Genomic DNA, 230,686 nt, shown 5'->3' on the forward strand with positions numbered 1-230,686 from the left:
AGGATGCCCTTGGCCTGTTCGATGACCACGCGGCTGTTGAGGGCGTTCTGCAGCTGTTCGGTGACCATCTCGCTGTGCCGGAGCGCACGGACCTGGAGAATGCTGATCGTCGCGACGTTGGCGAAGGACTGAGCCAGCTCGACCGCCTCCTCCGGGATGACCCCGGGGGAGGTCCGGAACAGGTTCAGCGCGCCGACGATCTGATCACGCAGTCGCATCGGCACCGCGTGGACGGCGGAGAATCCCTGTTCGCGCGCCGCGAGCGTGAACCGGGGCCAGCGTTGCGGCTCCTGGGCCAGGTCGTCGCACGCCACCGGCTGCCCGGTGCGGAAGCAGTCCAGGCAGGGGCCCTCCTCGTCCTGCAGCTGGAACAGCTCCAGCATCCTGGCCTGCTCGGTGGACGCGGCCACCAGGTTCAGCGCACCCCGCTGATCCGCCAGCAGGATCCCGACCGCGTCGACCTCCAGCAGCTCGGCACAGCGTTCGGTCAGGGTGTGCAGGAAGTCGATGGCGTCGAACCTCAGCACGAGCGTGTCCGCCAGTTCGACGAAGGTCTGAGCGATCCGCCGGTCCAACACGTGACTCACCTCTTTTTCTCATGGTTGGTATCCGGGGTGAACCTCAGTTTGCGCGCGACCACGTCGGCCGCGACCTCAGACAGGCGGCGGCCGGTGAGGAACGCATGGGCCCGCAACCGCAGGAACGCCTCGCCGAGATCGGTGTCCAGCTGCACCGACACCATCCCGGTGGCCTGGTGCACCACTCCCCACCGGCGCTCCGGCTCCGTGCCCCACAGGTCGGCGCCGTCCTGCGACGCCGGTGTCGCGGGCCGCCCGAGCAGCAGCGTTGTCGCGGTGTCGGCGAACAGCAGCGCGTCCGCGAGCTCGTCCTGCGACAACGGGCCGCCGACGTGCCGGCAGATCTCCAGCGCGCCCAGCGCGATCGCCCCGAGCGTCAGGGGGATCACGAAGACCGCCGCCACCCCCGCCGCGACCGCGGCCGGAGCGAACACGGGCCAGCGACTCGCACTCCACCCGTCCGCCAGATCGGACACGAACACCGGGTGGTTCTGCCGCAGAGCCTCCGACACCGGCCCCTCACCCACCGTCGCCTGCAACTCGGCCATCTCGTCGCCGGTGACTCCGGCGACTTCCAGTGGTTGCGCGCTACCGACCAGATAGACCGCGACGCCGGCCGCGTTCAGGCCGACCTTGCAGGCAAGACAGACATGGCGGACGTCGACGGGCACCTGGTCGGCCCTGGCGATCTCATTGATCACGACGAGCAGGTCGAGATGCCGATTCGTGCCCACTCCGGTCACTCCTCGCCATTGTGATCTCGTACGTACGGACTCTAGTCCTTCACGCGCCCGCTGCCAGACTCCGGTTACGGGAGCGATCGGGACCAGTGCGGGGGTGGCGCTCGTCGAACACAGCAGCTCCAACCGCGGAACGTGTCAGCGCGGCCCCGCCGGTGTACCGACATGAGCGGCGACACACGTGGCGAGTTCGCGTGCGCCGGCGTGCGAGCGGTGCTGCTCCGCGTGCTCGCCGAGCGGGCGGATGCGGTCACGGACGCGTGCTGAGGCCAGCTGTTCGGCGGATGCCAGCGCTCGGAATCCGACGGCAACGCCTTGGTCGAGGTCCCGGTCGAGCAGATGGTTGATGGACAGCAGGATGAGGCTGAACGCGCGGCTGCGGGCCATGTCGTCGCCGTAGTCGCCGACTGCTTCAGTGAGCAGCGGAATCGCGTTCCGGGTGTGGTGAGGGTTCACGGTGAGGGCAAGATCGGTGTGGACGGCACCGGTCACGGCGGAAAGATCGGTCTCGGTGAAGAACCTGGCCCAGGAGGGCACAGCGGTGTGGTCGGCGGCCGCGAAGTGACTCCGGCCGCGGTCGAGGTCGGCGAGCGTCTGAGCACCGTCTCCCTTCCTCGCGTGGGTCCACGCCGCGTTCACCGACAGGATGCTGGCCGCGATCTCGTCACCCGGCCCGGCTGCCGCGAGCCGGCCCAGCTCGAAGTGGTCCAAAGCCTCGTCGAGGCTCCCGTGGTGCAAACACACGCGTCCGAGCCGATAACAGATGTTGGCGACCAGGCTGTTGCTCCGGCCCCACCCCGCGTGTATCAGCGCTTCGGCGAAGTGCACGTGGGCGCTGCCGACCAGGCCGACGTCGAAGGACACCCAGCCGGCGAGGTTGTACAGATCGCCCAGCGCCACGTGCAGCCGCCGTTGCACGTACTCGGCGGCTGACGCCTCGAGCATCAGCCGCCCGTCCCCCATCCGCGTGCGGACCGCGGCGAGACTGGCACCCCCGCCGAGGCGGTAGTCCATCAGGCGCAAGGCGTCTGTCTCCGCCTCCAACCGCTCCACATCGGACAGACTGATCCTGCGCGGTGCACGTTCCGCGCCAGGAAGGAAATCCGGGGTCGCCATGGCGGCACTCCTGTCAGCCGGTACTGAAGGAAGTGGGCGCCGCCGGGGTCCAGGGCGGTTACCCGCCCCCGGCCAGCGGCTGGTCAGCCGCAGAACTGGGAGCGGAACGAACATTCGTCGACATGACTCGACCGGTGTCAACCTAGCTGAGCTCACGGGCGACCGCTGCCACCGAACGGGGCGGCAGCAGACGGGTGAACGGACGTGGGCGTGGTCGCCGGGAATCAGTCGCCACTGCGGGGTGCACAACGCATTGGCGGAAACTCGGTCACGCTCAAGATGCGGTGCAGCCTGCAGTGCTTTGTTGTTGCTCGACAAGAGCGGACACCGCCGTTGCCGGCCGCGGGCTTCGGTCCGTCGAACGGCGGCACACCCGGCCGAGGAGCCGGCCTGTCCTCTGTGGTGATCAGGGTTTCCTGGCCTGGCGGCTCGCCGAGTCGTCAGCCGGATGGTCGCTCGACCGCTCCGGACCTCGGCGGTGCCCACTTCTCCGTCCGCACGCCAGGAGAGTCGCCGTGGCCGCTCCGCACCTTCTTCCTGCCCCTCTGTCGATCGGTGCCTCCGACGTCGCACGGATGGAGTCGGACACGCACGCTCTGCGCGCGCTGGACTACCGGCACGGCGGCGAGGCCTGCCTCGATGCCGTCCGGCTCCGAGTGCGCGAGTGCGAGGAGACGGCCGAAGCCTCCGCGACGCCGGTGGTGCGCCAGCGGCTGCACGTCGCCTTGGCCGATCTGCACAACCTCGCCGGCTGGGTGTGCTTCGACGCGGGCCTGGCCGGCAGTGCCCGCGGACACTTCCGCCACGCCCTGGTGCTGGCCGGCCGCGGCCGCCACAGCGGGCTGATCGCCAACATCTGCTACCGGCTCGGACGCGTGTGCCTGCATCAGGGAAACCTCGACGACGCGCTCGGGTACTTCGAACTCGGGCAACGTGACGTGACCCGGCCTGGCGACGAGATCGGGGCCAGCATCCTGTCCATGAACGCCGCGTGGGCACACGCCAAACAGGGTGACGAGGACATGGCGTGCGTTCTGCTCAACCGCGGCAAGGAGCACTTCGCCGCCGCCGGCGACACCCCTGTGCCCGAGTGGGCGAAGTTCTTCACCGAGAACGACCTGTCTGCCCTGGCCGGTGCCGTCCACACCGATCTGGCCCGCACCGCGAACCCGCGCCACACCCGCATCGCCATTCCACTGCTGACCAGAGCGATCGGCGGTTACGGCGACGCGATGGCCCGCAGCCGCGCCTTCAGCCACATCCTCCTGGCGATCAACCACCTCGTCGAAGGGAACATCGACGGTGCGGTGGACATCGGATTCCGGGCGATGGTGTCCACTGAGGACATCGGCTCGGCCCGCGTCCGTGATCGTCTCCGCCCGCTCGGCCTGCTCGCGCGGCGACACGGCTCCCACGCGGGCGCACGGGAACTGTCCGCGCGCATCGCCGGTATCGCGGCCCCGGTCAAGCAGTTCTCGCGAACAGCCCGCTCGCTCCCGCCGGGGTCTTGATTCTGCAATCCGCGGAATTTGTGCGATTCGCCACCATGTTACACGCGAATGAAACTCAAATCAGTTCCAAAAGATCACCAAGAGTGCCTCTCACCTGCGAAGACCGGCAACCAAAAATCATGCTTCACATTCAGCCGAGCACAGCCTGAATGGTGTAGAGTTGATTTTGCCGAGGAACACCTCGTACGTGAGCGGTCAAGCCCACGTCGTACTCGGCGAAAAAACTGAACCGGCCGTTTCTCCGGCCGGAGACGGGAGCCCGGCATGATGTCGGCATCCCACCTTCCCACCGCACCACCGGCCGTCCCGTCCTCCGAGCGGCCTCGACGTTCGCCGCGCACACTGCTCGCCGAACTGGGCGATGTGCTCTGGCTGAGCTACTACCACCTCGCCGCCGGCTGGCGCCGGACTCGGCTCGAGGGGTTCGTCGCACGCCCCGTGCACACCATCGATCTCGCCACGCTGGACGGACACCGCCTCACAGTGCCCGCGCGCCAGGGCCGGGTCGCGGTGCACGTGCTGCACCTGGACGGTCACCCCCCGCACCGGGTGCGTTGACCACTCGTCAGCGCAGTCCACAGTGGAGCTTCTGCTTCCATCAATCCGAAAGGCCCGCTTCGTGGTCCGCACTTACGGTTTTCTGAGCACGTATCCGCCGACGCAATGTGGCCTCGCCACGTTCACCGCGTCACTCCTGCACCATCTGACCGCGGTGACCCCGGGGAGCACGGGGAGGGTGGTCCGCGTTCTCACGGAGCCGGTCGCCGCCACGGGAACCTCGATGGTGCACCAGATGACTCCCGGCGCGGTCGAGGAGGCTGCCGAGGTGCTCAACCGCTGCGACCTGGTGGTGGTGCAACACGAGTACGGCATCTACGCCGGCCGCGACGGCGCGGACGTGCTGGGCGTGCTCGCCCGCCTGCGGGTGCCGGTGATCATCGTGCTGCACACGGTGCTCACCACGCCCACTCCTGGCCAGCGGCAGGTGCTCGAGGAGGCCGTCGGCTTCGCCGACGCTGTGGTGACCATGTCCGAGGCCGCGCGGCAGCGGCTCGTGGACGGCTACGCCGTCGAACGGCCAGACGAGGTCGTCGTGATCCCGCACGGCGCACTTCCCGTCGAGCCACCCGCCCGCGGTCCGTCCACCGACCGGCCGATGATCCTCACCTGGGGTCTGCTGGGACACGGCAAGGGCATCGAATGGGGGATCTCCGCACTGCCTGCGCTGCGCGACCTGCGGCCCCGTTACCTGGTGGCCGGCCAGACCCATCCCAAGGTGCTGGCGCACGAGGGCGAGCTCTACCGCAGCAACCTGCGCGACCGCGCGATCGCGTTCGGCGTCGCGGACCTGGTCGAGTTCGACCCGGCCTACCGCGAGGTCAACGCGCTGGCGGAGCTGGTCGGCCAAGCCGATGTCGTCCTGCTGCCCTACGACTCCTCCGAACAGGTCACGTCCGGCGTGCTGATCGAAGCCCTGGCCGCGGGCAAACCGGTGGTGGCGACCGAGTTCCCGCACGCCGTCGAACTGCTGGCGGACGGGGCCGGGCTGCTGGTTCCCCACCGCGACTCGGCCGCCATCAGTGCGGCGCTGCGGCGGGTGCTGACCGAACCGGGACTCGCGGCCGCGATGAGCGACCGTTCGACCAGTCTCGCCCCGGCGCTGAGCTGGTCAGCCGTCGCGAACCGGTATCACCGCCTGGCAGAGCGCCTTCTCACCGCCCGAGTCGTCGTGACCACGTGACCGGCCCGAGCTTCACTCACCTGATCCGGCTCAGCGACGACACGGGTCTGCACGAGCACGCCGACGGTCCACTGCCCCGCCGGGAACACGGCTACTGCCTGGACGACGTCGCCCGCGGTCTGGTCGTGCTGTGCCGCGAGCCGGAGCTGTCCGCCGATCTGGTCGTCCTGCTGGAGCGCTATCTCGCCTTCACCGCTCACGCGCAGGCCGATGACGGGCGCTTCCACAACCGGCTCGGTCCCGACCGCGGCTGGCTGGACGAGCCAGGCCTCGGCGACTGGTGGGGACGCGCGCTGTGGGGGCTGGGCACCGCAGCGGCCCGCTGCCCGGTGCCCTGGATCCGGCAGTCCGCACTGGCCCGCTTCGAGAGGAGCGCCCACCACCGGCCACCATCGGTGCGCTCGATGGCCTTCGCCGCCCTCGGCGCCGCTGAGGTGCTGAGCGTCGACCCCGATCACGCGCTCGCGGCCAAGCTGCTCGGTGACATCGCCTCGTACGTCGGCGAACCCGGTGACACACCGGACTGGCCGTGGCCCGAACAACGACTCTTCTACGCCAACGCCGTACTGCCCGAGGCGCTCATCGCCGCGGGCGACCTCCTCGACGATCCCCAGATCCGCGATGACGGCCTGCAACTGTTGGACTGGTTGCTCGCCGTCGAGTCGGACGAGGTCCACCTGTCGCCGACCCCGGCAGGCGGTTGGCGCGTCGGCGAACCTCGCCCGGCGTTCGACCAGCAACCCATCGAGGTCGCCGCGCTCGCCGACGCCTGTGCTCGCGCCAACCAGGTCACAGGCGACCTTCGGTGGCTCATCGGTGTCGGCCGCGCCGTCGCGTGGTTCGACGGCGACAACGATCTCGGCCTGCCCATGCTCGACGAGGAGACCGGCGGCGGCTACGACGGACTCACCCACGACGGCCCCAACCGCAACCAGGGCGCGGAGTCGACCCTGGCGCTGATCTCCACTCTGCAACACGGCCGCACCTTGCTGGGGAGCACCGGATGAACGCCGAAATCACGCGAACGTCACTGCGGCTGCGGCCGAACCCGCGCCGCGTCATCGCCAAGCTGTTCGTGCCGGGAGAGGAGCGGCCAGAGCACGAGTCGCGGTCCGCGGCCGTGATCCGGCGGGTGATGGCACTGGACGAGGCGACGGTGTGCACCGCGCTGGATCGCACGGTCCGCATGTTCGCGGGCAGGCACCGGGACGTCCGGGCGATCTTCACCGATCACTTCGCGAGCGTCAGTCACCGCCTCGCCGCGGGTGTCGAGCTGTCCGAGTCCCGCCGGCTGCTCATCGGCGCGTACTTCACGCACGAGTACGCCATCGAAGGCGCCGCGCTGTGCAACCCGTCCATGGTCGCGCATCCCGACCAGAGCGGAATGGCACAGGGGCAGCTGAGATATGTGCTCAGTGTGCGTGGCATCGGTGAGGGCCATCTGTCCTCGATCGGCTTCCGCACCGGGGTGATCGGTCCCGGCGGCGCGCTCACCGTCGACACGCCACCGAACGTCGTCACCACCGGTGCGCACCAGCAGGCGGTGTACGAGAAGCGCCTCTTCCAGGGCAAGCTCGCCGAGTTCGGCCACGACGACGAGGTCTCCGCCGTCCTGAACCGGTGGCTGCCCGCACGGTTCACCGGCACCGACCTGGACCTGGTGCTGGCCGGCCTGCACCCGAGCCTGGTCGCCCGCCAGGAGGCGCACCGGACCGTCGAACTGATCCGGTGGATCGCCGCGTGCAACTACACCTCGGAGTTCCCCGGCGACACCGTCGTCAGCGGGCGGGTGCTCTGGCCGACCGGCCCCTCCGAACGCCAGGGCATGGAGGACGCCAGGTTCGTGCGCTTCACCGACGATGACGGCGAACAGACCTACTACGCCACCTACACCGCCTTCGACGGTGTCGATGTCGCACCACAGTTGCTGCAGACCAAGGACTTCCGCACGTTCCACATCACGCAGACGACTGGTTCGGCCGCACGCAACAAGGGCATGGCCCTGTTCCCCCGGAAGATCGGAGGCCGGTACGCGGCGTTGACGCGCGGGGACGGCGAGAGCTCGGCCGTGGTGACCTCCGACGACATCAGGACCTGGAACGGGACCCAGCCCGTGCAGGTGCCCGGCCGGGACTGGGACCTCGTCCAGGTCGGCAACTGCGGTTCGCCCATCGAGACTCCTGAGGGCTGGCTCGTGCTGACCCACGGCGTCGGCCCCATGCGGGTCTACACGATGGGCGCGATGCTGCTCGACCTCGACCACCCCGAGCGGGTGCTGGCGACGCTGCCCGAACCGCTGCTGCTGCCCACCGCCGCCGAACGCGACGGTTACGTGCCCAACGTCGTCTACTCCTGCGGCGCCCTGCTGCACGACGACACGCTGGTGATCCCCTACGGCGCGAGCGACGCGACCATCGGGCTGGCGACCACGTCACTGCGCGGTCTGCTGGCCGCCCTGACCGGGGAAAGCGAGCCTCAGCACGCGCTTCCACACGCTGGTGGTCTGCTGTAGCAACGGCCCGGTGGTGTACGGCAGGCCGAAGCGTTCGCAGAGCGCGCGGACCTTCGGCGCGATCTCGGCGTACCGGTTGCTGGGCAGGTCCGGGAACAGGTGGTGCTCGATCTGGTGGCTGAGGTTGCCGGTCATGAGGTGGAACAGCGCGCCGCCGTCGATGTTCGCCGATCCGGCCAACTGGCGCAGGTACCACTCGCCGCGGCTCTCGCCGTCGAGCTGCTCCTCGGTGAAAACCACTGTGCCGTCAGGGAAGTGGCCGCAGAAGATGATCGTGTGCGTCCACACGTTGCGGATCGTGTTCGCCGTCAGGTTCGCGAGCAACGTCGGCAGGAACGACGGGCCTGACAGCAGCGGGTACGCGACGTAGTCCTTGAGCACCTGGCGGCTGGCCTTGCCGAGGACACCGCGCAACTGGGTCAGCGCCTCGCGCCAGCTCTTCTCGCCACGCCAGGCCCGTTCGAGCTCGACGTCGTAGATCGTGATGCCCCACTCGAAGAACATCGCGAGCGCCACGTTGTAGAACGGCTGCGCCAGGTAGACCGGATGCCACGGCTGTTCCGGGTGGATGCGCAGCGCGCTGTAGCCGATGTCGCGATCCTTGCCGAGCACGTTGGTGTAGGTGTGGTGCACGAAGTTGTGCGAGTGCTGCCACGCCTTGGCCGGCGTGGCGAAATCCCATTCCCAGGTGGTGGAGTGGATCTTCGGATCGCACATCCAGTCCCACTGGCCGTGCAACACGTTGTGGCCGATCTCCATGTTCTCGAGGATCTTCGCGGTGGCGAGCGCCGCGGTGCCCGCGAGCCAGGCCGGCGGCAGGATCGAGACGAACAGCAGTGCCCGGCCGCCGGCTTCCAAGCCCCTCTGCACCGCGATCACCTGCCGGATGTACCGCGCGTCGTTCTCGCCGCGGGTGGCCAGCACCTCGTCGCGGATCTGGTCCAGTTCACGGCCGAACTCGTCGATGTCGCACACGGTCAGCTGTTCGGTGGTCGTCATGCGCTGCTCCCACAGGTCGATCTCGACCGTGCCGGCCACTACCGGCACGCAGGCAGTCCGTTCCGCACCAACCTACGCCTACGTAACCGTAGGTACCGATTGCGCAGGTGTCATGGAGGTGAACTGTTCCTTGTGCCGCAAGGTTTATCGAGAGATGGGAGATTCCGCACTGACTGGCGTCACCAGGGTCGCCTGGCAGGAGTGACGAGCGCAGGCACGTCGATGGCCGGGTCGGTCGACAACGGATGCCAGCTCCCGTGGAAGTACTCATGGGACACCGCATCCGGTTTCAGCGGCAACCTCAGACCGCGTTGCACGACCGGCACTTTGTTGTTGCAGAGCAGATCCGAGATCATCTCGGCGCTCCCGCCTCCAGCCGAACCGGCCGGACTTCCTGACACGCCCAAGGCGGCACCAGCTTGACCGCCAGTGCAACGACATGCCCTCGGTAACTCCATGCTACGCCGCTGCGGTTACGACAGCGCCCGTTCTGGCGCACTCAACGCAGGTCGGCAGCTGCCAATCCGGCGACCAGCAAGGCCGCACTCACCACCGCGCTGAAGACTTCGACCGATACCAGTCGCCGACGAGCCCATCGGACGAACACCAGGTTCACCGCGACGTGCGCGGGGGCGGTGACCAACACCCACCACGGTCCCGTGGCCAGCAGCAGCGTGGCACCGAGGTGGAACGAGGTTGCCGTGATGCCACGGACACCGCTGTGTGCGGGATGAGTGCTGAGGAATCCACCCTGGGACCGCAGTTGCTCCGCCGCTTGGCGTCCGATGGGCCAGCTGAACCGCGAGAGGTACGTCGCGACGACGAAAACGAGTTCTGCCAACGCCCAGCCGAAGCCCGCCCAGAGCGCGGCAGCGTGTCCGCTGACGACGACCAGTACGAGCGCGAGCCGGACGACTTCGTCAGTGATCGCGGAGGCAGACTCGAGGATGGTGCGGCTGCGTTCGGGATCTCGGAGCCTGCCCGCGGAGGCCAGCGCCGGCAGCCGCGCCGCCAGTGCGACGAGCCACCCGAGAACGCCCAGCAGCACCGCGCCTGCTTCGGAAACCCCGAGCAGGATCACCAGTGTTGCCGCGAGCACAACCAGAACGGCCGACATCACGACCGCACCCGCTCGGATCCTCCCGTTGACCGGACCCGAGATCGTCACAGGTTGTTCTTCGCCTGCTGATCGATTGATCATCCGACGCTACTCCTCAGCCGATGGTGGTGCACCACCCCCGACATCGGCGCGTGATGAACGGCGCTTTGTACGCCTCAGGTGCACAAAAGCGCCGTTCGTCAGGAGCGTTGCGGACAGGACTCCTTGCCAGGTGCTCAGCCGAGTTCGGGCGGTGCGGGGACAGATCGCAACGCGCGGTTGTGGCGCGGTTCGGAGCGGGTTTTGGCCTCGTCGACCTGACGGGTCAGTTCGTCGCGGACCTCGTTGAGCGCAGCGGACAGGCCTCGCTGCGACGAGGTGGCCACGAGGTGCAGGCGATGACTGTGGCTGATCCAGCACTGCAGGACGACTCGTTGCTCGGCACCTTCGCGGTCCTGCAGGCTGATCTCCAGGTCGATCTGGTCGTCGCGGTACGACCGCAGGCGAGAGCCGAGCGCGGCCAGGCGGTTCACGATCCAGTCGCGTTCGTTCGCGTGGAAGCCGGTGGCGAGGTGCAGCCGCTGCGCAATCACGGAGGCGTCTGCGGGAAATGTGCTCATGCGTTTTCACTGATGGTGCTCACTTGCATCTCTCCTCACGAGCCGAGGGCGAGCCGTGACAGGGGAACCGATCTCGGCGTAGGTGGATGTTTGCGAGTACCCGACTACAGCAGTAAATAACCCGGAGATTCCGTCCGATCACGCACAGAACGGTGTGGTGTCGATTTTGCCGAGAAAATCTCGCACGTGAGCGGTCAAGCCCACGTCGTCCTCGACGAAACCTGAACCGGCCGTTTCTCCGGCCGGAGACGGGAATCTTGCACGACGTCGGCCTCACACGTCTCCATCGCCCCCACCGGCCTTGACGGCCAGCGGGCAGCCTCGGTGTCCGCTGCGATTGCGGCTGCGGCCGACGGCGCCCACCACGGGGCATGTCGACGGTGCCTGGTGGCCGCGTTCCCAGGACCTCGCCGCCGAACTGCCCGCGCTGCTCGCGGTGCCGGCGGTTCGGCCGGGTGAGATCCAGCAGAGGAAGTGTGAAGAGATGACAACACCGACCTACGTGTCCCTGTACGAGCGCAGGCTCAAGCTGGTTCAGGACACTCTGACCGAGCATTCCGAGCTCAGCGCCAAATCCGCGCGGGCTGCCGCCGTGCGCGTGCTGGGCGCGCTGGACCACATCCCGGAGCGGGTGCGTTGATCCCGCGACCGGTGGGTCGCGGGAGAGGCGGTGGGCCTATTCGTCGTCGGGCAGTTTGGGCACCAACCGCAGTGCGCGGTTGCGGCGTGGACCGGTGCGCGTCTCAACCTCGTCGACCTGCCTGATCAGCTCGTTGCGGACCTCGCCCAGTGCTGCGGGCAGGTCGCGCGCCGAAGACGTGGCGACGAGGTGCAGGCGAATGCGGCGGTTGATCCAGCATTCCAGGGTGACTCGCTGCTCGGCGCCCTGACGGTCCTTCAGGCTGATTTCCAGGTCGATCTCGTCGTTGCGGAACGAGCGCAACCGCGGACCGAGCGCGGCCAGACGTTCCGAGACCCAGCCGCGTTCGGATGCGAGGAATCCGGTGGCGAGGTGCAGGCGTTGGGCGATGACTGCTGCGTCTTCCGAAGTGTCGGGCATGCGCCTGCCAGTCCTTTGTGGAGTGTTGCACTGTTCTTGCCGGGCAATGGCTTTCCGGAGTTCAGATTGTCCTTCGCGGTACCCGCAGTGCAACGCTACACCTCATCTGGTCGAACAAGTGCTTTGGTGCATTTCTTCTTGCGGGAAAGCGAAGTCGTTCACCGATTGCGCCTTCAGGTTGCGCGCCAGCCGTTCCGGCCTCGGCCAGCGCACGTTGGTGGCCCAGCCGAGTTTCTCGAAGACCCAGATCAGCCGTGCGGAGATGTCGATCTGACCGCGGCGGACGCCGTGGCGGGCGCAGGTCGGGTCGGCGTGGTGGGAGTTGTGCCAGGACTCACCCATCGACAGGATCGCCAGCGGCCAGAAGTTGGCGGACTTGTCGCGCGCGGTGAAGGGCCGATCGCCGATCATGTGGCAGATCGAGTTGACCGACCAGGTCACGTGGTGCAGCAGGGCGACGCGGACGAGCCCGGCCCAGAAGAAGGCGGTGAGTGCGCCCCACCAGCTCCAGGTGATCAGGCCTCCGGCGAGTGCCGGGGCGAGCAGTGTTGCGGCGGTCAGTGCGGGGAACCAACGATTGACGCGCTGGATGTCCGGGTCGGAGAGCAGGTCGGGGGCGAAGCGGGCGGCATTGGTCAGTTCCCGTCTGAACATCCAGCCCATGTGGGCGTGCCAGAAGCCTTTGGCCAGTGCGCGGGCCGAGGTGCCGAAGAGCCACGGGGAGTGCGGGTCGCCTTCGCGGTCGGCGTAGGCGTGGTGACGGCGGTGATCGGCGACCCAGCCGATGATCGGGCCCTGCATGGCAGTGCTGCCGGCGACCGCGAGGGCGATCCGCAGCGCGCGGGTGGCTTTGAAAGCGCCGTGGGTGAAGTAGCGGTGGAACCCGATCGTCACCCCGAGACAGGTGAAGGTGTAGAAGAAGACGGCGAGGCCGACGTCGACCCAGCCGAGGCCCCAGCCCCATGCCAGCGGCACCGCTGCGACGAGTGCCAGCGCCGGTATCACGGCGAACAGTTTGACCAGGAACATCTCGGCCGGGGACTTCTCTCCGGCCAGCATCGGCTGCGGCGCGGCATCGACACGGGATGTGCCTGATTGGACTTTCGCATTCATCTTTCTACCTCCGGAAAGCGGCACGTTCTCCATCGCCGGGGTCCGGGGCGATCGATGTGGAATTTTGGCGGGCACCAAGTGCCGGGCGACCCGCGTGAGGTCGTCACACCGGTCGGATACCCGTGGTGTGACAGCGGCAAAACCGGTGTGATGTGAAGCCAGGTGCTGCACGTCACCGGCAGATGCAGCCTCGGAACAGCACGGCAGCCGTGGTCGCGGCGCAGTAGCGAACACTGAGCGGGTCGTGCTCGTGCCACGGGTGCGGGCACACCGCACAGATGTCGGCAGCGTCAGCGTGCTCGACCATTGCGACGGTTTGCAGTTCAGACGCGGGCATGCGGGTACTCCGATGATCGATGCCGGAAGGAGAGGATGCGGGGTTCAGGATGGTTCCTTCGCGGATCTCGATGGCACGCCGGATGATCTCGTTGGTGTCCCGGGCGCCGGTGAGGGCGGAGCGCAGGTGCGGGAGCAGCGCTGCGAGTTGCCCGTGGAAGACTCCGAAGCGTTCTGTGACGACCGCGCGCTCAATCGCCGCCGGGTGGCCGAAGTGCCGTGGGCGCCGCCGGATCCAGGTCGGCCGTGCGGAGGCGGAACACCTGCAGCTCGACCCCGAAGTACTTGGTGGTCTCGCCGACCCAGTGCATGCCGTTCTTCCGGACGGTGGCTGCGGCGCGGACGTTGCCGGGGCGGACGACGGCGAAGATCTCGTGGACGTTCTGACTGAACGCCCAGCGAGCGAGCGCGTAGGTGGTCTCGGTGGCGTAGCCGTTGCCCCAGGCGTCGGGACGCAGTTGCCAGCCGATCTCCAGATCCTCGTTGCCCGGCGGCAGCGGGAGTAGAACGGCGCCACCGACAACACGATCGTCGGAGTTGCGTTGGACTGCCCATCGGCCGGCCGGAGCAGGGAACCGGGCGCCCTCGGCGCTCCACTGCTGCAACAGCAGCCTCATGGCCGCGAGGTCAGGCACCCTGTCCATGTCGGGGCTGAGCCAGCGAGTCACCTCGGCGTGGCCGTAAACATCCAGCGCGGCCTGCGCGTCGTCGACCTGCCAGGGCCGCAAGGTCAATCGCTCCGTGGTCAACGCGTCGGTCGTCCAGGTCGACGTGCTCATGTCGGCACCCCGTCCCCCGGTCACACGATCTGGCCGGGCAATTTTTGAGAAAATGGTCCGTCATGGGACTCAAGGCCATTCCGGAAGGATCGAGAACCCTCTTCGAAGAGGAGCCTCTGATCGCCAGACTACACGCATCACTTGCACGCACGAGCAAATTGTTTCCCGGCCAGAAAAATCTTACGGGCACTTCCTGATAATCAGCTGTGAGTATCTGGAGCTGCGAAGATCGGCTTGCTGACGATTTTCCAGCTCCAGTCGACCGCGAACGGTATCCCGTCGAGAGTCGGGAACATTTCGATCGATCACAACCGAACCGGCGCGGAGTCCAGACGTCGGAAACTGGTCTGCTCATCGAATTCAGCGCGGATGATCTTGCCGAGGCTGCTCCGGCACGACAGCCATGTGAGCCCGCTCGGCCGCTCGCTGAAGGACCGGGATCGCGTCAGCCGGATGCGTCACGGCGCGAAGGCGAGCAAGGCGCGGTCAGGCCTGGTCCGGGCACCCGCCCTCGACGGCGGCCTGCCAGGCGGTGTCGAGCGGCCTTCGGACAGCACGACCTCGATCAGTGCGGAACGACCCTCTGACCAAGGCAGCGGCGTCACGCTCATCGGGAGCCCACGGGGGCGCGACGACCGCCCATCGTCGGCTCACCACTCCGATCGAGTGACGCTCGGTGCTCGACGACCAGATGCCCGGCCGAGAATCCACTGGTCGGAACCGTTCCCATCTGCTGTGTGCCCTGCCGGGGGCACCACGCAGACCTGCTCACTGTGAGCAGAGCGTTGCTTCGGAAGGGCCGCGACCGCCTCGGTCGCGGCCCTTTCTGCTGCTCCGACCGTGTCTCCGGCCAGCGTGATGCCGACCATGGCGCTCCTCGTCTCGTAGTCGCAGTGGACCTCCAGGCGAAGTGCCTCGAACAACGGTCGTGACACCTCATCGGGCAGCTCGTCGAGGTCGATCGCGGTGACGGGAAGACAATCGAGCAGGTCTGGGTTCACAGCCTCACGAACCTCGCCCTCTATGGCCTTCAGCTGGTCTTCCAGACGAACCTGGTCGGCCTGAAGTTCAATGCGACGGTTGTTCACGTCCCTGACGAACTCGTCGATCAGCTCGGCGGCGATCTCCAGGCTGCGGAGCAGGTTGGTCGACTTCGATCGGTTGTCGCTCAGCGCACGCCGATTCGCCGCGACCTTGTCATCGCGTTCCTTCTGCGCACCCTTGTCCTGGTCCGCCTTCCCCGCGGCGAACAGGCTGCGACGGTAGGCGCCGAAGACCTCGTGAGTCAGGTAGCTGTTGACGCCATTCAGCAGCTCGTCCTCACGCACACGGAACATCGGCGGATGACCGTCAGGGCAGTACGCGTTCTTGGGCTGGCAGCCGTAGTAGACAGTTCCGACACGGTTTGCCGTGCCGAACATTCACGGATGTCAGTGGACGCACGACAGGTAGCTCCGAAGCCGGTAGAACCGCCGTGACTTCAGGCCTGTGTTCAACCCAGGACTCGTCCGCGACCGCTCACGGCGAGCGGAAACCTGCTGTGCTTGAACGAAGGTCTCCAGGCTGATGAGGGCCTCGTGAGTCGAGGAGCTATGCCGGGATGGCCGTCGAGTTAACGGCGTGGATGGTGTGGATCATGGCTTCGATGTCGACTTCGACGAAGATGTCTTCCGGCCCGCCGGGAGCGATGGAGTTAAAGGGAGACCGATAGAAGACGTCGACGGTGATGCTGCCGTTGTGAGCGAGGTAGTCGATCAACTGGTTGACGAAGCGGAGCTGCGCCGACGTGAAGGTCTTCCCCTCCTGGAACTTGCTGAACGCCGCAGCTGCGGCCTCACGGTCGAGGCCGGTGATCGATCGAAGGAACACGCCGAGGCCTCCGGAGTTGGCCTTGACCTGGTCGATCTCGGCCTCGGTGCCGATCCCGGACTCGATGAAGATCCGCTCAAGTTCGTCGAGGTCGGTAGCGGTGATTTGCCGGTTGCGGCGGATCTTCTGAACAGCGAGCTGGTTCTCATGAGTGCGCAGGTAGATCCGCAGCTTCTGCTCGAACCGGGTGAGATCGGCGCCGATCTCCATACCGCGCAGGGACGCAGCCGACAGGTCGCCGAGTTCGTCCTCGAAGTCGGTGTAGACGGGGTTGCGCTTGTTCTTCTCGATCAGCTTGACGAGGCTGCGGATGCGGCGACGCATGGTCTCCAGCATTGGCAGGGTGACGTCCTGCCACCAGTGGTCGCCGGCGAGCTCGTCAAGGAGTTCCTGCTGGGCCCGGACGGCCGGAATGGTGAGCTGGTCGAGCAGAGCAGAAGCGATCTCCCGAACCCTGGCCTGCAGTCGGGCATATCCGGGTTCAGCGTTGATCAGAGCGAGCTGCAGGCGCAATGCGAGCAGGTCGAAACGCTTCGCCTCTTCGCTGGTGTCGTCTTCGCGGAAGGTGGTCGGAAGCCCTGCGAGATGGTCGACGACCTCCGCGTGAGCCTCGGGCGTAAGTCTGAGCCAGCTGTCGAAGTCGGTGAAGGTGTCGACTTGTTCGAGATGCGGACGGACCAGAAAGTTGTCCGGGTTCATACCGGTGACCTCCTGGTGCAGGCGGTGGGCCAGGTCCCGGCGCAGGCCAGCTTCGCTCGTCGTGCCATCCAGACCGTTGTCGTCAACGGAAGGCTGGGCCGGGTAGTGGCGATCGAGCGCAAGCAGCAGGTCAGCTCGGTGCTCGAACAGCCGCTGTCCCAAGGATGGTGCGAGGCGTCCCTCGGCGGGCATGAGGTTCTGGTTGAAGAACTCGATGTTCTGGCAAAGGTCGAAGACGAGGAAACCGGTCTTGTCGCGATTCGGACCGAACAGGTCGGGGGCGAGCCGGGTCCCACGGCCGATCATCTGCCAGAACTTGGTCTTCGAACGAACCGGCTTGTAGAAGACCAGGTTGACGACCTCGGGCACGTCGATGCCGGTGTCGAGCATGTCGACGGAGATGGCGATGTGCGGTGACCTGGTCGGGTCTGAGAACTGATCGATCAGGCTCTGCGCATGGTCCTTGCGGTAGGTGATGACCTGTGCGAACGCGCCCTTGTACTCGGGATAGTTGATGTCGAAGCGCTCGGCGATGAATTCAGCGTGCTTGTTGTTCGCCGCGAAGATGATGGTCTTGCCGAGCCGGTCGCCGCCCGCGACTTTGAGGCCGTTCGTCATTAGCGTCTTCAGCGCCTTATCGACGGTGTCGGCATTGAAGAGGTACTTGTTCAACTCTTCCGAGGTGATCTCGGCAGGGACGTTGCCGTCTTCGTCCCACTCCAACTCGTCCCAGCGTTCTTTTTCCTCGTCCGACAGGTCGGCATACCTGATGCCGCCACGTTGGAACTTGAGCGGGACGTCTACAGCGCGAGGAGCGACGAGGTAACCCTGGGCAACGGCCTCGTCCAGGCTGTAGACGTCAGTGGGGACGCCGTCCTCTACTTGGAAACGGCGGTAGGTGTTGCGGTCGATCTCATCCTTGGGTGTCGCCGTCAGCCCGACGAGCAGGGCATCGAAGTAGTCGAAGATCGCACCATACTTCTGGTAGATGGAGCGGTGGGCTTCATCGATGACGATCATGTCGAAGTAGCCTGGACCGAAGCGCCGGAGTCCACTGCTGTCCATCTCGTTGATCATGTTCATCAACGTTGGATAGGTGGAGACGAACACGCGAGCGTTGGGATCCTTCTCGTTGAGCAGGTTGACGATCGGCACGCTCGGCAGATGCTGCTTGAAGGCGTTCGCGGCCTGGATGACCAGTGCCTTGCGATCAGCGAGGAAAAGGACGCGCTTGACCCAGTTCGCCCGCATCATCAGGTCGGTCAAGGCGATCACGGTCCGGGTCTTGCCGGAGCCTGTTGCCATGACGAGCAGAGCGTGACGCTGGGCGTCGTTTTCGAATGCTTCGGCGATGCGGCGGATGGCGTGGGACTGGTAGTCACGTCCAGCGATCTGCTCGTTGATCGGGAGTTTGGCGATGGTGAGACGGCTCGCCCGGCGCTGGATCAGCAGCCGCAACTCGTCCTTGGTGTAAAAGCCCTGTACTTCACGTGGCGGATAGTTGAGGTCGTCCCAAATGTATGTCTGGTAGCCGTTGGTGTAGAAGATGATCGGGCGCTGCTTGAATTGCTTGTCCAAGCATTCAGCATAGAGTTGGGCCTGGTGCTGGCCTTGCTTGGCGTCCCGAGTCGTCCGCTTCGCCTCGACGACGGCGAGTGGCTTGCCATCGTCGTCCCACAGGACATAGTCGACCTTGCCTTTACCGGACGGCGAGACAGAGACAGGCATACCGGTGACCGGATATTCACGGTCTTGTGGCTGGTCCAGCGTCCAGCCTGCCTCTTTGAGTAGGAGGTCGATGATCAGACTGCGGGTCTCCGCCTCGTTGTAGTCATGGTCATCGGGGCGGGCCTTGTTCGCTTCCTTGGCCGCCTTGATTTCAGCGCGCAGTGCGGCAAGTTCGGCATCGAGGTCGCTGTTCTTCTTGCGCTCTTCGGCCAAGGCAGCGTCCTGTGCCGCGTACTTCTCGGCTTGCGCCTGGAGCTCAGCCTGCTTCGATAGACGCATTTGCATCGAAGGTGGGCGCGGGATTACGGCCAGGTTGAAGGCGATCCCCGGCTGGGGCAAGCTTTTCGGCGTGCGCGAGTAAGTGCGGGCGATCCAGTACATGACGTGGAACAGTTCGGCGACGACACGAACCGCGTCATTAGGTGCAATCTGGCCGTTCCGGTGCACAGCGGCGTTGCCCTGCCGGCGGATGACGTCCATCTTCGTCCGAAGTCCTGGACCGGCCACCCTGACCAGGGTCGGCTCCGCGATCATCGCTGCCAGATCGTCACGGTAGGGGCGCTGTAGTGAACTGTCCGCCTGATAGAGCCAGTTGAGGGCAAGCTCCAAGACTCGGCGCGCGTAGAAGCAAGACGCCCGCGGGTCCGCAACGGCGAGCCCTTCGGCGCGCAGCGCCTCGCCGTGCAGGTCAGGCCACTCGGCCTCGAGGAAGTCGAAGTTGCTCACCGTGGTGCTCCCCCCATGCGGACGGTGTAGGCAGTGCGGATTCTTATGCGGCGGGGGCGCCCCACAGCTCCCCTCGGAACGCCCGATCCTGAAGCGACGCAAACAACGAGTCAAGCTCAGCCAGGTGGGCGAGATTTCTGAGCTTTGCACCCTCTAGTGCATTCATCCGTGCAGCAAATTTCTCCTGCAGTTCCAAAGATGGAAGTTCAATCTTGAATTCGAGCAATCTCGACTTCGAGATGTTGGGCATGGATGCGGCGCTACCGGAAGCGAGCTCCTGAACCTTCCGACGTTTGGGGGGATACGTCAACAAACTATGAAGGTAGATCTTGTTGACCGGAGCCGTCTCGACAGGTACGAGCCGGAAGACAAGATCGGGCAGGAGAAGCCTCTCCCTGGTCTCGCGCACGTATGCTGAGGCAGCTACCAGCTCTGGCGTGTTCTTTCGAGTAAAGAGTAGATCTCCGGCCTGCACCTCATGCCTGGGATCAGCTTCGATACTCGCTGGTAGGGCTTTGTTCTCTTCCGGGCGATACACGCACTGTGTTACTGCGCCCAGCTTCAGGACGCCCCATTCGTCGTGTTCCGCCGGACGATCCAGGCATTGCGGGCTCTTACCACTGTCGATCCGTAGTAGAAGATCTCCCAGCTGGACGCGATCCCAGCCCATGGGGTTGCTCAGCGGATCGCCGAACATGTCGAGGAAGATGGACTGGGCGAGATCTTTGAGCAACGCAATGGCCTTGCGACGCTTGGTGCGCAACGCATCGACGTTGTCCAGAATTTGGGCAATCTGACGCTGTTCACTTATGGGGATGAGCGGGATTTGCAAGTCGGCCAGGTATGCTTCAGGGACTCGGCGCTGGCCTGCACTGCCGGTCATGCGCCTCTCGCCGGCGATACGCACGTATGGCTGGCGCAAGAATCTCAACAAGAATCGGTCGTCGAGCACAGCTCGATCTGGGCGAATGACGTGGAACTCGGTAGATCCAGTTCCATGAGGGTGGTCGAGTTCGGCTTGCGCGATCTTGCCATTCTCGAAGCATGGGGTGATCTTTGCTACGAGTAGATCTCTATTGGCAAATTGGGTATAGCCCTTCGCGACTTCGGCGTATCGACGTTCCTTTCCTCGAGTGGTCGTGCCACTCTCTGCGTCCACGTCTGCCATCCCGAGGAACGAGACGAGGGTGTCAAGTGTGGGACGAGCCTCCACTCGCGGATTGATCTCCGCTACCTCGCTCAGCTTGACTGTGGCAGTACTCATCCCAGCAGTCCCTTCAGCTCGGACATGCCCTGCTGGATCTCGGCCTCGATACGCGCAAGCTCGTCCAGGATGTCGCCAGGGGCTCGGTGCTCAACTTCCTCGTGGACGATCTCCTTGTAGCGGTTGAGGCTGAGGTCGTAGCTCTGGGCTGCGATGTCCGCCTTCGGCACGCAGAAGCTCTGCTCGGTTCGGCTTCGCTTCTGTTCGGTGCCGTTCCGTCGCTGCCAGCGGGCCAGCACGTCAGGCAAGTTGTTCTTGGCGTGATCAGTCTCGTTCAGAATTTCGCCGGGAATTGGGCCGAGCTTGTCTTCGGGCAGTAGAGGGGTGCGCTTGTCGTCCAGGCTCCAACCGTCCGACGTGACCTCGTAGAACCAGACGTTGTCCGTGCCGCCGCTGTTGGTCTTGGTGAAGAACAGGATGGCGGTTGACACCCCGGCATACGGCTTGAAGACCCCGCCCGGCAACTTCACCACCGCGTCGAGCTTGTGGTCTTCGACCAGGATGCGACGCAGGTCCTTGTGCGCCTTGCTGGATCCGAACAGCACGCCGTCCGGGACGATGACAGCAGCTCGCCCGCCGGGCTTGAGCAGCCGCAAGAACAGCGCCAGGAAGAGCAACTCGGTCTTCTTGGTCTTGACGACCGCCTGGAGGTCCTTCGCGGTGACCTCGTAGTCCAGGCTGCCGGCAAAGGGTGGGTTGGCGAGGATCAACGAGTACCGCTCCGCCTCGCCCGCCGCGCTTTCTGCGAGCGAGTCGCGGTAGCGGATGTCGGGGTTCTCGACCTCGTGTAGCAGCATGTTCATGCTGCCGATGCGCAGCATGGTGCTGTCGAAGTCAAACCCGTGGAACATGCTCTCGTTGAAGTGCCTGCGCTGTGCGGGCTCCAGCAAGGCCTCGCGGTGCGTCCGGTTCACGTACTCGGCGGAGGCGACGAGGAAGCCCGCAGTGCCGCACGCCGGGTCGCAGATCTCGTCCTTGGGGCCAGGAGCCATCATCTCGACGATCAGTTGGATGATGTGGCGCGGAGTGCGGAACTGCCCGTTCTGCCCTGCTGTGGCGATTTTGCTGAGCATGTACTCATACAGGTCGCCCTTGGTGTCGCGCTCGCCAAGCGGGACGTCGTCGAGCATGTCGACGACCTTGGCGAGCAGATTGGGCGTGGTGATGGTGAAGCGAGCGTCCTTCATGTGGTCCGAGTACGTGGAGTCATCGCCTCGGAGCGTGCGTAGCCAGGGGAACACACCGTCACGCACACGGCTGAGCATGTTCTCAGGCGCCTCGTTGACGAACCGAGACCATCGAAGCACCTGAGTGTCGTCGGCGTAGATCGGGTTCTCGATTGGCGTGCCCGTGCGGGCCGCTCGGCGTTCCTTGGCCAGCTGGATGTCCTCCAGCCGGCGGATGAACATCAGGTAGGTGATCTGCTCGATGACCTCCAGTGGGTTGGAGATGCCCCCCGACCAGAAGGCGTCCCACACGCGGTCGATCTTGCTCTTCAGCTCACCCGTGATCACGCCGTGAGGCTATCGGATCGTACGTTCGTCTCAGCAGGCTAACGGCAGCACGACGCCCGTGTTGAGCTACGGGAGCGCGAAGGCGTTGGTGAAGCAACCAGACCAACTGTCTGCGATTCCGCGAGGTGGCACATGGTCAGCACGGCGAAGACCAGCAGGGCCCCCGACCCGGCCGCACGTAGGCGGGGATGCACCGAGCGTTGACCTCGGTAGATCGCCTCGACCTGGCACCGCCTGCGCTGTCAGTCGGTCGGGGTGTTGAGCCAACTCCTGCCCGCGAGCAGTAGCACCTGGGGCCGTCGACGTGCTCCGGGATCAGCACGTCGTCGCCCGCCCGTGTCGATCTCGGCCCGGCCCGCCAGCACGATGAACTGAGATGGCGCTGAACACACCGGTGAGATCGGAGAACCATCGGCGTCCGAACCGTCGAGTTCGAGGTAGCCCTCGGTGGTCAGGTTCCGCGCGATCTCCGGGCCGGTGTCGTCGAACACCGACATGTCGCCCCACACAGCCCCGCTACGTGCGGGTGCCGACCACACCTCCCTGCAGGGCCCAGCGCGAGGATCTGCTGCGCGATGATGTGCCGGGGACGGGCGGTGGCTCGACCGGTTCAACCCAGTCCTGGGACCAGCGCAACAGAAGACCGCACATATGTGCCACCGCATCGGTTTCCGAGCACAGGAACCAGGCAGTTCCGCCGCTCGTCCGACTCAACCTGCCGACACCGCAACGCGCGACTTCCGCGCAGTGGTGCACCATGCCGAATCACGACAGCGACACGCCACCCATATCGGTGAATCCTTCCCACCAAGTGCCGTAGGGAGCGGGTTAAGCGGTGAGATGGTCCCCCGCCCCGAAAGGCACTTCCCGATGACCTCGTTCTCCCCCTCGCACCTGGACGTGATCGAACGGCGATTCCTCGCGATGACCGCTGGCCGGCAGCCGCTGACCCATCGGTGACCAGGACCCGTTCCTCACGCTGTGGCGTGGCCTGCTGGTGCTTTGGACCGCGCGGCGACGAGACCCACCCCCACCGCGACGAACTGCAGGAGAGCGATCACCAGCAAGGCCGTGGTGGGCGTGCTCGACGACAGCAGGACACCGGCCAGCAGGGAGCCGAGCGAGAACGCGCCGATCTTCAGGCTCGCACCGGTCGTCGACACCTGGCCCAGCAGTTCGGGTGGGCTGTAGCGCTGCCGGGCGGTGATCAGTGCTACCAGGGTCGGGCCTGAGGCGAGGCCTGCCACGAAGGCCATGGCCAGCAGCACGGGGAGGTTGCCGGCGAGGGTCCACAGCGCGAACGACACGCCGTAGAGGGCCACCGTCACGAACAGGACCCGCTCGGGCCGCCAGCGGGAAAGATGTGGGCGCACGGCCATCACCGCCAGCACGGCGCCCACGTCGAACGCCGCCAAGACCAGGCCGCTCAGGTCGCTGTCCGCGTGCAGTGAAGGGAGCAGGACCTGGAGTGTCACCACCAGCATGCCGAAGCCGGTGAAGCTGATCACCGACGTCAGGGTTGCGGCGCGCAGGGGTGGGGTGCGCATGAGTGTTCTGGCTCCTGCGCGGAGGGCTGGGAGCAGGGACGAGTGTGGTGAGGGTGGTGCGGGGGCCAGGACCAGCCTCAGCGTGACCAGGCCGCCTGCCGCCGCCAGCAACGCCACTACGGTCATCGCGCCTGCTGGTGACCAGGCGACGGCGACGATGCTCGCCAAGGCCAGGCCTGCGATGGCCGTGCCGCTGTAGAGCATCGAGTCGTACGCCGTCATGCGCGGCAGGTCCACGTTCAGGCGGGGCAGCATGCTGGTGAAGCCGCCGCTCGTCATGGGCAGCGTCAGGCCCGCCAGGAACGCGAGGAACGGCATCAGCGGTGCTGGCACGAAGATCAGGCCGATCGCCATCGCGGCCAGCAGGAACTGGTTGCCCGCCAGCGCGACCAACGGGTGCCGGGTGCGGTCCAGCCACGCGCCCAGCAGCGGGCCGGTCACCACCGCGGGCAGTGCGTAGGCGGCGGTGGTCACGCCGGTCAGCAGTTCGTCGCCCGTTCTGCTCCAGGCGAGCAGAGCCAGCGTGACCACGACCATCTCGTCGGCCAGCCGAGCCAGTCCGGCCGAGGTCAAGTAGCGCCACATGCGGACGTGCCTAACAGTTGCCGATCCGCGCAGTCGAACGAATTTGCTGTCACCCAGTGGTCTGAACCTGCGTGGAACCTCCCTCAGTACCAGGCGTCCTGTGATAGGCACGTCAAGACAGAATCTGGGGGATTCTCGATGACCAACATCAGCCGTAGAACAGTGCTGGCCGCAGGTGTCACCGCTGCCGCCGCCACCGCGCTCACCAACACCGGCATCGCCTCCGCCGCAGGAGCCCGTGCCCTGCCCGCCGGGGGAAGCTTCGTCAACATCGTCGCGCACACCGACGACGACCTGTTGTTCCTCAACCCGGACATCCAGCCGTCCGTCCTTTCCGGACTGCCGGTGCGGACGATCGTCATGACCGCCGACCAGTTCAACGGGTGGCCGCCGTACAACTGGACCCCTGAAGACCTGGCCGCGAGCGTGCGCGAGGGTCAGCGCTCCGCGTACGCGAAGCTCGCCGGTCAGCCGAACAACTGGACCCGCGACACCAAGGAAGTCGCGACCATGATCCTCGAGGTCGACACGCTCGTGGGTGCGCCGAACGTGCAGCTGATCTACCTGAGCCTGCCGGACGGCGGCGGCTCGGACCCGAATCACACCAAGGCGCTCGAGAAGCTGTGGAACGACCCGAACCACGCCGCTCCGATGATCCTTCCGACGGACGGACCGGTCCAGGTCGCCCAGTGGTACAACCAGGCGGACGTCAACAACGTGCTGCTCGCGTTGCTCGACGAGTACCAGCCGACGGTGATCCGCATCCAGGATCCCGAGCCGTCGTTCGACTTCCCGAACGAGCCCACCGAGCACATCGACCACATCCACACGGCCAAGTTCGCGACCAAGGCCGTCCGTGCCTACGAGGGTCCGAACGGGCGCGGGTTCGTGCTGTTCACGCGGTACCGCTGCTACAACATCGCCGCGTCACCCCGCAACGTGCCGGACGCGTTGCTCGGGCCGAAGAGCGACGCGTACCAGGCCTACGCCGAGCACGACCCGGTCACGGGGAACGCCTTCGACGAGCAGGTGTTCCGCAACTACCACCGCTGGCCGGTCGTCGCGCCGTGGGCGATCGTCGACGGCACGGGCACGTTGCACGCGTTCATCGCGGCCGGTGACTCGATCATGTGGTGGCACCAGCCCGTCAACGGCGCCTGGACCGGTCCCGCGAACCTGCGGTCCGGCACGTTCGCGCCGGGTGTCGCCGTGGCGCTCAACGACTCCGGGCGCGTGCACATCGCCGTGCTGGACCTGAACAGCGGCTCTATCCTCGTTGCAGGTCAAGCCGCCAACGGCTCGTTCACCTGGGTCGACGTCGGCAACCCGAACGGCGCGACGCCCGCTTACGGCACGCCGGCGCTGGTGCTCAACGGCGACCGTGCGCTCGAACTGTTCGCGATCAACAAGACCAACGGCGTGAGCAACGCCTGGCAGAACCCCGACGGGTCGTTCAGCGCCTGGGACGCCTTGACCGGCAACACGAGCGTGATCGTGTCGCCGCCTGTCGGGTTCACCTCGACGACGGGCCGGATGCACCTGTTCGCCGACGCCAACGGTCATGTCGACCACTGGCAGCAGAACCTCCAAGGCGCGACCACGTTCAAGTCGATCGGGTCCGTGGAGTGCACGCACGCTCCCGGTGTCGCGATGGACGGCGACAAGGTGCGCGCGCTCGTCCGTGAGCACACCGACGGCGCCGTTGGCACGGTCGCGGAACTCACGAGCAACGGAACGTGGGGTGCACTCGCACACATCGGAGGCCAGGGCGGTGTCGGGCCTGTCGCGGCGGTGACGTCCGGCGGAGCGTCACCACGCGTGTTGGCGTTCGCGCGCAACGACAACTACGGCATCAGCGTGGCGCGGCAGACCAGTGGCAACTCGTTCGCGCCGTGGGAGGACCTCGGCGGGTACGCGGAGGTCGGGCCTGCGGCCGTGCGTGACGCGGCGGGCAACGTCCGGGTGCTCGTGGTCGGCGGAGACGCGAAGCTCTACGAGCGCAAGCAGAGCACGCCCGGTCCGACGAGCGCATTCGGTGGCTGGCAGGTCGCAGGGAACTGACGGACGAGGGCCCGTGACCACCGGTCACGGGCCCTCTCGTCACGCCGGGACGGGCTCACGCCGAGTCGTGCGCACCAGAGCGAGCGCGACGACCGGCGTCACAGCGGACAGCAGAACCAGTGCCTGCAGGCCGATCCCGCCCTCCACGGTGACGCGCGCGACACCGCTCGCCACCATGATGCTGAGGTTGTAGGCAGCGACGTTGACGCTCGTCGCCAACGTCGGCGCCAGGTCGGCGGTACCGACCATGATGCGGGCGTTGAGGGCCGGCACGATCAGGAAGAACGCGGCACCGAGCACCAGCAGCAAGATCGCCGTGAACACCTTGCTGTGCACCAGAACGCCGAACAGCAGGGTGGTCAGCGCCAGCACCACCAGACCGATCCGCAGCCCCCGGTCCAGGTGGTAGTCGGCGAGCCGGCCGCCCAGCACGCTGCCCACCAGGCTGCCGAGGCCGAAGAGCAGCAACAGCAACCACAGGTGATCCTGGGCGAAGCCCGTCTCGTCGGTGAGGATCGGCGCGATGAACGTGTAGGTGGCGTACCCGCCGAGGGTCGCGAGGAACGTCGTCGCGATCGCGGCGAGCACCTGGGGCCGCAGCAACGCCTTGACCTCCGCACGGGCGGTGGTCGTCGGCCAGTCGACCGGGCAGCGCGCGACGTGGGCCACCGCGACGCCCGCGGCCAGGGCGAGCAGGACGAACGCCACCCGCCACGATGTGAGCGTGTTGATCGCGAGCGCCAGCGGCACGCCGACCGCGGTGGCCAGGTTCAGCGCCACCGAGATCCTGGCCATCGCCCTGCCCTGCCGTGCGGCGTCATCCTGACGTGAAGCGATCACCAGTGCCATCGCGACGATCGGGCAGTGCGTCGCGGCGGCGACGATCCGGCCGATCATCATCTCGGTCATGCCCGTCGACGCGGCCGCGAGCAGGTTCGCCGCGCCGAACGCCGCGAGCAGCCCGATGAGCAGCGCGCGGCGTTCGACCCTGCTGACCGCGAGGGTCAGCAGGGGCCCTGCGACGGCGACGACCGCCGCGTACACCGTGATCAGGCCACTGGCCTGCGCAACGGTGGTGCGCAGGCCGGTGGCGATGCTGGGCGCCAGCCCGGCGATGAGGTACTCCGACGCTCCCACGCAGAAGACCCCGATGGCGGCGCCCGACAACGGCGACCTGGTCACGGCGACACCAGTTCGGGGATCCGTGGCGGCAGCACGGACGACACGGCCGACGGCATCACGCGCACCGTCAGCACGGTCGCCTCACCCGACAGCACGGCGTCCGTGCGGTGCGGCACCAGCAGAACCTGGCCCGAGCGCAACGAAAGCGTCTCGTCGCCGACCCGAGCCGTCACGGTGCCGTCCAGCACGATCACGGCCTCCTCGACGGCGTGCGCCGCACTGACCCGCAGAACGTCCTTTTCGGACAGCTGCCACCAGTCGACGCTCTCGCACTCGGCGAAGAGCATTCCCCTGCGGGCGAGGCAGGTCCAGTCGCCGGAGTTGACGGTCGTGACGATCACGCGTCACCACCCGGCACCGCGAGGTCCACGGCGTAGGCCACGACCGGCGAAGACGCGGTGAGCACGACCGACGAACCGGCGGGCAGCGTCACGCACGTGTTGGCGGACAACGACTTCAAACCGGTCAACGACGCCTCGCCCTGCTGCACGAACACCGCGACCTCGGCAGACGCCCGCCCCAGGGAACGGCTCTCCCCCGGTTCGAGCGAGATCCGTTCGACGCGGCGCAGCGGACCGGTGAAGGTGCCGGTCGTGTCGACGACAGGTGTGGTGGTGAGGTCGAAGATCTGCGCGGCTGCCACGGGACGTTCCTCCATCGGTTCGGTGGTGGCGATGGCTTTCTGGGTCACGGCGGCGAGCGTCTCGATGACCCACCAGTCGAGGTCGGTCGCGCCGGTGTTGAGCAGGCCGTGGGTGTGCCCGACGGGCGTCAGGGCGAGCGTTCCCGGACGCGCGGGGATCTTCTCGCCGTCGAGGATGAACTCCCCTTCCCCGTTGAGGATCAGGTAGATCTCCTCGGTGCGGCTGTGCAGGTGCTCCCCGCTCAGCCCTCCCGGCGGGATGCTCGCCCACTCGACGGCCTCTGTCGGCGACGCGAGGTGCTGCCTGCTCGCGAGGCACGTCCAGTGCGTCAGGCCGGCGGCGCCGTGCACGCCGTAGACCGACGCCGGTGCGTCCGTCGTGCGGACCAGGGGCAGGCTCATGCGCGCACCGCCGATTCCTGGGCGAGCTCGAAGGCCTCCAGCGCGGCAGCGGCGTCGGCGAGCTCCTGCGGGCTGACGTCGTTCACGAAGCACGCGGAACCGATGCCCACCGGCAGCGGCAGACGCTGCTGGCCGTCGCGGTGGCGCACGGTGTCGGCCAACGCGCGCTGCAACAGGTCGGCGGTGAGCAGCGGGTGCCACGTCGGCAGTTCCAGGCGCGTCATGAGATCGAGCACGCGCCGGCGTTCCTCTTCGGTGACCAGGCCGCGCTGCTCGCCGAGGCACGTGGTGAGCGCCATGTCGATGCAGACCGCCTCGCCGTGCAGCAACGCGGGCAGTGCGACCATCTCGAGGGACGGGCTGAACGTGTGGCCGTAGTCGACCACCCGTTCCAGCGTCTTCTCCCACAGGTTCGGCTGCAGTTCGGTGAGCATGCCGTGGATCGCGCGGTCGATGATCTCCAGCGCGGGGTCCACCGAACCGGGACCGCGCTGCATCTTCGCCTCGAGCACGTGCTCGCCCGTGGCCTCCATCAGGTCGAACAGCTCGCGGTCCTTGATCAGTGCGATCTTGAGGATCTCCGCGAGACCGTTGCTGACGTGCCTGCGCGGCAACGTTGTCAGGAACTTGCGGTCGAGCAGCGTGCGTTCGGCCGCGAAGTAGGTGCCGAGGCGGTTCTTGTGCCCGTTGGCGTTCACACCGGTCTTCACGCCGACACCCGCGTCCACGAGTCCGATCAGCGTGGTGGGCACGCGGACGAACGGCGTGGCGCGCCGGTAGATGCTGCACGCGTACCCGACGACGTCGAGCAGCACACCGCCACCGATCGCGATCACCGGCTCCCGGCGGCGGTCGACACCGAAGTCGTCCATGGCTGTTGTGACCCGCATGCTGGCCTCGACCGTCTTGTTGATCTCGCCCGGCTCCAGCACCAGGACGCGGTGCTCGACGTCGTTGCCGTCGAAGTAGGCACGGATCGCCTGGCCGAACAGGGCGTCGACGTTGGCGTCGACGACGACCAGCCTGCGGGCACGGCCCTGGGCGGGCACGGGGCCGAGGATCGCCTGGTTGGCGGGATCGAGGACTTCGTCGCAGAGCACCACGTCGTACTCGACCGGCTGGACGTTGCGGACGGTCCAGGACTTGTTGGCGCTGTTGGTGACGTGCAGACCGATTTCAGGCATGGCTGGGCTCCGTGATCTTGGCAGGGTCGGTGGTCTCTGCGGGTACCGCGGCGGGCCGGTTGCGGCGGCTCCACCAGCGGGTGAGCGGGCGTTCGACGACGGCGTAGAGCGCCCAGGCGGCGGCACAGCTCGCGAGCAGCACGCCGAGGCCGAGCGCGATTCCGGCGCCGACGGGCAGCGTGCGACCGGCGAGCACGGTGCCCACTCCGGTCAGGAAGATGTCGTGCACCATGTAGAACGCGAAGGAGATCTCCCCGAGGAAGACGACCTTGGGGTGGCTGAGCCACCCGCTGCGGCCGCGCGACTCGTGCGCCGCGATCGCCGGGATCACCAGCGCGATCGGGATGATGAACGCCGCGTTCATCTGGTACGGCAGGGGCAGTGCGAGGCTCACGGCGTAGGAAGCGACGACCAGGGCCAGCGCAGCTCCGGGGTGCAGTCGAGGCCACCGGCCGTTGCGCACGATCGTCGCCATCAGCATGCCCAGCAGGAAGTCCAGGAGCCTCGTCAACGGGAACGCGTAGACGAACCACACCTGGGTCATCGAGTGCTGGTACAGCGGCGAGTTCCTGTGGTTGGGGCCGAACACCTCGCCGGCGGGCAGCAGCGCGGCGACCGTCGGCAACGCCAGGATCGCGAGCATCACCAGGATCGCCACCGGCCACAGCACACGCGCTGGAATTCGCCGAACCCCCATCCACAGCAACGGGAACGCCGCGTAGAAGAAGAGCTCGGCCGACAGCGACCAGCTCGGGTGGTTGATGCTGAAGAAGCTGGTGTCACGCGGAATCCAGGCGTGCAGCAACGTCAGGTTGCCCAGCGCTTCCGCCGCGGTGGCACCGGCGAGCCCGAACAGCGCGAACGAGATCACGAAGGTGACGAGGTGGTTCGGGTAGATCTTGACGAACCGGCGGGCGATGAAGTCCTTCGCACGGTCCTTCGGACGCACCGACCACGTCAGCACGAAACCGCTGAGCACGAAGAAGAACGAGACACCGAACCAGCCGCCGTTGCGCATCAGCGCGGCGAACGGCGACGACACGTCGGTGTCGTCGGTGAAGAGCTTGTTCAGCGACAGGTGGAACCCGAACACGATGAGCGCGGCGAAGAAGCGCATCCCGGTCAGGCTCGGCAGCCGCTGACTGTCACGTGTGGACGCAACAGCCGTCATGGCAGGGCTCCGATCAGGAAAGAGGAATGGACTGCGAGTGACGGAACACGTTCAGCGGGTCCCAGCGGCGCTTCGTTGCGCGGAGAGCGGTGAACGCGTCCTTGTAGTACAGGCGGCCCCAGTGCACGCCCGAGGAGTTCCACGCCGGATCGGACAGGTCGGTGTCCGCGTAGTTCACGAAGCAGCCGTCCGTGATCTCGTCGGAGACCGGAACGCCACCCGTACCGGCGTAGAGGTCGCGATAGAACTCCCGCACCCACGCCATGTTCGCGGCGTCGTCGGCGGCGTCGTTCCACAGCGACACGACCTGGTGCTTGATGATCGAGTCGCGCTGCTGGGAGGCGGTCGCGGTGGAGGACACCGCGTTCACCTGCCCGCCGTACGAGGCGATCATCATCAGTGCGCCGGCGTTGGCGAAGTCCGTGCGGGTCAGGTGCCGGTGCATCACCTTGATCTGCGCCTCCGGGTAGGAGCGGCGCAGGTAGGTCGACTTGCCCTTGAACCTGGTCGTGGAGTCGGGGCCGGTGAACCCGCCCCAGGTGGTGGACTGCAGCCACGGAACGGTCCTGTGCTGCACCACCTTCGGCGAAGGCAGTCCGGCACCGACGGCCTGGACGTAGGCGGTCAGCATGCCCTCGGCGTTCGGTGCGCCCGCGTCGACCGAGGTGTCGAGCACGATGGCGCCGTTGCTGCGGTGGAACGGCTTGAGCTGGCTGAAGAGGTTGCGCTGCGGGGAGTTCGGCGCGCTGTTGCGCTCGTGCCAGGTGCCGTGGTTGCGCATCAGCGTGGCGAACGCGGCCTCGTCGATCTTCTCCCACGGCCACACGACCTCGCTGATGATCAACGAGCTCGGAGGTGCGGGCAGCGCCTTGCTCGGGTCGCGGCCGTCCGATCCCGGTGAGCGGAACCAGTAGCGCGTGACGACACCGAAGTTCCCGCCACCGCCGCCGGTGTGCGCGAACCACAGGTCGCGGTTCGGGTCGTTCGCCTCGCGGGTCGCGACGACGACGCGCACCTCAGCCGACGCCGTCACGTGCACGACCTCGACCGCGTACAGGTGGTCGATGCTCAGCCCGTTGCGACGGGACAGGCTGCCGTAGCCACCGCCCGCGAAGTGACCGCCTGCGGCGACGGTGGGGCAGTTGCCGGCGGGAACGACCACGCCCCACCGCTTGAAGAGCTGGCGGTAGACGTGCCCGAGCTGTGCGCCGGGCCCGATCGCGAACGCCCCTCGCTGCGAGTCGAACTCGACTTCGTCCATTGCGGACAGGTCGATGACCGTGCGCACGGCGGGGTTCGTGACGAAGTCCTCGTAGCAGTGCCCTCCACTGCGGACGGCGATCTGCTGGCCGTTGCGCAGTGCGTGTGCGACGGCGGCGACGACCTGCTGGGTCGACGTCGCGATCACCACGCGGTCGGGCCTGCCGTCCAGCCGCTGGTTGGTGCCCTTCGCGAGGCTCGCGAACTGCGGGTCGACGGGAGTGATGACAGCGGCCGCGGTGTCCGGCCGGGAAACGGGATCCGCCAGTGCCGAGGTCGCGGGTGTCAGTGCGAGAGCGGGCACAGTCGCCAGCCCCGCACCGAGCAGGCTGCGACGGGACAGCGTTGCGCGGGCGTGCTTGTATGCCATTTGTGTTGTGGCTCCAGGAAAAGGGCGCGTTTCAGCGCCATCTCAGGAAGTGTGTGTGATCTGGCGACAGGGCTGGAGAAGCTCTCAGCTCAGCTCGGCTGCCACCGGCGCGCGGACGTTGCGCGCTCGTAAGGGAGGTTCCCGTCGGGCATGCAGATGAGCTCCATCTGCATCCCGAACGGACTCGCGAAGTAGACCCAGCGGTCACCGGCGATCGGGCCGGCGGTCACCGTCTCCGGCGTACCCATGACGTGCACGCCTTCGTGCTGCGACAGGAACTCCGCGGCGCGGTCCACATCGGTGACCGCGAACGCGAGGTGGTGCCCGCCGACGTCGTGGTTGCCAGGCAGAGGTCCCGGCAGCGTTGCGGGAACGAGCTCGACGAGCGGCCCGTTGCCGAGGCCGAGGACGGTGTCGTGAACGGCCCCCATGCCGATCACGGACGTCAAGAAGCTCTGTGCCGCAGGAAGGTCTGCGACGGTGTACCTGATGCCGATCACGTCGGCCGACAGCTCCGGATCGACTGACGGGTCCTCGACGACCTCGAACGTCAGCCCGAACTCGGTGCTGCAGCGCAGGATTCCCTGCTGGTCGTGCTCGACGACCACTGCGGCCAGGCGCATCCGCGCTGCGAAGGCCTGCAGATCCGCGACCGCGAGCAACAGGCACGACGCCCCTGGCGCGCCTGGTCGTGGAGCGACGCGGCTCGCACCGGGACAGCTGTACTCGAACACCTCGAAGTTGAGGCGTTCCCCCAGGCGGATCATGACGATCCGCGCGCTCGCCTCGGCCGGAACGCCGAGCTTGCGAGCCATCCAATCGCCTGTGCTGTCGGCGATCGGGCCCTCGCGGTAGCACTCCTGACCGCCGAGCTCTGCGGTCAGGAATGCGACGGCGGCGTCCAGATCGGACACCGTGCTCGCGAGGTGATCAACGGCGACCGCGCCAGGCAGGGCCGCCTTCGGTAAAGCGCTCTCCGCGGTTCCCACACCACGCACAGCAAATCCCCCCGGATGAGTTGAACTTGTTACAGCGCACTGCCGCCGGTGGCGTCGATGATCTGGCCCGTCACCCAGCCGGACGCATCGCTCGCCAGGAAGCCGACCACTTCGGCGACGTCCGACGGCTGTCCGACCCTGCCCAGCGCCGACAACTCGGCCGCGGACTGTTGTGCGGCGTCGTTGCCCCTCAGCCACGCCGCGTTCAGGTCGGTGTCGATGATACCCGGCGCCACCGCGTTGACGGTGATTTTCCGAGTACCGAGATGTTTCGCCAACGTGAACGTGAACGCGTCGATCGCACCCTTGGTGGCGCTGTAGCCGATGATGTCGGTCAACGCGATCCGCGTGGCACCGGACGAGATGTTGATGATGCGGCCACCGTCGTTCTGCCGCGCGAGCCCCAGCTGCGTCACGAAGAACGGCGAGCGCACGTTGAGGACGAGCTGACGGTCGAACTCGGCGGGGTCGGTGTCCTCGATCACGCCGCGCACGGTGGTGCCCGCGTTGTTCACCAGGACGTCGAACTTGCCGTCCAGCCCGCGTTCGCGCGCCTTCTCGTCGAACTCCGCCCACAGCACGGCAGGTCCGTCCTCAGTGGCCAGGTCGGCCTGGATCGCGAACGCGTTGCCCCCGGCGTGCTCGATCTTCTTGACGATCTCCTCCGCAGCCGCACCGTCGCGCCCGTAGTGCACGGCGACGGTCGCACCGTCAGCAGCGAGCTTCAGCGCGATGGCCGCGCCGATCCCCCTGCTGCCCCCGGTGACGACAGCGACTTTCCCCTCAGACACGGTGTATTCTCCAATCTGTAGCGATCGCTACAGATTCTTTGTCGGGTGGGCGCTCGTGTCAAGCTGGTCCAGCGAGATCGGGCTCACACAACGGAGGTGTTCAAGTCATGGCCAGGTCAGGCCCGAGGACGTTCGACCGCGACGCCGCACTGGAGGCGGCCACGCTCGTCTTCTGGGAACACGGCTACGCGGGCACGTCGATCTCCCAGCTGACGACCGCGATGAACATCAACCCGCCGAGCCTGTACGCGGCGTTCGGCGACAAGCGAGCCCTGTTCACCGAGGTCGTCGACCGCTACAACGCGACACACGGCCGGTTCATGGCGGACGCGTTCGCCGAGGAGACCACCGCGACGGGCCTGGTGGCCCGGCTGATCATGGGCGCCGCCGAGCACTACGCCGAGGGCAACCACCCGCCGGGCTGCCTGGTGATCGCCGCGGCCGCCAACAACTCGCCGAGCAACGCCGAGGTGAGCATCGAACTGGCCGACCGCCGCAACGCGAACCGCGACCTGTTGCAGGCGCGCATCGCCGACGCGATCAAGGCCGGTGAGCTGCCGGCGGACGCGGACGCGCGGGGGCTCGCGACGTACGTGGTCGCGGTGATCCAGGGGATGTCGCAGCAGGCTCGGGACGGGGTGAACACCGAGACGCTGACGATGGTCGGGGAGATGGCGTTGCGGATGTGGCCGGTACAGCCGGTTTCGGCCTGATCACCTCGACGGTTGCAGGTAGCCCGTGTCGCCGAAGTCCTCGTCGTCGTCCGGTGACACGGGTTTGCTCAGCTCGTCGCGCAGACGGTTCAGCCGGTCCTCGCCGTCGGCGGCGAGGCGTTCGCGTTCCTCCTCCGACATGCCCTTGTAGCGCTGGGCGGCTTCCTGCACACCTGGAGTGAGAGCCTGGTTGAACAGCGGGCTCGCCACCGCCTCGCGCAGGCCGCGTCGCCCGGTCAGGACGTCGTCCACGAGCTTGCCGAACGCCGGGTCGCCCGAGCGGTCGCGGAGGATCTTCAACGACTCGCGCAGCACGTGGGAGCGGGCCGCGTCGCCGCGGGCCACGTCGAGAAGAGGTTCCGGCCGAGACTTGGTCACGTCAGGCTCCGGGGTGGTCGTAGGCGCCCTTGGGAAGGGGGTGGTCCTTCATGTCGTGCAACAGGCTCAGGTAGCCGGCGATCGTGCCCGTGACGCCGGTGCAGATCGTCCACGCCATGCCGTGGGCCTTGCAGATGTCGCCCCACACCGAGATCGCCTTCGCCGCGGTGGCGACCATGGCGGCCCCACCCGCGATCGCACCGACCACGGTCCACGACGCGGCGGCGGTGGCGGCGGCCTCGATCGCCCAGGCGATCACCAGGTCCAGCAGCAGTTCCAGGAGGCTGACGATCGTCTTCGCCACGCCCCACACCCCGAACGCGGCCTGCTCGAACTGGTGGCCGGTGTTGTTGAGCGCGCTGATCTGCGCTCGCAGTGCGGTGGGCAGCTGGTCGAAGTACGCACGGGCCGCGGTGGCCGCGTTGCCCTCCCAGCCCCGGAACATCGCGTCGGCTCCACCGGCCACGGCGCCCGCGAAGGACTCGTTGAACCTGCCGAGGTTCTTCAGGGCGCTGCCCGCCCGCGCCACAGCCTCCCAGTCGCCCGCGATCTCCTTGGCCACCCACTCGGCCGGATTGACACCGAACAACGTCTCACAGCCGACGTAGACCCAGTGCCCGAGGCTGAAGTAGTCGGGGAACGACAGGATCTTGTCGAACGTCTCCGGAATCATCTGTTCGCTCGTGGGCGCCACCAGGGCCGCCGACGGGGAGGTCACGTTGGCGCTCCGATCACTTGGTGGAGTACGTGGCGTCGAGCCGTCGCTCTTCGTTGTCGTCGGTCCCGCGGTACATCTGGGCGGACTTGCGCAGTTCCTGGGAGGACTTCGCGACGACGTCGGCGAGCCGGTCGAGGGAACCGGACACCGCTGACTTCGTGTCGTTGTTGGCGTTCGCGATGTTGGCGAACATGCGCGCATCGCCGTAGTCGTACGACAGGTGCTTGTGGAGGTAGTCCTTGGCCGAGGCCACGTCGTCCGAGAGTCCTTCGAGGACAGTCGCGAACGTGTCCAAACTCGACGGATCCGCTTTGAACGACATCGTGCCACCTCCCGAGGACCTGACAGTGTCCGACTGGTCACGTAAGGTAGCCGACCTGGAGAAGGCGCGCGCGGCGAGCGGAGGCGAACGTGGTCACCGGCACCTACCGATGGGGCCTGCTGTTCCGCACCCTGTGGATCGCGGTCTTCACACCGATCCTCATCGGACTCCTGGCCGCCGGCGTCTTCGGTCACCCCGTGTTCCTGGGGGTGTTCGCGATCTGGCTCGCCGCACTCGCCTGCGTGCTGCGAGCCGAAGCCCTCAACGCACGGGCACGGAGCCAGGACGCACCCAGTCCCGGGCTGCTCGGCGCACGGGCGGGCTGGCTCCTGCTCGCGCTCGTACTGATCTTCGGCAGTGCCGGGCTGATCCGCGCCGCGCTCGGCTAGGACGTGCTCGCCGCGATGTCCTGCACGGCCTGACACGCGCTCGGCACCGGGTCCAGCTCGTTCACGTGCCCCGCCAGCCTGCACAGCAACGCCTTGAACGTCTCCCTGTCGTCCTTCGGCAGGCCCGAGAGCACGTGCGCTTCGGCGAGCGCGAGCCGCCGGTCGAGCTCCACCAGGCGTGCGCGTCCCACAGCGGTCGCCACGACCAGGCGGGTGCGGCGGTCGGTTGGCGCTGGCCGGCGCTCTACGAGGGAGGCGCGTTCCAGGTCGTCGAGCAGGTAGGTCATGACCGTGCGGTCGATGCCCAGTTGCTGGCAGAGCGCGGACTGGCTTTCCGGCTGGTCACGGGTGGCGGCGGTGAGGATCTGGTAGCCGCGGTGGCCGCCCGGCAGGTCGCCGACCGCCGCGTTCGTCGCCTTGACGAAGGCGCGGAAGACCACGCCGAGGGTCCAGCCGAAGTCTTCGTCCAAGGTCACTCACCGATGATAGCCCCGACAGAACGTCTGTCGAACAGAACATCTGCGTGGCATACTTTCGGCATGGCAGATTATGGTCACTCGCTCGAGTTCGGTGTGTTCCTGCCGCCGGCCGCCGAGCGGTTCGGTGACGCGCTGCGGCTCGCGCAGGTCTCCGATGCTCGAGGGCTGGAGCTCGTCAGCGTTCAGGACCACCCGTACAACGCGACGCACATGGACGCCTGGACGTCGTTGTCGGTCATCGCCGCGTCGACGACCAACGTGCGGGTGTTCCCCAACGTCGCGAACTTGCCCCTCAGGCCGCCCGCCGTTCTTGCGCGCGCGGTCGCCAGTCTTGACGTCATCACCGGTGGGCGCGTTGAGCTGGGGCTCGGCGCCGGCGCGTTCTGGGACGCCATCGCCGCCATGGACGGGCCTCGCCGCACGCCCGCCGAGTCGGTGGAGGCGCTGGAAGAGGCGATCGACGTCATCCGCGCGCTGTGGACGCCCGGACGTGGGATTCGCCTGCAGGGCAAGCACTACTCGCTCAACGGCGCGAAGCCCGGCCCGTTCCCGGCGCATCCCGTCGGGATCTGGCTCGGCGCGTACAAGCCGCGGATGCTCCGGCTGATCGGGCGCAAGGCCGACGGGTGGCTGCCGTCGAGCCCTTACGCGCCGCCGGACCAGCTCGGGAACATGAACGCGATCATCGACGAGGCCGCCCACGAGGCCGGACGGTCACCGAAGGACGTCCGCAGGCTCTACAACATCACGAGCGACTTCACCGCCGAGCAGATCGCGGAACTGGCTCTGCTGCACGGAATGAGCGGCTTCATCCTCATGGTCGAGACCGACGACGATGTACGCACGTTCGCAGAAGAAGTCGCACCAGCCGTGCGTGAGATCGTCGCAAGAGAACGCACTCGACCGGACCGGCTCGGCATCGCACCGACGCCCGACGACGGCGTGCGGCTGTCGGACGAACGGCTCTGGGACGAGGCGAACCGCCCAAAAGGCCCGGCGCCTGAGGCGGACGCCGTCTACACCGCCTCGGGCAAAGCGCTCAGCAGGCAGTTGATCGGCGTGCACAACCACCTGCGCGACGAGCTGACGAAGATCCGCTCGGTCGTGCGGCAGGTCGCAGAAGGCGTGATCGACGTGGGCGCGGCACGGTCTGAGATCAACACGATGACCATGCGCCAGAACAACTGGACGATGGGCGCCTACTGCGAGAGCTACTGTCGGCTCGTCACCATCCACCACACACACGAGGACAGAAGTCTCTATCCGCAGCTACGCGCTGGAGACGCACGCCTCGGGCCAGTGCTGGACCGGTTGACCGAGGAGCACCAGATCATCCACGAGGTCCTCGAACGCCTGGACGAGGCGCTGGTGGCGACGGTCGCGGAGCCGAAGCGGGTCGGCGAGGTACAGGAGGCGGTCGACCTGCTCACGGACACGTTGCTCTCGCATCTGTCCTATGAGGAGCGTGAGCTGGTGGAACCGATGGCGCGCATTCCGTACCACTACTGAGTGCACCTCGGCGTGTGCAACGCGACCCTGCACCACCTTGCCAACAAACTGGGGTGCGTGGACACCAGGAAGCGAGTCGATCCAGTACGGCGCGGTCGCACGATCCTGGGTGCGTCGGCGCTGCTCACAGCTGCTGTCGCGGGCACACGAGCCGCGGTGGGGCTGAACCACGCGGCGGAGTCGGAGGCCGCGATCCGCGCGAAGGACGGGCTGGACGTCACGGTCGCGCTGCACGCCGGGCTGACCTGGACGTGGCTCGCGTTCGCGGTGCTGATCGGCATCGCCGCGGTCCCGCTGCTCGTCAACGGCTCGGGCCGGACGTTCGCGGCAGGCGTCTGCTACGCGCTCGGCATGCCGTTGCTGCTGCTCGGCATCGGTGTGCCCGCACCGGTTTCCGCGGTCAGGACGCTGACATGGGTGGCGTGCGGCGCGATCCTGGTGCTGGCCTGCTTCACGATGCTGACGTCAGGACCCGTTCCGCAGCAACAACAGCAACGACAGCAACAGCGGCAGCGACGACCGCGCCGGTCCGCCCGTTCCCGCTGATTGCTCCATTCCGGACACTTGCACCGCACCGAGCTGGCATGGTGTCCGCCATGATCGAGACAGCCCGCCTGGCCGGGTTCTTCGCCGCCCACGGAGTCTGGTGCGTGTCGGAGGGAGAGACGCTCATCCCGCTGCTCGGGTACCTGCACACCGACGGCGAGTTCGGCATGGACCGGTTGATGTTCGACGACCTGGCGGAAGGTGCCCGCGCCGGCCAGGACGCGCTGGCGGACGGCGACCCGAGCTGGCTGGGTGCGGTGCTCGTGGCCGACGGCTACGTCGACCTGGACCACGGCAAGACCGACGCGTTGCTCGTCGAAGCCGTCGAGTACGGCCCCTACCGGCAGACGCTGCGGCTCGCCGTGCCCTACCGCGTGGCCGACGACCCGCGCGGGTTCGCGGTGCACCGGCCCAAGTTCATGAACGTGGAGTCGGACCTGGACGTGCTGGCCGAGGCGTTCTTCGCCGGCGGCGCGTCCCACACCGAGGCCTGGGCGGTGTGGGACGCGCACCTGGACGAGTCCGTCTAGCGGCCGGTCACCGAAAGTCCTGTCTGTTCCTGTTCCTGATTGGCGCGAAAAGCACGTTCGGGCGATCTATCGGCCCCAATGTCACGTTCGCGCCAAACGGGCCTGGGGAGCGAACGTGACGTTCGGGCGATCTAGCGGCCCGAACGTGCTTTTCGCGCCAAAACCGGGCAGCGAGGTTACGGACAAGGCTTCTGACCAGGTGCCTAGCGGCCGGTCACCGTGCAGGTGGCGGTCGCGGTCTTGGCCGGGTTGCTCTCGGAGGTGGCCGTGAGGGTCACCTTCGACGTAATCGGCCCACCGGTGCGCTGAGCGTGCACCGGAACGTCGACCCGGCCACCGAACTCGGCCGTGGCCAACGCGTTCGGCACCGAGACGGACCACCCGTTCTCGGCCTTCGCCGTCACCCGGTACACGTCACCGTCGACGTACTGGTCGACCGGTTCCGGGTGCTGTCCTCCGGGAGGCGCCGCACGGCCGGTGTTGGTCAACGGGAAGCTGCACGTCGCGATGCCGTCGTCCCCGGCACGAGCGGCGGTCGGGGTGACCCGCACGCCGCGCTGCTGCGGCCCCGCGCCGTCCAGCGACCGGATCGCCACCGTGTAGGACAGGACGCCACGCGAGTCGCGTTGCAGGTCCAGCACGTAGAAGTGCAGCCGGTTGGCCTGGTCGACGTACTCGAACTCGCTGCCGGAGTTGGTCCCCGCGTGGAACAGCGCGTCGGCCAGCTGGCGGTAGTCGCCGATCGTGATCGGGACCTTGGTGCCGTCGGGCAGCACGTAGTCGGTCATGCCGATGTCCTGCGGGTTGGCGTCGACGACCCACGTGAACGGTGCCGCGTCCTGGTTCTTCGTCTTGGCCAGCAACACACCCGCGTCCGGGGTGAACGAGTCGGCGCCCATCCGGTCGACGACTTCGAGCGTGTAGTTGTTGTAGCCGCCGCCGTCGCAGAACGGGTTGGTGGAGACGTTGCAGGACGGGGACTTGTCGCCGGTGCCCAGCGCGAGGTTGATGCCGGTCAGGCCGTTCAGCCCCGGATCGACCTCGCGGGCGGTGATCTTCGCGATGACCGTGCCGGAACTGGCCAACGCCTCGCGCGACAGCCTCAACACGTTCTTCTCGTCGATGATCCCGAGCTTGATCTTGTTGCGCAGCGTCTGCTGGGCGCCGAGCGACGCGCCACCGGTGGCCGGAATGGTCCAGCGGGAGTGCGGACCGCCGGGACCGTTGAACGAGCCGCGCGACAGCATGTCCCACGGGCCGCTGTAGTCACGGCGCGGCGGGCTGCCGTACGGGTTGTTGTAGTTGTCGCCGATGCCGAGGATGTGGCTCAGCTCGTGCGCGTACACGCCCTGGCCGGAACTCTCGGCCTGGGTGGACGAACCTCCGCCCGCGTTGGGCCAGATCGACGAGCCCGCGGCCCACGAGGTCCAGTCGACGTACCGGGTCTTCGACCAGTTCGGCAGCGCCGGGTCCGGCGGGCCGAAGTCGTCGGTCACGTCCTCCTTCGTCCGGAACTTCATCATCCCGAACTCCTGCCACGTGCCGGACTCGTCCTGGCCCGCCGACAGGTAGTAGACGAAGTCGTAGCCCGCGGGCACTTCCGAGCCGACGTCGGCCACCCACGCGGCACGGCCGTCGGTGCGGATGTTGCGGTTGCACGAGTCGCCGGCCGGACAGCCGGTGCCGCCCTGGAACTCCATCGCGTACTCGTGGTCCTTGCCCGGCATCAGGTACGGGCCGAACGCCTTCAGCTCCACGCCGTAGCGCCCGCCGGAGGTCTCCATCCAGTACTCGTGCACGGTGTGGCCGCGGTTGAGACCGTTCGGCTTGTTGAGGAAGTCCTGGTAGAACTGCCCGACCTGGGCACGCGGGACGTTGCTCGCCTCCGCGCTCGGGTTGCCGAACACCGTGGAGTTCTTCGGCTGCGTCACGACGAACGGCTGGTTCGGGTAGTCCAGCAGGACGAGCGCGCCCTTGAAGTTGCGCACCGATCCCTTGGCCGACGGGTCGGCCCAGTTGGTACCGGGGATCTTCTTGTAGTCCCGTTCCCACGTCATGTGGTCGGGGTTGACCCAGTTCTGCGGGTCGACCGGGCCGGGGAACCCCGCCTGCGCCAACACGCGCGCGGAGTCCCTGGACTGTTGCCACGGCTGCTGCTGCGGCCAGTGGTCGTACTGCCAGTGGTGCAACGGTTCGTCAGGTGTCGGAGCTGCGGCTGAGTTGCCGGCGGTGACCATCGCGACCGAGAGGAACGCGGTGATCAGCAGGGCAGGGCGCCGGTGTCTGCGGTCCATGCCACCACCGTGGTCCAGACCCACCCGCGCGAACCACCGCCGATCGTCTGCTGGTCAACGGTATTCCGGCAGATCCACGCGAACGGACGCACCGCGGGGTCTTGGCACGAACTGCACGCTCCCACCGTGCACGGCCACGATGTCCGCGACGATCGCGAGGCCCAGACCGGATCCGGGCAGGCCGCGGGCGTCCGGCGCGCGCCAGAACCGTTCGAACGCCGATTGCCTGTGCTCGAACGGAAGTCCCGGCCCCTCGTCGCTGACGGTGAGCCAGCCTGGCCGCGAGCGGACGGTGATCGTGGAGCTCGCCGGGGAGAACTTCACGGCGTTGTCCAGCAGGTTGAGCACGCTGCGTTCCAGCGCGCCCGCATCACCCATCACCGACCACTTGGAGCGGTCGACGTCGAAAACGTGCTCGTGGGCGCGGCTGCGGGCTCGTTTCACGGCGCGGTCGACCACCCCTGCCACGTCGACGGGAACGCTGGCGAGCTCGCGGTCGTCGCGGGCCAGCACGACGAGCTCGGTGACGAGGTCGCTGAACTCCTGGCTCTGCGCCTGCAGGCGGTCGAGGACCTCGCCGCGCCCCGGCAGCTCGCGTCCGGTGCGTTCACTGCGGACCAACAGGTCGATGTTGGTGCGCAGGCTGGTCAGCGGGGTCCGGAGCTCGTGCGCGGCGTCGTTGACGAGATCACGTTGGCGGCGCCGGGATTCGGCGAGCGCGGCCGTCATCGAGGTGAAGGCGCGGCCGAGCCTGCCCACCTCGTCCTGGCCGGACACGGTGATCGGTGTGGTGAGGTCCTCGGTGCGGGCGATGTGTTCCGCGGTCTGGGCGAGGCGTTCCATGGGAGCGAGGGCGCGGCGGGTCAGCCACAGGCCGAGCCCGGCCACCAGCAGGGCGCCGAGGACGGCCACGGCCGCGAGCACGCCGGCGAGCGTGGTCAGGGTGCCGTTGATCTCCGCGACGCTGCGGCTGAGGATCAGGACGTCGCCGTTGTCGAGCGGTTGCAGCAGAACGCGTGCCTCCGCGCCGGACCTCGTCACGCCGTCGCGGTACGTCGTGGTGGCCACGAAGTCGGTGTCGCTCGTCACGACGGGGTCGACGCCGGGAGGCGCGCAGGTGCGGCCGCCGGGACTCAGGGTCTGGATGCCCTGCAGCACCTGTTGCAGGCCCTCGTTGGGCACGCCTTCGTCGCAGCGGAGCCGGAAACCGCGCATCTCCCCCGGCAGCGGCGGCTGGCTGATCCGCGGCGGCAGGCTCGCCAGCAACGACTTGTCGAGCTGCGAGCGCAGGTTGTGGTCGGTGACGATCCACGTGATGACGCTGATTCCGCCGATCGCGACGGCCACCACGCACGCGGTGATCAACGCGAGCTTGCCGCGCAGCAACACCGGGCCCTTCACGGCGACGTCTCGCGCAGGATGAAACCCATGCCGCGCACGGTGTGCAGCAACCGGGGCCGTCCGCCTGCCTCGGTCTTGCGGCGCAGGTAGCCGATGTACACGTCGAGGTTGTTGGTGCCGTTGTCGTGGCCCCACACGGCGTGTTTGAGGTGCTGCTTGGTCAGCAACCGTTCGGGATCGCCCAGGAACACCGCCAGCAGATCGAACTCGGTCGGGGTCAGGTCGAGGCGGACGCCGCCACGCACGACCTCGCGGGCCTCGGGATCCATCCGCAGATCGGCGAACTGCAACGACCGCGGTGCCGCGCGGCGCCGGTTCTGCTTGAGCAACGCGCGGACGCGGGCCAGGAGTTCTTCCAGCGCGAAGGGTTTGACCAGGTAGTCGTCGGCGCCGGCGTCCAGACCGGTGACGCGGTCGCCCAGCGCGTCGCGGGCGGTGAGCATCAGCACGGGCAGCCGCTCCCCCGCCGCACGCAGCCGGCGACAGGCCTCCGAACCGTCCAGGACCGGCATCATCAGGTCGAGAATGGCCAGGTCGGCGTGGTGCACCAGCCGCAGCGCCTCGGCGCCGTCCGCGGCGGTGGTGACTTCGTACCCCTCGAACTCCAGGCTGCGCCGCAGACTGTCCCGGACGTCCGGGTCGTCGTCCACCACGAGCAGTCGCATGCGGGCGACGGTAGAGGGCGAACCTGTGAGGCACCTGTGTGAATCCGCTCTAACGATTCTCTCAGCAGAAGCCAAGGACGTTCTCACGACAGCGTCAGCAAGCTCGGTCCCACAACGGTCACAGCTGTGTCCACAGTGGAACGGAGAAGACATGGCGGTGAGCACCGCACAGGCGACGGGGACGGTGGACATCATGATCCCCGTCTACAACGAGGAACGCGCACTGCCCGGCTGCGTCGAGGTGTTGCACGGGTTCCTGAGCGAGCAGTTCCCGTTCGACTGGTCGATCGTGGTAGTCGACAACGCCAGCACCGACCGGACGCTGGAGGTCGCGCACGCCCTCGCGAAGCGGTACGAACGGGTGCGCGTGCACCACCTGGACCGCAAAGGCCGCGGGCTGGCGTTGAGGGAGTCGTGGGGCGCCAGCGAGGCGGCCGTCGTCGTGTACATGGACGTCGACCTCTCCACCGGGCTCGACGGGCTGCTGCCGCTGGTCGCGCCGCTGCTCAACGGGCACTCGGACCTGGCGATCGGCTCGCGGCTCGCACCGGGTTCGCGAACGGTGCGCGGGCCGCGGCGCGAACTGGTCTCGCGCGGCTACAACGCTTTGATCAGACTCACGCACGGCGCGCGCTTCAGCGACGCCCAGTGCGGGTTCAAGGCGGCTCGCACCGAGGTCGTCCGGCCGTTGCTCGGCCAGGCCCGCGACGAGGCGTGGTTCTTCGACACCGAGCTGCTGCTCCTGGCGGAGCACAACGGTTTGCGTGTTCACGAGGTCCCGGTCGACTGGGTCGAGGACGTGGACAGCAGGGTCGACGTGATCGGTACGGCGATCGACGACGTCAAGGGGTTGATCCGCGTGGCGCGAGCGAAGGCCAACGGCACCGCACTCGTGACCGGGCTGCCGCGGCGGCCCCAGCCCAGGGCGATCCACCCCGACGCGGTGCTGAGCCGCAGCGAGGGCGGACTGTCCTGGCAGGTGCTGTCGTTCGCGGTGATCGGCATGATCTCCACGCTCGCGAACCTGGCCCTGTACGGCGTTTTCCGGCTGTGGTGGCCGGTGCTGGTGGCCAACCTGGCCGCGCTGGTGATCACCACGCTCTTCAACACGGAGGCCAACCGCCGCTTCACCTTCACGGCCCGCAACACCGCCCGCGGCAGAACGCATCTGCAGGGGTTCGTGGTGTTCGGGCTCTACTACGCGTTCACGTCGGCCGCGCTGCTCGTGCTGCACGCGGCCGCACCCGACCCGTCCCGCGCCCTCGAACTGGCCGTGCTGCTCGGCTCGTCCGCCCTGGGCACGGCGGGGCGCTTCTTCCTGCTGCGGAGCTGGGTGTTCCGCAGGGACGACCGAAAGGAACAGGCATGACCGCCACTGCCGAGGTGGCCGCTCCGGTCAGCGACACGGCCGAAGCACAGCAACCTGCACGTTGGCCTGCTTGGACTCTCGTCGCGATCTGCGTGCTGGCCGGCGCGCTGTACGTGTGGGCGATCGGCGCGGGACAGGTCGGCAACGCGTACTACGCGGCCGCCGCGAAGTCCATGTCGACGAGCTTCACCAACTTCCTGTTCGGCTCGTTCGACCCGGCCGGCGTGGTGACCGTCGACAAGCCGCCGATGTCGCTGTGGCCGCAGGCGATCTCCGTCTGGATCTTCGGTTTCCACGGCTGGGCGGTGTTGCTGCCGCAGGTGGTCGAGGGCGTCGCGGCGGTCTTCCTGCTGCACCGCACCGTCCGGCTGTGGGCGGACGAGAAGGTCGCGCTGCTCGCCGCGTTGATCTTCGCGCTGACGCCGATCACGGTGGCGATCAACCGCGACAACAACCCGGACACGTTGCTGGTGCTGCTGCTCGTCGCGGCCGCGTACGCCTTCACGCGGTCCGTGCAGTCGACGGAGAGCCGTCCGCGGACGAAATGGTTGCTGTGGTGCGCTTTCTTCATCGGTTGCGGGTTCCTCACCAAGATGCTCCAGGCGTGGATCGTGGTGCCGGGCTTCGCGCTGGCCTACCTGGTGGGATCGAGTGCGCCGGTGAAGCGGCGGGTGCTCGACGTGCTGGCGGCCGGTGCGGTGCTGATCGCGTCGTCGTTCTGGTGGGTGGCGCTGCACGCGTGGTGGCCCGGTGCCAAGCCGTACATCGGTGGCAGCACGGACGGCAGCGCGTGGGACCTGATCATCGGTTACAACGGGCTCGGCCGGGTGTTCGGCGGCAGCGGCAACCGGGGTGGAGGGTCTTTCACCGAGCTGCCCTCCGGTCAGGTGCCGACCGGTCAGGGTCCGATGGAGTTCGGCGGGCCCGGCGGTGCGATGTTCGGCGGACAGCCCGGCATCACGCGCATGTTCGACGCCTCGGTCGGCGGACAGATCTCGTGGCTGCTGCCGTTGTGCCTGCTGGTGCTGGTCGCCGTCGCGGTGGCGGGGGTGCTGCGGTGGCGCGCCAAGGTTCCCGGTGACGCGGCCGAGCGTGCGGGCTGGTTCATGTGGGGAAGCTGGCTGCTGGTCACCGCACTGGTGTTCAGCTTCGCGCAGGGCATCTGGCACCCGTACTACACGACGATGCTCGCTCCGGCGATCGCCGCGATCAGCGCCGCCGGTCTGATGATGTTCTGGCGCGCCAGGAGCTTCGTCCGGTTCCTGCTGCCGCTGGGGATCGCGATCACCGCCGGGTGGGCGTTCGTCGTCGTCTCGCGCGACACGTCCTGGCACGGCTGGGCGCGGTGGGCGACGGCCGGTGTCGCCGTGGTGGCGATCGTCGTGCTCCTGGCGGGCCTGCGCAGGGCGGGACTCGTGGCCGCGCTCGTCGCGGTGCTGCTGACGCCGGCCGTGTGGTCCACCGCGACCGCGGCAACCGCCACCGGCAACGGAGTGATGCCCGCCGCCGGGCCGATGGAGCGCGGTGGTGGTGGCTTCGAGGTGTTCATGAACGGGCAGCAGCCTCCCGGCGGGAACCAGCAGCCTCCCGGCGGCAACCAGCAGCAGCGCGGGAACCGTCCGCAGATCGGGATGATGCCGGGGCTGGGAGGGAACCGGGGTGAGCTCACCGACGAGCAGAAGCGCATCCTCGCCTACGCCGAGGAACACGGCGGTGGTGCCGAGATCACCCTGGCGATCGCGGGTTCGGCGCAGGCGGCCTCGCCGTACATCATGGGCTCCGACGCGGTGGTGATCGGCATGGGCGGGTTCTCCGGCTCGGACAACGCGCCGTCGGTCGACCAACTCCAGACGTGGGTGAGCGAGGGCAAGCTGAAGTTCGTGCTCAGCGGCGGCGACCGCATGGGTGGCCGTGGTGGTCCTGGCGGCCGCGACGACCACGGCCGCCAGGAGTGGATCACCCAGCACTGCTCCACTGTGGACCCGAGCGCCTACGGCGGTTCGGCGGAGCAGACGCTGATGGAGTGCCACGCGTGACGGTTGGCCGGAGTTCTCGAGAACTCCGGCCAACCGCAAGGAATTTCCACCGGTCGTGCAACCCGCAGGCGAACTGGCTGTGTCATCACCCCGTAACGACTGACCGAAGCACGAGTCGACTGGGGAGATGTTGATGCGTTCGAGAACAGCCCTGCCCGGGCTGATGGCCGTTCTCCTGGTGACGTCCGCGACCGCCGTGCCGATCGCGACAGCGGGTCCGCCCGTGACCCCGAAGCTCGCACCGGGGAGCGCGACGGTGACGCTGCTGACGGGGGACGTCGTCACCGTCAGCGGAAAGCAGGTGCAGGTGCGACCGGCGAAAGGCCGGGAGAAGATCGTGTTCCGCTCCTTCACCGACGAACGAGGTGACACGAACGTCGTACCGCAGGACGCACAGGCGTTGCTGCAGAAGGGAACGCTCGACCCGAAGCTGTTCAACGTCACCGAACTGGCCGAGTCCGGACTCGACGACACCTCGGCCACCCGCCTGCCGCTGATCGTGGAGAACTCCGGGCCGGCACTGAGCAGCGCTGCCGTGCGGATCGACCGGGAACTTCCCGGCATGGGTGCCACGGCCGTGTCCGTGGAGCGTTCCGGCGCGTACTGGCCGACGGCGCTGGCGTCCGGGCGCGTGTGGCTCGACGAGCGGGTCCGGGTGTCCCTGGAACATTCGGTTCCGCAGATCGGCGCGCCGGCGGCGTGGGCCGCCGGACAGACCGGGGCGGGCACCAAGGTCGCGGTGCTGGACACCGGAGTCGACGCCACGCACCCGGATCTCGCCGGCGCGGTGGTGGATGCGCGTGACTTCACCGGCGGCGACAACGCCGACGACCGGAACGGACACGGCACGCACGTCGCGTCCATCATCACGGGCGACCACGCCCGCTACCGAGGGGTCGCGCCGGACACCCGGATCATCAACGCGAAGGTGATGGGCGACGACGGCTCCGGTCGGGTGTCCCAGATCATCGCGGGCATGGAGTGGGCCGCGGAGCAGGGTGCCGACGTGGTCAACATGAGCATCAGCGGCGACCCCAGTGACGGCACGGACCCGTTGTCGCAGGCGGTGAACAGGCTCACCGCCAAGACGGGCACGCTGTTCGTGGTCACCTCGGGGAACCAGACGGGCTACGTCGGACTGCCGGGAACGGCCGACGCCGCCCTCACCGTGGGAGCGGTCACCCGCGACAACGCACTGGCGGACTTCTCCGGCCGCGGACCGCGAGCGGGCGACGAAGCGATCAAGCCGGACATCACCGCGCCGGGCGTGGACATCGTCGCGGCACGGGCGCGCAACGCCACCGTCGGTGAGCCGGGACAGAGCCACCTGCCGCTGTCCGGTACGTCCATGGCCACCCCGCACGTCGCCGGAGCGGCGGCGATCCTCGCCGGGGCACATCCGGACTGGAGCGCGGACCAGCTCAAGGCCGCGCTGATGAGCAGTGCCGTGCCGAAGGACCGGCTGACGGTCTTCGAGCAGGGCGCGGGCCGCGTGGACGTCGCCGCGGCCGTCAAGGCCACGGTGACCGCCTCGCCGCCGAGCCTGAGCCTGGGCGTGGTGCGCTGGCCGCACAACGACAACGAACCGATCACCAGAACCCTCGACTACACCAACCACGGCACCAGCCCGGTCACGCTCACCCTCAGGGCCGACGTCGTCGATCCGGGCAAGTCCCCCGCGCCCGCCGGGATGTTCACCTTCACCCCGGCGACGCTCACCGTGCCGGCCGGAGGTCAGGCGTCCACCACTGTCACGGCCAACACCGCTTTCGACGGACCCGTCGGCGCCTTCGAAGGCGTGGTCACGGCGACGCCGGACGCGGGCGCTCCGGTCCGCACGCCGATCGCGGTGACGCGAGAGACCGAAAGCTACGACGTCACGGTTCGCGGGATCGACTACGACGGCTCGCCGAGCACCAACTTCTACTACCGGTTCATCGGGATCGAAAGACACGTCATCGACAAGAAGAACGCGACGAGCCCGACCACGGTCCGGCTGCGTGCGGGGAAGTACACCTACACCGGGTACGTCCAGGAGGCGAAGGGCGAGCGGCTGGCGGACTTCGCCGAGCCGACGTTCACGGTCAGCCGGGACACCGAGCTCGTCTTCGACGCCCGTGAGACGGTGCCGGTGGCTGTCACGGTGGACGACCCGGATGCCCGGCACGCTCGCAGCGAGCTCTTCTACGGAAGAACGACCGACTGGGGTGAGATCAAGATGTCGACGGTCGTGCCCGGCGGTGACTTCACGAAGGTGACCGTGAAACCGTCCACCACCCGCGACGACGGCTTCACGTTCAGCGCGGAGACGCTCATGGCCAAGTGGAACGGTCAGTCGTTCGACAACAGCCCGTTCCTGTACCACCTGAGGCACAGCGACCACAGCGTCCCCGCGACGCTGAAGTGGCACAACCGGCAGCGAGAACTCGCCCCCGTCCGATCCGAGCACGCGACGAGCAGCCCCGGCTCGACCGGGGTGCGCGAGGGCCTCGTCGCCATCCCGCTGCCCAGCACCCTGACCGAGTACTTCACCCCGGACGTGCCGTGGAACCTCTTCAACTTCGGCGAGGCTTTCAACGGCACACAGGAAACCCAGTTCCTCCAGCTCGCGCCGATGACGTTCCCCCGCGGCAAGACGACGCCTCTGCGCTGGAACACCGGCGTGTTCGGGCCCTCCATGAGCAACGGACGGACCGGGAGCACCTCGGCATTCCGAGGTGACAACCTGCTGTACATCTTCGTGTCGCCGCTGTCGGATCAGGGAACCGGCCGCTGGGGCGGCTTCCGCTACCCCGGGAAGACGCAACTGCTGCGGGACGGTCAGGTGATCAGCGAGTTCGAGCTCGCGACTTACGTGACGGCCCAGGTCAAACCGGAGCGTGCGGTGTACACGTTGCGCAGCAGCTTCGACCGGTCGGCGTACGCCGCGCTGTCCACTCGGATCGATGCGGAATGGACGTTCGCCTCACAGCGTTCCCAGCGGCCCTTCGAACAGACCAGCCTGCCGCTGCTGGGGATGACGTTCGCGCCCAAGCTCGACGACCACAACGCGGCGCCCGCCGGCAAGCGGTTCACGATCCCGGTCACGGTGCAGCGCAACGAGAGCGACAGCCCCGGCTCCGTCAACACCCCGGCCGTCGAGGTCTCCTACGACGACGGCAAGACCTGGAAGCCGACGAAGATCAGGCGTGCCGGCAGCCAGTGGGCGGTCACCGTCGATCATCCCCGTGACGCCCAGTTCGTCTCACTGCGTTCATCGGTCAGCGACGCGGACGGCAACGCACTGCGCCAGACCCTGATCCGGGCCTACGCCCTGAAGTGACCCCGCGGTCGCCGGTGTCCTGCGCCTCACGCGTTACTCGTGGCGGAGGACACCGGCGGACGTGACCGGCTCGACCGTCTCCTCGATCATCCCTTCCTCGTGCTCCTCCTTCTCGATCAGCCCGAGCACGCGCCGCACCTGTTCCTTGCTGGCCCCGAACATGAAGCACATGCCTTCGACGTTAGGCGCGGGCCTGCCCCGCGGGCTTCTCGATTCCTGCGCACTGTGAAATTTGCAGACGCACGGCGACTCACACGCATCCTCGTGCTGGGATTTGCGTCCTCAAGAGGGAGAGGGAGGGGCACCGATGACCGATCGCGGCGACCGCATTGTGAGCGTGCTCGAGGACGCCTTCGCCGGGCTGATGGCGGCTGATCCCGCCGCGTTCCGGCACAAGTTCCGCAAAATGGCGGCCGAACCGTTCGCGTTCTACAGAGGCAGCGCATGCCTGTTCTACGCCGACATGGCCGAATTGCCCGATGAGTGGGCCGACGAGCGCACCGGTCGCATCTGGATCCAGGGCGACCTGCACGCGCAGAACTTCGGCACCTACATGGACTCCGCGGGCACGCTGGTCTTCGACGTCAACGACTTCGACGAGGCCTACCTCGGCTCGTTCACGTGGGACGTCCGCCGCTTCGCCGCGTCGATGGCCCTGCTCGGGTGGCGCAAGGCCCTGCCGGACAACGTCATCGCCGACCTCATCCGCACCTACGTCTCGGCCTACGTTGGCCAGGTCCGCACGTTCGCCGAACGCCCCGGCGACGAGCTCTTCAGCCTGGGCCTCGACAACACGGAGGGCGCCCTGCACCGCGTCCTGCAACGAGCCCGCCTGGCCACCAGGATCGGCCTGCTCGACGAGAAGACCGTGATCGTCGACTACGAACGCGCCTTCCGCCGCGACCGTGAGGGCACCCACGATCTGACGCCGGAGGTCCGCGCCGCCGTCGAGCAGGCGTTCGAGTCCTATCTGGACACCATCCCGACCGGCAAGCGCGCGTCGAGCCGCACCTACACCGTCAAGGACGTGGTGGGCCGCAGCGGCTTCGGCATCGGCTCGGCCGGCCTGCACGCCTACAACATCCTCGTGGAGGGCCGCACCCAGGCGTTGGAGAACGACGTCGTCCTGTCGATGAAGCAGGCCAACATCGCCGCCCCCAGCCGCATCGTGCCGGACGAGCGCATCCGCGAGTACTTCACCGACCACGGCCACCGCACCGCAGTCTCGCAACGAGCCCTGCAAGCCCACGCCGACCCGTGGCTCGGCCACACCCGGATCGACGGCGTCGGCTACGTCGTCTCGGAGCTCAGCCCGTACGAGGCCGACCTCGACTGGTCCGACCTCACCGAGCCCGCCGACATGCTCCCGGTCCTCGACTACCTGGGCAGGGCCACCGCGAAGATGCACTGCGTGGCCGACGAGGACTCGGCCCAGACCCTCGTCGCTTTCCAGTGCGAGGAAGCGATCGCCGCGGCCATCGGCGACCGCGAGGAGGCCTTCACCGACTCGATCGTCGCCTTCGCGCTGGACTACGCCCGCCAGACCCGCGAGGACCACCGGCTGTTCGTGGACGCGTTCCGGGACGGCCGGATCAAGGGTGTTGGCTCGACGGCGTGAGCTTTCTGGCGGTACGTTTGCGGCCAATCGAACGACAGGAACCGCGATGGCCCGCTCCGACGACGCCCAGCACGACCTCGACGACCTGGGTGCGCTCATCCGCGCGCACAGGAAGAGGGCTGGGCTGACCGGGGCGGAGGCAGCGCGGAGGGCCGGGTTCACGCAGTCGAAGATGTCGAAGATCGAGAACGGCATCCTGCTGCCGGGCGCGGACGACGTGCGCCGCCTCGCCGCCGGTCTGGGCATGGACTCGGACGCAACGGCGCACGCGCTCGACCTGATCGACCGGCTGCAGGACGACCACGCCGCGCGCCGGATCGTGCTCCGGCGCGGAGGGTTCACCGAGCACGCGGCACTGTTGTCCAGGTTCGGGGACAGTGGACACGTCGTGGCCGCCGACCCTGCTGTCGTACCGGACTGGCTGCGGACCAGCGACTACCTGCTCACCGCGGCCGGTCGGCTGTCCGAGCGCAACACCAGGGCCGCCACGGCGTTGGTGCGCAAGCGGCAGCGTCTGATGGCAACGCCGGGCCTGCGGTTCGAGTTCTTCCTGCTCGAATCAGCCCTGTGGAACCAGGTCGGCTCAGCACGGCTCATGTGCGAGCAGATGCTGGACCTCGCCACGGCGAGCGCGCGCCACCCGAACGTCGTCGTGCGCCTGATCCTGCGCGGTGCCGCGATCACGCCTGCGCTCCTGCACGGCTTCGAGGTGCACGACGACAACCAGGTGGTGCTCACCCTGATGCCGGGCGTCGTGGTGATCACGTCCGAGGACGACGTCGAACCGTTTCGCCGCTTGGCCGTTTCGTTGCGTGCTCACTCGTTGAGCGAAGACGCTTCGCGCCGGAGCCTGCAGCGGATCGCCTTGGCCTACCGGTCGAACGCGCTGACGGAAAAGTTCGCTTCTTGAGCCTGGCGGACGCGGCCGCCCGCCAGGCAACACAAGAAGGTGAACAGCTTTCAAAAATACGAGGTCCGGCCAGGTCGGCCTAAACGGCGTGGACGCCCCCGTTGACCACGTCGCACCAATGCTTCGAGGCGTCGTTCGAAGACGCATCGGTCTGGACCATTACAACAACCATCGCTGCAACCACCACCGCAGCGACCACGCCAAGGACGGCGGCAACACGCCGACATAGCGCCTTGCTCAAGGTTGTTCTCCTGGTTCTTCATCGCTGGCGATTCCAGCCGAGGCAGGAATCCTACCGATACGCACAGCGGTGTCAACCAGTCACGCCAGAGGGGGACACACGAACAGGTTCAGATCTTTCGACAAGATACCTGTCAGTAATGAAAGTTCAGTGAGCTTCAGGGTCCCAGTCGATCGCCGGCGAACCCGCGCGAGCTGCGGGCAGATCGATTTCCAGCTTGAGTTCACGCAGCTCAGCGGCGATTCGCTCACCACGCTCGGGCTGCAGGTCTGCCAGCAGCGCCACGGCGAGCGACAGCGCCTCGATCGCACCGTCCCGCAAGCCTTCTCGCGCGTGAATGCGCCCAAGAACGTGCAACGCGGTCGCCTCGCTCAGTGGCGCACCCGCGCGCCCGCAGAACTGGATCGCTTTGCGCGCATACTGTTTAGCTTCAAACAGATTTCCGTCTTCGAGTTCGATTTCGCTCAGCAGCGCGCAAACCTCACCCACTCGCCCCACGGCGAGCAATCCCGCGTGCTTCCACAGAGCGGCCTCGGCGAACCCACGAGCCTCCGCAATTCGTTCTCTCGCGAAGCTCAGCGATCCGAGCAGCTGGAGAACGGTGGCCTCAGAGGCTTCGTCTTCCTGCTCACGCGCCAGCACCAATGATTTGTGGTAGTAGGAAGCAGCGCGCTGGTAGTCAAACGCTTCCTGGTAGGCCTCTCCCGCGCGATAAAGAAAGACCTTCTCCATTCCTGGGCCGCGTTCACCGATCATCCGCACCATCGTGAGAGCGCGCTCATGGCTGTCGATCCCCATGGTGACGTTGCCGGTCGCGACCAGGATCCGCGCACCGGTGTGCAGACAGGTCGCCACTCCCGGCGTCTGGTCGCCCGGCGCGCGCAGATAGGCCAGGTGCGCTGAGTGCACGTAGTGCTCCGCGCGCCCGAACTCCTGACGCGCGAGATAGGTGTGGCCGATCTGCTGGAGCAGGTCGGCGAGGTCTTCCGCAGCCGACTCGCCGAGCGCTTTGGCGCCGGCGAGCCCGGCGTGCAGCACGTTCAGGACTTCGGCGGTCAGTCCCTGCCTCAGCCAGATCTGCCCGACCATCTGCGGGATCTGCATGGCGTACTCGAAGTAGCCCGCGCTGACCGCGAACCGCACCAGGGCGACGATGTTCTGCGCTTCGGCGGTGCACCACCGGTGTGCGGTCGCCCTGTCGCGGAACTCGAGCGCCCCGACGTTCTCGTCGACGTCCGACGTCGGCACCCGGATCATGGTCGGCAGCACGCGCACGTCCGCGTTTTCGGCCGTCCTGAAGTAGAAGTCGAGCATGCGGCGCTCGATGGCAACACGTTCGGCCGCGTCCTCGAGCAGCCCAGCGGCAAATTCGCGCAGCAGGTCGTGCAACTTGTACCTGTCCAGCTCACCCGCCTGCTCCAGCAGGTGTGCCTCCGCCAAGGCGTCCAGGGCCTCGTGGACACGGCGGGCGGGCAACCCCGCCATCGCCGCCGCCGCGCTCACGCTGATGCCCGGCCCTGGATGCGCGCCGATCGTCCTGAACAGCAGGCGCGCGTCAGGATCCAAGGCACGCAACGACTGCATGAAGACCGCACGAGGCCCGTGCATGGTGCCGATGCCGAGCACACCCCGCTCGCGGAAGTGCGTGACGAACGCACCCAACTGCACATCCGGCCTGGTCGCGATGTGGTTCGCGAGCACCTTCAACGCGATCGGGAGCCCGCCGCAGACCCTGGACAGCTCGATGAGCTCCTCGCAGCCTCCGCGGTGTTCACCGATGCGGTCGACGAGGAGCCTGCACGCCTCGTCGTCGCTCAACGGGTCGATGGAGATCCGTTGCGGCGCAAGGCGAGCCGCCAGATCGGACAGCCGGGACCTGCTCGTCACCACGACCACGCCGGATGCGAACAACGGCAGCAGGGGGTGGATCTGGCTCGTGTCACGAACGTTGTCCAGAACCGCCAGCAGCCGACGACCGGACAGCACCGACTGGAGCTTCGCGAGGCGGTGGTCGGGATTGACGATCCGGTCAGGAGACACACCGAGACCCTGCAGGAAGCGGTCGACGACAGAGGAGGTGTCAACACTGACACCGTCGGAAAAGCCTTGCATGTCGACGAAGAGAACACCGTCCGGGAAACGCGGGCGGCGAAGGTGTCCCCAGTGGACGACGAACGCCGTCTTGCCCGCACCGCCCACTCCGTCGACGACCACCACGCCGGGTCGCGAGGCCATGGCGTCCAACGCCGCGAGTTTGTCCTCGTGGCCCACGAACATCGGCACGTCGAGCGGGAGCTGCTCCGGGACCAGGATGCCCGCGGCACCGGTCGTCGGCTCCGTCCGGGCGACGCCGTGCGCCCTGAGGCGGTCGTGGAACTCGCGCAGGTCCTGCGCCGCGGCGTCGTTGAGCGCGGCCTTGAACGCCTGGTACGTGCTCAGGTAGAGCTGTGTCGCCTCATCGGTGCGCGACAACAGGTACAGCGCTTCGAGCCGCCGCTTGAGCAGGCTCGGGTGCGTGAGGTGGTCGGGAGCCAGGTCGTCGAGCACTTCGAGAACAGAGCTGTAGTCGCCCAGCACGAGGTACTCGCTGCACAGCAGTTCGTAGGCGGGCACCTGCGCGGTTCGACGGGCCTGGTTGCGCCACGCCTCGGCGCGGTCGGATTTGAGGTCCTCGAGCGGGAGCTGATCACCCCAGACGTGGAATGCCGTGCGAATCGCGTCCAGAGCCTGCTGATGGTCTCCGCGGCGAGCCAGATCGCGGGCCCGATCGACGAGATCCCGGTACTGGAAGTAGTCGATGGATTCACGCCGGGCCGTCAACCGAAATGAACCGTTCGCGACGACCAATTCCACCCGGTCTTGCATCGAATCGAGTGCTCTGCGGATCCGCCATGAATACGAGTAGAGCGTTTGGGAGGGGTTCTTGGGCGGCACGTCGTCGTCCGACCAGATCCAGTCCACCAGCTCCGCCGCAGGTACAGGGGCACCTGGCCGGGTCAGGAGGGCGGCGAGCATCGCGCGCAGCTTGAGCGGGCCCCATTGCGTGTCGACCGTCTCGCCGACACGTATCCCCGTTTGCCCCAGAATCGTGAATCGCGCATCCACCAGCGCCACCCCTCGCGTCCCCGCCGAAGAGTGTCCTCCCTGTTCAACGGCAATGCAATGCACTCGTTCAGCCCAAGATGACAGTTCAGTGACAGTCCATTGACATATGGACGTGAATAGCGCGCGGAACAGGACAGGCGGCTTGTCCGCCGAGTGCTCTGAAGTGCGGAGAAAGTTCGTGACAGCCCGATGAACACTCCGGCCGGGACGGTCTTGGCATCGACTTCGACCGATGGAGGCCGGGATGAACTGGTTCACCACCCCGCTCGGTGCGGGAGGTGCGCACCGGGTGACGGTGCCGGGGTGCCGCAAGGTGCTCGTGATCGTGCCCACCGTGGTGGCGGGCACGCGGTTGCTCGATCTGCTGCCGTTGCTGGACTCCGACTTCCGGGTCCAGACGTACTTCACGCAGCCCGAGCCGGACGTGGGGACCGCGCAGTTCCTCAGCGCGGTGGGAGGGCTGGTGATTCCTTGGGAGATGGCGGTGCAGCACGAGTTCGACCTCGTGCTCGCGGCCAGCTACCGGTTCGTCGACCGGGCGCCGGGGCATGTGCTCGTGTTGCCGCACGGGGCGAGTGCTCTGAAGTCACGTCAACGGGTTCGGTCTGCTGGGCGCGGCGCTCAGCCCACGCACGGGCTCGATCGGCAGCTGCTCATGCGGGGTGGGAAGGTGCCGGCTTCCGTGATCGCCCTGTCGCACGACCACGAGCTCGAGGTGCTCGCCGAGTCGTGTCCCGAGGCCTTGCCCGCGGCGGTCGTGGCCGGTGACATCTGCCTCGACCGGATGCGGGCCAGCCTGCCGTTCCGCGAGCACTACCGGCGGGCGTTGGGCGTGGGGCCGGAGGAGACGCTCGTGACGATCAGTTCGACGTGGACGGCCGACTCCACGTTCTGCCAGCGGCCTGAGCTGTATCGGGAGCTGCCGCGGTCGGTCCGGACCGCGGCTGTGCTGCACCCGAACATCTGGGCCGCGCACGGCGCCTGGCAGGTGCGGTCGTGGCTCGCCGACTGCGACGTGATCGTCATTCCACCCGAAGAAGGTTGGCGTGCAACGATGATCGCGAGCGATGTCGTCATCGGCGACCACGGTTCGACGACGCAGTACGCCGCCGGCGTCGGTGCCCGCATGCTGCTCGCCACGTGTCCGGAGGTGCGTCACGGGAGCCTTGCGCACGTATTGCGCGAGGCGGTTCCCATGTATACCAACGACATCGCTGAAGCCGTGGTCGTCGAGAACTTCGCCGAGCTGATCAGTTCACGGCTCGACCGGTCCGGTGCGATCCTGCGCGCGGCCATGTACCGGCTGCTCGGCCTCCCGGAGCCCGCCCACGCCGTGCCGATCTCGCCGGTGCGTCGTGTCCGTTGACGCGGGTGTGGTGAGAAGCGACGGGGTGCTGCTCGTCCACGTCGGACGGGCGGCACCGAAGTGGTGGGCGCTGGCGGACGTGCTGGTGGCCGGACCCGCATCGTCACCCGAGGCCGCGCTCGCGGTCGCCGGGCTGTTGTTGCGGCGGTACGTCGGGTGTTCGCTCGTCGTCGTTCCGGTCGAGGTCCGCGAGCCTGGCCCGGACGTGCTCGGCGCTCGGGTCGAAGGACTCGCCGTAGCAGGCCAGCGCGGAGCGGTAGTGGTCGCGAGCCCGTGCGAGGTCGCTCTGCCGTTCGGCGATCTCGCCCAGCAGCTCGAACGCATCAGCGACGTGCAGTGGTGAGCCCGCGTCACGGACGTCGGCGAGCACGCTCTCGGCGAGCCGCAAGGCCTCGTCGAAGCGGGATGCTCGGAGCACGGCGCGGGACCGGAACATTCGTGCGCGCGCCTTGTCCACGTCGTTGTCGAGCAGGGCCTCGGACTCCTCGAGCTCCGTGATCGCCTCGTCGATGCGGCCGAGGTTGATGAGCACCTCACCGATGCGGCGCCGGGCCAGTGCGATGCCGCGGGTGCGCCCGTGGCGGGTCTCCACGTCGAGGCCCTCGCGGAAGTACCGCAGGGCCACGTCGAACTCGCCCCTCAACCGGTAGATGTGGCCCAGGCGCATCAAGGCGGTCGCGCGGCTGCCGAGATCGTGATCGCCCGCGAGCTCGAGCACGGTGCGGACCTGGGCGGTCGCCTCGTCGAGGCGGCCGAGGTTGCGCAGCGCGACGGCGAGTTGGTTGCGCAGCCTGGCTTCCGCGGTCCGTTCACCGCACATCTGCGCAGCCCGCACCCCGCGTTCGTGGGTGAACAGCCAGTCCGAGTAGTGGTGACGTCGCTGGAACAGCGCGTACATCGCCTCGGCGAGCTGCCAGACCAGGTCCGGCCAGCCGTGGACGTCGGCCGCACGCAACGCCTGCACGAGGTTGTCGCGTTCGTGGTCGAGCCAGTCGAGCGCCTCGGCCCGCGAGCCGAACGCGTCCGGGTCGGCCGACTTGAATCGCAGGCCAACGCGCGGTCTACCGGGAATCGCCGCCGCGTCGGCGACGACCGCCTTGTCGAGGTAGAACTCCACGGCGCGTTGGATCGCGTCTTCGCGTTCGGCGTCGTTCTGCGCACGCGCGTGCAGCCGCAGCAGGTCGTGGAACCGGAACCGGTCGTCGCCGACCTCGATGAGGAGATTCTTCTCCACCAGGTCGTCGAGGTCGTCCTCGACCTCACCGACGTCGTCGGCCAGCATCGCCGCCGCGGCCTCGACACCGAAACTGGGGCCGGGATGCCACGAACTCAGGCGGTAGAGCCGAGCCTGACGCGGCGGGAGGTCCACATAGGACAGATCCAGCACCGCGCTCACCGAGGACGTCCCGCCGAGGTCCAGGCCCGCCAGCCTCCGGTTCTCGGTCCTGAGCTCGTCGACCTCCCTGGCCAGCGTGCGCCGCGGCCGCCGGGACAGCCGCGCGCCGATCACCCCGAGCGCGATCGGCATCCCGCCGCACAACCGCGCGAGCTCCCGTGCGGCGTCGGCCTCCTCCGCGAGCCTGGGTTCACCCACCACGCGTTCCAGCAGCTCGACCGAGTCCCGCAGGTCCATCGGGTCGACCTCGATGAACCGGGCGCCGTCCATGCCGAGCGGGCTGAGCCGCCACCGGCTCGTCACCACCACGACGCAGCGCGGTGAGGCGGGCAGCAGCGGCCTGACCTGGGCGGCGCTGGCGGCGTTGTCGAGCAGGATCGCGAACGAGCGGTTGGCGGTCAGCGAGCGGAACAACGCCTGGCGCTGCGGCAGACCCGGCGGCACGACCTCGACGCCGAGCGCGCCCAGGAACCACTCGAGCACCTCGTCGGGCTGCGCGGCCTCCGCGTGGGCACCGAGATCCACGTAGAGCTGGCCGTCGGGGAACCGGTCGCGCGTGTCGTGCAGCCACCTCAACGCGAGCGAGGTCTTGCCCACCCCGCCGGGCCCGCTGACCACGACGAGCAGCTGGCGCTCTTCGCGCTCGTGCCACCTGTCGAGCTCGGTCAGCTCGTCGACCCTGCTGACGAACACGCTCGGCGCGGGCGGCAGCTGTTGAGGCACAAGGTTTCCAGGTGGTCCGGAATGGATGTTCAGCGTTCCGATCGACCCTGCCTGCACCACGTTCCCGCAAGCCGTCCCGGACACCGTGTTCTCGACTCTGCCCACCCGACATCACCCCACGACTCACGCTACGACTTGGAAGTCCGCAAAGGCAGGCCTCGTTCGGTGCTCTACGCTGCGCCGTGGACATCAAGACCCCGCACGACGCGGCGACCAACGCGACGATGCTGGCGTTCGGGCGGCTGCAGGGCGCGGCCAACCGGCTGGGGTACCTGCTCGGCCGCGCGCTCGAGGAGGAGTGCGGGCTCACGCACCTGGAGTTCGAGGTCCTGCTGATCCTCGGCAGAGCCGGCGAGCCCGGACTGTCGATGCGGGCGATCAGCCAGGAGCAGGTGCTCACCACGGGTGGGGCGACGCGGGTGATCGACCGGCTGGAACGCGCGGGGCTGGTGACCCGCACCGCACACCCCACGGACAAGCGGGGCCGGCTCGTGACGCTGACCGCAGAAGGCTCGGAGACCCTGGTCCGGGCGGCGAACCTGCACCTCGAGAACATCAGGACGCACTTCCTGGCGCCGTTGCCGGAGGAGCACCGCGAGCAGTTCGCGCAGGACCTCAAGGTCCTCAGCCACGCCGCGAGGGACGCACTGCCGCGCCTGAAGTGAACCGAGTCACACCACGAAATATCTGACGAGTCAGATACTTTGTACTGCTCGTGAAGCTCCTCTACGTCTTCGACGCCTACTGCGGCTGGTCGCACGCCTTCTCCGGCACCCTGGAGACGGTCATCGAGCGCAATCCCGACCTGCCCGTCGAGGTGATCTCCGGCGGTCTGTTCACCGGTGAGCGCCGCGTGCCGATCCGCGAGTTCGGCTTCATCAAGGGCGCCAACGTCCAGGTGACCGCGCGGACCGGTGCCACGTTCGGCGACGCTTTCAACGAGGTGCTCGACGAGGGTTCGTTCGTCATGGACTCCGAGGCCGCCGCACGAGGTCTGATCGCGCTGCGCCAGGCCGCGCCGGACCGAGCGGCCGAGCTGGCCGTGGCGATGCAGAAGGCGTTCTTCCACAACGGCGCGAGCCTGTCCGACCCGCAGACCTACCGGACGATCGCCGAGGACTTCGGTCTCGACGCCGACGCGGTGGTGGCCGCGTTCGAGACCGTGTCGCCCGAGGAGGACTTCGACTTCGCCGCACGCCTTGGCGTGAACGGGTATCCGACGCTGATCGCCGTCCGCGGGTCGGAGATGTACGCGCTCGCCCGCGGCCACGCCACCGCCGACGAGGTCGAGCAGCGGCTCGCAACCCTGCGCTGAGGTGACTAGCGGACGAGCCCGTGGTGGCGGTTGGTCCACGCGGCCACGGCCGGCAGCACGTCGGTGATCCACTCGCGAGCGGCGGCCGTGAGCTCGTAGCGCGACGCGCGGCGCAGCACGAAACCGTTGTCCTGCAAGCGCTCCAGCGTCCGGATCACCTTGGGGCCGAGGACGGAGACGAGCTCCTCCATCGCCTTGGCGCCGTCGGAGAGCGCGACCAGGACCTGCGGCAGCTGTTCGCTGCTCATCAGGTCCTGCAACGCGAGCAGGTGGTGCAGGGCCGAGGTGTCGGGCTTCCGCTCGGCCGCGAACGCGCCGGGGTCGTGCACCTGGACGCGGGCCCGGCCGTTGCGCTTGGCCCGTTGCAGGGCCGCGTCGGTGTCGCGGACCAGGTCGAGGAGCGTGTCCTCACTGCCCGGCACGTGGGAGGCGACACCGATGGACGCCGTCTGGCCGTGCAGCGTCAAGTGGTAGCCGTCGTTCGTGGTGATCTCGGTCTGCAACGCGCGGATGCCGCGCAACATCCGTTCGGCGACAACCGCAGCCTCAGCGCCCGTGGTGCGCGGCAGCAGCACGAGGAACTCATCGCCGCCGTACCGGCACACGAGATCTGACGAGCCTGTGTGCGCCTTCAGCACGTCGGCGACGGCAGTCAGCACGACATCGCCCGCGGGGTGGCCGTACTCGTCGTTGATCTTCTTGAAGCGGTCCAGGTCGATCATCAGCAACGCGACCTGTTCCCACCGGCGCTGGGCACGGCGGTAAACGGCGGGTGCCTGGTCGTCCCAGCCCCAGCGGCCCAGCAGGCCCGTCAGGCGGTCCGTGGCCCACGCACCAACCGGTTGCGCGCACGAACCGCAGCGCGAGGGAGCGCTCTCGTCGTGCAGCCGCAGAGAACCGTGATTCACCGGAAGTCCCATCCGCGCAGTCGCCATGAGTCCCCCCAGACATCAGCTCTGACCGGCCCGAACTGCCCCTTTCAACTGCGGTGACGTCGTTCGGATCAAACGCGACACACCAGTGCAAGCGGCGGAGTGTGATCATAGGACTACGGACTGGTGGATTCAACCCCTGTGATGCCATATGCTCTCTTGGTTCCACAACAGTGGAATGATCGCCGGCCAGGAGTCGCTCCAGCGGAGGTGTGGCGTGAGGCCGTTCGCCGAGGTCCTCAACGAGCTGTGCAACAACCCGCCCGACGGCCGAGGCAAGGTGACCAACGTAGCGCTTGCCGCCGCGGTCAAGGCACGGGGTGGGGACATCGGGCACGGCTACATCTCGCAGCTGCGGCTCGGGGTGAAGGACAACCCGACCTGCCAGGCCATCGTCGACCTCGCGGGCGCGCTCGGCGTGCACCCGGCGGTGTTCCTCGGCGGCCGCGGTGACCTGCACGCGGGAGAACAGCCCGGGTGGCGGGCGAACGCGCTGACGACGCTCTTCGAGGCCGTGCACCCGCCGGACCGCGGACCGTGGTCACCGGAGGAGGTCGCGGCGGCGATCAGCTCGTCCGGCCAGTTCGGCAGCATCTCCGCGAGCTACATCCGCGAGCTGCTCAGCTCGACGAGCGACAACCCGCGGCTCAAGCACATCCTCGGCCTGGCCGACCACTTCGGCGCCGACCCGGCGTACTTCTTCGACGACGACCTCGCGGCGCGGGTCGACTCGGAGCTCACGGATTTCCTGGCACTGCGGGAACTCGGCGTCGTCGAGTTCGTCACCCGGCTGGCCGAACGCACCGGCGAACTGTCGCCGCAGGCCAGAGCCGCTGCGGTAGAAGGATTCCGGCAGGCCCTGGAGGTCGGCGAGGGCTGGTCGTTCCCGCTGAACAGCCGGCGTCCGTCACCGGACCTCACTTGATGATGACGACAACGGCGTGAAGATCTCTGTCTGGACCGCTGCCGACGACATCGAGAGGAGGCGACGGGTGAACCGCAGGAAACTGCGCAGGCTGGTCGACGAGGTCGCCCGCGACCTCGACCTGCCACCCGACGCCACGCACCGCGACGCGAGCCGCCGGGTCTGCGAGCTGATGAGCGAACGCCTCGAGCGTCCCGTCGACGTCCGCTTCGCCGCCATCACGAACGCGGTGTGCCTCAGCGGTGCGACCGCGTTGCTCGAGAACGGCACGTACCTCGTGATCTGCGCGGACTCCCCGTCCTGGTACCACCGCCTGCACGTGCTGCTGCACGAGTTCGCGCACGTGCTGCTCCAGCACCAGCCCGTCGCGCTCGGCCGCAGCGAGGGCATGCGCAAGCTGGCGCCGCACCTGCTGCCGAGGATGGCGCAGATCATCGCGGGCAGGACGACGCTGACCGAGGACGAGGAACGCGAGGCCGAGAACCTCGCCGACCACCTGCTGGAGCGCCTGACGGAGCACCGGGTGTGGGCCGACACGGCCGCGACGGAGGAACCCGCGCACGTGCGCCGGGTGGCGGAATCTCTCGAAGGAAGATCTCGCTGGGTGCGTCGTGGCGATCTTTAACCTGATCTACCTCTCGTGCGGTGTCGTCGGTCTGCTGCTGCTCGCGTACAAGATCCGTGCGCTGCGGTCGAGCTGGGGCAGCCCGAGGGTCGTCGCGTTGATCGCCACGGTGTTCTTCGGATCGTTCGCCGTGCTCTTCGCCGCGCCCGCGAACGTCACCTGGATCAACTGGGTCAGCGGCGTGCCGAACTTCGCCGTGCTGATCGTCTACGGCCTCGTGATCTGCTTCGCCGGATCGGCCTACGCCCTGGTTCTGTACTGGCGGTACCCGGCGGCCGAGGCCTGGCACCGGGTACGGCTGATCATCGTCGGCTACGCGACGGTCGTCGCGGTGACGACAGTGCTGTTCTTCAAGTCCGAGATCGACGAAGAGCGCCAGACCGACTTCGACACGTTCTACGCCACGCAGCCGACGGTGGCGGTGTACCTGTTCATCTACCTCGTGGCCACCGGGATCGGCTGCGGCGGCCAGGCCTACCACTGCTGGCAGGGCGCGCGCGACGAGGCGATCTCAGCCCGGCCGTGGCTCGCGCGGGGCCTGCGCTGGTACTGCGTCGCCGCACTCTTTCCGGTGGCGTTCGCGGTCATCAAGCTGTTCGTGCTGATGATGGACTGGTTCGGTGAGCGCAGCTTCGACGTCCTGAGCCTGGCCGCGCCGCTGATGGCGTCGCTGAGCATGATCCCGCTCGTGATCGCGATGGCGCTGCCGGTGTTCGGGCCGCGGCGCCCGTCGCCGTCGCTGTGGGTCCGGCGCTGGCGGACGTACTTCGCCCTGCGGCCGTTGCACCGCGCGCTGGTGCACGTGAACCCCGGCATCGTGCTGGTGGCGCCCGGCAAGTTCCTGAACCCGCACCACCGCGTGCGGCGCCAGATCATCGAGCTCAACGACTGGCGCTGGGCGCTGACGCCGTACTTCGACCTCAGCGTCGGCGAGGCCGCGACGTCCCTGGCGCACCAGGCCTCGTTGCCCAAGGACGAGGTGGCCGCCGTCGTGGAGGCCGCGCAGCTGCGCGCCGCGGGGTCGTCCGGGCGTTCGAAGCCCGCGAAGCACCGTCCCGCCTCGGAGATCGTCGACGGCACCGACCTCGCCGCCGAGCACGACAGGTGGGTGCGGATCTCGCGCGCGTACCAGCACTCGCCGATCGTCGACGCCGCCGTGGCCGACGCCGCGCGCGTAGGGGGAATGGATTAGATGGCACCCACACACGCCGTTGTCCTCGGCGGCGGACTCGCGGGCATGCTCGCGGCGTCCGTCCTGGTCAAGCACTTCGACGAGGTCACCGTCGTCGAACGCGACAAGCTTCCGGACGGGCCGTCGCCGCGGTCCGGCGTGCCCCAGGCCCGGCACGCGCACCTGCTGATGGCCGGTGGTGCGCGGGCGATCGAGTCGTTGCTGCCCGGCACGTTGGACGCGTTGTTCTCCGCCGGCGCGCACCGGATCGGGGTGCCGAACGACCTCGTGTCGCTGAGCGCTCAGGGTTGGGTGCCGCGGTTCCCCGAGATGCAGTTCATCGTGTCGTGCAGTCGCGGGCTGCTCGACTGGGTCGTGCGCAGCCAGGCGTTGCGGGACAACAAGATCTCAGTGCTGACCGGCACCGAACCGGTGTCGCTGCTCGGCGACCGGCACGCGGTGACGGGAGTGCTGGTCGAGGACCGGATCTCGCGCGAGCAGATCTCGCTGGAGGCGAACCTGGTCGTCGACGCGACCGGGCGGGGTTCGCGGTTGCCCTCGTGGCTGGTCGACTTCGGGCTGCCTGAGGTGCACTCCGAGAGCGTCGACTCCGGACTTGCTTACGCCACAAGAATCTTCCGCGCTCCACCGTCTGCGACGTCCGGTTTTCCGATCGTCAACGTGCAGGCGAACCCGCGTGATCCGCATCCGGGCTGCACGGCGACGTTGCTGCCGATCGAGGACGGCCGGTGGCTGGTGACGCTGTCGGGCACGCGGGGCGGTGAGCCGTCGACCGAGGAGTCCGAGTTCGTCGACTTCGCCCGTTCGGTGCGCAACCCGGTCGTGGGCGACCTGATCGCCTCGGCGGAGCCGCTGTCGCCGGTGTACGGGTCGCACAGCACGGCGAACCGGCGGATGTTCTTCGAGCGCTTGAAGTCCTGGCCCGCCGGCCTGCTGGCGCTGGGCGACTCGGTGGCGACCTACAACCCCGTCTACGGGCACGGGATGTCGATCGCGGCGCAGAGCGCCCAGGCGTTGGACGCCGGGCTGCGGGCGGGGCACGGTGCGCACCAGATCCAGCGCGGCATCGGCAAGGTGGTCGACGGGGCGTGGGCGATGGCCACCAACCAGGACATCCTGTATCCGGGTGCGGTGGGCAAGCCGTTGCCGTTGGCTGGCAAGGTTTTGCAGCGTTACGTGGACCGTTTGGTGCGCACGGCCACAACGGAGGCGGCGGTGACTCGGGCGTTCATCGACGCGTTCACGTTGTCCGGGCCGATGGCGAAGCTGATGAGCCCCAAGGTCGTGTGGGCGACGATGCGTGGTCCTCGGAGCGAGGTGTCGCCCGAGCCGACGCTGACGGCGGACGAGCGCTCGCGGGTGACGGACTGACGTGTACACCGTTCAGGCCGTCATCGCGCGTTCCGGCGTTCTGGACGCCGATCGGGCGCAGGTCAGGGAGCAGGGCCGCAGCGTGCTCGGACCGCTGGTGCTGGAGGAGGACGACCCGGTGCCGGACGTCAGCCCGATCTCGCTCGCGCTGCGGCGGCTCGGTGTGGAGAAGGGCGAGCCCCACGACGAGTTCGACGCCGTGGGGCTCGGCCGGCACCGGAGCACCTCGGCCTGGCTCACCTCTGCGGAGTGAAGTCCGCGCTCTGCACGTAGTTCATGGCCTCCTTGAACTTCGGGTCCTGCATCCGGGCGGTCAGCTCCTCTGCTGACGGCTCGGCCACGCGCTGGTGCAGCCACCAGAGGTTGCCGAACGGGTCGGCGAACCGGCTGACCCGGTCGCCCCAGAACATCTCGGTCGGCTCGGTGACGACCCTGCTGCCGCGCTCGACCGCGCGCCCGAGTGTTCCGGCGTCGTCGGCGACGTAGAGGCGGAGGAACGCCGGGGTGCCCGGCCAGTCGGGGTGGTCGAACAGCATCACGACCGAGTCGCCGATGCGGACCTCGGCGTGCCCGATGTTCGGCGACTCGCCGACGCGGCCGAGTTCGGTCGCGTCGAACACCGCCGTGATGAAGTCGATCAGCTCTGCGGTCCGGCCTGCGGTGATCAGCCACGGCGTGACGGTGTGGTAGCCCTCGGGGACGACGTTCATCGGTCTTCTCCTCCTGGTCGTTGAGAAAGACCGTATGGCGCATGTAGGACTGCTTCGGTCCTAGTTCGCGGGTAGGTTTCTGGTGTGAGTGATGCCGCCCGGTTGTTGCGCCTGCTGTCGTTGCTGCAGACACCCCGCGAGTGGCCCGGCAGCGAACTGGCCTCCCGCCTCGACGTCACGACGCGAACGGTCCGGCGCGACATCGACCGGCTGCGCGACCTCGGCTATCCCGTCGAGTCCTCGATGGGCGTGCTCGGCGGGTACCGGCTGGTCGCGGGCAAGGCGATGCCACCACTCCTGCTCGACGACGAGGAGGCCGTCGCCATCGCCGTAGGCCTGCGCACCGCCGCGCGGCAACCGGTGGCGGGCATAGCCGAGGCTTCGCTGCGAGCCTTGGCGAAGCTGCAGCAGGTCCTGCCACCCCGGCTGGCCCGGCGCGTGTCGTCCCTGACGTCGGCCACCGCACCGTCCGCAGCGTCGTTCGGCGCACTGGTCGACCCCGTGCAGCTCACCGTGATCGCCGGCGCGGCCCATGGTGGTGAACGGGTGCGGTTCACGTACGTGGCGCACTCGAAGGTGACGTCTCAGCGGCACGTCGAGCCTGTTCAGTTGGTAGCGCTCGGGCGGCGCTGGTACCTCCTCGCTTTCGACCTGGATCGGGACGACTGGCGGATCTTCCGGCTGGACCGCGTCTCGTCTGCGGTGGCCACCGGGGGACGGTTCTCAGGCCGGACGCCGCCTGGTGGGGACGCGGCTTCGTACGTTGCGCAGAAGATGTACGAGACGGGGCCGACTTGTCGGGCTCACGTGACGTTGCGGCTGCCGGTGGAGGTGGCTCGGGTTCGGCTGGCTGACTTCGCGGGTGAGTTGGTGGCTGTTGATGGCGGATCGTGTGTGTGGCACAGCGTTGAGGACACGGTGGATTACCTCGCGTTTCGGCTGATGTTGGTGGGGTGTGAATTCACGGTGCATGGGCCTGTGGAGTTGGTGGAGCACCTCCGGCAGGTTGGGGAGCGGATCAGCCGGTCGGTGGGGTGAAGGGGCGAGCCGAGGTGGGGTGAGGAGTCTGGCCGCGGTCCGGCCGTGGGCGAGTGCCGCCTCGGCACCCGCAGGACCACGGCCGAGCCTGGCGAGGGCGATGGTTCGCACGAACCCCGTCCAACACCCGTGAGCCGCCGGACATCACCTCCCCTCTCACGCGCCCTGCCCTCACGGCGGCGCAGCCCTCACCCCCAACACCGGCTGCCCACCCAGCACCCCCACGTAGTCGCGCTCCCAAGGCCACCGCCCCGCCCCGTCCGCGTGCACCAGCTGCAACGCCTCGATCCCCTCCCCGAACAGCCGCGCGGACACCAGCAGGTGCGCCCACGGCCGCGCCACCTTCACCACCTCCAGCAGCGGGCCTCCCGGCAGACCGAACCGGCGGCCGGGCAGAGGGACGCAGCTGTGCACGAGGTGTTCGGCCGTGTCGTCCAGCAGGCGGCCCGCTTCCAGGACCGCCATGCCCGTCACGACGAGCTCCGGCAGGCCTCGGAGGGGCAGGCCCACCGTGTAGGCCCAGGGCGGGTGGGCTCGGTGTCGTTCCATCGCTTGCACTGCCCAGCCTCGCGCGTGGATGCAGCGGCGCAGGGTGGCCAGGTGTTCTTCCGCTCGGTCGGCGGGGTGGTCGCAGTCCCAGCACATGGTGGTCTCCTCGGATCGGTGGTGGATCCAGTGTGCCGAGGAGCACCGACAAGATCGTTTGGGGCAGTTCGTTGACAGAAAGTGGACAAACGATCTGTGGGCCGTCTGGATCGTTAATCTGCGACGCACGGAGGATCGTCCATGCGCCAACGCACGCTTCTCATCGCCTTGGCCGTGGCCGTGCTTGTTGCGGCTGCGGGCATCGTGGTCGTGCTTCGGCCTGATGAGGCCGGGGCACAACGGCAGCAGCAGGGTTTTGTCGTGTCCTTCGCGGCTGCGGAGAGCGCGCTCGGCGACGACGTGGCCGAACGCCGCGAGCAGATCAGGGACTGGGCACGCTTCGGGCTGGCCGCGCGGCTCGACGTGGACACCGGTGGGATGCGTGACGCGTTCTTCGACGCCTTTCCCATCAGGGACAACGGGTTCGGCGACCTCGCCAGGCAGCCGACCGGGCCGGGCAGGGCGCTCTACCACGGCGACACGTTGCACCTGCTCGTGCCGCGTGACGACGTCAACGACAAGCGCACCGCGGGCCTGTTGCTGGACCAGCACCGCACGGACACCGGCAACGACCCGAAGCAAGTGCAGGTCCACCGGTACGAGATCCGCGACCACACCGTCGTCATCACCGACGAGAACCCGCAGAGCGCCGACGACTTCCGCCAGCAGAACGGGTACGTCACCAGCAGAATCAACGGCGAACGCGAGCTGAACGAATTCCTCTCCACCGCGAAACACCTGTCCACGCTGGAGATTCGCGACGGCGAGGTGCACGCGGGCGGCTGGAACTGGCCGGGACCGGACGTCACCGCCCAGGACATCACCGTGCTGCAACGCGCCTACAGCAGGCACGAGCAGCCGGGGTTCTCCCTCGACCCGCCGAAGAAAACCCCTACCCGGGAAGACGTCCGGGCTGTGTTGAGGAACGTCCCCCAGCAGACCGTCGACCGGCTCCTCGACGGTCAGGCCGACGCCGCGCTCGTCGAAGCGGGCGTCTTCGGCGAGATCTCCGCACAAGAACTCGAGGCGGCCGGCCTGCCGGCGGATCGCACGGACCTGTGGACGATGCTCAACCACATCACGAACCGCCCGCTCTACAACGAGGCGCGCTACGACGGCGGCATTGCCGGCACCGAGGTCGGCATGACGTTGTTCTACACGGACCTCATCGCCAAGCAGTGGATCGACGGCGTCGGCGACGGCGTCCCGACGATCACCGGGTTCGTGCCCGACAGCAACGCCGCCACGCCTCCGAGCCACTGCGCGACCAGCGCGGGAGAGGAGTCCGGCAGGCTCTGGTTCGGCCAGAACGACAAGGCGTTCTCCTTCAACGGCGACAAGGCGTCCATCGGTGCCCAGTCCACCCGGTTGTTCTCCCGTTCGGACGGCGCGGAGGGCGAGGTCGAACCCTCCTACGCGTTCGGCAGAGGGCTGCGCTGGTGGGACGAGCACTACCAGGCCGTCGCCGACCACGAGGCCCAGTACGCGCGGCTCGACCAGATCATGCGCTGGAGCGGCGCGCTGGAGTGGCTGGCCAGCAAGGGGAAACGCCTCCCCGAGACCGAACCCGCCACCGGCCTCAGGTTCGCGGACTGGTACACCCGCCACCAAGACCTCGAGGAACGCGGCGACATCCGGCCCGTGCAGCCGCCGTCGGCCACGCAGGAGGCCGTGCTCACCAAGCCGTCCAAAGCGTTCAAGGACTGCGGGTTCTACCGCGTGCGGGGCGGTGTCTCGCTCGGCGACGGGATCGCGAGGACCGGTGACGGCTTCCGGGCCGACCTGCCGGAACCCGTCCGCCGCGCAGGCCCGAAGGACGAGACCTCGGCACTCGACAACGGCAACGGCAAGATCACCGAGGTCACCGTCGAGCAACGCAAGGTCGTCGACCGCGTCGAACGCACCATCAGCACCGCCGACGGAACCGCCACCGTCAAGACCACCGCCTCCGGCCGCCAGGTCGTCCCGCTGGGCGAGCTGAAGGTCGTGCAGACCAACGTCCGCCAGCTCGCCACCACCCTCAGGGCCGACCGGGCCAGGATCGACTACCGCGTCGACTACCAGGGCAAACACCTCGGCACGCTCGTCGCGGAGAAGACTCGGTCGTTCATCTCGCTCAGCTGGGCCAAGGGCGTGGTCAACCGGATGGTCCAGGCCCTGCAACCGTTGCAGCGCGGCAAGTCCCTCAACGACAACGTCTTCTACAGCCAGCGCGACGCGAACGGCCAGACGCAGCACCGCGTCGGCGGCAAGGACGACCCGTGGCTCACGATCGGCACGGACACCACGGCGGACTCCTTCACCGTCCGTGCTGGAGTGCCCGACGGGCAAGGGATCGTCAGCCACCTGCTGGCCGGGCTCAACCCGCGCGCGCCGCCCACCGGCGAGTTCATGACGCTGAAGCCCATCCGCGACGGCCCTCCGATCGCGGAGTTCGGCAACGCACCACCGACCGGCACCCCGATCCAGGTCCGCACGCCGGACGGCCGGAGCTCGCAGTTGCACGTCGACGGGAACCAGGTCACCGTCGCCACCTCCGATCCGCTGCTGGGCCACAACGGCGAGGTGGAGGGCGCGGCCATGCTCAGCGACATCGCGCACGTCCTGGCCACGCGGACCGAGACGAACGGGCTGCTGCAGGCCGTCCGGTTCGGCGACGTCGGCGCCGTGATCGGCCAGCACGAGATCTTCCTGAGCCCGCCGGGACACCAGTGGTCGACCAGGGTCCTCGAAGCGCTCGAAGGCAAGGCCTCCATGCGCATCACCGACGGCAAGGCGATCCACGTCGACCAGTCGTCGTTGCACCGCGTCAGCACCAGAAAACTCACGATGAGCGAAGTGCTCAACTCGCCCAGCACCACGGTCTACCTCAACGAGAGCTTCCGCGCCACGCTGTCCACAAAGGACGGACTGGTGGCCGCCGACGCGCTGAACCAGGACATGACAGTCACGGTTCGGGAGGTGACCGCGGACCAGCAGCAAGCGGTTCCGGCCGACGTGCGCGTGCACCGCGACGCCGAGTGGATCAGGGTCGACGCACCACCGCGAATCGGCCTGCCGACCAGCCTGAACATCGTCATCACCCTCAACTCCGCCGCCCCGTCGTCCAGCCCGGCGGCGCCGAACGGCCCGGCCGCCCGCATCCTGCTGATCTGCCCGGAGAACGACGACGTGCGGGGCTGCGGGGACTGATGGAGATCGAGCCCGGCACGCCCCTCGCGGAGGCGGTCAAGGCCGCCCGCTCCGCCGCACTGCGCGGCAACGTGCTCGGCGTCGACCTCGCCTACGAGAAGGCCGCGAAGATCAGCCCGATCGTCGCCCACGACCACTGCGCCACGCTGCTCAACCTCGGCGCCGTCGCGAAAGCCGCCCAGCGCTGCGACGAGTACCTGGCCGACAGCAACGACACCTCGCTGCGCGTGCTGAGGGCCCAGATCCGCAGTGCCGCAACGGACCACGCCCGCGCGGCGCAGGACGTGCGCGAGCTGCGGAAGCTGAAGCTCACCGAGCTGGAGCAGGCGTTGCTCGCCCGCGTCGCCGCGCTGGCCGCCGCCGACCGCTACGACTACCCCACCGCCGAAAGCGAACTGGACGCCGCCGAACGCCACTTCCGCCGTGCGGGACGCACCGAGCACCTCGAAACCGTTGGCAGGGACCGGCTTCTGCTGGACGTGCGCAGGGGCACGCACGTCCCGAAGATCGACGACAGGACCCCGCACACCCCCGCGGAGTTCCTGCAACGAGCCGCCGCGCTCAGGAGAGAGCTGCGGTACGAGGAAGCGCTGGTGCTGATGACGAGGTGCGTCACCAGCTTCCAGATCGAGTCCGCGCTGAGGTTCGCCGTCCTGTACGAGCTGACGGTCCTGCTCGTGCTGACCAGGCAGGCGGGCGCGGCGCGCAAGCTCTTCCCGCTGCTGGTCGCCGCGGCGGGCCCGGAGGTGATCTCGAAGCTCCCGGACGCCACGCGCACCCTCAGCGTGGAACGCCACCTGGACCACGTGCGCCGCCTGATCGCGGACGACGAGCTGATCGCGGCGGAAGGCGTGCTGGGGCAGGGGAACTCCGCGCTCTGGCACCTGACCTCGGCCGAGCTCGCCCACGCCAGGGGACGGTTGGACGACGCCCTCCACCACTTCCACGAGGCCGTGAACCGCAGTGCCCACGCCGAGCTGAAGGCGTTGGCACTGCGCAAACTCGGCGACGCGTGCGCCGACGCCGGCGACGAGGACGGTGCCGCCCGGTACTGGACGGAGTCCCACCACCTCGAAGAGGACGTCGCCGACCACCAGGAGAGCCCGAGCGTCAAGCTCCGAATGCTGCGCGCCGCCCCCGACGAACACGACGGCCGCGTGCTCGCCGCCGTCCGCCGCGTCCGGCGCAGCGGCGGGAAGGCGTTGGCAGGACTGGTGGTCGCCGTCGAGGCTGCCAGAGGCGCCACGATCCTCACCGAACCCCGCGCCCTGCCGAGGTTCACCGACCTCCGCGCGGCCAGGCGCTGGCTGCGCAGGACGACCAGGCACCTCCCCCGGGACCAGGTCGTGTGGATGATGCACGCGACGCCGGACCAGCTCCACCACGTGATCATCGGCCGCAGGACCGTCCACCTGACCACCGACGTGCACATCAGCGAGCTCACCGACACGATCCGCCGGCTCAAGGCGTGGAAACCCCACTACAACCCGGCGATCCTCGGCGCGCTGCTCACCGAGCTGGCCGGGTTGATCGCGCTGGAAGACGTCATCGGGGCACTGCCACCGAAGATCACCCGGATCGCCGTCGTGGCCGGTGACGTCCTCGCCGACGTCCCGCTCGCCGGACTCCCCGTCCCCGGCACCGCCCACCACCTGGGCCTCACCCACGCGTTGTCGAGCCTGCCGTGCCTGTCCGCCCTCACCCCGCTGCACCGGCGTTCCCGCGGGCAGCGGGGTGACCAGACGGCGATCTTCAGCCCGGACTCCCAGCTGCGCAGAGCCACGGCACCGGGCGAGAGGTTCACCTCAGCGGCAGAGCTGGAAAACGTCCTCGGGGAACATCGCTTCCAACGCATCCGCATCGACGCGCACGGCACGCACGACCGCATCGACCCCGACCAGTCGTGGCTGACCTTCGGCGACGAACGGGTGTCCGCGGAAGCGTTGGCAAAGCTGGACTTCAGCGCGTGCGGCACGGTCGTGCTGGGTGCCTGCGAGTCCGGCATGGCCCAGCAACGGGGCCGCGACGAGCAGGTCGGTTTCGTCCGCGCGGCCATCACCGCGGGCGCGGCGGCGGTCCTGGCGGCCAGGTGGAAGGCCGAGGACGGAGCCGCGCGGCAGGTGCTCGACGCGTTCGACCGCAACCTGGCCAGACTGCCGCGCGACCGCGCGTTGCAGCACGCGCTCAGAGAAGTCTCCGACCGGCACCCCGCCGACTGGGCGTGCTGGTCGTTGTACGGCGACGCAGGAATCCAGACCACCGCGGGCCCGCTCCGCAGAAGACTCAGGAAGGACGGAGACCCCGTGCCGCTCGAAACCCGACCCAAGGTGTTCCTGTCGTTCGCCGGCAAGGACCGCCCGCACGCCGAGCAGCTGCGCGCCGAGCTGGAGGCGCGCAACGTCAACGCGTACCTCGACGAGAGCGCGATCGCACCCGGCCGCAACGTGGTCGCCGCGATCGACGAGGCACTGGCCACCTCGGACTACTACGTGCTGCTGTGGTCGGCGAACACCCCGCAACGCGAGTGGGTCACCAACGAGTGGACGGCGGCGTTCAACCTGGAGATGACGCGACGACGCGCCTTCCTGTTCATCGTGCGGCTCGACGAGGAGCCTCTGCCACCGCTGCTCGCGCCGCGCAAGCACATCGACATGGTGGACGCGGCCGACCGCCTCGTCGCGACGTGGCGCGCGGACCGCAAGTCGGAGTTCCCCGTGTTCCCGCAACCCGTGCCGCCGACGCCGGACGGCCCGACCGCGGCGATCTCGGTGCGCAGCCACGACCTCGGCGTCACGCACGTCGTCATGACCCCGCTGCACCTGACCGGCGCCGCGCTCTACCGGGCGGTGTTAGAGGCGATGCAGCTGCCCACCGAGCAGGCCACGTTCGACGGCACGATCGGGATGCGGTTCTCGTACGAGCTCTATCAGCACAACGACCCGATCCCGGACGACCAGTCCGTCGTGGAGCTGACGTCTGACCTCGTCGACATCGCGGTCCGCGTCGAGTCGTTCGGCCCCCGCGGCCCCTTCAACACCAAGGAGTTCCGCGGGGACGACGAGCTCGACGAAGGCCTGGACGTCGACCAGCAGCGCATGCTGCTGGTCGACGCCTTCCGCCATCTGCTTCCCTGACGGATCAGGTCCTGCGCCGGCGCCTGCCCTGAAGCAGCAGGAACGCACCACCGGCGATCATCGTCAACGCCGCGAGGAGCAGGCCCCACACGGCCGCACCGGTGCTGGCCAGCGGCGGTGCCGGAGGCCTCGGCAGCAGACCCGCGTCGAGGGTGAGGTCGACGCGCTTGTCCTTGCCCAGCTTGACGACCGGGGTGCATCCGGTCGCCGGGTCGGCGTCGGAGTCCCTTCCGTCGTCACCGGCGTTCGCCTTGGTCAGCTCACGACCGGCCACCAGGCCCGTCTGCGGATCGGCGTTGAAGCAGACCTTGTACGCACCGTCCGGCAGGTCGGTGAACAGGTACCTGCCGTCCTTGTCGGTCTTGCTCTGGGCGACGGGCTTGCCGCTGCCGTCCTGCAGGAACACCGGGAGGTCCGGCACACCGGGTTCGCCGGCGTCCTGCACCCCGTTGGAGTTGTTGTCGTACCAGACGAAATCACCAACGCGGTTGGTCGGCGGCACCAGACCCAGGTCCTGGGTCTGGTCGACGCGCTTCCCGACACCGACCTTCACCGGCGGCGTGCAGCCGCCGGCCGGGTCGACGTCGGAATCCTTGGTGTCGTCGCCGACGTTCGGCTTCGTCGCCACGTAGCCGGCGTACTGACCGGGCAGAGCACCCATCTCGAAGCACACCTTGTAGGTGCCGTCCGGGACGTTCGGGAACTCGTACTTGCCGTCGGGACCGGTCTTCACCGGTTCGCCCACAGGCTTGCCCTTGTCGTCGACCAGCTTGACCGGCACGCCGGGAACGCCGGGCTCGCCCGGATCCTGCACGCCGTTGCGGTTGGTGTCGGACCACACGAAGTCACCGATCTTGTTCGGCGGTGCGACCAGACCCAGGTCGAGCGTCAGGTTCTTGCGCTTGTCGACCCCGAGCTGCACAGGCTGCGTGCAGCCCGTTGCCGGGTCGGCGTCGGAGTCCTTGGCTTCATCACCCGCGTCGGGCTTGGTGGCGGTGTAGTCCGCCACCGCCGCCGGCAGGTTCTTGAGGTCGAAGCACACCGTGTACTCGCCGTCCGGCAGGTCGCGGAACAGGTAGATGCCGTACTGGTCGGTCTTCGTGGTGGCACCGGTGTTCAGCTTCACGGTCACGTCGGCCACGGGCTTCTCGCCCTCGTCCTGCAGACCGTTCTTGTTCGCATCGATCCACACGAAGTCACCGAGCAGGTTGATCGGCGCGTGGATGCCGGCGTCGACCGTGAGGTTCTCCCGCTTGCCGAGTCCGAGCTCCACCTCGGGGGTGCAGCCGGTGTCGACGTTCGCGTCGGAGTCCTTGGTGTCGTCGGAACCCGCGTTCGGCTTGGTGAAGAAGTAGTCCTTCACCGCGTCCGGCATCGGGCCGAAGCACACCGTGTACTTGCCGTCGGGCAGGTCGTCGAACAGGTACTTGCCCTGCGCGTCCGTCGTGGTGCTCGCACCGTTGGACAGCTTGACCGGAACGTTCGGGACGCCGGGTTCACCGTCGTCCTGCACGCCGTTGGAGTTGCTGTCGAGCCACACCAGGTCACCGAGCTTGTTCGGCGGTGAGACCAGGCCCATGTCCAGGCTCAGGTCGACGCGGTTCCCGACGCCCAGCGTCGTCTCGGGCACGCACCCCGTCGCCGGGTCGGCGTCGGAGTCCTTGGCGTCGTCGCCACCAGCGTTCAGCTTGGTGACCTTGTAGTCCTTCACGGAGGCCGGCAGGTTCGCGATGTCGAAGCACACCGTGTACTTGCCGTCCGGCAGGTTGTCGAACAGGTACTTGCCCTGCGCGTCCGTCTTCGTGGTCGCGCCGGTGCTCAGCTTCACCGTCACGCCCTCGACCGGGACGTCGGTGGCGTCCTGCAGACCGTCGGAGTTGACGTCGATCCACACGTAGTCACCGAGGCGGTTGACCGGCGAGATCAGACCCAGGTCGAGCGTCGGGTCCTCCGGCTTGTCCACGTTCAGCGTGGTGGGCGGCGTGCACCCGGTCGAGACGTCCGCGTCGGAGTCCTTCACGTCGTCACTGCCGGCGTTCGGCGTCGTCGGCACGTAGTCCTTCACCGCGGCGGGCAGGTTCGCGATGTCGAAGCACACCGTGTACGTGCCGTCCGGCAGGTTCGGGAACTCGTACTTGCCGTTCTCGTCCGTCGTCGTGGTCTTGTCGCCGAGCTTGACGGTGACGCCGGGAACGCCGGGCTCACCCGGATCCTGGAGGCCGTTCTTGTTCTCGTCCTTCCAGACCGTGTCGCCCAGTTTGTCCGGCGGCCGGATGCCCAGGTCCAGCGTCAGGTCCTCGCGCTTGTTCGGACCCAGTGACGTCGGCGGCGCGCAGCCCTCGGCGTTCGCGTCCGAGTCCTTCCCGTCGTCCCCACCCGCGTCGGGACGGGTGACCAGGTAGGACTGGTACGGCGCCGGGAGGTTCTTGACGTCGAAGCACACCGTGAACGTGCCGTCGGGCAGCTGGTCGAAGACGTACTTGCCGTTCGCGTCCGTCGTGGTGGTCTTGCCCGTGTCGAGCTTGACCGTCACGTTCGGCACGCCCGGCTCGTCGCCGTCCTGCACGCCGTTGCGGTTGGTGTCGACCCAGACGTAGTCACCGAGCTTGTTGTTCGGCGGCACCAGGCCCGCGTCCAGCGTCAGGTCCTCGCGCTTGGCGGCACCCAGCGTCGTCGTCGGGGTGCAGCCGTCCGCCGGGTCGGCGTCCGAGTCCTTCGTGTCGTCACCCGCGTCCTTGCCGGTGAAGGTGTAGCCCGCGTACTGAGCGGGCAACTTGGACAGGTCGAAGCAGACCTCGTAGACACCGTCGGGCAGCTGGTCGAACAGGTACTTGCCCTGCGCGTCCGTCAGCTTCGGCGACCCGAGCTGCGTGCCGTCGCCCTTCTTCAGCACCACGGTCATGCCCTGCACGGCCGGTTCTCCGGTGTCCTGCAGGCCGTTGCGGTTGGTGTCGACCCAGACGAAGTCACCGAGGGAGTTGGTGACGACCTTGGCGTTGATGCCCGCGTCGATCGTGTGGTCCGCGGTACCGGCCTTGCCCGTGGTGACCTGGGTCTTGCCCTCGGCGTCCACGTTGGAGTCGATGACGCGGTCCGGTCCAGCTTCCTTGATCGTCCACTTGAGACTTGCCACGTCCGGTGCGTTCGGCAGCCCGCCCGCGTTCACCGCACTGCGGTCGAACGTGAGGTTGTAGCAGGTCTCGGGCTTCAAACCGTCCGCGACACCGAAGTAGTACTCACCCTTCGCGTTGGTGACCTTCGTGCCGAGCGACGCGCCACCGGCACACGGCGTCGCCGTCACCTTGACACCGGGAACCGGCGGCTCGTCACCGTCCTGGACTCCGTCGGCGTCGGTGTCGAACCAGACGCGGTTGCCGATCTGGACGGGCGCGAGGTCGCACAGCGCCTCGAGGTCGGCGAGGCCGTTCGCCTTGCCCCAGCCCTCGCTGTTCACGTCGCTGATCTGGTAGGCGTTCGGGAAACCGTTGGCGGCCATGGTGCCGTTGGTCCGGTCGAACCAGCCGGTGCCACCGGTGTTCAGCGCCGTGGGGTCCATTACCGTCGCGGGCATCCGGCTCTCGCCGTACGCGACGACGAGCGCGCCCTGCGCGGTCTCGTTGTGGGGAGCGCCGTTGGCGTCCTTGTAGTACTCACCGGGGTAGTACTCGACCACGTCGGCGGCTTCGCCGCCGCCGTTGTTGGCCGCGGTGTTGTTGTTCGGGCAGTTCGAGGTTCCTTCCCAGGCGAAACTGCCGTCCGCCTGGCGGCAGGCCCGGTTGAGGTCGCCACCGCTGACGGTGTCCCAGGTCCCCGCGGATCCGTCAGCCGGGGACAGGCTCTTGCCGCCCTGGTCACCGAAGCGGTCGCGGAACGCGAGGACGAGATCGCCCTTCGCCTCGACACCGATGTCGGTCAGCAACGGCTCCGGGTGCTCCACGAGACCGCCGGTCGGCGTCGGCTGCGTGTAGGTGGTCTTCCACGGCAGCCAGCGGTCGGTGTTCGTGCCCTGCCACAGGACGGTGCCGCGCTTGAAGTTCAGCGGCTGGTTCACCACCGGTGCGCTGAACGCGCCGCCGCTGAACGTCCGGACCACGGCCCGCATGTCGGCGGTGTTCTGGCTCGTCTCGCCCGAGCAGACACCACCCACGTAGACCACGCCGTCACGGACGCCGAGAGCGCCCGGCCGCCAGTCGTTCGCGTTGGCGCAGGGGGACGGGATCGCGTAGGAGCCCTTCGGCGCGCCAGCGGTCGCCACCGCGGCGTCGTAGACGTAGAGCTTCTTGTCGCCGAGGTTCACGACGTAGAGCTCGCTGCCGTCCTCGGAGATGTCGATGTCGCCCAGCGCTTCCTTGCCGACCACGTTGGCGAAACCGCCGTCGAAGTTGTTCGCGTGGTCGTGCTTGGTGGTGCCCGCGTTCGGCACGGTGGCGAACAACGTCGTCGCGCCGCCGCCGGCGGGCGTGACGTAGATGCCACCGGCGTTGCCGCTGCCGTAGTTGGTGAGCCGCTTCGCGAACGCGCCGGAGAAGATGCGCTTGTCCTGCTTGCGGTACGCGATGCCGTAGACCGAGCCCGTGACGCCCTGGGTCGCGATCTGCGCGGGCGCCGGACCGGTGCCGCGGTTCGTGAACGGGAAGGTCACCAGCGACCGCTCGGAGCCGGTGACGTTGCTGCTGCCGTCCTGCTTGCGCGTCGCCCGCTGACAGCCGGTGACGAGCGTCGGGTTGGCCTGGCAGTAGTCGGCCGGGTTCCACAACGCGGTCATGACGTTGACCGTCTTGCCGCCGGAGACGTCCACGAACATCGTGTTGCTCTCCAGGCCGGCTCCTGCCGGTGCGGGCTGCAGCACGCTGCCCGCGGGTGGGCTCACCTGCACGCGGTACTTGCCGCCGCTCACGGCGCCGAGTCCCACTGTCACCTTGCCCTGGGCGTCCGTCGTACCGGCCGCGGTCTTGCCCGCGGGATCGGTCACCAGGACGGCCGCGCCTTGGACGCCAACTTCCAGTGCGGCCTCATATGTGCCGTTGCCGTTGACATCACGCACGACAGTCACGTTCAGACTGCCGTCGCCGGGGCCGGCGTTCGCGGTCGGTGTGACGACCGCGAACGGGGCGGCCACCAGCACCGCCAGGGCGGCGGCAAGTGGTCGTTTCACGAAATCGCTCCTAGGCAGCAGGGTCGGGAACACACTGCGGGAATCTGGAAAATGCCACTGTTTCCGCAGGTCTGCCCGGCTACCGAGAGCCGCTTGTCGCACGTGCGGGTGAACTTGTCCCGCATGAATGGCGGCTTGATCAGCCGTGCGCGTCGCGTTCCGTAGAACACTGTTCCCTCGTCGGGTGAGACGTGTTCCTCGATCGTGGATACAGGTTTAGATCGCCAGTTCGTGGCGAGTAACCGTCCACAGAGGATCTTTCGCTCTTCCGGGTCGTTCGTGTGTGTGGATGTCACAGCTTGACCACACGGCACATGAGTCTGAACGGGTGAATACGCGTGTTGGGCTCAGCCTTTCCTGGCTTCGACGCCTGTAACCGGTGAAGGTCGCCTCAGGGTGGTGAACACCACGAGCGGACGTTGAAGGGGAAGGCCGTTGAACGCACCGGAGCCGGATCAGGGCTTCGCCGAGTTCTTCCGCACCTGCCTGCCCGTGGTGACCAGGACGCTGACCTCGCTCACCGGTGACACCCGCGTGGTCGAGGACGTGGCACAGGACGCGTTGCTGATCGCGCGGCACCGTTGGGACGACATCCACGCGTACGACAAGCCCGAGGCGTGGGTGCTGAAGGTCGCGATACGGCTGATGCGCCGGTCGCAGCAGCGGTACCAGCACGAAACACCGCTGGTCGAGGTGCCTGATGTCGCCGAGCAGGTGCACGAGGTGGAGGCGGTGCGGTCCGCGCTGCGCGAACTCTCCCCCAGGCACCGCGAGGTGGTGGCGCTGCACCACCTGCTCGGCTACTCGGTCAGCGAGATCGCCTCCGTGCTGGTCGTCGGCGAGTCGACCGTGCGGACGCACCTCACCCGCGGCCGGGCGGAGCTGCGGCGGATCCTCGGAGGCACCGATGAGTGAGCTGCTGGCCCAGTTCGAGTTCGACGAGGCCGTCGAACGGGTGTACCGCCTCGGTGAGGCCGCGGAACGCGCCGGGAACCCGCAGGAGGCCGCGGTGCACTTCCGGGTCGCCGCGGACCAGCACCTCGGTGACGCGGCGCTGCGGCTGGCGCAGGCGTTGTTCGCGCTCGGCCGGACCGAGGAGGCCACGCACTGGTGCGAGGCCGCCCTGGCCGACGGCTTCACCGAGGCTGCGGAGCTCATGCAGTCGGATGTCGCCGCACGGCAACGTTTCCTGGAGCACGCGGCCCGGATCATGGTCGGCGCGCCGATCGCCGACTCGATGCCTCCCGCTGCGCCGGTGAAGGTCATCGCGCCGTCGGAGGTTCAAGCGCGCACGGATGCCTTGCGCGCGTTGGACCGGCAATACGGCGGGATCGCGTGCCGGGCCGCGGTGCTCGAGCACCTCGCACTGGTCGAACCGATGATCCTCGCCGGTGACGAGGCGATGTGGACGGCCGTGGCGGAAGTGCAGGAACTGGCGGGCTGGACCACGTTCGACAGCGGCCTGCCCGGCCTGGCCCTGCCACACTTCGAACGCGCGCTCACGTTGGCGCGGCAGGCCGAGAACGAGGCGTTGATCGCCTCCGTCCTGACCAGGGCAGGCCGGATGTTCCTGCACCACAACGCACCTGACGACGCGCTGAGGGCGTTCCAGCTCGGGTCCGTGGCGGCGCACAACTCGTGGGCGGACCGCCGCGCGCTCGACGATCCACAACGGGCAATCGCCTCACTCACGACCAAAGTGGGCGCCTACTCCGAGGGGTTCGTCCGCGCGCGCACGATCGCGTTGACGGCGTTGGCCCGCAACCACCTGGCCGTCGGCGATGTCGCGAAGGCCGGCGGGTTCACCGAGAACGCCCTGGCAGAGGCGGCCACCCTGCGTTCCGCGCGCTTCGACGACCACCTCCGCTGGCTGGCCCAGGAAGCCCGGCGAGCGGGCGCATCCGAGCTGGTAGAGCAGATCTCGGCCCGTTTCGCCCGCTGTCGTTGACGTGTTCACCCGATCCGGGCCGATACACGCCTGCGCGCAGGCGGGTAGGTTCTGCGGCATGGCCGAGCCTTTCTCGTGGGTGCCCGCAGGAATCAACACGGACGTGCCCAGCGCGGCACGCGTCTACGACTTCCTGTTGGGAGGTGGCCACAACTTCGCGTCGGACCGCGTGGTCGGCGAGAAAGTCCTGCAGGTCCTGCGCGACGGCCGGGCGATCGCGTCGTCGAACCGCTCGTTCATGCGCCGCGCCGTCCTGCTGATGATGCAGCAGGGCATCGACCAGTTCCTCGACCTCGGCTCGGGCATCCCGACCGTCGGCAACGTCCACGAGATCGTGCAGCAGGAGAACCCGGACGCCCGCGTGGTCTACGTGGACTACGACGAGGTCGCGGTCTCACACAGCCAGCTCATCCTGGAGGGCAACGAGAACGCGGGCGTCGTCCAGGCGGACATGTGCCGCCCGCAGGACGTCCTGTCCGACCCGGTCGTGAAGGACCTGATCGACTTCTCGAAGCCCGTGGGCCTGCTCATGGTCGCAGTCCTGCACTTCGTCTCGGACGAGAAGGGCCCGGCCGAGGTCGTCGCCCGCTACCGCGACGCCGTGCCGCCCGGCAGCCTGATCGCGCTCTCGCACCTGACCGCGGACTTCAAGCCGCAGGAGATGGGCTCGGTCGTCGAGGCCATGAAGCACAGCCGCGACCCGATGTACTTCCGTTCGCTGGAGGAGTTCCAGCCCATGTTCGCGGGCATGGAGGTGCTGGAGCCGGGCGTCGTTCCGGCGCCGAAGTGGCACGCGGAACTCGGCCCGGCCGGCGAGGGTGGTCCTGAGGACGTCTACGTGGGAGTCGGCCGGAAGGTCTGAGCAGGTGGATGAACGGCGCTTTTGTCCACCTGAGGTGGACAAAAGCGCCGTTCATCCACGTCGGAACCTGGGCCGGCGAGCCCTTAGCGGAAGCGCCAGGCCTGGGCCGCCGAACCGTTGCACGTCCAGATGTTCAGGCGCGTGCCCGGAGTCGTCGACGCACCGGGGTTGTCCAGGCACAGCCCCGACTGCGGGTTCTGCACCGACCCGTCCGCCCGCACCCGCCACTGCTGCGCGCCCGTCCCGTTGCACTCCCACAGCTGCACGGTCGTGCCGTCGGTGGTGCCGCCGTTGGAGACGTCGAGACACCCGCCCGCGGTGGCGATGGTGCCGTCCGCGACGACGCGCCACTTCTGCGCGTAGGAGTTGTTGCACGTCCAGATCTGCACCGGGTTGCCGTTGGCGGTGCCGCCGGCGTTGTTGTCCAGGCAGTGCGTTGAGGCCGCCGACATCTCGACGGAGCCGGAGCCCGAGGGGTGCCGTTCAACCGGCAACGCGGGCGTGTTCAGCTGGTAGAAGTCGACGGCCAGGTAGTTCGCGGTCTTGCGGGCCGCGGGTTCGCAGAAGCGGCGGGCTCGGTCGGCGGCCTTCGAGTTGTCCGTCGAGACGGTGCTCTGGATCGGGACGTCGCGGAAGTGGTTCATCACGAACAACGGGCGGAAGTTCGCTTCGGTCGCGGTGAGCGGCTTCTCGCCCCAGCGGGAGTAGCAGGACCAGTCGGACGTGCCGGCGCCCGAGCCCATCGACCAGTAGTTCTCGACGGTCCAGTCGCGCTGGTAGAGGACGCCGGAGTTCTCGCGGCCGTCCTTGCCGTGGTCGGTGAAGATGAGCAGGCGCTTGCCGGTGGCCCTCATCTGCGACAGGCGCGGCCAGCCGTTCTCGCGGACGCCCTCGGCGCGGTACAGCACGTCGGCGAGGCCGTTGACGCGGGCCAGCTCGGCGCGCAGGACGTCGGCTGAGACGTAGTCCTCCAGGAACACCGTGACGATCTCGGTGGGGCGGGACTTCAGGAAGTCGACGATGCGCTGGATGTCGACGTTGAGCGCCACGGGCTTGCTGACGAGCGTGCAGCTGTTGTGGCAGAGGATCGCGCCGTCGGGCGTCTGGTGGATGTCGAGCATGAAGCCGCGGACGCCGTCGTTGAGCTGTTGCACGATGCCGCGGGACTGGTTCGGGGCGATGTTGGCGAACGTGAAGCCGCCGTCGACGCCGTTCGCGTAGGCGTTGTGGGCGGTCAGGAACGTCATCTCGTCCAGGCGCGGGTCGGCAGGGGGCTGGTACCGGACGGGGTTGACCGGGGTCAGGAACCACGTGTCGTTGCCGGTGCCGACGCGGACCTGGTCGGTGCCGGACGCGATCAGGTAGCGCGCCGAGCCGGGATCCTTGAAGCGGTAGCGGTCCTGGTCGTCGAGCACGGCGACCCACTGGGCGTCCGCGCTCGAACAGCTGACCATCTGGGCGGCGTCGCCGGAGCGGCCGAGGCACTGGCCGCCTTCGGAGAGCGTGCTGCCGTTCCAGGTGAACTGCTGGTGGTCCTCGTTGCCCTTGGGGCGGTGCTGGACGACGGAGGAGCCGGACACGGCGGCGTTCTGGCCGGTCACGGCGCTTTGCAGGTAGTAGTTGCCGTTGGGTGCCGCGGCAGCGTCCACGGGGACGAGCAGCAGCGACAACAGCGCGAGTGCAGGGATGATGCGCATGAGGTGAAGGGTCGTTCATCGGCACGAACGTGAAAAGACTTCACACCGAAATCCGCCCGAAACGAGACATCTGTGGTCCGGACCACAAAATCCGATGCAGCGCGCGACGGCCTCAGCGGGGTTTCCCGAGCCGCAAGCAACCACGAACTAGAAGGGGGCGGCGTGGGGTTCGACCAGTTCGTCGCTGACCGGCTCGACCGGCTGCTGAGGTACGCCACCGCGATCGCCTGCGACAAGCATCTGGCGCAGGACATCGTGCAGAACGTGCTCATGCGCGCGCAGAGCAAGTGGGATCGCATCGAGACGATGGATGCGCCCTACCTCTACGTGAAGCGCATGGTGACCAACGACTACCTGTCGTGGCGTCGTCGCAAGGCCGCGAGAGAGGTTGCTGTGGAACGCAGTGAGCTCGCCAAGCACGTGCCGTCGATGGCCGATCCGGCTGACGTGTACGCCGAACGCGAGGCCATGCGCGCGCGGATCGCTGTCCTGCCGCGTAAGCAACGTGCGGCGTTGGTGCTGCGGTTCTACGAGGAGTGCAGCGACGCAGAGATCGCACAAGTGCTCGGTTGCGCGGAATCCACCGTGCGCAGCCAACTCTCTCGCGCACTGCAGACGTTGCGCGCTCACGAAATCGCCCGGTCCGCCACCATGGGGGTGCACTCATGAACGACCTGATCCGCCAGGCCATCGCCGCCGAGGCCGACGAGCGCGTCGACCCTCGGACCGTGCTGGCCAACCTGCACAAGGCCAAGAAGCGCAAGCCGTTCGGGTTGATCGTCGGCGTCGCCACGCTGACCGTCGCCACCGCGGCGGCCGCCGTCATCGTCCCGACGACGATCAAGAAGACCGACGCCTCCCCCGCCGCGCAGCAGTCGGCGACGGCGCAGAACGTGCTGCTCATCGGGCTGGACGAGGTCGACCACACCGACGCGCTGATGCTCGCGCGGTTCCGGGCGGACGGCACGGGCGTCACGATCGTCTCGCTACCAAGGGACGTCTTCGTGGACGGCGAGAAGCTCAACGGCCTGTTCAGGAAGGACCCGAAGCAGCTGACCGCGGCCGTCGAGAAGACGACCGGCGCGAAGGTCGACCACTGGGCCGCCGTGAAGATGGCGGGCTTCACGCGGATCTCGCAGCTCATCGGCGGGGTCGAGGTGTGCCTGAAGGCAGCGGTGACCGACCCGATCACCAAGGCGGGCTTCCCCGCCGGCCGGCAGTCGCTCGTGGGCGACCACGCGCTCGCGTTCCTGCGCCAGCGCCACGGCCTCCCGAACGGCGACCTGGACCGGGTCAAGCGGCAGCAGGCGTTCCTCGTCGGGCTGGCCTCGCAGATCACCAAGGAGAACGCGCTCGAGCTCGCCCGCGGCGTCAACGGGATGATCGTCGTGGACGACGGCTGGGACGTGCTGGAGTTCGCGCAGCGGTTCACCGGGCCACTGGCGATCAGCATGTCCACGCTGCCGGTGGAGTCGGAGGTCCAGCGGGAGACGGGCTTCGGCTTCGAGATCGACCCGGCCAGGTCGAAGGAGTTCGTCGGCAAGGCGCTCGACGGCGGCGACACCTCCGGCGGCGACGGCTGCGTGAACTGACGATCACCCCAATGGAGCATCAAGTCGCCCGGATGCGGTGTCGATGACCAGCGTGTAGCCCGCCGAATGGCCGCTACGATCAATTCGTGCGCGAACCACTTGAACGAGACGACGAGATCGCGCACATTCGTGAAGCTCTCGACGCAGCCGCCCGTGGTGAGGGTCGCGTCGTCGTCATCGAGGGCCGCGCCGGCATCGGCAAGACCAGGCTCGTGCAGGAGTGCCGCGAGCTTGCCAAGCAACGCGGGTTCGGACGGCTGCAGGCCGTCGGCGACGCCCTGGAGAGCGCCATGGCGTGGGGCGTCGTCCGGCAGATGGTCGAGCGTTCGGTGTCGCGGTACTCCGGCGAGCTCCGCGAGAAGATCCTGGCCGGGCCGTCGGGTGCGGCGCTCAAGGCGCTGGACGACGCCGCGCTCGACCCGAGCGAGGCCGAGCTCGCCCGCACGCTGCACTCGCTGTGGTGGGTCGCGGTGGACCTCTCCTCCACCCGCCCGCTGCTGATCACGGTGGACGACGCGCACTGGGCCGACCTGTCGTCGTTGCAGTTCCTCGTCTACCTGTCGCGCCGCATCTCCGACCTGCCGATCGCGCTGGTCGTCGCGACCCGGCCGCCCGCGGACAACTTCGGGCCGCTCGCGGCGCTCAGCGTGGCCGCGGACCGGTTGCTCCCCCGCCCGCTCACCACGGACGCCCTCGGCGCACTGGTGGGCGGGCATCCCGAGGTGATCAAGGCACTGCACGCGGCCAGCGGCGGCAACCCGTTCCTGTCCGGCGTGCTGGTGGACGAGCTCGCGGCGCTCGGGCTGCCGCTCGACGACGCCTGCACGGCGGAGAAGGTCGGCACGCTCGGGCCGAGCACGGTCTTCCGCGCCACGCTCGGACGGTTGCCCGCCGAGGCCGTGGCACTCGCCGGCGCCGTCGCGGTGCTGGGCTCGCAGGCGGACCCGTGGCAGGCCGCGGAACTGGCCGAGGTCGGTGATCTCCCGGCCGCCGTGGAGGCGTTGACGACGGCGAACGTCCTGGTCACCGGTGAGCACTTGGGGTTCGTGCATCCCGTTGTGCGTGAAGCGGTGTTGACCGGTCTCGGACCGATCGCACGCGCCTCGCTGCACGCGCGCGCTGCGAAGGCGCTGTGGGATTCGCACGCACCGGCGGATCGGGTGGCAGCGCATCTCGTGCACGCACCGAGGGGCACGTTGCCCAACGCCGCCGACGTACTGAGGAAAGCCGCCGCGACGCTGCTCTCGGCCGGAGACGCACGCACGGCCGCGGCACATCTTGCACGCGCGGTGGACGAACGGCCCGATGACGCCGCATTGCGTGCCGAGCTGGGCCGGGCGTTGCTGCGGACCGGCGACGCGGTGAACGCGCACCGGCACCTGAAAGCGGCGGCGCAGGGCCTGCCGGACGCGGAACTGGTCGCGGCGGCCGCCTCCGCCACGGCCGCGATCGAGGGCCCCGCGGCGGCGATCGCCGAGCTGACCGAGGCCATCGCCGCCAGGCCGGACGGTGAGTCGCGGCTGCATCTGGAGGCACGGCTCGCGGTGTTCCGCTCGTTCCTGCCCGACCAGCGCCAGGTCGCGTCCGCGCACCTCAGCGGCTATGCGGGACTGGCGGGCGGCACTCCGGACGAACGCACGTTGCTCGGGCTCCTCGCGCAGATGGGCCGCTACGAGGTGTGGCCGCACGATGAGGTGGCCACGACCGCAACGCGCGCGCTCGCGAACGGCGCGTACCTCGACGACGCGACCGGCAGCACGGACGCGATGGTGGCGTGGCTCGTGGCGTTGCTGGCGCTGATGGCCGCGGACGGCGTCGACACCGCACGACACGAGATCGAGCGCGCCCGGCTGCGAGTCCGCCAGCACGGCTCGCCGATCGAGTTCGCGATGGTGGCGAACGCCTCGCTGTTCCTGAACTGGCGCATCGGCAACATGCCGGTGGTCGAGGCGGAGGCCGAGGGCGCCCTGGCCGCCGTCGCACACGAGGACCCGGTGTCCGAGGTGATCAGCCTGCGCGCGACCTCGACGCACTTCGCGGTCTACGCGGCGCTCGAACGGGGCGACGTCGCGGCGGCCACCGCGTTCATCACGGCGTTCGACTCGGCGCACGCGGACGCCCGGCTGACCATGCCGATGATCTGGCTGCACGAGGTGCGGGCGTTGATCGCGCTGGCCGAAGGCGACCCGCGGCGCGCGATGGCGCAGGCCTACCGCCAGCGGGACGCGATGCACCAGGTGCACGTGGATCCGCCGACCATCCCGTGGCGCGCACCGGCGGCGAGGGCGTCGTTGCAGCTCGGGGAGCACGAGCTCGCGCTGGAACTCGCGACCGAACAGCTCGACGTGGCACGCAGGTGGGGTGCGGCGACCGAGGTCGGAGCGGCGTTGCGGCTGCTCGCCCACGCCGACCCGAACGCACGGCTGGAGCTGCTCACCGAATCGGTGTCGGTGCTGGAGGCGTCACCGTCACGGCTGGAGCTCGCCCGGTCGCTCGTCGACCTCGGTGAGGCGCTGCGGGTCGCGCGCCGGCGGACCGACGCCAGGGAACCGCTGCACCGGGCCATCGACCTCGCCGGTGACTGCGGCTCCGCGACGCTGCGGACGCGCGCGGTCGAGGCGTTGGAGGCGCTCGGCGACCGGCCGCGCAGGCAGATCGTGGTGGGGGCGGAGGCGCTGACGGCGTCCGAGCGGAGGGTGGCCGACCTCGCGGCCGCCGGCCGGGCGAACAGGGAGATCGCGCAGGAGCTGTTCGTGACGCCGAAGACCGTCGAGAACCACCTCGGCCGGATCTACACGAAGCTCGGAATCGCAGGTCGCAGGGACCTCGCGGCAGTGCTCGCCTGATACGGAGCGGCGTGGGGGTGCCCCTGATACACCCAACTTTCCCGCAGGAGGGTTGAGGGATCTCCCCTCATGCCTTTGGGGGTCCGTCCCGGCGAATCTCGTATCACCACAGGGGAACACGAGATCCGAAGGGGACACCGAAATGATCCGCAACGCTCTGCTCGCCGCCGCCGCCACCGCCACCCTCGCCACCGCGTTCGCTCCGATGGCCTCGGCGGACGTCATCGGCACCCCACCGCCGTGCGTGAACGCCTCCGACCTGGCCGGCCCCGACTTCAACGTCCGCAAGTGCGGCGTGAGCGACGTGGACCAGTTCCGCACGAACCTGGAGAGCGACGGCAACGCGTACTGCGGACCGGCTTCGTTGTACAACGTCCTGCACTACTGGGCGCACGTGAAGGGCGCGCCGATCGGCTGGGGACCGGTGAAGGTCGGGTACCTCGACCCGATGAAGCAGGCCGACTACAGCACGGTCACCGGTTCGATCTCGAAGATCGGCACGGACGCCGGCTACGACGGCGGCACCAGCCTGACCGGCCTGCGCGCCGCGTGGGACAACGCCACCCTGCCTGCCCGCAACGCCGGTTGGCAGACCACCCGCGGCCGCGTGTCCACGCTCGACAACCCGGACTTCGCCGGTGACATCGCCCGCAAGCTGAACGAGGGGCCCATTCAGCTCGTGTACGGCCGCTACAAGAAGGGCCCGCTGAACGACACGTTGCAGCGCACGGGTGGTCACATCGTCACGGTCGTGTCCGCCACCGGTTCCTTCGGCGGCAACACCGTGAAGCTGAAGCTGGCCGACCCCGGCCGCGCGTGGGACCACGGTCAGGGCGACTACCTGAACACCCAGTCCGCCTACGAGGCGCTCGACGTCACCCTGACCAAGCGCCACTTCCTGCAGTACTCGCCGGCCGTGGACGACAAGAACACCGCCGAGGACGAGTCGCAGGAGCCGGGCACCTACACCTGGGTCGACCGCTGGGAGCTCACCGGCCCGCGGTACGTCAGCGACACCACCCGCCAGATGGTCGAGGGCTTCAACTGGTTCGACATGGCGAAGTAACCCGGTTCTCCGGAGGGGCCGCACTCATCAGGGTGCGGCCCCTAGCCTGTTGCCCATGGCCCGCCGCGATCGGGAACGGACCCGCCGCCGCTTGCTGAACGCCGCGTTCATCGAGTTCGCGGCCTACGGGTTCGCCGGCGCGCGCATGGAACGCATCGCGCGCATGGCGGGGTGTTCCGCCGGACTCACGTACACCTACTACGGCGGCAAGAACGAGCTGTTCGACGCCGTGCAGTCCGAGGTGGTGGACGCGGCCTTCGTGGAGTTCGACGCCCACGACCTGCCGGGTTACGCGGCCAGGCTCCACGACCGGCAGCACGAGCACCCCGAGTTCGCCCGGCTCGCCACGTGGCACCGGCTGGAGCGGCCGGGCCGGGTCAGCAGGCGTGCCGAGATCGAGGCGATCCGGGAGGCGCAGGCGCAGGGGGTGGTGTCCACGCGGTTCTCCGCGGAGCAGGTGCTCGTGCTGGTGCTCGCGATCGCGTCGATGTGGTCGAACGCCCCGGCCGACAGTTCGGACCACCTGGTGCGGCGGCAGACCGTCGAGGACGCGGTGCGCAGGCTGGTCGAGCCCGACGACCTGCGCTGATCGCGGCCGCACCCGCGCACCTGTGGTTAACCTGGCTGTATGCGTGTTCTCGTCGTCGCCGCGCCCCTGCTGGGTCACGTGTTTCCGTTGATGCCCCTGGCGCTGGCGTTGCGCGACGCGGGACACGACGTCGTGGTCGCCACCGGCGGCGAGGCGCTGCGGGTCCGCGAGTCGGGACTGCCCGTCGAGGACGTCGTTCCGCCGAGCGTCCGCTTCGGACCGATCGCGTTGCGGATCATGCTCGCGCACCCGATCGTGGCCAAGCGGGAGATGGAGGGCAGCGGCAGGCTCGACTTCGTGTCGCGGATGTTCGCCGCGGTCGGCAACGCCATGACGGAACCGTTGCAGGCGCTTGCCGCGAAGTGGCGGCCGGACGTCGTGGTGCACGAACCGCTCGCCGTCGCCGGTTCGGCGCTCGGGGTCCCCTCGATCGTCCACGACGTGTCGTTGTTCGACGGCCTGGAGCTCACGGCGGCGGTCGGCGCACGGATGAAGGCCGGGGTGCGTTCTCCCGCAACGGTTCTGCGCACCGCACCGCGGTCGATCCTGGAGTTCAAGGTCGGGCAGCCGATGCGGTTCGTCGCCCACAGCGGTGACGGCGAGGTGCCGCAGTGGCTCGCCGAGCCCGCGGGCAAACCGCGCATCCTGGTCAGCCGCAGCACCGCCCCCGGTCCCGGCGCGGGCAGGATGATGGCCGCCGTCACGAAGGCCGCGGAGCACGTGGACGTGGAGTTCGTGCTGGTGCGGCCCGAGAAGACCGAAGGCCTGCCGGACAACGTGAGGACGGTCGGGTGGGTGCCGATCCCCCACGTGCTGCCGTTCTGCGACGGGATCGTGCACCACGGCGGCGCGGGAACGTTGCTCGGCGCGCTGGCAGCGGGTGTGCCGCAGCTCGTCGAGCCGGGACCGGGCGACCGGACGACGCACGCGAACGCGATCACCAGGCGCGGGGCCGGGCTCAAGGCCGGTCCGAGGGACATCACGCCCGAGCTGCTCACCCGGTTGATCGAGGACTCGAAGCTGCAGAAGGCGGCGGGCGAGGTCCGCGACGAGATCGCCGCGATGCCGGCACCCGCGGAGGTCGCCGGCCGGTGGGAAAGCCTTCAGCGCTGGCGTTCGTGAATTCACGAGAGCGAAACCGGCGCACCGGGACCACAGCACCTAATGTGATCGTGTGCGCATTCTCTTCTCGAGCTTGGGCTCGCACGGACACGTTTATCCGTTGCTCCCGCTCGCGATCGCCGCCCGACGGCAGGGACACGACGTCCTCTACGCCGTCGACTCCGGTTTTCACCCGACCGCGGAAAAGCTGGGTTTCACGGTGGTCGACGCGGGCATCAGCATCGGAGACGCATTCCGTCAGGCCAACGAATTGCACGGCACGCCCGAGTTCCGGCGGGAGATGCTGCGGCAGACCGCCGTCCAGGCCTTCGGATCTGTACTGCCCAGGGCCTTCCTGACCAGCCTCGAACCGGTCCTGGAGCGGGACAAGCCGGACCTGGTCGTCTTCGAGATCGCCAACCCCGGCGCCGGTCTCGCAGCCATCCGGGCGGGAATTCCGGCAGTGGCCCACGGTTTCGGCAAGATGGACGCGGACACGTTCCCGGAGGCGATGCGCGATCTGTTGCTCGAGTACGTCGCAGAACTCGGCATCACCTTGCCGAATGGGCAGCATTACGGACTCGGATCACCCTGTGTCGACGTCTTCCCGCCGTCTTTGCAGGACCTGGCCCAACTATCCGATGTGGACCGAATTCCGCTGCGGCCGACCCCGTTCGCCGAGCCCGGCGAATTGCCCGGCTGGGTGATCGCGCACGAGAAGCCCCTGGTGTACCTGACCTTCGGCACCGCGTTCGCGAACCCGGACCTCCTGCGGACCGCGATCGCCGGACTGGCCGGGCTGGACGCCGAGGTGCTGGTCGCGAGCGGGCCGCTGGTTCAACCGTCCGCGCTGACCGACGTGCCGGGCAACGTGCACGTGCTCGGGTGGGTGCCCCAGGCGGATCTGCTCGCGCACGCGGATCTCGTCGCGCACCACGGCGGGTCCGGCACGACGGTGACCGCGATGACGCACGGCGTGCCGCAGCTGGCACTGCCCCAGGGCGCCGACCAGTTCCGCAACGCCGCCCTCGTCGCGGACGCGGGCCTCGGCGCACAGCTCGCCGGAGAGCAGTTCACGGCGGAGGCGGTGCACGAAACAGCCCAGAAGCTGTTGCGGGACAACGATGTTCGTGCCGCGAACGCCGCCATCGCGGCGGAGATCGCCGCGATGCCTCACCCCGACGAGGTCGTGCCGAAGCTGGTGGAACTGGCAGGCTGAAACCGTGCGGGCCGGTGCTTACTCGCTGAGCACCGGCTTCAGCGCTGACAACGCCTCGTCCACCGAGTCGTGCAGCACCAGCACGTCCGCCACTCCCGTGACCTGCAGCGGCCTCTTCACCGCGCGATGCGGTGCCACGACGTGGAAGTCCTTGCTGTGCGCGTCCGCGAGCTCGTGGGCCGTGATCAACGTGGAGATGCCGGTCGAGCCGAAGAAGCTGACGTGCGTGAGATCCGCCACGAGGGCGGGGCCTTCCGAAGAGAATCCGAGACGCAACGCGTCCAGCACGACATCCGCGGTGTCGACGTCGATCTCGCCTTCGATCTTGACGACCACCACTCCTGCGACGTCGGCGGCACGCACCGTCAGCAGCGGCGATTCCCTGAACAGATCTTCGTTCACCAGCACTCCCCGGTGGCCGAAGCACGTAGAAACCGGTCCGAGCACACTGCTGAACCCGGTTGAGCCTTCGACGTTACGGCTGTTGCTTCCACACCACAACCTGTCGTTCGCCCAACCGCCGGACGGCTGCGACCAGTTCGGTGTTGCGGACCCCCTTCGCGAGGTAGTCCGTGACGCCCGCGCGGCGCATCTCGTCGACAGCGCCGGGATCGGTGTAGGCGGAGAACGCCAGAATCCGCGTGCTGGGCGCGCGTTGCAGGATCTCGGTCGCCGCGTGCGAGCCACCGCCGTGCGGCATGCGGACGTCGAGCACGACCACTGTCGGCGCGTGCCGTTCAGCCAGCTCGACCGCCTCGCGGGCGTCCACGGCGACGGCCACGACCTCCAGGTCCGGCTCCTCGTCGAGCACGTCGCGCAGGACGTCCCTGATCAGGGGATCGTCGTCGGCGATCAGCACGCGGACGATCACGGCCGCACGTCCGGCAGCCAGAACTCGACGACGGTGCCCCCGCCCTCCTGCGCGGTCACGGTGCACCACCCTCCCGCGCCCTCCGCTCGTTCCCGCATCTCGATCAGGCCGAAGTGACCCGCGTTCGGGTCGAGGTCGGGCAGTCCGACACCGTCGTCGACCACCCGGACCAGGAACCCGCGATCCACAGTGGACAGTGTGATCGTGACGGACGAGGCGCGCGCGTGCTTGCGGACGTTGGTCAGCGCCTCCTGGCAGATGCGGAAGATCGTGATGGCCGCGTCGTCACCCGGATCGCGTTCGAGCTCGTTGCGGATCTCCCCGACCATCGAGGTGTCGGCGAGGTAGGTCGCCAGCGAGTCGCGCAGGCCCCGCCGTTCGATGCCGGGCGGGCGCACGCGGAACACGAGGTTGCGCAGCCTGCTGATCGCGGACCGCACCGCGCCGTCGAGCTGCTCGACCGTCTCGCGGTGCTCGGCGGGCAGCCTGCGGGCGAGCAGTTGCAGGCGCATGTCGACGGCGACCATGGCCTGGATCGTGTCGTCGTGCACGTCCCACGCGATGCGCTGCCGTTCCCGCTCCTGCGCTTCGACGAGGTGCGCGAGCAGCCGACGCCGGTCGGTGAGCTGTTGCTCAGCTCGCCGCCGCTCGGTCATGTCCCGCGTGACCTTGCCGAACCCTCGCAGCTCGCCGGTGTCGTCGTAGAGGGCGGTGATGATCACGTTCGCCCAGAACCGGGTGCCGTCCTTGCGCACCCGCCAGCCCTCGTCCTCGAGTGCACCCTCGGCCCTCGCGACCCGCAGCTCCCACTCGGGTTTGCCGGACCTGACGTCCTCCGGCGGGTAGAACGTCGAGAAGTGCCGTCCGATGATGTCCTCGGCCGTGTAGCCCTTGATGCGCTCGGCGCCCGCGTTCCAGCTCACGACGTGCCCGCCGGGGTCGAGCATGAAGATCCCGTAGTCGCGCACGCCCAGCACGAGCAACCGGAAGAGGTCGCTTTCCCGCCAGGCGTCCGGTTGCACGGCCACATCATGGTGTCTACGCCGTCAGCTCACACCAGACGACCTTCTGACCAGCGCTGACCGTGACGCCCCAGCTCTCACCCAGCCGGGCGACGAGCTGGAGTCCCCAGCCGTCGGCGCGCAGCTCGGGGTGGGAGGGCTCGGCGTCGGCGACCTCGACCACCACCTGGTCCTGGTCACCGGTGATGCGCACGACCGGGCGGCCGCCGCCGTGGCAGACGGCGTTGGTCGCGAGCTCGTTGACGACCAGCACGACGTCGTCGTGGCTGCCGAGGTAACCGCAGTTCACGGCGGCGCGGCGGGCGAAGTCCCTGGCGAGCGCCACGCCGCCACGCCGATCGTCCTCCGGCAGTGAGAACACGGCGTCCGTGAGCGAACTGGTGGCCACCGAAGCACGATCCACCACCGGCGTCCGTGCAGGCAGACGCAGCCGAACCAGATCAACTGGTGCAGCTGCATCAGTCGAGCAGGCCCTCGCGACGGGCGATCGACACGGCCTCCAGCTTCGAGCTGGCTCCGAGCTTGTCGAGGACGCGCTGCACGTGGTTGCGCGCGGTGTTGCGGGCGACGCCGAGCCTGCTGGAGATCTGGTCGGTACCCACACCCTCCGCGAGCAGCAACAACGTCTCCTGCTCCCGCGCGGTCAGGGTGGCTCCGGCGACCTTGACCCTGCCCGTGAGCCGGTCCAGCACACCCGCGAGGAGCTTCCGGTCGAACACCACCTCGCCGTCCGCCACCCTGCGGACCGCCTCGACGAGGTCGTCCAGCCGCGCCGACTTGAGCATGAGCCCCGCACCACCGGCTTCGGCGACGCGGGCGGCCACCGACGCGGTCGCCTCACCGGTCAGGACCAGCACCTTGGCGCCACCTCTGACGAACTCACGAATCAGCGCCGTGCCGTCGCCGTCGGGGAGCCTGCGGTCGAGGAGGATCACGTCGGGCTCGGCGCGGCGGGTCTCCGCGAGCGCGGCCGCGACGGTGGACGCGCGGGCGATCACCTCGATCCCGGCGCGTTCGAGCGCCAGACCGATCGCCTCCGCGACCATGTCGTGGTCCTCCACGAGAACCACTCTGGTCATGCACCTCAGCCTACGGCGTAACGAAAATTCCGCGACCGTCCGATCACGAACGGCCGCACCTCGTCGAACACCTCTTCAAGCTGTTCCTCCACCCCGAGCCGAGGCGCGAGCAGCTTGATCAGATGGGTGGCACCGGTGTCGAGTGCGCCGCCGAGCGGGAGCACGCCGAGGAACATCGAGGCGTCGGCAGCTTTCTCGCGCAGGCCGTGCAAGGCGTCCAGCGGCAGGTCGCCGAGCAGCACGTTGTCGCCCTGGTAGGTGTGCGGCGGCAGCGGTTTGCCCGCGGCCTGCGCGAACGGCCTGAGGCCGAACTCGTCGGTCAGCCTCGGTGCGACGCGCAGGTGCTCGACGTCGAACGGCCTCGTGCTCGCGAACGTCACCCGCACCACCTCGCCGAGGGTGGTGAGCGCCGGCGTGACGTGGTCCGGCAGGTGCCACGCGTGGAACGCGTCGAACACGGCTTCCGCGTGCTGAACGTCGAAGAACATCTCGCCCGCGTGGACGTCGCCCGCCTCGACGAGCTCGAACTCCAGCGCGGTGACGACCTCGCCGACCTTCTCCGTCGCGCGGACGCGGTCGCTCGCGAACCCGAACTCACGCGCCAGCACGCTGAACCCGCCGCCGAGCGTGTAGCCGACGACACCGACGTCGCTCGCGTCGCCGCTGAGCGGGACGAGCCCGTGCGGAGCGGCTTTCTCGATCACCTGCTGCCAGACCGCACCCGCTTCCGCCCGCGCGGTCCTCGTCACCGGGTCGACCTCGACGCCGTTCATGCGCCTGGTCGAGATGAGGACGCCGGTGGTCGGCACGGTCAGGCCGTGGCCGGTGGTTTGGATCGCGCACTCGAGGCCGTGGGTCTCGGCGTGGTCGACGGCTTTCCGCACGTCGTCGGCGTTCTCCACGGCGAAGACCACCTGCGGCTCGTGCCGGAGCCCGGTCTGGAAGCCGCTGCGTTCGTCGTCGTAACCGATGTCGCCGGGATGGAAGATCTGCATGTCTTCAGCGTTGTTGAGCTGCTGCTATATGTCCAAGATCTAGTCGTGCTCGCTCCTATAATCATCAGTTATGGAGCTTCGACAGCTGGAGTACTTCGTCGCGGTCGTCGAGGAAGCCTCGTTCACGCGCGCGGCGGAACGGGTGCACGTCGCGCAGCCCGGTGTCAGCGCGCAGATCCGGCGGCTGGAACGGGAGCTGGGGCACGACCTGCTCGACCGGTCGGGGCGCACCGTGACGGTCACGGACGTGGGCGCCGCGGTGCTGCCGCTCGCACGAGCCGCGTTGCGGTCGGTGGAGTCGGCGAAACGGACGGTCGAGGAAATGGCCGGGCTGGTGCGCGGTGTCGTGCGGGTCGGGATGGTCGTGTCGTGCGGGATCATGGACCTGCCGGAGCTGCTGTCGTCGTTCCACGCGCTGCACCCCGGCGTGGAGATCACGCTGGCGGAGGCCAACTCCGATGCGCTGATCTCGTCCCTTGTGGACGGTTCACTGGACTTCGCTCTGATCGGGTACGCCGGTGATGCGCCGGCGGGACTGTCGGTGCGGGTGCTGGCCGACGAACCGCTCGTGGCCGCGGTTGCCCCCGGTGATCCTTGGTACGGAAGGGAATCCGTTCCGCTGGACGAGTTGCTGGAGCGCAGGTTGATCTGCCTGCCGCCGGGCACCGGGTTGCGCGGCGCGTTGGACGAGGCCTGTGGTGCCCGCCGGCCGCGCATCGCGTTCGAGGCGTCCGCACCGCCGATGGTGATCACGCTGGCGCAACGCGGGCTCGGACCGGCGATCCTGGCGTTGTCGATGACCGAAGGCCTGCACGCCGTGCGGATCACCCACCCGTCACCGCGCGGCAGGCTCGCTTTCGCGTGGCGCACGGAAGGCCCGCACAGCCCCGCCGCACGGGCGCTGATCCGGCTGTGTTCGATGGCCGCTCCTTCGGAGACGGCGGCGAGTTCGCCTTGAAGTCGGTCATCCGGCCGAATCGCTCGCACCGAATTGGGCTTCGCCGAATTCGGTGCGAGCGGTTGACCGGATGACCGACGCGAACTCGCGGAAAACCAGGTGACAGCGGACTAGGCCCCTGTCACGATCATCGGCATGTTCCTGACGGCTGAGCACAACACGTTCGCAGGTGTTCCTGCGGGCGCGCTCGCCGTTGCCTCGGCACAGCTGGCCGGCGCCCGAGTCTGACCCTTCTCCAGTCCGCTCCTTCAGGACCACTGGAGGAGGGTTGTAGCGGTCCACCGGTTCTGAACTCTGCCAGCCACGAGGACGAAGGAAATGAAGCAGGAGTTCGTGCGCGCCAAGCCGCACCTCAACATCGGCACCATGGGCCACGTCGACCACGGGAAGACGACCCTCACCGCGGCCATCACCAAGGTTCTGTCCGAAATGGACCCTTCGGGCACGACCTTCACGGCGTTCGACCGCATCGACCGCGCGCCGGAGGAGCTGGCCCGCGGCATCACGATCAACATCGCGCACGTCGAGTACGAGACGCCGACGCGTCACTACGCGCACGTCGACATGCCCGGCCACGCCGACTACGTGAAGAACATGATCACGGGTGCGGCGCAGCTGGACGGCGCGATCCTCGTGGTGTCCGCGGAGGACGGCACGATGCCGCAAACGCGTGAGCACGTCGTGCTGGCGCACCGGGTCGGCGTGCCGCACGTGGTGGTGGCGCTGAACAAGGCCGACGCGGTGAGCGACCCGGAGCTGCTCGACCTGGTGGAGCTGGAGATCCGCGACCTGCTCTCCCAGTACGGCTTCGACGGCGACGCCACACCGGTCGTGCGGGTGTCCGGCCTGCGCGCGTTGCAGGGCGACCCGGTGTGGGTGAAGTCCGTGGTCTCGTTGCTGGAGGCCGTGGACGAGCACATCCCGGTGCCGGAGCGGGACGTCACCGGGCCGTTCCTGATGCCGATCGAGAACGTCCTGACCATCACCGGTCGCGGCACGGTCGTGACCGGCGCGGTGGAACGCGGCGTGCTCGGCGTCGGCGACGCGGTCGAGGTGCTCGGTCTCGGCGCCGCGGTGACCTCGGTCGCCACGGGCATCGAGACGTTCGGCAAGCCGATGCGGCAGGCCCAGGCGGGAGACAACGCCGCGGTGCTGCTGCGGGGTGTGAAGCGCGGCGAGGTCCGGCGCGGCCAGGTGCTGGCCCTGCCGGGCAGCGTGGCGCCGCACACCCGGTTCCGCGCGTCGGTGTACCTGCTGTCCCACGCGGAGGGCGGCCGGCACACCGGGATCGCGTCGAACTACCGCCCGCAGTTCCACTTCCGCACCGGCGACGTCGTCGGCGTGGTGGAGCTCGACAGGACGCTGGCCCTGCCAGGTGACACCGTCGAGGTCACGGTGGAGCTGGGCAAGGCGGTGGCGATGGACACCGGGCTGGGCTTCGCGATTCGCGAGGGCGGCAAGACCGTGGGTGCCGGCACGGTCGGCGAGATCCTCGCGTAGGGCGGGGGCGACGACCCGAGAAGGTGGTCGCGCTGCCTGAACGGCGTCTGCAAGTACCACCAACTGCGTGTTGGTGGTACTTGCAGACGCCCAAAACCTAGCCTGACTCGTCGCTCACCGAGTGCGCCGCGCCCACCGGCTTGGACTCGGGCGATCCGCGCTGACGCAGGTAGACGCTGAGGATCGCCATCGACGCGATAGCGAGGAACTCGGACTGCCAGTTCTGCAGCGACCGGTTCCAGAAGTCGGCGCTCAGGAAGTAGTCGAACAGGCCCATCTTCTCGGCCAACGGGTCCGAGTTGTTGGCGTACCAGCCCGCGACCCACTGCATCGACCACGAGAAGAGGAACAGGACCAGCATCGCGAGGCCGAGCGACTTCGAGAACACCGCGGTGCGCCAGCCACCGGCACGCACCCAACTCGGTGACGACTCACTCGCGTATCGGCCGACCTGCTGCTCCTTGTCGCTCTCGTGACCGGCCTTGCCCGCCGGCTTGGACTCCGGCGAGCCCTTCTGGATCAGCCAGACGGTGGCGGTGACGTACAGGAAGAACTGCAGGTACTCGGACTGCCAGTTCTCCGTCACGTCCACCAGGAAGTCGGCGGAGAACAGGTACGACCCCAGGGTCAGCAACGGCTGACCCAACGCGGCCTGACGCTCGTTGTAGTCGGCGTGCCCGGCGAACAGCTGGCCGACCAGCGCCGCGAGGAACAGACCGGCGAAAACGAGCGTCAGGCTGTGCTCGCGCAGGAATCTCCTCATAGGACCGGATGCCCTGCGCTTCTGCCGTCAAACATCGAGCAGCGGGGTGACCTCCTTGGCCCAGAACTCGAAGAACTCCTGCTGGTTCTTGCCGATCTGCTGCACGTAGACCTCGTCGAACCCGGCGTCGGCGAACTCCTTGATCTTCTCCGCGTACCGCTGCGGGTCCGGTCCGCACGGCATCGACGACGCGATCATCTCCGGCGTCACGAGCTCCGAGGCCTGCTCGAAGTGCTTCGGCGTCGGCAGCACCTGGGCCAGCTCGCCGGGCAGGCCGTCGTTGGGCCACAAGCGGTGTGCGATCTTCACGGCCTCGGACTCCGACTCGCCGTAGCAGACCTTGAGCCCGCTCTGCGCCGGGCCGCGACCGCCTTCGGCGCGGTACTTCTTCACCAGGTCGCCGGCCGGGCCCACGCAGACGTAGCCGTCACCGCAGCGGGCGGCGAGCTCGACCGCCTTCGGGCCGAACGCGGACACGTAGATCGGCACCGGGCGTTCGGGCACGGTGTAGATGCGCGCGTTCTCCACGGTGTAGTGCTTGCCGTGGTGGGTGACCTCGTCGCCCTGGTGCAGCGTGCGGATGAGGCCGATCGCCTCCTCCAGCATCTCCAGCCGCACGTCCGCGGACGGCCAGTGGTCGCCCAGCACGTGCTCGTTCAACGCCTCACCGCTGCCCACACCGAGCGTGAAACGGCCCTCGGTCTGGACCGCCGCGGTGGCCGCGGCCTGCGCGATGACCGCCGGGTGGATGCGGACGGTCGGGCACGTCACGGCCGTCGTGATGGGCAGTGACACCGCCTCGGACAACGCGCCGATCGTGCCCCACACGAACGGCGACTGGCCCTGCTCGTCGTTCCACGGGTGGTAGTGGTCGGAGATCCACAACGCCTCGAAGCCGTGCTCTTCGGCCATCTTCGCGTGCCGGACCAGCTCACGAGGTCCGTGTTCTTCCGAGGAAAGGAAATAGCCCAGCTTCACGGCAGGAACTCCTGAATCTTGGTCTGCAGGCCGCGGCGCAGCACCTCCCAGGCATCGGGATCGCCGCGCAGCACCGCCTCGGTCATGTCCTTGATCTGGTCGAACGTCGCGTGCGGCGGGATCGGCGGCACGTTCGGGTCGCAGCGCACGTCGAGCACGGTCGAGCCCTCGAACGCGAGCGCCGTCTCCCACGCCGTGCCGAGCTGGTTCGGGTCGTTGACCTCGATGCCCTGCAGGCCGATCGAACGCGCGTAGGCCGCGTACGAGACGTCCGGGAGCGACTGCGACTCCTCGAACTTCGGCGCGCCGCCCATCGCGCGCAGCTCCCACGTGACCTGGTTGAGGTCGTTGTTGTGGAACACGCACACGACGCACCGGATGCCGTAACGGCGCAGCGTCAACAACTCCGCCATGCCGTTCATCTGCAGCGCGCCGTCGCCGACCAACGCGATCAGCGGCCGATTCGGTTGGGCGAACGCAGCACCCAGCGCGTACGGGACAGCGCATCCCATCGTGGCGAGGGTGCCGGACAACGACGACCGCACGCCGTCCTTGATCCGCAACAGCCGTGCGTACCAGTTCGTCGCGGAACCGGAGTCGGCAGTGACGATCGCGTTGGCGGGCAGGCGTTTCGACAGCTCGGAGACGATCCGCATCGGGTTGACCGGATCGGCGGGCACCTGCGCCTGCCGTTCCACGACCTCCCACCAGCGCTCGACGTTCGACTCGATCGTGTTGCGCCACGAACGGTCGGTCTTGCGTTCCAGCAACGGGATCAGCGACCGCAGCGTCTCCCGTGCGTCACCGACGAGGTTGACCTCGGTCGGGTAACGCATGCCGATCGCCCGGCCGTCGACGTCGATCTGCACGCCGCGCGCCTTGCCGTACTGCGGCAGGAACTGCGAGTACGGGAAGTTCGAGCCGACGATCAGCAACCGGTCGCAGTCGCGCATCAGCTCGTACGACGGCCTGGTGCCGAGCAACCCGATCGAACCGGTCACGTACGGCAGGTCGTCGGGCAGCACGTCCTTGCCCAGCAACGCCTTCGCGACGCCGGCACCGAGCAGGTCCGCCACCTCGCGCACCTCGGCGGCTGCCCCGCGAGCGCCCTGGCCGATCAGGATCGCGACCTTCTCCCCGGTGTTCAGCACGTCGGCCGCGCGCCGCACCTCGTCGTTCGCCGGCACGACGCACGACGACGGCCGGGACGGCGGGCTCGACGGGATGTACTTGAACTCGTGCTTGGGCGGCTCGTACTCCTGCTCCTGCACGTCGTTCGGGATGATCACCACGGCCGGTGCGCGGTCGGCCTGGGCCGTGCGCATCGCCCGGTCCAGCGCGTTCGGCAGCTGCTCCGGCACCGTCACGTCGACGAGGTACGAGGCCACGTCGCGGAACAGCGAGTGCAGGTCGACCTCCTGCTGGTAGCTGCCGCCCTGCGCGGTGCGGGCGGTCTGGCCGACGATCGCGACGACCGGCACGTGATCGAGCTTCGCGTCGTACAGACCGTTGAGCAGGTGGATCGCGCCGGGTCCCGACGTCGCGAGGCACACGCCGACGTCGCCGCTGAACTTCGCGTAGCCGACAGCGGCGAACGCGGCCATCTCCTCGTGGCGGGTCTGGATGAACCGCGGATCGTTGTCCGCCTTGCCGAACGCCGCCACGATTCCGTTGATGCCGTCACCGGGATACGCGAACACCTGCTCGATTCCCCAGTCGCGCAGGCGTTGCACGATGAAGTCCCCGACCGTCATCAGTGGTTCCCTTCCAGCACGTAGACCGTGTAGGCGGTGCGGATGATGGGCTGGGCGACGTTGCGGACCCGGACCCCGCCGGGCGTCATGCCCTGCTCGGTGCCGAAGTGCGCGTGGCCGTGCACCGCGAGATGCGTGCCGGTGGCGTCGATCGCCTCGCCGAGCAGGTAGGAGCCGAGGAACGGGTAGATCTCCGGCGGCTCACCGCGCAGCGTGTCCGGCACCGGCGCGTAGTGGGTCAGTGCGACCTTGATGTCGGTGTCCAGTTCGGACAGTGCGCCTTCGAGGTTCTCCGCGATGTCGCAGGTGTGCTGGATGAACGCCTTCATCTCGCGCTCGCCGAACGCGCTCCCGCACTTGCCCGCGAACCCTCCGCCGAAGCCCTTCACGCCCGCGACCCCGATCGAGCAGCCGTTCACGCGGTGGGTGAACGTCGTGCCTTCCAGCACGTGGATGCCCTTGTCCTCCAAGGTCTTCGTGACCTCGAGCGGCTTGTCGTCGTGGTGGTCGTGGTTGCCGAGCACGGCGACGACCGGCACCGGCAGGTCCGCGAACTCGTCCGCGACCACCTGCGCCTCGCTCACCGTGCCGTGCCGGGTGAGATCACCGGCCAGCAACAGGATGTCGGCGTGCTCGCCGACCTTCTCCAGCGCGGGCCTGAGACGCCCTCGCATGTCCTCGCCGAGGTGCACGTCCCCGACAGCGGCGACCCGGATCATCGGAGGTCCTCCTCACCGTCCGGCTCACCGGCCGGGGTCACCCGGACGTCGTTGAAGATCGTGAGTTCAGGCGCGGCCTCGTGCAGGACCTCTTCCAGCGCGGTCCGGCGGTCGGCGCACGCCACGTCGCCGGACAGCATCACGTGATCACCCCGGACCGTGATCCGCACGCCGAGCTCGGCCGTTCTGGGATCCTCGGCCACCGCCCTACGCAGATTTGCCGCCAGGTACTGCTCGGAACTCATGGCCCCTCCCGATGACGTCCAGGCGTTCGATGAGCACCAGGAACGCTTCGGCGTACGGCGAGTGCTTGGTCTCCTCGCGCACCTGCTCCCAGTCGATCTGTTCTCTCAGCGCGCGGGCGAACGGCAGCAGCTCGCTGAAGTCGCAGCGGTGCCCGTCCAGCACGAGCAACTTGCTGCTCAGCACGAACGTCGCGGGCATCACCGGCAACATCACGGACCCGACCGGCATCTCCTCGGCCATCGCGAGGGTCTCGTCGGTGACGGGCCGCTCGTTGGGCCGGAACAGCAGGTCCACCAACGAATCGCCGTCGTAGACCTTGAGCAGCCAGTCCTCAGGAGGCTCCGCAGCACGCAACCCGCGCTGCACCAGCACCCGCACGGCCTCGGCGGCGTCCTGCTCGCGCACCAGGAGGTCGACGTCGTGCTCGCTCGCCGGACCACCACGCGCATAGCCGGCGCATCCGCCCGTGAGGGCGAACGGGATCTCCGCGCTGCGCAGGGCGTTGGCGACTTTGGTCAACGTCCGCAGCAGTTCGTCCTGCACGTCGCTCATGCAGTTCGGGTTACCCGGACGTTCCCGGCGTGAACCTCAGTCGGAGGCAGGCTGTCCACCTTCTGAAGGTGACGGATCCCTCGCAACGCAAATGGGACTTCACACGTCAAAGAGACAGCCGACCAAAGGAGCGCAGATGGTGATTTTCGGCTGGCGAACCACGATCGAGCAGCTGAGGATGCTGACGCTGGTGTGCGGGCACTGCCACCACCAGGCCGCGCACAACCTGTTCCGGCGCTACACGAAGCCGACGATCTTCTTCATCCCGCTGTTCACCATCAGCAGCAGGTACGGCCTGCAGTGCACGTTCTGCGGGGTCTCCTACGACATCAGCAAGATGCACGCGCATCAGCTCGTCGGCTGACGGCAGGCCTCACATCCGGGCGCGTCCTCGTCGGTGGTGACGCGCCCGCACTCCGGGCAGATCAGCTCGAGAAGGCAGGCCGGTTCAGCTTCAGGGACACGACTGAGGTCCACAGCCAGCCGATCGTCGCCACGACGTAGAGCAGCACCGTGCCGCCGGGGTTGCCCAGGAACGCCATCGGCACCATCAGGAGCACGCCCGTCAGGCCGCTCATCACCGCCAGCCATCCTCCGAGCCTACGCGCGAACACGAAACACGCGCCGATCCAGCCGATCATGGCCAGGCCGAACGCCACCGCGTGCAGCGCGCCGTGCCACGACATCGACGCCGGCGGGCCCTCCGGTGCTCCCGCGGGGAAGCCCAGGCCCGGATCGGCGACGAACACGCCGCCGAGGATCATTCCGACGCCCATCAGCCCGATCAGGCGCGCGCCCCACTTCGTGTGCTTCGCCATGCCCGTGGCGGCGATGACGAACAGGGCGCCGCTCACGATGAAGTTGGCGATCTGGATCCAGCCCAGCGAGCCGAGGCTGAGCATGCTGAACGGGTGCCGCGACGGGTCGAAGCCCTCGCGGGTGAAGGCCTGGGCGTAGCCGATGACGAGGTAGAGCGGGCCGGCGACGACGCCGCACGCGATGCGGGACATGGGTTCCTCCAAAGGTTGTGGCGAGAACGGAACCACCGACAAGTTTTTTTGTCAAGACTAGAGAGACTGTCTTGACGAATGGATTCGTCGGCGGCAGGATGGGACCATCCACGAACCAGACAGGAGCGAGCTGATGGGCCACGCGTTCGAGAGCACAGACGACATCGAGGTGCCGGCCTCGGTCGAGGACGTCTGGACGGCCATCGCGACGGGGCCGGGCATCGACTCGTGGTTCATGGGCCGCAACGAGGTCGCGAACGGCCAGGTCAAGATGGCGTTCGGCGGGTACCAGCCGACGAGCGAGATCACCGCGTCCGAACCGCTGCAGCGCTTCGCCTACAACAGCGGCGAGGCGCCCGACGGCCGGTTCATCGCCTACGAGTTCCTCGTCGAGGGCCGCGAGCACGGCAGCACCGTGCTGCGGATGGTCACGAGCGGTTTCCTGCCCGGCGACGACTGGGCCGACGAGTTCGAGGCCATGACGCTGGGCGGCGCGCTGTTCCGGAGCACGCTGAGCGAGTACCTGCACCACTTCGCCGGCCGCACGGCCCGTCCGCTGACGGTCTTCGGGCCGATGGTCAGCGACTGGGACGAGGCCTGGAAGAAGCTCGACGCGGCGCTGGCCGACAAGCTCCCGGACGCCGTCGAGTTCCACCGCAACGCCCACACGCTCGGTCTGCGCACCGAAAAGGGCATGTACCGCTTCATGCGCGGGTTCTTCGGCCCGTTCATCGCCGCGCACCACGTCTTCGAGGGCGACGAGTCCGAGCAGGACTGGCAGAGCTTCCTCGACACCACTCTGGGAGAGCAGAAATGACGCGCTTCACGACCTCGGCCGACGGCACCGACATCGCCTACTCGGTCACCGGTTCAGGACCGGCGCTGATCCTCGTGGACGGCGCGATGTGCCACCGGATGTTCGGCCCGTCGACCGAGCTGGCGTCCGTGCTGGACAAGAACTTCACCGTCTACACCTACGACCGGCGCGGCCGCGGCGAGACGGGCGACGGCGCCACGCCGTGGTCCTTGGAGCGCGAGATCGAGGACATCGACGCGCTCATCAAGGAAGCCGGCGGCAGTGCCTTCGCGTTCGGCGTGTCCTCGGGCGCGGTGCTGGCGATGGAAGCGGCCAGCAGGCTGCCGGGCATCTCACGGCTCGCGATCTACGAGGCGCCTTATGTCGTGGACGACACGTTCAAGCCACGCCCCGCCGACATCGTGCAGCAGATGAACGACCTGCTCGCGCGCGATGACCGCTCCGGCATGCTCTCGGCGTTCATGAAGATCGTCGGGGCACCCGCCATCGGCATCGCGATGATGAAGCTGATGCCGTGGTGGCGGAAGCTGAAGCCGGTCGCACACACGCTGCCGTGGGATCTGACCATCCTCGGCGAGGACGGCCGTGGCGAGAAGCTGCCGACCGACCGCTGGCACGTGAAGGTGCCGACACTCGCGATGGACGGCGGCAAGTCGCCGCAGTACCTCCGCAACGCCATGAGGAACGTCGCGGAGGTCGCTGGAAAGGACGTGGAGTACCGGACGCTTCCCGGTCAGACACACATGTACAAGTCGTCGGTCATGGCGCCGGCCCTCGTGGAGTTCTTCTCGCGGGCCCAGCGCACCGCGGGCCCCATCGCGTAACCGGCCACGACGAACAGCCCGCCGACCGCGAGCCACCCGAGCGAGCCCCAGTCGAGGACGACGGTGGTGAGCAGCGCGGGGCCGACCATGCGCGCGACTGCCGTTCCGGTCGCGAAGAAGCCCTGGTACTGGCCCTGCCGGTCGGCGGGCGCGAGGGAGAAGCTGATCTCCCACGCGCCGGAGGCGAGCATCATCTCGCCGAGCACCTGCAACGCGGCGGCGACGATCGGCAACGCCGCACCCTTCCACGCACCGAGGCTGAACGCCGTCACTGCGAAGACCGCGCAGGACGCGAACATGATCAGTCCGGCGTGCCGCACGAGCCTGGACGCCGCGCCGAGACCGTTGGCACGCCTGGCGATCCGGACCTGGAACAGCACGACGGCGGCGGTGTTGAGCACCAGCAGCGCGGCGGCGAGCCACGTCGGCGCCTCGGTGCGCTGCACGATCCACAGCGGGATGATCAGGCTCAGCAGCGGCATGTAGAGCAGCATCACGGCGTTGATCAACGTGATCAGGGCGTACGGGCGGTCCTTCAGCACGTCGAACTTGCCCTTGGCGCGGGTCATCACGGTCTCCGGCAGGGTGCTCAGGATCGCGGCCGCGGCGAGGAAGCTGAGGGCGTCGAGCACGAACACTGCCGTGTAGGCCGCCTCGGTGCCGAGGTGTAGCGCGAACCCGCCCGCCGCGGCGCCGATCGCGATGCCCGCGTTGGCCGTGGACTGGATGCGGGCACGGGCTCGGGTGCGTTCCTCTGGCGTCGTGAGGCCCGCGAGGAGAGCCTGCCTGGAGGCCTGCAGTCCGCTCTGGAAGCTCGCGTACAGGCACATGACCAGCGCAAATGCGGCGAAGTTCCGGGTGAAGAGCAGGATCCCGATGCTCAACGCCGTCGCCGCGGCCAGCACGACGGCGGTGGTGCGCGGGCCGAGCCGGTCGGCGACGTGGCCGAGAGCGACGCCCGCGACGGCACCCACGCCCCACGCGAGGGTCAGCGCGAGGCCGACCCGTGCCGCGCTCAGACCGACGACCTGGGTGAAGTACAACGCCGAAACGACGAGAAACCCGCCGTCACCGATGGAGTTCGTCAGCTGTGCGTACGCGAGTCGCCTGGTCATGACTATGACCGTAGGGCGGTTATTGGCCCTGATTGTGGGACAAGACTGCGCTGCTTCTTTGGGCCAATTTGGTGCCGATCCACGACACGGCGTACGCCAGCGCGGCGATGATCACCGCGACGAACACACAGCTCAGGAGGACCTCGCCGTACCCGTGCTGACGCGGGTCGAGGAACGGGTACGGGTACCAATCCACGATCGGGCCCCTCACCAACGTGTACGTCAGATAGGCCAGAGGGAAGGCCAACCAGATCCACGCCCGTGTGGTGCGTTCCGGCGCGAGGAGCCACTCCACCACCACGAGGATCGGAACGACGACGTGCAGCACCCAGTTCGCGTAAGCAGGTGTCTGCACGTCGACCCCACGCAGCAGCAGTGCGTAGACGATGCCCGTCGTGGTCATGTAGAGCACGGCCGCGCCCCTGATCTGCGCGGACACCGGGCTGAACACTCCCAGCAGGGCCACCACACCGACGAAGACGTTCGACAGCACGGTGAAGTAGCTGAAGTGGTTGGCCGGGTTGAACCGATCCCCCAGCGCCACGATCAGGTAGACCTCTGCCGAAAGAACCAGCAGGAACACGGCCATCCGCAGCAGCTTGATCACGCACGAATTAGAGCGCGGTTTCGAGCACCGCGCTGGCCGTGCTGATCCGCCGCCGACGCGACGGCATCATCACCGTCGGGTGCGAGATGCTCCAGGCCGCGCTCTTGCAGATGAGCTCCTTGACGCGCACGGCCACCTTGCCGGTGAGAGCGGATGGCTTGGGCTGGTCGTCAGGAGTAACCCACTGCACGAGGGCGTCACTGCGGCCGAGGCTGATGCACTGCCCGCTGTACCCGATCTTGTTCTGCGGGACCTCACGCCCGGTCAAGCGCGCGGCGATCGCATCGGCAGCCAGGTGGGCCGTCGGCACGCCCGAGGCGCACGACATCCGCAACGGTGAACCGCTCCCACCGGCGGCGAACGCTGCGTCGCCGACGGCGTACACGTCCGGGTGCGAGACGGACCGCATGGTCTCGTCCACGACGATCTGACCGGACGGCGAGACCTCCAGGGTCGTGGCGGCGGCGATCGGGTGGACCGCGAACCCCGCCGTCCACACCGTCACGTCGGCGTCGAGCGTGCCGCCGTCGGTGTGAACGTGCACGGTGATGCCGAGCCGGTCGAACGCCGCACGCAGGTGCTGACGGGCCTTCTCGCTCATCCAGTCACCGAGGGCACCGCGGGTGGCGAGCGAGACGTCGAGGTCCGGCCTGGCCTCTGCGATCTCGGTGGCCGCCTCGATGCCGGTGAGACCGCCACCGACGACGAGCACGGTCCCGCCGGCGCCGAGGTCCTCCAGCCGTGCGCGCAGTCGCAGTGCGGACTGCTTTCCGGCGATGTTGTGGGCGTGCTCGGGAACGTTCGCGGCGGTGCTGCCGAGGGCGTAGACGAGGGTGTCGTAGGCGATGTCGCCGTCGTCGGTGCTCACGATCTTGCGCTCGGCGTCGACCGCGGCGACCCGTGCGATGCGCACCTGCACACCGGTGCCGGCGAAGACGTCGGCCAGCTTCCGGACCTTCAGGTCCTGGCCGGTCGCGAGCTGGTGCATGCGCACGCGCTCGACGAACTCCGCGTCGGCGTTGACGAGGGTGATCTCGGTGTCAGCGGGGTGCAGTCGCTTGGCGAGGCGGCCTGCCGCGTTGGCTCCGGCGTATCCGGCCCCGAGAACGACGATGCGGTGCTTCATGGTTTCGCTCCTGTCTGGCTGGTGTCGAAACCTGAACCGGACAGCGGCGCGAAACCTGACAGGAGCTGACTGTGATCTGGGTCACCAGTTCTCGACGAGCGGTTCTCCCTGGTCGGAGGCGGCCCACTGCCGCGTGGCGCGGTCGAGCTTGGCGGGGTTGGCCTGCGTGTGGACGGCCGTGATGCCGTCGGTGGTGACCTCGAAGGAGACGACGATGACGACCCGGTCGCCGCTCGTCATCACCAGCGCGGGCACACCGTTGGTGACGGTGGCGAACAACGAGGGGTTGCCGCCGACCATCTCCCGCTTGGCGTCGTCGGGGGTGAACAGGGTGCGCAGGAACCTCGCGACCTTCAGTGCACCGGTGATCGGCTTCGGCACGCTGATGAACACGCCGCCCGCGTCGCCCGCGCTGATCGCGTCGTCGGCGAGCAGCTTCACGAGCGAGTCGGTGTTGCCGCTGAGCGCCGCGGCGAGGAACTCCTCGACGATCTTGCGCGCACCGGCCGCGTCCACCTCCACGCGCGTGCGGCCGGTGGCGAGGTGCTGCTTGGCGCGCCGGTAGATCTGCTGGCAGTTCGCCTCGCTGAGGTCGAGGATCTCGGCGATCTCTGCGTGCGCGTAGCCGAACGCCTCGCGCAACACGTACACGACCCGTTCGTTGGCCGAGAGCCGTTCCATCAGCGTGAGCATCGCGATCGAGACGGATTCGCGCTGCTCGACGGTCTCGGACGGCCCGAGCATGCGGTCACCGGCGAAGACCGGCTCCGGCAGCCACTGGCCCACGTAGGTCTCACGTCTGGCCCGCGCCGAGGTGAGGCGGTTGAGGCAGAGGTTGGTGAGCACCTTCGTGAGCCACGCCTCCGGTACTTCGACGAGCTCGTGGTCGGCGGCCTGCCAGCGCAGGTACGTGTCCTGCACGGCGTCTTCCGCGTCGGCCGCCGAACCCAGCAGCCGGTACGCGATCGCCTCCAGCCGCGGCCTGGACTCCTCGAACAGGGCGAGCATGATCAGAGTCAATCACGGATGCATGCGCGCGCCCTTGAAGATTTTGTCGACGGCGTTCTTCTGGCCGTGCACCGCGATGCCGACGAGGTCGAGGTCCTGCGTGTGCACCTTGCGGACAGCGGCGCGGTTGTCGTCGTCGTTGCCGGTCACGAACAGGTCGGCGGTGAAGATCGCCATCGGCTGGTTGCGGTTCAACGCGCGCTCGTGCGCCTTCTTGAGCAACGCCTGGTCACCCTGCAACACCACCACCGGCTGGCCGAACATCGGCAGGTAGTTCACGTCGTCGGCGTCGATGTACGGCTCGCCCCTTAGCTCGTCGGGCAGGCCGCTGACGAGGAAGGCGACGACGTTCAGCGCCTGCCAGCCGGCCAGGTCGTCCCGCAACAACACAGCGATCTTGGTGTCGAACATGAGGTCCACGATCGCGGGCACGCGGCTTTCAGGTCTTGTACGTTTTTGACATGACCGTCGAGGCTTGGAAGCTGTGTTTGGAACGAGTAACCAGTCGACATGGGTCTTGAGAAGAGCTCGGCCTGGCGGCCGGCGATAGCGGGTATCAGAGAGGTCTTCCACGCCTCCTTCACCACGCACGTCTACCCCGCGCACACGCACGACGCGTGGACGTTGATGCTGCTCGACACGGGTGCCGTGCGCTACGAACTGGACCGTCACGAGCACGGCGCTCTCGTGGACGGCGTCACGCTGTTGCCGCCGCACGTGCCGCACGACGGCCGGTCCGCGCACCCGACCGGCTTCCACAAGCGCGTGCTCTACCTCGACGACTCGGTGCTGCCGTCCGACCTGATCGGCAAGGCCGTCGACACCCCGATGCTCGTCGACCCGCTGCTGCGTCAGCGCGTGCACCAGCTGCACCTGGCGCTGGACGAGCCGTTCGAGGCGTCGAGCCGGCTGGCGTTGATCACCGAACGCCTCACGCACCACTTCGCGGGCACCGAACCGGCCGTGCACGCGGATCCGACGCTCGCCGACCGGCTGCGGCAGCTGCTGGACGCGTCGCTGCCGGGCGGGATCTCGCTGGCCGAGGCGTCTGCCCTGCTGCAGACCAGCCAGACGCACCTGGTGCGGGCGTTCACCAGGCGGTTCGGGCTGCCGCCGCACCGGTACCTGACCGGGCGCCGGGTGGATCTCGCGCGCGGATACCTCGTGGAGGGACGGCCGGCCGCGGAGGCGGCGGTGCTGGCCGGGTTCCACGACCAGTCGCACCTCACGCGCCATTTTCGCCGTGTCCTGGGTACGAGTCCCGGACGGTTCGTACGCTGACGTCGTGCACGTCGGCATTCTCGGGCCCGTTGAGGCGCATTCCCCGGACGGCAAGGTCGCGGTGGGTGGGCCACGTCCGCGCACCCTGCTGGCGATGCTGGCGCTGCGGGTGGGTGAGATCGTCCCGCTCGACCGGTTGATCGACGAGCTCTACGGCTCCCAGCCGCCGTCCGACGCCGCGAACGCCTTGCAGGGCCAGGTCTCGCGGCTGCGCAGGGCGCTCGGACGTGCCGAGCTGATCGAGTTCCACCCCGCCGGGTACCGCCTCGCACTCGAACCGGACCAGGTCGACGCCTGCCGGTTCGCCACGCTCGCCGCCGAAGGCAGGGAGGCCCTGGAGCAGGGTGACGCGCAGGCGGCGGAATCCCTTTTCTCCGAAGCACTTCAGCTCTGGCGAGGTCCGGCGCTCGCCGACGTCGACGCCGCGGACCACGCGACCCGGCTCGAACAGCAACGGTCCTCCGCGGTGAGCTCGCTGATCGCCGCGCGCCTGCGGCTCGGCAAAGCCGACGTCGGGGAGATCCAGGACCTGGTGCGGCAGAACCCCTTGGACGAACGCCTGCGCGGGTACCTGATGCAGGCGCTGAACCAGCAGGGCCGGCAAGCCGAGGCGCTCCAGGCGTTCGAGGACGCACGGGCGTTGCTGGCCGATGAGCTCGGCACCGACCCGTCCCCCGAGCTGCGTGCCATCCACCTCCAGGTCCTGCGCGGCCAGACCCAGAGGGAACTACCGGCGCAGCTCACCAGTTTCGTTGGCAGGCAAAAGGAACTGCGGCGGATCGCCTCGCTGACCGCAAGGCTGATCACGTTGACCGGTCCTGGCGGCGCGGGCAAGACCAGGCTGGCCCTGCAGAGCGCCGGTGCGGGCGCGATCTTCGTCGACCTGGCGCCCGCGAAGGACGTCGCGGCGGCCGCGTTGCAGGCGTTGGGACTCAAGGAAACCGTGCTGTCGCCGGAAGACCGGCTGACCCTGGCGTTGCGCGAGCGCGACACGGTGCTGATCCTGGACAACTGCGAGCACGTGATCGTGCAGGCGGCCCAGCTGGCACAGCACCTGCTCAGCACGTGTCCCTCGTTGCGCATTCTGGCCACGAGCCGCGAACCGCTGGGCATCACGGGCGAGACGCTGTGCCCGGTGCCGCCGCTCGATCCCGAGCAGAGCGTGGCGCTGTTCGTCGACCGCGCCCGGCTGGTGAACCCGGCGTTCGTGCGGGACCAGCACACCACCGACATCTGCCGGGAGCTGGACGGGCTTCCGCTCGCGATCGAACTCGCCGCCGCACGCACGCGAGCGTTGACGACCGAGGAGATCTCGGAACGGCTGAACGACCGCTTCCGCTTGCTCACCAAGGGAAACCGCGCCGCCGCACCACGCCATCAGACGCTGCGCGCGGTCGTGGAGTGGAGCTGGGACCTGCTGTCCGAGGACGAACGCGACCTGGCCGCGTCGCTCGCCACCTTCAGCGGTGGCGCGACGCTCGAGGCAGTGGAAGAGGTGGGCCGGCACGACATCGAGGTGCTGGACGCGTTGGTGGACAAGTCGTTGGTGGAGGCAGCGGACGGCCGCTACCGCATGCTGGAGACCATCCGCGAGTTCTGCTCGGAGCACAAACGAGTCGACGCGGAGCACGCTGCCTACTTCCTCGACCTCGCCAGCCGTGCGGATCCCGAGTTGCGCCAACGGAACCAGGTGCAGTGGTTCACCCGGCTGACCGCCGAGCACGCGAACTGCCTGCAAGCCGTCGAGTGGGCCACCGAGCACGACCCGGAGCTGGCGCTGCGGCTGGTCTCCGCAATGTCGTGGTACTGGTACCTGAAGGGCAGCCGCACGGAAGTTCGTGGCATGGCCGAGAAACTCCTCGCGCGGGTGCCGGAACAGTCCACGGAGGAGTACGCGATCCTGCTCGCCCTGGCCGCCCCGGAGCGCGTGCAGAGCAAGTTGGCCGAACTGCGCGGCCCCATCAAGCAACCGTTCGTGCTCATCGCGTGGGCCATGCTCGCCGGCCCTCCCGTGCCCGACGCACCGCGCACCGAGCTGCAGGACGAGGTGGAGCGCAGTGACGACCCGTGGATCAAGGGCCTGGTCGGTTTCAGCAACTCCTACCTCGGCTGGGCGGCGAACCGCGACCGGGCGGCGGCGATCCAGAACTGCCGCTCGGCGCTCCGGCACTTCCAGGACCTCGGCGAACGCTGGGGCGCGGCGCAGATCCTGGACCTGCTGGCCACCCTCACCGAGGACCCGCACGAGGCCCTGGCACTGACCGACGAGGCTCTGCTGGCCGTGGGTGAGCTGGGGGCCGCGGAGGAACTCGCCGAGCTGCGGGGCCGGCGCGCGGACCGGTTGCTCGACCTCGACCCCGACCAGGCCGAACGCGAGTACCTGCAGGCGTTGGAGCTCGCGACGCAGGCGGGGCTGTCCGCGACGCGGGCGCTCGCGAACGCGGGCCTGGCCAAGATCGCCCAGCGCAGGGGCGATCTCGCCAGGGCCGAACAGATGTTGCGGGAGGCGCAACGCGAACTCGGGTTCGGGTGGATGCACGAGGCCGCGAAGCAGCAGGTGGAAGAGGTGCTCAGCGAACTGGTGCGTAGTCGGGAAGTTTGATCGCGGTCGCCGCCCGCATGTCCATCCGGGCGACCATCGGCACCTTCGGCAGCAACCCGAACATCCTGTCGCGCGCCCACATCCCGAGCCGGGTCGCCGGTGCGAGGAACATCCCCGGATTGCCCTGGGATCCGCGTGCGTACGGCCCGATCAGTCCTTCGTACCGGGCGAAGGCGTCACCTCCCGCCGCCATCTCGCCCGCCAGCACGTAGGCCGAGACGACCGCGAGCCCGGTTCCCATGCCTCCCAGCGTGGAGCCGTAGCCGGCGTCCCCGATCAACGTCACGCGCCCGGAGCTGACCGTCGGCATCCGGACCTGGCTGATCGAGTCGAAGTAGACGCCCGGCGCGATGAGCTCGAACGGCATGAGCTCCGGCGGCACCGAGGACTTGTACATCAGCCACCCCGGCGCGCTCACCACGCCCGGCGAGCACGTCAGGTCCCTGTCGTCACCGTCGGCGTCCCAGATCGCGAAGTAGTAGCCCTGGAACTTCGGCCGGTACGAGGGGAACACCAGCCGCCGCACCCCCGACCGCATCCCGTCCGCACCGATCACGAAGTCGAACCGGCGGGACGGCCCGCGCGCGAACGTCACGTCCACGCCGCGGCCGTCGTCGTGCAGCGACGTGATCCAGTCGCCGAAAACGTACTCCGCGTCCGACGCACTGCGCTCGTGCAGCAGCCGTGACAGGTCGCCGCGGAGGATCTCGACCTCCCCGGCGGTGAACGACGCGGGCAGCCGCGACCGTTCACGTCCGTCGACACCGCGGAACACCATGTCCCGCGGTGCGGTCCGTGCGGCCAGCACCGCGTCGAGCACGCCCATCCGCCGCAGCACGGACAGGTGCGCCTCGCCGCGGAAGTCCACGGCCTGACCACCGCTGCGCAACGACGGCGCCCGTTCCACGACCGTTGGCGAGAAGCCGAAGCGCGACAACCAGAAGGCGAGCGCGGGCCCGGCGATGCCCGCTCCCGAGATCAAAACGTCCATGACCGGCAAGACAACGCCGGGCCGCTGACCGAACGCCTACGGTTCGCTGATGATCTTCAGGATCTGCGAGACCTGGCCCTGCCGGGTGCTGACGACCCGTTCCGCGTAAGCCGTGGCCTCCGGGTTCTGGCCGTCCTTCTTCTCCGCGAGGGCCATCTCCACCGCGGCACCCTGGTGCCCGGCCATCAGGTTGAGGAACGTCAGGTCGAACTCCGCTCCGCTCTTCTCCTTCGTACCGTCGATGACCTTGTCGTCGAGCAACGGCTGGCCGCCGTGCGCGGCGTGCAGGTCCGCACCGCCGCCCTCCGGCTTGCCCCACAGCTTCAACCAGGACTTCAGCGTCGAGAGCTCCTCGCGCTGGGTCGTGTTGATCGCACCCGCGAGGTCCTTCGCCTCCTGCCTGGTCGCCTTCGCCAGCGCCACCTGGGAGAGGCTGATGCCGAGCTGCAGGTGGTCCACCATCATCTGCACGAACGTCACGTCCGCGTCGTTGAACCTCGCGCTGGCGGCGGGAACGGGTGGTGCGGCGGTGGTGACGCCGTGCCCGTGGGCTCCCTGGCCCTCCGGCACGATCGCCTCCCCGCCGCACCCCGCCAGCGCCAGGACCGCGGCCGCAATCGCGATCACCAGGCGCCTCATGTGGTCAGATCCGCTCCCACAACGCGGCCACGTTCGGCGGCTCCCAGCCGACCAGTGACGTGTGCGCCTGACGGCAGCGGTAGGACGCACCGTCGTAGGTGACCGTCGCACCGGTGGCGTACGCAGTGTTCGGCGCCCACGTGCCACCGACGGGCGGTTGGTTCGTCGTGGTCGTCGGAGGAGGAGTCGTCGTCGTGGTGGGAGGGTTCGTCGAGCCGCCACCGATGTTGATGTCGATGCACGAGTAGAACGCGTTCACCGTGTCGCCGATGTTCCACACGGCGCGAAGCTTCTGGCGACCGGTGAACCCGCCCAGGTTGATCGAGTGGGAGGTCGGGTTGTTCGGCTGCTGGTTGTTGCCGGCGACGAAGCCGACGCGCGTGTTGCCGATGAAGTACTCGTAGTCGCGCGTGGCGTGCCGGGCGGTGAAGGTCCAGGTCACCGTCATGGTGCTGCCGACGTTGGTGACCTTCCAGCCCTTGTTGTCGTCGTTGAGCACCTCGAAGTCCTGGCGGGTACCACCACTGCAGGTCGTTTGGCCCTTGGGACCTTCCGCGCTCTGCGGTTCGTAACGGGGACCGGTGGGGCCGCAGTCGACGACGCCTGCCGCACACTGCGCGGCACGACTGGCCGGCGACGACACGTAGCCGTGCGCGCTGGCCGAACCAACAGGCGTGATGAACACGATTGCGGGGATCGCGGCCGTGACCAGCGCCGCTTTTCGGGTGAGTTTCATCGTCCGAACTCCTTGGATCGTTCCCAGGCGGGGTGAGCCCCGTGCAGGGGTGGGAACCGGGAGCGCCCTAGATCGCTCACCGATCCAGTTTCGGTGTGGTCTAGACCATAAACCTGCGCTCGGAAAGTGGTCAAGCAGTCACGGGCCGTGGACCGGAAATCGGTGTCTGTCAACAAGTCCACGCACACGGGGTGGTCCTGTCCGCACCGGACCACCGAGCCCGGTGGTACTGGGTGCAAACCACGACCAGGTCGGGTAACCCAGGCCATGCGTGATTTCGATGAGCCCGCCAGGGCGACCGGGCCCGGCGTCGTCGCCGACGGACCCGCCGGATCCCCCACGATCCTCGTGATCGATCCAGCGGGTGAGGCCGTGCACGACGAGATTCCGGCGACCTGGCGCGAGCTGACGGACCGGATGCGGATCGTGTGGCTGCGCGTGCCGGCCGCACCGGGCTGGCAGTCCACTGTGGACACGGTGCTGACCAGGCACCAGGACGAGACCCAGCCGGTGCTCGACGTCGTCTCGAGCGGCCCGATCGCGGCCGACGTGATCGACCTCGTGCGCCGCCACGAGGACCTGGTCCGCTCGGTCCTGCTGGTCGACCCGGAGGTCGACGTCGACGAGCCGTTCGCACGGGTCGTCGCCCGCAGCCACGCCACGCCGGACGACCGCGTCCCGGCGCCGCTCCCGCTCGGCCACCCCGACGTGGTGTTCAGCGTGGTGGAGGCGCTCAACGAACTGAGCTGAACCGGACACATCGGCCACCCGTATGCCTCGTCAGGGAACCGTGACGGGAGGCTTCATGCGTGCGCGTCTGCTCATCATCGTGCTGGGACTGCTGGCGCTGGCCGGCTGTTCGACAGTCGGCGGCAGCGGCGGCTCGAACGAGCCGGCCGCCAACGAGGCGGACGCGAAGTTCTCGTTGCAGATGATCCCTCACCACCGGCAGACGATCGACATCGCCAAGGTCGCGATGGAGAAGTCCAAGGACGAGTTCGTCATCGACATCGCCGACAAGATCGCCACCGCCGAGGCGGGCGAGATCGAGCAGATGGCCACCTACCTGCGCAGCTGGAACATCCAGGTGCCCGGCGAGGACGCGAACGCCACGCACAAGATGGCGGGCATGATGACCGCCAAGGACGTGGAGAGCATCAAGGCCGCCCAGGGCAAGCAGTTCGACGAACTGTTCCTCGCCGCGCTCTCGCGGCACCTGCGCAGCGGTGTCGACATGGCCAAGAAAGCCCAGGCAGAGGGCGTGCACGTGGGTTCCAAAGCCCTCGCCAGCAAGATCGTCGTGTCGCAGTCCGAGGTCATCGACCAGATCGCGGCCAAGAAGAAGCCCTGACGCCCCACCGACTTCGTGCCGGACACGCCCACGTGGCGCGTCCGGCACAAAACTGAGCGGCGCCGCTCACCCCGGCTGAATACGCTCGCCCGCATGTACCCACAGGTGGAGCCCTACGACCAGGGCATGCTCGGCGTAGGCGACGGTCAGCTCGTTCACTGGGAAGTCAGCGGCAACCCCGACGGCAAACCCGCCTGCGTCTTCCACGGCGGCCCCGGATCCGGCTCGAACCCGCGATGGCGCGAGGACTTCGACCCCGACCACTGGAAACTCGTGCTGTGGGACCAACGCGGGGTGGGCAGGAGCACCCCGCCCGTCAGCGACCCGGCCACGAGCATGGAGCACAACACCACCCAGCACCTCATCGACGACGCCGAGAAGCTCCGCGAACACCTCGGCATCGACAAGTGGCTGCTGATCGGCGGGTCCTGGGGCTCGACCCTGATCCTCGCCTACGCGATCCAGCACCCCGACCGGGTCAGCGAGATCATCATCCCCGCGGTCACCACCTCCCGCCCGGAAGAGCACGCGTGGATCACCCGCGGCCTGGGCCTGTTCTACCCGGACTACTTCGACGCGTTCCGCGACGGAGTCCCCGAAGAGGACCGCGACGGCAATCTCGCCCTGGCCTACAACAAACTTCTCAACTCACCGGACCCCGCCGTCCGCGAAAAAGCCGCGTGGGACTGGAGCAAGTGGGACCTGTCCACGATCACCGGTGGCGACAACAACTTCGAGGGCACCCGGTACGCGGATCCCGTCATGCGCTACCAGCTGGCACGGACCGTGAGCCACTACTGGGGCAACGAGGCGTTCCTCGAACCGAACTACATCTTCGACAACCTCGACAAGCTCAAGGGCATCCCCGGCGTGCTGATCCACGGCCGCAACGACTTCGGCGGACCGCTGTACACGGCGTGGGAGGTCGCGAAGAGGTGGCCGGACGCCGAGCTCGTCATCTTGAACGACGCCGGCCACGTCATCATGGAGGGCAACAGCATGGACAAGGCCATCGCTGCCGCCGTTGAGAAGTTCCGTTAGGGGGCAACGGGTCCGGGGCGGTAGTACAGGTCCTCACCGGCCCACCTGATCCGGTCGGAGAAGCCGAACCCGGGCGCCGCAACGAAGTTCGCGGCGTCGTCCACCGATCCCGAGCCGTCGTACTTGGCACGCAACGGATACGGGAACACCGGACGCGTGCGGACGACGTTGCCCGCCTGGTCCCGGCCGGACGCGATGACCCGGAACGGCGCCCTGCCGCCCTCGACCCACGACACGAGCTCGCGGAACGGGTCGAACTCCGTCAGGGTGTCGCCGCCGGCGCAGTGCCACATCGACGGCACGACGAAGAGCCTGGCCCAGTCCGGCGTTCTGCCGCCGGTGAGGCGCTGCCAGTAGTCGAGCGTGCCCTCGAACGGGATGCCCTGGTCGCCGGCGCCGTGCCAGATGACGAGCTTGCCGCCGGAACGCCGGAACTCGCGCAGGTCCAGCGACAACGCGTTCGCCTTCACGGTCTCCGACACCAGCCGCCGGAACTCGCGCACCGTGAACTCGAACGTCGCGAGCGACGAGTGCGGCTGCCCGATCGGGTAGACGAGGTGCTTCAACGCGTTGTCCGCGAGCCCGGCCGCGATCGCCTGGCCGAACTCCGGCGTCGGGTTGAGCCAGAACGTCCACGAGAGCTCGGAACCGTAGGCCTGGCCACCGGGGTACAGCCGCGTGCCCCGGTCGGACGGCCCGGCGTAGAGCCGCCGCACGCGGGCGATCTCGTCGTCGGTCAGCTGACCCGCGAGCGTTGCGGGATCGAACTCGCACAAGCGCGGGTCGTCGATCTGCCCGTCCACCAACCCGTCGAGCCCGTCGCAGGCCTTCATCACCGCGCCGTGCAACAGGAAGATCTTGTCGTTCGGGATGGTGTTGCGCGCGATCCACGCCTCGTAGCCGATCAGCGCGGTGTAGTAGGCCGCCGGCGCCGCCGCGATGATGCCGTCGAAGTCGTGCGGATACCGCTGGGCCAGCAGCAGTGCCTCGCGGCCGCCGTTGGAACAGCCGGTGAAGTACGACTTCTTCGGTGCCTTGCCGTAGAACTTGGCGATGATGTGCTTGGACACCTTCGACAACGCGTGTGGTGCGCGGAAGAAGAGGTCGTCGCGGGCCTTCTGGTTGTTCGCGGCCCAGGTCGTGTCGAACCCGTTCTCCAGCGAGACCTGGTGCCCGTCGTCGGTCGCCGCCACCGCGGCGTCACCGAAGGAGGGCCCGCAGCCCTGCGGAAAGGCCGGATCGCCGATGATCCCGCAGAATCCGCCACACCCGTACTGGAGGTAGCGGCCCTGGTACGTGCGGGTCGGCAGCTTCAGCTGGAAGCCGATGTTCGGCTCGATCGTGCCGCGCACGTCGCAGAACTCGGTGGCACCGGTGACGACCGTCGCCGACGCGACTCGGGTGCGCGCGTCCGGAACGTCGAACGTGCGCACCAGATCCGCGCACGAACGCACCGGTCTGGGCCTGGATTCGCCTGCGACGGCAGGAGCGATCCCCGCTCCGACCGTCGCAAGCACCACGCACGAAACCAGGAACTTGCGAAACATGTGGCGTCCTTCCCCCTGTACCGGACGTTCAGGGGGAGTCTTTCAGCTAACCGACGTGCACGCGTGGGCGTCGAGAAGGATTCTGCTCCGCCGAGCGGATGATCTCGCGTACGACCGGAGGAGTATCGCCGCGACCGAGGATCAGGTAACGGAAGAGGTGGCCCAGCGGGTTTCCTTCCGACCACTCGAAGTGCGCGTGCGGGATCACGCCGGTGGAGTCGCGCAACGCCAGCAGGATCGCCGCGATCGCGTTCGGCGCGGCCGGTGCGGAGGCGCGCAGGACGCGGTGCCCGTCGACCTCGACACCCCGCACGGACAGCACGTGGCTGAACGACGACGGGTCGACGATGTCGATCTCCAGGAAGAGCACGTCCGCGGTGCCGGGCACCGGGTTGATGCCGCGCTGCTCGAACTCCTTCTCGTCGTACTCGTCCTTGTCACCGGCCTGACGGCGGTTCGCGATCAGCGTGATCCGGTTGTCGTAGGAGATGGTGTCGGTGATGAACTTCTGCGCGTTCTCGTCGAACTTGATCTTGTCGACGCGCAGTTCGGTGGTGCGCGAGATGCGGGAGATCAACGAGATCACCACGATGCCGATGATGAAGCCGAAGGAGATCGTGATGCCGTCCGGCTTCTCGATCACGTTCTCCACCAGCGCGTACACCAGCACCAGCGTCAGCACGATGAAGCCGATCGTCGCGCCGCGCTGCTTCTTGCGCCACGCGGACACCGTCACCGCGAACGATCCGGAGACCATCATCGCGAGGATTCCGGTGGCGTAAGCGCCGGCCTGAGCGTTGACGTCGGCCTTGAAGATGATCGTGATGATGATGCAGATGACCGTGTAGACGATCACCACGGGACGGACCGCGCGGCCCCATTCCGGCGCCATGCCGTAGGAGGGCAGGTACCGCGGCACGATGTTGATCAGACCCGCCATCGCCGACGCGCCCGCGAACCACAGGATCAGGATGCTGCTGATGTCGTAGACCGTGCCGAACACCTCACCGAGCAGCTCGTGCGCGAGGTAGGCGAGCGCACGACCGTTCGCGGGGCCACCCGCCGCGAACTTGTCCTGCGGCACCAGCACGGTGGTGATGAACGACGTCGCGATCAGGTACACCGACATGATCAGCGCGGCGGTGGTGAGCAGCTTGCGGGTGTTGCGCACCCGGCTCTCCATCCGCTCCTGGGCCGTCTTCCCGTCCGCGGCGACCAGCGGCATCATGCTGACGCCGGTCTCGAAGCCGGACAAACCGAGCACCAGCAACGGAAACGCCAGAATCGCCGGGCCGATCACCCCGAAGACACCGTTGCCGTGCGCCCCCAGCGCGTCGATCCAGCGGTCGAGGGCGTCCGGCGTCGCGAAGACGTCCACCATGCCCACCACGGCCACGACGGCGTTCAGCGCGAGGAACACCGCGACCAGCGGGATCGCGACGCCCACGGCCTCGCTGAAGCCCATCAGGAACACACCGCCGAGGATCAGCAGCAGCACGATCGTCAACGCCATCTCGTACCCGTGCAGCGACTGGGGCACGTACGGGTTCTCCAGCGCGTGCACCGAGGCGTCGGCCGCGGACAGGGTGATCGTGATGATCCACGACGTCGCGACGAACCCGAGCAGCACCAGCACGAAGATCTTGCCGCGCCAGAACGGCAGCAGGTCCTCCAGCATCGCGACCGAGCCCTGGCCGTTCGGGCTCTCCTTCGCCACCCGCCGGTACATCGGCAGCATGCCGAGCAATGTCAGCGCGACGATGAGCAACGTCGCGAGCGGCGACAACGCGCCGGCCGCCAGAGCCGCGATGCCCGGCAGGTACGACAGCGTGGAGAAGTAGTCGACGCCGGTGAGCGTCATGACCTTCCACCACGCGTGCGGCTTCGCGTGGGAGTCGTGACTCTCCGGGCCCGAGGGCGCCACCCGGTCCGCGAGCAGCCACCTCCCCAGCGGCCCTCCCGGCGGTGCCGGACGTTCAGGACTCGGCACCTCGGCGGGAATGGCGTACTCCGTGCTCATGGCGCAGAGCATGCCATCACCCGGTGATCAAGGCCGGAAGTCCGCCGGGAAGCCGGCCTCCTGAACGGACAATCCGGACGGACGCAGCATTCCGATCGTGCCCTGGGTGTGGAGATCGAGGAACATGTCCACAACGTCCGGATCGAACTGTTCGCCCCGTCCCGCCCAGAGTTCGCGCCTGGCGCGGTTCTCGTCCAGTGCGGTCTGATGTGGACGATTCGACCGCATCGCGGCCCAAGCCACGCACACGGACAGAATCCTTGCTTCCGCACGGATGTCCGCGCCGCGCAGCCCGTCCGGGTACCCGGTGCCGTCGTAGCGCTCGTGCTGCTGCCTGATGACGTGCGCCACACCCGCGAACCCCGGCACCATCCTGGCGAGCCGGTAGCCGAAGTCCGGGTGCTGGCGCAGCAGCCGCCACTCCTCCTCGGTGAGCGCGCCGGGCTTGGTGAGCACCACCTCGGGAATGATGATCTTGCCGATGTCGTGCAGGCGCCCGGCGAGCTGCGCGACCCTGATCGTCGGGGCGTCGAGCCCGAACTCCCCCGCGGCCACGCCCGCCCAGCGCGACACCGAACGACTGTGGTCGTAGCGGTGCAGCCAGCCGTCCACCCGGTCGGCGACCTGGCAGAGGAACTCCGCCATCGCGCCGTCGGTGTCGGGGTCGACCGCGGGCAACGGCTCGGGGCCGACCGCGATCCTGTTGCGCCCGGCCGCCTTCGCCGCGTACAGCGCGCGGTCCGCGATCACCACGATGTCGTCGGGGCCGTCGCCGTGCGTCGGGAAGCTCGCCGACCCGACGGAGACCGTGACGGACAACGGGATGTCGTCGTTGCCCGCGTTGACGGGGATCGGCTTCTCCGCGACGCGTTCCCGCAGCCGGTTCGCGATCACGGACAGCCTGCCGGGGCCCGCGTCCGGGACGAGCAGTGCGAACTCCTCGCCGCCGTAGCGCGCGAGCACCTCACCGGACCTGGACGCCGCGCGCAGCCGTGCCGCGACCTCCATCAGCACGTCGTCGCCCGCCGGGTGGCCGTAGTTGTCGTTGATCGACTTGAAGCGGTCGACGTCGATGATGAACACCGCGACCGAGCCCTCGTTGCGGCGCGCGCGAGCGATCTCCAGCGGCAGTTGGGCTTCGAAGAACCTGCGGGTGTGCAACCCGGTGAGGCTGTCGGTGATCGCGAGCTTGCGCTGGTCCGCCACGAGCCCCGCGAGCCTCGCGATGATCAGCAACGACAGCAGCGCGCTGCCCGCCGCGAGCACCAGGACGTCCTGCGACGACTGGCCGACGTCGTGGACCAGCATCAGCACAGGCGCGGCGAGTGCGGCCGACGACAGCGCGATGATCCGGCCGCGGCTCAGGCCGACGTCCTTGACGTGCGCGCGGTCGACGAGCCGCGCCATCGTCGGGTGCAGCGCGGCGGCGCCCATGCACAGGTTGGCCGACAGCCAGATGGCGTCGAGGAAGTTGCCGGCGTGGTAGCTGCCGTCCAGCCGCTGCAGCACGTAGATGGTGTCGGCGGTGAGGATTCCCAGCAGGTTCGCCGTCAGCAGGACGAACGCGCGGGGCCGCGGCCCGGCGCCGAAGATCAGGCGCAACGCCACCACGAAGAGCGCGAGATCCATCATCGGATAGCCGAGCGAGGCGATCTTCACCAGGGCGGGCGACGTGAGCCGCGCCTGCGGGCCGATCACGTACAACCACGACGCCATGCCCGCCACCATCGCGAGCACCGCGGCGTCCAGCAGGCTCGGCAGGTCGAGTCCCGGTGTGCGGCGGCGGATCAGCAGGATCACGCCCGCCACCATCAACGGGTAATGCCCCAGGTAGAAGATGTCCGCGAACGACGGGTAAACCGTGTACTGGAAGACGTAGTGCGATGTGTAGAACGTGAGGTCCGCGATCGCGTAAACGACCTGGCTGAGCGCGAGGAACACCCACGGCCGCCTCCATTGGGGACGGTTGCGCTTGACACCTGTGAATGTCGCGATGGCAGCCGAGGCGCTGATCGTGCAGTAGAGCACCACCCGCACCGTTTGTCCCGTTGTCCCCGCAGGGCTGACCGGAATCAGGTAGTAGACACCCAGCAGCAGATGACCTGCCACCAGGTACATCCACCACGCTCCGGTACGGCCGGCACGGAAGATGGTCACACGAGACCCCTCGTTCTACGACTTGGTCGAGCCAGGTGATGATGCCCGACTTGCGATGATCGCGGCACCGTCGTTACTCCAATGAGGTGACCCACTAATACGGACGCTACCGCAAATCACTGTTCTGTTTTCGCTGTGTCGCCGTTCCTCCCCCGCGTGTTGCCCCCGAACGATTTTTGCACGACTTTTCGCTGCTCGAAGGCGATTCGCACACCTCGTGCCACCGGGAGCGCTTCCACGCTCGCGCCTTCGACCTGTTGGCGGACACCCGGGGGTGCATCCAGAACATTTCTGATCCGTTGGTCAGACGGTCCGAGTTCATGTCGCATGTCATCGCCGCGCTCTTTCCACCCGAAGTTTGCACACCCGGTCACGAGTCGCGGGACCGTCCACTGTGGATGCGGTGAGAGCAGGCGATCAACGGACTATCGTGAAGGCCGTGGACGGCGTTCGGTTCGGGGTGCTTGGGCCGCTGCTCGTCACGCACGAGCGGCGGGACGTGCGCATTCCCGCAGGCCAGCCGCGCCAGGTCCTCGTTCTGCTGCTCCTGCACGCCGGCCAGACAGTGAGCGTCGACCACCTGATGTCGGTCCTGTGGGACGGCGATCCGCCCGTCAGTGCGCGCAAGGCCGTCCAGGTGCACGTCTCGCAGCTCAGGAGGGCGTTGAGGGACCTTCCGGGGGTGTCGCTGGAGTGGTCGCACCAGGGGTACCGGCTCGACATCCCCGACCGGTCGCTCGACCTGCAGCTCTTCAGGGACGCGCAGGACCCCGACGAGGCGCTGAGCCACTGGCGCGGGCCGGCGCTGGCCGAGCTGACGACCAACACCCAGCTCGCGAACCAGCTGGAGGAGGAGCGGCTCGCAGCGATCGAGCGCCGCGTCGACAAGGCGATCAAGGACGGCCGTCACCACGAGGTGATCAGCGAGCTGACCGGGCACGTCACGCAGCACCCGATGCGCGAACGGTTGCGGGGCGCGCTCATGGTGGCGCTGCACCGCAGCGGACGGCAGGCGGACGCGCTCAGGACGTACGACGAGGGCAGGCGGCTGCTCGCCGACGAGCTCGGGCTCGATCCCGGCCAGGAGCTCAAGGACCTGCACGCGGCGATCCTGCAGGGCGACATCCCGGCCGTGCCGCGCGAGCTGCCGAAGGCGCCGGAACCGTTCGTCGGGCGCCGTGCGGAGATCGAGCTGATCACGGGCACGTCCGAGCACGTGATCGCCGTGCACGGGCCGGGCGGACAGGGCAAGAGCGCGCTGGCCACCGCGGCCGCGCACGCGATGGCCGCCCGTTTCCCCGACGGGCAGCTGTACGTGGACCTGCACGGTGCCACACCGGGCCGCGCGCCGCTCTCCCCCGCCGAGGTGATCAGGCGGTTCCTGCGCGCGCTCGGCACACCACCGCTCGCGGTGCCCACCGACACCTCCGAGGCCGCTGCGCTCTACCGGTCGACCCTCGCGAGGCGCAAGGTGCTGATCCTGCTGGACAACGCGGTGGACGCGGCGCAGGTCGGTCCGCTGCTGCCGGGGGACGCCGGTTCGACGGTGCTGATCACGAGCCGGCGCATGCTGGCCACGCTCAGCGCGCGGCACGTGCGGCTCGACCCGTTGCCGGAGGACGACGCGATCAAGCTCCTGGGTGACGACGGCGAGGCGGCCAGGCAGGTCGCGAGGGCGTGCGACCACCTGCCGCTGGCCCTGACGATCGCGGCCGCGCGGCTGCGATCGCGGCCGGACTGGACGACCGCGACGTTCGCGAGGAGGCTCGCGGACCAGCGGCACCGGCTGGACGAGCTGAACTTCGACGACCTCGGCGTGCGGTCGAGCTTCCAGATGGGCTTCGAGGGCCTGAACGCGGGCTCCACCAGGGCGTTCACGTTGTTGTGCTGCCTCAACGTGCCCACCGTGAGCGAGCAGACCGCGCGGGCGTTGCTCGGGCAGGAGGACGTGGACCGCGCGCTGGACCCGTTGGTGGACGCCAAGCTCGTGGAACCGTGCGGCCCCGAGCGGTACCGGGTGCACGACCTGCTCAGGCTGTTCGGCGCCGAGCACGTGAACGACGAGAAGCACGACGCCCTCACCCGCGCGCTCACGCAGTACCGCGAGACTTTGGCCGCGGCACTGCGAAAGCTGCGCCCGCACGCGTACGGCGCGCTCACGAACACCGATCCCCGGCAGGACATCGACGAGCCGTTGCAGTGGCTGACGGAGGAGGCCGAGAACCTCCTCGCGGCGGCGCGTTCGACCGTGGCGGAACCGGGACTCGCGGAGCACGCCCTGGCGATCGCGCACATGCTGTACCCGCACCTGTTCAAACAGGACAGAGTCGCCGACCTGATCGAACTGGGCCGCATCGCGCACCAGGCGGCGCAGACCATCGGCACCTCGCAGGCCGCGGAGACCGCGCTTCTGGTGCAGTCGGCCGCGAACCGCAGGATCGGCGAGTTCGCCACGGCACGCGCCCAGCTGGAAGAAGTCCTCGAAGCACGCGCCGACGACCCGTTCGGCCGAGGCCGTGCGCTCACCGGCATCGGCACGATCCAACGCGAGACGGGTGAGCTCGACGCGGCCGAGAAGACGCTGCGGCAAGCCATCGTGCTCACCGCTGACCACGGACCCGCTGGCGCACAACGGGTTCCGCTCTCGGCACTGGCCCAGGTCCACCAGGTGGCCGGCGCTCACGACGAAGCACTCCTGGCCGCGGTGGAGAGTTTGAAGCACGCCCGTGAACACCAGGACGCCGCGGGAACGGCGTATGCGCTGGCCTCACAGGGCCAGGCGCTGTTCAAGCTCGGCCGGTTGACCGAGGCCGAGGCGGCGCTGGGCGAGTGCATCGAGCTGTGCCGGGTGACCGGCGAGCACAACGACGAGTGGCAGGCGTTGCTGTGCCGCGCGAAAGTCCTTCTTGCTCAAGGGAAGCAGACTGAGGCGAGGAAGGACGCCGAGCGGTGCCTGGAGATCACCGGCGCCCGTGGCGACCGCTACGGCGAAGGTGTCGCGCACCTCGTGCTGGCCGAGGCAGGACTGGAGAAGCACGCGGACCGGGCGGCCGAACTGCTCGGCACACCCGGTCTGCGGAGGGACAACCTGCTGGACAGTCTGGTCAGCTGATCAGTCGCAGTGCTCGAAACCACTGGTGTAGCTGGAAGAACCGACCACACCGCCCCACTTCACGCACTTGCCGGCGGCCTTCTTCTTCACCGGACCGGCGTAGTAGCCGTACTCGTCACGGTCGGTCGTGCGGGCCGAACCCTGCACCTCGAGGAACGCGCCGACGTCGGACGCCGTGCCGATCTTCGTGGTCTTGATCGCCACCACGCAGTTGTACCCGTTGGAAGCGTTGTACAGCAGGGAAACGCGGGCACCCACGACGTTGGCGCCGTCGATCACCTTGTAGCCGTCGCCGCACGCCTCTTCCGGCGTGTACGGGTTGGTGGAGCCACCGCCGCCGCAGTTGTTGCTCTTGTAGCTCCGTGAGCCGTAGTAGTGCACCTGCGAACCGTTCAGGACGACGCGTTTGGGGTCACCGTCCTTGAGCTGTTCGAAGTGCAGGTGCGGGCCGCTCGAGTTGCCGGTGTTGCCGACGTTGCCGATCTTCTGGCCCTGCGAGACGCTCTGGCCGACCGAGACGCTCTGCACGGACAGGTGGGCGTAGCGGGTGGTCCAGCCGCTGCCGTGGTCGATCTCGATCCAGCGGCCGTAGCTCTCGTTGCCGCGGTTCTCGACGCGCTTGACCTTGCCCGCGGCGGACGCGACGACCACGTCGCCCTGGGCGTCGGCGCGGCTGAAGTCGATGGCCTCCAGCGGGTTGTGCGGGTGGGTGTCGTTCGGACCGCGGGTCTGGCCGGTCCACGTCTGTCCACACGGGAACGGCATCTGCCAGTTGGTCGCGGCGGAGGCCTGCGGGCCACCGACCACGAGCACGCCCAGGCCGATCGCCAGGCCCGCCACCGCGGACAGCACTCTCTTGACGTTCATGAACTTCCCCTCGTTCACCCGAAGATCCGGCGGACCTCGGAATACGGCGTTCCGTGGCTGTTCAGCTCGCTGATCCGGATGCTCCTGCCGTCACGCGGCGGCGCGGCCTCCAGGATCTTGTTGTCGCCCAGGTAGAGCGCGACGTGCGTGGTCGCGTCCTCGTCGTTGTCCGAACGTCCCCAGAACACGAGGTCGCCCGGCTTGCGGTCGGCCATCGCCACCGCGCGGCCCTTGACGTTCTGCGCGCCGGTCCAGGCACCGATGTCGACGCCGGCGCCCTTCCAGAACGCGTAGAGCGTCAGTCCGGAGCAGTCGAAGCCGCGGCGGTTGTAGTCATCGCCCTGCGACGGGTCGTTGTCCGGGTAGTGGTGGACGCCGTACGACGCCCCGCCCTTGCCACCCGCGCCCCAGGAGTAGAGATGTCCCTTGCCGATCTGGGACTTCGCGGTGTCGATCACCCGTTGGACCTTCTCCGCGTTGGTGCCGGTCGTCGGACCCGCCGGACCGTTGCTGCGGCCGTGGACCGCGTTGCCGGGCGGTGCCTGGCCGGGCTCGATGCCGTCGGTGTCGCAGCGCGGCAGGCCCTGCACGAACCCGTCGGTGCCGGTCTTGACGTAGTTGTCGGGCACCCACAGGTTGTCGGTGGTGAAGTTCCAGATCGTGCCGCTCTCGGCCTGCGCCTGGCACTTCACGGGAACCTGCCGGCCCGCCCCGTACCTGTCGACGACCGAACCGGGCGCGGTCGCGGCGTCGCCCTTCTTCTTGCGGCCGTTGAGATCGACCTTGGCGGGGAAGGACTTCGAGGTGGCGCACTTCGGCAGCACCATCGTGTCGGAGGTGTTGCTCGTGTAGCCGTCGGGGATCCACAGGCCCTCGGTGGTGAGGTCCCAGATCTTCTTGCCGCCGTACTCGGGACCGGTGTCCTGGCAGACGACGCCGACCTTCTCGCCCTCGAGGTACATGTCGGCCACGCGCTTCTGACCGACGGGCACGCCGGGGTCCTTGACGGTGCGGCCGTCGAGGGCGGTCGTGGCGGTGAACGTGCGGACCTCCGCCTGGGCCGTGCCGGTGTTCACCAGCGGCACGAGCACGGCCAGGGCGGCGACCGCGGTCAGCGCGGACTTGCGGAGGTTCAGCACCGCCGGTCCGTCGTTCTCGGGTGAGACATGCTTCTCCCTCTTCGAACTGCTTGTGCGGCAAGGAAAGTCAGTCGGTGATGTAGCCGGTCACGGCGCGCCCCCTCGGGTTGCCGGGCGGCCCCGGCTCCATGGCGCTGACACTGCTGATGCGCACTCACAGCGACCTGACAGCTGCTGTCAGCGAGGTGTCAGAAGGCCACGTCAGCGATCGGTGCGTGATCGGTGAGCGGTGCCGCGCAAGCTGCGCTCATGACGTGGTTGCGCAAGCCCTGGGTGGGCCCGTTGGCCTTTGTGGTGGTGGCGTTCGTTGCGTTCTCGCTGCCGCCGTATCTGACCGGTGACCGCGTGCAGGCACGGGTGCAGTCGGACTGGGGGCCGCACTACCCCCTGCTCGTGGTGCACGTCGTCTGCGCGTCGATCGCGATCCTCACCTGCGTGGTGCAGATCTGGCCGTGGTTCCGCGGCCGCTTCCCCGCGTGGCACCGCCGGATCGGCCGCGTGTACGTCCTCGCCGGCGTGCTCCCGGCCGGTGTCGCCGGCCTGGTCATCGGCTGGATGACGCCGTTCGGCGCGGTCGCTCGGGTGAGCAACGTGCTGCTGGCCGTGCTGTGGCTGACGTTCACGTGGCTGGCGTGGCGTGCGGCGAGGCAGCGCCAGTTCCGCGACCACCGCAAGTGGATGATCCGCAGCTTCGCGCTGACCGTCTCGATCATCACCAACCGGATCTGGGGCGTGATCGCGTTCCTGCTGCTGGCCGACAACGTGCCGGAGGCGGAGCTGCCGAACACGATCGCGGGGATCTCGACGTGGGCGGGCTGGACGATCCCGCTGCTGATCGCGCAGTGGTGGCTGGAACGCAAGCCGCAGCGCCGTGCCGTGCAGCGAGAAACCGTTCCCGCGTGAGGCCTGCGACGACTACGGTCAGTTCACATGAGGCTACTGCTCGCTGTCCTGATGATGGTCGTCCTCGCTCCGGTCGCTTCCGCGGAGCCGGCCGGCCCACCGACCGCGAAGTGCGAGTTCATCCCGACGCCCGAGAACCCTGCAGCCCGCCCGGTCCAGCCACCGCCCGCTGTGGTGCCCGCGCGCGGCACCGTGAAGGTCACCATCGTGACGAACTACGGCGTGGTCGCCGCCGACCTGGACCGCGCCAACGCCCCGTGCGGCGTGGAGAACTTCGCGCACCTGGCCCGGAACTGGTTCTACACGATGACGCAGTGCTGGCGCCTGACCGACACCACGCGCCTGGGCGTGCTGCAGTGCGGCGACATCTACCGGCCTGAGGAGGGCGGCCCCGGCTACCGGTTCGCCGACGAGGTCACCGGCAAGGAGACCTACCCGCGCGGCACGATCGCGTACGGCAACCAGGGACCGGGCACCAACGGCAGCGAGTTCTTCATCGTGCACTCGTTCGCCAACATCCGGCCCGTGTACACGGTGATGGGGCACGTCACGTTCGGCATGGACACCCTGGACCGGATCGTGAAGGCCGGGATCGTGCCGCAGCCGGACGGAACGCTGGACGGCGCACCGAAGAAGCCGGTCAGGATCCTGCACGTGCTGGCGCACTGATCGAACGGCCGCACCGATGGGCTGAGTTAGTGTGTCGCGGTGCGAAAGATCCTGGTCATCGGTATCGGCGCGGGCAACCCCGACCACCTGACGGTGCAGGCCGTCAAGGCGTTGCAGACGGTCGACGTGTTCTTCGTGCTGGACAAGGGTTCGGTGAAGCAGGAGCTCGTCGACCTGCGTTCGTCGATCCTGGCGGCGCACGTGACGCGGCCGTACCGGTGGGTCGAGGGCCGTGATCCCGAACGCGACCGCGGTGCGGCCGACTACGTGGCGGCGGTCGACGACTGGCGCAAGGCCAGGGCGGACGTGTGCCTGGAGCTGCTGTCGGAGCTGGGCGAGGACGAGGTCGGCGCGTTCCTGGTGTGGGGCGACCCGTCCCTGTACGACTCGACGCTCGCGATCCTCGACGACCTGCTCGGCCGTGGTTCGGAGTTCTCGGTGGACGTCATTCCTGGCGTGACGTCCGTCGCGGCACTGACTGCCGGCCACAGGGTGTCGCTCAACCAGGTCGGCAAGCCCGTGCAGATCACGACCGGCCGCAGGCTCGCCGCCGGGTGGCCGTCCGATGTGGACGACGTGGCCGTGATGCTGGACGCGAAGTACTCGTTCGAGGGCGTGGACCCGGACACGTGGATCTACTGGGGCGCATACCTCGGCATGCCGGACCAGATCCTGGTGTCCGGGCGGGTCGGGGACGTGGCCGCGAAGATCCGCGAGGTGCGCGAGGAAGCCCGTGCGCGCAAGGGTTGGATCATGGACACCTACCTGCTGCGACGGAGCTGACGCGTTTTTTGGGGCTACTCGGCGACCAGCCGCCTGACCGAGCGCTCGACGAGTTCACGGGTCGCGTTCGGGGTGGTGAACGCGAGAGTCGACATGTGCACGACGAGGTCGAGCAGATCCGAAGCGTTGAACGCGGCGGTGGCCTTGCCGTCGAGCTGTGCCTTCGCGATGGCCTCGACCTTGTGCCGGTAGGCCTCGGCTTCCGCCTTCGGAATGGCTTCGAAGCCGTTGTCGAGGCGGTGGTATGCGGCGAGCCTGAGCAGCTGCGGCTGGTCCAGGTACGAGTCGAAGAGCCGGCCCGCGTAGCCGGGCAGGTCCTCGGGTGTGATGGGGACGGCTTTGATCATGCGGTCGATCTGGATCTTCAGCAGCTCCTCGAACAGCCCTTCCTTGCTGCCGAAGTAGGCGTAGATCATCGCCTTGTTGCAGCCGGCCTTGGCCGCAATGCGGTCGACGCGCGCCCCGGCGATCCCGTACTGGGAAAACTCTTCGAGCGCCGCGTCCAGCAGCTTGGCCTTGGTCGCTTCTTTGTCCCTCACCACGCCACTAATCCTAACCAACCGGTTGGTAGAAGCAACTAACTAGTTGGTTGACAACTGGCCACCCGCGTGGTTGCCTGGTCTTAGCAACCAAACAGTTAGTTAGTCCAGCCAACTGGTTAGTTAGGAGCGGGTCATGAAGGTCGCACTGGTCACGGGCGCCTCGTCGGGCATCGGCGAGTCCACGGCGCTCGAGCTGCACAAAGCGGGCTACACCGTGTACGCGGCCGCCCGCCGGGTGCAGCGGATGGAAGGACTGGCCGCCCAGGGCATCCGGGTGCTCGAGATGGATGTCACCAGGGACGAGTCGATGGTCGAGGGCGTCAAGAAGATCATCGCTGAGACCGGCCGCATCGACGTGCTCGTCAACAACGCCGGGTACGGCTCGTACGGCGCGGTCGAGGACGTGCCGCTCGACGAGGCGAAGTACCAGTTCGAGGTCAACGTGTTCGGGCTCGCCCGGCTCGTGCAGCTCGTCGCGCCGAACATGAGGGAGCAGCGGAGCGGGCGGATCGTGAACGTGTCGTCGATCGGCGGACGCATCTACGAACCGCTGGGTGCCTGGTACCACTCCACGAAGTTCGCGGTCGAGGGTCTGAGCGACTCGCTGCGCCTGGAGCTGAAGCCGTTCGGGATCGACGTCGTGGTGATCCAGCCCGGCGGGATCAAGACCGAGTGGGGCGGGATCGCCGTCGAGAACATGCAGAAGACGTCCGGCGGGGGAGCCTACAAGGAGCAGGTCCGGCAGTTGTCCGGGCTCTTCTCCCAGGCCGACCGCGGCAGTGAGCCGAAGGTCATCGCGGACGTCATCGTGAAGGCGGCACAGGCCCGCCGGCCCCGCACGCGGTACGCGGCGGGCTTCGGGGCGCGGCCGATCCTGTTCGCTCGAAGGGTGTTGTCGGACAGGGCGTTCGACGCGATGTTCCTCGGGGCGCTGCGCCGGTTCGCCTAACCGCTGTTCCACCTGTTCGGGCAGGTACCTTCGGTTCAGAGCCACCGAGGGGAGTCGGGTGCACGAGGGGTTGTCGCCGGAAGCCGAGAAGCTGTACCTGGCGATGCTGCGCGGAGACCACGCGGAGCCCGGCGCGGCGCACGACGAGCTCGAACGTCTGGGACTGGCCAGGAACAACGACGTGCGCCCTCCGCGGTCGGCGCTGGCCGCGATCGCGTCGAGTCACGAGGCCGCGGCCGTCCGGGCCAGGGAGACTGCCGAGGTCCTGGCCGCCGCGTACGCCGAGCGCGGCGCGAAAGAGGTCGACTTCGTCGAGGTCCTCAAGGACGCCGACGAGGTGATCAGCGCGTTCGAGGAGATGCAGAGCCAGGCCAAGACGGAGGTCCGGGCGCTGGATCCCGGTTCCTACCTCAGCCCGCAGCCGGAGGCGAGTCCCGCACAACCTCCGGCGCTGGCCCGCGGTGTCTCGTACCGGGTCGTGTACGAGTCGGCGTTGTTGCAGACAGCCCAAGGGTTCGCGTCGGTGCAGGAGAGCATCGCGGCGGGCGAGCAGGCGCGGACGTTTCCCGGCGTGCCGCTCAAGCTCGTGATCGCCGACTCGGACCGGGCCCTGATCGCCGTGCCGACGGTGACCGGCGGGAACGTCGTGGCACTGCTCATTCACCCGTCCGTGCTGCTGAGCGCGCTCGTCGAGTTGTTCGAGGCGTTCTGGCGGATGGCGGTGTCGATCACGCCGGGCAGCCAGGAAGACACCCGTGAAGAGCCGACGACTGCGACGCGACGGCTGATGGCGCTGCTCAGCGCGGGTCTGACGGACGAGTCGATCGCCCGCGAGCTCGGCGTCAGCGAACGGACGGTGCACCGGAGGGTGAGTCGGCTTCAGCAGTTGCTGGGCGCCCAGACGCGATTCCAGCTCGGCGTGCAGGCGTCACGGCGAGGTTGGCTCTAGTCACGCAAGGTCACGAACGCTTGGGTGTTCATCACTCTGTGAACACCTTTGGTGACAGTTTCCAGACATGGCGACTTTCTGCCATCACCCGCGAGTGTCAAAAACGTTCTTGTCCCTTCCTCCCCTTCTGAAGGCACGGCTGAACCCAGCCGTGTCGGGGGCAGGAAGGGATCCACCGTGAGGCAGTACTTCAGAGGCGGCATCGCCGCGGTGACAGGGGTGTTGATCGCCACCAGCGTCGTGCTGACGCCGACGGCGAGCGCGGCGGCGAAGCAGGACCCGGACACGCAGGCGCTCGCGGGCGCGCTGGCCACCCAGACCGTCAAGTGGGAAGAGTGCACCTTCCCCGGCGTGGCCGAGGAGACCGTCAAGAAGTTCAAGACCGTCAAGGGCCTGGCCTGCGCCACCGTCCAGGTGCCGCGCGACTGGCACAACCCGGCTGACGGCAACACGATCGGCATCCGCGTCTCCAAGACCGAGACCGCCTACAAGGGCACCAGCCGCCAGGGCATCGCGCTGGTCAACCCCGGTGGCCCCGGCGGCTCCGGCCTGCCGTGGGGTGCGGCGATGGCCCTGCGCGCCCCGGTGCTCGCCGGCCAGTACGACTTCATCGGCTTCGACCCGCGCGGTGTCGGCCTCTCCACGCCGCTCACGTGCAGCTACACCGTCCCGAGCAGCACCGACGTCGACGTGCTGAACAGGGCGAAGGTCAAGGGCTGCCTCGAGAACCCGCTCACGCCGTTCATCACGACCGAGCAGACCACGTACGACATGGACTTCATCCGCGTCCTGCTCGGCGAGAAGAAGACCTCGTACATCGGCTATTCCTACGGCACGTGGCTCGGCACCTGGTACGCCGCCACGTTCCCCGGCAAGGTCCACCGGATGCTGCTCGACTCGGCGGTCGACGCCTCGCAGTCGACGCTGGAGAACACCTGGGACCTGCAGCCGCGCACCCGCGACCGCCAGTTCCAGGAGGCGCTGCTGCCGTACATGGCGCGCAACGACGCCAAGTACGCGCAGGGCACCGACCCGATGGAGATCCGCCGCAAGTGGGAGAAGGCCGGCGGCACCCGTGAGTTCCTCGGCCAGCTGTTCGTCGCGTGGTTCGTGATCCCGGCCATGTACGACACCACCCAGTACCCGACCGCCGCCTCCGCGGTGTCCGCGGTGATCGGTGACTCCGCCGCCGCCGGCACGGACTCGGAGAAGGTCGAGCTGCTCGTCTCGAAGATGCTCGCGACGCCGGGCCTGACGGACGAGAACAAGGCGTTCATCGCCAAGGGCAAGCAGAACGCGCTCGCCGCGATCGCCAAGAAGGAGCGCGTCGCGGTGAAGTCCACGACCGCCGCGGCCGAGGTCGAGACCTGGGACGCCACGTTCGAGGCCATCCGCTGCCAGGACGGTCAGTGGAACCAGAACCTGCACTACTGGAAGTACTGGCTGGCCGACCTGACCGTGAACGCGCCGTTCATCGCGCCGTTCATGGACACGCCGCTGTGCGCGTACTGGCCGACCAAGAACTCGATGCCGAAGCCGGACAAGAAGACGTTCCCGCGCCTGCTGGTCGCGCAGAGCGAGCTCGACGCCGCCACCGCGTACGAGGGTGGTCTCGCGACGGCCAAGGCCCTGCCGAACGCCAAGATGATCAGCGTCGACAACGAGGGCTCGCACGGCCTGTTCCCGTACAACACGGACTGCGTGGACGACCCGATCACGTTCTACTTCCAGACCGGTGCGACCCCGCGCAAGCAGTTCACCGGTTGCCAGGGGCTCCCGCTGCCCGGTGAGGACAAGACGTTCGACGTCGGCGGCAAGCTCACCAACGGCAAGATCAAGATCAAGATGATCACGCCGGCCGTCAAGGAGGCCAACAAGATCGTCAAGGACCTGCTCAGCGGTTCCTCGACGGCGGCTGCCGACGAGTCGGGCATGCCGGCCAACCTGTAACACCCTGTTGAGCTGCGGCCCTCGGCACGTCGTGCCGAGGGCCGCTCCCAATTCCTAGCGCTGCCACCACTTCTTCTTGACGACGTCGGTGATCACGCACGTGATGTTGTCGGGGCCGCCGTTGCCGTTGGCGAGCGCGATCAGCTGCCAGGCCGCCTCCGTGCCGTCCTGTGTGGACAGCAGGATCTCGTGGACGTCCTCGATGTCCGCGTAGTCGGTGAGGCCGTCGCTGCACAGCAGGTAGCGGTCCTCGATCTTGGCCTGGTGCCAAGACAGGTCCGGGTCGTGCGAGCTGCCGGACTGCAACGCCCTGAGCACGTAGGCGCGGCGGGGGTGGTTCGCTGCCTCCTCCGGCGTCATCCGGCCGGCGTCGACGAGGGCCTGCACCATGGTGTGATCGTGGGAGATCTGGCGGAGCTCGCCCTCCCTGAGCACGTACGCGCGGGAGTCGCCGATGTGAGCGAGCTGGAACGCGAGACCCTCCCAGCGCATCGCGGTGAGCGTGGTGCCGGTGCCCTGCGGGGTCTCGGCGTCGAGCCTGCGCGCGATCTCGGTCACCGCGGGCCCGAGATCGCCCTGCCACGCCGCCAGGACGTTCACCGCGATGGCACTGGCGAGCTCACCGTGCTCGTGGCCGCCCATGCCGTCGGCCACGGCCTGCAGGTCCGGCCGGACGTAGACCGAATCCTCGTTGTGCTCGCGGACGAGCCCCGGATCGGTCGCCACGGCGATGCGCAGCTCGTGTGTCATGCCTCCAGTACATCAGTTGTGAACTCACTTCACAAGCAATACGGTTGTGAACATGGATGAGACGGTCAATGCCGGTGACATAGCGCGCCTCGCAGACGTGGGGCGGGCAGCCGTGTCGAACTGGCGGCGGCGGTTCGAGGACTTCCCATCGCCGGTCGGCGGGACGGCCTCCAGTCCGTTGTACCTGCTGCGCGACGTGGAGGCATGGCTTCGGCGCAACGGCAAGCCGTTCCGCGTCTCCCCCGCCGAACGTCTCTGGACCCAGCTCCGGACCGTGGACGACCTGAAGCTCGGCGAGGCGCTGGCCGCGGTCGACGCCGATCCCGCGACCTTCGAGTTCCTGCACGAGCGCTACCTCGAAGCGCACTCGCGGCTGCTCAACCCCACTCCGCCCGAGGTCGTCGCCGTCGTCCTGGCCACGACCGACGGCGACACGGTGATCGACCCGGCGTGCGGCACGGGTTCGTTGCTGATGGCGTCCGCCGGCCGGCACAAGATCGGCCAGGAGCTGGATCCGGTGTCGGCGGTCATCGCCCGGCGCCGGATGCCCCGCGCACAGATCTTCACCGGCGACTCGTTGCGGCAAAACGGCATCACCCACCGCGCCGACGCGGTGCTCTGCGATCCGCCGTGGCACGACCGGACGTGGGGCCACGAGGAGCTCGTCGGCGACGCGCGGTGGACCTACGGCCTCCCCCCGCGCGGCGAGCCGGAGCTGGCCTGGGTGCAGCACTGCCTTTCGCTGGCCAAGCCCGGCGGCCTGGTCGCGGTCCTGCTGCCGTCGGCCGCCGCCTCCCGCCGTCCGGGCAAACGAATCCGCGGCAACCTGCTGCGCGCCGGCGCCCTGCGCGGCGTGATGACCGTGCAGCCGGGCCGCGACCTGTGGCTGCTGCGCAACCCGGTCGGCCGCGCGCCCGAGCACATCGCATTGCTGGAACGCCCGGGCCCGATCGAGCCGAACACGCGGGTCATCGACCTGCTCGACGACGACGTCGACCTCAGCCCGGCCCGGCACAGCGGCACCGACGTCTCGGCCTACCTCGCGGCACAACCGACGTTCGCGCTGCCTCCGTTGCCGCCGCTGCAAGAACAGAGCACCGTGCCGATGACGACGATCGGCGAACTGGTCCGCAGCGCCCCCGGCAAGCACGTCGTCACCTCTCCCACCGGCGCGACGTACGAGATCAATCCCTTGAAGGTCGACCCGGACTACCTGGAGGGCGTGCTGCGCGCGGCGTTCGCCCGCACCCCGACCGGCTCGACACGCCTCGACGTCCGGCGGACGCAGGTCCCGTCGCTGCCGATCGAGGAACAGCGCCGGTATGGCCAGACATTCGCCCAGCTCAAGGCGCTGGAGACGAGTCTGGAAGAAGCAGCCGCACTGGTTCGTTTGGGCTACAATGGGCTCCTGAGCGGACAGATCCGACCAGCGTGATCAGGGCAGATTCACCCGTTCGAGATGTCCTGAAACGCTGTTACGGCCGCCTCGCTATCGAGGAAGCGCGCGGGGGCAGCGGCCAGGGACCGGCGGTTAGGCTTCGCGGGTGCTGATCGCCGACCGCTACGAGATCGACGACCTGCCGCTGGGGCGGGGTGGCATGGGTTCCGTGCACAAGGGCCGGGACCTGCGCCTGGATCGACGGGTCGCGGTGAAGCTCCTGCGCCTCCCGGGCAGCGACGAGGAGGTGCAGCACCGCTTCGCGCGCGAGGCGAGGATCGTGGCCAAGCTGGAGCACCCCGGCGTCCCGGTCCTGTACGACTTCGGCACGTACGACCAGCGCCTGTTCCAGGTCATGCAGTTCGTGGACGGCGTGACGATCGCCGACCTGGTGGGCGAGTTCGGCCCGCTCCCCGAACCCCGTGCGGCGAACATCGCCGCCCAAACCGCCGCCGTCCTCGCCGAGGCCCACGAACACGGCATCTGCCACCGCGATCTGAAGCCCACCAACCTGATGCTGTGCCCCGACGGCGCCGTGAAGGTCCTGGACTTCGGCCTGGCGCTGCTCAAGGAGAGCGATGTGGCCCCCTTCAGCCGCGCGGGCCAGATCCTGGGCACGCCGTCCTACATGGCCCCCGAACAGATCCAGCGCGGCACCGCCGAACCGCGCAGCGACCTGTACGCCCTGGGCTGCGTGCTGCACGAAATGCTGACCGGCGAACAACTCTTCACCGGCCCAACGGCCTACGCGGTGTTCGACAAGCACGTCAAGGAACCTCCGCGCCCGGTGCCTGGCGCACTCGACCCGGTGGTGCAACGGTTGCTGGCCAAGGACCCCGACGATCGCCCCGCGTCGGCGCTCGACGTGTTCGCCGACCTGCAGAGGTTCGCGCAGGATCCGCCGCCGCTGCCGGGGTTCGTGCGGGACGGGTCGGCGGCGGCGATGTACGCGAGCATGCAGCGGACGCGGCGGATCGGGACCTTCTGAGGGTGGCCGGGCCAAAGGGGTAGAGCCGGGAGGGCAAGGTCGGAGCGGCCGGGCCTGAGGAGCAGCCGGACCTGCAGTGGTGACCAGGGCTGAAAGCGTGAGGTGACCGGCGCTGAGACGGCGGCTGACATTGAAGGGCTACCAGCGCTGAGGGGCGACCGGCGCTGAAGGGGTCGGTCAACGCTGATGCTGCGACCAACGCTGAGAGACGGGGCCGCCAGCCTCAGACGGCAGCCAGCGCCGAGAGCGCGAGGCACCTCCAGACAGCTGCGCAACTCCTCCCCAACGACGCAACGGCGCAACGGCGCAACCGCCCCTCCAGCTCAAGCCGGAATCCGATTCACCTCGTGATCACCAGTAGCCCACAGGTGCTGCACCGCATAAGCCCGCCAAGGCCGCCACGCCTCCGCACGCCTCACCAACGCCGCCGGCGTCGAAGGCAGCCCCAACGCCTTGGCCGCCAACCGGATTCCGAGATCGGTGGGCAGGAACGCGTCCGGGTCGCCCAGCGAACGCATCGCAATCGATTCGACAGTCCACGGCCCGAACCCCGGCAGCGATGCCAGCCACTCGCGCGCGACAGCTCGGTCGGCGTGAGGTGAGAGGTCCAAACCGGACCGAAGTGCCCCCAGCAACGCGGACATCGTGCGGCGGCGGGACTCGGGCATCGCCAGGTCGGCCGGGTCGAAGTCCAGCGGGAACAGGTGCAGGTCGCCCACCGGGGTGCCGTGGCGCGCCACCAGGCGGGCGGCGTGGGTTCGGGCGGCCTTCGTCGAGACCTGTTGGCCCAGCACGGCTCGGATTGCGAACTCCGCGCCGTCCACCGTGCGCGGGACTCGACGGCCCGGTGCTGTCGAAACCAGTGGTGCCAGAAGAGGATCGGCGGACAAAGCATCGTCCACCGAAGAAGGATCGGTGTCGAGGTCGAGCAGGAAGCGACAAAGGTCTAGAGCACTAGCCAGATCGCGAGGATCCGAGAGCTCCACTGTGCACGCGATGTGGTCGGGGAACGGTTGCAGGGCCGCGATCCCGCAGCCGTTGGGAAGGCGCAAAGTCCGCCGGTAGACGCCGTCGCGCCATTCCTCCACGCCTGGCACGGCGGTGGCGATGAGGTGGCCGAACAAGTTGTCGGGACACAGAGGTGCTTGAAAGGGCAAGCGTTCCGAGAACTTGTCCAGCCGCATGAAGGCGAGCATGCCTTGAGTCCAGCCGAGACGCTGGCGGAAAAGAGACATCACTATGGACGGGGCCAACCGGGTGACCTGCTTCGCCGCACGAAAATCCGTGGCTAGTCTGACTTCTACGCCGTTGCAGAAATGTCAGTTCAGCAGGGAAGGGCGGCGTCGCGTGCGATGAGAGCGGCCTGGACGCGGTTGTCGCACCTCAGTTTCGTCAGCAGTCGGCTGACGTGGGCCTTGATCGCCCCCTCCGAGAGGTACATGAGCCTTGCGATGCGTGCGTTCGCCATGCCCTGCGCCAAGTACACGAGCACTTCCTGCTCCCGCCGAGTGAGCAGGCTGATGCGGCTGCGCGCGGCGTCGCGGCGTTCCGAGTCGGCGCCGGTGAAGTGGTCGACGAGCGCTCGGGTCGCGGACGGCGAGAGGATCGCCTCGCCCGCTGCCACGGCGCGGACGGCGTTCACCAGCGCGTCGGGTTCGCCGTTCTTGAAGAGGAATCCTGCCGCGCCCGCTCGCAGCGCCGGGAAGAGCAACTCCTCGGTCTGCGTGGTGCACAGCACGATCACCTGCGTTCCCGGCACGAGCCGGCGGATCATGCGCACGGCTCCGAGGCCCTCCATCCCGGGCATCGCGGCGTCCATCAGCAGCACCTGCGGACGTTGCCGCCGCGCGAGCTCCACCGCGCCGCCGCCGTCGCCGGCCTCGCCGACCACCGCCAGGTTGCCGGAACGTTCCAGCACACCACGGACTCCCGTGCGGACCAGAGCCTCGTCGTCAGCGATGCCAACGGTGATCGTGCGTGGCTTGTCCACCAGTTGCAGACCTGCGCTCGCCCACGAGGTGCTCGTCGTCAACGTCATGCGCACTCCCTGTCAGACCGGACCAGTCGCCAGTTTGTTCCCGAACGAGGATCTCGGGAAGGCAGGCATAACGACCGTGTTGCGAACCGTCTCGCGCACGCCGACGTGTAACGGGTTGCACACGGCAGGCCACCGCCTGCCACCTGCGCGTTCGCCGCACCGAGACAGGAACGGCCTGCCGTTACGGCTCGAGGAGAGGGACTCATGACCAGCACCGGACGTTGCGCCCTGTGCGACGGCACGCTGCCTCCCGCCACCTCCGAGCAGCGCAGGTCCTACTGCTCCAACGCGTGCCGCCAACGGGCGTATCGCCGCCGTGTCACCGTTTCCGCTCCCGCGCCCGCCACCAGGCAAAACCTGCGCGTGCTGTCGAACCTGCCCGCCGCGCGCGACTCGTTCGTCGGACGCCAGCAGGAGCTCTCGAAGCTCGACCAGCTGTTGCGCAGGCACCGTCTCGTTACGCTCGTGGGCAGTGCGGGTGCGGGCAAGACGCGGCTCGCGCTGGAGGCCGCGGGACGGTTGCGGCGCGGGCGAACGGACAGGGTCCTGCTCGTCGAGCTCGGCGAGATCACCGCTTCCGACGACGTCATGCCCGCGGTGGCCGACGCGCTCGGTGTCGTCGCGCAGCCGGACGAACCGTTGTGCGACACGGTCGTCGAAACGCTCGTGAACATGAAAGTGGTCGTAGTACTCGACAACTGCGAACACCTTCTCGACACGTGCGCCGAACTCGTCGACGTCCTGCTGAACCGCTGCCCTGGCGTGCGGGTGCTCGCGACGTCACGTGAAGCGCTGTGGATCACCGGTGAGGTCAGCTTTCACGTTGAGGGTTTGCCGGTTGCGTCAACGGATCGGGACCTGGTGACGACGGCGGCGCCACGCTCCGAGGCCGTGAAGCTTTTCGTGGAACGGGCCCGCGAACGCAAGCCCGACTTCCGGTTGACGTCCGAGAACACCGCCGCGGTCGCGTTGCTGTGCGCACGGCTGGAGGGGATGCCGCTCGCGATCGAGCTGGCGGCGCGCTGGGTGCAGTTGTTGCCGGTGGCGGACATCTGCGACCGCATGGACGAGCCGCTCGAGCTCCTGACGCTGGGCTGCCGCAAGTCGCCGTCGCGCCAACGGTCTCTGCGCGAGGCCATCGACTGGAGCTACCAGCTGCTCGCGCCGGACGAACAGTTCGCGCTGCGCCGGCTTTCCGTGTTCGACGGCGGTTTCGACCTCGCCGCGGCGACCGAGGTCTGCTCGTCGGAACGATCCGCCGAACCGGTGCTGGACGTCCTGTCGCGGTTGCAGGCGAAGTCGCTGCTGACGGCGGTCCCCGGCACGACGAGGTTCCGGCAGCTGGAGTCGGTTCGGCTGCACGCCAGGGAGAAACTGCTGGCGGCAGGTGAGCTCGACATCGCCTACGAGGCGCTGGCCCGGTGGTTCACCGACCTGTCGGACGTGCTGGTCACCGCGCCGCTGTCGGTGCCGGCCGAGGTGCAGCAGAAGCTCGACAACCACGTGGACAGCCTGCTCGGCACGGTCGAATGGGCTGCCGACCGTTCCGACGAACGGTTGCTGCTGCTGACCGCGGCCCTGGCGGATTCCGCGGCTCGACGCGGACGCCTCGGGCAGGCTCGGGTGATGTTGCGCGACGCGCTGCGACGACCGTCCACTCGGGACGACTACCGCTGCGTGGCGCTCAACCACGCCGCCCGGTTCGCGACCGAGCAGGGGGACCACGACGAGGCCGCCGAGTTGTCGGGCGAAGCGTCGCGGCTGGTGCGGAACCTCCCGTTGCCGGCGCTGGCGATGAGCTGTCGCAGCACGTTGGCAGCAGTGCAGCAGTCGTCGGGAGAGTGGGAGGCGTCGGCGCAGAACAACACCGAGTGCCTGAGGGTGGCGGAGTTGTTGGGCGAGCCCTTGGCGCGTGCGACGTGTTTGGTGGATTTGGCACGCACGGCGTTGTCGCAGGGCAAGCACGAACGCGCCGAGAAGAACGTCATGAAGGCGTTGCCGATCTCGCGCGCGTCGGGCATGCCCGCGCGCATCGCCTCCGCTCTGAACACGCGCGGTGCAGTGGCGTTGGTGCAGAGCGACCTCGACGAGGCGATGCACGCCTTCCGTGAGGCGCTGCGCATGGACGGCATGAACCCGTTGACCGCACCAGACGCGTTGGAAGGCTTGGCTGTCGTGGCGTTGATGCGCGGGCAGGCCGAGCGCGCGCTACGGCTAGAAGCGACCGGACGGGCGTTGCGGCGATCGGTCGGCGTGGTGCCGGACGCGTTTTGGGCGGAGAAGGTCGCCGGGGCTATGCGCACCGCACGGCTGATGCTGCCCGTTGCGCGCGCAGAGGCTGCTGCAACGCCGTTGACGGCTGCGGAGACCGAGGCGTTCGTCCAGGACGAGGTGTGGCTGGACCGCACGGACTCCTTGGACGAGCACGAGCGGCGGGTGATCGCGCTGCTGGCTTCGGGGCTGACGAACCAGCAGATCGCGAACCGGCTCGGGGTGTCGGTGCGGACGGTGGCCTCCCGGTTGCAGCGGTTGCGGGACAAGCTGGGGCTGCAGAGCCGGGAGGACATCGCGGCTTGGGGTGCGGAGCGGGCGATCGGCTGACCCTGTGGACGTTTCCTCACACTTGACGGTCAGCGGCGCAGGTGCAGCCCGAAGCCGGCGCGGCCCGTGGGCTCCAGTCCCTCCTTCAGGTGCAGCGAGGGGATCTCGTAGTCACCGAAGTTCTGCGGCCGGAACGGGATCGGCTCGGTCGATTCCAGGGTGAGCAGGCGCTGCTCCCAGGCCTTGGCGACGTCCGCGTAGTCCTCGACGGTCATCCGATCGACGCTGTACAGCACGAACGGCGGCAACGCCTCGATGCCGGGGTAGTAGAGGATGCCGTGGTGGATCGGGAAAAGCAGATCCTCGATCGGCCCGTTGATCCCGCGAGCGGAGTAGTGCGACTCCGGGCCACCGACGGTCACCGACAGCAGGGCCTTCCTGCCTGCGAGCGTGCCCTCACCGAAGCGCTCGCCGTACTTGGTGTCGCTGTGCTCGCCGACGCCGTACGCGAAGCGGTAGGTGAACACCCGGTCGACCCAGCCCTTCAGGATCGCGGGCATCGTGTACCACCACAGCGGGAACTGGAAGATGACCGTGTCGGCCCACAGCAGTTTTCGCTGCTCGGCGAGGACGTCCGGGGTGAGCGTCCCGGCGTCGAAAGCACGGCCGGAGTCCAGGGGAACCTTCAACGGGCTCGAGGCGTCCGGTCCGTAGTCCGCGGCGTCCACGACCGCCTTCCAGTTCATCGCGTACAGATCGCTCACCCGCACCTCGTGCCCCACACTCTCCAATGTGGACACTGCGAGGTCCTTCAGCGAGCCGTTGAGCGACTTCGGCTCAGGGTGGGCGTAGACGATCAGCGTCTTCACGGGAACTCCTTCGGATCAGGTGCCTTCGATCCTGGGCGCTCGCGGCCCCGCCGTTCAGGGACTGGACTTCCTGGTACCGGCAGGACCACCCTCACGACCTCTGCCGACGCCATACTGGAGAGGTGGACGATCTTGCGGGGTTCCTGCGAGTCCGGCGTTCCCGGGTCGACCCGGCGTCTGCCGGCATTCCGGCCGACCGGCACCGACGGGTCGAGGGCCTGCGCCGCGAAGAGGTCGCGCATCTGTCCGGGGTGAGCGTCGACTACTACGTGCGCCTGGAGCAGGGCCGCGCGACCCAGCCCTCCGAGCAGGTCCTCGACGCGCTCGCCCGCGTCCTCGGCCTGGACGAGACCGAACGCGGCCACCTCCACCGACTCGCCCGGCAGCGCCGCCGCACCGCGAAGGCGCCGAGCAGCCGAGCCCGGCCGGAGTTGGTGCGTGTCCTCGACCTGGTCCGCGACGCCCCCGCGCTGATCATGAACCACCGACTGGACGTGCTCGCCGGCAACCGCCTCGCCCGACTCCTCTACAGCCGGCCGCTGCAGGACCTGAACATCGCCCGGCACATCTTCCTGGAGGAGGCCGAGCTGTACGGGGAGTGGGAGAAGTGCACGCTCGACGTGGTCGGGCACCTGCGCCTGGCCGCCGGGAAGTACCCGGACGACCCGCGCCTGGCCTCGCTCGTCGGCGAGCTGGCGATGGGCAGTGAGCGGTTCCGCCGGCTCTGGGCGCGTGCGGACGTGCGTGCCCGTGGGCATGGACGTAAGACGTATCAGCACCCGCTGGTGGGGCTGTTGGAGCTGCACCAGGAGAACTTCGCGCTGCCGGACGAGTCAGGGGTGGAGTTGCTGGTGCTGTCCGCGGCTCCTGGCAGTGCTGCTGAGGACGGGTTGCGTCTGCTACTCGCACTTGACGGCACGGAGGAACGCGGACCACGCGTCGGCGCTGACCTGTAGGCGTTTCGCGGGCGCCTTGCTGTCGCGAAGGCCGACGCGGTGGCCGACCTCGACGCAGTTGTTGAAGTTCGCGCTATAGCTGCTCTTACGCCACATGGCGGCTCCTCAGGTCGCAAGCATGGAGATCCTCCTTTGGGATTCTCCCGTATCCAGCGCAACCCGATCGAGCGCCTTTAGAACCTCCTCGTAGTCGTTGACGGAGTCCTTGCGCTCGACGATGAAGTTCGCGTTCTCACTCTCCAGGAAGACGACGGGCTCGATCCTGTCGAACCTCATCAGCTCGAAGCTTCCAGCGAGCCCCGCGTGAGCACCCGCCGATGTGGGCACGATCCGGATGTTGATGTACGGACGCACCAACATCTGAAGCAGGTGATGCAACTGGGCGCGCAACACGTCCCCACCGCCGACAGGGAGCAGAAGTACCTGCTCGTGGATGAAGAAGGTGGAGTCGAGCCGCTGCCGAAAGATCTCTTGCATCGCCATGTGCGCAGCGAGCCGTGCTTCAAGCTCATCCTGAGGAAAGGCCGCCGACGCCAGACACAAGGCCCGCCTGTACTCGGACAGCTGGAGAAGACCTGGAATCAGCAGCGGCATCCAGCCGACGTACTCCTTGGCCTTCCTCAGATGCTCGAGGAACGTGCGCACCTCGAACGGCCGGTGGTCGGCATGGTGCTGCCACCAGTCCTTCATGTCGGTCTCACGGAAGATCGCCATCAGATGGTCGCGTTCTTCTGATGGTGTGCGGCAGAAGCCCAGCAAGATCCCTAGATCGACCTCGGAGCTGCCACCCTTGCCGTTGACGAGGTCGGACAGCTTGCTCGGATCCCAGTCGATCTTCTCGCAGATTTCGCGCGCGGTCATGCCCGTGGCCGACAGCGCGGCTCGTACCGCATCGCCGAACTCGCGGCCGCGTGCCGTGGAGAAACGCTTTGGCATGGAACGAAGTTAGAGCCGACCGTCCTCTGTGTGCAGTCACCGCACCACAACTCGACCTGAAGGGGTGCCGTCTCGGAACCCCTCCAATGGTTAACCAAGTAGACCGAAACTGGACAACCAGCGCTCTGGAACCGTTTTCGGACTGCTCCGTTCGAGTGACGGCAGAGGTCTAGACCTTGACCTTCGAGTGGTCTAAACCACATCGTTCCGGTACCCCTGCGACTGAGGAGACCGATGTCCAAGTTCCGATGGCATCTAGCTGCTCTCTTCGCGGCCGTCGCCGCGATGGTCCTCGGCATCGTCGTCGTGCCCGCTGCTAGCGGTGCCGGTGGCGTGTCCGCCACGTTCTCCAAAGGTTCGGACTGGGGAACGGGCTTCGAGGGCAAGTACACGATCACGAACAACAGCACGGCGGCCCTGACGTCGTGGACTGTCGAGTTCACCCTTCCGGCCAACCACCGGGTCACGTCCCTGTGGGAGGGCTCCTACACGACGGCCGGGCAGGTCGTCACGGTCAAGAACACCTGGAACGGCAACGTCGGTGTCGGGCAGTCGGTGAGCTTCGGCTTCAACGGCGCGTACACCGGCACGTTCGGTGCGCCGACCAACTGCAAGCTCAACGGTGGTTCGTGTGACGCGGGCGGGACGAACCCGACCACGTCGACCACGACGTCGACTACCACCACCACTACGACCACCACGACGACGACCACCACTGGTCCGCCGCCGCCTCCCGGGAAGATCAACCTGGGCTACTTCGCGGAATGGGGTGTCTACCCGGCTCGCAACTACCAGGTGAAGAACATCGACACCTCCGGTTCCGCGAGCAAGCTGACGCACATCAACTACGCGTTCGGCAACGTGTCGGGCGGTCAGTGCACCATCGGTGAGTCCTACCCCGCTCTCGAAAAGGCCATGACGGCGGCGGAGAGCGTGGACGGCGTCGCGGACACGTGGGACCAGCCGGTTCGCGGCAACTTCAACCAGTTGCTCAAGCTGAAGAAGAAGTACCCGCACCTCAAGGTCCTGTACTCGTTCGGTGGCTGGACCTGGTCCGGTGGCTTCGGTCAGGCCGCGCAGAACCCGGCGGCGTTCGCCGAGTCCTGCTACAAGCTGCTCGAGGACCCGCGGTGGGCGAACCTGTTCGACGGCATCGACATCGACTGGGAGTACCCGAACGCCTGTGGTCTCTCGTGCGACACGAGTGGTCCGGCTGCGTACAAGAACCTGATGCAGGCGCTGCGTGCCCGCTTCGGTTCGAACTACCTCGTCACCTCGGCGATCACCGCTGACGGTTCCAGCGGCGGCAAGATCGACGCGGCCGACTACGGGCCCGCGGCGCAGTACCTCGACTGGTACAACGTCATGACGTACGACTACTTCGGCGCTTGGGCGGCGCAGGGTCCGACGGCTCCGCACTCGCCGCTGACGTCGTACTCGGGCATCCCGACCGCCGGCTTCAACGCCGAGGCCGCGATCTCCAAGCTGCGTTCGAAGGGTGTTCCGGCGTCCAAGCTCCTGCTCGGCATCGGCTTCTACGGCCGCGGCTGGCAGGGCGTCACGCAGGCGGCGCCCGGTGGCACGGCTACGGGTCCGGCTCCCGGCACGTTCGAGCAGGGCATCGAGGACTACAAGGTCCTGAAGACCAAGTGCCCCGCCACGGGCACGGTCGCGGGCACGGCCTACGCGTTCTGCAACGGCCAGTGGTGGAGCTACGACACCCCGCAGACGATCGCGAGCAAGATCTCCTGGGCACGTGGCCAGGGCCTCGGCGGCGCGTTCTTCTGGGAGCTCACGGGTGACACCGCGAACGGAGAGTTGATCACAGCGATGAGGAACGCGCTCGGCTAGTTCCTCGCAACGCCGGGAGGGGAGCTGGGTCCACCCAGCTCCCCTTTTGTTGTCAGCAGAAGACCTCGTTGAGCAGCTTCTGGTAGGCGTCACCGGGGTTGCCGCCCACCGGCGCGCTGGTCGCCGACATCTCCAGGCGGTTCTTGTTGTCCGGCGTGGTGAGCAGGTCCGACGAGTAGCCGGGGATGCCGCCGCCGTGGCCGAGGACCTTGGTGCCGCACGGCAACGTCTGCACGGACAGGCCGAGGCCGTAGTCCGGGCTGACGGTCGTGGTCTTGACCAGTTCCTGCTGCTGCGCGGGCTTGAGCAGCTTGCCGCTCGTCAGCGCCACGATGAAGGTGTCCAGGTCCTTCGTCGTGGAGATCATCTCACCGGCCGCCCAGGCGACGGACGGGTTGATGCGGGTGATGTCGGACGGCTTGCCGTTCACGGTCCAGTAGCCGTGCGCGTGCGGGCCGTGGATGTTCGGGTTGTCGCCGGGCACCTCGGTGTCGTTGAGGCGCAACGGCTTCAGGATCCGCTGCTCGACCGACTTCTCGTACGGCTTGCCGGTCAGCTTCTCGACGAGCAGGCCCGCGACGATGTAGTTGGTGTTGGAGTAGTTCCACTTGGTGCCGGGCGCGAAGTCCAGCGGCTTGCTCGTGGCGATGGCGAGGAGCTCCTGCGGTGACCAGTGCTTGTAGCGGATCTTCTCGAACTCGTCCGGGTTGAGCGGGAGCGCGTTCGTGTAGTTGTACAGGCCGCTGGTGTGCTGCAGGACCTGGCGGACGGTGATCTGCTTGTCGATCAGGCCGGGCAGGTAGCGGTCGACGGGCGCGTCGAGCTCGACCTTGCCCTCGCCCGCGAGCTGCAGGAGCACCGTCGACACGAACGTCTTGGTGATGCTGCCGACGCGGAACCGGCCGTCCAGCGGCACCGGCCTTTCGCTGTCGAGCTCGGCCTTGCCGGAACGGGCGGTGAAGCGCTGCCGCCCGTCCGTCACGCGGGCCTGGATGCCCAGAGCCGCACCGCTCTTCGTGAGCTGGTCCAGGGCCTCCTGCACGACCTTGCGGTCCGCCGCGGTGTCCGTGCCCGTTTCCGCGGACGCGACACCCGCGGTGGTCAGAGCCAGCAGGCTCGCCGCGGTGACTGTGGCTACCAATCGAATCCCCATGCCTCCCACCTTGGCGAGGCACGGTGTCAGCCCGCATCCACCTTCAGTCGTAACGAGGCCCTAGGGACTTCCCTTGGGCCGATAGGGCGCAAGGGCCGCTTTCATGGCCGAAACGAGCATGGGACGCACTTTCGGCCAATGCACGTCCTTCTGGCACGAGTAAGCCGGGAGGAAGCCGCCGCACGCACCCGACGAGGCGCCGATCTCCCACACGAAGCTCGGCACGCCCAGGTCCTCGTACACCCAGTCGTCCGTGGCGCCGGAGGCGTTGTAGAGCAGCTCTCCCGGCTGGCCCGCCTTGAACCCGGACAGCGACGCCATGTCCTGGGCGATCGCCCGCAGCGCGGCGTCGTTGCCGGTCTTCTGGGTGCTCCAGCCCCACGGGAAGAGCACGTAGTTGCCGTAGCTGTGCATGGAGATCACGGCGCCGGTGGTGTCCGCGGAGGCCGCCGCCGTGTCACCGGGCGCGCGGGTGTCGCGGTAGAGCTTGCGCCACAACGACTCCAGCGCCTGCGTCTCGACCTCGGAGTCGGCGCTCGGGCCGCGGTAGACCTCGCTGCACTTGTCCTTGGACGTGCCGACCTCGCCCCAGTGCGAGCCGGCGTTGCGGTTGAGGTCGACGCCGCGCTGGCCGGAGCCGCACGTGCCGTTGGCGTTCTTGCGGTGAAGGACCGGTGAGTCGCCGCCGGACTCGACGATCTCCACGCCGTCCGGGTTGGCGATCGGGACGACCCAGACCTCGAGCCCGTCGAGCATCGCGGTGAGGTCGGAGCCGACCAGGTCGTCGATGAACCGCCACGCCATGTCTCCGGTCGTGATTTCCCGCGCGTGGAGCTGGCCCATCACGAACAAGCGCGGTTTTGGCGCGGTCGGCGTCAATGCGCAGTCACCAGGTCGTTTGCGCGTGATGCAGATGGCTTTCAGGTCATATCCACCACTGCCGCGCGTCTTGCGCCACGAGTCGCCGTAGTCGACGACCGAGGCCAGTTCGGGATGCGCATTGGCTACTTCGTCGAGATGGGCGAGTTGCGCGGTAATGGTCCGATAGCCGCCGTAGTACGTCGTATCCGCGAGAGAGCGCGGAGCCCATTGAGACGGAGGCATCACCGTCTCAACAGACGAACGGAAACCGTCGGACAGGAGCTTGTCGGCGGTGCGAACGTCGCCTATGACGAACAGGTCGTCACCGTCGCGTTGCTCCACCACGTCGTACCCCAGCCCGAGCAACCGCTGGGCGGCATCACCCACCGGAGCGGGCACACGCAGCACGTATGTCTCCTGTGGACCCTCCGCCGGCGCTGGTGAGGGGCTCAGGAGGAGAGCCAGGCAGGCGAGCAGGGCCAGTGCGGGGCGCATGATCGACGATGATCGACTGTTCGTCAGAACACCGCCACTCCGTTCGACCGACCGGATGATTACCGTCCGGTGCTTGAGACGAGGAACAGGTCACTTGGCGCGGTGTGACGAAAGTCAATATGATTTCACTCAGCATCGCAGCGGTTATTGTGCTGACAGGCCGAAACCGACTCGACGAACAGTGAGGTCCGCACACAATTCACAGGAAGACAACGGGAGCGAAACCCATGGATCATCTCTACAACGACAATGTCGCCGAGATCTCCCACCTCTCCCCCTGGCGCGGTTCCCCCGCGGACGACGACGATGGCCTGGAGCCGACCATCGTCCGCAGCCTGGACTGACAAAACTCGGGGGTTTCATGACCGGCCCGTCCACCGTCGTCAAGGGCACCGGCCCTGCGCTGCTGCTCGTGCACGGCGCGGGCGGCAGCGTCCAGGCCAACTACGGCCCGGTCCTGCGGACCCTCACCCAGCACTTCACCGTCATCGGGCGCGACCTGCCGGGCTCCGGCAGCACACCGGTGGCCGCGCGCCCGCTCGTCCTGGAGGAGCTCGCCGACGACCTGGTGGACGTCGCGGTGCGGGCCGGGCACGAGTCGTTCCACGTGTCCGGCTACTCGATGGGCTGCGCGATCGCCGCCACGGCGGCGGTCCGCCACCCCGAACGGGTGCGCGGGCTCGTCCTGAGCTCGCCGTTCACCAAGATCGACGCCGCGACCAGGGCGAGGATCGACCACTGGAGGTCGTTGCTGGACGGCCCTCGTTCGGTGTTGGCGCGGTACATCCTCACGGTGATGTGCAGCGAGGAGTACCTGGCGGGGCTCACCCCCGCGCAGGCGAAGGGCTTCGCCGAGCTGATCGGCATGACCGTGCCGGCCGGATCCGCGTCGCACGTCGACCTGATCCTGAGGACCGACCTGTCCGAGCTGCTGCCGCGGGTCACGCAGCCGACGCTGGTGATCGGCGCGTCCGGTGACCGGCTGCTGTCCCCCGCCCTCGCCAAGGAGGTGTCGGACCTCGTCCCGGGAGCGAAGTACACCGACGTCGCGTGCGGGCACGCGATCGCGCTGGAGGCCGCGACGCCGTGGGCGCGGCTGATCACGGACTACCTGACGTCGGTGTAACTACGTCGGTGTAATCACACCGCTGTGAGCGCACGCGGGGAGCTTTCGTTCACCAGGAGCGCACGAAAGGGCCCCGCGTGCGGGTCAACCAGAGCGGAGGCGGTGGGCCAGGGCGGTGTGGCGGCGGCCTGCGCCCACGGTGCGGACGGCTTGGCCGATGGCGCGCTTCGAACCGACCAGCACCACCAGCTTCTTCGCGCGCGTCACCGCGGTGTAGAGCAGGTTCCGCTGCAGCATCATCCACGCGCTGGTCGTGATCGGGATGACCACGCACGGGTACTCGCTGCCCTGCGAGCGGTGGATGGTCATCGCGTAGGCGTGGCTCAGCTCGTCCAGCTCGGAGAACTCGTAGTCGACTTCCTCGTCCTCGTCGGTGCGGATGGTCAGCTTCTGCTCGACGGGGTCCAACGCGATGACGACGCCCAACGTGCCGTTGAAGACCCCGTTCTTGCCCTTGTCGTAGTTGTTGCGGATCTGGGTGACCTTGTCGCCGACCTTGAACACCCTGCCGCCGAAGCGCTTCTCGGGCAGGTTGTCCCGTGACGGCGTGAGCGCTTCCTGCAGGACGGTGTTCAACGCGCCCGCGCCGGCCGGGCCGCGGTGCATCGGGGCGAGGACCTGGATGTCCTTGCGCGGGTCCAGCCCGAACTTGCGCGGGATGCGGTTCGCCACCACGTCGACGGTCGTCGTCGCGGCCTCTTCGGCCTCGTCGGTGCTGAACAGGAAGAAGTCCGGAAGTCCCTGGACCACCGGGTAGTCGCCGCTGTTGATGCGGTGGGCGTTGGTGACGACGCCGGACTCCTGGGCCTGGCGGAAGATGTGCGTGAGCCGGACGTTCGGGATCGGGCTGCCCTGCGCCAGCACGTCCCTGAGCACCTCGCCGGCGCCGACGGACGGCAGCTGGTCGACGTCGCCCACGAGCAGGAGGTGGGCGCCGGGCGGGACGGCCTTCACGAGTTTGTTGGCCAGCAACAGGTCCAGCATCGAGGCCTCGTCGACGACCACGAGGTCGGCGTCGAGCGGGTGGTCGCGGTCGTACGCCGCGTCGCCACCCGGTTTGAGCTCCAGCAGGCGGTGGACCGTGCGGGCCTCGTGGCCGGTCAGCTCGGTGAGGCGCTTGGCGGCACGGCCGGTGGGTGCGGCCAGCACGATCTTGGCCCGCTTCGCCTGGGCGAGCCGGACGATCGAGCGCACGGTGAAGCTCTTGCCGCAGCCGGGACCGCCGGTGAGCACCGCGACCTTCTGCGTCAGCGCGAGCTTCACCGCCGCCGCCTGGTGTTGTTCGAGCTCGGTGCCGAGCCAGGCGAAGGCCTTGTCCCAGTCGACGTTCGCGAAGCTCGGCATGCGGTCGTTGTCCGCGTGGAGCAGGCGCTTGAGCTGCGACGCCATCGAGATCTCCGCGCGGTGGAACGGGACCAGGTAGATCGCGATCTCGTCGTCGGGGAGCTCCTCTCGGACGACGCCCTCCTCCTCGACGAGCTCCGCCAGGCAGTCGATGACGAGGCCGGTGTCGACCTGGAGGATCTTGATGGCGTCCGCGATGAGGGCCTGTTCCGGCAGGTAGCAGTTGCCGTCGGTGGTGGCCTCGGAGAGCGTGAACTGCAGGCCGGCCTTGACGCGTTGCGGGCTGTCGTGCGGGATGCCGACGGCCTTCGCGATGACGTCCGCGGTCTTGAAGCCGATGCCCCAGACGTCGCTCGCCAGCCGGTACGGCTCCTCCCTGACGACCTCGATGGACTTGTCGCCGTACTGCTTGTAGACGCGGACGGCGAGGCTCGTGGAGACGCCGACGCCCTGCAGGAAGACCATGACCTCCTTGATGGCCTTCTGCTCCTCCCACGCGTCGGCGATGAGCTTGGTGCGCTTCGGGCCGAGCTTCGGGACCTCGATCAGGCGCTCGGGGGTGTGCTCGATGACGTCCAGCGCCTGCACGCCGAAGTGGGTGACGATCTTGTCCGCGAGCACCGGCCCGATGCCCTTGATCAGGCCGGAGCCGAGGTAGCGGCGGATGCCCTGGATCGTCGCGGGCAGGATCGTCGTGTAGTCGTCGACGTGGAACTGCTTGCCGTACTGCGGGTGCGAACCCCAGTGGCCGCGCATGCGGATCGACTCGCCGGGCTGGGCGCCGAGCAGCGCGCCGACGACCGTGACGAGATCACCCCGGCCGGTGTCGACCTTGGCGACGGTGTAGCCGTTGTCCTCGTTCGCGTAGGTGATCCTCTCGAGGACCGCTTCGAGGACGTTCATGCTGCGAACCTACATCGGGCTTCTGCACACGATCTTCACAACTTGTCCCGGCGTCCTCCACGACATGGTCATAAAGTCACCGCCATGACAGGTCAGCGCCGGGTGCTCGTCGTCGAGGACGACATCACGATCGCCGAGTCCGTGGCCGCGCGGCTGCGGGCCGAGGGGTTCGTGGTGTCGGTCGCGCACGACGGCCCGTCGGGGGTCGCGCAGGCGGCTTCCTTCCTGCCTGACCTGGTCGTTCTGGACGTGATGCTGCCGGGGTTCGACGGGCTCGAGGTGTGCCGGCGGATCCAGGCGTCGCGTTCGGTGCCTGTGCTGATGCTGACCGCACGGGGGGACGAGACCGACCTGCTGGTCGGCCTCGCCGTGGGGGCCGACGACTACCTGACGAAGCCGTTCTCGATGCGGGAGCTGGCGGCACGGGTGCACGTGCTGCTGCGCCGGGTGTCGCGGGCCGCGTCGTCGCAGTCGCTGGAGCTCGGGGACCTGGAGATCGACCTGGCCGGGCGCCGCGTGCGCAGGGCCGGTGTCGAGGCGCACCTGACGCCGACCGAGTACGACCTGCTGGTGTTCCTGGCCGAGCGGCCGTCGGCCGTGCAGGCGCGGGAACGGTTGCTGGCCCAGGCGTGCGGGTGGCACGAGGGGGCGTCGTCGCGGACGGTCGACAGCCACGTGAAGGCGCTGCGGCGCAAGCTCGGGGCCGACCTGATCAGGACCGTGCACGGCGTGGGGTACGCGCTGGAGGTACCTCAGAAGAAGGTGTCTCCGTGAGACGTCTTCTCGAACTGCTGGACATGCTGCCGCGCCCGCTGGACTCGGTGCGGTCGATCAAGCTCAAGCTGGGCATCGTGATCGTGGTGTCGGGGTGCGTGGCGTTCGCGTACTTCCGTTACGTGACGGGGTGGCTGCCACCGCGCACGACGATCATCGCCCTTCTGCTGGGGCTGCTGACGTCGCAGCTGCTGGCGCACGGCATGACGTCGCCGTTGCGGGAGATGACGTCCGCGGCCCGGTCGATGGCGTCCGGGGACTACTCGCGCTCGGTGCGTGCCACGTCGTCGGACGAGGTGGGCCAGCTGGCCGAGGCGTTCACGGTGATGGCCGGAGATCTGGCCGCCGCCGACCAGCAGCGGCGCGAGCTGATCGCGAACGTGTCGCACGAGCTGCGGACACCGATCTCGGCGTTGCAGGCCGTGCTGGAGAACGTCGTGGACGGGGTGGCCGTCGCCGACGCGGCGACGATGAAGACGGCTCTCGCCCAGACCGAGCGGCTGGGCCGGCTGGTCACCGAGCTGCTGGACCTGTCGAAGATCGACGCAGGGGTCCTGTCGCTGAACCGCGAGGAGCTGTCGGTGTCCTCGCTGGTCGCCGACGTGGTGGCGGAGGCGGCCGTGGCTGCTCCCGCCGCGTCGTTCTCGATCGACGTCGACGGGGACCTGACGGTCCTCGCCGACGGGGAACGACTGCACCAGGTGCTCGTGAACCTGGTGGACAACGCTGCCCGGCACGGCCCCACCGGGGGGTTGGTGTCCGTGTCCGGGTTCGCTTCGGGAGGTTCGGTCGTCCTGGAGGTCCGGGACGAGGGACCGGGGATCGCGCTGGCGGACCGGTCGCGGATCTTCGAGAGGTTCACCCGAGGGGAGAGGGCCGGCGGTGGTGGGACCGGGCTCGGTCTCGCCATCGCCCGGTGGGTGGTGGACCTGCACGGCGGGACGATCGCCGTGGTGGATCCCGGGTCGTGCATCCGGGTGACTTTGCCTCGCTGACTTTCTTGTTCGCACCACCGTGGGTGGTGTGACGGTGACGCGCGCCCATTTTTGGGCTTGGAGAGGGACATGACTGACTCTGACTCTGACTCGACGAAATCGCCTGGTTCCGGGGAGACGCCGGAGGAGCCGGCGGTGCAGCGGTTGCGGTACCGGCACTTCCGGAAGGTCGGGTACAAGCCTGTGACCGGGGAGGCGGCGGGGCCTGGGGGCTCGCCGAACCCCGACGAGGAAGCCGAGGCAGGCTCACGCAGGGGTACCCCCGAGCCGGGAACCCCTACAACTCAAGCTACTCAGGAGGTCCGACAAGATCGGCCGGCGAGCAAGAGCGCGGGCGAGGCGGGAAAGCCGAGCACGACCACAGCCGAGGCACCGAAGCCCGGCCCCGTGCCCGGTACCGAGGCACCGAAGCCCGCCCAGGTGGCCACCGCCACCCTCCCGCCGCCCTCCCCGTGGCAGGGCCCACCCCGCTACCCCGCCCCCGCGATGGTCGTCCCCCAACCCGGCATCCCGTTCATGCCCTGGTGGACCCCACCCAGAACGGGCGCCTCCGGCAAGGCACTGGCAGCCGGTCTGATCGCAGGCCTGGCCGCCGCCTTCCTCGCCCCTCCCAACAACGGCATCGGCTGGTTCCTCGCGGCATTGTTCGGCGTCGGCGCCGTCCTGTTCTACGCGGGCAAGCCGTCCGTCGAGCGCGCGCTCTGGCTGGCGGGAGCGCTGGCGTTCCTCGCCATGGGGTTCCTGCGGGCGGCCGAGTGGATCTTCCCGCTGTGCGTGCTGGCGTCGATGTTGTGCGGGTCCATCGCCATGGCGGGCGGCAGGACGGTGCGGGGGCTCGTGTTCGGCGCGCTCGGGGTCGGGCTGGCCGGGTTGCGGTCCATTCCGTGGGTTGCGAAGGGGATCAGCAAGCGCGGGCCGATCGGGCTTCGGCCGTTCATCTCGGTCGGGGTGGCGCTGGTGCTGTTGCTCGTCTTCGGCTCGTTGCTGGCGGGGGCGGACAAGGGGTTCAACGACTTCCTCGAAGGGTTGATCCCCGACCTCGAGATCGGTGTCTACGTCCGGATGGGGTTCTTCGGGGTCGTCGCGGCGCTCGGGGCGTTGGGCGCGTGCTACCTCGTGGCGGCGCCGCCGAAGATCAACGAGGACGCCGAGGGCAAGCCCGGGTCGTTGCGGCTCAAGGACTACGGGTTGCCCGTTGGTGTGCTCGTGTTGCTGTTCACCGGGTTTGTGGGGACGCAGCTCGCGGTTCTGTTCGGTGGCGAGGCCTACGTCATGAAGACGGCCGGTGTCACGTTCGCCGAGTACGCGCGGTCCGGTTTCTGGCAGCTGCTGTGGGTCGCGATCCTGACGCTCGGCGTCATCGCGGGCGTTGCGCACTTCGCGGTCAAGAAGACGACGCGGGACCAGTTGTGGCTGCGGGTTCTGCTGGGTTCACTGGCTGTTCTCACGCTGGTCATCGTGGCGAGTGCGTTGAGCCGCATGTGGTTCTACCAGCAGGCGTACGGGTGGACGGTGCTGCGGCTGCTCGTGTCGTCGTGCGAGATCTGGCTCGCCGTCGTGTACCTGATGGTGATCGCGGGCGGGATCACGTTGCGCGCCAACTGGTTGCCCAAGGCGATCGTCGGGACCGGGGCGGCGTTCCTCCTCGTGGTCATGGTGATGAACCCCGAACGGGTGGTTGCCGACTACAACGTGTCGCGGTTCGAGGCTACGAAGAAGATCGACACGCGCTACCTGTCACAACTGTCGGAGGACGCGGTGCCGGCGCTCGTGAGGCTGCCCGAGCACGAACGCAACTGTTCGTTGCAGTGGCTGAAGAACCGCACCAACGTCGAGCAGGACTGGCGCGAGTTCAACCTCGCGCGGCACAACGCCTGGGAGTCACTCGAAAGTGTTGCGGTGACTGATGTCACCTGTGAGTACGCCTACTACGGAGAGAGGTAGTCGTTAACTGGCGGTAAAGTTGCTGGTCGGAGAGTTGCCGAGAGGGTGAGAAGTGACGCTGACGTGACCATTGCGGCTGAACCCGTTGTTCTTCGATCGATGTTCACGGCAGGCGAGGCGCCCACCCCGCGCACACTCCTGGACATCCTGCGCACGAGTGCCGAACAGCACCCGGACGCGCTGGCCGTCGACGACGGCACCACCGCGCTCACGTACCGCGCGCTCATCTCGGAAGTACTGGAACTCAAGGAAAAGCTCGCCGCCGAGGGTGTCGGGGTCGGCGACCGGGTAGGCATTCGCGTGCCGTCCGGGACCGTCGACCTCTACGTCTCGATCCTCGCCACTCTCGCGGCGGGCGCCGCGTACGTGCCCGTCGACTTCGAGGACCCGGACGAGCGGGCAGAGCTCGTTTTCGGTGAGGCGCAAGTCAGTGCCGTGCTCGGCGAAGGCCGATCCCTTGTGCTGCACGGCACCACGCTCGGCGTTCCCGGCGAGCCCGGTCTCGACGACGACGCGTGGATCATCTTCACGTCCGGCTCCACCGGCAAGCCCAAGGGCGTTGCCGTCACGCACCGCAGCGCCGCCGCGTTCGTGGACGCCGAGGCGCGGCTGTTCCTCCAGGACGAGCCGATCGGGCCGGAAGATCGTGTGCTGGCCGGGCTTTCCGTCGCGTTCGACGCCTCCTGCGAGGAGATGTGGCTCGCGTGGCGGCACGGCGCCTGCCTCGTGCCCGCGCCGCGGTCGTTGGTGCGCACCGGCATGGACCTCGGTCCGTGGCTGGTCGAGCAGGAGATCACCGTCGTCTCCACGGTTCCGACGCTGGCCGCGCTGTGGCCGGTCGAGGCGCTGGACGACGTGCGGTTGCTGATCTTCGGCGGCGAGGCCTGCCCGCCCGAGCTGGCCGAGCGACTCGCCGTGGACGGCCGCGAGGTCTGGAACACCTACGGGCCAACGGAAGCAACGGTCGTCGCCTGCGCCGCGCGGATGACCGGTGTCGGTCCCGTCCGGATCGGTTTGCCGCTGGACGGCTGGGAACTCGTCGTCGTCGACGCCCAGGGCGAGGTCGTGCCCATGGGCGAGTCCGGCGAACTGGTGATCGGCGGCGTCGGCCTGGCGCGGTACCTCGACCTCGCGAAGGACGCCGAGAAGTACGCACCGCTGCCCTCGATGGGCTGGGACCGCGCGTACCGCAGCGGTGACGTGGTCCGCGCCGAGCCCGAGGGGCTGGTGTTCCTCGGCCGCGCGGACGAGCAGATCAAACTCGGCGGCCGGCGCATCGAGCTGGGCGAGGTCGACGCCGCACTGCTGGCGCTCGACGGTGTGGCCGGTGCGGCCGCCGCCGTGCGCACCACGCGGGGCGGAAACCAGATTCTCGTCGGCTACGTCGTGGTCGACGGTGAGTTCGACCAGGCCGCCGCCGTCGAACAGCTCCGCGCCGAGCTGCCCGCCGCGCTGGTGCCGTTGATCGCTGTCGTCGACACGCTGCCGACGCGCACGTCCGGCAAGGTCGACCGCGCCGCGCTGCCGTGGCCGCTGGAGTCGCTCGACACCGCGGGTGCGGTGTTCTCGGGCCTGGAAGGCTGGCTGGCCGAGCAGTGGGCGGCCGTGCTCGGTTCCGGACCGGCTTCCGAGGACGCGGACTTCTTCGCCTCCGGCGGCAGCTCGCTGTCCGCGGCGCAGCTCGTCTCACTGGTGCGCACGCGCTACCCGAGCACGTCCGTCTCGGACATCTACCAGAACACGACGCTGCACGAGCTCGCGCGCAAGCTCGAGTCGTACGGCTCCACCGCCGAGGTGCACGAGGTCGCGCCGACGCCGCGCTGGACCGGGGTCGTGCAGACGTTGCTGATGATCCCGCTGCTGACCGTTGCCGGCGCTCGATGGGTCGTCGCACTGACGGCGCTGTCGAACGTGCTCGGCTGGACGTCCGTGTCGTGGTGGTGGGTCGCCGCGGGCTGGGCGGTGTTCATCTCGCCCGTCGGCCGCCTCGCGGTGTCCGCCGGTGGCGCGCGGTTGTTGCTGCGGGGCCTCAAGCCCGGCGAGTACCCGCGCGGCGGTTCCGTCCACTTGCGACTGTGGACCGCCGAGCTGCTGGCGCAGATGTCGCGCGCCACCGAGCTTTCCGGCTCGTGGGTGACGCACTACGCGCGAGCGTTGGGCGCGAAGATCGGTCCGGGTGTCGACCTGCACTCGCTGCCGCCGATCACGGGCATGCTGAAGGTCGGCCGGGGCGCGGCCGTCGAGCCCGAGGTCGACCTGTCCGGCTGGTGGCTGGACGGCGACAGGCTGCGGATCGGCCGCATCCGGATCGGTGCGGGCGCGACCGTGGGTGCGCGCAGCACGCTCTTCCCCGGTGCGCGGATCGGCAAGCGGGCCGAGGTGGCGCCCGGTTCGGGTGTCGTGGGTTCCGTGCCGACCGGTCAGCGCTGGGCGGGCGTTCCCGCGATCCGCGAGGGCAAGGCGGCGCGTTCGTTCCCGTCGCGTCGTCCGCAGCGTTCGTACTTCTGGAACTTCATGTACGGCGTCTCGTCCGGCCTGCTCGCCGCACTGCCGTTGCTGGCGGCGGCTCCGGCCCTGCTCTACGTGTTGCGCCGGCCGGTGACGCTGACGTCGGCGCTGTGGGACGTCCCGGTCGCATCGGTGATCTGGTTCGGCTCGTACGCGTTGCTGGTGCTGGTTTCCGTGCGGTTGCTGGGCATCGGCATGCGCGAGGGCCACTACCCCGTGCACAGCCGCGTCGCGTGGCAGGCGTGGACGACCGAGCGGTTGATGAACAACGCGCGCTCGGCCCTGTTCCCGCTGTACGCCTCGCTGTTCACGCCGGTCTGGCTGCGCCTGCTGGGCATGAAGGTCGGACGTCGGGTCGAGGCGTCCACCGTGGTCGCGCTGCCGAAGATGACGCGTGTCGGCGACGGCGCGTTCCTGGCCGACGACACCATGGTCGCGTCCTACGAGCTCGGAGGCGGCTGGCTGCGCATCGCGACCGCCCGCGTCGGCAAGCGGGCGTTCCTGGGCAACTCGGGCATGACCGCGCCGGGCCGCGCGGTGCCGAAGGGCGGGCTCGTCGGAGTCCTGTCGGCGGCACCGAAGCGCGCCAAGGCCGGTTCCTCGTACCTGGGCATGCCGCCGATGAAGCTGCCGCGCGCGGCCGAGGTGTCCGACCAGTCGCGCACGTTCGACCCGCCCAAGCACCTGATGTGGGCGCGGGCGCTGGTGGAGCTGTGCCGGTTCGTCCCGGTCATGCTGAACGTCGCGTTGGTCGTCGGCGTGCTGTTCGCCCTGCGTTCGTACGGTCTGTGGTGGTCCGGCGTGGTGCTGCTGGCCGCCGGTGTCGCCGCCTGCCTGGTGGCCGTCGTCGCCAAGTGGGCGCTCGTGGGCCGCTTCCGCGTGCGCGAGTACCCGCTGTGGTCGGCGTTCGTGTGGCGCAACGAGCTGGCGGACACGTTCGTCGAGGTGCTCGCGGTGCCGTGGCTCGTCGGTTTCTCCGGTGGCACACCGATCATGAACTGGTGGCTGCGCTCGCTGGGCGCGTCCGTCGGCCGCGGCGCGTGGTGCGAGTCGTACTGGCTGCCCGAGGCCGACCTGGTGAAGCTGGGCGCCGGCGCGTCGGTCAACCGCGGCTGCGTCGTGCAGACACACCTGTTCCACGACCGAATCCTGCGCATGGACAGGGTGACGCTCGCGGAAGGCGCCACGTTGGGCCCGCACGGCATCGTGCTGCCCGGCGCGTCCGTCGGCGCCCACACCACGATCGGACCCGCCTCGCTCGTCATGCGCGGAGAGGATGTACCGTCGGGAACCCGTTGGCTGGGCAACCCGATCTCCGCGTGGACATGAGCTTCTCGGTACACCACTACGCATTAGAGCTTGACTACAAGCCGCACTCCGCACGTCTCTCAGGACGTGCGGTGCTGCAGGCTTCCTGCACGTCGCTCTCGTCGTTCTCGTTGTCCTTCAGCACTTTGCGGGTCTCGAAGGTGCTGGTGAACGGCAAACCCGCCCGGTACGCGCACGCGGGCGGTGTGCTGAACGTCCGCGCCGCCGTGCGCGGCAACTTCTCGGTCGAGGTCCGCTACTCGGGCACGCCCGTGCCGGTGTCCACCCCGGAGTGGGGCGACCTCGGCTGGGACGAGCTGACCGACGGCTCGATCGTGGCGTCGCAACCGGTTGGGGCGCCGTCGTGGTTCCCGTGCCTGGACGAGCCGTCGTCCAAGGCGTCGTACCTGCTGGACGTGACGGCGCCGTCTTCGTACGTGGTCGTCTGCAACGGCGTGCTGGTCGACGGCAAGGTGTCCGGCAGCACGACGCGCTGGGTGTACTCGATGGCCGCGCCGATGGCCACGTACCTGGCGACCGTCCAGATCGGACAGTACGTCGAGGTGCTGCCGGACGTCTGGGCCCCGGCCCGGCTGCGCAGGCTCGTGGCACACGACTTCGCACGGCAGAACCAGATGATTTCGCTGTTCTCGTCGCTGTTCGGGCCCTACCCGTTCACGAAGTACTCCGTGGTGGTGACCGACGACGAGCTCGACGTCCCGGTGGAGGCGCAGGGGCTGTCGACGTTCGGTGCCAACCACGTGGACGGACGACGGGGTTCGGAACGGTTGGTGGCGCACGAGTTGGCGCACCAGTGGTTCGGCAACTCGGTCGGAATCGCGGCCTGGGAGCACATCTGGCTCAACGAGGGCTTCGCCTGCTACGCGGAGTGGCTGTGGTCGGAGGCTTCCGGTGGCCGCTCGGCAGACGCCTGTGCTGCCGGGGCTCGGGAGTTGTTGTCCCGCCTGCCGCAGGACCTGGTGATCGGGCGGCCTGCGCGGGCGGACTGGTTCGACGACCGGGTCTACAAGCGCGGGGCGTTGACGTTGCACTCGTTGCGGCGCGAGATGGGGGACGACTCGTTCTTCGCGTTGCTGCGGGAGTGGTGTGCGCGGAACCGGCACGGCGTGGTGACCACTGAGGACTTCCTCACCCTTGCAGGGCACCGCGACCTGCTCACGAAGTGGTTGTTCGAGCCCGCACTACCGGTCTACTGAGGCCGAACGGTCAGGGTGCACACAGCGTGTCACCCCTTGTTGAATGGCGCGAAAAGCACGTTCGGGCCGATAGATGGCCCGAACGTGCTTTTCGCGCCAAAGGCAGCACGGGCCGCGACCGGTCTCGAACATGGTTACCAGTTCGTCGTGACACCCTGACCGTTCAACCGCTTTAGCGGGTCCACTTCCACACCAACGGCGGGCGGCCTCCCTTGGGCAGCGCCGCGGCGTGCTCGCTGGTGCGTTCGAGGCCGGGCACGCGGTCCATCGTGCGCCCCAGGTTGGCAGGGTAGGGCCGGTCGCCGGTCAGCGACTCCGTCACGTCGAGTGCCTGCGCCGTCGTGAACTCGGGCCCCAGCAGACCCGCGCTGAACGGCACGTCGCGCCAGAGCTTGTCCGCCAGCAACGGCCGGCAGTCGGCGACGATCCGGTCGTGGTCGAAGGCCAGCGGCGGCACCTCGTCCACCCTGCTCCAGACGGCCAGGTCACCGGTCGGGCGGGTCACGGTGGCCCACAACGCGATCGACAGCGTCGGGCCGCGCGGGTCACGCGACGGCTCGTCGAACGTGGCGAGCTGCCCGGTCGCCGTCACCGACTCCTCGGCGAGACCGAGCTTCCCCGTGACGGCCCTCGTGGTCGCGTCGCGCAGCCGTTCGCCCTTGCCCAGCAGGACACCGGGAAGCGCCAACTCGCCGGCGAACGGCTCGTGTGCGCGCGGCGCCACCCCCACGAGCACCGCGCGCGCCTGCGGATCAAACCGGAGCACGATCACGTCCACCGACACCAGCGTCGACTCGATCATGTCGTGAATTCTCCCGCACCACGTAGTCCGCCCTGGACGGGCCCGCCCCGGTCACCAGCACCTCGACGCCGAGCAGATCTTCCAGGTACGTCAGCGGTTCCGGCATCTGTTCCAGGAGCGGTCCGGTGGCGACCAGCAGATCGCGGGCGTCCAGGTGGGTCACGGCCAGGCCGTCGATCCCACCGCAGCACCGCACCGAGTAGCGCAGCAGATCGGCGTCCAGGTGCCCCGCCCGCCACGCGTCCTGGAACTCCCCCGTGCCGTTGTGCGCTTCCGGGAACCGCTCGAGCAGGGCCGGGTCCTCCGTCGGCAACGGGCCCGCGCCGTGCCGCGTCTGGTACGTCCTGGTCACGCCGATCACGCGGGCGGGACGACCGGCGAGCAGCTCCCGCGCGTTGCGTGGCGTGACCGTGGACCACGTCGTGTGCGGGTGGAAGCCGTGGGTCTCGTCGAGCAGGACGCCCTGCGCGCCCTCGAAGACGAGCCGTCCGGTGTCGGCGAGCCGCCCGGCCTCGTCACCGGTCGTGATCCGAACCGCGTCCGCGAACGAGGTGTAGAGCGCGACGAGGTCGTCCACGCCGCCGACCTCACCGGTCAGCGGCTCGTAGAACCGGGCGAGCACGTCCAGCTTCCGCCGCAGCGCCCGCGGATCCAGGCAGTCGCCGACCCTCGGTGCGGGGCCGGGGTCGCCGAGCACCTGCTGCTCCTCGACCACCTCGCCCCGCACCGCCCCCCGGTCGCCGAGGAGCCCGTACCAGACGGTCTCCCCGATCCCCTTCCCGCACGACCCGTGCCGGTCGGCGCCCCTGGCGGTCTCCCGCGCCCGGTTCGCGGCCACGTGGAACGGCGTCGTGAGCAGGGCACCGGCGTCGACCGACAGCAGCGAGAGCGGGTCGGCGACACCGATGGCCTCCAGCTCGCGCGACTCGGTCGCGAGGGCGATCGGCTCGACGAGCACGTGACGGGAGAGCCAGGTCGGCACACCCGCGAGCGTGCCGGACCCGAACTGGCTGAACGTGTGGTGCCGGCCGTCGACGACCACGTTGTGCGCGGCCTGCGCTCCCCCGTTGAACCGCACGACCGCCGACACCGGCCCGTCCGCGCACAGCGCGTCGACCACCGCTCCCTTGCCCTCGTCGCCGAACCCCAGCCCGACCACGATGACGTGCTCCCCGCTCATCACGTGAGCGCCACGTCGTCAGGGCCGTCGATGCTCAGCGGGGCGCCCGACGCCGTCAGCGAGCGCGCGCCGACCGTGGCCAGCGCCTTGCCGACGGCCTCGCTCTCGGCGACCGAGCCGATCTCGGCGAGGTCCACCAGGGCCTGGCCGAGATCGACCACGCTCTCCTCGACGCCGATCGTCGCGGCGATCAGCTCGCACACCGCGCCGGGGTCGTCGAGCTTGAGGAAGTTCTGCCCGAGGATCGAACGCCAGTGCTCACCGATGCTGTCGTCGTGGAAGTAAGACGACTGGTTCGGCAGGATGAAGTACACGTGCCACTTGCGGGCGAGCTCGCGGTACACCGACACCGGGTCGATGTCCTGGTTGACCTCGTCACCGATGACGCGGCGGATGTGCCTGGCCTCCAGCCGCGGTTTGTTCAGCTCGTCGCCGATGATGAACAGGTAGCCCTTGCGGCCGCGCTTCTGCCAGGCGTCGGTGACGACGTGCCGCGCGATGAAGTACGCCGCCAGCTCGTACGACTCGCTCTTCTGCCCACCACCGTTGCCTTCGAGGAAGATGTCCCGCAGCTGCTCGTCCATGCGGTTGTCCGACTCGAACTGCCCGACCTGCAGCGGCACGCGGTCGCTGTCGGCGTCACCGATGCCGCCGAACATCACCTGCGGGTCGGCGAGGTATCCCTTGCGCTGCAACAACCCGTGCAGCTTGCCGAGCTTGCCCTGCATGATCCGCGGCACCGCGCCCATCGACCCGGTCACGTCGAACAGCACCGCGATCGGTGTCGAGTCGGCGTGGTCGGGCGAGTCGCGGCACTCGCGGAACCCCACGCCCAGCGGGTCCAGCGACGGCGCGGCCTTCCAGCTCGCGGCGGGCGTCGACTTCATCGACGCGGTGTAGCCGAAGTCCGCGATGCCCTTGGCCGCGCGGAAGGTCTTCGCCGCGGCGTAGGCGTTGTCGTCCCACCTGCCGTGTCCCATGGTCATTCTCCTGTCTGAGGAAGGGCGAACGGGCGGAAGCGCCGTGCGCCGTAGAGGTCTTCGAGGAGGTCGTCGTACTCCTCGATCAGGTCGACGACGTCGGGCCGCCGTTCCTGGTGTTCCTGCAGGCACCCGCGAGCGAAGGCTCGCTGCCGGTGTTCGCCGTCCCCCAGGAGGTCGAGCATCAGCGTGTGTGCCATGTGGACGTCCGTCGCAGCCGTGACCGGTTGCTGCGCAACGACTTCCGGCGGATAGGAGATGGTGCGGCTCGTCGCGAGGAGCCGTTGTCCCTCCTCGACGGCGAACGACCAGCCGGCCAGCACGATGCCGTGCTGTTCCGGGTGCACCATGACGTTCTCGGCGGTGACGGCCCCGTGCACCAGCCCGATCTGGTGCGCGCCGGCCAGCGCTTTGAGCAACCTGCGATGCATCCACGCGTAGTCCCGGCCGTCCAGGCCGTCCGGGAACGCGCGCCGGACGTCCGCGAGCGTCACGAAGCCGTCAAGCAGGGGTTCGAGCACCGTGAAGGCGCGCGAACCCTTGGCGACGGCGCCCGACGTGTCGAGCAACCGCGGGTAGAACGGGCGCAACCACTGGTTCCGGTCGGTGAAGGACTCCAACGCCCTCAGCGCCAGCCATTCGCCGTGCAGCAACGGGTTGAGGGCCGGGTCGCGCACCACCTTGACCACGTGCGGACCGTCCGCCTCGTACAGGTTGGCGATGCTGCCGACCGCGAACGGTTCCCCGATGCGGTACACGCCGGTCTTCGTCCTCAACTCGACGACCGCGCCGTGCACCCACTCGTGGTGCAGGCGGGTCAGCTCGGCCGACGCCGCGTGCGCCCTCGTGTCGTGCGGTCCGACCACGTCGGGGTGCAGCACCGAGGCCAGCGCGTGGTACAGGCGTCGCGCCTGCCTGCTCCTGGCCGGATCGGTGGTGCGCGGGCCGAAGAGCGCTTCGGCTGACGCGGCGCGTTCCACCAGTTCCAGGGCCTCGGCTGTCGTGAGCATGGTTTGAGTCTAAGTGACTCAAACCTGGATGGCAACGCTGTTCTCCGTGACCCGGCTCATGGTGTTCCGGTCCCCAGACGCCGGGTACCCCGTCCCGATACCGGAAGGAGGGAACGTGCTGTTCGTCGTCATGGGCTGTTCCGTGGCCTTCGCACTGCTCGCGGTGGAGGTGATCCACCGGCTGGTGCGCCGCTTCACCCACAGCGGGAAGATGTACCGGCCGGGCCAGGTGTTCGGAGCGTTGCTGGCCGCCCAGATAAGCCTGAGCGCCTACCCGGTCGACGCCCCCATCGCCCTGCACGCGCTGGGCATCGCGTTGATCCTGGCCGGTGCGTGGCTGCTTTCAGCTCTCATCAGCACGCTCGTGGACATCTCGCTGTCGCGGATTCGCACGGACGTCACGGACAACCGGCACGCGCGGCGCGTGCACACGCAGGTCACGCTCGTGCGGCGGCTGGCGCTGGTGATCATCGGCGTGCTGGCGGTCGGGGCCATCCTGATGACCTTTCCCGGGGCTCGGGCCGTCGGGTCGACCGTGCTGGCCAGTGCGGCTGTGATCGGTGCAGTGGCGGCGTTGGCGGCGCAGTCGTTGCTGGGCAACGTGATCTCGGGGATGCAGATCGCGTTCAGCGACGCCGTGCGGCTCGACGACGTCGTCGTGGTCGAAGGCGAGTGGGGGCGGGTCGAGGACATCACGCTGACGTACGTGGTGCTGCACCTGTGGGACGACCGGCGGCTCGTGCTGCCGACCTCCTACTTCCTCAAGACGCCGTTCGAGAACTGGACGCGCACGCAGTCCGCGCTGCTGGGGACCGTCGAGCTCGATCTGGACTGGACGGTGCCGGTCGAGGCGATGCGGCAGGAGATGCGGTCCATGCTGGAGGGCAGCGACCTGTGGGACGGGCGGGTGTCCGTGTTGCAGGTGACGTCCGCGACCCAGGGTTTCGTGCGCCTCAGGGCGCTGGTGAGCGCGGCCGACGCCGGGAAGTTGTGGGACCTGCGGTGCCTCACCCGCGAGCACCTGGTCGACTGGGTGCAGCGGTACCACGACGGGGCGTTGCCGCAGGTGCGGACGCGGACCGTAACGCGGGCCGCACGGCAGCAGCCCGCCGGTGACCAGCACACGGACGCTCGGGTGTTCGGTGAGAGCGCGGACGGGGCGTTGCGGGAACAAGCGTTTGCGGGCCCCAGGCAGTAGCGCGTTGCCCCACACTGGGCGCATGAGGACCGGCGATCAGGTCGTGCAGAGCCTGCCGTGGCGGTGGCGGGCGCAGGGGACGATCTTCATCATCGGCGGGCTCGGGTTCCTGTTCGACGCCTGGGACGTCACGCTCAACGCCTTTCTGATCCCGCTGGTCAGCGCGGAGTGGGGACTCAGCCTCGGCGAACGCGGGTGGGTCGGCACCGCCAACCTGATCGGGATGGCGGTCGGCGCGTTCGCGTGGGGTGCGATTGCGGACACCATCGGGCGCAAGAAGGCGTTCAGCCTCACGATCCTGATGTTCTCGCTGTTCACGGTGGCGGGCGCGGCGTCGCAGGACTTCGTGACGTTCTGCGTGTTCCGGTTCCTCGCCGGCGTCGGGCTCGGCGGGTGCATCCCGGTGGACTTCGCGCTGGTCGGCGAGTTCACGCCCGCGAAGGTCAGAGGCAGGGTGCTGGCGGCCATGGACGGGTTCTGGCCGCTCGGTGCGACGCTGTGCGGGCTGACCGCGGCCTTTCTCGCCGGTCTGGGCAGCTGGCGGCTCCTGATGCTCACGATGGTGCTGCCCGCGCTGCTGCTGTTCTGGATCCGGCGCAGCGTTCCCGAGTCGCCGATGTTCCTGGTCGCCAAGGGGCGCCCCGAAGAGGCCAAGAAGGTCATCGACGACCTGGTGGCCAAGACCGGAGCGCCGCGGGAGGACTGGCGGCTTCCCGACCCCAAACAGCTCCAGCGCCTCTCCCCCAGGACGATGTTCTCGCAGCTCAAAGAGATCTGGCGGTTCGACCCTCGGCGCACCGGCGCGATGTGGCTGATGTTCCTCGCCGTCTTCCTGCTGTACTACGGCGCCGTCACGTGGCTGCCGAGCATCCTCAAGGCGCAGGGGTACGGGACGTACGCGGCGTTCATGGTCACGACGGGCACCGTGGCGGTCGGCGTGGTGGCCGCGCTGATCAGCGCCTGGCTGGTGGACGTGTTCGGGCGCAAGTGGGTCATCGCGGTGACGGCGCCGCTCGCGTCGGTGGCCCTGGTCATGTTCGCGGTGCAGATCAACGTCGACACGGCCGCGAAGGCGTGGATCACGCTCTACGGGGCGCTGATCCAGATCGCGATCCCGGCGCTGTACGCGCTCGCGCCGGAGCTGTACCCGACGCACCTGCGGGCCAGCGGCTTCGGCTGGGCGTCGACGATCAGCCGGATCGGGGCAGGGTTCGTTCCGGTGCTGTTCGGCGCGATCCTCTGGCCGGTCCTCGGCCTGCCGCTCACGTTCGCGGTGATCGGTGTCGTGGTGGTGGGCGGTGTGGTCGTGCTGATGTTCGCGGTCCCGGAAACGAAGATGCAACCCCTCACGGAGCCCGCTCCGTCCTAGCCACATGAGAAGACCGCTCGCCGTCGCGTTCTGCGCGCTGGCACTCGGAAGCTGTGGTACGAACGGGCTCCTCGCGCCGACTGTGTTGTCCTCGGAGGTCCCGACCGTGTCTTCAGCAAAGCCGGACAAGGCCCGGCTCGAGCAGGCGAAACGCGACGGCTACCTCACCGTGCCACTGATGATCTCCGTGCACCCGGGACGCGACGGGGAGGTCGAGCAGGCACTGAGGAAGCTGGGCGCGACCGTCGAGTCGCGTGATCCCAGAATCGGCTACCTGCGGGCCGAGATGCCGGTGGACAAGGTGGAAGACGCGTACCTCATCACCGGCGTGTCCAAAGTGGATCTGGACGAACCGCTGGGCAACAAGCTCCCTGAACCATGAACGGCGCTTTTGTCCACCTGAGGTGGACAAAAGCGCCGTTCATCGTTTTTGACTAGCTGACCGTCTGGACGATCACGGCGCCGTTGCCGACGACGTTCTCGTCCGCCGTGCGCACCTCGAGCACACCGCGCAGCACGCGGCCGGCGGCCGGCGCAGCGAGCGGGGTGATGGTGCCCGGCACGGTCCAGGACGCACCGGCGGCCCGTTCCGCGTTGGTGTCGGTCACGGTCAGCGTGCCGAGACCGGCGGCGTTGAAGACGTCGATGTAGTCGTACTGCGTGGAGCCCGTGGGCACCGCGTAGCCGTCGACCTGCACGACCCACTTGCCGGCGGCCGGGTTGTTGATCGTCACCGACTCCTCCGAGTCGCCGTCAGCGGACTGACCGGCGGCCACGCAGGGGCCCGCCGTGCAGTTGAGGACGGTCAGGTCGAGGTCGGCACCACCGTCGGACGGGTTGCCGATGGTGGCGACCAGCTGCGTCGCACCGGGCTTCACGTCGATCTCGTAGGACTTGACCTCGCCGTCCGCGACCGACTCACGACCGGTCTTGGCGCTGCCGACGGCACCCGCCACGAGCCGGCCGGTGAACGCGGCCTGCGTGTTCGTGACCTGGTAGCTGCGGGCGAGCGGCACACCGGCGGCGGCCGACGCGATGACGTCCGGGTTCGGGCTGATCGCCGTGCCGAGCACGGACGCGGTCACCGAGTACGGCGCCACGTCGGCGTCGGAGGTGCGGCGCGCCTCGATCACGATCTCCCACACACCGGCCATCGGGCTGGTCACCGTGCGGCTGGTGGGCGTGCCACCAGAGCAGCCGGCACCCGCGTCCGGGTTGTAGCAGTTGGTCGAGCTGGTCACGTCGAGCGGAACACCCTGCGGGGTGAAGCGCAGGAAGCGGACCTGGCCCTTGCCGGCCTCGGCGCCACCGGCGTTCATGTCGATCTTCAGCGCGGTCGTGCCCTTCGGCACGTTCACGAAGAGGCTGGTCGACTGGTTGCGCGCGATCGTGCCGGACTTCGTGACCGAGAACTTGTTGGCGGCGTTGAAGTTCTCCGCCGCGAACACCGCGTTCATGGTCTGCACGTCGACACCGGGCGTCTCGACGTCGTCGAGCTGCAGGACGGCGCTGTGCACGCCCGCGGACGCCGCCTTGACCTTCACCGGGAACTGGACCGGCTTGTTCAACGGCAGGGTCACGGTCTTGGCTGCCTTGAAGGTGCCGTCGTTGCCCTTCCACGACACGTTCCAGACCTCGTCGTGGTCGTGACCGGTGGTGCGGGTCAGCGTGTAGGTGCGGGTGTACTCCTGGCCCGCGGTCACGCCTTCACGGTCGTGGATGCCGACACCGACGTTCGGGGTGGCCAGCAGTCCACTGAGGACGGTGTTGACCGGAACGGACGTGGTGACCTTGTTCGGCACGCCGTGCTTGTCGAGCAGCGCCCAGGCCGCGTTGGTGTTGAACAGACCCGCGCCCTGCTCGTAGGCACCCAGGGTGCTCACGTAGTTGGCGCTGCGCTGGATCGCGTACCGCAGTTCCGCACTCGTCGGGCGCTGGCCGTCGTGGTGGCCCTTGTAGGCGCTCACGAGCAGCGCGGCGGCACCGGTCGCCTGCGGGGCGGCCATGGAGGTGCCGTTGAACATCGCGTAGCCGGGCGGAAGGGCGTAGGTGCCCGCCACCGGGCCGGGCGCCTGCCAGCGCGGCGTGGTGGAGATCGCCGAACCGGGCGCGACGATGTTCGGCTTGAAGCCGCCGTCCTCGGCCGGGCCGCGCGACGAGAAGCCGTGCAGGCTCTGCTTCTGCGCGGTCTTCGAGCCGTAGTTGGACAGCCAGGTCGCGCTCGTGATGTACGAACCGACGCTCACCGCGTCCGTGGCGACCGACGGGTCACCGACGGTGTTCGCGCCCGCACCCGAGTTGCCCGCCGAGATGAAGAGCTGGACGTTGTACTCGTTGATCGTGCGGTTGTAGAGCTCGGCGCGGGCGTTGTTGCCGTCGTTGAGCGCCGGAAGGCCACCGATGGAGATGTTCACGACGTCGGCGCCGTTGCGCGCGGCGTAGAGGACACCGTCGATCAGGCCGGAGCTCGTGCAGGACGGCGTGGAGAGGCACGCCTTGACGGACATCAGCTTCGCGCCGGGCGCGGCACCGGCCATCTTGCCGTCGAACATCTTGTGCGCCGCGGTGATGCCGGCGACGTGAGTGCCGTGCGCACCACCGGTGATGCCGAGGCTGACGTACGGGGTGCCGCCGGTGTCGTAGATCGACTTGTCGGTCTGCACGACGAACGCCATGCGGTCGACGACCGGGGTCGCGGGGTTGTCGGTGCCGAAGAAGCCGACGTCCTTCTTGACCTTGTAGTCGATCATCCGCGGGTTGTTGGTGAAGTTGCCGTCGCCGTCGGTGTCGACGAAGACTTCCTTCGTCGTGATGTCCTGGATGACACCCCACGAGTCGGCGCGGTCTCCGTCGCGGTTGATGTCACCACCGGTCTCACTGCCCGCGCCACCGAAGTCGCCCGCGATCTCGCGGAAGAGGCCGAACGAGTAGGGGCCACCCGTGGCCGGGGCGGTCCACTCCTTGCCGCCCTCGACGAACTTGCCCGTGCGGCCGGTCTTGGTCATGGTGACCCAGGAGCCGTCGCCGGACGTGGGGTTGTTCGCCGTGAACCAGTCGACGATCTTGCGCTCGCCGGTGCTGGTCGTCTGCAGGGCCGGGGTGTCCAGGTCGATGCCGGAGTCGATCACGGCGATCGTGGTGCCGCGGCCGTCCCACGTCGGGTGCGCGACGGCGAACTGCGCCGCCTGCGTGTCCTGCGTCGGCATGTACGGGTTGGTGCGCGGCGTCTTCGCGTCCGGCGCCTTCTGCGGGGCCGGCTGCTCCATGCCCTGCGGACGCGGGTCTTCGAGCGCGATCAGCCCGTCCACGTCAACGGTGCTGACCGAGGCCAGCTTGGCCGCCTTCTCCGCCTTGTCGCGCGGGATGGTGACCTTGACGTAGTCGACGTCCTTCTCGGTCTTCTGGACCGTGGCGCCGAGCGCCTTCAGGTCGTTGACCGCGGCGTCGGTCTTGCCCTCCTCGGCCGCGACGAGCAGGTCGACGGTCGGCTTGCCCTGGCGGGCGGCCTCGTCGACGAGCTCGCGGTCGGTCTTGTCGAGCTGCTTGTCCGCAGCCGGCTTTTCCTGCTGCGGAGCGTTCTGCGCGTTTGCAGGGGTGGCGGCGAAGCCGAACCCGGCAGTGCCCAGCACCGCGGTCAGCAAGACCGTTCCGGTGCGGCGTCTCCAGTTCTTCACGGCGCATGTGCCCTTCGTGGGGTAAAGAGTGCTCAGAAGCACATCTCGTCACCTGACGAGGGGCAATCGTCTTCTCAGACGAATTCGCAGATCCACATTGGACTGTTCAGCGGCTTGTCCGCGCGCACTTTCAATGCAGCGCGTTTCCTCTTTGCCGTGGAACGAGCAACCGCTCTCCAGTCAAGGGCTGATGGAGGGGAATGTCAAGCCTGCGTCAACGGTGAACGGCGTTGGCGTGTAACAGGATCCCGTCAACGAGCGATGGGCTGATCACTATTTCTGCCCATTAGCGAGCGCAATCGCGACCGCAGGCGGCCGACGATCCCCTGGGCGGCCGGGAGCGCTTTCGGCTGTGCCCCACACGTCGGACACTTGCCGCGATGTGCTTTCAGCGCCCGCTGGAGTTCGGCGACCTGCTTCCCGGTCCGCTCGGGCACGAAGTCCTTTTTGACCGAGAGCAGGCTGAGCTCGGTCAGCGTTTCCTTGCCGCCGTGCGTGCGGACGACGGGCGCGATGGTGTGAAAGAAGATCAGGTTGCGTCTGCGCGCGGGTTCGATCGCGTGAACGTCGCACCACCGAACGGTGATGCGACGGTCGAGGCTGTTCGACGTGATGCCTTCACCCGTGAGCTTCGTGCCCATGGTGAAGCTGCGCCACGCCACGGTGCCACCCATGAGGGACCACAGGCCGCCGAAGACGTAGCCGTACCAGGGACCGCCCGCCATCGCGATCGGCCCACCGGCGGCGACGCCCGCGCCGAGCCCGAAGAGAACCCATCTCCACCTGGTGTGCATCTCTCCATCCTGTGTACCCGAGCCGTCAGCTCTAAAGACGCGCACCGCCCTCACCTCGTTGAGTTGTTCGGCACGACTGGGGGCTGTTCAGGCGCTACGTTGCGCGCATGGACCTCAAGCTGGTCGCCGACGAGCTCTACGGGCTGCCCCCGAAGGAGTTCACCGCGGCCCGCAACGCCGCGGCCAAGCAGACCGACGACAAGGACCTCGCCAAGGCCATCGCGGACCTGCGCAAGCCGACCGTGGGCGCCTGGGCGGTCAACCGGCTGGTGAGGGACAACCCGGACGGTCTGGAGGAGGCTCTGGGCCTCTCCACGGCGCAGCTGACCATGCGCGAGCTCGGCCGCAAGCGCAAGGAGCTGATGGAGGCCCTCGTCTACCGCACGCTGGAGCTGACGGGGCCGCTCGCGGACGACGCCGTCACGCAGGTGCGCAACACCCTGACCGCCGCGATGGCCGACCCCGAGTCCGCCGAGCAGGTGCGTGCGGGGCACCTCACGAAGGCGCTGGAGTACTCCGGGTTCGGGTTCGCGCTGCCGGCACCCGAACCGGTGAGCGACGACGGAGAGGACGCGCTGGCCCGCAAGCGGCGCGAGCGGCAGGAGCGCAAGCGGGCGGAGGCCCAGCAGGCGTTGGACGAGGCCGAGCAGGCCCTCGGGGAGGCCCAGGCCGACCAGCTGGCGGCGCAGCGGGCGTTCGACCGGGCCGCCGAACGGCTGGAGGAGGCCAAACGGGTGACGGCGGGAGCGGAGAAGGCGCGCAAGGCCGCCGAGCGCAAGCTCAGCGATCTGAGCTAGAGCGGTCGAGCGGGCCCCACTCGTCGGAGTGCTGGGCTCCGACCAGTTCCTCACACTCCCTGAGCGCGCTGTCGGCCACCCACGCGATCGGCTCGCGGCACTGGACCAGGGGCTCGTTGTCCGGCCCTCTGCCCACCTCGTCACCTCTCAGCACCCACGCGCGGACGTCCGGGCCGCGCAGGTCGCGCAGGTGGCGGTAGTCGAACAGCCGGCGGGCGACCCACAGCCGGTGCGAACGGTCACCCCACCACGGCTCGACGTGCAGCGGGCTCGCCGACAGTCCCGGCAGCTCGACCCCGGTCAGCGAGTCCCGGGACGTCGAGGCGGCGTCCGCCTCGGGGCCCTTCGACCAACGCACGTACACGTCCTCGCCGAGCAGGTCAGCCAGCTCGGCGAGGTTCGTGATCGTGGGCAGTTCGTCCGTCACACCTGGTGACATACCCCGGTCCAAGCTGAAGGGAACCTGAAGGAATTGAGCCCGGTCACACTCGAAGCGGGCCGGAACACCGCCGTCCGGTTGTACGTTCAACAATGTGGTTGGCCGCTGGCGCTCGAGCCCGCGCCAGGGCGATCCGGCACCCCCAGGTCGGAAAAGCCCTTCCGCAGGCGTGTGCGCTCGCGCCGCGGTCAACCCGCCGTCGACCGGCACTCCGGAAACCCCCCTCACCGGTAGTGGCGGTCGGCGGCACCCTCAGACGCCCTCAGCCAGGCAGGTTGTACTGGTCGTGGCGGGCGTAGAACGCCTCCATCTCCTCCGGCGGCAACCCCTTCGCGGCCCCCACCTCCAGGAAGAAGTTCTCCCGGGCGATCCCCGGCGAGAACAGGATCAGCATCCGCACTGGCGCGTCGCTGTCGTTGCGGAACGCGTGGGGCCGGTTCGGCGGCACGTAGAGGAAGTCGCCCTCCCCGCCCTTGATCCACTCGTCGCCGTCGAACAGCGTGATCTCGCCTTCGAGCACGTAGAACGACTCGGAGAACGTCTTGTGGAAGTGCGGGCGCGCTCCGGGCTGGTGAGCGTCCATCCGCCACTCGAACAGGCCGAACTCGCCGTTCGTCACCGAGCCCGGTGCCACGAACCGCGCGGAGGAGGTGCTGAAATCCACCTCGGAAGCCGGTCGGAACGTCACGTGATCTCTCCCCAGAAAGTGAAATCTATTCAGGTCTCGTCTGCGACCTGCGGTGGATCTATGCTCGGCCGATGGCACATGACGCGGATGTCATCGTCGTCGGCGCGGGCCTCGCCGGTCTCGTCGCGACCGCAGAGCTCGCGGACGCGGGTCGCAAGGTCATCCTCCTGGATCAGGAACCGGAGGCGACGCTCGGCGGCCAGGCCTGGTGGTCGTTCGGCGGGTTGTTCATGGTGGACACTCCAGAGCAGCGCAGGCTCCGGGTCAAGGACTCGCACGACCTCGCGTTGCAGGACTGGATGGGTTCCGCGGCGTTCGACCGGGACAGCGACCACTGGCCGCGGCTGTGGGCACAGGCCTATGTGGACTTCGCAGCCGGCGAGAAGCGTTCGTGGCTCTACAACATGGGCGTGCGCTGGTTCCCGTTCGTGCAGTGGGCCGAGCGCGGCGGCTACCTGGCCGACGGGCACGGCAACTCGGTGCCGCGGTTCCACGTCACCTGGGGCACCGGGCCCGGTGTGGTCGAGCCGTTCGAGCGCCGGGTGCGCGAGGGTGTGGCGAAAGGGCTCGTGACGCTCAAGTTCCGGCATCGCGTCACCGGCCTCAACGTCAGCGACGGCGTGTGCGACGGGGTGTCCGGCGAGGTGCTGGAGCCGTCGGCGGTCGGCAGGGCCGAACCCAGCTCGCGCACGGTGGTCGGCGACTTCTCGCTGTCGGCGCAGGCCGTGATCGTCACGTCCGGCGGCATCGGCGGCAACCACGACCTGGTGCGGCGCAACTGGCCGGAGCGGATGGGCAAGCCGCCGGAGTTCATGCTGGCGGGCGTGCCGGACTTCGTGGACGGGCACATGATGGAGGTGGCGCAGAAGGCCGGCGCCTCGATCATCAACGCCGACCGCATGTGGCACTACCCCGAGGGCATCGCGAACTATGCGCCGGTGTGGTCGAGGCACGGCATCCGCATCCTGCCCGGCCCGTCGCCGCTGTGGCTCGACGCGGACGGCAACCGCCTGCCGATCCCGCTGTTCCCAGGCTTCGACGCACTGGGGGCGTTGCAGCACATCACCTCGCGCGGCGACGGGCACTCGTGGTTCGTGCTGAACAAGCGGATCATCGGCAAGGAGTTCGCGCTGTCGGGCTCCGAGCAGAACCCCGACCTGACGGGCAAGGACACCCGCGCGGTGCTCAAGCGCGCGCTCCCGGGAGCGGTGGCGCCGGTGGAGGCGTTCGCGCAGAAGTCCGAGGAGTTCATCCAGGCAGGAACGGTCGCGGACCTGGCGCGCAAGATGAACGCGTTGACGGGCGACTCCCGGATCGACGCCGCCGCGCTGGAGAAGACGATCGTCGAGCGCGACCGTCAGGTGACCGCGGGGCTCAGCAAGGACATGCAGGTCAACGCGATCCGCGCGGCACGCCACTTCCTGACGGACAAGCTGATCCGGGTCGTGGAGCCGCACCGGTTGCTGGACCCGAAGGCGGGTCCGCTGATCGCGGTGCGGCTGTCGGTGATCACGCGCAAGACGTTGGGCGGCCTGCACACCGACCTGTCGTCGCGCGTGCTCGACGCGTCCGGCGAGCCGTTGCCGGGGCTCTACGCCGCCGGTGAGGCCGCAGGGTTCGGTGGTGGCGGCGTGCACGGCTACCGTGCGCTGGAGGGCACCTTCCTGGGCGGCTGCCTCTTCTCCGGACGTGTCGCCGGACGTGCGGCGGCCGACGCGGTTTCCTGAAACCGCAAGTGTTCCCGCGTGGTGGACGCGGGTTGACGGTCGCCCGGCTCGCGGCTGTGCCGGAAGCCGGGCTGTTCAAGGCCGCGACCGTGCACTGTGGACACCGACCGCGAAGACCACGGGTGCAGGCGTTGCCGGACCACTACGACCTCGGCGTCGACATCCTGTCCGCCCGCGACCGGGTGCACGCCGTTGTTCGACGTGGACGCGGACCCCGCTCACCATTGGCCCGCTCGCCTTCGAGAAGGTGATTCATTAGTTCAAACGAGTGAATTCAGGGGCAAACCCATGAATCGTGGCCGGGAATCGGGGTTCGGTTGGACACGTGATGCGTGATCAGTAAGCTTGACCGTTGGACCCACACCCGGTGGTGGTACCGCGCGGGGCTGTCACCCGTTCGACCGAACCCGGCGGAAGTGGGCCGCGCAGGCATATCGATTGGCGTCCGACGATCGATCAGCAGATCACCCCGGTCCCCACGAATGGCCACCTGAGCTGAATGAACATGGTCGACAGCCAAGAGCCCGCCGTTCGCTGGGCGGCGGCGATCTCCAGCACCCTTCTCGCGAACCTGACGCGCGAGAAGCTCGAGCAGCTGCTCGGCGGGTACGTCGACCAGCTGCTCACCGGTGGTGTGGACGCGGCTCGGCGGGTCGGCCGCTCCATGGTGGAACACGACTTCATCTCCGCTGCCACTCTGGAGCAGTCGCTCACTCACCTGGGTGAGACCACTCCGATCACGCCGGCCCAGCTGGGTGCGCTCGCCGCCGGGTACGCGGACGGGCTGCGCGACCGGACGCTCGACCAGCAGGAGATCAGCCGCACGGCCGCGATCAACTCGATGCGCCGGGCCGAGATCGCGGTGAGGGCGAGCGAGGCGAAGTTCCGGGCGATCTTCGAGGCCTCCGCGTTCGGGATCGTCGTCAGCAGCCTCACCGGCGACATCATCGACGTCAACGAGGCGTTGCTGACGATGCTCGACTACCGGCGCGACGACCTGCGCACGATGAGCGGCCGCGACCTGGTGCACCCCGAAGACCGGGCCGCGCTGCGGGAGCTGGCGCAGCAGCTGATCGCGTCCGACTTCGACAACATCAGGGTCGAGAAGCGGATGATCCGCAGCGACGGCGAGACGATCCAGACGCACATGGCGATCTCGGTCGTGCGCGAGCACGAGGACGCGCAGCCGTACTTCGTCACGATGATCGAGAACATGAACGAGATGCGCGCGTTGCAGACGCAGCTCGTGCGGCAGAGCCTCAACGACATGCAGACGGGGTTGCCCAACCGGGCACAGTTCCTCGGCTGGCTCGAAGGCGCCGTCGGGTCGAAGGGCCCCGAGGCGCTCGCGCTGGTGCAGGTCGACATCGACGGGTTCCGCGGCGTGAACGACGCGTTCGGGCACGACGCCGGCAACAGGGTGCTGATGCACGTCGCGACGCGCCTGCGGTCGGTGTTCACGGAGGACGTCGGCAAGGTCGCGCGCATCGGCGAGGACGAGTTCGGTGTCCTGATCAAGGACCCGCGTGACGTGCGCGGCGTGATCGCGCTGGTCGAGGAGTTCACCAAGCAGCTCGAGGAACCGCTCTGGATCGGCACGAACGGCGTCGGCGTCACGACCAGCGTCGGCATCGTGGCGCGCGCGGCCCGCGGCGGCGACGCGGTGGACCTGTTGCGCGCGGCGGACGTCACGGTCGGCTGGGCGAAGCGCGACGGCAAGGCGCAGTGGGCGTTGTACGACAGGGAACGCGACCTGCGCGACAAGGAGAGGTACGCGCTCGCGGCGTCCATCCCCGGCGCGCTGGAGGAGGGCCAGTTCCGCGTCGACTACGTGCCCGTGCACTCGCTGGCCGACGGTTCCGTGCTCGCGCTGGAAGCGAAGATCGTCTGGGACCACCCGGCCCACGGCGTGCTGTGTCCCGGCATGTTCCTCGACCAGTCCTCGGACAACGGCATGATCGTCCGGCTGGTGCACTGGGCGTTGTCGGAAGCCTGCGCCCAGGCGAGCGAGTGGCACCAGGCGCTGGGGTCCCGGACGCCGGTGCTCTCCATCGACCTGCCGCCGCGGCTGTGCCAGGAGCCGGAGCTCGTCGCCGAGGTCGCCCGGGTGCTCGACCACACCGGGCTCCCCGCGTCGTTGCTGCGCTTCGAACTGCACGAGCACCTGCCCGCGCTGCTGACCGACGAGCAGCTGGAGGAGCTGACCATCCTCGCCGAACGCGGCGTCGGGCTCGTGCTGGACCAGATGAACGGCGGCAACGTGGGCGTCGACCGGCTGCGCCTGCTGCCGTTGAGCGGCGTGAAGTTCGCCGACGGCGTCGTGCACGGCCTCGACACCGGCGCGAACCCGGTCGACGAGAGCGCGTCGGTGGCGCTGCTGCGGTGGGCCTCGATCCTGCGGGTGCCGCTGTACGCCGAGGACGTGCGGACGCAGGCCGAGGCGTCGAGGCTGGCCGAGCTCGGCGTGACCGGCGCGCAGGGGTCGCACTTCGGGCCGTCCTTGACGACCTCAGAGGTCTCCGAGCTGCTTCTCAGCTAGTTCTTATCAGGGTTCCCACGGGTGTGCGCACAGCTTGTTCACATGATGGCGGTCCATCGTGGAGTCATGACCGAGCAGAGCTTCCCCGCCATGAGCGGGTCACTGGTGGAACCGCAGCCCGCCGTTGCCCAGGCGCCGAAGTTCTGGCGCCGCACGGCCCCGATGCTGACCGCGGCGGCGCTCGTCGCCGGGCTGTTCGGAGGCGTCACCGGAGCGGTGATCGCCTCACCGGACTCCCCCGCCGCGTCGTCGTCCGTTGCGGCGCAGACGGTCTCCAACCAGTCCACTGTGGATTGGACCTCCACCGCCTCGACCGTCCTGCCGTCGGTGGTCCAGGTGAACGTCGGCAACGGCCTCGGCTCCGGCGTGATCCTCACCGCGGACGGCAAGATCCTCACCAACAACCACGTCGTGGCGTCGTCCGGCGGCCGCCTCACCGTGACGCTGAACGACGGCCGCGAGGTGCCGGCCACCGTCGTCTCCACGGACCCGGCCTCCGACCTCGCCGTGGTGCAGGCCACCGGGGTCTCCGGTCTCACACCGATCAAGTGGGCGGACTCGGACTCCGTGAAGGTGGGTGACGCGGTGATGGCCATCGGTTCGCCGTCGGGCCTGCAGGGCACGGTGACGACAGGAATCGTCTCGGCGCTGGACCGCAAGGTGACCGTGCCCGGTGAGGGGCGGCGCGCGTCTTCCGTTTCGTACCAGGCGATCCAGACCGACGCGTCGATCAACCCCGGCAACTCCGGTGGCGCGCTGGTGAACTCGGCCGGTGAGCTGATCGGGATCAACTCGGCGATCTACTCGCCGGCGTCGAGCAGCGGGGAGGCCGGGAGCGTGGGGATCGGGTTCGCGATCCCGTCGAACACGGCCAAGCAGATCGTGGACAAGCTGAGCTAGCAGGTCCAGAGCGCCGAGATGGGCAGGCAGGCCATGCCGTCACCGAAACCGAACGACTCCCTACCGGTGTAGAGCACGAACCCGGCGTGGAACCTGTCGCCGAGGCGCCGTCGCAACAAGCGCAGGCCGCGAAAATCGTCAGCTCGGACGGTTTCCGCGGCCTTCACTTCGATGCCGATCACACGACCTTTGTTGTCCTCAAGGACCGCATCGACCTCGTACTGGTCTCGGTCTCGGTAGTGGTGCAGGGCCGCGAACGTGTCCGACCACGTCAACTGGCGAGCGAGTTCGCCGAGTACGAAGTTCTCCAACAGGGCGCCGTCTCCTGCGCCCAGATGTGCGGCAATCCCGGAATCGACGAAGAACACCTTCGGCATGACCAAAGCTCTTGTGGTGGCGTTGGCCGACCAAGCCGGAACCGTGCGCACGAGATAGACCGTCTCGAGGATCTCCACGTACCGGCGCACGGTTGGCGCAGTCAACTCAAGATCACCGGACAGCCGGTTGAAGCTCAGCAGACCTGTGGTCTGCGCTGCCAGCAGCGACATGAGTGTGCGCATTTCGCCCGCTCGCTCGATGTCAGCCACCTGCTTGATGTCGCGCGCCATCATGTCTGCGAGATAGGCCTCGAAGAATCGGCCTCGGCGACTCGGAGTACCCCTGCGCAACGCTTCGGGATAACCGCCTCTGGCCGCACGAGCCAGGTAGTCCTTCTTCCGCAGGTCACTGGGCGCAGCTCGCACCTCCGCTCCCTCAGCGAATGCCGCATCGACGAAACCGTCAGGTGTGCCATCGATCTCGCCTTGCGAAAACGGCCACAGCTCCACGGTTTCCGAACGCCCTGGCAGAGCGTCCGGCAGGCTGCTGAGCCCCAGAAGGCGGGCTGAACCCGTGAGCAAGAACTGCGCGGGCCTCTGATCGCGATCAACGGTGTACTTGATCTGAAGCCACAGGTCAGGCACACGCTGTACCTCGTCGATCAGCATCAACCCGTCGTGCCGGACGAAGGTGGACGGGTCCGCTTGCGCAGCCGCGCGAGTAATCCCGTCATCGAGAGAACGTGCCACTCCACCGTGCTCACGAAGCAGCTTCTCCGCCAGAGTGCTCTTGCCAACCTGACGGGCCCCGTTCAGCACGATGACGCGGGTGTCCGACATTGCCTCGGTCACCCGCTCCGCCGCACGTCGCGGCAGGTAGTCGATACCTTCTCGCACTACCTCATCGTACCGCCCGCTTTCGATCTGCCGAGCCGTGCCCTTTACATCTGCCGAAGATCACCCTTTCGATCTGCCGAAGATCACCTTTTAGGTTTGCCGACGTTCAGGACAGCCAGTCCGGCCTCAACGGCATGTGCGACCGAGTCCCGTCCAGCTTCACCCCGAGCACCTGGTGCAGCTGGATGTTGTTCCGGTCGAACCCCAGCCGCGACGCCGCCAGGTACAGCCGCCACACCCGTGCGCGAGCCTCCCCGACCTCCTCCACGGCCTCCTCCCAGTGGGCGTCGAGGTTGCGGCCCCACGCGGCCAGTGTGAGCGCGTAGTGCTCGCGGATGTTCTCCTCGTGCCGCACCTCGAACCCGGCGTCGTGCATCTGGGACACGATGTGCCCCGGCCCGACGAGCTCACCGTCCGGGAACACGTACCGGTTGATGAACGGGCCGGACAGCGCGCGTTCCTTGTTGTTCGGCCGGGTGATGCAGTGGTTGAGCAGCCGGCCGCCCGGCTTCAGCTTGCGGTACAGCGACGAGAAGTACGCCGGCAGCTGGGCCTTGCCGATGTGCTCGGTCAGGCCGATCGACGAGACCGCGTCGAAGCCGGTCTCCCGCACGTCGCGGTAGTCGAGGTGCCGCACCTCGGCGAGGTCGGACAGACCGGCCTCGACGATCGCCTTCTGCGCCCACTCGGCCTGGTTGCGGGACAACGTCACGCCGATCGCCCGCACGCCGTACTCGCGGGCCGCGTGCATGACCATGCCGCCCCAGCCGCAGCCGACGTCGAGCAGCTTCATGCCCGGACGAAGGCCCAGCTTGCGGGCGACCAGGTCGTGCTTCTCGAACTGGGCTTCCTCCAGTGTGGACTCGAGCGTCGGGTACACCGCGCAGGTGTAGGCCATCGACGGGCCGAGGATCCACTCGTAGAACTGGTTCGAGACGTCGTAGTGGTGCGCGATGGCCTGCTGGTCGCGGGCCTTCGAGTGACGCAGGCCGCGCAGGCGGGTCTCCTGCGGTGGCGGAGACACCTTGTGCGACAACCGGATTCGCCCGAGGAAGCGCAGCAGCTCCGCGCGTTGCAGCCACGGGAGTTCGCGCAACGAGAACTCGGAGAGCTGGGAGAGGCCGGCGTGCACGTCGCCGAGGATCTCCAGGTGACCGGTCACGTAGGCGCGGGCCAGGCCGAGTTCACCGGGCGCGGAGGCCAGGTAGGACAGGGCTTCCGGTGTCTTGATGTCGATCGACACCGCGGCTTCCGACGGCCCGGCGGTACTGCCGTCGTAGGCCTGGAAGCGAACGTCGTTGCCACCCGTGATGCGCTGGAAAATGGAGGCCAATCGCATTCATCGTCCCCTGACACACTTGGCGTACAGATCAGGCAAGCGGTTCGTCTGGTCGTACCGGCTCTTCACGGACCGGTAGTGCGAACCGTTGTAGTGCCGCCAGAACTCGTCCTCGGTGTAGTAGGAGTCCGAGTACAGCGACTTGTGACCGCCCAGCCGCGCCACCTCGCGCTCGATCAGCCGGTTGCGGTCACCCATCTTCTCCCCCGGCCGCACCGGGACCTCCGACCAGAACCCGACGTTCACGTACAACGTGTCCGCGTCCATCGGGTACAGCGGCCAGCCCGTGGTGTCGCGCAGGCGAACCGGGCAGAGCCACACCGGCGAGATGCCGATCTCGCGGTCGAAGAAGTCGAGGAAGTCGGCCAGTGCCGAGACCGGGATCTCGACGTCCTGGATCACCGGCTCGACGTCGGTGCGCGGCCTCAGCCGGCGGTGTTTGGCCACCAGCTTGCGGTACACGTCCGAACGCAGGTAGCGCTTGGGCCACAGGCGGCGCACCACCGGGTTCTGCGCCCCGAACGCCCGTGAGCACCAGAACCAGTCGGTGTCCCAGCGCCACAGGTAGTCGTGGATCGTCAGGTGGTCCGTCCGGCGTTTTTGGATGGACCGGTAGTAGATGTCGTTGCCGGTGTAGTCCGACGTGTACGGCGCGATGTCGACGTAGTGGCCCAACGTCAGGTACATCTCGCCGCGGGAGAACACCGTGCCGTCGACGAAGTCCGCCGAACCGTCCGAGCAGACCTCCTCGATGACGGCGGCGCACTCGGCGAACGAGCCGAACGGCACGTGCCGCAGCCGGACGTACTGGCGCACCGGCTCCAGCTCGATCTCCAGCCGCAGCGCGTACCCCAGCGTCCCGTAGGAGTTGGGGAACGCGCGGAACAGGTCGTCGTCCGGTTTGGCCACCACGACCTCGCCGTCCCCGGTGAGGATCTCCAGCTCCCGCACGGACTCGTGCGGCAGGCCGTTGCGGAAGGAGGTGGACTCGATGCCGAGACCCGCCACCGCCCCGCCGATCGTGATGGTCTTGAGCTGCGGCACGACGAGCGGCATCAGGCCGTGGCGCAGTGTCGCGGCAACGAGATTCTCGTAGGTGGTCATGCCTTGCACCTGTGCGGTGCGTCCGACCGGGTCCACCGCCAGCACCCGGTCGAACCTGCCGACGTCCAACCCGCCCGACTGCTCGGCGCGGAACCGGAAGAGGTTCGACGTCTTCTTAGCGAGCCGCACTGGCGCACCTTCGCGCATCGCGGCGTACTGCGCGGTCAACGCAGCAACGGCCGTGCTGTGCCCATGGTCACTCACCAGAACGACGTTATTCCTCGTCAGCGCCGTTGGCACCCCCAAATCCCGAATGGGCCAGCGATCTTCCTGTTGAATCACTCTGTGCGCATACGGCTCCTCGGAAGTCTCGCCGTCTCGGGTGTCTCGTTGACGGAACGTCAGCGGTGCCTGCTGGCCGCGTTGCTGCTCGAACCGGGACGAGCCGTGCCGATGTCCCGGCTGCTGGCCGCGACCTGGGGAGACGAGCCACCGTCGAACCCGGACAAGGCGCTGCGCAACCAGATGCACCGGCTGCGCAGGGCGCTGGAACCCGTGCCGGAACTCGCGATCGTCACGGTCGGGCAGACCTACCTGGCCGAAATCGACCCGGACTTGGTTGATTTGCACCATTTCCGGCGCCTGGTCGCGAAGGCGCGCACGCTCGCGAACCCCGCGCTGCTGCGGTCGGCCTTGGACCTGTGGCAGGACGAGGCGTTGCGCGATCTGCCGCAACGACGTTGGTGGGCAGGCGTCCGCGAGGCGCTCGCGTTCGAACGGCGCGCGGTGCAGGAAGAGCTCGACCACTCCGACGACTCACCCGCGGCACCGGAGCGCGTGCCGCGTCAGCTCCCGGCGGCACCGGGCGGGTTCGCCGGCCGGGAACCCGAGCTGCGTGAGCTGGCCGACCGGTCAGGGGTCGTGCTGATCACCGCCATCGACGGCACCGCCGGCGTCGGGAAGACCTCGCTGGCGCTGCAGTTCGCGCACAGCGAGTCGGACCGGTTTCCGGACGGTCACCTGTACGTGAACCTGCGCGGCTTCGACCCGCAGGACCAGCCGCTGCGACCGGCCGACGTGCTCACCCAGTTCCTGCGCGCGCTCGGGGTGCGCGCGTACCAGGTACCCATCAGCGAGAACGAGCAGGCCGAGCTGTACCGCACGTTGATGGCCGGCCGCCGGATGCTGGTGCTGCTCGACAACGCCGCCGACGCCGCCCAGGTGCGGCCGTTGCTGCCGGGCGGCGCCTCGACGTGCCTCATCACCAGCCGCAACCGGCTCAGCGGGGTGGACGCGAGCCCGCTGTTCCTCGACGTGCTCAGCGAGGACGAGGCCGTCGCGGTGGTGCGCGGCCTGCTCGGCCAGGACGTCGACGTGGCGGCGGCGCGGGAGCTCGCGCGGCTCTGCGGGTACCTGCCGCTCGCGTTGCGGATCGCGGCGGCCAACGCCGGCGCGTTCCTCTCCGACACCGTGGCCGAGCTGCGCGAGCAGAACCGGTTGGCGGCGCTCGAGATCCACGACGACGAGCAGGTCGCGGTGCGGGCCGCGTTCGACCTCTCGTACCTGGCGCTGGACGAGGCGCACCGGCGGTTGTTCCGGCGGCTCGGGCTGCTCGCCGGCGTCGACTTCACCGCCGAGTCCGCCGCCCCGCTGGCGGGTGACGCGTCGCTCGACACCCTGCTCGCGGCGAACCTCGTCGAGCAGCACATCCCCGGCCGCTACCGCCTGCACGACCTGCTGCGGCTCTACGCGCACGAGCGGGCGCAGAGCGACGAGCAGGCCGAGGATCTCGACCAGGCTCTCGACCGGTACCACGGCTGGTACCTCGACGCCGCGCACACGGCGGCGCGGCAGCTGACCAGCGAGTTCCGGCACCTGGAGGAGGGCACCGAGATCACCCTGCCCACCAGCGGACGGGCGTGGCTCGAGGCGGAACGGGCGAACCTCGTCGCCCTCGCCACCAACGCTCCGCCCCAGCTGCGGTGGCTCTACGCGGACCGGCTGCACGGGTTCCTCCGCCTGAGCAGGTACGCGGCCGACCTGTTCACGGTCAGCACCGCCGCGCTCGATGCCGCCGAGGCAGCCGGGGACGACCGCGGTCGGCTCGCCGCGTTGCACGCGCTGTCCAGCGGGTACGCGAACTCGGGCAGGCTCCGGCAGGCCGTGGAGATCGCCGAACAGGCGCTCGACCTCGCCTGGCCGCGGGCACGGGTTCGGCTGTTGTCCGCGCTGAGCAACCTGTGGCGGGAGATCGGTGACGTCGGCCGTTCGCTCGAGTACTGCAGAGCAGCTGTGGACCTCGCCACCGAGCTCGGGCAGAAAGACCTGCTGCACGCGCTGTACGCCGCCTTCGGGGCCGGCTGCTGGCTGCAGGGCGAGCTGGAGACGTCCGCGCAGTACTTCGAGCTGGCCATCCAGAGGGCCACCGAGCTGGGGCTGGAGGACAGGGCCGGGGTCTACCTGTCGTCGTACGGGCTCACGCTCCGCGACCTCGGCAGGGTCGACGAGGCGATCGACTGCTCGACCAGGGCCATCGTCGTGCTGCGCCAGCACGCCGGCCGCGCCCTGCTCTCGCACGCGCTGGACGACCTCGCGTGGGCCTGCGGGGACGCCGGCCGGTACGAGGAGGCGCTGCGGCACGGCACCGAGGCGCTGGAGATCGCGAAGGAGATCGACGACCCCGCCGCAGAGGCGGACGCGTGCAGCACGCTCGGGGCCGCGTTGCGCAGCCTCGGCCGTGACGACGAGGCCCGGGAGCACCTGACCAGGGCGGTCGCGCTCGCCCGCAGCGTGGGGTACGCGCACGCCGAGGCGGCCGCGTTGATCACCATGCGGACCGTCGCGGACGTCCAGCTGGGCCTCACCATCGCCCGGACCAGCGGTTTCAAGCTGCTCGAACGACGGGCGCTCGCCGTGCTGGCCGAGATCCACCCCGACCGCGAGTTCTACGCCCGCGAGGCTGCCCAAAGTTACTGATGAGTAGTAGCGTGCGAGGCATGGCTACGCACGAGGTGACCAACCAGGTGCCGCCGTTGAGCGGTCACGACGTCGCGGACGATCCTGCGCTGCTCACCTGGGTCGATGACGCCGAACTGCACTCGCTGGGCAGGCTCGCGGGCAGTGAGGAGTGGCAGGAGCGCGGCCGCCTCGCGAACACGTACCCGCCGGTCCTGCACACGCACGACCGGTACGGCAACCGGATCGACGAGGTCGAGTTCCACCCCGCCTGGCACGACCTGATGAACGTAGCCGTATCGCACGGACTGCACGCCTATGTGGACGGTGGCCATCTGGAGCGTGCCGCCAAGTTCTACGTGTGGTCCCAGGTCGAGGCCGGACACGGTTGCCCGATCTCGATGACCTACGCGGCCGTGCCCGCTTTGCGCGTGGCGCCTGACCTGGCTGCGATCTACGAACCGCTGCTCACCGCGCGGAACTACGACTTCGGCCTGCGCGCGCCGCTGTCCAAACAGGGCCTGATCGCCGGTATGTCCATGACCGAGAAGCAGGGCGGGTCGGACGTCCGCGCGAACACCACGGTCGCCAGGCCCGTCCAGGACGGGTACGTGCTGACCGGGCACAAGTGGTTCACGTCGGCGCCGATGTCGGACGTGTTCCTGACTCTCGCGCAGGCGCCCGGCGGGCTGACCTGCTTCCTGGTGCCGAGGGTGCTGTCGGACGGCACACGCAACAGGTTCTTCCTCCAGCGGCTCAAGGACAAGCTGGGCAACAAGTCCAACGCGTCCGCCGAGATCGAGTACGACGAGGCGTTCGCGCTGAGGGTGGGCGATGAGGGCCGCGGCGTGCGGACGATCATCGAGATGGTCAACACGACCCGTCTCGACTGCGTTCTCGGCTCTGCGGCCGGGATGCGGGCGGGGCTGAGGCAGGCGGCGCACCACGCTGCCCACCGCAAGGCGTTCGGGAAGTACCTGATCGACCAGCCGGCCATGCGGAACGTGCTGGCGGACCTGGCTGTCGAATCCGAGGCCGCGACCACGGCCGCGATGTGGCTCGCGCGGCACCGGCCGCGGCTCGGGCTCGCGGTCACCAAGTACTGGGTCTGCAAGCGCGGCCCGGTGCACGCCGCGGAGGCGTTGGAGTGCCTGGGCGGCAACGGTTACATCGAGGACAGCGGGATGCCGCGACTGTTCCGCGAGTCGCCGCTGATGTCGATCTGGGAGGGCTCCGGCAACGTCGCCGCGCTGGACGTCCTGCGCGCGATGAAGAAGGAACCCGAGTCGGTGCAGGAGTTCCTCGGCGTGGTCAGCGGCGTCGACCCGCGGATCGACAGGGCGCTGAACGAGCTCGGCACCGCGCTGTCCGATGTGGACGAGTCGCAGGCCCGCCGGGTGGTCGAGAAGATGGCGCTGATCCTGCAGAGCGCCCTGCTGGTCAAGCACGGGCACCCTGCGGTCGCGGACGCGTTCGTCAGCTCGCGGCTAGGCGGAGACTGGGGAGTGGCTTTTGGCACGCTCCCCAAGTCCACCGACTTCGCCGCGATCATCGATCGGGCGGTACCGAAGCTCTAATTCTCGATGAACGGCGCTTTTGTCCACCTCAGGTGAACGAAAGCGCCGTTCATCGAGAGCGTTAGAGGCCGAGCTCGCGCGAGATCAGCATCTTCTGCACCTCGGAGGTGCCCTCGCCGATCTCCAGGATCTTGGCGTCCCGGTAGAACCGGCCGACCGGGTACTCGTTCATGAACCCGTACCCGCCGAAGATCTGCGTGGCGTCACGGGCGTTGTCCATCGCCGCCTCGGACGACACGAGCTTCGCGATGGCCGCCTGCTTCTTGAACGGCTCGCCGCGCAGCATCCGGGACGCGGCCTCGTAGTAGGCCAGCCGTGCGGTGTGCACGCGGGCCTCCATCTCGGCGATCTTGAACTGGATCGCCTGGTACGTCCCGATCTTCGCGCCGAACGTCTCGCGCTCGTGGGCGTAGCGCACCGACTCGTCCACGCAGCCCTGGGCGAGACCGACCGACAGAGCCGCGATGGCGACACGGCCCTCGTCCAGCGTGCGCAGGAACTGGGCGAAGCCGCGGCCGCGCTCACCGAGCAGGTTCGCGGCGGGCACGCGGCAGTCCTGGAAGGACAGTTCACGCGTGTCCGAGGCGCACCAGCCGACCTTGGAGTACTTCTTCGACACCGTGAAGCCCGGCGTGCCGGACGGGACGATGATCGACGAGATCTCCTTGCGGCCGTCGGGCAGCGTGCCCGTCACGGCGGCCACGGTCACCAGGCCGGTGATGTCCGTGCCGGAGTTCGTGATGAACGCCTTGGTGCCGTTGATGACCCACTCGTCGCCCTCAAGACGGGCCGTGGTGGCCAAGGCACCCGCGTCCGAACCGCTGCCCGGCTCGGTCAGGCCGAACGCGCCGAGCTTCTGGCCGGACGTGAGCGACGGCAGCCACTCGGCCTTCTGCTCGTCGGTGCCGAAGCGGTAGATCGGCATGGCGCCCAGCGAGGTGGCGGCCTCGACGGTGATCGCGACCGACGAGTCGACGCGCGCGAGCTCCTCCAGCGTCAGGCACAGCGCGAAGTAGTCGCCGCCCATGCCGCCGTGCTCCTCGGGGAACGGCAGGCCGAGCAGGCCCATCGCGCCCATCTTCGCCACGATCGGGTAAGGGAACTCACAGCGCTCGTAGTAGTCGCCGATGACCGGGGCCACCTCGTCGCGAGCGAACTCCTCGACGGTCTTGCGCAGGTCCTCGTACTCGCTCGGGAGTCTGAAGTCCAACATCGGTGTCACTCCTCGTGAGAGACGACGAGAGCCAGCACCTGGTCGAGTGCGACCTGCTGGCCTGCTTGCACGTTCACTTCGGCGAGCACGCCGTCGACCGGTGCGGTCACGGTGTGCTCCATCTTCATGGCCTCGACCACGAACAACGCTTGACCCGCGGTGACCTCGTCACCGGCGGAAGCCCGCACCACCAGCACGGTTCCGGGCATCGGGGACTTCACCGGACCACCCGACGCGGCCGCACCAGCCCCGGACGCGCCGACCAGGAACTCGGCCTCGACCAACGCCCAGGAGGCGCCGTCGTGGCCCAGCCACAGCACGTCGCCGTCGCGGGCGATCGAGTACCGGCGCGAGCCGACGAGCAGGTCCGAACCTTCGCGGCGGGCCCGCGCGCGAACCGGTTCTCCAGCGCCCACAGCGACTTCATCGCCACGCACGCGCACGTCGACGTCGTTGATCCGCCAGGTCGTCCACGCGTGCTCACCGACGCGCCACCCGGACAGCTGGTCCCACGGGTCGTCACCACGCGGCTCCAACGACCGTTCCAGACCGGCCGCCACGTACACGTCGTCCGGGATCTCCGCCGACGTCAACGAGTCCAGCTTCCGCTCCACCAGACCGGTGTCGAGCGCGCCGGAACGGACGTCGGGATCGCGCAACAACGCCCGCAGGAACGGAATGTTCGTCGTGACGCCGAGCAGCACCATCTGACCGAGCGCGTGGTCCAGCCGCCGCAACGCTTCCTCGCGGGTACGGCCGTGTGCGATCACCTTGGCGAGCATCGGGTCGTAGTCCGATCCGACGACAAGTCCCTCGTACAGACCGGAATCGACGCGCACGTCCGCCGGCTCGCGCAACGCCAGCACCCGGCCACCCGTCGGCAGGAAGCCGCGCGCCGGGTCCTCGGCGTAGACGCGCGCCTCGACCGAGTGCCCCTGCAACGAGACGTCGAGGTCCAGCACTTCACCCGAGGCGACCCGGAGCTGCCACTCGACCAGGTCGATGCCCGTGACCTCCTCGGTCACCGGGTGCTCGACCTGCAGCCGGGTGTTCATCTCCATGAAGAAGTAGTCGCCGGTCTGTCCGTCCACGATGAACTCGACGGTGCCCGCGCCGACGTAGCCGCAGGACTTGGCCGCGTCGACGGCCGCGGCGCCCATCGCCTCGCGCATCTCGGAAGTCAGGAACGGCGACGGCGCCTCTTCGATGATCTTCTGGTGCCGCCGCTGGAGGCTGCACTCGCGCTCACCGAGGTGGATCACGTTGCCGTGCGAGTCCGCCAGCACCTGGATCTCGATGTGCCGCGGGTTCGTGATGAACCGCTCGATCAGCAGCGTGTCGTCACCGAACGAGCCGCGCGCCTCGCGTCGTGCGGACTCGATCGCCTCGCGCAGCGCCGATTCCTCGTGCACGAGCCGCATGCCCTTGCCGCCGCCGCCCGCGGAAGGCTTGAGCAGCACCGGAAAACCGATCTCCAGGGCAGCGTCGACGATCTCGTCGTCCGACATGCCTTCCTTGGTGCGCCCGGGAACCACGGGCACTCCGGCGGCCGACACCGTGAGCTTCGCGCGGATCTTGTCGCCCATCGCGTCGATCGCCGAGGCAGGCGGTCCGACGAAGACGACACCGGCGTCGGCACAAGCGGCCGCGAACGCCGTGTTCTCGGCCAGGAAGCCGTAGCCGGGGTGAATCGCCTGCGCGCCAGTGGAAAGGGCGGCCTGGACGATCTTCTCGATCGAGAGGTAGGACTCGCGGGCAGCCGCGGGCCCGATCCGCACGGCCTCGTCGGCCAGCCGGACGTGCAACGCATCGGCGTCCGCGTCGGAGTACACGGCGACGGAACGGATCCCGAGCGACCGCAACGCGCGGATCACCCTGACCGCGATCTCCCCGCGGTTCGCCACCAGAACGCTGTCGAACATGATCACATCCGGAAGACGCCGTAGGAAACATCGTCGATGGGGGCGTTCGCCGCGGAGGACAACGCCAGCCCGAGCACCATGCGGGTGTCGCGCGGGTCGATCACGCCGTCGTCCCACAGCCGCGCGGTCGAGTAGTACGGGTTGCCCTGGTCCTCGTACTGCTGGCGGATCGGCGCCTTGAACGCCTCCTCGTCCTCCGCGGACCACTCGTCACCGAGCTGGTCGCGGCGAACCGTGGCGAGCACCGAAGCCGCCTGCTCGCCGCCCATCACGGAGATGCGCGCGTTCGGCCACATCCACAGGAACCGCGGCGAGTACGCCCTGCCGCACATCGAGTAGTTGCCGGCACCGAACGAGCCACCGATGATCACGGTGAACTTCGGAACGCGCGCGCAGGCCACCGCGGTCACCATCTTGGCGCCGTGCTTGGCGATGCCGCCCGCCTCGTACTCGCGGCCGACCATGAACCCGGTGATGTTCTGCAGGAACACCAGAGGGATGGACCGCTTGTCGCACAGCTGGATGAAGTGCGCGCCCTTCACCGCCGACTCGCCGAACAGGATGCCGTTGTTGGCGACGATCCCGACCGGGTGCCCGTGGATGCGCGCGAAGCCCGTCACGAGGGTCGCGCCGTACTCCTTCTTGAACTCCTGGAACTTCGAGCCGTCGACGATCCGCGCGATCACCTCGCGCACGTCGTAGGGCGTCCGGGAGTCCGTCGGCACGACACCGTAGAGATCGTCGGTGACGGCCGGAGCCTCGACCGGTTCGACGTTCCACGGGCGCTGAACGCGCGGCCCGAGCGTCGAGACGATCGAGCGGACCATCCTGAGCGCGTGCGCGTCGTTCTCCGCCAGGTGGTCGGTGACGCCGGACGTCCGCGAGTGCAGGTCGCCGCCACCGAGGTCCTCGGCGCTGACGACTTCACCGGTCGCGGCCTTCACCAGCGGCGGGCCACCGAGGAAGATCGTGCCCTGGTTCCGGACGATGATCGCCTCGTCGCTCATCGCCGGCACGTACGCGCCACCGGCGGTGCAGGAACCGAGCACGGCGGCGATCTGCGGGATCCCGCGCGCCGACATCGTGGCCTGGTTGTAGAAGATCCGGCCGAAGTGCTCGCGGTCGGGGAACACGTCGTCCTGCTTGGGCAGGAACGCGCCGCCGGAGTCGACCAGGTAGATGCACGGCAGGTTGTTCTGCAACGCGACTTCTTGCGCACGCAGGTGCTTCTTGACCGTGATCGGGTAGTAGGTACCGCCCTTGACCGTGGCGTCGTTCGCGACGATCACGCACTCACGGCCGGAGACGCGCCCAACGCCGGTGATGATGCCCGCGGCCGGTGCCTCGTCGCCGTACATGCCGTTCGCGGCCAGCGGCGACAGCTCCAGGAACGGCGAGCCGGGGTCGACCAGCGTGTCCACGCGCTCGCGCGGCAGCAGCTTGCCGCGGTCGACGTGACGCTGACGTGCCTTCTCCGGGCCACCGAGTGCGGCGGTGGCGAGCTTGCCGCGCAGCTCGTCGACGAGCGCGGTGTGCTCCTTGGCGTAGCGGTCCGACGGCTCGGCGGCGCTGCGCAGGACAGGTGCGTCCATGCTCCCCAGACCTCAGGTTAGCGGGCGTTAACTTCCTCATGTTAGCGCCCGCTAACCTACCGGTCCACAGGAACGGCTCGAGAGTCACCGGAACGCAGGTCACAGCCGCTTTCAGGCACTCTCACGTTCCGGAATCTAGCCGATGACCGCCCGCAATGCGGGCAGGTAGCCGTTCGCCTGACCGGCCCGGTTCGGGTGGTACGACTCCTCGACGGGCCAGCTCAGACTGTTCAGCCACCAGCTCGACGAGCAGATCTCGTGCCCGGTGAACGCCCCGCGCACGTCGACGTAGGTGAACCCGGCCGCCCCGGCCCGCGCGCTGATCGTGGTGTGCAGCGCGTCGGACCCGGAGTTGATCGCGGCCCGCTTGGTGTCGCTCAGCCCGACGTTGCACGAGCCCGGCACCTTGTACAGGCGCGGGTAGCCGAGCACGACGACGCGCGCCGACGGAGACTTGGACCTGATGGTGCCGTAGACGTTGTTGAGCAGGCCGGGAAGCGTGTTCGCGATGTAGGTCTTCGCCTGGTTCACCCGGTTGACGCAGTCCTGGTCCGACCCGAACGTGCAGGTGGTGATCACGTCGGTGAAGCCGGCGTCGTTGCCCCCGACCTGCACCGTGACGAGGTTCGTGCTGGTCGTGACCGCTGCCGCCTGGTTGATCACGTCACCCGTCCGCGCACCGGAACAGGCCACCGACTTGAAGCTCGCGGGCGCTGTCGCCGCAGCCCACAGGGCCGGGTAGGCGTACGGGCCGCGCTTGCAGCTGCCGCTCGTCCCGTCGTACGTGCCGGTGCCCAGCCCGGACGAGTACGAGTCGCCGAGCGCGACGTAGTTGACAGGGGCCGCGCTGGCGGGATTGGCGAGCGCGATGACGGCCGCAGCGGCGGTGACCACTGAGGCGATGAAGTGAGCAGGACGCATCGAAGACTCCCGAAGGGGCCGCAGGGGTGATGCATTGCACGCCAATGGTTACTCACGAGTAAGACCCGTGTGAAGTATTCGTGAAGAGTCAACAATTGGGGCTTGTACCTGCGGAGATTCCACCCATCGGACGACCGGACCACTCTGTTGCCGAGTGCACGCGGGGAGCTTTCGTTCACTCTGAGCACACGAAAGGGCCCCGCGTGCCGTCCGGCAAGAGCGGCGGGGAGTACGCGGGGAGCTTTCGTACTCTCCTGGCGCACGAAAGGCCCCCACGTGCCGTCCAGCAAGCCGACTGGGGAGTACGCGGGGAGCTTTCGTACTCTTGGAGAGGACGGAAGGGCCCCGCGTGTGGCCCAGCCGGGTGAGGGATTTGTCGGGGCGGACGGCAGGTAAACGGCTGCTAACCTCCTCCCGTGGCCGAGAAACCCTCACGTCGGGACCAGATCCTCAACGCCGCGGCCGAGCTCTTCGCCCGGCACGGCTTCCACGGCGTGGGCATCGACGACATCGGTGCGGCCGTCGGCATCTCCGGTCCCGCCCTCTACCGGCACTTCCGCAGCAAGGACGCGATGCTCGGCGAGATGCTGACGTCGATCTCCGAGCGACTGCTGGACGGCGGCCAAGCGCGGGTGGACGCGGCGTCGAACGCCGACGAGGCGTTGCAGGCCCTGATCGGCTGGCACGTGGACTTCGCGCTGGACGACCCCGCGCTGATCACCGTGCAGATGCGCAACCTCGCCAACCTCACCGACCCCGACCGCCGGCGGGTGCGCGCGTTACAACGCCGCTACGTCGAGGTGTGGGTCGAGACGATCCGGCGGACCGTGCCGGACTTCGACGAACCGACGGCGCGGGCGGCGGCGCACGCGGTGTTCGGGTTGATCAACTCCACGCCGCACAGCGCGCACCTCGACCGCGATCAGATGGCCTCTCTGCTGGCGAGGATGGCACTCGCTTCGCTCACTCCGGCGGTCGTGACCTCCTGAACTGGCGATCAGCCGAGACCCTTCCGTAACCTGACGCGACGATGGGCGCGCGCAAACTCCTCCTCCGGCTCCCGGCCTGGTTCCGGTTCACGGTGATCACGCTCGCGGTGTTCGTGTGCGGGGTGATCGCCTCCCGCCCCGCGAACGGCGACAGCGGGGTGCCACCGAGCGGTGACGTGGTCGCCGCCGCCAACGCCGTGAACGCGTTCGTGGCGCCGTCGGCGACCCACGACCCGAAGCTCAACCTGCCGTCGGACTTCGCCCAGGAGATGGGGCGCGACCCGAAGACCGTCACGGCCCCGGACGGAACGCTGCGGCTCGTCGACGCCTCCGGTGGCTGCTCGGGGCCCGCAGGTGACACCGAGTGGGACTTCAGCACCGGGTGCCGCGCGCACGACCTGGGCTACGACCTGCTGCGCTACGCCGAAGCCAAGGGCCACCCGCTCGGCATGGACGCGCGCAGGGCTCTCGACGACAGGCTCGCCGAAGATCTGCACACGCAGTGCCGGCTGAACCCGCGCGGCGCCGAGCAGACCTGTCACGCGGTCGCGGAGACCTACGCGCTCGGGCTGAAGTTCAACTCGTGGCGGCAGCGGTGGGGGCCTCCGGGCCACGAGCCGGTGGTGGCGTGGGCGTTCGGCAGCGCGGTCGTCGTGTTCCTCCTGCTGGCGCGCCTGCACGGGCGGCGCCGCGACGAGGACACCGCCAACTCTCTTCCCCTGGTGCTGGAGCACGCCGAGCAGGACCGGTACGCGACCTTCCTGCGGCTCTTCAGCCTGGCGCTGCTGGTCCTCGGCGAGACCGTGGCGATGCTGGCGCACCTGCGCGGCTTCGGCACGTCGTGGCTGTGGGCGTTGCAGGCGGTGCCGTTGTTCTTCTTCGCGGGCGGGCACGCGAACCTGCGCAGCTGGCAGGCGCACCAGGGCGGCTTCGGCTGCTGGGTGTCCAGCCGCACGTCGTGGCTGCTGCGGCCGGTACTCGCGTTCGTGCTGCTGTGGGTGGTGCTCTTTGCGGCGTTGAACCTGCTCGACGTCAAGGTCGACGCGTACAGCCGGCTCATCACGCATCCGTTGTGGTTCCTCGGGGTCTACCTGCTCGCGGTCGCGGCGACCCCCGCCGCCGCGTGGCTGCACGAGCACTTCCGCCGCACCACGCCGTTCGTGCTGATGCTGGTGACGCTCGCGGTCGAGGTCGCACGCACGTCGACGGACTGGAGGACCGGTGGGTACGCGAACCTGATCGTCGGCGCGTTGCTGATGCAGCAGCTCGGGTTCTTCTACGCCGACGGCACGCTGACCGCGGTACCGCGCCGGGTGCTGGCGGCGCTGGGCGCGATCACGTTGCCGGCGCTGGTGTTCTTCAGCGAGTACCCCCGCTCGATGATGGTGCTGGGGGTCGCGCAGGTGTGCCTGGCGCTGTTGGCGCGCGACCGGGTCACCTCGTGGCTGGGCGGCCGGTGGTGGCACGTCGTGAACTTCGCGCGCCGGGCCCCGATGACGGTGTACCTGGCGTACCTGGCCGGGGTGGGCGCGCTCGTCGGGTTGCTCGGGCTCACGCAGGCGCCGATCTGGCTCGTGCTGGGCCTGATCCCGTTGATCCTGCTGTTCCACCGGTTCGAGCGACGCCTGATCAGGTCCTCGAAACTCGCGCACGAGTCGCACCGGACGAGGCTCGCCACGGGCGCGGGCGTGGCGTTCGGGACGCTGGGCGTGCTCGGGTTCGTGGTGAGCGGGTTCCTCGGGGACGGGGTGCTGGTGCTGCTGCCGGTGGACCCGCTGCAGAACGTCATCCACCTGTTGCTCGGCTGGTACCTGATCCACACCGCCCGCACCGGCAGCTGCGACACGCGGTTGCCGTGGCTGCTCACGGCGCTGGCATGTGTACCGCCGATGCTGGCGCTGCAGCCTCCGCCGTCGGTGGTGGTGCTGCACGCCGTGGCGATCGGCCTCGCAGTGCTCGCAGCCATCCCCAGGTCACGGCCGCGCACACCGGCAGCCACAGCACTCGTTGCCACACCCAGCCCGGATGATCTGGTGGCTGCTGGAGCCCCGGCAGCGGCCCCCACGCGCTGAGCGCCAGCGTCACGGTGATCAGCGCGCTCTGGTGCGCGAGGAAGATCCCCAGCGCTCGCTTGTTCAGCCACGCCACGGATTTCGTCGTACCGAGCCTGGTCAGCGCCGGCGCTATCGTGAGCACCAGGCCGATCTGGGCGAACGCCAGCGCGAGCGTCGCGTAGTTCGGCGGGTTCAGGTTCGAGACGGTCGCGCCGGGGATGCCGACCGCCGAGACCGGATACCCGCCGAACGTCGTCAGCAACGCGTACCCGAGCACACCGAGCACCAGCAGCGGCGGACCGGGAATCTTCCTGCGCGCCATCGCGTACCCGAGCTGCCAGGCCGCCCACCACACCGCGTACGGCAGCACCAGCACCAGCGCGACCGGGACGAGCACACCCCACGAGTACTCGTCCAGCTTGCGCACCAACGGTTTCATTCCCAGCAGCACCAGGTAGACAGCCAGGAACCACAACGGCGTCGTCACCAGGAACCCGATGTTCCACGCGGTGTCCTGGTCGACCCCGCGCAGGACCAGTCCGAAGAGGACAGCCGTCCACGCTCCCAGCATCAGCAACGTCGGCACGGCCAGTTGCTTCAGCCTGACGAGGAACGGCGTCTTCGAGTGTGCGGCCGCATAACCGCCCACGAAGAAGAACAGTCCGAGCGTTTGCAGAACCCACGACACGGGCGTGAGTGCGGCCATGTGTTTCAACGGGCTGTCGATGACCATGCCGGTGGGTGTGTCGACAAGTGACGTGACGAGCCAATGCCCCAGCACGACCGTGACGACTGCGATCGCTCGCACGGCGTCAACGAACGGATTCCTCACTGCTTCTCCCCCAAAGCAATCCGGACGAGCGCGTTCAACGTCTCGGTGCCCGGCTCGTAGTAGGTGTCGTGCTTGCCGCCGTCGAACCGCAACACCGTGGCACCGAAGGATTCCGACGCGGGATCCGTGCCGTGGCCGAGGTCGAGGAGCCGGACGTTGGGCACGAACCGCATCCAGTCCCCGGCCGACCGCAGAGCCCAGACCTTCGCCGAAGTGCCCAGCTCAGCCGCGGAGTTCGCCCGCACACCAGGACTTCCGGTGAACACGATGTCGTCGACGTTCAGCTCGTGCGCCGCGAGCCCGACCACGACCGAACCGTAGCTGTGGCCGAAGACGTGGATGCGCGCGTTGGTGTGCAACGCCCGCACGAACTCCACAAGCGAGGTGGCGCCCTGGCGTGCGAGAGAACCGGTCACGGCGTCCACGCCAAGTCCTTGCGGCGTCCGGTAACCGAGCCACGCGATCACCGCGAGGTCGTCGCGGTGCGCCTGCTCGTACAGGTTCGTCGCCATCCGCCCGACGGTCCGGTCGAACCGGTCCACGTCCACGTCGGAGCCAGGAACGACGACCACGACGTCGCGGGCAGTGGCCAGGTCACCGACGATCGCGACCCTGCGGGCGACGTCGCCACGCCACTGCGCGATCGACGGCGCCACCGCGGGAACGGCGATCAGCAGGAGGAACAGGACGGCTCGGCGCATGAGCCGAAGCTAGGAAGACGACGGCCCCGTGATCGTCACGCTGGAGTGCCGTCTTCCCGGCACTACCCCGGTACCACGAGCCCGCTCTCGTACGCCGCGATGACGGCCTGGGCGCGGTCGCGGAGGCCGAGCTTGGTGAGCACGCGGCTCACGTGCGTCTTGACGGTCTGCTCGGCCAGCACGAGGTGCGCGGCGATCTCGGCGTTCGACATGCCCTGCGCGACCAGCACGAGGATCTCGGTCTCGCGGTCGGTCAGGACGTCCAGCCGCGCGGGCTGGACGCGTTCGGTCCGCCGCGACCGCACGAAGTCCTCGATCAGGCGCTTGGTGATCGACGGTGCCAGCAGCGCGTCCCCCGCCGCCACCACGCGCACGGCGTTGAGCAGCTCGCGGGCGGGCGCGTGCTTGAGCAGGAACCCGCTCGCGCCCGCCTGCAACGCCTCGTACACGTAGTCGTCGAGGTCGAACGTGGTCAGCACGAGCACCTTCGTGGAGCTGGACCCGTCCAGCAGCAACCTGGTCGCCGTGAGACCGTCCATCTCGGGCATGCGGACGTCCATCAGCACGACGTCCGGCTTGACCGTGCGCGCCAGCGTCACGCCTTGCAGGCCGTTGCCCGCGGCACCGACGACCTCGATGTCCTCCTGCGAGTCGAGCAGCGCGGAGAAGCCCTCGCGCACCATCTCCTGGTCGTCGACCACGACCACCCTGATCACTTGTCCCCCAACGGAATTCTCGCCCTGACCATGAACCCGCCGTCCTCGGTCGACTTCACGGTCAGCGTGCCGCCGTGGACCGCGACGCGTTCGCGCATGCCCACCAGCCCCTGCCCGCTGCCGCCGCCCATCGACGGTCCCCCGGCGGTGTTGATCACCAGCACGTCCAGCCGGCCCTCGTTCTTGTGCACGTGGACGGACGCCTTGGAGCCGGGCGCGTGCCTGGTGGCGTTCGTGAGCGCCTCCTGCACGATCCGGTACGCGGTCAGCCCGACCGCCTCCGGCACGTCGTCCACGTCGACCTCGGCCTCGTCGCCGGGCCTCGTGAGCTCAGGGATGCGGCTGATGCCGGGTTGCGGTTCGCGTTCCGGCTCGTGCCCGTTCGTCCTGAGCACGCCGAGCAGGCGTTGCATGTCCGTGATGGCTTCCCTGGCCGCCTCGCCGAGCTCGGCGAACTCCTTCTCGGCTTCCTCGCTCAGTCCCTGGAGGCGGTAGGGCGCGGTCTCGCACCGGACCACCACCATCGACATGTGGTGCGCCACGACGTCGTGCATCTCGCGCGCGATGCGAGCGCGTTCCTCCAGCGCGGCCTTGGAGCTCCGCTCCTCTTCGAGCTCCCGTTCGGCCCGTCCACGCGCCCCGAACATGTACACGGCACCTGCGACGATCGGTACGAAGAACCCCATGGTGTGGTTCTGGGACTCGGAGACCAGGACCAGAAGGGTGCTGATCACCGTGACGGTGACGACGATGCCTCGCGAGTAGAAGGCGGCGACCGCGATCAGCAGCGGCGCCGTCGTCCAGTACTGGAACGGCGCGACACCGGTGAAGTCGATCAGCCCGCTCACGAAGTAGAACCCGGCCGCGGCGAACCGCCACGCGTACAGCGGCGACCAGTTCAGCAACACGTACGGCACGAACGTCACCGCGAAGATGAGGACCCACCAGCCGGCGGAGCCCTCCTGATCCACGTACTGGACGCTGCCGACGATCGCCCAGACGAACGCGTAGATGATCAGCGCACCGCAGACGGGCAGCCGCCACCGGCCGAGCGCTTTGGCGAGAACTCGCGTGCGATCGGGACCGAGAACCGTTCGGTACAGCGTGCGGAACACCACCCGATGCTAGGTGGATCCGCTGATTCCCACATTGACCTGCGGAGTGACATACCCCGGTAGCACTCTGATCAAGATGGGGCATTGCGAACGCGTCACATCGCGCGGTAGGCAGTACCTGTGCGACCACCACAGGATCCAGATCGCTGGTCACGGCTGACGGCCGTGGCCGGTGAGGCGCTGGCCGCGGCCAGGGCCGGTGAGGACGCTGTGGCGGTCGACCTCGTGACCGGCTACCTCAGCGGGTCTCCCGAAGGCAACGAGGAGATCCGTGAGCTGGTGCTGCTGCTGTTCGCCGAGTGCAGCAGCATGGTCAGCGCGCTCGGCTCCGGCGGCGCCACGCCGGTGAAGATGCAGGTCTTCGACGAGGACGGCAACGAGGTCCAGATCGACGACGCCGATCCGCCCGTGCGCACCGCGATCCGCGCGTTGCTGGCGGAGGTGCACGGCGACCAGGACGCGGCCTCGGAACAGATCGAGATCGCCCTGGCCAACGGGGCACCGCAGGAGCTCGCGACGGTCGTTTTACAAGCCCTGCGGTGGACCCTGAAGCTGGCGATCGAGTGCGAGACGCGCGACCTGCCCGTCGCGCCGTGGATCACCGCGTCACTGGACGACCAACCCTGACGTGCAGCAGCGCGTCCACACCGTCCATCAGGTGCTGATCGAGCGGGAAGTAGCCCATTTCCAGCCTGGTGTCGGTGCGGGTCTCGCCCACCGGCTTGTCCGCGGTGAGCCCCCAGGTCGTGAACCGGCCCTGCAACTGTCCCTCCAGGGTGGCTTTGTCCGGTTCACCCAGCCCGAACGTGTCGTTGCGCCCGAGCGTGCCCGCGACGACCGCGTACTGGTCGCCGAGGATCGGGGCGACGAGCGCTCCCGCGGAGAACCACTCGATCCGCTCGCCGCCCATCTCCATCGAGGAGTTGGTGCGCTTCAGGTGGGCGTTGTGCGCGAACACGAACGTCGGCCCCTTCGCCGCCTCGGCGCGCCGGATCTCCAGCAGGTTGCGCGCCATCACCCCGTCCCGCATCTGACAGAGGCGGTTCAGGCGCACACCCAGCGGGTTCGGCTCCGCGCACTCCCGGTGGTACTGGAGGAGGCTGAGGCCGGCCGTCAGGTGCAGTTCCGCGCGGTTCCAGGCGTCGTCGACGGTCTTGACGGCGTGCAGCCGCCTGAGCATCGCCGTGCCGATCTCCCGCAGCCTGATCGCCTCTTCGGACCGACCAGGTGACTGGGTGAGGTCCAGCACGGCCTCGTCGCGACTCCACTTCTCGTCGTCGGTCGTGAGGTCGACGTCCTCGCCCAGGTAGTCGCGGGCGTACTCGAGGTAGGGCCGCGGGCTGGGCGCGCTGGTCGTCTCGGTCTGGAAGTCGAAGCCGTGGAACGCCAGCCGTTCCTCCGGCGCCTTGCCCGCGTTGTACTCGCGCATCCACGCGACGAGCTCGCGGTTGGCCGGCCACTGCCCGAACGAGTGGGAGAAGCCCTCCTCCATCACCGTGTCGAGATCGCCGGGCGCCCCCTGGACGTAGTCGTCGACGAGCAGCCCGCGCACCCGGCAGGTCTCCAGCGCGATCGAGCGGTAGCCCAGCGCCGCCAGCTGCTCGAACAGCTCGTTGCGGATCCAGGTGTGGGCGTGCTCCCGGTGCGTCGGCTCGCCGAACGCCAAGAGCTCGGTGAAGGGACTGATGAACTCGCGAATGTCCTGGCTCATGTGGTTCAACCGTAACATTGAAAGCTCTGTTGAAGCTTTCAGTGAGTTCACCCTGGAACACCCGTCTAAAGTCTCAACCGTGCGTCCAGCCGACCTCGCCTCAGAGCACGGTATCTCGACCCAGGCGGTCCGCAACTACGAGCAGTCGGGTTTCATCCCACCGGCCGAGCGCACCCCGTCCGGCTACCGCGTCTACACCGAGGTCCACGCCGCCGCGTTGCGCACGTTCATCGCCCTGGTTCCCGCCTTCGGCCACGCGCGGGCAGGCCAGATCATGAACGCGATCCACGCCGACGACCTGGACGACGTCCTGCTGACCGTCGACCGCGCCCACGAGCAACTCCTGCGTGACCGCGAAACCCTCGACGCAGTCAGCCGGGCCGTGCACGACCTGACGGACTTCGAACCGTCCCTGGAACCCCGCACGATCGGCGAGCTGGCCCGCCGCCTGGACGTGACCCCGGCAACACTCCGCGCCTGGGAGGACGCCGGCATCCTCACCCCGACCCGCGAGCCCACCGGCTACCGAGTCTTCCGCGCCGAGGACGTCCGCGACGCCGAACTGGCCCACCTCCTCCGCCGCGGCGGCTACCCGTTGACCCGCATCGCGTTGGTGGTCCAACAGATCCGCACAGCAGGCGGCACCGAAACCCTGACCGCCGCCTTGGCGGACTGGCGCCGCCGCCTGACCGCCCAGGGCCTGGCGATGCTGGCCGCCTCCGCACAACTCAACGCCTACCTGACCGCACGAGCACCAGCCCCCAGTTCTCGTTGCCGCACCAACGGATAGAGCCGGCCCGTCCACCAGGTGGGACCACTTAGGCTAGATCCCATGCGCACAGCTCTGGTCGGCTACGGACTAGGTGGGGCGGCCTTCCACGCCCCGTTCATCGCAACAACCCCCGGCCTCGAACTCTCTGCCGTGGTGACCGCGAACCCCCGACGCCGAGCAGAGGTGGCCGAGCGTTACCCAACCACCCACCTGCTGTCCTCTCTGGACGAAGTGTGGTCGGGCAACTTCGACCTGGTGGTCATCACCACCCCGAACCGCTTCCACGCCACCCACGCCCGCCAAGCACTGGACCACGGCCTGAACGTGGTGGTGGACAAACCTTTCGCAGCCTCCGCAGCCGAAGCCCGAGCCCTGGCCTCAATCGCCTCCTCCAAAGGCCTGATGCTCGTCCCGTTCCACAACCGCCGCTGGGACGGCGACTTCCTGACGGTCCGCAAACTCCTCTCCGAAAGAACCCTGGGCCGAGTCCACCGCTTCGAGTCCCGCTTCGAGCGCTACCGCCCAGAAATCAAGGAGTCCTGGAAAGAGTCCGGCGACCCAGCAGACCTGGGCAGCATCCTCTTCGACCTGGGCACCCACCTCGTGGACCAGTCAGTGGCCCTCTTCGGCCGCCCACTGGCAGTACACGCCGAAATCACCACAGTCCGCCCAGGCGCCAAGGCAGACGACGACGTCTTCCTCTCCCTGACCCACGAGAACGGCGTCCGCTCCCACCTCTGGATGAGCGCACTGGCAGCAGACCTGGGCCCTCGCTTCCGAGTCCTGGGCCACGACGGCGCCTACGTGAAGTACGGCATGGACCCCCAGGAAGAACGTCTCAAAGCAGGCGACACCCCAGCCACCCCGGGTTGGGGCGAAGACCCAGAACCCAACTGGGGCAAGCTGAACGGCACCCCACACCGAACAGAACCAGGCGCATACCAAGACTTCTACGCAGAAGTAGCAGCAGGAAGGCCCCCAGTGTCCCCACAGGACGCGGTAACGGGCCTAGAGGTGATCGAGGCAGCAAAGCAGTCAGCAACAACAGGCGATTCGGTACGCCTCTAACCCGCGAAGCCGAAGGCGAGCCGACGCGAAGGCGAAGCCGAGCAAGCACTTGGCGTGGGGTTCCGGTGGGTTGGTCCCGTCACGAGTCGTGCCACATCCCTCCTCAGTCATGGCCGGTTCCTGGCACGGCTCGTGACGGAACCAACCTACGAACCGGACGCACGCACCAACGGCGGATACAACACCCCGGCATCCCCCCGCCGATACAAAGCCGCCGGCCTCCCCCCATCCCGAGAAGACGACCGACCAGTAGGAACCAACAACCCCTCCGCCCCGGTCACCTTGCGATGAAAGTTGCGTGGATCCAACGAAACCCCCCAAACGATCTCGTAAACCCGCCGCAACTCAGCCACAGTGAACTCCGGACCGCAAAACTCCGCCCCCAACGGCGTGTACTCCAACTTGGCCCGAGCCCTCTCCACCCCATCAGCCAAGATCCGAGAGTGGTCGAACGCCAACGCACCAACCTCAGCCACAGGCACCCAAGAAGCAGCAGCAGCATCAGTCCCGGCCACCGGCACAGGCAGGTCAGCAGCCAACGCCAGGTAGGCCACAGACACCACCCTCATCCGAGGATCCCGCCGAGGCTCCCCATAAGTCCCGAGCTGCTCCAAGTGCAGCCCAGAAACCCCGGTCTCCTCACCAAGCTCCCGAACAGCAGCAGCATCCACGGCTTCGTCAACCTGCACGAACCCCCCAGGCAACGCCCACCGCCCCCGGAACGGCGCCTCCCCCCTGCGGATCAACAGCGCACACAGCGCCTCGTCTCGCACGGTCAACACCACGAGATCGACCGTGACCGCGAAGGGAGGGAAATCACTTGGCGAGTACACACCCCCGAGCATAGGCTTATCGTCAATCAGACGATAAGGAGCGACACCCCATGGCCGACATCAGCACCTACCCCGGACTGAGGCACCTGCGAGGAGCCCCCACGGTCCACATCAGACACGTCCGCAAGGGCAAGCTCATCCACGAGGGCACGGGCCTGAGCTTCTGGTTCCGCCCCAGAACCGCAGTCCTGTCAGAAGTCCCGGTGGACGACCGCGAACTCCCCATGCTCTTCCACGCCAGGACGAAGGACTACCAGGACGTCACGGTCCAATTGACCGTCACCTACCGCTGCACCGACCCCGAAACCGCGACGACCCGCATCGACTTCTCGATCGACCCCGACACCGGCACCTGGCGCCAGGACCCGTTGAGCCAGATCGCGAACACGCTGACCGAGAGCACCCAGCAGCACGCCCTCCGGATCCTCGCGACCCTCGACCTGGAGACTGCCATGCGGGTCGGCGTCGAACGGGTCAAGGAAGCGACCACGAGCAACCTCACCGCGGCGCACATCGGCCTGGAGATCATCGACATCCGCGTCGTGGCCATCCGCCCCGACGCCGACATGGAGAAGGCCCTCCAGACCACCATTCGCGAGAAGGTTCAGCAGGAAGCCGACAAGGCGACCTACGAGCGCCGCGCCATCGCCGTCGAACGCGAGCGCGCGATCAGCGAGAACGAGCTGCAGAACCAGATCGAGCTCGCGAAACGAGAAGAACTCCTCGTCGTGCAACGAGGTGCGAACGCGCTCAAGAAGGCCGAGGACCACGCCAGGGCCAGCCGGATCGCCGACGACGCCAAGGCGGACGGCATCCGCAAGCTCGCAGAAGCGGAGGCCGCCGGCGAGAAGGCACGCCTCGACGCCTACAAAGAGGTCCCCCAGGCAACCCTGCTCGCCCTCGCGGCCAAGGAGCTCGCGGGCAACCTGCCGGAGATCGGCAGCATCACGCTCACGCCGGACGTCATCCAGCCGATCCTGCAACGGCTCGCGCGATGAGCCTCGCGCCGAGAATTGTGCTGGTGCACAGGCGCACCGAGCTGACAGAGTTGCTGGCACGACACGGCACCCGTGGCCAGGTCGAGTTCTTCCTGAAGTCCCGCAACAGAACTTTGGACGAGGTGGTGCACCGTGACCAGCAGGCCCGCAAAGCGTTGGGAGAGGTCAGCGCCGCAATCCCGCTGGACTGGCGCCGCGGCGTGGTCGAGAGGGAAGACCTGTCGCGGTTCCTGTTCGCGCCCGAGGACGTAGTCGTCATCGTCGGGCAGGACGGGCTGGTCGCCAACGTCGCCAAGTACCTCGACGGCCAGCCCGTGATCGGCATCAACCCGGAGCAGGGCGTGCTCGCCAAGCACGCCCCTTCGCAGGCAGCGGAACTCCTGCACAGCACGAACAACACCGAAGACCGCACGATGGTCGAGGTGAAGACAGACGACGGCCAGACCCTCCACGCGCTCAACGAGATCTACGTCGGCCACCCGAGTCACCAGACCAGCCGGTACCGGATCCACCAGGAACGCCAGGCGTCGTCCGGTGTCCTCGTCGGCAGCGGCACGGGCGCCACGGGCTGGTGCTCGAGCGCGCACCGCGAACGGAAGAGCACCATCACCCTTCCGCAACCGACCGAGCCCAGGCTCGTCTGGTTCGTGCGGGAGGCGTGGCCGTCGCCGAGCACCGGCATCGAGCACACCGAAGGCGAGATCACCGGCGAACCGCTGACGATCGACGTCGAGTCCGACGGGCTCGTCGCGTTCGGCGACGGCATCGAGAGCGACGCGCTACGCCTCGGCTGGGGTCAGCGGCTGAGCATCGGACTCGCCGCCCGCCGGCTCCGCCTCGTGTGCTGAGCCGATCACCAGCAGGCAGACGCCGGACATCACGGCGCCCGCGATCAGGTAGACCGCGACGGCCCAGGTTCCCCAGCCCAGCAACGAGGTCGCGACGAACGGCGCCAGGCCGCCTCCGAGCACGGCGCCGAGCTGGTAGCTCAACGCCACCCCGCTGTACCGCACGCGGGTGAGGAACAGCTCGGCGAAGTAGGCGGCCATCGGCCCGAACAACGCGCCGGAGCCGATGAAGCCGAACACGATCGCCGCGGTGAACCACTGCGCGTCCATCAGCCAGAACATCGGGAACGCGAAGGCCGCCTGGAACACCGCGCCGCCGAACATCACGGGCAGCCGCCCGATCCGGTCCGACATCCAGGCGAACACGGGCAGGGAGACCACCTGCGCGAGCCCTCCGAGCACCTGTGCCACCAGGAGATCGTCCGGCGACAGCCGCAGTTCCGTGCGGCCGTAGTTGATGGTGAACACCGACAGCACGAAGATGAAGATCTGGAACCCGAGGTTCACCCCCGCGCCGAGCAGCAGCACCCGCCACCGCGTGCGCACCACCTCGGCGAGCGGCGTCCTGGACTTCTCGGTGCGGGTGAAGCGCGGGCTCTCGGGCACCCGCAGCCTGATGTAGAGGCCGATGCCGACCAGCACGATCGAGAACAGGAACGGCAGCCGCCAGCCCCACGTGAGGAAGCCGGGGCCGGACGCCTTCGACGACAGGTACATCGCCAGGTTCGCGAGCACCAGACCGATCGGCGAGCCGATGAACACCCAGCTGCCGTACCAGCCCAGGCGTCCTGACGGCGCGTGCTCTACGGCCATGAGGGACGCGCCGCCCTGTTCGCCGCCCATGAAGAAGCCCTGCACGATCCGCAGCAGCACCAGCAGCACCGGTGCCCAGATGCCGATCGAGGCGTAGGACGGCAGCAGCCCGATCAACGCCGTGGCGAGCCCCGTCACCGAAAGGGTGATCACGAGCATCGCGCGGCGCCCGAGCCGGTCGCCGAAGTGGCCGATCACCGCGCCGCCGAGCGGCCGGGCCACGAACCCCGCGCCGAACGTGGCGAACGCCAGCAGCACGCCGACGCGCGAGTCGAACTGCGGGAAGAAGATCTTGTTGAACACCAGCGCCGACGCTGTGCCGTAGAGCAGGAAGTCGTACAGCTCGATCGTGTTACCGACCGCAGAAGCCACAGCTACTTTGCGTACCCCCGTCATCGTTCCAGCCTGGTCGAGGGATTGACACTGCGCAATGGTCCGGTCACCCTTCGTCCTACGTTCCTACTCTTCAGTAACGAGGTAGCAATGACGCGCCGAGTGACTGTTGTTTCCCTGCTCACGGCCCTGATCGCGGCATTGCTGGTCCCGCACGCCAGCGCCGCCTCGACCTACCGGAACTACGTCTCACTCGGAGATTCGTTCGTCTCCGGACCGTTCATCCCCATCCAGCGCCTCGACCCGCTGAGCTGTTTCAAGTCCACCCAGAACTACCCGTCCGTGCTCGCCCGCCGCCTCGGCATCGCGAACTTCACCGACATCTCCTGCGGTGGCGCGCAGACCAAGGACGTGGAGGGCGTGCAGAGCGGCTTCCCCGGCCAGTCGGTGCCGCAACTGTCCGCGCTGAAAGCCGACACCGACCTCGTCACGATCTCCATCGGTGGCAACGACATCGGGTTCAGCGAGATCATCACGACGTGCGCGAGCCGCGGCCTGCTCGACCCGCACGGCGCGCCCTGCAAGGCCCTCTACGGCGACGAACTCGCCCAGCGCATCAACGCCACCGCACCGAAGGTCGCGGCCGTCCTGAAGGGCATCAAGCAGCGTTCGCCGAACGCCAGGATCATCGTCGTCGGTTACCTGCGCATCCTGCCGCCGTCGCAGGGCTGCTGGCCGCTCGTGCCCATCGCCAGCGGTGACGTGCCGTACCTCGACAACATGCAGCAGCTGCTCAACGGCATGCTCGCCACCCAGGCGAACGCCGCGGGCGCCGGCTGGGTCAACCCGTACGACATCAGCCTCGGCCGTGACGTGTGCGCGGCGCCGTGGGACAAGTGGGTGGAGGGCCTCATCCCCACCCGGCTCGCGTTCCCGGTTCACCCGAATGCCAGCGGCATGAAAGCGGTGGGTGAGCAGGTCGCCGCGGCGCTCGCCGGGACGGAGTTCGCGGGCGTCTAGTTGCACGGCGTCGCAGCGGTTTACACGATCTGGTGTTACCGCTGAGTTGATTGGAGATCCGGGTCCTCGCCGCGCCAGAGTGGTGGCATGGCAAGGACCCGACTTCTGTTTGCCTGCCTCGCGCTCGCCGCGCCGCTCGTTCCCGCGACGGCCCAGGCAGCGCCCCTCCCCGCATCCGGCCTGGTGCTGTCGGTGCGACCGGAGATGGGCACGCTCAGCACCACGCAGCTCACCTGCGAACCCGCCGGCGGGCTGCACAAGAACGCCAAGGCCGCCTGCGACGGCCTCACACCGGTCGACGGCGACTTCACCAAGATGGAGCGGGCGGCCGACGCCGCGTGCACCATGGAGCTCAACACGACCAAGGCCACGCTGAAGGGCAAGTGGCGCGGCAAGAAGGTCGTCTTCGAGCAGGTGTTCTCCAACCCGTGCGAGATGCGCGTCCACACGGGCAAGGTGTTCGACTTCTAGGCCGCGTCACCGGTGTTCCAGCGCACCGCCGTCGCGCTGGAACACCGGTGGCGTTCTACCCCGGCAGACCCCACGACGGCGCCGGAGCACCGATCACCGGGCCCATCTCCAGCTCCGGCCTGTCGCCGGACCGGTGGACGACGGCCTCCTCACCACGCCGCAGCTCGATGCGCAGATCTCCGTTGGGCAGCACCGAAAAACGCTTCGGCCGCCCCGAACGGTCACGCACGACCGGATCCTTGATGTCCGTCCGGACGACACACGGCGCGCCGGCCTCGCTGCGGAGTTTGATCCACCGCGTGACGCCCTTCTGCCGTGAAGCCGACAGCAGGAACGCGCCCTGCGTCCGGAAGTTGTCGAGCGAGATCTCGGGCCACGGCACCGCGGGGAAGACGCGGATCACGCCACCCCAGCTCTGGCAGAGCATGTCGTACATGGACTGCACAGCTGAGAGCGGTGTTTCGATGACCGGCCCGGACTCCTGGTACATCGTGTTGGGCTTGATGTACCGACGCATCAGCTCACCGAGGTAGAAGTCCGCCTTGTCCCCGCGCAGCATCTGCGCGCTGATCGACGCCGCACCCGTGAACGTGTAGCCCTGCAACGCGCCCTCGAAGCTGATCCAGTGGTTGAGCGAGGTCTCGATCAGCCGGCGTTTCGACGGATCTTCCCAAGTCACCTCGTACAGCGGGTAGATCTGCAGCAGGTGCGAGTAGTGCCGGTGCGACTTCGCGAACGGCACGCCCGCGCCGATCATGTACCCGTTCTGGTCGACGGGGTACGGCGTGAGGTTCGCGAGCGTGTCCTGCCACTTGGGGATGAGCGGATCGTTGACGCGCAACGACTTCGCGGACTCCAGCAAAGTCTGGCAACCCCACCGGATCAGCGCGAGGTCGTAGTTGCAGTCCGGCGCGTTCACGCCGTACTCGGGTGAGAACGTGATCGGCAGGTGCCACTTGCCGTCCGACCCCTTGGCCAGAAAGTGGAAGTAGTAGTTGATGGCCCTGCGCAGCAACGGGAACAGCACGTTGCGCAGCACGCGGTCGTCCATCGTGTGCCGGTAGGTGAGCCAGACGTTGTGCAGCGTCCAGGTCAGGTTGCCGACCTCGGGCGTGGGCACGTCCTTGCCGGGAATGCCGACACCGTAACCGGAGTTGCCGATGCCCGCGCCGTTGTTCAGCACGGTGTCGGTGGTGCGCGGAATCCCGGCGGAGTCGTGCCGGTACTCGGCGGGAACCTGCTCGACCAGCACGTCGCGGTACTTGTCGACCGAGTGCGTGACGGCGTCGAAGTCGACGTGGTTCGAGCCGTGGATCAGCCAGTACTCCAGCTGCACGTTGAGGTTCCACCACGTGTTGGGCCACGGAGTGTTCTCGAGCCACGGCCCGCAGGTGGCGATCGCGGGCGCCTCCTTCCGTGCCGCGGAGGCGAACTTGTAGAGCTGGATCCAGTAGAAAGCCTGCAACCTCTTGTCCGGAATGGACAGAAAGCTCCTGCGGTAGAAGTCGTGCCACCACAACCGGTGGCCGACGGCGAGCCCTTCGACCGAGCCGCACCGGACGTTGCCGATCGCCTTGCGCACAGCGGTTTTCGCGGGGTGCGACCAGGCGACGCTGGCGAACAGCGTGCGCCGCGTGCCACGACTGACCTCGCGCCACGCCGTCACGTGTTCGCCGCCCGCGTTCAACGGCTGCACCGCGAGCTGCACGTCACCGGCACTGGTGAGCTGCACGGGCGGGTTGTCGGTGAACCCGGCGGGGGCCGGGCGGTTCCACTTCGGGTCGGTGCGCGGACTGATCGCCTTGAGCGGGTGGAAGACCCACCTGAACGCGCGCTCGCCCTCGCTGGCCTGCACGTCGATGGCGTAGAGGTCGCGTTCGGTGTGGATGAACGCGCGGAGTCTCAGGCTGCCGGCCGCCGTGGTGATCGTGCCGGTCAGCTCGGCGTTCCACAGGTCGAGCCGCCAGTCGACCGCCGTGATCGCGCCGACGGGTTCGAGCGTGAAGTAGCCGATGGGCAACCGGGCGAGGCCGAACAGCGCCCCGAACTCCGGCCGGTGGTCCTGCACCTGCGAGTGCTGGACGTTGAACCTGACGGCGTTGGCGCCCGGCTCGGCGTAGATGCCGGAGCCCAGGAAACCGTTGCCGAGGTACGGGCCTTCGAACCAGGTCGCGGGCATCTTCTTCCAGATGAGATCCGATGACCCGATGAAGTCCTGCCAGTTGAAGCCGCCTGCCGCAGATGCGCAGGAAGGGAGCAGCGCACTACCCGCCACCCCGGCCAACGCGCCTCCGAGCAGCGTGCGCCGGTTGATTTCGACCACGTTCGGGCACCTCACTTCGATGTGCGGTCACGTCTACGCGGCGGCGATTCATCGGATCTTTCGTGAGAGCCCAGCCAGAGTCAAGAGCACTTGACCAATCAGGTTTGTGATGCAAACCTGATTGCAGTCGAGTGCAGTTGGGGGACTGACCATGACCGAGGACCCGAAGAACCTGCTCACCGAGCTGACCGCCATGCGCAAGCGCGCCCGCGCCGACCGGCACGGCTACTGGCTGCCGTTCCTGCTGTTCGGCCTGATCACCCTGGCGGCGACACCGTTCTACGCGCCGAGGTTCTGCGTGCCGGACGGGGTGAACCCTGAACTCGTGGGGCCGATGCCGTGCCCGTGGAACTCGGCGGACATGCCGTGGCTCTACCACTGGCTGCACCCCACCGGCCAGACGATGACCAGCCCGGTGTTCAGCCACTTCCAGCCGAGCGTCGCCACGGACGTCTACTGGATCCTGGCGTTGCTGTGCGGCTATCTCGCAGTCGTCTGGTGGTACCGGTGGCGCGCGGCACAGGTGGGCGTGGAGACGCCGACCAGGCTCTACGCCCAGGTCACGATCTTCATGCTGGTGCTGCCGCTGGTCGGCGTGCCGGTGCTGAGCGAACTGTTCTTCGGCCGGGCCGGCTGGCAGATCGCACTGCCGATCACCGTGGCCGTGATCGTGGCGGCGACGTGGCGCGTGCGCAGTGTCGGCTTCACGCTCGCGGTGCTCGCGCTGTTCGCTCTCGCGCACTTCGTCACGGTCTACCAGTACGGTCCACTGTTCGTGCTCGCCGCGGGCCTGATCGGACTCGCCTACCTGGAGCGCAACGTGGTGTGCACGATCACCGTGGCGATCTTCACCGCTACCGTGCTGTTCGTGAACGAGGCAGGACGGTTCGGCATCTACTGGCCGCTGGGGGTGGAGCACTTCGCCAGCACGGCGGTGCCCGCGTTCGTCCTGCTCGCCGGCGGGACCATCGGGTCCGTGCAGCGAGAGATGACCCGATGAGCGAGAATCCCACGGCGGGCCTGGACGACACCGTCCACCAGCGCCACCGGCTCGGCGTGCTGACCATCGCGGCCGAGGCGAAACGGGTGGAGTTCACGTACCTGAAGTCGGCGCTGGAGCTGACCGCCGGCAACCTGTCGCGGCACATCTCCGTGCTGGAGCAGGCCGGGCTGGTCGAGGTCGAGAAGGGCTACGAGGGCAAGCGCCCCAAGACGTGGCTGCACATCACCGACGCCGGCCGCACCGCGCTCGCCGCGGAGATGGCGGCGTTGCGGGCACTCCTCGACCGGCACGACAGCCGCTAGAACTGCCTGCGGTAGACGGAAACGTCGTCACGCCACACCCCGAACGCGTCCGGCGCGGACTGGACGATCGTCATCTCGTTGAGGTTGCCGAGGATCCGCCAGGCCCGCGCAACCGCTTGCGCGCCCGCGTACGCGATCGTGCAGAACCGCCTCGGCTCGACGACCGTGCGCACGCGGTCGACCTTGCCGACGGCCATCGGCGTGTCCTGCCACAGGTCCAATGTGTACCCGGTGCGGATGGGATCACCCGACCCCAGCACGCCTTCGATGCTCACGACCAGCCGTTCTCCTTCCAGGCGCAGGTCGTAGTGGCCGCTTCGGGGAGGGGTGCCGCCGGTGTACGCGGAGCGTGCCGGATCGAGCACCCAGTGTCCGAGGAACGGCACCAGGTCGTCACTCATGTGTGTCTCCTTCGCGGAACCTGCGCCACTGGCGGATTGTCCGGCGCATCGAGGTGGGCGACCATCACCCGATGAGTTATGAGACGGGCGTTCGGTGGAAGTGGATACCGGCCGTCGTGCTCGGCTTCGTGCTGCTGAGCTGGATCGTGTTCGAGGCGTTCGACCTCATCGACTTCGAGGGGGTGGTGACGTGGGTGCGCGGCATCGACCCGGTGTGGGCGGCGGTGACGATCTTCGCCCTGCTCGTCGTGGACGTGCTGCTGCCCGTGCCGTCGACTCCGCTCATCGTGCTCGCGGGAACGGCACTCGGCCTGCCGCTGGGGCTGGCACTCGCGATCGTCGGATCCCTGGGTTCCTCTGCCGCAGGGTACGCCCTCGGCCGGTACGCCGGCCCGCGGTTGGTGCGCCGAGTCGTGACCATTGAGGAACTGACTGAAATGCGGCGCTGGAGCCGTCAGTTCGGGCCCTGGTTCTTCGGGGTGGCGCGGGGAATCCCGATGATGGCGGAGACGGTCTCGGTGTCCGCAGGGGTGTCCAGGGTGTCGTTCCGGGATTTCATGTCGTTCACGCTCCTGGGGACCGGACCGATTTGCACCGCCTACGTGTTCGCGGGGTCACGCGCCGAGACCGTCGAGCAGATCGTGATGATCAGCGCCGTCGGTTTCCTGCTCACGGTCGGGCTGTTCTACCTCCTCCGCCGGCTGGTGAAGACGGCGCCCTAGAAAAATCGCTGGCGCGGTGTGGTTGTATGAGTGTGCGCCCGGTGCGCAGCGGAGGGTTACTTCTGGCATCCCATCAGGTTCGACTCCTGAAGCCGGTCTCGGCCGGTCTTCGCTCACCCCGGTGAGCAGTCTCCTTCCGCGACTCGATCTCGGGCGTCCAAAAACTCCACATCGGCCGGAATCAAATCGCTGGCGCGGTGTGGTTGCATAGATCTGCACCCGGTGCGAAGCCAACGGTTACTTCGTCTTCAAAACGCAAAAAACCCGTTGGCGACACTGATCTCGGGAGCACACAACTTCACACGTGTCCGGTGCGAAGCAGAGGGTTACTTCCACTGTTAATGGGCGGGTCGTGGGTTCGAATCCCACCAGCCACTTCGGCTGTAGCTCAGTTGGGCAGAGCAGCTGATGTACCTTCCGCGACCTCGATCTCGGACACGTGTGTCGTTCGTGGGCTCCCTTTCTTTTTGTCTTGAGGGGAGAGAGCCGATGGCGAAGTTCAACATCTTTCGCGCACGTCCGGCGGGCACCAGCCCGGTCGCCACGGCGCCGGCACCGTCGACGACCACCTACGAGGGCGGCGACGGCTACGCCCGCGACACGAAGTCCGAGCTGTTCCTGCTCGCCGTGTCGAACATGGGCGGCGAGGACACCTTCTACGAGTCCGGCAACCAGCGGGACAACCGCTTCGCGCAGCTCGTCCGCGCCGTCGCGCTCACCGATCCCGAGTGGATCGCACGGCTGCTGAAGTGGCTGCGCACCGAGGCGAACATGCGCACGGCGTCGCTCGTCGGCGCGGCCGAGTTCGTGTCGGCACGGCTCGCCGCCTCCGCTGACGCGGGCGTAACCAACCGCGCGGTCGTGGACTCGGTGTTGCAGCGCGCGGACGAGCCGGGTGAGCTCCTCGCCTGCTGGACGGGCGCGAACGGCCGGCGCGTGCCGAAGCCGATCAAGCGCGGCATCGCGGACGCGGTGCGGCGCCTGTACGACGAGCGCGCGGTCCTCAAGTGGGACAGCGACGCCCGCGGCTACCGCATGGCCGACGTGCTGAACCTCGCCCACCCCTCGCCGGCCGCCGACTGGCAGGGCGCGCTCTTCCAGTACGTGCTGGACCGGCGCCGCGACGCCGACGTGGCCGTCCCGGAGGCGCTGCGGGTGATCGCGGCACGCCGTGAGCTCATGGCGTGGCCGGTCGACCAGCGACGCGCGCTCTTCGGGCGTCCCGACGCGGCGGACGTGCTGCGCCGGGCCGGGATGACCTGGGAGGCCGTGGCGGGGTGGCTGCAGGGGCCGATGACCCGTGAGGTGTGGGAGGCGCTGGCGCCGTCCATGGGCTACATGGCTCTTTTGAGGAACCTCAGGAACTTCGACGAGGCCGGCATGTCCGACGAGGTCGCGTCTCAGGTCGCGGCACGTCTGGCCGACCCCGGCCAGGTCGCCCGCTCGCGGCAGTTCCCGTTCCGGTTCCTGTCCGCGTACGAGGCGGCGCCGAGCCTGCGCTGGGGCCACGCCCTGGACCAGGCGCTGCAGGCGTCGCTCGGCAACCTGCCCGCACTGCCGGGCCGGTCGCTGATCCTCGTCGACACCTCGGCGTCGATGTCGCACGGCACGATCTCGGCGAAGTCGAAGGTCACCCCGGCCAAGGCCGCGGCGGTGTTCGGCGTCGCACTGGGCGCGAAGGGCGAGCAGGTCGACGTCGTGGGCTTCGCGGACGGCACGTTCCGGCACGACGTCGCGCGCGGGGCTTCGGTGATCCGCGAGGTCGACCGGTTCCTGAAGAGGATCGGTGAGGTCGGACACGGCACCGACATCATCGGGTCGTTGCAGCGCAGCTACCGGGGCCACGACCGCGTGTTCATCATCTCGGACATGCAGACGGTGGCCGGGCACCACGGGAAGGGCGTCTCGGACGCCGTGCCGCGGCACGTGCCGGTCTACGGGTTCAACCTGAACGGGTACCGGCAGGCCGCGTACGCGACCGGCAAGGCCAACCGGCACGAGTTCGGTGGCCTGACGGACGCGACGTTCCGCCTGGTCCCCCTTCTGGAGGCGGGCCAGAACGCCACCTGGCCGTTTTAAGATGAACGGCGCTTTTGTCCACCTCAGGTGGACAAAAGCGCCGTTCATCCAAAAACCACTAACTATCAGTTAGTATGCTGGTATGGACTTCAACGTGTTCGCCAAGGCGTGCCCGTCGCGCCCGACGCTGGAGCACGTCACCGGCAGGTGGGGCAGCCTGACGATGGGCGCGCTCGTGGACGGTCCGCTGCGGTTCAACGAGCTGCGCCGCCGCGTCGACGGGGTCAGCGAGAAGATGCTGTCCCAGACGTTGCACGCGCTGGAGCGCGACGGGCTCGTCCACCGCGAGGCGCAGCAGACGAACCCTCCGCGCGTCGACTACAGCCTCACGCCGCTCGGGCGCGAGACGGCGGAACGGCTGCTGTCGCTGATCCACCTCCTGGAGACGCGGATGCCCGAGGTGCTCGCGGCGCAGCAGGCGTACGACGCCCGGTGAAGGGCTGCCTGTACTGCTGGACCCAGGCCGAGCTGGACGTCCTCGACGGCGATCCCGCGCTGGTCCCGTACGACATCGTGAAGCAGTTCGCCCGGGAGTCCACGGATCACTTCGACCGCGACGAGTACGAGCTCGCGTGGCGGCGGCTCGCGCACCGGGTGGTCGGGGTCCTGGAGAACGAGCCGGACTCCATGTACACCACGGGACTGGAGCAGGCGCGCTTCACCAGTTGGCCTGAACACGAGCGCATCGCGCTGCGGTCCATGATCACCGACGTCGTCGTGCGCGCGGCCGGGGACGAGCAGCGCTGGCCGGCGTTGAACGACCTGATCCAGGCTGCAGCCCAGCTGGACCAGGACATGACCCCGTGGCTGCGTCTGGTCGAAAGCCTTCCCGACGGGGCCTTCGCGCATCTCGCCGCCTACTGGTCGCGGGACTTCCTGGTCAGCGACAGCAGCACCTACGGCGCCTGGCTGTTCTGGAAGAACCCCTCGGCGGGCGAGCAGATCGAGGAGTGGCTGCTCACCGCCGCCCTGCGCGACCGTCTGTCCGCAATGGACAGCGAGGTCGCGCAGAGGGCGCTGGAGCAGATCGACCAGGTGGCCGAGTTCAGCACTCGATGACGTTCACGGCGAGGCCGCCGCGTGCGGTCTCCTTGTACTTCACCGACATGTCCTTGCCGGTGTCGCGCATGGTCTTGATGACCTTGTCCAGCGAGACGAAGTGCGAGCCGTCGCCGCGCAACGCCATGCGCACCGCCGTGATGGCCTTGATGGACGCGACGGCGTTGCGTTCGATGCACGGGATCTGCACCAGGCCGCCGATCGGGTCGCAGGTCAGGCCGAGGTTGTGCTCCATGGCGATCTCGGCCGCGTTCTCGACCTGTTCCGGCGTGCCGCCGAGGACCTCGGCCAGGCCACCGGCGGCCATCGAGCACGCAGAGCCGACCTCGCCCTGACAGCCGACCTCGGCGCCGGAGATCGACGCGTTCTCCTTGAACAGCACGCCGATCGCGCCCGCGGTGAGCAGGAACCGGACGACACCGTCGTCGTTGGCTCCCGGCACGAACTTCGTGTAGTAGTGCAGAACCGCGGGCACGATGCCGGCCGCGCCGTTCGTCGGTGCGGTGACGACTCGGCCGCCCGCCGCGTTCTCCTCGTTGACCGCCAACGCGAAGAGCGTCACCCAGTCCATGACGCGCAGCGGGTCGGTGACGAAGTGCTCGCCCTCCAGCCGCTTGCGCATCTCGGCGGCGCGGCGGCGGACCTTGAGACCGCCGGGCAGGACGCCCTGTTCGGTGCAGCCGCGTTCCACGCACTCCTGCATGACGTGCCAGATGTGCAGAAGTCCTTGCCGGACCTCGTCCTCGCTCCGCCACGACAGCTCGTTGGCCATCATGATCTCGCTGATCGACAGGCCGGTTTCGCGGCAGCGCGCGAGCAGTTCGTCGCCGGTCAGGAACGGGTGCGGCAACGGTGTCGTGTCCGGCTTGATCCGGTCCGTGCCCGAAGCGTTCTCGTCGACGACGAAGCCGCCGCCGATCGAGTAGTAGACGGCGTGCTCGACCGACTCGTCGCCCTTGTACGCCTCGAAACTCATCCCGTTGGGGTGCAACGGAAGCGACTTGCGGCGGTGCATGACGAGATCGCGGTCGTGCACGAAGCCGATCTCGTGCGCGCCGCCGAGCCGGAGCCGTCCGCCCGCGACGATCTCCTCGACGCGGGTGGCCGCGACCGTGGGGTCGACTTCTTCCGGGAGGTTGCCTTCGAGACCGAGGAACACGGCCTTGGGGCTGCCGTGCCCGTGCCCGGTCGCACCGAGGGAGCCGAAGAGCTCGACGTGCACGCGGTCCACTTCGGACACCCGCGAGCCGAGCTTCTCGACGAACATCGCGGCCGCGCGCATAGGGCCGACGGTGTGGGAGCTGGACGGTCCGATGCCGACGGAGAAGAGGTCGAAAACGCTGATCGCCACTGATCAGTCCTTCGTGGTGGGGTCCGCTGTCAGTCTTTGGTGAGCTCGGCGTACTTCGCCGCCGTGAGCAGGTTCTCCGCCGACTCGACGCGCACCTTGAACAGCCAGCCGGCACCGTACGGCTCGTTGTTGATGACCGCCGGGTCGTCCACGACAGCGCTGTTGACCTCGATCACCTCACCGGTGACGGGCGAGAACAGGTCGCTGACCGACTTGGTGGACTCGAGCTCGCCGCACACCTCGTTGGAGACGACCTTCGCGCCGACCTCGGGGAGCTGAACGAAGACGATGTCACCGAGGGCGTCTGCGGCGTACTCGGTGATCCCGCAGGTCAACGGGTCCTGGGTACCCGGCGTCCAGTCGACCCACTCGTGTTCGTGGGTGTAGAGCAGGTTCTCGGGGAACTCCACGGCGACTCCTCTGGCTGTGACGGGTCAGGACAACTAACGCCCCCTCCGCCGTGCAGAGTTGCCTACCCCGAGCGGTCTTGCTGCCTGAGAGTGTGCGGGAGCTTGCCCCTTCGGCGCCCCGACCAGTTCGTCGAGGTCTCTCCCACTCGGGTTCTGGTGCCTCACGGGCACCGCGGCCGGTCTTCAGTTCTCGGCGCGAACGCTATGTGCGGCCACCGCCAAGTGTCAACGCGAGATGGTTGACATCGGGACGAGCGCTGCCAGGGTGAGGTGAGGCAGACATCGGAGGTCTCATGAGGAAACCGTTCGTCCTCACCCTGCTCGCCTCACTGGTGCTGACTCCCGTCCCGGCTGCGTCGGCCGCAGACGCCCCAGCTCCCCTCACCGTCCCCATCGGCCACCTCTTCGACAACGACGGCATCGACACCGCGTCGGACCGGACCGGGAACTTCGACGGCTCCGGCTACGCGTTCCCCGCGGAGGGTCTGCCGTCCGGCCAGGTCACGGCCGATGGTGTGCCGTACCTGTTCCCGGGAAATTCACAGACCAAGAACAACAACGTGGTCGCGACGGGCCAGCGGATCGAGCTTCCGAAGGGCCGTTATCTCACCGCGCACTTCCTCGTGGCGTCCTCGTACGGGGCGGCCGGCGGGACCGCCACGGTGCACTACGCGGACGGATCGTCCACGACCGGTGCTCTCAGCGGACCTGACTGGTACTCCGGCAGTGGTCCGATCTCCGCGCCGTTCCGGTACTCGCCCGGCGGGACCGACCAGCACCCGGTGTCGATCGGGACCGCCCAGGTGTGGGCGGATCCTCAGAAGGACGCGGTCGCCGTCACGCTGCCGGTGACGAACCCGGCGGTCGAGGGCAAGTCCTCGCTGCACGTCTTCGCGCTGTCGTTGCAGCCCGCAGGCAAGGGCGAGGTGCTCGCGGTCCGCGGCGCGCGCAGCACGACCAAGCTGCCGCGGGTGGGTGGTCAGACGATCGAGGCCACCGTCGTGAACCTCGGCGACCGGTGGGTCTCGAACGTCTCGGTGCGGGCGGAGGGCCTCGGTGTCGTGACGCTCCAACCGGCGCTGGTTCGTCGGCTCGCGCCCGGTGAGGAGGCGCGGGTGCGGATCGGAATCCACGCCTACCGGACCGGCACGTTCGACGGGAAGGTCATCGCGTCGTCCGGACGTGTGTCGGCCTCGCAGAAGGCCAGGTTCACGCTGGGAGTGGCGGACTACCAGGCGACCGACGCGTCGCTCGGCACCCACGAGTCGCCGTACTGGTTCGACGACGCGAAGTTCGGGATCTTCATCCACTGGGGGCTGTACTCGGTGCCCGCGTGGTCGCCGCCGGGCGAGCAGTACGCGGAGTGGTACTGGCAGTGGATGCAGAACCCGTCCAACGCCGTGAACGCCTACCACGCGGCGACGTACGGGAAGGACTTCGCCTACGACCAGTTCATCCCGCAGTTCACCGCGTCGAAGTTCGATCCGCGCGAGTGGGTGAGGTTGTTCGAGGAGGCGGGCGCGAAGTACTACGTGCTGACCTCGAAGCACCACGAGGGCTTCGCGCTGTGGGACTCGAAGGTGTCCGGCCGCGACTCCGTCGATCTCGGGCCACGCCGCGACCTGGTGAAGGAGCTGTTCGACGCGTCGCGGAAGTACACGCCTGGACTGAAGAACGGCCTCTACTTCTCGATGCCTGAGTGGTTCAACCCGGACAACCCGTGGAGTGGCCACGGGCCGCGCAATCCCTACTCCGGCGCGCCTGAGCCCTACACCGGCTACCAGGCCGGGAGGGATTTCGTGAAGGACTACCAGGCGCCGCAGATGACCGAGCTGGTCGACGGGTACGACCCGGACGTCATCTGGTGTGACATCGGCGGCGCGAACGACTCGCGGCGGGTGCTGGCGGACTACTTCAACAAGGCCAAGAACCGGGCCGTGCCCAAGGACGTGACGGTCGACGACCGGTGCGGCATCCCGACCCACGACTACACGACGCCGGAGTACGCGACGTACCCGAACACCGTGGTGAAGAAGTGGGAGGCCTCCCGCGGTCTCGACCCGCGCTCGTACGGGTGGAACCGGGCGACGCCGGACTCGATGTACATGACCGCGGACGAGGTGATCGACACGCTGGTCGACACGACGTCCAAGAACGGCAACTTCCTGCTGGACATCGGCCCGCGGGCGGACGGCTCGATCCCGGAGATCATGCAGCAGCGCCTGCGCGAGACCGGGGCGTGGCTGCGGACGAACGGCGAGTCGATCTACGGCACGACGTACTGGTCGCGGATGGCCCAGCTGGGTTCGCTGCGGTTCACCGTGAAGCCGAACGAGGCGTTCTACATCACCTCGCTGGACCGGCCGGGGTCACAGCTCGTGGTCGACGCACCGGTGCCGGTGCGCGATGGTGACCGCATCACGCTGCTGGGGCACGACAAGCCCCTGAAGTGGACCCGATCGGGTGGAAAACTGGTGGTCGACGTGCCTGCGGGCGTCGGCCAGCACGCATGGGTGTTCAAGGTCGCTTTGTCCTAGGAGAACAACCGGACAGTGCCCGGATAGTGCGATCCGCACGGTGACATGACCTTCCGGCTGCCTCACATTGTGAGACAGAGGCCAGCCCGATCGGAGGAGTCACCGTGCGGATCGCAGTTCCCCGCGAGATCAAGAACCACGAGTACCGCGTCGCCCTCACCCCGGCGGGCGCTCACGAGCTGACCAGCCGCGGCCACGACGTGTTCGTCGAGCAGGGTGCCGGTCTGGGTTCCGCCATCACCGACGAGGAGTACCTCGCCGCGGGCGCCAAGATCCTCGCTTCCGCCGACGACGTCTGGGCCGAGGGCGACATGGTCCTCAAGGTCAAGGAGCCGATCGCCGAGGAGTACCCCCGTCTCCGCGCGGGCCAGACCCTCTTCACGTACCTGCACCTCGCCGCCGACAAGCCGCTGACCGAGGCGCTGCTCGCGTCCGGCACCACGGCCATCGCCTACGAGACCGTGCAGCTGCCGAACCGCTCCCTGCCGCTGCTCGCCCCGATGTCCGAGGTCGCGGGCCGCCTGGCCCCGCAGGTCGGCGCGTTCTCCCTGATGAAGCCCTCCGGCGGCCGCGGCGTGCTGCCCGGCGGCGTCCCCGGTGTCGCCCCGGCCCGCGTGGTCGTGATCGGCGGCGGTGTCGCCGGCCTGAACGCCGCCACCATCGCCGTCGGCATGGGCGCGGACGTGCAGATCCTCGACACCAACGTCGACCGCCTGCGCTCCATCGACGCCCAGTTCCAGGGCCGGTTGAGGACTTTGGCCTCCAACTCCTTCGCGATCGAGCAGGCCGTCCGCGAGGCCGACCTGGTCATCGGCGCCGTGCTGGTGCCGGGCGCCGCCGCCCCGAAGCTCGTCTCGAACGCGCTGGTCGCCGACATGAAGCCGGGCTCGGTGCTCGTCGACATCGCGATCGACCAGGGCGGCTGCTTCGAGGACTCGCGTCCCACCACGCACGCCGAGCCGACCTACGAGATCCACAACTCGGTCTTCTACTGCGTGGCGAACATGCCGGGCGCCGTGCCGCGCACCTCGACCTACGCGCTGACCAACGTGACGCTGCCGTACGCGGTTTCCCTGGCCGACAAGGGCTGGGAGAAGGCGCTGAAGGACGACCGTTCGCTCGCCCTGGGCCTCAACGCCCACGCCGGCAAGCTGACCAACGGCCCGGTGGCCGAGGCGACCGGCCTCGTGCACACGCCGCTGGAGTCCGTGATCTGAGAGCCAACTGAATGATGGAGCCCCCGCACGCGATCAACGCTGCGGGGGTTTCGCCTCTTCGGCCAGCGTGACGACCCTCGGCCAGTCTTCCGGCTTTCTGAACTGCCCGAGGTACCGCGCGCATCGGTCGACGAAGGTCAGGTCGCTCGGCGCGAGTCTGGTCTTCGCGATCACCTCGTGCGGGTCGTACATCGGCGGCGTGACGAACGCCCGTTCCTCGTCGAGGTACTCACCGCCACCGAGGTCCGCCACGGCCAGCGCGACCGCGATGCAGAGCACCACGCTGACGCGGGTGACAGCGTGGTTGTACCGCGCAGTGACCGTCACGAACATCGTGTCGTCGTCGCTCCACTCGGTGATGTCGACCGTGTCCACCTCGGCGCCGTCCCCCGTGGGCAGCAGGACGGTGAAGGTGATGTCGGTGCCGACCGGCTCGATGGTCACCGTCGGTGCGTTGCCCGACAGTTCCGGGACTTCGTCCGTCGCCAGGAGCTCGCCGAGCACCTCCCGGGTCCGCCGCAGGAGTGCGGAGACCTCGAACGGCCGCCTGACCGAGCCGTCGATGCTCCAGCTCATGACCGCACCGCCGCGACCTTCGCCCTGATGCCGTCGATCACGCAGTCGAGCCCGAACTCGAACTGCCCCTCCAGCGACCAGATCTCCTGCTCGTCCAGCATCGCGACGTAGTTCGGGTGCTTCTCCCGGTACAGGTCGGCGATCTTCCCCAGATCCGGCGGCGGTGAGTCCATCCCGCCGCGTCCGACGAAGTTCACCTCGGCGACCGCGTACCCGACGACGAAGCTCGACACCGTCGAAATCGACTGCGCGGCCAGCGGCATCGGCAGGCCCGCCCGCAGCAGGGGCGCGAACATCGAGTCCGCCATCGCCACCGCGTTCGGGCCGATGCTGTTGAACTCGCCGATGCCGCGGACCCACCACGGGTGTTTGAACGCGAGACGACGCAACGAGTGCATCATCTCGCGCACCGCGGTCTCCCACTCGGTGTCGGGGTCCGGCAGCTCGAACTCGCCGTAGATCTCGTCGAGGCAGAGCTCGATCAGCGCGTCCTTGGTGGGCACGTGCCAGTAGAGCGACATCGGTGCCGCGCCCAGTGCGGCCGCGAGCTTGCGCATGGACAGCTTCTGCATCCCGTGCTCGTCCAGCATCTCCACCGCCTTGCGGACGATGGCCTCCCGGCTCAGGCCGAGGGGCTGGCCGCTGCTGGGCCTGGGTTTGCTGAACCACACGCTGTCCACGACGGCGATCCTAGGCACGGCGCAGCAGAACGCTGGCCACAACACCTCCCAGGAACACCGCGACAGCACCGATCAACAGGCTGACGCTCATGCCGTTCGAGAACGCGTCACGCACGACCGTGATGTCCGCACCGCTGTGCAGCGCCTCGCTCAGCGACCGGCCGGGAACGCCGTCGGGGAGTTCGGAGACGAACCTCGCCGACAGCAGCGCGCCCAGCACCGCGATGCCGAACGAGGAACCCAGCTCGGTCAGCGTGCTCGACAGACCGGACGCGATGCCGGCGCGTTCCGGCGGGATGGATCCCATCAGCGCGTTGACCGCGACCGGTTGTGCCACACCGACTCCCACGCCGATGAGGACCAGGCCGGCCAGCGTCGGCGGGTAGGTGGTGCCGATCGACAGCAGCACCACACCGCCCGCGACGATCGTCATGCCGAGCAGCATCGCCTTGCCGGCGCCCAGTTTCAGCACGAGCTGTCCCAGGGTGTTGCTGGTGACGAGCAACGCGATCGCCATCGGCGCCACCCGGATTCCCGCCTCCAGCGGGCTGTAGCCGAGCACGCCCTGGAGGTGTTGCGTCAGCAGGAAGAGCGAGCCCGCCATGCCGAACGCCGCCAGCACGCCGGACGCCACCGCGCCGGTGAAGCGGCGGTCGGAGAAGAAGCCGAGGTCGAGCATCGGCTCGGCGGTGTGCCGTTCCCACAACGCGAAACCTGTCATCGCGACCAGGCCGAGCGCCACCGGCAGACCGAACTCCAGCGAGCCGAAACCGTGCTCCGGCACGGAGATCACCGCGTACACCAGCGAGACCATGCCGATGATCGACAGGACCGAGCCGACGACGTCCGGCCTGCGCACGGTCGGGTCCTTCGACTCCGGCACCAGCGCGGCGACCGCGCCGATCGCGAGGACGGCCACCGGCACGTTGATCAGGAACACCGAGCCCCACCAGAAGTGCTTGATCAGCGCGCCGCCGATCACCGGGCCCGCCGCGAAGCCGAGGCTCGTGACCGCGGCCCAGATGCCGATGGCCTTCGGTCGTTCCTTCTCGTCGAACAACTGCATGAGCACGGCCAGCGTGCCCGGCATCAGCATCGCGGCGCCGACGCCCATGAAGCCGCGTGCCGCGATGAGGGCCTCGGCCGAGCCCGCGTACGCCGCCACGGCGCTGCCGGCGCCGAACAGGGCCAGGCCTGCCAGCAGTGCGCGCTTGCGGCCGAACCTGTCGCTCAACGCACCGGTCGTGAGCAGCAGGCCCGCCAGCGCGAGCGAGTAGGCGTTGATCATCCACTGGATGTCCGCGGTGCTCGCGCCCAGTCCGGTGGAGATCGACGGGATGGCCACGTTCAGCACGGTGTTGTCCAGCACCACGACCATCACGGACAGGCAGAGCACGCCGAGCACGGCCCAGCGCTGGGGGTGCGGGCGCACCCCGACCTCCTCGGTCGTCGAAGTCATCGTCCCCCCTTACGGTGTACGAGGAACTTACAGCGTACGAGGCCCAAGACGCACGAGGTTTTCGTTCAGAGGTGCCGCAGGTGGCATGCGTACCCGCGAAGGCGCCCAGCGCCTGAGCCTCGGGGGGGGGGGGAGGTTTGGGGGGTCGTCCCCCCAACAACAACTAAGCGGGCTCCGGCGAGGTCGGCCGAAGGCCGACGAGCACCGGAGCCCGCTCCGCTTAGGGCGGCCGCGCTCAACCAGCCTGGGGGTCACTGGGAGCGGGGCCGCCGAGAACAAATATAGCGGGCCCGAGCGGGGCGCGCCCAGCACCCCCACCCAAACACGACCAGAAAGTTTCCCCGACTGGACCACTGCCCGTGTTCGGCTCGTCCAGCAAACGAGTGAATTCCCCCTCGCGCGGTGCGGCGAGCAGGGCCAACGGCCGATGAAGACGGAGTCGGGAGTCGCTCGAAGGGAGATTCCATGGCTGAACCACAGGGATGGATCCACTGCCACGACCCGTTCGGTCGGGACAGATCGATGACCGTTCTGGTCGAGAACGACCGAGTTCTCCTGGTCACGCCGCCGGGCGAGACCGCTGTGATGTCCGCCACCCAGACACGCCGCCTGGGCTCATTGCTCGACCAGGCCACGGCGAAGATGTGATGGACGAGACCCTGCGTGACGCGGTGCTGCAACGGCTGGCACTGCTGGACAAGGTGGCCGAGCACGGCGAGGCCGAGGCACTGGTTCCGCTGGCCCGCGCGGAGATCCACCGCCTCGCGGACGGCTGGCGCCTGCTGCTCACGGTGCACCAGCCCGACGAGGACGGCAGGTGCAAGGCGTGCCCGGGCTGGCTGCGGCGCCGCCGGTGGCCGTGCCAGGTCTGGAACATGGCGCACCAGCACCTGATCGGTGAAGGGCTGCCCCATCGCGAACGACGGCGGCCGTTGCGCAACCCGTTCACCCGATCGGGCGTTATCGAGCTGCCGGAGGAGACACCGGTCGAGATGACCACCGAGCTGCCGATCTTGAGCGACGATCCACCGCTGGTGCACCGCGCGCCGGTCGTGACTCGGCCGAAGCACGCCTTGCCGGACTGACACATCAGGCAGGATGGGCCGCATGCATGACGGCAGCGGCCTCATCGCGGTCCAGAACCTGACCAAGCAGTTCGGGTCTGTCACGGCCGTGCACAACCTGAGCTTCACCGTGTCACCCGGCAGCGTGACGGGCTTCCTCGGCCCGAACGGTGCGGGCAAGACGACGACCCTGCGAATGCTGCTGGGACTCGTGAAGCCGACGGGCGGCACGGCGACGATCAACGGACGCCCGTTCCACCAGCTCGGCCAGCCCGGCCGCGTGGTGGGGGCGGTGCTGGAGGCGCAGGGGTTCCACCCCGCGCGCTCGGCCCGCAACCACCTGCGCGTGTACGCGGCGGCCATCGGCGTGCCGGACGCTCAGGCCGACCAGGTCATCGGACTGGTCGGCCTGGGCAGCGCGGCCGACCGCAAGGTGGGCGGGTTCTCGCTCGGCATGAAGCAGAGACTGGCGCTGGCCACCGCGTTGCTCGGTGACCCGCAGGTCCTGGTGCTGGACGAGCCGGCGAACGGCCTCGACCCCGAGGGCATCGCGTGGCTGCGCACGTTCCTGCAGTCGTACGCGCGCATGGGACGCACGGTGCTGATCTCCAGCCACCTGCTGGCGGAGGTCGAGCAGACCGTCGACCAGGTCGTGATCATCTCGCGCGGGCAGACGATGTTCTACGGACCGTTGGAGCAGTTGCGGCAGTCGCAGCAGCGGCGCGTTCTCGTGCAGCCGTCGGACATCAACGCACTGGCGACCGCACTGCGGGCTGAAGGCGTGCACGCGATCGAGCAGCTGCCCGACGGCAGGCTCGCCGTGTCCGGTGTGGACTCCCGGCACGTGGCGGACAGCGCGTTGAAGGCCGGCGTGTCGATCTACGGCATCCAGGAGGAGCAGGTCGACCTCGAACGGCTGTTCTTCCAGCTCACCAGTGGCCAGTACGCGGGGCACGCGCCGGCCCCCTTCAAGCAGCAGGGTGGTTGGGCCTGATGGGCAACCTCGTACAGGCGGAGCTCCGCAAGACGACGACGACCGGGCTGTGGTGGGGTCTGCTGATCCCGACCGCGGTGCTGGCGCTCGGCTGGGGGCTCGCGACCGGGCTGCTCGGGCAGTTCTTCGTGGACCTCGCGTCGTCCAGCGACGTCGACGAGGTGTCGGACTTCCTCGGGGTGACGCCGGACCAGTGGAAGATCTCGCTGTTCGGCATGGCCCGGGCGATCAACATCTCGACGATCTTCCCGATGATCTTCGGCGCGATGGCGATCTCCGGTGAGATCAACCGGCGGACGATCACGACGACGTTCCTCACCGCACCGTCGCGCATGCACTCGATGCTGGCGAAGATGCTGGTCTACGTCCTGTGGGGCGCGATCTACGGTCTCGTGATCATGCTGTTCGTCAGCCTCGGCGTCGTGTTCACCAGCTCCGCGGGGCAGCTGCCGGACGCGGGCGGCTGGGCGATGCTGACGCTGGTCTGCGTGCTGTCGTCGATCCTGATGACGATGTTCGGCGTCGGCGTCGGCGCGCTGATCCCGAACGTCGCGGGCTCGATCGTGTTGCTGCTGCTGTACTTCCTGGTGATCGAGAACGTGCTGCACGGCGTGCTCGCGTACCTCGAGGTGCCGTCGGTGATCGGGTTCCTGCCGAACGGGTCGATCAACGGGCTCACCGGGTCGGTCGCGGTCGACCTCTTCCTCTCCACGGCCGGTGTGGTGCCGCCGGAGATCGAGGACGTGCTGCGCGCGATCGCCGGTGCCGGTGGTGCGCTCGACTGGTGGTGGTCGGGGCTCGTGTTCCTCGGC

At 68.4% G+C, this 230,686-nt stretch carries 199 protein-coding genes, 3 pseudogenes and 1 riboswitch (2 of these 203 cut by a window edge); of the genes and pseudogenes, 97 read left to right on the forward strand and 105 right to left on the reverse strand.

Going from position 1 to position 230,686, the window contains the following annotated elements; genetic code table 11:
* The 3 genes from ACFOWZ_RS07880 to ACFOWZ_RS07890 form a co-directional block, all read right to left on the reverse strand.
* Positions 1–587 carry the 5' portion of a GAF and ANTAR domain-containing protein gene (locus ACFOWZ_RS07880; protein ID WP_382370660.1) on the reverse strand. The gene continues 163 nt to the left of window position 1, outside the view, so 587 of the gene's 750 nt are visible here — the first part of the coding sequence; it begins with the start codon at positions 585–587; the stop codon falls past the left edge of the window.
* Positions 584–1,312, reverse strand: a complete 729-nt coding sequence (locus ACFOWZ_RS07885; RefSeq protein ID WP_382370662.1) for a GAF and ANTAR domain-containing protein — start codon at positions 1,310–1,312, stop codon at positions 584–586. Before ACFOWZ_RS07885 ends, ACFOWZ_RS07880 begins: the two co-directional genes overlap by 4 nt.
* A gap of 144 nt (positions 1,313–1,456) precedes the next feature.
* On the reverse strand, positions 1,457–2,434 hold the full coding sequence (locus tag ACFOWZ_RS07890) for a transcriptional regulator (RefSeq protein WP_382370664.1): 978 nt from the start codon (positions 2,432–2,434) through the stop codon (positions 1,457–1,459).
* Positions 2,435–2,949: 515 nt separating this feature from the next.
* On the opposite strand from ACFOWZ_RS07890, the gene ACFOWZ_RS07895 reads away from it, so the two are divergent.
* From ACFOWZ_RS07895 to ACFOWZ_RS07915, 5 genes are all read left to right on the forward strand, one after another.
* Complete coding sequence (locus ACFOWZ_RS07895; RefSeq protein WP_382370666.1) at positions 2,950–3,945, forward strand: tetratricopeptide repeat protein; 996 nt, start codon at positions 2,950–2,952, stop codon at positions 3,943–3,945.
* A gap of 264 nt (positions 3,946–4,209) precedes the next feature.
* Positions 4,210–4,503 carry a hypothetical protein gene (locus tag ACFOWZ_RS07900; RefSeq protein WP_382370668.1) on the forward strand — a complete coding sequence of 98 codons (294 nt, stop codon included), beginning with the start codon at positions 4,210–4,212 and terminating at the stop codon, positions 4,501–4,503.
* Between the two features lie 61 nt (positions 4,504–4,564).
* Positions 4,565–5,686 carry a glycosyltransferase gene (locus ACFOWZ_RS07905; protein ID WP_382370670.1) on the forward strand — a complete coding sequence of 374 codons (1,122 nt, stop codon included), beginning with the start codon at positions 4,565–4,567 and terminating at the stop codon, positions 5,684–5,686.
* Complete coding sequence (locus tag ACFOWZ_RS07910) at positions 5,683–6,693, forward strand: hypothetical protein (RefSeq protein ID WP_382370672.1); 1,011 nt, start codon at positions 5,683–5,685, stop codon at positions 6,691–6,693. The genes ACFOWZ_RS07905 and ACFOWZ_RS07910 overlap by 4 nt, the downstream gene beginning before the upstream one ends.
* Positions 6,690–8,198: a glycoside hydrolase family 130 protein gene (locus tag ACFOWZ_RS07915; RefSeq protein WP_112262153.1), complete on the forward strand. Its 1,509-nt coding sequence runs from the start codon at positions 6,690–6,692 to the stop codon at positions 8,196–8,198. Before ACFOWZ_RS07910 ends, ACFOWZ_RS07915 begins: the two co-directional genes overlap by 4 nt.
* Here the strand turns inward: ACFOWZ_RS07915 and ACFOWZ_RS07920 are convergent.
* The 4 genes from ACFOWZ_RS07920 to ACFOWZ_RS07935 all read right to left on the reverse strand — a co-directional run bounded on the left by ACFOWZ_RS07920 (position 8,118) and on the right by ACFOWZ_RS07935 (position 10,916).
* Complete coding sequence (locus ACFOWZ_RS07920) at positions 8,118–9,197, reverse strand: fatty acid desaturase family protein (RefSeq protein WP_382372605.1); 1,080 nt, start codon at positions 9,195–9,197, stop codon at positions 8,118–8,120. The two genes, ACFOWZ_RS07915 and ACFOWZ_RS07920, sit on opposite strands and share 81 nt — an antisense overlap.
* A 179-nt stretch (positions 9,198–9,376) precedes the next feature.
* Positions 9,377–9,553 carry a hypothetical protein gene (locus tag ACFOWZ_RS07925; protein ID WP_157984534.1) on the reverse strand — a complete coding sequence of 59 codons (177 nt, stop codon included), beginning with the start codon at positions 9,551–9,553 and terminating at the stop codon, positions 9,377–9,379.
* 143 nt (positions 9,554–9,696) lie between these two features.
* Positions 9,697–10,314, reverse strand: coding sequence for a hypothetical protein (locus ACFOWZ_RS07930; RefSeq protein WP_382370674.1), 618 nt, complete (start codon positions 10,312–10,314; stop codon positions 9,697–9,699).
* Positions 10,315–10,532: 218 nt separating this feature from the next.
* Positions 10,533–10,916, reverse strand: a complete 384-nt coding sequence (locus ACFOWZ_RS07935; RefSeq protein ID WP_112262155.1) for an HPF/RaiA family ribosome-associated protein — start codon at positions 10,914–10,916, stop codon at positions 10,533–10,535.
* Between the two features lie 337 nt (positions 10,917–11,253).
* On the opposite strand from ACFOWZ_RS07935, the pseudogene ACFOWZ_RS07940 reads away from it, so the two are divergent.
* A pseudogene (locus ACFOWZ_RS07940) lies at positions 11,254–11,385 on the forward strand (DUF5994 family protein); the annotation flags it as partial.
* A gap of 15 nt (positions 11,386–11,400) precedes the next feature.
* Positions 11,401–11,556, forward strand: a complete 156-nt coding sequence (locus tag ACFOWZ_RS07945) for a DUF6307 family protein (RefSeq protein WP_232836470.1) — start codon at positions 11,401–11,403, stop codon at positions 11,554–11,556.
* Positions 11,557–11,592: 36 nt separating this feature from the next.
* Here ACFOWZ_RS07945 and ACFOWZ_RS07950 read toward each other — a convergent pair whose 3' ends face one another.
* From ACFOWZ_RS07950 to ACFOWZ_RS07995, 10 genes are all read right to left on the reverse strand, one after another.
* Entirely contained in the window at positions 11,593–11,976 is a 384-nt protein-coding gene (locus tag ACFOWZ_RS07950) for an HPF/RaiA family ribosome-associated protein (protein WP_112262157.1), read from the reverse strand.
* Between the two features lie 102 nt (positions 11,977–12,078).
* Positions 12,079–13,035 carry an acyl-CoA desaturase gene (locus ACFOWZ_RS07955; RefSeq protein ID WP_232836471.1) on the reverse strand — a complete coding sequence of 319 codons (957 nt, stop codon included), beginning with the start codon at positions 13,033–13,035 and terminating at the stop codon, positions 12,079–12,081.
* 226 nt (positions 13,036–13,261) lie between these two features.
* Positions 13,262–13,426, reverse strand: coding sequence for an RGCVC family protein (locus ACFOWZ_RS07960; RefSeq protein ID WP_382370677.1), 165 nt, complete (start codon positions 13,424–13,426; stop codon positions 13,262–13,264).
* A gap of 190 nt (positions 13,427–13,616) precedes the next feature.
* Positions 13,617–14,204: a GNAT family N-acetyltransferase gene (locus ACFOWZ_RS07965; protein ID WP_382370679.1), complete on the reverse strand. Its 588-nt coding sequence runs from the start codon at positions 14,202–14,204 to the stop codon at positions 13,617–13,619.
* Positions 14,205–14,854: 650 nt separating this feature from the next.
* A complete protein-coding gene (locus ACFOWZ_RS07970; RefSeq protein ID WP_382370681.1) occupies positions 14,855–15,625 on the reverse strand; it encodes a hypothetical protein in 771 nt (256 codons plus the stop codon).
* 169 nt (positions 15,626–15,794) lie between these two features.
* Positions 15,795–19,226 (reverse strand): DEAD/DEAH box helicase family protein, encoded by a 3,432-nt coding sequence (locus tag ACFOWZ_RS07975; protein ID WP_382370683.1) that lies wholly within the window; start codon positions 19,224–19,226, stop codon positions 15,795–15,797.
* Between the two features lie 43 nt (positions 19,227–19,269).
* Positions 19,270–20,490, reverse strand: coding sequence for a restriction endonuclease subunit S (locus ACFOWZ_RS07980; RefSeq protein ID WP_382370685.1), 1,221 nt, complete (start codon positions 20,488–20,490; stop codon positions 19,270–19,272).
* Entirely contained in the window at positions 20,487–22,004 is a 1,518-nt protein-coding gene (locus ACFOWZ_RS07985; RefSeq protein WP_382370687.1) for a type I restriction-modification system subunit M, read from the reverse strand. Before ACFOWZ_RS07985 ends, ACFOWZ_RS07980 begins: the two co-directional genes overlap by 4 nt.
* Before the next feature lie 242 nt (positions 22,005–22,246).
* Positions 22,247–22,501, reverse strand: coding sequence for a hypothetical protein (locus tag ACFOWZ_RS07990; protein ID WP_382370689.1), 255 nt, complete (start codon positions 22,499–22,501; stop codon positions 22,247–22,249).
* A gap of 477 nt (positions 22,502–22,978) precedes the next feature.
* Positions 22,979–24,136, reverse strand: a complete 1,158-nt coding sequence (locus tag ACFOWZ_RS07995) for an MFS transporter (RefSeq protein WP_382370691.1) — start codon at positions 24,134–24,136, stop codon at positions 22,979–22,981.
* 138 nt (positions 24,137–24,274) lie between these two features.
* Here ACFOWZ_RS07995 and ACFOWZ_RS08000 point away from each other — a divergent pair, with 138 nt between their 5' ends.
* Positions 24,275–26,197 carry a PIG-L family deacetylase gene (locus ACFOWZ_RS08000; protein ID WP_382370693.1) on the forward strand — a complete coding sequence of 641 codons (1,923 nt, stop codon included), beginning with the start codon at positions 24,275–24,277 and terminating at the stop codon, positions 26,195–26,197.
* A gap of 39 nt (positions 26,198–26,236) precedes the next feature.
* Here the strand turns inward: ACFOWZ_RS08000 and ACFOWZ_RS08005 are convergent, their stop codons facing one another.
* The 8 genes from ACFOWZ_RS08005 to ACFOWZ_RS08040 all read right to left on the reverse strand — a co-directional run bounded on the left by ACFOWZ_RS08005 (position 26,237) and on the right by ACFOWZ_RS08040 (position 34,198).
* Positions 26,237–27,379: an MFS transporter gene (locus ACFOWZ_RS08005; protein WP_382370695.1), complete on the reverse strand. Its 1,143-nt coding sequence runs from the start codon at positions 27,377–27,379 to the stop codon at positions 26,237–26,239.
* On the reverse strand, positions 27,376–27,720 hold the full coding sequence (locus ACFOWZ_RS08010; RefSeq protein ID WP_382370697.1) for a cupin domain-containing protein: 345 nt from the start codon (positions 27,718–27,720) through the stop codon (positions 27,376–27,378). The genes ACFOWZ_RS08005 and ACFOWZ_RS08010 overlap by 4 nt, the downstream gene beginning before the upstream one ends.
* Entirely contained in the window at positions 27,717–28,424 is a 708-nt protein-coding gene (locus ACFOWZ_RS08015; RefSeq protein ID WP_382370699.1) for a cupin domain-containing protein, read from the reverse strand. Before ACFOWZ_RS08015 ends, ACFOWZ_RS08010 begins: the two co-directional genes overlap by 4 nt.
* Positions 28,421–29,608, reverse strand: coding sequence for a sedoheptulose 7-phosphate cyclase (locus ACFOWZ_RS08020; RefSeq protein WP_382370701.1), 1,188 nt, complete (start codon positions 29,606–29,608; stop codon positions 28,421–28,423). The genes ACFOWZ_RS08015 and ACFOWZ_RS08020 overlap by 4 nt, the downstream gene beginning before the upstream one ends.
* The gene (locus ACFOWZ_RS08025) at positions 29,601–30,779 is read right to left on the reverse strand and encodes an acyltransferase family protein (RefSeq protein WP_382370703.1); all 1,179 of its coding nucleotides are present in this window, start codon (positions 30,777–30,779) and stop codon (positions 29,601–29,603) included. The genes ACFOWZ_RS08020 and ACFOWZ_RS08025 overlap by 8 nt, the downstream gene beginning before the upstream one ends.
* A gap of 13 nt (positions 30,780–30,792) precedes the next feature.
* Positions 30,793–32,409 carry an FAD-dependent oxidoreductase gene (locus tag ACFOWZ_RS08030; RefSeq protein WP_382370705.1) on the reverse strand — a complete coding sequence of 539 codons (1,617 nt, stop codon included), beginning with the start codon at positions 32,407–32,409 and terminating at the stop codon, positions 30,793–30,795.
* Between the two features lie 89 nt (positions 32,410–32,498).
* Complete coding sequence (locus ACFOWZ_RS08035; RefSeq protein WP_382370707.1) at positions 32,499–33,407, reverse strand: VOC family protein; 909 nt, start codon at positions 33,405–33,407, stop codon at positions 32,499–32,501.
* 29 nt (positions 33,408–33,436) lie between these two features.
* Positions 33,437–34,198 (reverse strand): SDR family oxidoreductase, encoded by a 762-nt coding sequence (locus ACFOWZ_RS08040; RefSeq protein WP_382370709.1) that lies wholly within the window; start codon positions 34,196–34,198, stop codon positions 33,437–33,439.
* Between the two features lie 107 nt (positions 34,199–34,305).
* Between ACFOWZ_RS08040 and ACFOWZ_RS08045 the strand changes: the two genes are divergently transcribed.
* The gene (locus tag ACFOWZ_RS08045; RefSeq protein WP_382370711.1) at positions 34,306–34,911 is read left to right on the forward strand and encodes a TetR/AcrR family transcriptional regulator; all 606 of its coding nucleotides are present in this window, start codon (positions 34,306–34,308) and stop codon (positions 34,909–34,911) included.
* On the opposite strand, the gene ACFOWZ_RS08050 is transcribed toward ACFOWZ_RS08045, so the two are convergent.
* From ACFOWZ_RS08050 to ACFOWZ_RS08060, 3 genes are read right to left on the reverse strand one after another with little or no spacing between them, the layout of a single operon-like run.
* On the reverse strand, positions 34,912–35,289 hold the full coding sequence (locus ACFOWZ_RS08050) for a hypothetical protein (protein ID WP_382370713.1): 378 nt from the start codon (positions 35,287–35,289) through the stop codon (positions 34,912–34,914).
* Position 35,290: 1 nt separating this feature from the next.
* Positions 35,291–36,007, reverse strand: coding sequence for a hypothetical protein (locus tag ACFOWZ_RS08055; protein ID WP_382370715.1), 717 nt, complete (start codon positions 36,005–36,007; stop codon positions 35,291–35,293).
* Between the two features lie 13 nt (positions 36,008–36,020).
* Positions 36,021–36,329 carry a type VII secretion target gene (locus tag ACFOWZ_RS08060; protein WP_382370717.1) on the reverse strand — a complete coding sequence of 103 codons (309 nt, stop codon included), beginning with the start codon at positions 36,327–36,329 and terminating at the stop codon, positions 36,021–36,023.
* Positions 36,330–36,418: 89 nt separating this feature from the next.
* Here ACFOWZ_RS08060 and ACFOWZ_RS08065 point away from each other — a divergent pair, with 89 nt between their 5' ends.
* Entirely contained in the window at positions 36,419–36,718 is a 300-nt protein-coding gene (locus ACFOWZ_RS08065) for a hypothetical protein (protein ID WP_382370719.1), read from the forward strand.
* Here the strand turns inward: ACFOWZ_RS08065 and ACFOWZ_RS08070 are convergent.
* The gene (locus ACFOWZ_RS08070; protein ID WP_382370721.1) at positions 36,715–37,194 is read right to left on the reverse strand and encodes a MarR family winged helix-turn-helix transcriptional regulator; all 480 of its coding nucleotides are present in this window, start codon (positions 37,192–37,194) and stop codon (positions 36,715–36,717) included. The two genes, ACFOWZ_RS08065 and ACFOWZ_RS08070, sit on opposite strands and share 4 nt — an antisense overlap.
* A 63-nt stretch (positions 37,195–37,257) precedes the next feature.
* Here ACFOWZ_RS08070 and ACFOWZ_RS08075 point away from each other — a divergent pair, with 63 nt between their 5' ends.
* Genes ACFOWZ_RS08075 through ACFOWZ_RS08085 form a run of 3 tightly spaced genes read left to right on the forward strand, consistent with a single transcriptional unit; the run spans position 37,258 to position 39,782 of the window.
* Positions 37,258–38,706 (forward strand): LLM class flavin-dependent oxidoreductase, encoded by a 1,449-nt coding sequence (locus ACFOWZ_RS08075; protein ID WP_382370723.1) that lies wholly within the window; start codon positions 37,258–37,260, stop codon positions 38,704–38,706.
* 57 nt (positions 38,707–38,763) lie between these two features.
* Complete coding sequence (locus ACFOWZ_RS08080) at positions 38,764–39,252, forward strand: hypothetical protein (protein WP_382370725.1); 489 nt, start codon at positions 38,764–38,766, stop codon at positions 39,250–39,252.
* Between the two features lie 50 nt (positions 39,253–39,302).
* Positions 39,303–39,782 (forward strand): hypothetical protein, encoded by a 480-nt coding sequence (locus ACFOWZ_RS08085; RefSeq protein WP_382370727.1) that lies wholly within the window; start codon positions 39,303–39,305, stop codon positions 39,780–39,782.
* Positions 39,783–39,985: 203 nt separating this feature from the next.
* Here ACFOWZ_RS08085 and ACFOWZ_RS08090 read toward each other — a convergent pair whose 3' ends face one another.
* Genes ACFOWZ_RS08090 through ACFOWZ_RS08100 form a run of 3 tightly spaced genes read right to left on the reverse strand, consistent with a single transcriptional unit; the run spans position 39,986 to position 44,142 of the window.
* Positions 39,986–42,076 (reverse strand): M6 family metalloprotease domain-containing protein, encoded by a 2,091-nt coding sequence (locus tag ACFOWZ_RS08090; RefSeq protein WP_382370729.1) that lies wholly within the window; start codon positions 42,074–42,076, stop codon positions 39,986–39,988.
* A 54-nt stretch (positions 42,077–42,130) separates the two neighbouring features.
* Entirely contained in the window at positions 42,131–43,477 is a 1,347-nt protein-coding gene (locus ACFOWZ_RS08095) for a sensor histidine kinase (protein ID WP_382370731.1), read from the reverse strand.
* Positions 43,474–44,142, reverse strand: coding sequence for a response regulator transcription factor (locus tag ACFOWZ_RS08100; RefSeq protein ID WP_382370733.1), 669 nt, complete (start codon positions 44,140–44,142; stop codon positions 43,474–43,476). The genes ACFOWZ_RS08095 and ACFOWZ_RS08100 overlap by 4 nt, the downstream gene beginning before the upstream one ends.
* Before the next feature lie 151 nt (positions 44,143–44,293).
* On the opposite strand from ACFOWZ_RS08100, the gene ACFOWZ_RS08105 reads away from it, so the two are divergent.
* The 3 genes from ACFOWZ_RS08105 to ACFOWZ_RS08115 all read left to right on the forward strand — a co-directional run bounded on the left by ACFOWZ_RS08105 (position 44,294) and on the right by ACFOWZ_RS08115 (position 50,869).
* Complete coding sequence (locus ACFOWZ_RS08105; protein ID WP_382370735.1) at positions 44,294–45,511, forward strand: glycosyltransferase; 1,218 nt, start codon at positions 44,294–44,296, stop codon at positions 45,509–45,511.
* Positions 45,508–47,547: an ArnT family glycosyltransferase gene (locus ACFOWZ_RS08110; protein WP_382370737.1), complete on the forward strand. Its 2,040-nt coding sequence runs from the start codon at positions 45,508–45,510 to the stop codon at positions 47,545–47,547. Before ACFOWZ_RS08105 ends, ACFOWZ_RS08110 begins: the two co-directional genes overlap by 4 nt.
* A gap of 133 nt (positions 47,548–47,680) precedes the next feature.
* Positions 47,681–50,869 carry a S8 family peptidase gene (locus ACFOWZ_RS08115; protein ID WP_382370739.1) on the forward strand — a complete coding sequence of 1,063 codons (3,189 nt, stop codon included), beginning with the start codon at positions 47,681–47,683 and terminating at the stop codon, positions 50,867–50,869.
* 33 nt (positions 50,870–50,902) lie between these two features.
* On the opposite strand, the gene ACFOWZ_RS08120 is transcribed toward ACFOWZ_RS08115, so the two are convergent.
* Positions 50,903–51,040 carry a hypothetical protein gene (locus tag ACFOWZ_RS08120; protein WP_382370741.1) on the reverse strand — a complete coding sequence of 46 codons (138 nt, stop codon included), beginning with the start codon at positions 51,038–51,040 and terminating at the stop codon, positions 50,903–50,905.
* A 136-nt stretch (positions 51,041–51,176) separates the two neighbouring features.
* Here ACFOWZ_RS08120 and ACFOWZ_RS08125 point away from each other — a divergent pair, with 136 nt between their 5' ends.
* Entirely contained in the window at positions 51,177–52,487 is a 1,311-nt protein-coding gene (locus tag ACFOWZ_RS08125) for a DUF2252 domain-containing protein (protein WP_382370743.1), read from the forward strand.
* A gap of 46 nt (positions 52,488–52,533) precedes the next feature.
* Complete coding sequence (locus tag ACFOWZ_RS08130; protein ID WP_382370745.1) at positions 52,534–53,397, forward strand: Scr1 family TA system antitoxin-like transcriptional regulator; 864 nt, start codon at positions 52,534–52,536, stop codon at positions 53,395–53,397.
* A gap of 388 nt (positions 53,398–53,785) precedes the next feature.
* Here ACFOWZ_RS08130 and ACFOWZ_RS08135 read toward each other — a convergent pair whose 3' ends face one another.
* On the reverse strand, positions 53,786–57,001 hold the full coding sequence (locus ACFOWZ_RS08135) for an AfsR/SARP family transcriptional regulator (RefSeq protein ID WP_382370747.1): 3,216 nt from the start codon (positions 56,999–57,001) through the stop codon (positions 53,786–53,788).
* Here ACFOWZ_RS08135 and ACFOWZ_RS08140 point away from each other — a divergent pair.
* Positions 56,988–58,109 carry a hypothetical protein gene (locus ACFOWZ_RS08140; RefSeq protein ID WP_382370749.1) on the forward strand — a complete coding sequence of 374 codons (1,122 nt, stop codon included), beginning with the start codon at positions 56,988–56,990 and terminating at the stop codon, positions 58,107–58,109. The two genes, ACFOWZ_RS08135 and ACFOWZ_RS08140, sit on opposite strands and share 14 nt — an antisense overlap.
* 103 nt (positions 58,110–58,212) lie before the next feature.
* On the opposite strand, the gene ACFOWZ_RS08145 is transcribed toward ACFOWZ_RS08140, so the two are convergent.
* On the reverse strand, positions 58,213–60,228 hold the full coding sequence (locus ACFOWZ_RS08145) for an ATP-binding protein (protein ID WP_382370751.1): 2,016 nt from the start codon (positions 60,226–60,228) through the stop codon (positions 58,213–58,215).
* A gap of 182 nt (positions 60,229–60,410) precedes the next feature.
* Between ACFOWZ_RS08145 and ACFOWZ_RS08150 the strand changes: the two genes are divergently transcribed.
* Together ACFOWZ_RS08150 and ACFOWZ_RS08155 are read left to right on the forward strand one after the other, a co-directional pair.
* Positions 60,411–60,893 (forward strand): MarR family winged helix-turn-helix transcriptional regulator, encoded by a 483-nt coding sequence (locus ACFOWZ_RS08150; protein WP_382370753.1) that lies wholly within the window; start codon positions 60,411–60,413, stop codon positions 60,891–60,893.
* A 50-nt stretch (positions 60,894–60,943) separates the two neighbouring features.
* Positions 60,944–61,543: a DsbA family protein gene (locus ACFOWZ_RS08155; protein ID WP_382370755.1), complete on the forward strand. Its 600-nt coding sequence runs from the start codon at positions 60,944–60,946 to the stop codon at positions 61,541–61,543.
* A gap of 5 nt (positions 61,544–61,548) precedes the next feature.
* Here ACFOWZ_RS08155 and ACFOWZ_RS08160 read toward each other — a convergent pair whose 3' ends face one another.
* Positions 61,549–62,451, reverse strand: coding sequence for a diguanylate cyclase (locus ACFOWZ_RS08160; RefSeq protein ID WP_382370757.1), 903 nt, complete (start codon positions 62,449–62,451; stop codon positions 61,549–61,551).
* Positions 62,452–62,692: 241 nt separating this feature from the next.
* On the opposite strand from ACFOWZ_RS08160, the gene ACFOWZ_RS08165 reads away from it, so the two are divergent.
* The 5 genes from ACFOWZ_RS08165 (at position 62,693) to ACFOWZ_RS08185 (ending at position 66,841) form a co-directional block, all read left to right on the forward strand.
* Positions 62,693–63,400, forward strand: a complete 708-nt coding sequence (locus tag ACFOWZ_RS08165) for a hypothetical protein (RefSeq protein WP_382370759.1) — start codon at positions 62,693–62,695, stop codon at positions 63,398–63,400.
* Between the two features lie 67 nt (positions 63,401–63,467).
* A complete protein-coding gene (locus ACFOWZ_RS08170) occupies positions 63,468–64,025 on the forward strand; it encodes a hypothetical protein (protein WP_156093802.1) in 558 nt (185 codons plus the stop codon).
* The gene (locus ACFOWZ_RS08175) at positions 64,012–65,217 is read left to right on the forward strand and encodes an MAB_1171c family putative transporter (RefSeq protein ID WP_382370762.1); all 1,206 of its coding nucleotides are present in this window, start codon (positions 64,012–64,014) and stop codon (positions 65,215–65,217) included. The genes ACFOWZ_RS08170 and ACFOWZ_RS08175 overlap by 14 nt, the downstream gene beginning before the upstream one ends.
* A complete protein-coding gene (locus tag ACFOWZ_RS08180; RefSeq protein ID WP_382370764.1) occupies positions 65,218–66,588 on the forward strand; it encodes an NAD(P)/FAD-dependent oxidoreductase in 1,371 nt (456 codons plus the stop codon). It begins immediately after the preceding gene.
* 1 nt (position 66,589) lies between these two features.
* Entirely contained in the window at positions 66,590–66,841 is a 252-nt protein-coding gene (locus ACFOWZ_RS08185) for a hypothetical protein (RefSeq protein WP_382370766.1), read from the forward strand.
* On the opposite strand, the gene ACFOWZ_RS08190 is transcribed toward ACFOWZ_RS08185, so the two are convergent.
* On the reverse strand, positions 66,825–67,298 hold the full coding sequence (locus ACFOWZ_RS08190) for a VOC family protein (protein ID WP_382370768.1): 474 nt from the start codon (positions 67,296–67,298) through the stop codon (positions 66,825–66,827). The genes ACFOWZ_RS08185 and ACFOWZ_RS08190 overlap by 17 nt on opposite strands.
* Before the next feature lie 84 nt (positions 67,299–67,382).
* On the opposite strand from ACFOWZ_RS08190, the gene ACFOWZ_RS08195 reads away from it, so the two are divergent.
* Positions 67,383–68,336, forward strand: coding sequence for a helix-turn-helix transcriptional regulator (locus ACFOWZ_RS08195; RefSeq protein ID WP_382370770.1), 954 nt, complete (start codon positions 67,383–67,385; stop codon positions 68,334–68,336).
* A 171-nt stretch (positions 68,337–68,507) separates the two neighbouring features.
* On the opposite strand, the gene ACFOWZ_RS08200 is transcribed toward ACFOWZ_RS08195, so the two are convergent.
* Positions 68,508–68,981, reverse strand: a complete 474-nt coding sequence (locus ACFOWZ_RS08200; protein WP_382370772.1) for a DUF4262 domain-containing protein — start codon at positions 68,979–68,981, stop codon at positions 68,508–68,510.
* Positions 68,982–69,122: 141 nt separating this feature from the next.
* On the opposite strand from ACFOWZ_RS08200, the gene ACFOWZ_RS08205 reads away from it, so the two are divergent.
* Both ACFOWZ_RS08205 and ACFOWZ_RS08210 read left to right on the forward strand, forming a co-directional pair.
* Positions 69,123–72,173: a hypothetical protein gene (locus ACFOWZ_RS08205; protein WP_382370773.1), complete on the forward strand. Its 3,051-nt coding sequence runs from the start codon at positions 69,123–69,125 to the stop codon at positions 72,171–72,173.
* The gene (locus tag ACFOWZ_RS08210; RefSeq protein WP_382370775.1) at positions 72,173–75,307 is read left to right on the forward strand and encodes a TIR domain-containing protein; all 3,135 of its coding nucleotides are present in this window, start codon (positions 72,173–72,175) and stop codon (positions 75,305–75,307) included. The genes ACFOWZ_RS08205 and ACFOWZ_RS08210 overlap by 1 nt, the downstream gene beginning before the upstream one ends.
* Before the next feature lie 4 nt (positions 75,308–75,311).
* Here ACFOWZ_RS08210 and ACFOWZ_RS08215 read toward each other — a convergent pair whose 3' ends face one another.
* Positions 75,312–80,462, reverse strand: a complete 5,151-nt coding sequence (locus tag ACFOWZ_RS08215; RefSeq protein ID WP_382370777.1) for an SdrD B-like domain-containing protein — start codon at positions 80,460–80,462, stop codon at positions 75,312–75,314.
* 435 nt (positions 80,463–80,897) lie between these two features.
* On the opposite strand from ACFOWZ_RS08215, the gene ACFOWZ_RS08220 reads away from it, so the two are divergent.
* From ACFOWZ_RS08220 to ACFOWZ_RS08230, 3 genes are read left to right on the forward strand one after another with little or no spacing between them, the layout of a single operon-like run.
* Complete coding sequence (locus ACFOWZ_RS08220; protein WP_382370779.1) at positions 80,898–81,377, forward strand: sigma-70 family RNA polymerase sigma factor; 480 nt, start codon at positions 80,898–80,900, stop codon at positions 81,375–81,377.
* Positions 81,370–82,410, forward strand: a complete 1,041-nt coding sequence (locus ACFOWZ_RS08225) for a tetratricopeptide repeat protein (protein ID WP_382370781.1) — start codon at positions 81,370–81,372, stop codon at positions 82,408–82,410. The genes ACFOWZ_RS08220 and ACFOWZ_RS08225 overlap by 8 nt, the downstream gene beginning before the upstream one ends.
* A gap of 58 nt (positions 82,411–82,468) precedes the next feature.
* Complete coding sequence (locus tag ACFOWZ_RS08230) at positions 82,469–83,272, forward strand: SAM-dependent methyltransferase (RefSeq protein ID WP_382370783.1); 804 nt, start codon at positions 82,469–82,471, stop codon at positions 83,270–83,272.
* A gap of 83 nt (positions 83,273–83,355) precedes the next feature.
* Here the strand turns inward: ACFOWZ_RS08230 and ACFOWZ_RS08235 are convergent, their stop codons facing one another.
* Entirely contained in the window at positions 83,356–84,969 is a 1,614-nt protein-coding gene (locus tag ACFOWZ_RS08235) for a ricin-type beta-trefoil lectin domain protein (RefSeq protein ID WP_382370785.1), read from the reverse strand.
* 162 nt (positions 84,970–85,131) lie between these two features.
* Here ACFOWZ_RS08235 and ACFOWZ_RS08240 point away from each other — a divergent pair, with 162 nt between their 5' ends.
* The 7 genes from ACFOWZ_RS08240 (at position 85,132) to ACFOWZ_RS08270 (ending at position 93,382) form a co-directional block, all read left to right on the forward strand.
* Positions 85,132–85,638, forward strand: coding sequence for a SigE family RNA polymerase sigma factor (locus ACFOWZ_RS08240; protein ID WP_382370787.1), 507 nt, complete (start codon positions 85,132–85,134; stop codon positions 85,636–85,638).
* Positions 85,635–86,561: an LCP family protein gene (locus ACFOWZ_RS08245; protein WP_382370789.1), complete on the forward strand. Its 927-nt coding sequence runs from the start codon at positions 85,635–85,637 to the stop codon at positions 86,559–86,561. The genes ACFOWZ_RS08240 and ACFOWZ_RS08245 overlap by 4 nt, the downstream gene beginning before the upstream one ends.
* A gap of 86 nt (positions 86,562–86,647) precedes the next feature.
* On the forward strand, positions 86,648–89,407 hold the full coding sequence (locus tag ACFOWZ_RS08250; RefSeq protein ID WP_382370791.1) for a helix-turn-helix transcriptional regulator: 2,760 nt from the start codon (positions 86,648–86,650) through the stop codon (positions 89,405–89,407).
* 142 nt (positions 89,408–89,549) lie between these two features.
* Positions 89,550–90,473 (forward strand): hypothetical protein, encoded by a 924-nt coding sequence (locus ACFOWZ_RS08255; protein ID WP_382370793.1) that lies wholly within the window; start codon positions 89,550–89,552, stop codon positions 90,471–90,473.
* A gap of 55 nt (positions 90,474–90,528) precedes the next feature.
* Positions 90,529–91,062: a TetR family transcriptional regulator gene (locus tag ACFOWZ_RS08260; RefSeq protein WP_382370795.1), complete on the forward strand. Its 534-nt coding sequence runs from the start codon at positions 90,529–90,531 to the stop codon at positions 91,060–91,062.
* Between the two features lie 39 nt (positions 91,063–91,101).
* A complete protein-coding gene (locus ACFOWZ_RS08265) occupies positions 91,102–92,184 on the forward strand; it encodes a nucleotide disphospho-sugar-binding domain-containing protein (RefSeq protein ID WP_382370797.1) in 1,083 nt (360 codons plus the stop codon).
* Between the two features lie 52 nt (positions 92,185–92,236).
* Positions 92,237–93,382, forward strand: coding sequence for a glycosyltransferase (locus ACFOWZ_RS08270; RefSeq protein ID WP_382370799.1), 1,146 nt, complete (start codon positions 92,237–92,239; stop codon positions 93,380–93,382).
* 18 nt (positions 93,383–93,400) lie between these two features.
* Here ACFOWZ_RS08270 and ACFOWZ_RS08275 read toward each other — a convergent pair whose 3' ends face one another.
* From ACFOWZ_RS08275 to ACFOWZ_RS08300, 6 genes are all read right to left on the reverse strand, one after another.
* Positions 93,401–93,784: an STAS domain-containing protein gene (locus ACFOWZ_RS08275; protein ID WP_382370801.1), complete on the reverse strand. Its 384-nt coding sequence runs from the start codon at positions 93,782–93,784 to the stop codon at positions 93,401–93,403.
* Between the two features lie 73 nt (positions 93,785–93,857).
* Entirely contained in the window at positions 93,858–94,253 is a 396-nt protein-coding gene (locus ACFOWZ_RS08280) for a response regulator (protein ID WP_382370803.1), read from the reverse strand.
* Complete coding sequence (locus ACFOWZ_RS08285; RefSeq protein ID WP_382370805.1) at positions 94,250–95,275, reverse strand: PAS domain-containing sensor histidine kinase; 1,026 nt, start codon at positions 95,273–95,275, stop codon at positions 94,250–94,252. The genes ACFOWZ_RS08280 and ACFOWZ_RS08285 overlap by 4 nt, the downstream gene beginning before the upstream one ends.
* Positions 95,276–95,291: 16 nt before the next feature.
* On the reverse strand, positions 95,292–95,663 hold the full coding sequence (locus ACFOWZ_RS08290) for an ATP-binding protein (protein WP_382370807.1): 372 nt from the start codon (positions 95,661–95,663) through the stop codon (positions 95,292–95,294).
* 70 nt (positions 95,664–95,733) lie between these two features.
* Complete coding sequence (locus ACFOWZ_RS08295) at positions 95,734–96,354, reverse strand: response regulator (protein WP_382370809.1); 621 nt, start codon at positions 96,352–96,354, stop codon at positions 95,734–95,736.
* A 5-nt stretch (positions 96,355–96,359) separates the two neighbouring features.
* On the reverse strand, positions 96,360–97,349 hold the full coding sequence (locus ACFOWZ_RS08300; RefSeq protein ID WP_382370811.1) for an FAD-binding oxidoreductase: 990 nt from the start codon (positions 97,347–97,349) through the stop codon (positions 96,360–96,362).
* Positions 97,350–97,419: 70 nt separating this feature from the next.
* Here ACFOWZ_RS08300 and ACFOWZ_RS08305 point away from each other — a divergent pair, with 70 nt between their 5' ends.
* Both ACFOWZ_RS08305 and tuf read left to right on the forward strand, forming a co-directional pair.
* Positions 97,420–98,307, forward strand: a complete 888-nt coding sequence (locus ACFOWZ_RS08305) for a LysR family transcriptional regulator (RefSeq protein WP_382370813.1) — start codon at positions 97,420–97,422, stop codon at positions 98,305–98,307.
* A 318-nt stretch (positions 98,308–98,625) separates the two neighbouring features.
* Positions 98,626–99,807, forward strand: a complete 1,182-nt coding sequence (gene tuf / locus ACFOWZ_RS08310; protein WP_382370815.1) for an elongation factor Tu — start codon at positions 98,626–98,628, stop codon at positions 99,805–99,807.
* 97 nt (positions 99,808–99,904) lie between these two features.
* Here the strand turns inward: tuf and ACFOWZ_RS08315 are convergent, their stop codons facing one another.
* The 6 genes from ACFOWZ_RS08315 to ACFOWZ_RS08340 are packed head-to-tail and all read right to left on the reverse strand — an operon-like array spanning position 99,905 to position 104,819.
* Positions 99,905–100,570: a DUF6766 family protein gene (locus ACFOWZ_RS08315; RefSeq protein ID WP_382370817.1), complete on the reverse strand. Its 666-nt coding sequence runs from the start codon at positions 100,568–100,570 to the stop codon at positions 99,905–99,907.
* Between the two features lie 27 nt (positions 100,571–100,597).
* On the reverse strand, positions 100,598–101,548 hold the full coding sequence (locus ACFOWZ_RS08320) for a TIGR03557 family F420-dependent LLM class oxidoreductase (protein ID WP_382370819.1): 951 nt from the start codon (positions 101,546–101,548) through the stop codon (positions 100,598–100,600).
* Positions 101,545–103,302, reverse strand: coding sequence for a thiamine pyrophosphate-requiring protein (locus ACFOWZ_RS08325; RefSeq protein WP_382370821.1), 1,758 nt, complete (start codon positions 103,300–103,302; stop codon positions 101,545–101,547). The genes ACFOWZ_RS08320 and ACFOWZ_RS08325 overlap by 4 nt, the downstream gene beginning before the upstream one ends.
* Positions 103,302–104,021: a metallophosphoesterase family protein gene (locus ACFOWZ_RS08330; RefSeq protein WP_382370823.1), complete on the reverse strand. Its 720-nt coding sequence runs from the start codon at positions 104,019–104,021 to the stop codon at positions 103,302–103,304. Before ACFOWZ_RS08330 ends, ACFOWZ_RS08325 begins: the two co-directional genes overlap by 1 nt.
* Positions 104,018–104,266, reverse strand: coding sequence for a BON domain-containing protein (locus tag ACFOWZ_RS08335; RefSeq protein WP_382370825.1), 249 nt, complete (start codon positions 104,264–104,266; stop codon positions 104,018–104,020). Before ACFOWZ_RS08335 ends, ACFOWZ_RS08330 begins: the two co-directional genes overlap by 4 nt.
* Positions 104,229–104,819, reverse strand: a complete 591-nt coding sequence (locus tag ACFOWZ_RS08340; protein WP_382370827.1) for a nucleotidyltransferase domain-containing protein — start codon at positions 104,817–104,819, stop codon at positions 104,229–104,231. The genes ACFOWZ_RS08335 and ACFOWZ_RS08340 overlap by 38 nt, the downstream gene beginning before the upstream one ends.
* Before the next feature lie 136 nt (positions 104,820–104,955).
* Between ACFOWZ_RS08340 and ACFOWZ_RS08345 the strand changes: the two genes are divergently transcribed.
* On the forward strand, positions 104,956–105,183 hold the full coding sequence (locus tag ACFOWZ_RS08345; RefSeq protein ID WP_030467454.1) for a zinc-ribbon domain-containing protein: 228 nt from the start codon (positions 104,956–104,958) through the stop codon (positions 105,181–105,183).
* 61 nt (positions 105,184–105,244) lie between these two features.
* Here ACFOWZ_RS08345 and ACFOWZ_RS08350 read toward each other — a convergent pair whose 3' ends face one another.
* Positions 105,245–105,829: a DUF998 domain-containing protein gene (locus ACFOWZ_RS08350; RefSeq protein ID WP_382370830.1), complete on the reverse strand. Its 585-nt coding sequence runs from the start codon at positions 105,827–105,829 to the stop codon at positions 105,245–105,247.
* Positions 105,830–105,962: 133 nt separating this feature from the next.
* Between ACFOWZ_RS08350 and ACFOWZ_RS08355 the strand changes: the two genes are divergently transcribed.
* Both ACFOWZ_RS08355 and ACFOWZ_RS08360 read left to right on the forward strand, forming a co-directional pair.
* Positions 105,963–106,646, forward strand: coding sequence for an SRPBCC domain-containing protein (locus ACFOWZ_RS08355; RefSeq protein ID WP_382370832.1), 684 nt, complete (start codon positions 105,963–105,965; stop codon positions 106,644–106,646).
* Positions 106,643–107,470: an alpha/beta fold hydrolase gene (locus ACFOWZ_RS08360; RefSeq protein WP_382370834.1), complete on the forward strand. Its 828-nt coding sequence runs from the start codon at positions 106,643–106,645 to the stop codon at positions 107,468–107,470. The genes ACFOWZ_RS08355 and ACFOWZ_RS08360 overlap by 4 nt, the downstream gene beginning before the upstream one ends.
* Here the strand turns inward: ACFOWZ_RS08360 and ACFOWZ_RS08365 are convergent.
* The 5 genes from ACFOWZ_RS08365 to ACFOWZ_RS08385 all read right to left on the reverse strand — a co-directional run bounded on the left by ACFOWZ_RS08365 (position 107,380) and on the right by ACFOWZ_RS08385 (position 111,737).
* The gene (locus tag ACFOWZ_RS08365) at positions 107,380–108,585 is read right to left on the reverse strand and encodes an MFS transporter (protein ID WP_382370836.1); all 1,206 of its coding nucleotides are present in this window, start codon (positions 108,583–108,585) and stop codon (positions 107,380–107,382) included. The two genes, ACFOWZ_RS08360 and ACFOWZ_RS08365, sit on opposite strands and share 91 nt — an antisense overlap.
* A 19-nt stretch (positions 108,586–108,604) precedes the next feature.
* On the reverse strand, positions 108,605–109,192 hold the full coding sequence (locus tag ACFOWZ_RS08370) for a Pr6Pr family membrane protein (RefSeq protein WP_382370838.1): 588 nt from the start codon (positions 109,190–109,192) through the stop codon (positions 108,605–108,607).
* Between the two features lie 7 nt (positions 109,193–109,199).
* Entirely contained in the window at positions 109,200–110,318 is a 1,119-nt protein-coding gene (locus ACFOWZ_RS08375) for an NAD(P)/FAD-dependent oxidoreductase (RefSeq protein WP_382370839.1), read from the reverse strand.
* Between the two features lie 81 nt (positions 110,319–110,399).
* Positions 110,400–111,326: an RNA polymerase sigma factor SigJ gene (sigJ, locus tag ACFOWZ_RS08380; protein WP_382370840.1), complete on the reverse strand. Its 927-nt coding sequence runs from the start codon at positions 111,324–111,326 to the stop codon at positions 110,400–110,402.
* Between the two features lie 12 nt (positions 111,327–111,338).
* Positions 111,339–111,737 (reverse strand): DUF2000 family protein, encoded by a 399-nt coding sequence (locus ACFOWZ_RS08385; protein ID WP_382370841.1) that lies wholly within the window; start codon positions 111,735–111,737, stop codon positions 111,339–111,341.
* Positions 111,738–111,836: 99 nt separating this feature from the next.
* Between ACFOWZ_RS08385 and ACFOWZ_RS08390 the strand changes: the two genes are divergently transcribed.
* Both ACFOWZ_RS08390 and ACFOWZ_RS08395 read left to right on the forward strand, forming a co-directional pair.
* On the forward strand, positions 111,837–112,607 hold the full coding sequence (locus ACFOWZ_RS08390; RefSeq protein WP_382370842.1) for an AraC family transcriptional regulator: 771 nt from the start codon (positions 111,837–111,839) through the stop codon (positions 112,605–112,607).
* Positions 112,608–112,611: 4 nt separating this feature from the next.
* Positions 112,612–115,209 carry an AfsR/SARP family transcriptional regulator gene (locus ACFOWZ_RS08395; protein ID WP_382370843.1) on the forward strand — a complete coding sequence of 866 codons (2,598 nt, stop codon included), beginning with the start codon at positions 112,612–112,614 and terminating at the stop codon, positions 115,207–115,209.
* On the opposite strand, the gene ACFOWZ_RS08400 is transcribed toward ACFOWZ_RS08395, so the two are convergent.
* Genes ACFOWZ_RS08400 through ACFOWZ_RS08410 form a run of 3 tightly spaced genes read right to left on the reverse strand, consistent with a single transcriptional unit; the run spans position 115,178 to position 117,575 of the window.
* Positions 115,178–116,200, reverse strand: coding sequence for an FAD-dependent monooxygenase (locus ACFOWZ_RS08400; protein WP_382370844.1), 1,023 nt, complete (start codon positions 116,198–116,200; stop codon positions 115,178–115,180). The genes ACFOWZ_RS08395 and ACFOWZ_RS08400 overlap by 32 nt on opposite strands.
* A gap of 36 nt (positions 116,201–116,236) precedes the next feature.
* Positions 116,237–116,839 carry a DUF305 domain-containing protein gene (locus ACFOWZ_RS08405; RefSeq protein WP_382370845.1) on the reverse strand — a complete coding sequence of 201 codons (603 nt, stop codon included), beginning with the start codon at positions 116,837–116,839 and terminating at the stop codon, positions 116,237–116,239.
* A gap of 4 nt (positions 116,840–116,843) precedes the next feature.
* On the reverse strand, positions 116,844–117,575 hold the full coding sequence (locus tag ACFOWZ_RS08410; protein WP_382370846.1) for a lytic polysaccharide monooxygenase: 732 nt from the start codon (positions 117,573–117,575) through the stop codon (positions 116,844–116,846).
* A 267-nt stretch (positions 117,576–117,842) separates the two neighbouring features.
* Here ACFOWZ_RS08410 and ACFOWZ_RS08415 point away from each other — a divergent pair, with 267 nt between their 5' ends.
* The 3 genes from ACFOWZ_RS08415 (at position 117,843) to pip (ending at position 119,967) form a co-directional block, all read left to right on the forward strand.
* Positions 117,843–118,325, forward strand: a complete 483-nt coding sequence (locus ACFOWZ_RS08415; protein ID WP_382370847.1) for a hypothetical protein — start codon at positions 117,843–117,845, stop codon at positions 118,323–118,325.
* A 55-nt stretch (positions 118,326–118,380) separates the two neighbouring features.
* Positions 118,381–118,926: a DUF305 domain-containing protein gene (locus ACFOWZ_RS08420; protein ID WP_382370848.1), complete on the forward strand. Its 546-nt coding sequence runs from the start codon at positions 118,381–118,383 to the stop codon at positions 118,924–118,926.
* A gap of 93 nt (positions 118,927–119,019) precedes the next feature.
* The gene (gene pip / locus ACFOWZ_RS08425; protein ID WP_382370849.1) at positions 119,020–119,967 is read left to right on the forward strand and encodes a prolyl aminopeptidase; all 948 of its coding nucleotides are present in this window, start codon (positions 119,020–119,022) and stop codon (positions 119,965–119,967) included.
* Here the strand turns inward: pip and ACFOWZ_RS08430 are convergent.
* From ACFOWZ_RS08430 to ACFOWZ_RS08440, 3 genes are read right to left on the reverse strand one after another with little or no spacing between them, the layout of a single operon-like run.
* Complete coding sequence (locus ACFOWZ_RS08430; protein ID WP_382370851.1) at positions 119,964–121,514, reverse strand: tannase/feruloyl esterase family alpha/beta hydrolase; 1,551 nt, start codon at positions 121,512–121,514, stop codon at positions 119,964–119,966. The genes pip and ACFOWZ_RS08430 overlap by 4 nt on opposite strands.
* 46 nt (positions 121,515–121,560) lie before the next feature.
* A complete protein-coding gene (locus ACFOWZ_RS08435; protein WP_382370853.1) occupies positions 121,561–123,534 on the reverse strand; it encodes an amino acid transporter in 1,974 nt (657 codons plus the stop codon).
* Positions 123,535–123,561: 27 nt separating this feature from the next.
* On the reverse strand, positions 123,562–125,691 hold the full coding sequence (locus ACFOWZ_RS08440) for a bifunctional diguanylate cyclase/phosphohydrolase (protein ID WP_382370855.1): 2,130 nt from the start codon (positions 125,689–125,691) through the stop codon (positions 123,562–123,564).
* Between the two features lie 439 nt (positions 125,692–126,130).
* On the opposite strand from ACFOWZ_RS08440, the gene ACFOWZ_RS08445 reads away from it, so the two are divergent.
* Positions 126,131–128,803: an AfsR/SARP family transcriptional regulator gene (locus ACFOWZ_RS08445; protein ID WP_382370857.1), complete on the forward strand. Its 2,673-nt coding sequence runs from the start codon at positions 126,131–126,133 to the stop codon at positions 128,801–128,803.
* On the opposite strand, the gene ACFOWZ_RS08450 is transcribed toward ACFOWZ_RS08445, so the two are convergent.
* Together ACFOWZ_RS08450 and ACFOWZ_RS08455 are read right to left on the reverse strand one after the other, a co-directional pair.
* The gene (locus ACFOWZ_RS08450) at positions 128,804–129,670 is read right to left on the reverse strand and encodes a M23 family metallopeptidase (protein ID WP_382370859.1); all 867 of its coding nucleotides are present in this window, start codon (positions 129,668–129,670) and stop codon (positions 128,804–128,806) included. It lies immediately after the preceding gene.
* 14 nt (positions 129,671–129,684) lie between these two features.
* Entirely contained in the window at positions 129,685–130,809 is a 1,125-nt protein-coding gene (locus tag ACFOWZ_RS08455) for a C40 family peptidase (protein ID WP_382370861.1), read from the reverse strand.
* Positions 130,810–131,058: 249 nt separating this feature from the next.
* On the opposite strand from ACFOWZ_RS08455, the gene ACFOWZ_RS08460 reads away from it, so the two are divergent.
* The 3 genes from ACFOWZ_RS08460 to cobF are packed head-to-tail and all read left to right on the forward strand — an operon-like array spanning position 131,059 to position 133,164.
* The gene (locus ACFOWZ_RS08460; protein ID WP_382370862.1) at positions 131,059–131,712 is read left to right on the forward strand and encodes a DUF2306 domain-containing protein; all 654 of its coding nucleotides are present in this window, start codon (positions 131,059–131,061) and stop codon (positions 131,710–131,712) included.
* 27 nt (positions 131,713–131,739) lie between these two features.
* Positions 131,740–132,381, forward strand: a complete 642-nt coding sequence (locus ACFOWZ_RS08465; protein WP_382370863.1) for a peptidylprolyl isomerase — start codon at positions 131,740–131,742, stop codon at positions 132,379–132,381.
* Between the two features lie 39 nt (positions 132,382–132,420).
* On the forward strand, positions 132,421–133,164 hold the full coding sequence (cobF, locus tag ACFOWZ_RS08470; protein WP_382370865.1) for a precorrin-6A synthase (deacetylating): 744 nt from the start codon (positions 132,421–132,423) through the stop codon (positions 133,162–133,164).
* A gap of 14 nt (positions 133,165–133,178) precedes the next feature.
* Here the strand turns inward: cobF and ACFOWZ_RS08475 are convergent, their stop codons facing one another.
* Positions 133,179–133,706, reverse strand: coding sequence for a TetR family transcriptional regulator (locus ACFOWZ_RS08475; RefSeq protein WP_382370867.1), 528 nt, complete (start codon positions 133,704–133,706; stop codon positions 133,179–133,181).
* Between the two features lie 133 nt (positions 133,707–133,839).
* On the opposite strand from ACFOWZ_RS08475, the gene ACFOWZ_RS08480 reads away from it, so the two are divergent.
* The 3 genes from ACFOWZ_RS08480 to ACFOWZ_RS08490 all read left to right on the forward strand — a co-directional run bounded on the left by ACFOWZ_RS08480 (position 133,840) and on the right by ACFOWZ_RS08490 (position 137,554).
* Positions 133,840–134,655 (forward strand): oxidoreductase, encoded by an 816-nt coding sequence (locus ACFOWZ_RS08480; protein WP_382370869.1) that lies wholly within the window; start codon positions 133,840–133,842, stop codon positions 134,653–134,655.
* 58 nt (positions 134,656–134,713) lie between these two features.
* On the forward strand, positions 134,714–135,604 hold the full coding sequence (locus tag ACFOWZ_RS08485) for a helix-turn-helix transcriptional regulator (RefSeq protein ID WP_382370871.1): 891 nt from the start codon (positions 134,714–134,716) through the stop codon (positions 135,602–135,604).
* A 177-nt stretch (positions 135,605–135,781) separates the two neighbouring features.
* On the forward strand, positions 135,782–137,554 hold the full coding sequence (locus ACFOWZ_RS08490) for an alpha/beta hydrolase (protein WP_382370873.1): 1,773 nt from the start codon (positions 135,782–135,784) through the stop codon (positions 137,552–137,554).
* A 54-nt stretch (positions 137,555–137,608) separates the two neighbouring features.
* On the opposite strand, the gene ACFOWZ_RS08495 is transcribed toward ACFOWZ_RS08490, so the two are convergent.
* Complete coding sequence (locus tag ACFOWZ_RS08495) at positions 137,609–138,304, reverse strand: PP2C family protein-serine/threonine phosphatase (RefSeq protein WP_382370875.1); 696 nt, start codon at positions 138,302–138,304, stop codon at positions 137,609–137,611.
* Positions 138,305–138,356: 52 nt separating this feature from the next.
* On the opposite strand from ACFOWZ_RS08495, the gene ACFOWZ_RS08500 reads away from it, so the two are divergent.
* Both ACFOWZ_RS08500 and ACFOWZ_RS08505 read left to right on the forward strand, forming a co-directional pair.
* Positions 138,357–139,739, forward strand: coding sequence for an N-6 DNA methylase (locus ACFOWZ_RS08500; protein ID WP_382370877.1), 1,383 nt, complete (start codon positions 138,357–138,359; stop codon positions 139,737–139,739).
* Positions 139,740–139,848: 109 nt separating this feature from the next.
* Positions 139,849–140,730, forward strand: coding sequence for a serine/threonine-protein kinase (locus tag ACFOWZ_RS08505; protein ID WP_382370879.1), 882 nt, complete (start codon positions 139,849–139,851; stop codon positions 140,728–140,730).
* Positions 140,731–141,053: 323 nt separating this feature from the next.
* Here ACFOWZ_RS08505 and ACFOWZ_RS08510 read toward each other — a convergent pair whose 3' ends face one another.
* Positions 141,054–141,926, reverse strand: coding sequence for a DNA-3-methyladenine glycosylase family protein (locus ACFOWZ_RS08510; protein WP_382370881.1), 873 nt, complete (start codon positions 141,924–141,926; stop codon positions 141,054–141,056).
* A 128-nt stretch (positions 141,927–142,054) separates the two neighbouring features.
* A complete protein-coding gene (locus ACFOWZ_RS08515) occupies positions 142,055–142,768 on the reverse strand; it encodes a response regulator (RefSeq protein WP_382370883.1) in 714 nt (237 codons plus the stop codon).
* 204 nt (positions 142,769–142,972) lie between these two features.
* Here ACFOWZ_RS08515 and ACFOWZ_RS08520 point away from each other — a divergent pair, with 204 nt between their 5' ends.
* Entirely contained in the window at positions 142,973–145,369 is a 2,397-nt protein-coding gene (locus tag ACFOWZ_RS08520; protein ID WP_382370885.1) for an ATP-binding protein, read from the forward strand.
* 29 nt (positions 145,370–145,398) lie between these two features.
* Here the strand turns inward: ACFOWZ_RS08520 and ACFOWZ_RS08525 are convergent, their stop codons facing one another.
* Positions 145,399–146,178 carry an NAD(P)H-dependent oxidoreductase gene (locus ACFOWZ_RS08525; RefSeq protein ID WP_382370887.1) on the reverse strand — a complete coding sequence of 260 codons (780 nt, stop codon included), beginning with the start codon at positions 146,176–146,178 and terminating at the stop codon, positions 145,399–145,401.
* Between the two features lie 122 nt (positions 146,179–146,300).
* Here ACFOWZ_RS08525 and ACFOWZ_RS08530 point away from each other — a divergent pair, with 122 nt between their 5' ends.
* Positions 146,301–147,134, forward strand: a complete 834-nt coding sequence (locus ACFOWZ_RS08530) for a helix-turn-helix transcriptional regulator (RefSeq protein ID WP_382370889.1) — start codon at positions 146,301–146,303, stop codon at positions 147,132–147,134.
* Here the strand turns inward: ACFOWZ_RS08530 and ACFOWZ_RS08535 are convergent.
* Complete coding sequence (locus tag ACFOWZ_RS08535) at positions 147,078–147,230, reverse strand: DUF397 domain-containing protein (RefSeq protein WP_382370891.1); 153 nt, start codon at positions 147,228–147,230, stop codon at positions 147,078–147,080. The genes ACFOWZ_RS08530 and ACFOWZ_RS08535 overlap by 57 nt on opposite strands.
* Before the next feature lie 9 nt (positions 147,231–147,239).
* Positions 147,240–148,070, reverse strand: a complete 831-nt coding sequence (locus ACFOWZ_RS08540) for a helix-turn-helix domain-containing protein (protein WP_382370893.1) — start codon at positions 148,068–148,070, stop codon at positions 147,240–147,242.
* Between the two features lie 234 nt (positions 148,071–148,304).
* Here ACFOWZ_RS08540 and ACFOWZ_RS08545 point away from each other — a divergent pair, with 234 nt between their 5' ends.
* Complete coding sequence (locus tag ACFOWZ_RS08545; RefSeq protein ID WP_382370895.1) at positions 148,305–149,921, forward strand: glycosyl hydrolase family 18 protein; 1,617 nt, start codon at positions 148,305–148,307, stop codon at positions 149,919–149,921.
* Positions 149,922–149,973: 52 nt separating this feature from the next.
* Here the strand turns inward: ACFOWZ_RS08545 and ACFOWZ_RS08550 are convergent, their stop codons facing one another.
* Together ACFOWZ_RS08550 and ACFOWZ_RS08555 are read right to left on the reverse strand one after the other, a co-directional pair.
* Positions 149,974–151,074, reverse strand: coding sequence for a serine hydrolase domain-containing protein (locus tag ACFOWZ_RS08550; protein WP_382370897.1), 1,101 nt, complete (start codon positions 151,072–151,074; stop codon positions 149,974–149,976).
* Positions 151,075–151,134: 60 nt separating this feature from the next.
* The gene (locus ACFOWZ_RS08555) at positions 151,135–152,430 is read right to left on the reverse strand and encodes a M14 family zinc carboxypeptidase (protein ID WP_382370899.1); all 1,296 of its coding nucleotides are present in this window, start codon (positions 152,428–152,430) and stop codon (positions 151,135–151,137) included.
* A 361-nt stretch (positions 152,431–152,791) separates the two neighbouring features.
* Here ACFOWZ_RS08555 and ACFOWZ_RS08560 point away from each other — a divergent pair, with 361 nt between their 5' ends.
* Complete coding sequence (locus ACFOWZ_RS08560; RefSeq protein WP_382370901.1) at positions 152,792–153,556, forward strand: alpha/beta fold hydrolase; 765 nt, start codon at positions 152,792–152,794, stop codon at positions 153,554–153,556.
* 84 nt (positions 153,557–153,640) lie between these two features.
* Here ACFOWZ_RS08560 and recD2 read toward each other — a convergent pair whose 3' ends face one another.
* A complete protein-coding gene (recD2, locus tag ACFOWZ_RS08565; protein WP_382370902.1) occupies positions 153,641–155,803 on the reverse strand; it encodes an SF1B family DNA helicase RecD2 in 2,163 nt (720 codons plus the stop codon).
* A gap of 84 nt (positions 155,804–155,887) precedes the next feature.
* On the opposite strand from recD2, the gene ACFOWZ_RS08570 reads away from it, so the two are divergent.
* The 5 genes from ACFOWZ_RS08570 to ACFOWZ_RS08590 all read left to right on the forward strand — a co-directional run bounded on the left by ACFOWZ_RS08570 (position 155,888) and on the right by ACFOWZ_RS08590 (position 164,549).
* Positions 155,888–156,577 (forward strand): response regulator transcription factor, encoded by a 690-nt coding sequence (locus tag ACFOWZ_RS08570; RefSeq protein ID WP_382370903.1) that lies wholly within the window; start codon positions 155,888–155,890, stop codon positions 156,575–156,577.
* Positions 156,578–156,600: 23 nt separating this feature from the next.
* The gene (locus ACFOWZ_RS08575; RefSeq protein ID WP_382372608.1) at positions 156,601–157,572 is read left to right on the forward strand and encodes a HAMP domain-containing sensor histidine kinase; all 972 of its coding nucleotides are present in this window, start codon (positions 156,601–156,603) and stop codon (positions 157,570–157,572) included.
* A 69-nt stretch (positions 157,573–157,641) separates the two neighbouring features.
* On the forward strand, positions 157,642–159,516 hold the full coding sequence (locus ACFOWZ_RS08580) for a DUF4153 domain-containing protein (RefSeq protein ID WP_382370905.1): 1,875 nt from the start codon (positions 157,642–157,644) through the stop codon (positions 159,514–159,516).
* 99 nt (positions 159,517–159,615) lie between these two features.
* Positions 159,616–163,353: a Pls/PosA family non-ribosomal peptide synthetase gene (locus ACFOWZ_RS08585; RefSeq protein WP_382370907.1), complete on the forward strand. Its 3,738-nt coding sequence runs from the start codon at positions 159,616–159,618 to the stop codon at positions 163,351–163,353.
* A 71-nt stretch (positions 163,354–163,424) separates the two neighbouring features.
* On the forward strand, positions 163,425–164,549 hold the full coding sequence (locus ACFOWZ_RS08590; protein ID WP_382370909.1) for a M1 family metallopeptidase: 1,125 nt from the start codon (positions 163,425–163,427) through the stop codon (positions 164,547–164,549).
* A 172-nt stretch (positions 164,550–164,721) separates the two neighbouring features.
* Here the strand turns inward: ACFOWZ_RS08590 and ACFOWZ_RS08595 are convergent, their stop codons facing one another.
* The 4 genes from ACFOWZ_RS08595 to ACFOWZ_RS08610 are packed head-to-tail and all read right to left on the reverse strand — an operon-like array spanning position 164,722 to position 168,521.
* Positions 164,722–165,351: an NUDIX hydrolase gene (locus ACFOWZ_RS08595; RefSeq protein WP_382370911.1), complete on the reverse strand. Its 630-nt coding sequence runs from the start codon at positions 165,349–165,351 to the stop codon at positions 164,722–164,724.
* Positions 165,302–166,531 (reverse strand): adenylosuccinate synthetase, encoded by a 1,230-nt coding sequence (locus ACFOWZ_RS08600; RefSeq protein WP_382370913.1) that lies wholly within the window; start codon positions 166,529–166,531, stop codon positions 165,302–165,304. The genes ACFOWZ_RS08595 and ACFOWZ_RS08600 overlap by 50 nt, the downstream gene beginning before the upstream one ends.
* A complete protein-coding gene (locus ACFOWZ_RS08605; RefSeq protein WP_382370915.1) occupies positions 166,531–167,511 on the reverse strand; it encodes a hypothetical protein in 981 nt (326 codons plus the stop codon). Before ACFOWZ_RS08605 ends, ACFOWZ_RS08600 begins: the two co-directional genes overlap by 1 nt.
* 2 nt (positions 167,512–167,513) lie before the next feature.
* The gene (locus ACFOWZ_RS08610; protein ID WP_382370916.1) at positions 167,514–168,521 is read right to left on the reverse strand and encodes an adenylate cyclase; all 1,008 of its coding nucleotides are present in this window, start codon (positions 168,519–168,521) and stop codon (positions 167,514–167,516) included.
* 115 nt (positions 168,522–168,636) lie between these two features.
* Between ACFOWZ_RS08610 and ACFOWZ_RS08615 the strand changes: the two genes are divergently transcribed.
* The 3 genes from ACFOWZ_RS08615 to ACFOWZ_RS08625 all read left to right on the forward strand — a co-directional run bounded on the left by ACFOWZ_RS08615 (position 168,637) and on the right by ACFOWZ_RS08625 (position 171,470).
* Positions 168,637–169,719 carry a mechanosensitive ion channel family protein gene (locus ACFOWZ_RS08615; RefSeq protein ID WP_382370918.1) on the forward strand — a complete coding sequence of 361 codons (1,083 nt, stop codon included), beginning with the start codon at positions 168,637–168,639 and terminating at the stop codon, positions 169,717–169,719.
* Between the two features lie 22 nt (positions 169,720–169,741).
* Positions 169,742–171,088, forward strand: a complete 1,347-nt coding sequence (locus tag ACFOWZ_RS08620; RefSeq protein WP_382370920.1) for an MFS transporter — start codon at positions 169,742–169,744, stop codon at positions 171,086–171,088.
* Positions 171,089–171,194: 106 nt separating this feature from the next.
* On the forward strand, positions 171,195–171,470 hold the full coding sequence (locus ACFOWZ_RS08625; RefSeq protein WP_382370922.1) for a hypothetical protein: 276 nt from the start codon (positions 171,195–171,197) through the stop codon (positions 171,468–171,470).
* A 52-nt stretch (positions 171,471–171,522) separates the two neighbouring features.
* Here the strand turns inward: ACFOWZ_RS08625 and ACFOWZ_RS08630 are convergent, their stop codons facing one another.
* Together ACFOWZ_RS08630 and ACFOWZ_RS08635 are read right to left on the reverse strand one after the other, a co-directional pair.
* Entirely contained in the window at positions 171,523–174,762 is a 3,240-nt protein-coding gene (locus ACFOWZ_RS08630; RefSeq protein ID WP_382370924.1) for a S8 family serine peptidase, read from the reverse strand.
* Between the two features lie 251 nt (positions 174,763–175,013).
* Complete coding sequence (locus ACFOWZ_RS08635; RefSeq protein ID WP_382370926.1) at positions 175,014–175,556, reverse strand: hypothetical protein; 543 nt, start codon at positions 175,554–175,556, stop codon at positions 175,014–175,016.
* 107 nt (positions 175,557–175,663) lie between these two features.
* Here ACFOWZ_RS08635 and ACFOWZ_RS08640 point away from each other — a divergent pair, with 107 nt between their 5' ends.
* Positions 175,664–176,353: a hypothetical protein gene (locus ACFOWZ_RS08640; RefSeq protein WP_382370928.1), complete on the forward strand. Its 690-nt coding sequence runs from the start codon at positions 175,664–175,666 to the stop codon at positions 176,351–176,353.
* Here ACFOWZ_RS08640 and ACFOWZ_RS08645 read toward each other — a convergent pair.
* Together ACFOWZ_RS08645 and ACFOWZ_RS08650 are read right to left on the reverse strand one after the other, a co-directional pair.
* Complete coding sequence (locus tag ACFOWZ_RS08645; protein WP_382370930.1) at positions 176,337–176,780, reverse strand: DUF6098 family protein; 444 nt, start codon at positions 176,778–176,780, stop codon at positions 176,337–176,339. The genes ACFOWZ_RS08640 and ACFOWZ_RS08645 overlap by 17 nt on opposite strands.
* 274 nt (positions 176,781–177,054) lie before the next feature.
* Positions 177,055–177,480, reverse strand: a complete 426-nt coding sequence (locus ACFOWZ_RS08650) for a cupin domain-containing protein (RefSeq protein ID WP_382370932.1) — start codon at positions 177,478–177,480, stop codon at positions 177,055–177,057.
* A gap of 71 nt (positions 177,481–177,551) precedes the next feature.
* Between ACFOWZ_RS08650 and ACFOWZ_RS08655 the strand changes: the two genes are divergently transcribed.
* From ACFOWZ_RS08655 to ACFOWZ_RS08665, 3 genes are all read left to right on the forward strand, one after another.
* A complete protein-coding gene (locus tag ACFOWZ_RS08655; RefSeq protein WP_382370934.1) occupies positions 177,552–179,207 on the forward strand; it encodes an FAD-binding dehydrogenase in 1,656 nt (551 codons plus the stop codon).
* A 505-nt stretch (positions 179,208–179,712) separates the two neighbouring features.
* Positions 179,713–181,746: a putative bifunctional diguanylate cyclase/phosphodiesterase gene (locus ACFOWZ_RS08660; protein ID WP_382370936.1), complete on the forward strand. Its 2,034-nt coding sequence runs from the start codon at positions 179,713–179,715 to the stop codon at positions 181,744–181,746.
* Positions 181,747–181,812: 66 nt separating this feature from the next.
* On the forward strand, positions 181,813–182,646 hold the full coding sequence (locus ACFOWZ_RS08665) for a S1C family serine protease (protein WP_382370938.1): 834 nt from the start codon (positions 181,813–181,815) through the stop codon (positions 182,644–182,646).
* Between the two features lie 170 nt (positions 182,647–182,816).
* Here ACFOWZ_RS08665 and ACFOWZ_RS08670 read toward each other — a convergent pair.
* From ACFOWZ_RS08670 to ACFOWZ_RS08680, 3 genes and pseudogenes are all read right to left on the reverse strand, one after another.
* Positions 182,817–183,803: pseudogene (locus ACFOWZ_RS08670) on the reverse strand (ATP-binding protein); the annotation flags it as partial.
* Positions 183,804–183,966: 163 nt separating this feature from the next.
* On the reverse strand, positions 183,967–185,199 hold the full coding sequence (locus ACFOWZ_RS08675; protein WP_382370940.1) for a class I SAM-dependent methyltransferase: 1,233 nt from the start codon (positions 185,197–185,199) through the stop codon (positions 183,967–183,969).
* Positions 185,200–186,450 carry an FAD-binding oxidoreductase gene (locus ACFOWZ_RS08680; protein WP_382372610.1) on the reverse strand — a complete coding sequence of 417 codons (1,251 nt, stop codon included), beginning with the start codon at positions 186,448–186,450 and terminating at the stop codon, positions 185,200–185,202.
* A gap of 138 nt (positions 186,451–186,588) precedes the next feature.
* On the opposite strand from ACFOWZ_RS08680, the gene ACFOWZ_RS08685 reads away from it, so the two are divergent.
* Positions 186,589–189,219, forward strand: a complete 2,631-nt coding sequence (locus ACFOWZ_RS08685; RefSeq protein WP_382370942.1) for an ATP-binding protein — start codon at positions 186,589–186,591, stop codon at positions 189,217–189,219.
* Between the two features lie 20 nt (positions 189,220–189,239).
* The gene (locus ACFOWZ_RS08690) at positions 189,240–190,775 is read left to right on the forward strand and encodes an acyl-CoA dehydrogenase family protein (RefSeq protein WP_382370944.1); all 1,536 of its coding nucleotides are present in this window, start codon (positions 189,240–189,242) and stop codon (positions 190,773–190,775) included.
* Positions 190,776–190,836: 61 nt separating this feature from the next.
* Here ACFOWZ_RS08690 and ACFOWZ_RS08695 read toward each other — a convergent pair whose 3' ends face one another.
* From ACFOWZ_RS08695 to ACFOWZ_RS08710, 4 genes are all read right to left on the reverse strand, one after another.
* A complete protein-coding gene (locus ACFOWZ_RS08695) occupies positions 190,837–191,988 on the reverse strand; it encodes an acyl-CoA dehydrogenase family protein (RefSeq protein ID WP_382370946.1) in 1,152 nt (383 codons plus the stop codon).
* Positions 191,989–191,993: 5 nt separating this feature from the next.
* Complete coding sequence (locus tag ACFOWZ_RS08700; RefSeq protein ID WP_382370948.1) at positions 191,994–193,910, reverse strand: acetyl/propionyl/methylcrotonyl-CoA carboxylase subunit alpha; 1,917 nt, start codon at positions 193,908–193,910, stop codon at positions 191,994–191,996.
* A gap of 2 nt (positions 193,911–193,912) precedes the next feature.
* Positions 193,913–195,502, reverse strand: a complete 1,590-nt coding sequence (locus tag ACFOWZ_RS08705; RefSeq protein ID WP_382370950.1) for a carboxyl transferase domain-containing protein — start codon at positions 195,500–195,502, stop codon at positions 193,913–193,915.
* Positions 195,503–195,637: 135 nt separating this feature from the next.
* Positions 195,638–196,423, reverse strand: a complete 786-nt coding sequence (locus ACFOWZ_RS08710; protein WP_382370952.1) for an SGNH/GDSL hydrolase family protein — start codon at positions 196,421–196,423, stop codon at positions 195,638–195,640.
* Positions 196,424–196,839: 416 nt separating this feature from the next.
* Here ACFOWZ_RS08710 and ACFOWZ_RS08715 point away from each other — a divergent pair, with 416 nt between their 5' ends.
* Complete coding sequence (locus ACFOWZ_RS08715) at positions 196,840–197,412, forward strand: SACE_7040 family transcriptional regulator (RefSeq protein ID WP_030467526.1); 573 nt, start codon at positions 196,840–196,842, stop codon at positions 197,410–197,412.
* 269 nt (positions 197,413–197,681) lie between these two features.
* Positions 197,682–197,915, forward strand: a pseudogene (locus ACFOWZ_RS08720) (hypothetical protein); the annotation flags it as partial.
* Positions 197,916–199,275: 1,360 nt separating this feature from the next.
* On the opposite strand, the gene ACFOWZ_RS08725 reads toward ACFOWZ_RS08720, so the two are convergent.
* The 4 genes from ACFOWZ_RS08725 to ACFOWZ_RS08740 form a co-directional block, all read right to left on the reverse strand.
* Positions 199,276–200,298 carry an acyltransferase family protein gene (locus ACFOWZ_RS08725; RefSeq protein ID WP_382370954.1) on the reverse strand — a complete coding sequence of 341 codons (1,023 nt, stop codon included), beginning with the start codon at positions 200,296–200,298 and terminating at the stop codon, positions 199,276–199,278.
* On the reverse strand, positions 200,295–200,999 hold the full coding sequence (locus ACFOWZ_RS08730) for an alpha/beta hydrolase (protein WP_382370955.1): 705 nt from the start codon (positions 200,997–200,999) through the stop codon (positions 200,295–200,297). Before ACFOWZ_RS08730 ends, ACFOWZ_RS08725 begins: the two co-directional genes overlap by 4 nt.
* 62 nt (positions 201,000–201,061) lie before the next feature.
* Complete coding sequence (locus tag ACFOWZ_RS08735) at positions 201,062–201,715, reverse strand: response regulator (protein ID WP_382370956.1); 654 nt, start codon at positions 201,713–201,715, stop codon at positions 201,062–201,064.
* Positions 201,712–202,830 (reverse strand): sensor histidine kinase, encoded by a 1,119-nt coding sequence (locus tag ACFOWZ_RS08740; protein ID WP_382370958.1) that lies wholly within the window; start codon positions 202,828–202,830, stop codon positions 201,712–201,714. The genes ACFOWZ_RS08735 and ACFOWZ_RS08740 overlap by 4 nt, the downstream gene beginning before the upstream one ends.
* Before the next feature lie 120 nt (positions 202,831–202,950).
* Between ACFOWZ_RS08740 and ACFOWZ_RS08745 the strand changes: the two genes are divergently transcribed.
* Positions 202,951–203,457 (forward strand): hypothetical protein, encoded by a 507-nt coding sequence (locus ACFOWZ_RS08745; protein WP_030467531.1) that lies wholly within the window; start codon positions 202,951–202,953, stop codon positions 203,455–203,457.
* On the opposite strand, the gene ACFOWZ_RS08750 is transcribed toward ACFOWZ_RS08745, so the two are convergent.
* Complete coding sequence (locus ACFOWZ_RS08750; RefSeq protein WP_382370961.1) at positions 203,429–204,541, reverse strand: erythromycin esterase family protein; 1,113 nt, start codon at positions 204,539–204,541, stop codon at positions 203,429–203,431. The two genes, ACFOWZ_RS08745 and ACFOWZ_RS08750, sit on opposite strands and share 29 nt — an antisense overlap.
* A 79-nt stretch (positions 204,542–204,620) precedes the next feature.
* Here ACFOWZ_RS08750 and ACFOWZ_RS08755 point away from each other — a divergent pair, with 79 nt between their 5' ends.
* Both ACFOWZ_RS08755 and ACFOWZ_RS08760 read left to right on the forward strand, forming a co-directional pair.
* On the forward strand, positions 204,621–205,331 hold the full coding sequence (locus ACFOWZ_RS08755; RefSeq protein WP_382370963.1) for a TioE family transcriptional regulator: 711 nt from the start codon (positions 204,621–204,623) through the stop codon (positions 205,329–205,331).
* Positions 205,332–205,373: 42 nt separating this feature from the next.
* Positions 205,374–206,381 carry a Gfo/Idh/MocA family protein gene (locus ACFOWZ_RS08760; protein WP_382370965.1) on the forward strand — a complete coding sequence of 336 codons (1,008 nt, stop codon included), beginning with the start codon at positions 205,374–205,376 and terminating at the stop codon, positions 206,379–206,381.
* A gap of 146 nt (positions 206,382–206,527) precedes the next feature.
* On the opposite strand, the gene ACFOWZ_RS08765 is transcribed toward ACFOWZ_RS08760, so the two are convergent.
* The gene (locus ACFOWZ_RS08765; RefSeq protein WP_382370967.1) at positions 206,528–207,226 is read right to left on the reverse strand and encodes an NUDIX hydrolase; all 699 of its coding nucleotides are present in this window, start codon (positions 207,224–207,226) and stop codon (positions 206,528–206,530) included.
* A gap of 38 nt (positions 207,227–207,264) precedes the next feature.
* On the opposite strand from ACFOWZ_RS08765, the gene ACFOWZ_RS08770 reads away from it, so the two are divergent.
* Together ACFOWZ_RS08770 and ACFOWZ_RS08775 are read left to right on the forward strand one after the other, a co-directional pair.
* The gene (locus ACFOWZ_RS08770) at positions 207,265–208,212 is read left to right on the forward strand and encodes an SPFH domain-containing protein (protein ID WP_382370969.1); all 948 of its coding nucleotides are present in this window, start codon (positions 207,265–207,267) and stop codon (positions 208,210–208,212) included.
* Between the two features lie 23 nt (positions 208,213–208,235).
* Positions 208,236–209,060 (forward strand): hypothetical protein, encoded by an 825-nt coding sequence (locus tag ACFOWZ_RS08775; RefSeq protein WP_382370971.1) that lies wholly within the window; start codon positions 208,236–208,238, stop codon positions 209,058–209,060.
* On the opposite strand, the gene ACFOWZ_RS08780 is transcribed toward ACFOWZ_RS08775, so the two are convergent.
* Complete coding sequence (locus ACFOWZ_RS08780) at positions 208,992–210,245, reverse strand: MFS transporter (RefSeq protein WP_382370973.1); 1,254 nt, start codon at positions 210,243–210,245, stop codon at positions 208,992–208,994. The two genes, ACFOWZ_RS08775 and ACFOWZ_RS08780, sit on opposite strands and share 69 nt — an antisense overlap.
* A gap of 111 nt (positions 210,246–210,356) precedes the next feature.
* Between ACFOWZ_RS08780 and ACFOWZ_RS08785 the strand changes: the two genes are divergently transcribed.
* The gene (locus ACFOWZ_RS08785) at positions 210,357–211,226 is read left to right on the forward strand and encodes an SGNH/GDSL hydrolase family protein (RefSeq protein ID WP_382370975.1); all 870 of its coding nucleotides are present in this window, start codon (positions 210,357–210,359) and stop codon (positions 211,224–211,226) included.
* Positions 211,227–211,313: 87 nt separating this feature from the next.
* Entirely contained in the window at positions 211,314–211,697 is a 384-nt protein-coding gene (locus ACFOWZ_RS08790) for an SSI family serine proteinase inhibitor (RefSeq protein WP_382370977.1), read from the forward strand.
* Between the two features lie 55 nt (positions 211,698–211,752).
* On the opposite strand, the gene ACFOWZ_RS08795 is transcribed toward ACFOWZ_RS08790, so the two are convergent.
* Positions 211,753–214,020: a glycosyl hydrolase family 95 catalytic domain-containing protein gene (locus ACFOWZ_RS08795; RefSeq protein WP_382370979.1), complete on the reverse strand. Its 2,268-nt coding sequence runs from the start codon at positions 214,018–214,020 to the stop codon at positions 211,753–211,755.
* 151 nt (positions 214,021–214,171) lie between these two features.
* On the opposite strand from ACFOWZ_RS08795, the gene ACFOWZ_RS08800 reads away from it, so the two are divergent.
* Positions 214,172–215,020: a hypothetical protein gene (locus ACFOWZ_RS08800; protein WP_382370981.1), complete on the forward strand. Its 849-nt coding sequence runs from the start codon at positions 214,172–214,174 to the stop codon at positions 215,018–215,020.
* On the forward strand, positions 215,017–215,325 hold the full coding sequence (locus tag ACFOWZ_RS08805) for a winged helix-turn-helix domain-containing protein (RefSeq protein ID WP_382370983.1): 309 nt from the start codon (positions 215,017–215,019) through the stop codon (positions 215,323–215,325). The genes ACFOWZ_RS08800 and ACFOWZ_RS08805 overlap by 4 nt, the downstream gene beginning before the upstream one ends.
* On the opposite strand, the gene ACFOWZ_RS08810 is transcribed toward ACFOWZ_RS08805, so the two are convergent.
* Positions 215,322–215,726 (reverse strand): hypothetical protein, encoded by a 405-nt coding sequence (locus tag ACFOWZ_RS08810; protein WP_382370985.1) that lies wholly within the window; start codon positions 215,724–215,726, stop codon positions 215,322–215,324. The two genes, ACFOWZ_RS08805 and ACFOWZ_RS08810, sit on opposite strands and share 4 nt — an antisense overlap.
* Positions 215,727–215,797: 71 nt before the next feature.
* Between ACFOWZ_RS08810 and ACFOWZ_RS08815 the strand changes: the two genes are divergently transcribed.
* The 4 genes from ACFOWZ_RS08815 to ACFOWZ_RS08830 all read left to right on the forward strand — a co-directional run bounded on the left by ACFOWZ_RS08815 (position 215,798) and on the right by ACFOWZ_RS08830 (position 219,586).
* Positions 215,798–216,448, forward strand: a complete 651-nt coding sequence (locus ACFOWZ_RS08815; RefSeq protein WP_382370987.1) for a TVP38/TMEM64 family protein — start codon at positions 215,798–215,800, stop codon at positions 216,446–216,448.
* A gap of 489 nt (positions 216,449–216,937) precedes the next feature.
* Entirely contained in the window at positions 216,938–218,527 is a 1,590-nt protein-coding gene (locus ACFOWZ_RS08820) for a TROVE domain-containing protein (protein ID WP_382370989.1), read from the forward strand.
* A gap of 82 nt (positions 218,528–218,609) precedes the next feature.
* Complete coding sequence (locus ACFOWZ_RS08825) at positions 218,610–218,963, forward strand: winged helix-turn-helix transcriptional regulator (protein WP_382370991.1); 354 nt, start codon at positions 218,610–218,612, stop codon at positions 218,961–218,963.
* The gene (locus tag ACFOWZ_RS08830; protein ID WP_382370993.1) at positions 218,960–219,586 is read left to right on the forward strand and encodes a hypothetical protein; all 627 of its coding nucleotides are present in this window, start codon (positions 218,960–218,962) and stop codon (positions 219,584–219,586) included. The genes ACFOWZ_RS08825 and ACFOWZ_RS08830 overlap by 4 nt, the downstream gene beginning before the upstream one ends.
* On the opposite strand, the gene ACFOWZ_RS08835 is transcribed toward ACFOWZ_RS08830, so the two are convergent.
* Positions 219,573–220,937, reverse strand: coding sequence for an L-serine ammonia-lyase (locus tag ACFOWZ_RS08835; RefSeq protein WP_382370995.1), 1,365 nt, complete (start codon positions 220,935–220,937; stop codon positions 219,573–219,575). The genes ACFOWZ_RS08830 and ACFOWZ_RS08835 overlap by 14 nt on opposite strands.
* A gap of 29 nt (positions 220,938–220,966) precedes the next feature.
* Entirely contained in the window at positions 220,967–221,347 is a 381-nt protein-coding gene (gene gcvH / locus ACFOWZ_RS08840) for a glycine cleavage system protein GcvH (RefSeq protein ID WP_030471336.1), read from the reverse strand.
* A 62-nt stretch (positions 221,348–221,409) separates the two neighbouring features.
* A riboswitch (glycine riboswitch) is annotated at positions 221,410–221,502 on the reverse strand.
* Positions 221,503–221,640: 138 nt separating this feature from the next.
* Here gcvH and ACFOWZ_RS08845 point away from each other — a divergent pair.
* Both ACFOWZ_RS08845 and ald read left to right on the forward strand, forming a co-directional pair.
* Entirely contained in the window at positions 221,641–223,884 is a 2,244-nt protein-coding gene (locus ACFOWZ_RS08845) for an alpha-L-fucosidase (RefSeq protein WP_382370997.1), read from the forward strand.
* Positions 223,885–223,988: 104 nt separating this feature from the next.
* The gene (gene ald / locus ACFOWZ_RS08850) at positions 223,989–225,101 is read left to right on the forward strand and encodes an alanine dehydrogenase (RefSeq protein WP_382370998.1); all 1,113 of its coding nucleotides are present in this window, start codon (positions 223,989–223,991) and stop codon (positions 225,099–225,101) included.
* Between the two features lie 33 nt (positions 225,102–225,134).
* Here the strand turns inward: ald and ACFOWZ_RS08855 are convergent, their stop codons facing one another.
* Genes ACFOWZ_RS08855 through ACFOWZ_RS08865 form a run of 3 tightly spaced genes read right to left on the reverse strand, consistent with a single transcriptional unit; the run spans position 225,135 to position 227,816 of the window.
* On the reverse strand, positions 225,135–225,677 hold the full coding sequence (locus tag ACFOWZ_RS08855) for a hypothetical protein (protein WP_382370999.1): 543 nt from the start codon (positions 225,675–225,677) through the stop codon (positions 225,135–225,137).
* Complete coding sequence (locus ACFOWZ_RS08860) at positions 225,674–226,357, reverse strand: TetR/AcrR family transcriptional regulator (RefSeq protein WP_382371000.1); 684 nt, start codon at positions 226,355–226,357, stop codon at positions 225,674–225,676. Before ACFOWZ_RS08860 ends, ACFOWZ_RS08855 begins: the two co-directional genes overlap by 4 nt.
* A 10-nt stretch (positions 226,358–226,367) precedes the next feature.
* On the reverse strand, positions 226,368–227,816 hold the full coding sequence (locus ACFOWZ_RS08865) for an MFS transporter (RefSeq protein ID WP_382371001.1): 1,449 nt from the start codon (positions 227,814–227,816) through the stop codon (positions 226,368–226,370).
* Between the two features lie 522 nt (positions 227,817–228,338).
* Between ACFOWZ_RS08865 and ACFOWZ_RS08870 the strand changes: the two genes are divergently transcribed.
* The 4 genes in view from ACFOWZ_RS08870 to ACFOWZ_RS08885 are tightly spaced (at most 22 nt apart) and all read left to right on the forward strand, a layout consistent with a single transcriptional unit that may run on beyond the window.
* Positions 228,339–228,464: a hypothetical protein gene (locus ACFOWZ_RS08870; RefSeq protein WP_281248831.1), complete on the forward strand. Its 126-nt coding sequence runs from the start codon at positions 228,339–228,341 to the stop codon at positions 228,462–228,464.
* The gene (locus tag ACFOWZ_RS08875; protein WP_382371002.1) at positions 228,464–228,901 is read left to right on the forward strand and encodes a hypothetical protein; all 438 of its coding nucleotides are present in this window, start codon (positions 228,464–228,466) and stop codon (positions 228,899–228,901) included. The genes ACFOWZ_RS08870 and ACFOWZ_RS08875 overlap by 1 nt, the downstream gene beginning before the upstream one ends.
* Before the next feature lie 22 nt (positions 228,902–228,923).
* Entirely contained in the window at positions 228,924–229,874 is a 951-nt protein-coding gene (locus ACFOWZ_RS08880) for an ABC transporter ATP-binding protein (protein WP_382371003.1), read from the forward strand.
* Positions 229,874–230,686, forward strand: partial view of a hypothetical protein gene (locus ACFOWZ_RS08885; RefSeq protein WP_382371004.1) — the 5' portion only. 60 nt of this gene lie beyond the right edge of the window; 813 of the gene's 873 nt are visible here — the first part of the coding sequence; it begins with the start codon at positions 229,874–229,876; its stop codon lies off the right edge, out of view. The genes ACFOWZ_RS08880 and ACFOWZ_RS08885 overlap by 1 nt, the downstream gene beginning before the upstream one ends.

This window comes from Lentzea rhizosphaerae, from assembly GCF_042649515.1.
GTDB lineage: Bacteria > Actinomycetota > Actinomycetes > Mycobacteriales > Pseudonocardiaceae > Lentzea > Lentzea aerocolonigenes.

Coding starts and splice junctions, on each gene's coding strand:
- ACFOWZ_RS08655 (WP_382370934.1), top strand. CDS start 177,552: ATGGCACATGACGCGGATGTCATCGTCGTCGGCGCGGGCCTCGCCGGT.
- ACFOWZ_RS08730 (WP_382370955.1), bottom strand. CDS start 200,999: ATGCGCCGAGCCGTCCTGTTCCTCCTGCTGATCGCCGTTCCCGCGGTG.
- ACFOWZ_RS07925 (WP_157984534.1), bottom strand. CDS start 9,553: ATGATCTCGGATCTGCTCTGCAACAACAAAGTGCCGGTCGTGCAACGC.
- ACFOWZ_RS08480 (WP_382370869.1), top strand. CDS start 133,840: ATGAAGGTCGCACTGGTCACGGGCGCCTCGTCGGGCATCGGCGAGTCC.
- ACFOWZ_RS08620 (WP_382370920.1), top strand. CDS start 169,742: ATGAGGACCGGCGATCAGGTCGTGCAGAGCCTGCCGTGGCGGTGGCGG.
- ACFOWZ_RS08140 (WP_382370749.1), top strand. CDS start 56,988: ATGAACTGGTTCACCACCCCGCTCGGTGCGGGAGGTGCGCACCGGGTG.
- ACFOWZ_RS08205 (WP_382370773.1), top strand. CDS start 69,123: ATGCGCCAACGCACGCTTCTCATCGCCTTGGCCGTGGCCGTGCTTGTT.
- ACFOWZ_RS08090 (WP_382370729.1), bottom strand. CDS start 42,076: ATGGACCGCAGACACCGGCGCCCTGCCCTGCTGATCACCGCGTTCCTC.
- ACFOWZ_RS08100 (WP_382370733.1), bottom strand. CDS start 44,142: ATGCGACTGCTCGTGGTGGACGACGACCCGGACGTCCGGGACAGTCTG.
- ACFOWZ_RS08435 (WP_382370853.1), bottom strand. CDS start 123,534: ATGAGCACGGAGTACGCCATTCCCGCCGAGGTGCCGAGTCCTGAACGT.
- ACFOWZ_RS08125 (WP_382370743.1), top strand. CDS start 51,177: ATGACCGATCGCGGCGACCGCATTGTGAGCGTGCTCGAGGACGCCTTC.
- ACFOWZ_RS08210 (WP_382370775.1), top strand. CDS start 72,173: ATGGAGATCGAGCCCGGCACGCCCCTCGCGGAGGCGGTCAAGGCCGCC.
- ACFOWZ_RS08640 (WP_382370928.1), top strand. CDS start 175,664: ATGGACCTCAAGCTGGTCGCCGACGAGCTCTACGGGCTGCCCCCGAAG.
- ACFOWZ_RS08875 (WP_382371002.1), top strand. CDS start 228,464: ATGGACGAGACCCTGCGTGACGCGGTGCTGCAACGGCTGGCACTGCTG.
- ACFOWZ_RS08345 (WP_030467454.1), top strand. CDS start 104,956: ATGGTGATTTTCGGCTGGCGAACCACGATCGAGCAGCTGAGGATGCTG.
- ACFOWZ_RS08580 (WP_382370905.1), top strand. CDS start 157,642: ATGACTGACTCTGACTCTGACTCGACGAAATCGCCTGGTTCCGGGGAG.
- ACFOWZ_RS08120 (WP_382370741.1), bottom strand. CDS start 51,040: ATGTGCTTCATGTTCGGGGCCAGCAAGGAACAGGTGCGGCGCGTGCTC.
- pip (WP_382370849.1), top strand. CDS start 119,020: ATGTACCCACAGGTGGAGCCCTACGACCAGGGCATGCTCGGCGTAGGC.
- ACFOWZ_RS08180 (WP_382370764.1), top strand. CDS start 65,218: ATGGCACCCACACACGCCGTTGTCCTCGGCGGCGGACTCGCGGGCATG.
- ACFOWZ_RS08550 (WP_382370897.1), bottom strand. CDS start 151,074: ATGGGGATTCGATTGGTAGCCACAGTCACCGCGGCGAGCCTGCTGGCT.
- ACFOWZ_RS08705 (WP_382370950.1), bottom strand. CDS start 195,502: ATGGACGCACCTGTCCTGCGCAGCGCCGCCGAGCCGTCGGACCGCTAC.
- ACFOWZ_RS08295 (WP_382370809.1), bottom strand. CDS start 96,354: ATGACCAGAGTGGTTCTCGTGGAGGACCACGACATGGTCGCGGAGGCG.
- ACFOWZ_RS08770 (WP_382370969.1), top strand. CDS start 207,265: ATGGCCGACATCAGCACCTACCCCGGACTGAGGCACCTGCGAGGAGCC.
- ACFOWZ_RS08225 (WP_382370781.1), top strand. CDS start 81,370: ATGAGTGAGCTGCTGGCCCAGTTCGAGTTCGACGAGGCCGTCGAACGG.
- ACFOWZ_RS08510 (WP_382370881.1), bottom strand. CDS start 141,926: ATGCTCGCCTTCATGCGGCTGGACAAGTTCTCGGAACGCTTGCCCTTT.
- ACFOWZ_RS08535 (WP_382370891.1), bottom strand. CDS start 147,230: ATGTGGCGTAAGAGCAGCTATAGCGCGAACTTCAACAACTGCGTCGAG.
- ACFOWZ_RS07970 (WP_382370681.1), bottom strand. CDS start 15,625: ATGTTCGGCACGGCAAACCGTGTCGGAACTGTCTACTACGGCTGCCAG.
- ACFOWZ_RS08410 (WP_382370846.1), bottom strand. CDS start 117,575: ATGAAACTCACCCGAAAAGCGGCGCTGGTCACGGCCGCGATCCCCGCA.
- ACFOWZ_RS08665 (WP_382370938.1), top strand. CDS start 181,813: ATGACCGAGCAGAGCTTCCCCGCCATGAGCGGGTCACTGGTGGAACCG.
- ACFOWZ_RS08460 (WP_382370862.1), top strand. CDS start 131,059: ATGACGTGGTTGCGCAAGCCCTGGGTGGGCCCGTTGGCCTTTGTGGTG.
- ACFOWZ_RS08360 (WP_382370834.1), top strand. CDS start 106,643: ATGACGCGCTTCACGACCTCGGCCGACGGCACCGACATCGCCTACTCG.
- ACFOWZ_RS07995 (WP_382370691.1), bottom strand. CDS start 24,136: ATGTGGCGCTACTTGACCTCGGCCGGACTGGCTCGGCTGGCCGACGAG.
- ACFOWZ_RS08350 (WP_382370830.1), bottom strand. CDS start 105,829: ATGTCCCGCATCGCGTGCGGCGTCGTCGCCGGCCCGCTCTACCTCGTC.
- ACFOWZ_RS08400 (WP_382370844.1), bottom strand. CDS start 116,200: ATGGACGTTTTGATCTCGGGAGCGGGCATCGCCGGGCCCGCGCTCGCC.
- ACFOWZ_RS08675 (WP_382370940.1), bottom strand. CDS start 185,199: ATGCGATTGGCCTCCATTTTCCAGCGCATCACGGGTGGCAACGACGTT.
- ACFOWZ_RS08045 (WP_382370711.1), top strand. CDS start 34,306: ATGGCCAGGTCAGGCCCGAGGACGTTCGACCGCGACGCCGCACTGGAG.
- ACFOWZ_RS08520 (WP_382370885.1), top strand. CDS start 142,973: ATGACCAGCACCGGACGTTGCGCCCTGTGCGACGGCACGCTGCCTCCC.
- ACFOWZ_RS08765 (WP_382370967.1), bottom strand. CDS start 207,226: ATGCTCGGGGGTGTGTACTCGCCAAGTGATTTCCCTCCCTTCGCGGTC.
- ACFOWZ_RS08575 (WP_382372608.1), top strand. CDS start 156,601: ATGCTGCCGCGCCCGCTGGACTCGGTGCGGTCGATCAAGCTCAAGCTG.
- ACFOWZ_RS08355 (WP_382370832.1), top strand. CDS start 105,963: ATGGGCCACGCGTTCGAGAGCACAGACGACATCGAGGTGCCGGCCTCG.
- ACFOWZ_RS08265 (WP_382370797.1), top strand. CDS start 91,102: ATGCGTGTTCTCGTCGTCGCCGCGCCCCTGCTGGGTCACGTGTTTCCG.
- ACFOWZ_RS08025 (WP_382370703.1), bottom strand. CDS start 30,779: ATGACGGCTGTTGCGTCCACACGTGACAGTCAGCGGCTGCCGAGCCTG.
- ACFOWZ_RS08430 (WP_382370851.1), bottom strand. CDS start 121,514: ATGTTTCGCAAGTTCCTGGTTTCGTGCGTGGTGCTTGCGACGGTCGGA.
- ACFOWZ_RS08870 (WP_281248831.1), top strand. CDS start 228,339: ATGACCGTTCTGGTCGAGAACGACCGAGTTCTCCTGGTCACGCCGCCG.
- ACFOWZ_RS08635 (WP_382370926.1), bottom strand. CDS start 175,556: ATGCACACCAGGTGGAGATGGGTTCTCTTCGGGCTCGGCGCGGGCGTC.
- ACFOWZ_RS08690 (WP_382370944.1), top strand. CDS start 189,240: ATGGCTACGCACGAGGTGACCAACCAGGTGCCGCCGTTGAGCGGTCAC.
- ACFOWZ_RS07980 (WP_382370685.1), bottom strand. CDS start 20,490: ATGAGTACTGCCACAGTCAAGCTGAGCGAGGTAGCGGAGATCAATCCG.
- ACFOWZ_RS08570 (WP_382370903.1), top strand. CDS start 155,888: ATGACAGGTCAGCGCCGGGTGCTCGTCGTCGAGGACGACATCACGATC.
- ACFOWZ_RS08300 (WP_382370811.1), bottom strand. CDS start 97,349: ATGCAGATCTTCCATCCCGGCGACATCGGTTACGACGACGAACGCAGC.
- recD2 (WP_382370902.1), bottom strand. CDS start 155,803: ATGAACGTCCTCGAAGCGGTCCTCGAGAGGATCACCTACGCGAACGAG.
- ACFOWZ_RS08555 (WP_382370899.1), bottom strand. CDS start 152,430: ATGCGCCCCGCACTGGCCCTGCTCGCCTGCCTGGCTCTCCTCCTGAGC.
- ACFOWZ_RS08390 (WP_382370842.1), top strand. CDS start 111,837: ATGGGTCTTGAGAAGAGCTCGGCCTGGCGGCCGGCGATAGCGGGTATC.
- ACFOWZ_RS08000 (WP_382370693.1), top strand. CDS start 24,275: ATGACCAACATCAGCCGTAGAACAGTGCTGGCCGCAGGTGTCACCGCT.
- ACFOWZ_RS08750 (WP_382370961.1), bottom strand. CDS start 204,541: ATGAGCCAGGACATTCGCGAGTTCATCAGTCCCTTCACCGAGCTCTTG.
- ACFOWZ_RS07935 (WP_112262155.1), bottom strand. CDS start 10,916: ATGAGCACATTTCCCGCAGACGCCTCCGTGATTGCGCAGCGGCTGCAC.
- ACFOWZ_RS08075 (WP_382370723.1), top strand. CDS start 37,258: ATGGCAGATTATGGTCACTCGCTCGAGTTCGGTGTGTTCCTGCCGCCG.
- ACFOWZ_RS08815 (WP_382370987.1), top strand. CDS start 215,798: ATGAGTTATGAGACGGGCGTTCGGTGGAAGTGGATACCGGCCGTCGTG.
- ACFOWZ_RS08820 (WP_382370989.1), top strand. CDS start 216,938: ATGGCGAAGTTCAACATCTTTCGCGCACGTCCGGCGGGCACCAGCCCG.
- ACFOWZ_RS08020 (WP_382370701.1), bottom strand. CDS start 29,608: ATGCCTGAAATCGGTCTGCACGTCACCAACAGCGCCAACAAGTCCTGG.
- ACFOWZ_RS08375 (WP_382370839.1), bottom strand. CDS start 110,318: ATGAAGCACCGCATCGTCGTTCTCGGGGCCGGATACGCCGGAGCCAAC.
- ACFOWZ_RS08060 (WP_382370717.1), bottom strand. CDS start 36,329: ATGTCGTTCAAAGCGGATCCGTCGAGTTTGGACACGTTCGCGACTGTC.
- ACFOWZ_RS08545 (WP_382370895.1), top strand. CDS start 148,305: ATGTCCAAGTTCCGATGGCATCTAGCTGCTCTCTTCGCGGCCGTCGCC.
- ACFOWZ_RS08235 (WP_382370785.1), bottom strand. CDS start 84,969: ATGCGCATCATCCCTGCACTCGCGCTGTTGTCGCTGCTGCTCGTCCCC.
- ACFOWZ_RS07960 (WP_382370677.1), bottom strand. CDS start 13,426: ATGCCCGCGTCTGAACTGCAAACCGTCGCAATGGTCGAGCACGCTGAC.
- ACFOWZ_RS08115 (WP_382370739.1), top strand. CDS start 47,681: ATGCGTTCGAGAACAGCCCTGCCCGGGCTGATGGCCGTTCTCCTGGTG.
- ACFOWZ_RS08415 (WP_382370847.1), top strand. CDS start 117,843: ATGCGTGATTTCGATGAGCCCGCCAGGGCGACCGGGCCCGGCGTCGTC.
- ACFOWZ_RS08085 (WP_382370727.1), top strand. CDS start 39,303: ATGATCGAGACAGCCCGCCTGGCCGGGTTCTTCGCCGCCCACGGAGTC.
- ACFOWZ_RS08340 (WP_382370827.1), bottom strand. CDS start 104,819: ATGAGCGACGTGCAGGACGAACTGCTGCGGACGTTGACCAAAGTCGCC.
- ACFOWZ_RS07965 (WP_382370679.1), bottom strand. CDS start 14,204: ATGAGCACGTCGACCTGGACGACCGACGCGTTGACCACGGAGCGATTG.
- ACFOWZ_RS08315 (WP_382370817.1), bottom strand. CDS start 100,570: ATGAGGAGATTCCTGCGCGAGCACAGCCTGACGCTCGTTTTCGCCGGT.
- ACFOWZ_RS08385 (WP_382370841.1), bottom strand. CDS start 111,737: ATGTTCGACACCAAGATCGCTGTGTTGTTGCGGGACGACCTGGCCGGC.
- ACFOWZ_RS07930 (WP_382370674.1), bottom strand. CDS start 10,314: ATGTCGGCCGTTCTGGTTGTGCTCGCGGCAACACTGGTGATCCTGCTC.
- ACFOWZ_RS08785 (WP_382370975.1), top strand. CDS start 210,357: ATGACGCGCCGAGTGACTGTTGTTTCCCTGCTCACGGCCCTGATCGCG.
- ACFOWZ_RS08805 (WP_382370983.1), top strand. CDS start 215,017: ATGAGCGAGAATCCCACGGCGGGCCTGGACGACACCGTCCACCAGCGC.
- ACFOWZ_RS08825 (WP_382370991.1), top strand. CDS start 218,610: ATGGACTTCAACGTGTTCGCCAAGGCGTGCCCGTCGCGCCCGACGCTG.
- ACFOWZ_RS08790 (WP_382370977.1), top strand. CDS start 211,314: ATGGCAAGGACCCGACTTCTGTTTGCCTGCCTCGCGCTCGCCGCGCCG.
- ACFOWZ_RS08560 (WP_382370901.1), top strand. CDS start 152,792: ATGACCGGCCCGTCCACCGTCGTCAAGGGCACCGGCCCTGCGCTGCTG.
- ACFOWZ_RS08110 (WP_382370737.1), top strand. CDS start 45,508: ATGACCGCCACTGCCGAGGTGGCCGCTCCGGTCAGCGACACGGCCGAA.
- ACFOWZ_RS08610 (WP_382370916.1), bottom strand. CDS start 168,521: ATGCTCACGACAGCCGAGGCCCTGGAACTGGTGGAACGCGCCGCGTCA.
- ACFOWZ_RS08450 (WP_382370859.1), bottom strand. CDS start 129,670: ATGAACGTCAAGAGAGTGCTGTCCGCGGTGGCGGGCCTGGCGATCGGC.
- ACFOWZ_RS08515 (WP_382370883.1), bottom strand. CDS start 142,768: ATGACGTTGACGACGAGCACCTCGTGGGCGAGCGCAGGTCTGCAACTG.
- ACFOWZ_RS08695 (WP_382370946.1), bottom strand. CDS start 191,988: ATGTTGGACTTCAGACTCCCGAGCGAGTACGAGGACCTGCGCAAGACC.
- ACFOWZ_RS08660 (WP_382370936.1), top strand. CDS start 179,713: ATGGTCGACAGCCAAGAGCCCGCCGTTCGCTGGGCGGCGGCGATCTCC.
- ACFOWZ_RS08495 (WP_382370875.1), bottom strand. CDS start 138,304: ATGACACACGAGCTGCGCATCGCCGTGGCGACCGATCCGGGGCTCGTC.
- ACFOWZ_RS08600 (WP_382370913.1), bottom strand. CDS start 166,531: ATGAGCGGGGAGCACGTCATCGTGGTCGGGCTGGGGTTCGGCGACGAG.
- ACFOWZ_RS07890 (WP_382370664.1), bottom strand. CDS start 2,434: ATGGCGACCCCGGATTTCCTTCCTGGCGCGGAACGTGCACCGCGCAGG.
- ACFOWZ_RS08465 (WP_382370863.1), top strand. CDS start 131,740: ATGAGGCTACTGCTCGCTGTCCTGATGATGGTCGTCCTCGCTCCGGTC.
- ACFOWZ_RS08015 (WP_382370699.1), bottom strand. CDS start 28,424: ATGAGCCTGCCCCTGGTCCGCACGACGGACGCACCGGCGTCGGTCTAC.
- ACFOWZ_RS08420 (WP_382370848.1), top strand. CDS start 118,381: ATGCGTGCGCGTCTGCTCATCATCGTGCTGGGACTGCTGGCGCTGGCC.
- ACFOWZ_RS08710 (WP_382370952.1), bottom strand. CDS start 196,423: ATGCGTCCTGCTCACTTCATCGCCTCAGTGGTCACCGCCGCTGCGGCC.
- ACFOWZ_RS08190 (WP_382370768.1), bottom strand. CDS start 67,298: ATGAACGTCGTCCCCGAGGGCTACCACACCGTCACGCCGTGGCTGATC.
- ACFOWZ_RS08325 (WP_382370821.1), bottom strand. CDS start 103,302: ATGACGGTCGGGGACTTCATCGTGCAACGCCTGCGCGACTGGGGAATC.
- ACFOWZ_RS08680 (WP_382372610.1), bottom strand. CDS start 186,450: ATGCGCGAAGGTGCGCCAGTGCGGCTCGCTAAGAAGACGTCGAACCTC.
- ACFOWZ_RS08845 (WP_382370997.1), top strand. CDS start 221,641: ATGAGGAAACCGTTCGTCCTCACCCTGCTCGCCTCACTGGTGCTGACT.
- ACFOWZ_RS08200 (WP_382370772.1), bottom strand. CDS start 68,981: ATGTGCTGGGACTGCGACCACCCCGCCGACCGAGCGGAAGAACACCTG.
- ACFOWZ_RS08880 (WP_382371003.1), top strand. CDS start 228,924: ATGCATGACGGCAGCGGCCTCATCGCGGTCCAGAACCTGACCAAGCAG.
- ACFOWZ_RS08605 (WP_382370915.1), bottom strand. CDS start 167,511: ATGGGACACGGCAGGTGGGACGACAACGCCTACGCCGCGGCGAAGACC.
- ACFOWZ_RS08540 (WP_382370893.1), bottom strand. CDS start 148,070: ATGCCAAAGCGTTTCTCCACGGCACGCGGCCGCGAGTTCGGCGATGCG.
- ACFOWZ_RS08700 (WP_382370948.1), bottom strand. CDS start 193,910: ATGTTCGACAGCGTTCTGGTGGCGAACCGCGGGGAGATCGCGGTCAGG.
- ACFOWZ_RS07950 (WP_112262157.1), bottom strand. CDS start 11,976: ATGCCCGACACTTCGGAAGACGCAGCAGTCATCGCCCAACGCCTGCAC.
- ACFOWZ_RS08105 (WP_382370735.1), top strand. CDS start 44,294: ATGGCGGTGAGCACCGCACAGGCGACGGGGACGGTGGACATCATGATC.
- ACFOWZ_RS07920 (WP_382372605.1), bottom strand. CDS start 9,197: ATGACGACCACCGAACAGCTGACCGTGTGCGACATCGACGAGTTCGGC.
- ACFOWZ_RS08130 (WP_382370745.1), top strand. CDS start 52,534: ATGGCCCGCTCCGACGACGCCCAGCACGACCTCGACGACCTGGGTGCG.
- ACFOWZ_RS08230 (WP_382370783.1), top strand. CDS start 82,469: ATGGCCGAGCCTTTCTCGTGGGTGCCCGCAGGAATCAACACGGACGTG.
- ACFOWZ_RS08760 (WP_382370965.1), top strand. CDS start 205,374: ATGCGCACAGCTCTGGTCGGCTACGGACTAGGTGGGGCGGCCTTCCAC.
- ACFOWZ_RS08855 (WP_382370999.1), bottom strand. CDS start 225,677: ATGAGCTGGAGCATCGACGGCTCGGTCAGGCGGCCGTTCGAGGTCTCC.
- ACFOWZ_RS07990 (WP_382370689.1), bottom strand. CDS start 22,501: ATGTCGGTGTTCGACGACACCGGCCCGGAGATCGCGCGGAACCTGACC.
- ACFOWZ_RS07900 (WP_382370668.1), top strand. CDS start 4,210: ATGATGTCGGCATCCCACCTTCCCACCGCACCACCGGCCGTCCCGTCC.
- tuf (WP_382370815.1), top strand. CDS start 98,626: ATGAAGCAGGAGTTCGTGCGCGCCAAGCCGCACCTCAACATCGGCACC.
- ACFOWZ_RS07945 (WP_232836470.1), top strand. CDS start 11,401: ATGACAACACCGACCTACGTGTCCCTGTACGAGCGCAGGCTCAAGCTG.
- ACFOWZ_RS08255 (WP_382370793.1), top strand. CDS start 89,550: ATGATCCGCAACGCTCTGCTCGCCGCCGCCGCCACCGCCACCCTCGCC.
- ACFOWZ_RS08500 (WP_382370877.1), top strand. CDS start 138,357: ATGGATGAGACGGTCAATGCCGGTGACATAGCGCGCCTCGCAGACGTG.
- ACFOWZ_RS08245 (WP_382370789.1), top strand. CDS start 85,635: ATGAACGACCTGATCCGCCAGGCCATCGCCGCCGAGGCCGACGAGCGC.
- ACFOWZ_RS08405 (WP_382370845.1), bottom strand. CDS start 116,839: ATGAGGCGCCTGGTGATCGCGATTGCGGCCGCGGTCCTGGCGCTGGCG.
- ACFOWZ_RS08865 (WP_382371001.1), bottom strand. CDS start 227,816: ATGACTTCGACGACCGAGGAGGTCGGGGTGCGCCCGCACCCCCAGCGC.
- ACFOWZ_RS07915 (WP_112262153.1), top strand. CDS start 6,690: ATGAACGCCGAAATCACGCGAACGTCACTGCGGCTGCGGCCGAACCCG.
- ACFOWZ_RS08810 (WP_382370985.1), bottom strand. CDS start 215,726: ATGAGTGACGACCTGGTGCCGTTCCTCGGACACTGGGTGCTCGATCCG.
- ACFOWZ_RS08595 (WP_382370911.1), bottom strand. CDS start 165,351: ATGATCGAGTCGACGCTGGTGTCGGTGGACGTGATCGTGCTCCGGTTT.
- ACFOWZ_RS08365 (WP_382370836.1), bottom strand. CDS start 108,585: ATGACCAGGCGACTCGCGTACGCACAGCTGACGAACTCCATCGGTGAC.
- ACFOWZ_RS08030 (WP_382370705.1), bottom strand. CDS start 32,409: ATGGCATACAAGCACGCCCGCGCAACGCTGTCCCGTCGCAGCCTGCTC.
- sigJ (WP_382370840.1), bottom strand. CDS start 111,326: ATGCTCGCCCTGTTCGAGGAGTCCAGGCCGCGGCTGGAGGCGATCGCG.
- ACFOWZ_RS08305 (WP_382370813.1), top strand. CDS start 97,420: ATGGAGCTTCGACAGCTGGAGTACTTCGTCGCGGTCGTCGAGGAAGCC.
- ACFOWZ_RS08330 (WP_382370823.1), bottom strand. CDS start 104,021: ATGATCCGGGTCGCCGCTGTCGGGGACGTGCACCTCGGCGAGGACATG.
- ACFOWZ_RS07955 (WP_232836471.1), bottom strand. CDS start 13,035: ATGCTGGCCGGAGAGAAGTCCCCGGCCGAGATGTTCCTGGTCAAACTG.
- ACFOWZ_RS08800 (WP_382370981.1), top strand. CDS start 214,172: ATGACCGAGGACCCGAAGAACCTGCTCACCGAGCTGACCGCCATGCGC.
- ACFOWZ_RS08260 (WP_382370795.1), top strand. CDS start 90,529: ATGGCCCGCCGCGATCGGGAACGGACCCGCCGCCGCTTGCTGAACGCC.
- ACFOWZ_RS08335 (WP_382370825.1), bottom strand. CDS start 104,266: ATGAGTTCCGAGCAGTACCTGGCGGCAAATCTGCGTAGGGCGGTGGCC.
- ACFOWZ_RS08585 (WP_382370907.1), top strand. CDS start 159,616: ATGTTCACGGCAGGCGAGGCGCCCACCCCGCGCACACTCCTGGACATC.